Raw genomic sequence first — 226,791 nt, 5'->3', positions numbered from 1 at the left:
TTGTGCGCGGTGAACCAGGCGGCGGGCGACGGCCGGGCGAGGAACCGCCGCCACAGGGCGACGCAGTGCGACGACGGGCGTCCGGCCGGGCCGAGCAGGGCCGCTTCGGCCTTGTCCCGCAGCAGCCGGTCGTTGACGGCCCGCCACCAGGGGCTTCCGGTGCCGGCGTCGAGGACGCCGCGGCCGATCTCCCAGCGCAGGAACGCCAGCTCGGCGCGCCCGTAGCGGGCCGCCGGACCCGTGTAGAACGCCGCCGCGAGCGCGACCCGCGCCTCCACGTCGTCCGCGACGGACGCCACGTGCTCCGCCGCGAGGACGGCCGCCTGTTCCATTCGAGACAGCAAACCATGCGCGGACGTCCCGTTGGTCCGTGTGTCGGGCACCATGGAGGGATGACGGGGGAGGGGTTCGCGGCGCTGGCCGATCTGGTCGGGGACGGGGGCGTCGTGGTCCTGAGCGGGGCCGGGTTGTCCACCGAGTCCGGGATTCCCGACTACCGGGGGCCGCTGTCGCGGGGGCGTGATCCGCGTCCGATGACCTATCAGACGTTCGTGGGCAGCGCCGGGGCGCGGCGGCGGTACTGGGCGCGCAGCCACCTCGGGTGGCGGCACATCACCGGGGCCGCGCCGAACGACGGGCACCGCGCGGTCGCCGCGTTGCAGCGGTGCGGGCTGGTCAGCGACGTGATCACGCAGAACGTGGACGGGCTGCACCAGGCGGCGGGCGCCCGCGACGTCGTCGAACTGCACGGCGCGCTCGACCGGGTGATCTGCCTGGGCTGCGGAGAGCGGACGGCCCGGCTCGACCTCGACCGGCGGCTGCGCGCCGCCAACGCCGACTGGGACGTGCGGGCGCGCGGCCTCAACCCCGACGGGGACGTCCCCCTCACCGACGCCGAGACCGCCGCCTTCCGGACGGTCGACTGCGCGGGCTGCGGCGGCGTCCTCAAACCCGACGTCGTGTTCTTCGGTGAGAACGTCCGGCGCCCCCTGGTGGACCGGTGCTTCACGGTCACCGAGAACGCGGGGACGCTGCTCGTCCTCGGCTCGTCGCTGACGGTGCTGTCGGGGTACCGGTTCGTCCGCCGCGCGGCCCGGCACGCGGTCCCGGTCGCGATCGTCAACCTCGGCCCGACGCGCGGCGACGCCGACGCCCGCGTCCGCCTCGACGCCCCCCTCGGCCCGACGCTCACGTCCCTCGCGGCCCACCTCGTCCCGGCCGCCGCCCGGTGATCGTCGCCGCGACCCGGCCCGCCTGCGTCGCGACCCCCGGCGCGCTCGCTTGCGGCGAGGTGGCCGGATTCGCCGGGAAAGCGTGGTGCCGGGGTGTTGTGCGCCGTTAGGGTGGCGCGGTGTTCGGGAGGGCGCGGGGGCGCAGACCGTGGTCGGTGGCCGCCGTGTTTGGCGGCGGGCTGCTGGCGTTCGCGGTGCTCTTCGTCGCCGTCGGGCTCGACAAGGCGGACCAGTACGGCAGCGTGATCGGCGCCCTGACGGCGTTCGCGATGGCCGGGGTCGCGCTGTGGCAGTGGCGGACGCCGCCGCCCGCGCCCGGCGACGCGCTCGACACGGCGGCGGCCCTGCTCGCCGAGGCCGTCGGCGCCCAGTGGCGCGAGGAGGCCCGCGTCCGGGGCCTGTGGCGGCCCGAACCGCTGCGGGTGCGCTGGTCGACCACGCGGCGGCCCGTCCAGGCCGCCGTCCCGGCGCGCGACCTGCGGCGGCGCGGCGACGGCGCGCGGCTCGCGGCGAACTTCCGGGCGAACCCGGCACGGCAGCTCGTGATCCTGGGCGGCCCCGGCGCGGGCAAGACGACGCTGACCGTCCTGCTCGTCGTCGAGCTGCTGCGCGAGCCGCGCCCCGGCGAACCCGTGCCGGTGCTGCTGCCGCTGTCGTCCTGGAACACCCGGACGGACGTGCGCGCATGGATGGCCGAGCGGCTGGAGGAGGACCACGCCTTCCTCACCGACGCCCGCGCGCACGGCCCCGGCGTCGCCGCCCGGCTGATCGCCGCCGGCCGCGTCATGCCCGTCCTGGACGGCCTGGACGAGGTCGCCCCGGCCCGCCGCGCCGCCGCGATCGAGGCCGTCGAGCGGGCGTTCTCCACCGACCCGCTGGTGCTGACCTGCCGCGCCGACGAGTACGAGGAGACCGTCACCGCGTCGAACACCCCGATCAGCCGCGCGCCCGTCATCGAGCTGGAGGACGTGGACGTCGAGGACACGATCGCGTTCCTGGAGCGCGTCGACGGCCCGTCCGGCGACCGGTGGACGCCCGTGTTCGCCCGCCTGCGCGCCGATCGGGACGGCCCGCTCGCCGCCGCGCTGTCCACGCCGCTCATGGTCGACCTGGCCCGCACCGCCTACACCGCCCCCGGCAGTGACCCCGCCGAGCTCCTGGACGCCGACCGGTTCGGCGAGCGGGGCGCGATCGAGGACCACCTGCTCGACAACCTCGTCCCGGCCGTCTTCCCCGAGCACGGCCGCTACCGGCGCGACCGGGCCCGGCGGTGGCTGGCCGCGCTCGCCCGCCAGATGTGGTGGCGCGGCACCCGCGACATCGCGCCGTGGCAGCTCCGGTCGGGCGTCGTGGCGCTGGTGGGCGGCGCGGCGGCGGGCGCCGGCGGCTGGCTGCTGTGCGGGCTCATGTTCGGTACGACCGCCTGGCAGACGCACCTCGGCGGCGTCCTGGTCGGGCTGGCGGGGGCGCTGACCGCGATGGTCGGCGAACGGGCCGACGCGCCGCGCGACGCCGCCGCCGACCCGCGCTCGGTCCTGCGCCGCCACCTCGCCCTGTCCGGCCTGTGGACGGCGCTGGTCGGCACGCTGGTGGGCCTGCTGCTGTTCGTCGCGGCGGGCGGCGTCGGCGGGGACTCGGTCCGCGCCCGCCTGCTCGGGGTCGCGTTCGCGGCGCTGTTCGGGCTGAGCACGGCGGTGAGCAGCTCATGGGGCGCGTACCTGGTCTCGCACGGCTGGCTGGCGCTGACCGGACGGCTCCCGCTCCGGCTCCACCCGTTCCTGAAGGAGGCCCACCGGCGCGGGGTGCTGCGCCGGGCGGGGGCCGTCCACCAGTTCCGGCACGCCCGCCTCCAGGACCGGCTGGCCGGATCGCCCGACGGACCGGGGGACGGCGAGGCGCCCCCGCGCCTCGGCTGGTGGTCGGCGTCGCTGCTGCGGATCGCGGCGCCGGTCGTGGCGCTGCTGGTCGCCGTGCTGGTCTACCTCACGACCTGGCCCGAGGTGTCGCTGGAGGCGGTGGACGGATACCGGCCCGCGCGCTCGACCGTCCTCGTCGAGCAGAACTGCCCCAACGCGCAGGGGCAGCCGGAGGACTGCTCCTTCAGCCAGGTCGTCCACACCTGGCGGCTGCCGCCCGGCGCGCGCACCGAGACCCGCTTCGCGCTGCGCGACGCGTCCGGCTCGGTGGCCTTCTCCGGGCTGCGCGGCCATGCGCGGCTCGACGGGTGCCCCGCCGCCGTCGCCGAGATCGCACTGCGCGTCGGGACGAACGCCCCGCAGACCCTGCGGATCAACGCGGGCCGCACGCCGCGGGTGCTCGCCGCGCTCAGCGGGCGGTGGCCGCCGGAGACGCCCGGGTTCGTGGTCACCGTCCGCCGCCTCGACGCGCAGCCGTGCGCGGCCGAGATGGTCTGGACCGACGTGCGGGTGACGCAGGCCGTCCTCGGATACCTCCACCGGAACCTGCGGGGCGAACGGTCCTGACGGCCGGGACCAAGGTCCCTGGCGTTCATGGAGCGGCCTCGGGAGGCTGGACGCTTCTCAGTGATGAGGGGCGGCGCGGCGATGAAGATCCTGGTGACCGAGGTGGAGCCCGACGACGGGCGGACGGTCGGGGCGCTGCTCGCGGTCCGGGGCCACGACGTGGACTTCTGCCATCCGCCCGGCTCCACCGGCTGGCCGTGCGCGGGGCTCGCGCCGGGCGGATGCTGCCCGCTGACCGACGGCGGCGCCGACGTCGTCGTGGACGTGCGGATCGCGGGCGGCCCGCCGTCGGCGCGGGAGATGGGGGCCGCGTGCGCCGTCGCCGCCGGGACGCCGCTGATCATCGCGGGGCGCGCGCCGGAGGGCACCGCGCTCGCGGAGCGGGCCACGCTGGTGTGCGCGCCGGACGCGGTGGAGTCGGCGTGCGCCGGAATGAGCGACGTTCGCCTTGCGACACGGGACGAAGGTCCTCGACAGGAGTCCCCCCGCGCTCCCTAACGTGCAGGGTATGAGCGAGATCAACGAGATCCTGGTCGGTATCGACGAGTCGGAGCAGAGCACGGCGGCGGTCCTGTGGGCCGCCGAGGAGGCGGGACGGCGCGGCGCGACGCTGCGGATCGTCAACGTCGCCGGGCCGTGGCTGGAGTGGGAGAGCAGCGACGCGCGCGTGCTGGAGGCCCGCGAGTGGCTGGCGCGCGGGGGGCAGAACGCGCTGGAGCGGGTGGCGGCGGCGGCGCGCGAACGCGTCCCCGGGCTGGAGGTCGTCACCGAGCAGGCCCCGGGGCAGCCCGCCGGGGTGCTGGTGGAGCGCGGCGCGAACGCGCTGATGACGGTCGTGGGCTCGCACGGCGTGGGGCGTCTCGCGGGCGCGCTGGTCGGGTCGGTCGCGTTCCAGGTCGTGACGCACGCGCGGGGCCCGGCGGTCGTCGTGCAGCACCACGGCGGCGCGGCCTACGGCGAGGTCGCGGTCGCGGTGGACGGCTCGGAGGTCGCGGCGGCGGCGATCGACTTCGCGTTCGAGGCGGCGTCGCTGCGCGGGGCGCGGCTGCGGGCCGTCCTGGCGTGGGAGGAGCCGATGCCGCTCGGCGGGGCCGCGCTCGGCCCGATCATCTACGAGGCGTACGAGGACGGCAGCGTCCAGGAGCGCGAGCTGGCCGAGGCGCTGGCGGGCCGCCGCGAGCGCTACCCGGACGTCGAGGTCGTCGCCGAGGTCGTCCCGGGCCGCCCGGTCCGGGTGCTGACGGGCGTCTCGGCCCGCGCCGACCTGCTCGTGCTGGGCTCGCGCGGCCGGGGCGGCTTCAAGGGCCTCCTGCTGGGCTCGGTGGGCCAGGCGATGGTCAACCGCTCCCACTGCCCCCTGGCGATCGTCCACCCACCGCAGAACTGATCACGAGGTGCACCGCGCGGTGAAACAGACACGCTGGCCGGTGATGTAGCGGCTGCCGATGCGGAAGGCCAGGTCGGTGGGGGTGCCGGGCCAGGGGCGGTGGGGGAGGGCGGCGAGGTCGCCCGGGTCGGTGACGGGGCGGCCCTCGCCGACGACCGTCACCGACCATCCGGCGCCGGTGCGCGCGTCCACCCGGTCGGCGTGGAAGGCGACGACGCGGCCCCGGACGGCGGCGGCGAGGCGGGAGCCGGGCGGCGTGCGCAGCACGACGCCGCCGGTGGCGTCGAGGACGAAGTCGACGGGCAGGACGGCGGGCAGGGCGCGGTCGGTGAACACGAGCCGCCCGAGGCGCGCCGTGCGCAGCAGCTCCAGGCATTCTCCGCGCGGTAGCGCGCCGTGGCCGTCCATCCCGTCAGCATCCGGCAAGGCCGGGCGGGGCGGACAGGGCCGAACGTCCCGCCACCGGGGACGTTCGGCCCTGCGGAGAAGCGTCCGCGCTCTGCTGGAGTGGACGGCATGGACGACCTGTACGAGGCGGTCGGCGCGGCCACGCACGCGCCGTCGGTGCACAACACGCAGCCGTGGCGGTTCGCCGTCCAGGACGAGGGCGTCACGCTCCGGGCGGACGCCGCGCGCAGGCTGGACACCGTCGATCCGCGCGGCCGGGAGATGCTCATCGGCTGCGGCGCGGCGCTCGGCACGCTGCGCCTCGCGGTGCGCGCCGCCGGGCGGGAGGAGCGCACGCGGCTGCTGCCCGATCCGGACCGTCCGCACCTGCTCGCGGAGGTGGAGCGCGGCGCGGCCCGCCCGCCCGAGCCGTCCGACCTGCGGCTGTTCGCGCAGGTCCGCACCCGCCGCACGCACCGGGGCGGGTTCCTGGCCGAGGACGTGCCCGCCGCGCTGATCGCCGAACTGGTGCGCGACGCCGACCTGGAGGGCGCCCGGCTCGTCCCGGTCTCCGACGCGGCCGACCGCGCGGCGCTGGCGGCGCTGACGCAGGTCGCGGAGCACGTCCTGGGCCGCGTCCCGGCGCTCGCCCGCGAGCTGGCCCGGTGGGCGCCCGCCCCCGGCAGCTCCCGCGCCGACGGCGTCCACCCCGGCGCCTACCCGGCCGCCCCGGCGCGCACCGAACCGCACTTCCCGGCCCGCGACTTCGCGCGCGGACGCGCCTGGGGCGCCGCCGACGACCCCGGCGACGGCACCGGCGCCGTCCTGCTGCTCACCACCACCGGCGACGACCCCGCCGACTGGCTGCGCGCCGGGCAGGCCCTCCAGCGCGTCCTGCTGCGCGCCGCCGACGCGGGACTGGCGGCCGCCTTCCACACCCAGGCCCTCGAACTGGACGACCTGCGCGCCTTCCTGGAGCGGCACTTCACCGGCGGCGCCCACGCCCAGATGCTGCTGCGCGTCGGCCGCACCGGGACCGCGCCGCCGCCCCCGGTCCGGCGTCCGCTCGCGGACGTCCTGGACTAGACGTCGCGCGGGCGGGACCGGCCCGCGCGGAGCTGCGCCATGTACGCGGCGGCCTGCGTGCGGCGGCTCATGTTGAGCTTGGCGAACAGGTTCGACACGTAGTTCTTCACGGTCTTCTCCGCGAGGAACATCCGCTCGCCGATCTGCCGGTTGGTGAGCCCGTCCCCGATGAGTTCGAGGATCTGCCGCTCCTGCGACGTCAGCACGGCGAGCGGGTCGGCGTGCTGCTGGCGCTCGCGCAGCCGCTCCATCATGCGGGCCGTGCTGCGCGTGTCCAGCAGGGACTGGCCGGACGCGACCGTGCGGACGGCCCCCACCAGGTCCGAGCCGTGGATCTGCTTGAGCACGTAGCCCGCCGCGCCCGCGATGACCGCCTCGAAGAGGGCGTCGTCGTCGTCGAACGAGGTGAGCATGAGGCACGCCACCTCCGGGTGCGTCGAGCGGATCTCCCGGCAGACCGCGACGCCGTCGCCGCCGGGCATCCGCACGTCCAGCACGGCGACGTTCGGGCGGGCCGCCGGGACGCGGGCCAGCGCCTCCTCGGCCGACCCCGCCTCGCCCACCACGACGATGTCGTCCTCGGCGGACAGCAGCGCGGCGACCCCGCGCCGGACGACCTCGTGGTCGTCCATGAGGAACACCCGGATGGGCTCGTCGGACATGGGGCACCTCCGCACGCTGCAAGGGATCTCCACGGTACCGGCGCGATACCGCCCCAAGCCTGGGCGGGAGCCGCGATACTGGGGTCATGGTGCAGGAGAGGCGTGCCGCCGAGAGCGACGACCGCGCGCGGCTGACCCTGCCGCAACTCCGCCTGGACGACCTGCTCGCCGAGCTGCACGCCCGGCTCGACGCCGCGCGCGGCACCCGCGACCGGGTGCACGCGCTGCTGGAGGCCGTCGTCTCGATCGGCGGCGAACTCGACCTGGAGACCGTGCTGCGGCGCATCACCGAGGCCGCGACGGCGCTGGCCGAGGCCCGCTACGGCGCGCTCGGCGTCATCGACGAGGACGGCGAACGGCTCGTCCAGTTCGTCACGGTCGGCATGGACGAGGCCGACATCGCCCGGATCGACCACTGGCCGCACGGGCACGGCATCCTCGGCCTGCTCATCAAGGAGCCGCACCCGCTGCGGCTCACCGACCTCGCCACGCACCCCGAGTCGCACGGCTTCCCGGCCGACCATCCGCCGATGAGCACGTTCCTCGGCGTCCCGATCCGCGTCCGCGACGAGGTGTTCGGCAACCTGTACCTCACCGAGAAGGCGGGCGGCGGCGCCTTCGAGGAGGAGGACGAGGTCATCGTCACGGCGCTGGCGACGGCCGCCGGCATCGCGATCGAGAACGCCCGGCTGTACGACGAGGCGCGCCGCCGGGAACGCTGGCTGGAGGCGTCGGCGGAGATCTCCACGGCGCTGCTGTCGGGCACCGACCCGCAGGACGTCACGTCGCTCGTCGCCGAGCGCGCCCGGCAGGTGGCGGGCGCGACGATGGCGGCGGTGGCGCTCGCGGACGAGTCGGGCGAGGCGTTCGAGATCGTCGCCGTCGACGGCCCGGACGCGCAGCCGGTGCTGGGCCTGCGCATCCCCGGCGGCCGGACGGTCGTGGACGCCGTGTACGCGACGGGCCGTCCGCAGCGGCTCGCCGACGGCGCGGCGGTGGCCGCCGAGGCGGGCGCGCCCCCGGGCCTGGCCGTCGGCCCGCTGCTCATCGTGCCGCTCGGCCTGGACGGCTCGGCGCGCGGCGTCATCGCGGTGGCCAACGGACGCGGCGAGCCGGAGTTCACCGACGCGGTGCAGCGGCTCCTGGAGGCGTTCGCGGGTCAGGCGGCGATCGCGCTGGAGCTGGCCGCGCGGCGCCGCGACACCGAGCGGCTGGCCCTCCTGGAGGACCGCGACCGCATCGCCAAGGACCTGCACGACACGGTGATCCAGCGGCTGTTCGCGACCGCGATGACGCTGATGAGCACGGTCCGCATCACCGAGAACCCCGAGGTCGGCACCCGCGTGCGGCGCGCCGTGGACGACCTGGACGGCACCATCCAGCAGATCCGCTCCACGATCTTCGCGTTGCAGCGCGCCCCCGGCGACGACGGCCTGCGGGCCCGGCTGTACGACGTCGTCGAGGCGGCCGCGCACCCGCTCGGCTTCGCTCCGGCGGTCCGGGTCGACGGCCCGCTCGACAACGACGTCCCCGAGGAGGTCGGCGGGCACCTCCTGGCCGTGGCGAGCGAGGCGCTGTCGAACATCGCCCGGCACGCGGACGCCGCGAGCGCGACGGTGTCCGTGGAGGTCGGCGCCGACCTCGTCCTGCGCGTCGAGGACGACGGCCGCGGCATCTCGCCCGTCGGCCGCCGCAGCGGCCTGCGCAACATGGAGGAACGCGCCCACCGCCTCGGCGGCCGCTTCTCCACCGCCGACCGCCCCGGCGGCGGCACCCTGCTGGAATGGCGCGTCCCCCTCCACGACGCCGCCTGACCGGGACCTTTCCGGGACCTACGTCCCGGCGAAAGCAGGGCGAACGCACCTGCACGTGAAGATCCGGACGGGGTTGTCTGGGGAGTGACAAGAACGGCTCCCGCCAGGAAGGCAGACCCCCCATGGCCGTCTCCGCGCCCGACGCACGTACCGACGTCCGGACCAGTGCCGAACCCGCCGCGAAGGTGTGGGCGCTGGTGCGGCTCGCGCTCGCCTGGATCTTCCTGTGGGCGTTCCTCGACAAGACGTTCGGCCTCGGCCACGAGACCCCCGCCGACAAGGCGTGGCTGGACGGCGGCAGCCCGACCGCCGGGTTCCTCGCCAACGCCCCGAAGGGGCCGTTCGCCGGTCTCTACAAGGACCTGGCCGGGGCCGCCTGGGCGGACTGGCTGTTCATGGCCGGGCTGCTCGCCATCGGCGTCGCGCTGGCGCTCGGGATCGCGATGTGGATCGCGGCCGTGAGCGGCGGGCTCATGCTGGTGCTGATGTGGACCGCGGTGCTGCCGCCCGCGAACAACCCGTTCCTGGACGACCACCTGATCTACACGCTCGTCCTGGTCGGCCTCGCGCTCGTCGCGGCGGGGAACACCTGGGGGCTGGGCTGGTGGTGGCGCGGGCTGGCGGTCGTCCGAAAGTACCCGTTCCTCCGCTGACCTCGCATTTGTGACCACCCGCCCAGCTTGTGACATCGGTGACAACGCGGGCGGGTGGTCACGTGTGTCCGTTGAGTGTCCCGCGACGCACGGCCGAATTACCTTCGGGAGTCCGGAACGTGACGGAGGTGCGGTCGATGAGCATGACGGACACGCGCACGAACGGCGACTGGGCCGTACGGGTCGAGGTGGCGCCGTGGCGGGAGCTGCCGGACGAGACCGCCGGCTGGATGGCGGCCCACCTGCCCACCGTGCAGCGGCTCATGGCGGACGCCGTCGTCCGCGAGGTGCCCGAGTACGCCCGGCCCGGCGACCCGCTGTACGAACGCGTCGTGGAGGCCGCCGTCGCGTTCGCGATGGAGCACTTCGTCCGGCTCATCGACGACGCCGACACCTCCTGGAAGGACGTCCGGCAGGTCTACTTCGACGTCGGCTACGGCGAGGCCGTCGAGGGACGCAGCCTGGAGCACCTCCAGAACGCGATGCGGATCGCGTCCCGCATCGCCTGGCGCTACCTGTCCACCGAGCACGAGCGCGAGGGCCGCGAGATGGCCATCCTCGGCCTGATGGCCGAGGCGAACTTCGCCTACCTGGACGAACTGTCCCGCGCCGCCGCCGACGGTTACGCGCGCGCCCGGGAGAAGGCCGCCGGGGAGCGCGAGCAGCGCCGCGCGCGGCTGCTCGGGCTGCTGCTGTCCGAGACGCCGGTGCCCGCCAACGTCGTCGCCGAGCAGGCGGCGGTGGCGGGCTGGAAGCTGCCGCGCCGGCTCGCCGTCGTCGTGCTCCAGCCCTGGCAGGGGCACGGCGGCGAGGGCCCGGCCGGGCTGCCGCCCGAGATCCTCACCGGCCTCGACCACGGGCGTCCCTGCCTCGTCATGCCCGACCCGGACGGACCCGGCCAGGCCGACCGGCTCGCCGGGATGCTCGCGGGCTGGACGGCCGCGGCCGGACCCGCCGTGCCGCCCGAGCAGGCGCGCGAGTCGCTGCACTGGGCGCGCCGGTCGCTGGAGCTGGCGACGGGCGGCTCGGCGGAGGCGACGGCCCGCCGCACGAGCGTGCTCGTCCACGCCGAGCAGCACGTCCCCGAACTGCTGGTCGCCGAGGGCGGACGGCTCGTCGAGATCGTCGCGGCGCGGCGGCTCGCGCCGCTGATGACGCAGAACCGGTCCAAGAAGGGACTCAGCCTCGCGTACACGCTGCTGGAGTGCCTGAAGACCGGCTTCAACGCGACCGACGCGGCGGTGACGCTGAACGTGCACCCGCAGACGGTCCGGTACCGCATGGCGCAACTGCACGAGATGTTCGACTTCGACATCGAGGACCCGGAGATCCGGCTGGAGCTGATGCTGCTGCTCAGCGCGTGGATTCGGCAGGCGGAGACGGCCTGACGCACCGGCCCCGAACGCGGCGGAGCCCCGGGACTGCTGTCCCGGGGCTCCGCCTGTTCGTGAAGGCCCCTTCCCCGGTCCGAACGGCGCGCTGCGAGCCGGGGAAGGGGCCGGTCTCTAGGGCTCGTCCTTCGGCTTGGGCAGCAGCGAGAGGGAGAGCCGGGCCGGGCGGCGCTTGGCCTTGGGCGCCCGGCGGGTGCCGTGCCGGGGCGTCCCGGCGGGCTTGTCGGTCTTGGCCGTCTTGTCGTCCTTGGCGGGCGGTGCGGCCTCGGCGGGCGCCTCGTCCGCGACCGGCGGGGCGGCCTTCGTCGCCTCGGCCGGAGTCTCGGCGGGGCGCTGGATCGGCAGGGACGACGTCATCCGCGTGGCGCGGCGCACCGGCGGCGTCGTGCCCGCCTTGTCGTCCGGACGGGGCAGTTCCCGCGTCTTGTCGTCGGGAGCCGCGACGGCGGCCATCGGCGCGGTCGCGGCGGCGGGGCCGTCCGCGACCAGCGCGACGCGGCGCCGGCGCAGCGCCCAGAAGCGGGCGCCGAGCAGCAACTGACCGGTGATCAGCGCGGCGAGCCAGCCCGCCTGCGCGGCGGCCAGGTCCGTCTCGGCGACGTTGCCCGCCGAGCGCAGCACGGTCGCGCCCATCGGGGCGCTGCTCACCGGCGCCACCTGCGGCGCCGCGATCGGCGGCAGCGCGAGCTGCGGCGCGGACGGCGGCAGCACCGACGAGGTGCCCGTGGGCGGGGCGACCGGCGCGTTCATGCCGGGCAGACCGGGCACCGTCGGGGAGTTCGGCGACGACGGGTTCCCCCCACTGGGGGGAGTGACCGTGCCGGGCGCCGACGGCGGCCGGGTCGGCTTGTTCGTCGGCGGTTTCGTGGGGGGCTTCGTCGGCGGCTTGGTGGGGGGCTTCGTGGGCGGCTTGGTCGGCGGCGGAGGCGAGCTGATCTGGACACTGATCGAGTTCGCCTGCGTCGGAGCGCCGTAGGCGACGGCCCGGGTGTTGATCGCGACGGATCCCGCGTCGGCGCCCTCCGGGACGGTGGCCGTCGTGGTGAACGTCTTGCCGCCGCTGTCCACGGTGCCGAGCGAGGCGTTGTGCGGGGAGAACCTGAACACCGGCGAGGTGAGCCGCACGTAGGTCTTGTCCACCGGGTCCGCGCCCGATCGCACCTGCACCGTGACGTTGAACTGGGAGCCGGGCCGCACACTGCCGGCCGACGCCGACGTGCTGATGTACAGCTCGGGCGCCGCGGCGGCACGCGCGGCCGGCTGGCCCGCGACCAGGGGCGTCGCCGCGCCTGCGGCGATCACCGCCGCCGCGCCGAGCCCCGCGACGAGCGGGCGCCGTGCGAACCGCACCGATCACCACCTGCTTTCCTGCGCGCCTCGGAGCCGGACGGCCCCGGCGGGCCGCGAACACGGACGAGAGGAACACGCGGCGGCGGGCGCCGACAAGGGGCGCGCGGACTTCTTGGCGCGGGGTGCGGACTCCGATTTCCGGCCTTGTGCGGCGGCGAGTGTTTTCGGACGTCACAGCACGTGCGGGCCGTCCTTTACGGCATCCTCGGCAATGGTGGCAGCGCACATTCGAGCGGTCCCGCGAGGCGGAAAACTATCGCGATGCGCCAACTCCCGCCGGATGTGTGACGTGCGTCTTGTTCCCATTTCGGCCGCGTCGTTACGCTGCCGCGACCCCCACCCCGTCGGAAGGCAGACGCGTGATGACCCTGTTCACCACGCGGCGGTTGAGTACCGTCGCTGCGCTCGCCGCCGTCACCGCAGCGGCGGCGGCCTCGGGCCTCGTCGGCCAGCCCCCCGCCCAGGCGGCGCCGGTGACGAAGACGCTGAACTTCACCTGCAACTACCCGCTGGTGGACGAGCAGCCGCTCAAGGTCGTCATCAAGACCGACATCCCGGAGAGCATCGAGGCGGGCAAGCCCGTCCCGACGATCCGCGTGGACACGGTCTCGACGATCAACGACGGCACCACCGCCGGACTCTCTCTCATCGGCGCGGCGTCGATCGAGGGCACGGCGACCTCCACGAACATCGTCAAGGCGCCCGGCGGCGACAAGACCGTCAACGTGCCGATCAAGCTGAAGAAGCGGGACGCTCCGCCCTCCGGTGACTTCACCGTCGAGGGCGACGGTGTCGCGCCGACCATCACGCTCCCGGAGGCCGGTCCGGGATCGATCGTCGTCGGAGACCTGGCGCTGCACATCACCGCGCGCGACACGGACGGCACCGAGATCACCGATCCCGACCTGAGCGACATTCCGTGCAAGCTCAACCCGGGCCAGGACGCGACCCTCGCCAAGTTCACGGTGACGGGTGGCGACGGTGGCCCCGCGCCGGAGGACAAGGAGCCGCCCACGGCTCCCGGTAAGCCGACCGCGGGCGAGATCACCGGCGAGAGCGTCGCCCTGAGCTGGCAGGCGTCCACGGACAACGTCGGTGTCGCCGGGTACGACGTCTTCAACGGCAGTACGAAGCTCGGTTCGTTCGACCAGGCCGAGGGTGTGGTGAAGAGCCTCAAGCCGGAGACCGAGTACACGCTGACGGTCAAGGCCCGCGACGAGGCGGGCAACGTCTCCCCGGCGAGCCAACCGCTCACCGTGAAGACCGGGAAGGCAGGCGCTGAGCCGCCGAAGGACCCGCCCACCCCCGCCGACTGCGGCAAGCCCAAGGGCAAGGACGGCGCCGACTGGGGTCGCTGCACGTACATCTCCGGCTTCTCCAACATCAAGAAGCTGGACGCGGCCATGGCGATCAACGACCCGGCCAGGATCACCACCCCTGTGCACGCGCACATCCGCGTCATCCCGCCCTCGGGCGGGAAGTTCGGCGCCGAGATCCAGTTCGCGAAGCCGCTGCGGTCCGAGATGCAGTCGCTGAACTTCGAATTCATGCCGGTTCGGGCGACGGTCGAGATGACGCAGGTCGGAGACTCGCTGATGGACGGCACGCTGTCGTCGAACGGTGATTACCGGGTCCAGGCCACGACGAACATGCGGGTCAGGGTGATCAAGGCGACGGTGAACGGCGCGACGCTGCCGGTGGGGCCGAACTGCACCACAACGACCCCGGCCAAGCTCGTGCTGAGCGGCGGCAAGCCGGAGTACTCCAACATCTTGCTGGGCGGTCCGCTGCGCGGCTACTACACCATCCCGCCGTTCAAGGGGTGCGGCGTCGGGGAGAAGATCGACGCCCTCCTCACCGCCAGCATCTCCGGTCCCGGCAACTACGTGAAGATGAGGCAGGGCAAGATCTGCAACCGCGGGTCGGCCGAGAAGCCGACCACCTGCCCGTACGCGGTCCCGGAGCGGTGATCGTTCGATAAAGGCACGTTCTCCGCAGCTCAGGCCGGGTGTGCGTGCCTTTATCGAGCCCTTTGGAAAAGCCCGGTTATCACCCGGTGCCAAGAATCCGAAAACCTCACTTCTGTCCCTTGTTTCCCGTTTCTCGCCGTCGATAGCGTGATCGCCCCGGCACCCCCGAGATCGACCGCCGGCCACCACCCCGAGGAGTACGTCTTGGAGATCGGCTCATGAGCGCGCTGACGGCGATCCCCGTCGCCGGTGCGCTGCGCGAGACGGGACGGCTGTTCGCCCTCGGCGCGACCGTGCTCCGCCAGATGTTCCGGCGCCCGTTCCAGTTCCGCGAGTTCGTGGAGCAGTTCTGGTTCATCGCGGGCGTCACCATCCTGCCGACGGCGCTGGTCTCCATCCCGTTCGGCGCGGTCATCTCGCTCCAGGTGGGGTCGCTGACGCAGCAGCTCGGCGCGCAGTCGTTCACCGGCGGCGCCAGCGTCCTGGCGGTCATCCAGCAGGCGAGCCCGATGATCGTGGCGCTGCTGATCTCCGGGGTGGCGGGGTCCGCGATCTGCGCCGACATCGGCTCGCGGACGATCCGCGAGGAGCTGGACGCCATGGAGGTGCTGGGCGTCTCACCGATCCAGCGGCTCGTCGTCCCCCGGGTGCTGGCCTGCGTGCTGGTGGCGACGCTGCTGAACGGCCTGGTGTCGGTCGTCGGCGTCGCGGGCGGCTACGTCTTCAACGTCATGATGCAGGGCGGCACGCCGGGCGCGTACCTGGCGAGCTTCTCCGCTCTCGCCCAGCTCCCCGACCTGTACGTCAGCGAGTTCAAGGCGATCCTGTTCGGGTTCATCGCCGGGATCGTCGCGTCCTACCGGGGCCTGAACCCCAAGGGCGGGCCGAAGGGCGTCGGTGACGTGGTGAACCAGTCGGTGGTCATCACGTTCCTGCTGCTGTTCATCGTCAACCTCGTGATCACCGGGATCTACCTCCAGGTCGTCCCGCCGAAGGGAGGCTGACGTGGCACTGCTCGACACGATGCGGCCGGGCCGCCTGCTCGGCCGGCTCGACGCCCCCGGCGACCAGCTCATCTTCTACGTGCGCGCGATGCTGTGGATTCCGCGCGCGCTGCGCCGCTACACCAAGGAGATCCAGCGGCTGCTGGCCGAGGTCTCCTTCGGGTCCGGCGGGCTCGGCGTCATCGGCGGCACGATCGGCGTCATGATCGCCATGACCCTCGCGACCGGCATGATCGTCGGTCTCCAGGGCTACTCGGCGCTCCAGCAGATCGGCACGGCGGCCTTCACCGGGTTCGCCTCCGCCTACTTCAACACCCGCGAGATCGCGCCCCTGGTGTCGGGCCTCGCGCTGTCGGCGACCGTCGGGGCGGGCTTCACGGCCCAGCTCGGCGCGATGCGGATCAGCGACGAGGTCGACGCCCTGGAGGTCATGGGCATCCCGAGCCTGCCCTACCTCGTCACGACGCGCATCATCGCGGGCGCCGTCGCGATCATTCCGCTGTACGCGATCGGGCTGCTGTGCAGCTACGTCGCGTCGCGGCAGGTCACGGTGGTCTTCAACGGGCAGTCGGCCGGCACGTACGACCACTATTTCGGGCTGTTCCTGTCGCCCACGGACGTACTGCTGTCGTTCCTCAAGGTGCTGATCTTCAGCGTCATGGTGATCTTGTCGCACTGCTACTACGGCTACCGCGCGGTCGGCGGCCCCGCCGGGGTGGGCCGGGCCGTCGGCCGCGCGGTACGCACGTCCATCGTCCTCATCAGCGTGACGGACTTCTTCCTCAGCCTGGCCCTGTGGGGCACGACCACGACGGTGAAGGTGGCCGGATGAGACACCGCAGCAGGAACGACGGCGGCGTGCTGCTCCGACGGAGCGCGGGCGTGGTGTTCATCCTCGTCCCGGCACTGCTCATCTGGCTGTCGGTCGCGATCTACGACAAGAAGTTCACCAGCGTCGCGTGGGTGACGGTCAAGACCGCGAGCGTCGGCAACGAGATGCACCGGCACGCGGACGTGAAGATGCGCGGCGTCGTCATCGGCGAGGTCCGCGATATCCAGGCGGACGGGAACGGCGCGACGCTGAAGCTGGCCCTTCAGCCGGACAAGCTGGCGATGGTCCCGGCGAACGTGTCCGCGCAGATGCTCCCGACGACGCTGTTCGGCGCGCGGTACGTCGCGTTCGTCCCCCCGGCGCAGCCGGAACCGGCGCGGCTGACGGCCGACAGCGTGATCGGCCAGGACCGCTCGGCCAACGCGATCGAGCTCCAGCGCGTGCTGGACAACCTGCTGCCGCTGCTCACGGCCGTCCGGCCGCAGCAGCTCTCGGCCACGCTGACGGCCGTGTCGCAGGCGCTCGACGGACGCGGCACCGACCTCGGCAAGACGATGGTCGAGCTGGACTCCTACCTGAAGGAACTGAACCCGAACCTGCCCGCGCTGAACAACGGCATCCGCGAGCTGGTGAAGTTCACCGAGACCTACAGCCAGGCCACGCCCGACATCCTGGACGCGCTGAACGACCTGACGCGCACCAGCCAGACGATCGTGAGCCAGCGGCAGAACCTCGCCACCATGTACTCCTCGCTGACGCGCGGCTCGCAGGACCTCACGGACTTCCTGCGCGACAACCGCGCCAACCTCATCCGGGTGTCGGCGCAGAGCCGCGCGAGCCTGGAGACGATGGCCCGGTACGCGCCGATGCTGCCGTGCACGATCGGGATGATCAACGACTTCATCCCGAAGATGGACCAGGTGCTCGGCAAGGGGACGGGCCAGCCCGGCCTGCACGTCAACGTGAAGACGCTGCCGTCCAAGGGCCGCTACAAGCCAGGCAAGGACGCGCCGAAGTACGGGCGGGGCAACGGGCCGCACTGCCCGTCGGTCCCCTACGGCGCCAAGGCCGCGCCCGCGCGGGCCGCCACGGCGTCCGCGGACGCGCCGGTCGCGGTCGTGCCGGGCGGGCTCGGGCTGCCGAACTCGCCGCAGGAGAACCGCCTGGTCAACGAGCTGATCGCGCCCGGCCTCCAGGAGGTCCCCGAGGCGCTGCCGGACTGGAGCAGCGTGCTCGCCGGCCCGGTCTACCGGGGAACGGAGGTGAAGGTCGGATGAGGCGCAGCCTCGCGGGGCCGATCGCCAAGTCGCTCGTGTTCATCGTCGTCACGATCGTGGCGACGCTGGTGCTGGCGATGAGCATCGCCCAGACCGGGAGCGGGTCGACGACCACGTACAAGGCGCGGTTCACCGACGCGTCCGGGCTGCGCGCGGGCGACAGCGTCCGCGTCGCGGGCGTGCAGGTCGGCCGCGTCGACAAGATCGGCGTGGTGGAGAAGCGCGTCGCGCTCGTCACGTTCTCGGTGGAGAAGGACCGGCGGCTGCCGGCCTCGTCCACCGCGACGATCAAGTACCTGAACCTCGTCGGCCAGCGCTACGTCGAGCTGGACCGGGGTGCGGGCGAGGCCGGTTCGCTGGCCGCGGGCGCGACGATCCCGACCGAGCGGACGACGCCCGCGCTCAACCTCACCCAGCTCTTCAACGGCTTCCAGCCGCTGTTCGCCGCGCTGTCGCCCAAGGACGTCAACCAGCTCGCGGGCTCGATCGTCCAGGTGCTCCAGGGCGAGAGCGGCACGGTGGAGAACCTGCTCGGCACGATCGGGTCGCTGACCGGCACGATCGCGTCCAAGGACAAGGTCATCGGGCAGGTCGTGGACAACCTCACGGCCGTCCTGGACACCGTCAACGGACGCGGCGACGAGCTGGGCGACCTGGTCGTGACGATGCGGCAGCTCGTCTCCGGGCTGGCCGCCGACCGCAAGCCGATCGGCGAGGCCGTCAGCGCGCTGGACGACCTGGCCAACAGCACGGCGGGCCTGCTGCGCGACGGCCGCGCCCCGCTGAAGAACGACATCCGGGAACTCGGCCGGTTGTCGAACAACCTCAACCGCGACGCTCCGACCATCGAGCGGTTCCTGGCCACGACGCCGACGAAGATGGAGGCGATCGGGCGGATCGCCTCGTACGGATCGTGGATGAACTTCTACCTCTGCGAGGCGATCGTGACCGGCGTCAAGTACGAGAAGGTCGGTGAGGGCGAGAAGCAGCCCGCCGACCCGAAGGGTCGCGTGGACGAAGCGGCGAGGTGCGGCAAGTGACGGCCCCGATGCCCGTCGCGGGGCAGGGCGCCCCGCGACGCAAGCCCGCCAAGCTGCGGCTGCGCAGGCCCAAGCCGGTCCGCGACCGCAATCCGATCACCGTCGCGATCGTCGGCATCGTCGCGATCGTCGTGGCGTCGCTGGTGGCGCTGTCGGCCGACGACCTGCCGGTCATCGGCGGCGGTACCACCTACACGGCCGACTTCCGCGAGTCGGCCGGGCTCCGCGAGGGCAACGAGGTCCGCGTCGCGGGCGTCAAGGTCGGCAAGATCACCAAGGTGCGGCTGAACGGCGCCAAGGTGCGCGTGTCGTTCCGGGTGAAGGACGCCTGGGTCGGCAACACCAGCACCGCCGCCATCGCGATCAAGACGCTCCTCGGCGACAAGTTCCTCGCCGTCGACCCGCTCGGCCCCGAGTCGCAGGACCCCGGCACCGTCATCCCGGTCAACCGGACGACGTCCCCCTACGACGTCACCCGCGCGTTCGAGGACCTGGCCAGCAACGCCGGGCAGATCGACTCCGCGCAGCTCGCGTCCAGCCTGGACGCGATCTCCTCGACGTTCTCCCGCACGTCCCCGAGCGTCCGCAAGGCGCTGGACGGCATGTCCGCGCTGTCCAAGACGATCTCCAGCAAGGACGCCGAGCTGAACCGGCTGCTCGCCGGGAGCCGCAAGGTCACCGGCACGCTCGCGGACCAGAACGAGTCGTTCGAGGCGCTGCTGCGCGACGGCAACGTGCTGCTCGCCGAGCTGCGCCGCCGCCGCGAGGCGATCCACGGCCTGCTCGTCGGCACCGAGGACCTCGGCCGGCAGCTCTCCGGGTTCGTCCAGGACAACGACCGGCAGTTGCGGCCGTCGCTGCTGGCCCTGGAGAAGGTCACCGACCTGCTGCTGAAGAACCAGAAGAACCTCGACCGGGTGCTCAAGCTCGCCGGGCCCTACACCCGCGTCGTCGGCAACACGATGGGCAACGGGCGCTGGATGGACGGCTACCTGTGCGGGCTCGTCCTGAAGAAGTACCTGCCCCCGGGCACGCCGCCGGAGAAGGGCTGCCAGGCGACCGTGCCCGGTACCGGGAAGAGGGGCCAGTGATGGTGAGCAAACTGCGGACCGGACTGATCGCGGCGGGAGTCGCCCTGATCGTCGCGGTCGGCCTGTTCGTCGGGTTCCGCCCGCCGGAACCGACCCGGATCACCGCGTACTTCTCGCAGGCCGTCGGCGTGTACGCCGGGTCGGACGTGCGCATCCTCGGCGTCAAGACCGGGAAGATCGCGAGCGTCCGGGCGTCCGGTTCGCGGGTGAAGGTCGTCCTGGAGGTCGACCCGAGCGTGGGCGTGCCGGACGGGGCGCGGGCGGTGGCGGTCGCGCCGAGCCTGGTGTCCGACCGGTACATCCAGCTCACCCCGGCCTACGAGACCGGCCCGAAGATGGCGTCGGGCGCCACGATCCCGCTGGAGCGCACCGCGACGCCGCTGGAACTCGACAAGGTGTACGCGAGCATCACCAAGCTCGCCGACGACCTCGGTCCCAACGGGCTCAACTCCGAGGGCGCGGTGTCGCGGGCGATCGGCACCGGCGCCGAGAACATGCGCGGCAACGGCCGCGCGCTCGGCGCCACGATCGAGGAGTTCGGCAAGGCCGCCAAGACCCTCACCGGGTCGCAGGAGGACCTGTTCGCCACGATCACGAACCTGTCCAAGTTCACCGGGATGCTCAAGGCGAACGACGGGCAGGTCCGGCAGGCGCAGACGCAGCTCGCCGAGGTCACCCGGTTCCTCGCCGACGACCGCGAGACGCTCGGCGCCGCGCTGCGCGCCCTCGCGGACGCGCTCGGCCGCGTCGAGAAGTTCATCCGGGAGAACCGGACGCTGCTCAAGACGAACGTCGAGAAGCTCGGCAAGCTCACGCAGACCCTCGTGAACCAGCGCAAGTCGCTGGCCGAGGCGCTGGACGTCCAGCCGCTCGCGGCGGGCAACATGCTGCGCGCCTACGACCCGAAGACCGGGACGCTCATGGGCCGCGGCAACCTCAACGAGCTGGTCGCGCCGCTTCCGGCCGCCGGCGCGACCGCCCAGGGAGGTGGCCGATGAGACGGCTCGCCGCAGCCGCGCTCGCCGCCGCGCTGACCACGTCCGGCTGCGGGCTCGGCGTGCAGAACATGCCGCTGCCCGGAGGCGCCGACGTCGGCTCGGACCCGATCACCGTCAAGGCGCAGTTCGCCAACGTGCTGAACCTCGTGCCGCAGTCGGCCGTGAAGGTCAACGACGTCGCGGTCGGCCGCGTCACGAAGGTGTCGCTGCCGTCGGGCGGATGGACGGCCGAGGTGACGATGCTCGTCAACCGGAAGGTGAAGCTGCCCGCGAACTCCTACGCGCAGCTCCGCCAGTCCAGCCTGCTGGGTGAGAAGTACATCCAGCTCGCGGGCCCGGCGACGGCGCCGACCGGCGCCCTCGCCGACGGCGCGACGATCCCGCCCGACCGCACCAACCGCAACCCCGAGGTCGAGGAGGTGCTCGGCGCGCTGTCGCTGCTGCTCAACGGCGGCGGGCTCGCCCAGCTCCGCACGATCACGGTCGAGATGAACAACGCGCTGAACGGCAACGAGAAGCAGATCAAGTCGCTGCTCGGCCGCCTCACCACGCTCACCGAGGATCTCGACTCCAACAAGCGGAACATCACCGCCGCCCTGGACGGGATGGCGAAGCTGTCCTCGACGATGAACGCGCGGCGCGCCGAGATCGGCACCGTCCTGGACGACCTGGCCCCCGGCCTGAAGGTGCTGGAGGAGCAGCGCGGCGAACTGGTGCGGATGCTCGGGTCGCTGGAGCGGCTGTCGGGTGTGGCGGTCTCGACGCTGAAGGCGTCCAAGGACGACATCGTCGCGGACCTCAAGGCGCTCGACCCGGTTCTGCGCAAGCTCGCGGACTCCGGCCGGGACCTGCCGCGCGCCCTCCAGGTGCTGCTGACGTTCCCGTTCACCGACGCGGTGCTGCCCGCCGTCAAGGGCGACTACCTCAACACCTATCTGGTGGTCACGGCGCAGCCCAAGACGACGATCATCCCGCCGCTGACGCCGCCCGACGACATGCCGCCGCCGCAGGAAGGCGCGCGTGCGCCACTGCCCGCCTCCGGTGAGGGGAACTGATGGTCACGCTCAGCACGAAGCTGAAGAACATCGCGTTCCTGATCATCGGGACGTTCGCGATCGGTTTCATCGCGCTCAACTACGCCAAGCTCGGCGGGCTCGTCGGGCTCAAGGGCTACTACGTCGTCTCGGTCGAGCTGCCGCAGACCGGCGGCCTGACCACGCACGCGGACGTGACGCTGCGCGGCACGTCCGTGGGCCGTGTGGGGCCGCTGAAGCTCACCGACGACGGTGTCATCGCCGAGTTGCAGATCGACCACGACGCCCCGAACATCCCGCGTCAGACGCAGGCCGTCGTGGCGAACCGGTCGGCGGTCGGTGAGCAGTACATCGACCTGCGTCCCTCGTCGGACGCCGGGCCGTACCTGGCCGCCGGGTCGCGCATCCCGCGCTCGGCGACCGCGACGCCCGCGCCCGTCACCGACCTGCTGACCAGCGTCAACGCGCTGGCCGCGTCCGTCCCGCTGGAGTCGCTGCGGGTCGTCGTGGACGAGTTCGGCACCGCGTTCAACGGCCAGGGGCAGAACCTCCAGGCGCTGATGGACAGCGGCCGGCAGTTCACCAAGCACGCCAACGAGAACATCGAGCCGACGTCGCGCCTCATCCAGGACACGCAGACCGTCCTGCGCACGCAGAACGACAACGCGGGCGCGATCGTGCAGTTCGGCCGCGACGCGCGGCTGCTCGCCCAGCAGCTCCGCACGTCCGACCCAGACCTGCGGCGCCTCATCGCCGCCGGGCCGGGCGCGTCCCGCGAGATGGAGCGGCTGCTGGACGACCTCGACCCGTCGTTCAGCGTCCTGCTGGCGAACATGACGACGACGTCGGACGTGCTGAAGACGCGGGCGCCCGCGCTGGAGGAACTGCTGTCCAAGCTGCCCGGCGTCGTCGGCGCGGCGTCCTCGGTCATCCAGGACGGCAAGCTCCAGTTCGGCATGACGACGACGTTCTTCAACCCGCGGCCGTGCACCGCCGGCTACGGCGGGACGCAGAACCGCAACGGGCTCGACACCTCGCCCGGCAAGCCGTTCAACACCGACGCGCGCTGCGCCTCGCCGCCGTCGTCGGGGATCAACGTGCGCGGCTCGGGCAACGCGCCCGGCGGCGGCGCGCTGCCGCCGCCGCGCCGGGCCGGTTCGCTCGGCGTCTCCGGCGCCGGTGCGCTGCCGGGCGCGCTCGGCACCCCGCCGCTGCCGCCGTCCACCGGGACGCTGCTCCAGCCCGGGACCGGGCGATGACCGTGGACACCGAGCGTCCGGCCGCCGAGCCCCGCCCCCGCGAGCAGCGCCGTTCCGCGCCGCTGTTCGCGGGGTGGGGGCTGATCGGCTGGTCGGTGATCCTCGCCGCCACGCTGTTCCTTGCGTGGTCGGCGTGGGCGCTGCTGTCCGCGACGCAGTCGGGGGAGCGGGACACCGCGCGGGACCGGGACGTCGTGCTGCGGTCGGGGCGGGCGCATCTGACGGCGCTCAACTCGATGGACGTCCGCGACGTTCCGGCGGGGCTCAAGGCGTGGGAGGATGCGGCGACCGGCGACCTGGCCGAGCAGTTGCGCCGGGACGCGCCGCAGAACCGGCAGAAGATCGCCCAGGCGGGGACGAGCGCGAAGGGCACCGTCACCGACGCGGCCGTCACCAAGCTCGACGCGGAGACGGGAGACGCCACCATGATCGCGTCCGTGCGCATCCTGCTGACGACCTCGGGCGGTGACGCCACCGAGCAGCGCCAGCGCTTCGAGGCGGGCCTGACCCGCACCCCGGCCGGATGGCGGCTCAAGTCGCTCACCGCGATCCCGGCGGGGCAGCGGTGATCGCCCGCGTCCTCGCCCTGTACCGGCCGCTGCTGGTGGCCGCGCTGATCGCGGCGGTCGCGGTCGGGCTGAACTACGCGGCGCGGTCGGCGGAGTCCAGTTCGCCCGCGACGAACCGGAGCCTGCTGGACCCGGCCGAGACGACCGGCGTCATCGGGGACGTGTCGGGCGCGCTGGCGCGCGTCCTGTCGTACACGCCGACGACGCTGGCCGACACCGAGAAGGCGGCGGCCGAGGCGCTGACGGGCAACGCCGCCAAGCAGTACCAGCAGATCCTGGCCCCGGTGCGGGCGCAGGCGCCCGCGCAGCGGCTGTCGCTGACGACCCGCGTGGTCCGCGCGGGCGTCACCACCCTGGAGGACGACCGCGCCCGCCTGCTCGTCTTCCTCGACCAGCAGACGGCCCGCGCCGGGGCTCCCGTGGGCGACCCCGCCGCGGCCCAGCTCACCGTCACGGCCCGCCGTACCGACGGCCGCTGGCGCATCACCGACATCCGTTCGAGCTGATTCCCGGGAGTGCCGGTGACCATGACCAAAATCCGGACGAAACCCCCCGAGCTGCCGGAGGGCCGGTGGACCGATCCACTGGTCCGGACGGCCCTGTGCCTCCTGCTCGTCGCGGCCCTGTTCGCGGCGTGGGGCGGCTGGCGCTGGTACGCCGCCGCGCACGACGACGCGCTGGCGTTCTCCAAGCTCCGCGACGACGTGGTGCAGAGCGGCGAGCAGCACGTGCAGAACCTCAGCACCCTCGACCACCGCGACGTCGCGAAGGGCCTGGCGACCTGGCGCGACTCGTCCACGGGCGAACTGCACGAACAGCTCACCGCCGGTGCGGCGCAGTTCGAGAAGGACGTCAAGGCGGCCCAGACGATCACGTCCGCGAAGGTGCTGTCGAGCGCCGTGACGCAGCTCGACGACCGGGCGGGCAAGGCGTCGATGATCCTGGCCGTCCGCATCACCGTGACGACGCCGGACGGCGACCCGAGCGTCAAGACGAACCGGCTCGTCGCCCAGCTCGAACGCACCCCCGGCGGCTGGAAGATCAGCGCCCTGGGGCAGTCCCCGACGGGAGCCTCCTGATGACCCGAGCCGGCCGTCTTCCCCTGATCCTCGGCGCGACCGCCGTCGTCCTGGCCGCCCTCGGCATCTGGTCGACGCAGCAGGCGTCCGCGCTGCGCAACGTCGCCGCCGCCGACAACACCGCGCTGACCGACAACGCGGCCACCAGCGAGGCCAAGGGCGCCATCGGCGACATCGTCACCAAGATCTTCTCCTACACCTACACGGACCCGGCGAAGACCGAGCAGGCCGCCCGCGCGTCCCTCACCGGCGCCGCGTCGACCAAGTACGCGACGCTCTTCAACGGCGTGAAGACCCAGGGCCCCGCCCAGAAGCTCATCCTCACCACCACCGTCACCGAGTCGGCGGTCATCTCCTTGACCTCCGCCAAGGCCCGCCTCCTCGTCTTCGCCGACCAGCGCACCACCAACACCGCCGACGGCAAGACCGCCCTCACCCCCACCATGCTGACGGTCGACGCCACCAAGACCTCCGGCAAGTGGAAGCTCACCGACCTGAACACCCTGGACCAGTAGCGGCCGGGCGTGACCACATGGTGAATTGAAGAATTCTTCAATTCGGGATACCGTCCCGCCATGCCCGTTCCGCTGCATCAGGCCAAGGCCGAGTTCTTCCGGACGCTCGGGCATCCCGTGCGCATCCGGGCGCTGGAACTGCTCCAGGACGGCCCGCGTCCCGTGCGGGAGCTGCTGGCCGCGATCGACGTCGAGGCGTCGAACCTGTCGCAGCAGCTCGCCGTGCTGCGGCGCGCCGGGCTGGTGACGGCCACCCGCGACGGCGCCACCGTCGTGTACGCGCTGAGCACGCCCGACGTGGCCGAGCTGCTGCGCGCCGCCCGGCGCATCCTCGGGGACGTCCTGGCCGAGCAGGGCGTGCTGCTGGCCGAGCTGCGCGCCGAGGACCGGAGCACGTGACGGTCCGGGAGCTGCCGCGCCTGCTGCCCCGCGCCTCCGACTGGCGCGGCGCCCGCCGCGACCCCGGGCGTGATCTCGTCGCCGGGCTCGTGGTGGCCGTCGTCGCGCTGCCGCTGGCGCTCGCGTTCGGCGTCAGCTCGGGGCTCGGCGCGCAGGCCGGGCTCGTCACCGCGATCATCGCCGGGGCGCTGGCCGCCGTGTTCGGCGGCAGCAACCTCCAGGTGTCCGGGCCGACCGGGGCGATGACCGTCGTGCTGGTGCCCATCGTCGCGCAGCACGGCCCGCAGGGCGTGCTGGCGGTCGGCCTGATGGCGGGCGCGGTCCTGGTCGTCCTCGCGGCGGTCCGGGCGGGACGGCTGGCCGCGCTGCTGCCCGTCCCCGTCATCGAGGGGTTCACGGCCGGGATCGCCGTCGTCATCGCGCTCCAGCAGGTTCCGGCGGCGCTCGGTGTCGCCGCGCCGGACGGCGAGCAGGTGTGGCGCGTCGCCGCCGGGGCGGTGGCCCGCTACGCGTCCGCGCCGTCCCTGGCCGCGCCGCTCACCGCGCTCGGCGTCGCCGCGCTGATGCTCGCCGGGGCGCGGCTGCGGCCGGGCCTCCCGTTCTCGCTGGCCGGGGTCGTGGGCGCCACGCTCGTCGCGGACGTCGCCGGGCTGGACGTGGCGCGGATCGGCGCGCTGCCCGCCGGGTTCCCCGCGCCGTCGCTGGGGTTCCTCGACGCCGGGACGCTCGTCGCGCTGGTTCCGTCCGCGCTGGCGGTGGCCGCGCTCGCCGCGCTGGAGAGCCTGCTGTGCGCGAGCGTCGCGGACGGGATGAGCGTGGGGGAGCGGCACGATCCCGACCGGGAGCTGTTCGGCCAGGGCGTCGCGAACCTGGTGGTGCCGCTGTTCGGCGGCGTCCCCGCCACGGCGGCCATCGCGCGCACCGCCGTCAACGTGCGGGCGGGGGCGCGGTCGCGGCTGGCGGCGCTCACGCACGCCGTCGTCCTAGCGGTGATCGTGTTCGCCGCCGCCGGGCTCGTCGGGCGCATCCCGCTCGCCGCGCTCGCGGGGGTGCTGCTCGCCACCACGGTCCGGATGATCGAGGTGGGGTCGCTGCGGGCGCTGGCCCGCTCGACCCGCGCCGACGCGCTCGTCCTGGCGTCGACGTTCGCGGTCACGGTCGCGTTCGACCTGATCACGGCCGTCGCCGTCGGCGTCGCCGTGGCGGTGCTGCTCGCGGTGCGCGCCATCGCCCGCACCGCCCGGCTGGACGCCGTCCCGCTGGAGCCCGGCGACCACACCGCCGAGGAACGCGCGCTGCTCGACGAGCACATCGTCGCCTACCGGCTGGACGGGCCGCTGTTCTTCGCCGCCGCCCACCGCTTCCTGCTCGAACTCTCCGAGATCGCCGACGTCCGCGTCGTCATCCTGCGCATGTCCCGCGTCACCGCGCTGGACGCGACCGGCGCGCAGGTCCTCGGTGACGTGGTCGCCCGGCTGGAGGGGCGCGGCATCACCGTGCTGCTGTCGGGCGTCGCGCCCGAGCACGACCGCGTCCTGCGCGCCCTCGGCGTCACCGACCGCGACATCGTCTTCGCCGGCACGCCCGCCGCCATCGCGCACGCCCGCGCGCTGGTGCGCGTCGCCTAGCCGGACGGCTCGGCCAGCCAGGTCGCCGTCAGGACCAGGCCCGTCGGGCGGTGGACGGCGAGGGTGGCGAAGGGGTGGGACAGGACCGCTTCGACGTGGTGGACGCGATGGGCCGGGCGGACGGCCATCGCGCGGCTCGCGGCCACGGCGGTGACGGCGGCGGCCTCGAAGCCCTTCGTCTGGAACCGGGCCAGGGCGCTCTGCTGCGCCTGCGCGATGTACAGGGGGACGTCGGCGGAGATCGCGGAAAAGTGGCCGTGCGACGGGTCGGACGCCGCACCCAGGCCCATCGTGCCGGGGATGCCCAGGAGATCGTGCGTCGCGCGGACCTCGAAGGGCGGGAGCGTCAGCGAGACGCGGTCGTGGCGCTGGCTCGAACGGGCCTTGGTGATCGAGACGCCCGGCGACTCGGTGAAGCCGGGCGCCGGAGTCTGCGGGCCGGACAGCGCCGCGATGCCGTCCGCCAGCACCGAGCCGGGCGAACGGTCCTCGGCGCCGATGACGAGGTGGACGTCGAGGTCGCCGTCGCCCGCGACGCGGATCAGCGTGAGCGGCCCGCCGGGCGTGTCGGCGCGGCGGACGTCGGCCGGTTCGCGCGTCATCCTGGTGATCAGCTTCGGTCGGGCGGGCGCCCACGGGCCGGACGTCAGCGAGCCGCCGCGCTCGTCGAACGGGACGTCCCACGTCGTGCGGACGGCCAGCGCCGTCGCCAGGACGAGCAGGACGTCGTCGTCGAGGTCGATCGGCATGCGGGGGATGAGGCCGCCGGTGTGCTCGTCGGCCCAGGCGTCCAGCGCGGCCTGCCCGGTGAGCGTCCCGTGCGCGCCGGACGGCAGCGTCGCGAGCCAGGCGTCCCGGACGGGCAGTCCGGGCCGGGTCCACAGCCCGAGCGCCGCCCGCACGGCCGGGATGGACGCCATCAGCTCCAGCGCCGCCCGTCCCGCCTCGGCCCCGCGCGCGGCGGGCACGCCGATCGCGTCCTCCAGTTCGGCGCGCGCGGCGCCGTCGGCGGCCTCGGCGAGGAACGCCAGCAGCGGCCACGCCCCGGCCCCGGAGAACACCGTGGAGCCCGCCGTGTGCTCCGCCGCCCACCGCGCCGTCAGCCGGTTGATCGCGCCTGCCAGGTCCATGCGGCGATCCTCGCAGCCGCCTCCGGCACCGGCAACCGAGCCGTCAGAAGCGCTCGGTGAGAACGTCCGTGACGAGCCCGTGCGGCAGCCCGAGCCGGGACGAGAGCCGCGCCGCCTGCCGGGCGGCCTGCTCCGGCGGCGCGGCGGCGACCGCGCGGGTGGCGGCGCGCAGGGCCGTCAGCCGCTCCTCGTTCCACCGGAACGGCCCGGGGGCCGCGGCGTCCACGACGTGATCGAGCAGCGGGACCGGCGCGTGCAGGCGCGCGCGGAGCGCGGCGCGGCCGTCGCGGGCCAGCAGGTCCGCCGGGTCGTCGCCGGACGGGAACGGCACGGCGTCCACGTGCGGGAGGTCCCGCAGCAGCGGCCAGGCGCGCAGCGCGGCGGCGTGTCCGGCGGCGTCGCCGTCCAGCGCGGCGAGGACGCCGGTCCCGGGCAGGTCCGCGACACCGGCGAGCGCCGCGAGCTGCGCGCCGGTCAGCGCGGACCCGCCCGTGGCGACGCCCGCGTGCACGGCCGGGTCCGCGAGGTCCACGGCCAGCGCGTCCAGCGGCCCTTCCACGAGGACGGGACGGGCGCCGTGCGCGAGCCGGTCGCGGGCCTCGAACAGTCCGTAGAGGTGGTCGCCGCGCCGGAATCCGGGGCTCGTGAGGTATTTGGCCCCGACCGTGTCGTCGGCCCGGCGTCCCAGGAACCCGGCGATGGCGCCGCCGGTGTCGCGGACGGCGAACATGGCCCGGTCGCGGAACACGTCCCGCCCGTCGTGCGCGAGGCCCGCCGCGACGATGTCCGCCTCCGCGTGCCCGAGGCGCGCCAGATGGTCGAGCAGCGCGCGCGGCCCGGCCGGCGCGTACCCGATCCCGCGCCGCCGCTGCACGCCGCGCGGAACACCGCGTCCGGCGAGATACGCGGGCACCCAGCCGTCCCTCAGCCGTGCCCGGAAGAACCGGTGCGCCGCGCCCCGCACCGGGTCCGACCGGTCAGCGACCTCCGCCGACACCGCCGCCGCCCGCGCCAGCACCCGCTGCGCGACCGCGACCCCGCACCCGCGCGGCGCCGCGGGGGACGCCGCCTCCACCCCGAGCCGCGCCAGCACGACGTACACGACGGCCGCGTCCTCCGCCGTCCCGCCCCCGCCGACGAGCGCCCGCGCCGTCCCGGCGACGTCCGCCCGGCGCGCGACCGCGAGCCCGCGCCGCCGCGCGGCGGCCCCGAGCAGGCCGGGCGCCTCGCACGGGTCCGGCCGCCCGACCGGCAGGCCGTCGGTCTGCGCGACGTCGAAGACCGCCCGCGACGCGCCGGACCGCGTCAGCACCCGGATTCCCGTCTCACCTCGGCGGACGTGCCGTCCCGCCGCCCGCCACGCCGCGTACGACCGCACATCGGACGCCCCGCGCCACTGCGCCGGAATCAGCAGTGTGTTGAGCAGCCCGTGGCGCCCATGCCGGGCGGCCCGGTCGAGGAACAGGCCCCACGGCAGCGTCCCGTCGCGCAGCCGGTCGGCCTCGCGCCGCGCCAGATCCCGCAGCACCGCGTCGAAGGGCATGACCGACCTCCTCACCGCACGTGGGGAAGTCGATGAACCGGTCATACCCACCCGGGAAGGTCCTTAGAGGTACGCCCCGAGAAGTTCCTCCGGCTTGTCCAGCACCGGCGGCAGGTCGCCCGGACGCAGCGTCACCAGGTCGTCCCGCGACGGCGCCGACGCCGCGATCCGCTCCGACTGCCGCGCCACCGCGACGTCGAGCAGGTTCCGCATCAGCCGCCCGTTCCCGAACGACGGCCCGCGCGGCATCGCCCGCAGCATCCGGGCCAGCGCGTCGCGCGTGGCGTCCGGCACGACGAACCCGTCCTCACCGGCCAGATGGGCGAAGACCGCCAGCAACTCCTCGTCGGTGTAGTCGGAGAAGTGGAGCTGGCGCGGGAACCGCGAGTCCAGACCGGGGTTGGCGGCCAGGAAGTCCGCCATCTCCCGCTCGTACCCGGCGACGACGACCACGAGATCGTCGCGGTGGTCCTCCATGAGCTTGACCAGCTCGGCGATCGCCTCGTACCCGTAGTCGCCCTTAAGCGACGACTGGCTCAGCGTGTACGCCTCGTCGATGAACAGCACCCCGCCGACGGCGCGCTCGACGAGCCGCCGCGTGCGCGGCGCCGTCTGCCCGATGTACTCACCGACGAGATGCGCCCGCGAAGCCTCCACCAGATGCCCGGACGACAGCACCCCGAGCCGCTTGTAGATCCGGCCGAGCAGCCGCGCGACCATCGTCTTGCCGGTGCCCGGGTTGCCGGTGAACACCAGGTGCCGCGTCGGGTTCGTCACGTTGAGCCCGGCTTCGCGCCGCAGCCGCGCCGCCTGCGTCCCCGCGACCAGCAGCGCGATCTCCTGCTTGACGGTGTTCAGCCCGGTGAGCGCGGACAGGTCACCGAGCGGGTTCCCGGCGGTGTGCCCGGTGTCCAGGACGTCGGGAAGGTCCTGCTTGCGGACGACGGCCTCGCCGTCCCGCGCGAACACGTCGGGCAGCACCTGGTCGGCCAGGTGCCGCGCCAGCCGCGCGTTGCGCAGCGTCTGCACCGGCGGTGTCGCGGCCAGCAGCTCCCCGGCCGCCAGCGCGGCCGGCCGGGTGACCCGCGCGCCGCGCGCCGTGACGGCCCGCCGGAACAGCTCCGCGTGCCCCTCCGCCGTGAACGGCCGCGTGCGCGCGACGCGGAACCGCTGCGTCAGCGCCGGGTCGATCTCGCGGATGCGCTCGTCGCCGCCCGCGCCGCACAGCGCGACGAAGTGCAGCTCGGGGTGCACCGACAGCGCGCGGCGCAGCTCGGCGGCCAGCACCTCGCCGTTGCCGGGGTCGGTGATGATCGCGTCCAGGCCGTCGATGACGAGCAGCCGGTCCGGCGCGCAGTCCCGCGCGTCGGCGTGCAGCCGGGCCACCGCGTCCGCGAGCCGCTGCCCCACGTACAGGTTCCCCGTCACCCACAGCGGGTCGCGGCCGAGCGCCAGCGTGCGGCCGAGCGCCTGCACGGCGTCGCGCTTGCCGGTCGCCTCCGGCCCGGCGATGAGCAGCCGGACCGGCTCGCTGCCGCCGCCCGCGTCCGCCAGCGCCGCCACGACCTCGGCCTGCTCGACGAGCCCGGTCCGCGCGCGGGCCTGCTCGACGGCGCGCGTCTTGGCCGGGGCCTCGTCGGCGGCGGTGGTGCGCAGCGTGTCGCCGAGCGGGTTGGCGACGCTGCGGCGGGTGCCGAACAACCGCCGCAGATCGGTCTGGAACTGGCGGACCGGAATCCACTCGTTGCGCGGGAACCACGGGTCGCCCGGGAGCCCCTGGCAGGTCGCGACGAACCGCATCGCCATGTCGAGCCAGCCCCGGCAGCCGTCGGCGGCGCCCGCGACCAGGCCCCGCGACAGCCACGCCTGCGTCTGCTCCTGCCAGCGCGCGGCCTTGAACCCGCGCCGCTGCTCGGCCGAGAACCGCTCGCGGACCTCGCCGTACACGTCCTCGCCGACCGCGACGATCAGCTCGGCGGGCACGTCCGCCATGCTGCCCTGGAGCAGCAGCCGGGCCAGGTGCGCCGCGAACGACTCCTCGACGGGCGCGGCCCGCTTGAGGTGCAGGAACGCGGCGTGCAGCCCGGCGGCGACCCACTCCAGGTAGCCGACCGGGCCGAGCAGTTCGGGCAGCGCGGACAGCGTCGCCTCGTCGGCTCCGGCGGCCCAGCGCTCGCGCAGCTCGAGCTTGGACAGGTTGACGTCGCAGTCCGGCGGGTTCGCGTACATGTCGAGCAGCGCGGCGCGGCGCTTCTCGAACGGCGCGATGCCCTCCAGCGCGGTGAGCGCGTCCCGCGCCAGTTCGATCCCCAGCTCGCGGTCGGGCACCTCGACGAGCCAGTCGACGGGCGGCCGCCACCGGCCGCCCGGCGCGTCCCAGCGGGTCATGCGGGTGCTGAGCTGACTGGGGTTGACCAGGTGTTTGCCCAGCAGCCGCTCGGGGAGCTGCGAGGACGACCCGGCCTTGATCGCGCCGCCGCCCGGCAGGTAGGCCAGGATGCCGAAGACCTCGGCGAGGACGAGCGGCGCGGGCAGGGTGAGCAGCTTGTGCTCGTCGGTCGTCAGCGCGGCGGCGCGCGGTTCGGCGGCGAGCGCGTCCAGCCGTCCGGCGATCTCCTCGAACAGCCCGTCCGGCACCCGCCACGGCCCGTACGCGTACACGTCGAGGACCGGCTCGTCGGTGAGCAGTAGCTCCAGATGCTCCGGCAGCCGCAACGCATTCTCCCCAAGGGTCGGTAAAGGCGTTACATCTGATGCTACGTGGCTTTACGAAACAGTCGGAGAACCTTCACGGTCGGCGGCGCAGTTCCTCCACGGCCAGCCGGGCGGCCGTGCCGATCACCGCGTCCGCCTCGGGTAGGACGGCCACCGGGAGCAGGGAGCGGGTGAAGACCGCCACGGCGTACCGGCCGCCGTCGGGGTACTCCACGACGCCGATCTCGTTGCGGATCGTCGGGAGCGTGCCGGTCTTGCCCGCGACGTGGACGTCGTCGAACGGGAAGCCCGACGACAGCCGGTGCGGCCACACCTGGAGGCCCAGCATCCGGCGCATGTGCATGCAGGCGTCGGGCGGGGCGGCCTCGTCGCGCCAGATCAGCGCCAGCAGCGCGGTCATCTCGGCGGGCGTCGAGGCCGACGTCCGGGTGGGGTCCAGTGCGCCGAGACGTCCCGAGAGGCCCGGTTCGTCCAGGCGCTCCCACAGGTCGCCCAGGTCGGCGGCGGCCGCGTCGTCCAGCAGCCCGGCGAACAGGTCGCGGCCGTTGCCGGTGACGCGGGTGCGGGTCAGGCCGAAGGCGGCCATCGCCGCGTTGACGGTGTCGCGGCCGACGTAGTCGTAGATCGTGTCGGCGGCGCCGTTGTCGCTCACGGTGATCATCAGCAGGGCGAGGTCGCGCAGCGACAGCGTGACGTCGTCCAGCATCACCGACGTCCCGGTCGGGCCCGGCGACCGGCCCCCGGCGGGCAGCGTGATCCGCTCGGCCGGGTCGAGCCGACCGGCGGCGGCCTCCCGGTAGAACGCCACGAGCAGCGGCACCTTGTACACCGACGCCAGCACGACCGGCTCGTCGCCGCCGACGTCCACGACGCCGCCGGTGTCGATGTCGCGGGCGTGCAGGCGGCCGGTGACCCCGGCCGCGCGGAACGCCTCCGCCACCGCCCTCACGCGAGGAATCCGGACGCGGGGCGCGGGACGACGCGGCGGCGCGGCCCGGGTTCGGTCATGGCGGCCTCCCGGCGGAACACGGCGCTGGCGACGGAGGTGAAATCGGCGACGGCGGGACCGACGGTGTCGTTCCGCCACGCGCAGGACGTCCGCCAGGCCAGCGGCTCGCCGCGCAGCGGACGCCACACGGCCTCGGCGGTGTCGGGCACGCGCGGGCTGAACGCCACGGCCGTCCCGGCCAGCACGAGCCCGAGCGCGAACGGCGGATGGGCCTCGTGCACGGTGGGCGGGGCGAAGCCGTGGCGGCGGCAGGCGGCGAGCCAGTCGTCGTGGCTGCCGGGCGCCTCGTCGCGGGGGAACAGGACGAGGTCGCGGCCCGCCAGGTCGGCCAGCGCCAGTTCCGGCGGCGCCGGGGCGCGCAGCAGCACGCCGATCCGCTGGTCGAGCAGCGGGCCGAGGGACAGGCCCCGCGTCTCGCACGGGTGCCGGAGCACGCCCACGTCGAGCGAGCCGTCCAGCAGCGCGCGGACCTGCGTCGTGGTGGGCAGTTCGCGCAGGTCCAGGCGGACGCCGGGGCGGCGCTCGCGGTACGCGGCGATCAGCGCGGCGACGACGCCGCCGCCGAGCCCGGCGGGGACCCCGGCGCGCAGCGCCTCGCCGTCCCGCACGCGTTCGGCGAGCGCGGTGATGCGGTCGGCGCGGGCGAGCAGGTCGCGGGCCTCGCCGAGCAGCAGTTCACCGGCGGCGGTGAGCGCGACGTGGCGGCTGGACCGGTCGAACAGCTTGACGCCCAGTTCGCGTTCCAGCCGCTGGATGCGCTGGCTCAGCGGGGGCTGGGCCATGCCGAGCCGGTCGGCGGCCCGGCCGAAATGAAGTTCTTCGGCGACCGCGACGAAGCAGCTCAGGTGCCCCACGAGGTTCACGAGCAGCGACGATATCAGTTCGAGTATCGGACTGTGAGCGATATGAATGTTGGACGCATCGCCACGGAGGTGATGTCCTGTCCGCAGGCATCAACGGGGGAGGATTTCCGATGCGACGAGGCTGGATCGTTGTCGCCGTCGTGGCGATCGTGCTGGTCGGCGCCGGGGGCGCCTTCTGGTTCCTGCGCGACCGGGGCCCGCAGGAGAACGCCGAACGGTTCCTCGCGGCGTGGACGGCGGGCGACTACGCGACCGTCCGGTCGCTGACCGTCGACGCTCCCGGTGATCTCGACGCCCGGTTGAAGAAGGCGCGCGAGGACATGAACGCGTCCGGGCAGCGGTACGAGCTGGCGTCCGTCAAGGACGACCGCGCCTCGTTCACCGCGCGCTTCACCCTGGCCGGGAACCGGGAGTTCGGCTACACCGCCGCGCTGCCGGTCGAGAAGCGCGACGGCGAGTGGCGCGTCGTGTGGACGCCCGCACTCCTTTATCCGGGGCTCAAGGAGGGCCAGCGGCTCCGCACCGCGCGGGCCTGGCCGGACCGCGCGGACGTCCTCGCGGCGGACGGCACGCCGCTGTCCGGGCCCGGGTCGGCCGGGCAGATCGCGGGGCGCGTCGGGGCGATCGACGCCGAGACGGCCGAGAAGCTCGGCGCTCCGTACAAGGAGGGCGATCCGGCCGGCACTGACGGCCTCCAGCAGCAGTTCGAACGACGGCTCGCGGGTACTCCGGCGCTCGCCGTCCAGATCGTCGAGGGCGAAGGCAAGGTCGTGAAGACCGTCCAGCGGTTCGGCGGCAAGGAGGGCGAGCCGCTCAAGACGACCATCGACGCCCGCGCCCAGCGCGCCGCGTCCGCCGCGCTCGCCGACGTCGACAAGAACGCGTCGCTGGTCGCCGTCCGGCCGTCCACCGGTGAGATCGTCGCGATCGCGAACAAGCCCGGCGGCTACAACCGGGCGCTGATGGGCCAGTATCCGCCCGGCTCGACGTTCAAGGTCGTCACCGCCGCCGCGCTCGTCGCGGACGGCCTCGCCGCGTCGACGCCGGTGGACTGCCCGGCGACGGTCACCATCGGCGGCCGGTCGTTCCGCAACAGCGAGCACGAGGCGTTCGGCCGCGTCCCGTTCCGCGAGGCGTTCGCGCACTCCTGCAACACGACGTTCGCCAAGCTCAGCACCGACCGCCTCGACCAGGCGCGCCTGGCGCAGGTGGCGCAGCAGTTCGGCTTCGGCCAGCCGATCATCGCGGGCCTGCCCGCCGTCCGCGGCGCCTTCCCCGCCACCAAGGACGCCACCGCCCTCGCCGCCGCGTCCTTCGGGCAGGGCGAGGTCCTGACGAGCCCCCTGAACATGGCGGGCGTCGCGGCGGCGGCAGCTTCCGGCACCTGGCGCTCGCCCCGCGTGGTCGACGCCAAGCTGGTCTCCGAGGCCGCCGACACCAAGGGCCGCAAGCCCCAGCCACCCCGCGAGCTGGAACCGAAGGTCCGCAGGGCCCTGCAAACCCTGATGCCCGCCGTGGTCTCCGAGGGCACCGCCTCGGGCGTCGACTTCCCCAAGGGCACCGCAGGCAAAACGGGCACCGCCGAATACGGCTCCGGCGAGAACCCCCCGACCCACGGCTGGTTCATCGGCTACAAGTCCGACCTGGCCTTCGCCGTCATCGTCGAATCAGGCGGAGCCGGCGCAACCTCAGCCGCCCCAGCCGCAGCCACCTTCCTCCGCGCCGCCACCTGACCCCCCACCCGACCTCTCCGGATTCTGCGGCAGCTACTACGCGGAGCGCGCCGCTACCACGCGGAGCGCGCCGCTACCACACGGAGCGCCGCTACTACGCGGAGCGCGCCCGCCGTCGGAACGGACGGTTCGTTCTCACCGTGTGTATTCCTGCGTGCGCGCCTCGACGTCGGTACTGTTCGCGAGACGTCCTCGGGCGGCTTCCTGACCGGCAGGCGGATGCGGTCGCAGCCGTTCGGGACGCTCCGTGATCCGGCGTCTGCGAGCCCGAAGAGGAGCACAGGCCGGGCTTTCCACTCCCCGAATGCAGGCTGCGAAAGGGAGATCATCGTGAGTTTCGGCCGGGCCTGCTGGACCTGGTCTCGTGGCAGGGAACGCCGAAGCCGATCGACCTGCCCGCCGTCGAAGCGCTCCTGCGCGCCTACATCGACGCCGGTGGCCCCGGCGACGCCGCCGCACCGCGAGCCGGACTGCCCGCCCACGTCTGGGCGGCGGGCTGGTTCAAGCTGTGGATCACCGAGTGGTTCACGCAGAGCGTCTTCCGCTGGGCGGCCCCGGATACCGACAAGGACGCCGACGCCCAAGCGGCCATCGCGGTCCACCTCCGGGAGGCGGTGCAATGCCTCACGCGCTGACCGATATCCCTCCGTCGCAGCCCCGCACACCACCGGGCGCCACGGAAGCGGCCGAGATTGTCCCTCTCGTCCCACTTATCCCTGCTTGGTTGCGGGGATTCTCGCCACTGTCGAGTGAATGGGGCGTGGCGCGGCGTGCTGAGGCGTGGAGAACCCCCGGTGCCCTCCCCTCCTGGGGCACCGGGGGTTCTCGGGTGGGACACGGGGTGTGGTTCCCCGGTCCTGGTCTAGAGGCGTGTTGTGCCGAGGCGTTCGGAGAGGGTGTCGGCCACCTTGGCCGGGTCGCCGCAGGAGCACAGTTCTTCCATGTCGCGGCTGAGGACGGTGGCGTGGTCGTTGATGACGACGGCGGTGACGCCGTAGCCGATGGACCTTTCGCCGCGAGTGGCGGGGGTGATCCACAGGATCGGTACCGCGGACGCCGCCAGCGAGCACGACCAGCCGCGTGCCGTCATCTCCCCGCTCAGAACGCGCAGGTAGGACGCGGCCGCCGCACGGCGGCGCACCCAGATGAACCAGGTGACCAGGGCCTTGATGCTGGTCATTCGTCTTCTCCGTTCGAGCCCCGGTACAGGTCCATGACCTGGGCGCGGTCGAAGCGCAGGTGGCCCGACGGGGTGGTTCCGGCCGTCAGGAGGCCCTTATGGGTCCATCGCACGACCGTGTAGGGGGTGACGCCGAACAGGCGCGCGACCTCGCGCGTCTTCATGGAAGTGTTCATGTACGGGTTGTTGTGCATGGAATCCTCGCCCACGTCGCTTTTCCCTTGTTGTCCGCGAGGCGCTGCCAGCCCCACATTCCACCGGTCAGACTGTTCACGATGAACAGCCCCCGGCCGGACTCGTGCACGACATCCGGTTCCCCGATCTCGGGGACCTTGTTCGCGTCGGCGTCCCACACCTCCACGACCGCGCCGCCCTCACACCGGTACAGCCGCAACAGAACGCCCGCCGACCCGGCCGCGTGCGCGATCGCGTTGGTGACCAGTTCCGATGCGACCAGCCGCACGTCCTCGATCACTTCGGTGGGGAAGCCCTCGGCGTCCGCCCACTGCCCGGCGAGATCACGCGCTTCACCCACCCACGCGGTCCCCGGAGCCGTTCCACCGTCCGGGGGTTTGTGCTCGGTGATACCGGAAGTGATCATCGTGCGGCCCTTCTCGTGTTCGATCGCGCTCCGCGTTCGTGTCGGATATGCAGCTCTCGACACACACGTTTCCACGGCTTTCCGTAGCGCGGGACACACTGCGGGTGCCATCATCAAATGACACACGCCGTCCCCGGCGGTCACGAACACGAGAGGCGAAAAATGCCAAAACGCAAACCTTCGCCCGAGAACGTACGATTCGGGTCATTTGTGCACGACTTCGTTGTGCGTTCACCCCTGACGTCCGGGGCCATCTCGCGCATGGCCAACAAGGGTGAGGGCTGGACCAGTCAACTCGTGAACGGCAGGTTCACGCCGCACATCGAAGACGCAAAAGCGATGGACGAGATCCTCAACGCAGACGGCCAGATCCTGAACGCGTGGGAGGAGATCTACGGGGGACGAAACCCGTTCGCGGACTACCACGCCTCAGAACCGGACGCCAAGCTGATCATCTCCACGCAGATGATCTACGTGCCCACGCTGGTGCAGACGCCCGCCTACGCTCGCTCGCTGACCACTGGCGACGAGGTGCTGGCTGACCGCCTAGATCGCCGCAAACTGCTCGACCGTGCCGCCGCTCCGCACCTCGCCGTTCTGCTGGACGAGAGCGTGCTCCGCCGCACGGTTGGCGATGAGGAGATCATGCGGGAGCAGCACGACCACCTCATCGAGATGTCCCACCGTCCGAACGTCACCGTGCAAATCGTGCCGTACGCCCTTCGCCGTGGCCGCGTTGCCGTCTCCCCGTCAGGATCATTCAGTATCGCGACCATGGCAGACGGTTCTTCGATTGCGTTCCTGGAGGCCGCGCGCTCTCGCTTCGGTACGTCAACGCGAGATCCGGAGACAGTCGCGGACCTTCTGAAAGAGGTCGCTACACTCCAGGCGTACGCGCTGAACGTGGAAGACTCCCGCACGTTCGTCCGGGAGGTGAGGGGAGAACTATGGACCTGAACCGCGCCACCTGGCGCAAGTCGTCGTACAGCACCCCGGACGGTGGCGACTGTGTCGAGCTGGCCAACGCCCCCGCCACGGTCGCGATCCGTGACACCAAGAACCGCGACGGCGGGACGCTGTTCGTCGGTCGTGAGAGCTTCCGCCGGTTCGCCGGAGCCGTCAAGTCCCTCTGAATGTTGAGGGCTCCCGTGCGTTCCCTCGGGAGGTGATGGGAGAGCTATGAACACGAACACGTTGACATGGCGTAAGTCATCGCGCAGCGGTCCGCACGGCACAGACTGCGTCGAGCTGGCCAACGTCCCCGCCACGGTTGCGATCCGCGACACCAAGGATCGCGACGGCGGAACGCTGTTCGTCGGCCGCGAGAACTTCCGCCGGTTCGCCGGAGCCGTCAAGTCCCTCTGAACGCAGCGAACGCCCCTCGCCCCGGCTTTCCGGTCGGGTCGAGGGGCGTTCTGCCGTTCGCTTCCGGTACCGGCCCGTTGTTCACTGCGTCGTGCGTGCCGGGGCGGGTCGCGGTGGGGTGGTGAGAGGCGGAGAGTCGACGCGTGGGGCCGGGGCGGTGCGGTGGGTCGCGGCGCTCGTCAGGGCGAGGGCGGCCAGGGCCAGGAGGGCGGCGGGGGCGGCGTCGGCCTCGAAGGCGTGGCCCAGCAGGAGGTTGCCGGTGAAGGCGAGGGCGCCGGAGGCGAAGGCGGCCAGGCCCAGGTGGACGCCGACGGCCCGAGCGGGAGCGTGGCGGACGATGGAGTGGAAGACGGCCGGTTGCATGGCTCCCGTGGCGATGCCCGCCAGGCAGGCGGCGGCGAGGAAAGCGAGCGGGTTCGCGACCAGGAGCAGGGCGAAGGCCGACGCGGTGGCGAGCATGGACGCGCGAAGGATCGCGGGGCGGTCGGCTCGCCGGGCGATGAAGGGCTGGATCATCGCGGCCACCGTCGCGAGGACGCACAGGTAGACGGTCACGGCGGCCCTGCCGGAGCCGAGCATGGGTACCGCCGTCGCCATCTGCTCGATGAGCAGCGTCGTGGGGGAGAGGACCAGGGCCAGGCGCAGGAAGGCACGGTCGCGGAGCGCGGGGCGGAGGTGCCCCCGGCCCGCCGTGCCGGACGCCGTGGTGGTGGGGCCACGCAGGGCCAGGAAGAGCAGGGCGGCGGTCGTCCAGAGGACGGCGGCGCCGAGGGCCAGGTGGGAGAACGTCACGAGCAGGCCCAGGGGCGGGCCCGCCACCGCCGCGGCCTGCCCGGTGGCGACGTAGCCGGCGAAGGCGCGGCGGCGGGCGGTGACTCCGGCGAGAAGCGACTGCGCCGCCGGGTGGAACAGCGCGCCGCCCGTCGCCAGCAGCACCGCCGCGCCGAGCAGCGTCGGCAGGCCCGACGCTGAGCCGAGCAGCGCGAAACCGGCGGCACGGAGCACGCAGGCCAGGGCCCCCGTCCGCGCCGCCCCCACCCGGTCGGTGAGCACCCCGGCGGGCAAGTACAGCGCGTACTGGAGACCGATGCGCAGCCCCAGCACGAGCCCCACCGTCCCGGCCAGCAACCCGAGGTCATGCCGCAGATGCACGACAACATGCGACATCACGGCAAAGAACCCGAGCGAAGCCGCCAACTGCACCCCGAGAACGACCCCGACGATCACCCGATCAGAAGACCGCCCACCCCCAAACCGCCCCTTCCCATCACCGGCCACCCGGCCCAACCTCACCCCGTCACCGGCCACCGACCGAACCCCCACCCCATTCACTGGCCACCCAGCCCAACCCCAACCCCGTCGCCGGTCACCCGGCCCAGCCCTCACCCCGTCACGGGCCATTCGGCCCAACCGCCGCCCCGTCGCCGGTCACTCGACCCAACCCCCGCCCCGTCACTGGCCACCCGGCCTAGCCCCCGCCCTGTCACTGGCCACCCGCCCCAACCCCGCCCTATCTGGTCATCCGGCCCGGCCCGGCCCGGCCCGGCCCCGCCCGGCCCCGCCCCGTCACCGGTCATCCGGCCCAACCCCCACCCCCACCCCATCACCGGGCACTCGACCCAACCCCGGCCCTGTCACTGGCCACTCGGCCCAATCCTCGCCCCGTCACCGGTCACCCGGCCCCGACCCCACCTCGTCACCGGCCACCGGTCGAACCCCTCACCCCGTCACTGGCCACCCACCCCAACCCCCGCCCTGCCACCGGTCATCCGGCCCGGCCCGGCCCGGCCCCACCTCGTTAATCTCCTCGCCGCCCGCCGCCCGCCGCCCGCCGCCCGCCGCCCGCCGCCCGCCGCCCGCCGCCCGCCGCCCGCCGCGCCGCCGTGTTCATCCCGTCGCTTCCGCCGCACCCAGGCGCCGCTGCGTCCGGTCGGGCTTCGCCGCGTTCGGTCGGGCTTTGTCGAGTCCCGTCGGTCGGCGCCAGCCCATGCGCGCCCGCGAATCGTGCCGAGGGATGCGGGCTTGGTGCGCGTTGGGCTCCGTCGAGTCACGTCGCGTGCCGTCGCGTGCCGTTGCATGCCGTTGTGTTCCGTCGTGTTCCGTTGGGCTCCGTTGTGTTCCGGCGGGCTTGGCGGGCTCCGGCGGACCCCGTCGGGCTTCGCCCTTCCGTCCGTCTGGTGTGCCGGAGCGGTGGTCGGTTGGGCGGTTGGTGGGGCGTCAGGTCGGTAGTGCTTTCAGGGCGGTGAGGAGTTCGCGGCCCGTGGGGACGCGTTGCGCGGCGAGGTCGTCGCGGGGGAGGTCCATGTTGAGGGAGAACGTATAGGTACGGTTGCCGCGTTCGATCCAGCCGGACCACCAGCCGAGGTCGGGGGCGTCGGGGACGAACTGCCAGCCGGTTTTCGCGTAGAGGGTGTAGCCGTTCTTCTGCTCGATCTTGATGATGTCGCGGACGGCGCGCTGGCTGGTCTTGGACGCGGGTAGTTCCTGGCGGGCCAGGCGGGTGAGGAAGCTCGCCTGTTCGCGCGGGGAGATGCGGAGAGGGCCGTCCAGCCAGAATTGGGTGACGTCCGCGCCGGTGGCCTGGTTGCCGTAGCCGAGGCGGTGGAGCCACGCCTTCTCGCGGGCGAGGCCGATCCGCTGGGCGAGGACCTGGTAGATGCCCGCGTTGGAGGCGGTGATCGCCTGGCGCATGCTCATGTCCTGCTCCCACTCGGGGAAGGGCTGCGGCTTGCCGTTCCAGGGGATCACCTCGTCCACGTCGCGGACGGCGCCGGTCTCCAGGGCGACGAGACTGTGCGGGATCTTGAAGGTGGAAGCGGGGACGCGGCGTTCGGCGGCCCGGCGGGCGTTGACCACGACGGTCTCGCGGCGGGCGACGTCGGTCATGGCGAAGGCGCCGTCGACGCCGAGGCGCGTGAAGACCCTCCGCAGATCGTCGCGGACGACGACCCGTTCCGGGGCGACGGCGGACCGGACGGCCGGAGCGACGGACGAGGACGCCGCGACGGGCACGGCGGGGGCCTCGGTCGAGCACCCGACCCCGGTGAAAGCGGCGAGGACCACGGCGACGGCGCCGAGGCCGCGACGGACGAACATGGCGGCTCCCTTCGAAGGTGCCGCCAGGAGATCAGACCGTCGTTCGGGACGTCCAATATTGATATGGGCGCCATCGCGATATGTGAAACGGTATGACACCAGCTCTACGACCTGGATTCGGCCTAGGCCGAAGCAAGAAACACGTCGTGGACCTCGCGCGGGAACCTGGCTCAGAGCCAGTCGCGTTGTTTGAAGACCCGGTACAGGACGACGACGCACAGAACCATCAGCGACGTGCTCGTCACGAAGCCCCACACCGTGTGCTCGCCGGGGAAATGGACGTTCTGCCCGTAGAAGCCGGTGACGGCCGTCGGCACGGCGATGATCGCGGCCCAGCTCGTCACCTGCTTCATGACCTCGTTCATGCGGTTGCCCTGCAACGCGATGCGGGTGTCGAGGAGGTCGGCCACGAGGTCGCGCAGGCTCTCGGTCTCCTCGGCGACGCGCAGCGCGTGGTCGTAGACGTCCTGGTAGTACGGGAGCAGCGGTTCGGCGACGAGCCGGACGTCGCGGCGCAGCAGCGTGTTCAGCACCTCCCGCATCGGCAGCGCGACCCGGCGCAGCCGCGCCAGGTTCTTGCGCAGCCGGAAGCTGCGCTCCTGCACGTCGCGGCCCGCCGCCGACGACGGCGTCTCGAAGATCAGCTCCTCCAGCTCGTCGGTCTGCTCGTCGAGGGTGCCGACGATGTCGAGCTGCTGGTCCACGATGAGGTCGAGCAGCCCGTACAGGAGCAGGGCGAGCGTGCCGCCCTCGTGCTCGGCGATGGCGCCGCGGTCGTGCTCGACGTCGGGGTCGTCGTCCCAGCGGCGGAGCAGGGCGCGCAGGTCGAACCGGTCGTCCTGCCGGACGGTGACGAGGGCCTGCGGGGTGACGAACACCGACACCTCGTGGAACGCGAGCCGTCCGTCGTCGCGCAGCGCCGGCGCGTAGACGTTGAGGAACACGTAGTCGTGGTAGCGGTCGAGCTTGGTCCGCTCATGCCGGGACGCGGCGTCTTCGACGGCGAGGCGGTCGAGCCCGAGGGCACGCGCGACGGCGGCGAGACCGTCGGCGTCGGACGCCCCGACGTCGAGCCACAACACGGCATCCGGGTCGGAGAGCCGTTCGGCCAGCCCGTCGAGCCCGAACCCTTCGCCGACAAGCTCCCCGTCCCGCCACTCCCGACTGTGCGGCGGCCCGTCAGACGTCATGCGCCCGTCATACCCCCCAAGAACCCCCGAACGCACACTCCAGCCCCACGTACCTCACCCCGCGCTCGGCGGTTCACGGTCGCTCTCGTGAGGGAGGGGTCGGGCGCGGACGATCATCGGGGGGCCGGGGCGGTGGAGTCTCGGACTATCAGGGTGCCGGGGAGGGAGTGGGGGCCCGGCGGGGGGCGGTCGTTCAGGAGGTCGAGGAGCATCGTCATCCCTTGGGCGCCGAGGTCTTCGGCGGGGAGGCGGATGGTCGTGAGCTCGGGTTCCAGGGCCACGGCGAGCTGGACGTCGTCGAAGCCGGTGACGGACAGGTCGCGGGGGATGTCGAGGCCGCGCGCGCGGGCGGCCTTGTAGGCCCCGGCGGCCATCACGTCGTCGTCGCAGACGAGGGCGGTCGGGCGGTCCGGGGCGTCGAGGAGGGTGCCCGCCGCGTCGCGGGAGGCCGTGACGTCCAGGGGCGCCGCCGCCCGCGTGTACGCGCCGCCGGGCAGGGCCGTGACGGCGGCGGCGAGCGCGTCGCCGCGGGCGTGGAACGTCCACTGGTCGATGGCGGCGGCGAGGTGCCCGATGCGCCGGTGGCCGAGGCCCGCCAGGTGGCCGACGATGGCGCGCATCCCGTCGGCGACGGCGAAGTCGACGGTCGGGACGGGCCCGCTGGGGTCGCTGTCGAGCATGACGAGCGGCGCGCCGCCGATCCCGGCGGCGACGTCGGGCGCGAGCGACGACGCGAGGATGCCGTCGATCGCCTCGTGCGGCGCGGCGAACGGGCTGGCGGCGGGTCCGGCGTCGTCGGGCCAGGGGTAGACGACGACGGCGAACCCGTGCCGGGCCGCGACGCGGGCGGCGCCGACGTGGACGTCGCCGAAGAACGGCACGATCGTCGGGATCATCAGCAGGACGGTGCGGGTGGTGCCGAGCCGCAGGCTGCGCGCGGCCTGGTTGGGCCGGTAGCCGAGCCGTTCGGCGGCGTCCTGGACGGACGCGGCGGTGGCGGGGGAGACGCGCCCGTTCCACTTGCCGCCGAGCACGAGCGACACCGTCGACTGCGACACGCCCGCCGCGCGGGCCACGTCGCGGCTGGTCGGACGGCTCGTCGCGTGCACCCCGTCCCCCCGCCCTGCCGACGATCTTCCAGAAGCCCCCAGGCTACGGCCTGCACCCCTCGAAATCCCGGCCTGTCCGTGGGTAGGTGAGGTGGTCGGGGGTTGTGTGGCGTTCGCCCTTGAGTCCGTTCGGGTTCGGGTGGTACGTATGACGTTCTAGTAATACGTATGACTTCACACCCCCTGGGAGCGCGGCTGTGCGTGGGTACGTCGAGTTTTTGCGGGTGCCCTACGCGGCGCGGCTGCTGGGTGGGACGTTGCTCGGGCGGCTGCCGAACGGGATGGCGCTGCTCGCGATCGTGCTGCACGTCCGCGCCGAGGGCGGGACGTATCCGCTGGCGGGCGGCCTCTCGGCGGTGTTCGGGCTGGCCATGGCGGCGGGACAGCCCGTGCTCGGACGGGCGATGGACCGCTACGGCCAGGGCGCCGTGCTGCTCCCGGCCGCCGTCGCGTCCGCCGCCGGGTTCGCGGTGGTGGCCGTCGTCGGCGTCGATCCGCTGCCGGTGACGGTCGCGGCCGTCGTCGTCGCTGGAATCGCCACGCCGCCGCTGGAGGCGGGCCTGCGCGCGCTGTGGCCGGACGTGCTCGGCGGCCCCGCCCAGGTCCAGGCCGCCTACGCCCTGGACGCCGCCGCCCAGGAACTGCTGTACAGCGTCGGGCCGCTGCTCGTCGTCGGCGCCGCGCTCGTCAGCACCGAGGCCGCGCTGGTGCTCACCGGGCTGCTGGGCATCGCCGGGACGCTCGTCGTCGCGTGCTCGGGGCCGTCACGGAGATGGCGCCCGATCCCGCGCGCGGCCGACTGGCTCGGCCCGCTGCGGTCCACCGGACTCCGGCTCCTGCTGTGCGTGCTGGTCTTCGCGGGCGTGGCGCTCGGCGTGTTCGCGATCGGCGCCGCCGCCTACGCCGAGCGGTCCGGGAACGACGCGGCGTCCGGTGTCCTGCTGGCCGCGATGGCGGCGGGCGCGCTCGTCGGCGGCCTCGCCTACGGCGCCCGCACCTGGTACGGCGACCCGTCGCGGCGGCTGCGCTGGCTGCTGGCCGGGCTGGCCGCCGGATACCTGCCGCTGGTCTGGGCGCCCGGCCTGGCGCTGATGGTCCCGCTGGCGTTCGTCAGCGGGATCTTCCTCGCCCCCGTGCTGGCCTGCTGCTTCTCGCTGGTGGACGGGCTCGCCCCGGCGGGCACGGTCACCGAGGCGTTCGCGTGGATCGTCGCGGCCGTCACGGCGGGCGGGTCGCTCGGTTCGTTCGCCGCCGGGTACGGGCAGGAGTTCGGCGGCGTCCCGGGCGCGTTCGCGGGCGCCGCCGTGGGCGGTCTGCTGGCGCTGCTGCTCTGCCTGGCGGGCGCCCGCCTGCTCCACCCCCGCGCGGACGCCGCCGCCGTCGCCGAACCGGCCGCCGTCCGCTAGATCCAGCTATCGAGCCACATCCGGGCGTGCCACACGTCATAGGGCAGCACCTCGGCGGACAGCACCGGATAGAAGTACGCGAAGTTCACCAGGACGACGAGCACGAACGCCCCCGCCGCGGCCGCCCCGACCAGGCGGCGCGGCGTCGGCGCCGGGACGGCGCCGGGCCGCAGCGGATCACGGACGGCGCCGGGCCCCATGAGGTACCCGAACGTCAGCACCACCGCCAGGCACATGAACGGCAGCAGCGGCGTGGCGTAGAAGAGGAACATCGTCCGCTCCGACAGCGCCGAGGGGAACCAGCTCAGCCAGCCGGCCGCGAACCCGACGAGGATCGCCCCGCCGCGCCAGTCGCGCAGCACGATCCAGACGATCGCGGTGACGACGAGCGCCAGCAGCGCCCCCCACCACAGCGCCGGGGTGCCGACGCCGAGGATCTCCCGCGAGCACCGCGCCGCGCCGCAGGAGTCCGGCTCGTTGTAGTAGAACGCGACGGGACGCCGCAGGATCGGCCAGTCCCACGGCCACGACTGGTAGGGGTGCTTGGCGTCGAGCCCGGTGTGGAAGTTGAGGATCTCGACGTGGTAGTCCCACAGCTTGGGCAACGCCTCGAACGGACGCGCCAGGACGTTCCCGGCGGCCTCGCCGCGCCCCCACCCGCCGGGCCGGAAGATCCACCCCCACCAGGACGCCACGTACGTCACGCCCGCGATGACGACGAGCTGCCCGAACGCCGGGATCGCCTCCAGCCGAAGCATCCCGGCGAACGGCGCCTGGACGCCCGCAGCGCGCCGCGCGCCGTAGTCCCACGCGACGACGAGCAGCCCGAACGCCGCGATGTAGAACACGGCCGTCCACTTGGTGGCGAGGCCCATGCCGAGGCAGAGCCCGGCGACGATCCGCCAGCCGTGCAGCAGGAACGGCCCGTACGGGGAGGCGTTCCCGGCCTCGATCCGGTCGGCCAGGAGCTGCCGGGACCGGTCCCGGTCGACGACCAGGCAGGCGAATCCGGCCAGCACCCAGAACATGACGAACACGTCGAGCAGGGCGGTGCGGCTGGTGACGAACGCGAGCCCGTCGGCGGCGAGCAGCAGCCCGGCGGCGCAGCCGAGCAGCGTCGAGCCGGTCATGCGGCGGGCGACGCGGCACAGGATGAGGACGGCGAGCGTCCCGGCGAGGGCGGGCATGAACCGCCAGCCGAACGGCGTCGCGCCGAAGATCGCCTCGCCGATGGCGATCATCCACTTGCCGCCGGGCGGGTGCGCGATGAACGAGGCGCCCTCGGCCCAGATGTCGGCGTGGCGGTCGGCGAGGAGCATCTTGTCGGCGCCCTCGACCGTGTTGCGCTCCCAGCCGAACTTCAGCAGGGACAGGGAGTCCTTGGCGTAGTAGGTCTCGTCGAAGACGACGGCGTGCGGGTTGCCGAGCCGGTGGAAGCGCAGGACTCCGGCGAACACCGTCACCAGGAGCGGCCCGAGCCAGCCGAACAGCACGCGTCCCCGGACGGGCGGGGCCAGCCGGTCGCGCAGGGCCGGGGCCTTGGTGGCCGCCGGGGCCGTCTCCGGTGCCGGGGCGTAGTCGGTCGTCGCCATCCGGACATCGTAGGGCCCGTTCAGGTGCCCTTTCGGTCGTGTGCGCGGGGACAATGAGCGGGTGACGGAAAGTGCGCAGAATGGAACAGGGACACTGCTGCTCGCCGCCGCGCCGATCGGGCGGCCGGAGGACGCGTCGGCGCGGCTGCGCGCGGCGCTGGCGGACGCGCCGGTGATCGCCGCCGAGGACACGCGGCGGCTGCGGCGGCTCACCGCCGATCTCGGGGTGCGCACGACGGGCCGCGTCGTGTCGTACTTCGACCAGAACGAGGTCGCCCGCACTCCGCGCCTGCTGGACGATCTGCTCGCCGGGCTGGACGTGCTGGTCATCACCGACGCGGGCCTGCCGGGCGTGTCCGACCCGGGCTACCGCCTCGTCCGCGCGGCCGTCGCGGAGGGCGTGCCGGTGACGGTGCTGCCGGGGCCGTCGGCGGTGACGACGGCGCTCGTCGTCTCGGGCCTGCCGACGGACCGGTTCTGCTTCGAGGGGTTCCCGCCGCGCAAGCCGGGGGAGCGGTCGCGGCGGCTGGCGGAGCTGGCGGCCGAGCCCCGCACGATGGTGTTCTTCGAGGCGCCGCACCGGCTGGCCGCCACGCTGGACGCGATGGCCGCCGCGTTCGGCGCGGATCGTCCGGCGGCGGTGTGCCGGGAGCTGACCAAGACCTACGAGGAGGTCCGGCGCGGCGCGGTGGCGGAGCTGGCCGACTGGGCGCGGGACGGCGTGCGCGGCGAGATCACGCTGGTGGTCGGCGGCGCGCCGGAACCGGCGGGGCTGACCGACCCGGCCGACCTGGCGGCGGCCGTCGCCGCCCGGGAGGAGACGGGCGTCCCTCGCAAGCAGGCCATCGCCGACATCGCCAAGGAGAACGGCGTCCCGAAGCGGGACGTGTACGACGCGGTGCTGGCCGCCCGGAAATCCCCTCCGGCCTAGCACGTTCCAACCGACGATTCCGGGCATAACGGATGTGTCGGGGAAAAGTGGCTTCTCCTAGAGGGGGTGGGGACCGTGCGCGAGGCATGGTCGAGCCACGAGATCTGGCTCTATGAGTGCCAGTACTGCGCCAACGTCTGGGAAGAGGCGTTCGACGTGCTGCACGCCGACGGCGGCCACGGGCACGAGGCCATCGTCTACCGGCACGACGGTCACCTGTGCCCGACGCCGTGGAGCACGCACGAGTGCCCGGAGTGCCGGAGCGAGAACGTGTTCGCGACGCCGTACCGGCGCAGGCCGAGCGTTCCGCGCTCGCGCCGCGACAGCGATCTGGAACTGCTGTCGCGGCTGCGGAGGCTGAACGCCTGGTGACCCGCCGGTCCGGCGGCTCACCCGCCCGGTTCGGCGGGAGCGTCCGCCGGACCGGCGGTCCGCCGGAACCGGGCCGGACGCAGCGCGGCGAACCGGTCGCGGACGTGCGGGGCGAACGCGATGCCCGCCGCGAGGCACGCCAGCGGCACGGCGGGCAGCACGTACCGGTAGTCGAACTCGGCGGTGGCGGCGGGCGCCAGCAGCAGGCCGGTGCCGAGCGTCCAGGGCAGGAACGCCCGCCCGCCCGCCCGCCGCCCCATCGCGACGAGCCCGGCCAGGCCGACGAGCAGGATGACGCCGACCATCGTGCCGCGCAGGTAGAAGACGTCCTGGTAGCCCCGGATGAAGCCGGCGAACGGCTCGACCACCTTCGTGCGCGCGTTGCCGCGCTCGTAGGCGATGGCCTCCTCGGCGGCCGTCATGTCGTTGTCCATCCGCCAGTTGGGCAGCGTGCCCGGCTCGGCGCGGAACTCGTACTGCGCGTAGGTGGCGGGGTCGGGGAAGACCGTCCGCTCCCACTGGAACACCCGGAAGAAGTCGTGCGCGACGACGCGGGCGTAGTCGGCCGGCTGGGCGCGGATCGCCCGCTGCGAGAAGTCGTTGGCGGTGGCGTTCTGCTCGGCGCTGAAGCGGGTGCCGATGTAGCGGTTGAGCGGCGAGGCGGGGTTCCAGATGCCGTCCTGCGAGTTCGGCAGCCGGTTCTCCGGCTCGGTGCACAGCGGGATCTCCTCGACCGGGAGATCGTCGATCTTGTGGCAGTCCGCGAACTTGTAGACCCGCGCGTACAGGAAGATCCCGTTCGACTCGGTGATCGCGAACTTGCCCTGCTCGACCTTGTACCAGGTCATGTACGTGACGACCGGGATCGCGCACGCCACGACGACCACGCCGATCGTCCGCCAGCCCATCCGCCGGATCGTCATGTAGACGAGGACGCCGAGCAGCACCGGCAGCCCGACCGACCGCGTCAGCCACGCCATGCCGATGATCAGCCCCAGGCACGCCGCGACCTGGTACGACGGCCGCTCCCGCCAGAGCAGCAGGGTCACCGCCAGCATGGCCAGGAACATGAACAGCGTGTCCGACAGGACCAGGTGTTCGAGCTGGATCTGGTAGGCGTCCAGCAGGGACGGCACGGTCGCCAGCGACGCGCCCCACTTGGGCAGCCCGAACCGGCGCCGCAGCAGCAGGTAGATCATGACGCCGATCGACAGACCCATCAGGTGCTGGACGCCGACGACCAGCGCGAAGCTGTGCAGCGGCTTGAGCACCCACAGCAGCAGCGAGTAGCCGTCGGGCCGCAGCGGGTGCGGATAGGGCTTCATCGCGACGTGCAGGTAGTCGAAGCTGTCGTTGAAGTACATCGCCGGCGTGTAGCCGATCATCGTCACCGCGCGCAGCAGCGCCGCGACGCCGAGGATCACCGAGAACAGGGGGTGCCGCCGCACCAGCGCCCACAGCCACGCGGCGCCGCGCCGGGCGCGGGCGGGCTGGGCGCGCAGGTATCCGAGCACGTCCGGCCGGTCGCCGGGAGCCGTCCGCAGGACGCGCCGCCGCGTGGGCGCCGGGCTCTCCGCCGCGTTGCCGCGGGGGGCGCCGCCCTCTTCGGTGAGCGTCACAGCCGACCTGACCTTCCCGGGCGGTGCAGCCCCGTATGCTTGTCCCCTTGACCTGCCGCGCGGGGTCGGTCCATCACGATACGGACCTCATCAGCCCGATACGGTGAACACCGTCAGATCGTGGCAGGCATCATGGTGGACTGAACGGGCCGCTCGGAAGACAGAGAGGTTAGTTCATCATCACACCCCGCGCCCGCGGGGATGGTCCCGAAGGAGATCGAGTGGAACTCTCCGTAGTGATGCCCTGTCTCAACGAGGCCGAGACGGTCGCCACGTGCGTGCGCAAGACCGTCCGGTTCTTCGAAGAGGCCGGTATCGACGGCGAGGTCGTCATCGCCGACAACGGCAGCACCGACGGCAGCCAGAAGCTGGCCCGCGAGGCCGGGGCGCGCGTCGTCCCCGTCGCCGACAAGGGGTACGGCAACGCCCTCATGGGCGGCATCCGGGCCGCGCGCGGCAAGTACGTGGCCATGGGCGACGCCGACGACTCCTACGACTTCTCCACGCTGGGCCCGTTCCTGGAGGACCTGCGCGACGGCGCCGACCTCGTCATGGGCAACCGGTTCGAGGGCGGCATCGCGCCCGGCGCCATGCCGCCGCTGCACCGCTACCTCGGCAACCCGGTGCTCAGCTTCGTCGGCAGGCTGTTCTTCGGCAGCAAGATCGGTGACTTCCACTGCGGCCTGCGCGCGTTCAACAAGGCGTCGATCCTGCGCCTCGGCCTCCAGACCGGCGGCATGGAGTTCGCCAGCGAGATGGTGGTGAAGGCCACACTCGCCAAGTACGACATCCGCGAGCGCCCCACCACGCTCTCCCCGGACGGCCGCACCCGCGCCCCGCACCTCAACACCTGGCGCGACGGCTGGCGGCACCTGCGCTTCCTCATGCTCTACAGCCCGCGCTGGCTGTTCCTCATCCCCGGCCTGCTGTTCATGACGATCGGCCTGGTCGCCGGGGTCGCGCTGTCGTTCGGCCCGGTCCGCGTCGGGAACGTCGCGTTCGACGTCGACACGCTCGTCGGCGCGGGCGCCGCGATGGTGATCGGCTTCCAGGCGGTGCTGTTCGCGCTGCTCACGAAGATCTACGCGATGCAGGAGGGCTTCCTGCCCGACGACGCCCGCGTCCAGCGGCTGCTGCGGTTCTGGAGCCTGGAACGCGGGCTCGTCATCGGCGGCCTGCTGGCCGTCGCGGGCCTCGGCGGGCTGGCCGCGTCGCTGCTGCACTGGCGCGTCAACAACTTCGGTGAACTCGACCCGCGCCAGTCGCTGCGCATCGTCGTCCCGGCGGCGATCGCGCTGGTGATGAGCCTCCAGGTGCTGTTCGCGTCGCTGTTCGCCAGCATCCTCGGCATCCGCCGCCGCCAGCTTCCGCCGCTCATCGACGCCGCCGACGAGGCCGCGGGCGTCGTGGACGAGGCCGCCGAGCGCGTCGCCGCCGAGAAGGCCGACGTCGCCGCCGCCGACGACACTCCGGCGCGGCCCGTCAACTGAACGTCACCGCGTATGGCAGGCTGATGCCATGCGTGACGGCGACGGCACAGCGGGCGGTTGATGCGCCCGGCCCGGACCCGTCCCCTCGTCCCGTCGCCCCCGTGGCGGCGGGACGCGGCGTTCCGGCCCGGCACCGCGTTGCTGCTCGGCTGGCTGGCGCACGCGCTGCTGCGCATGGCGCTCGCGGCGACGCGGGCGATGCCCGCCGCCGCGCCCGACGAGTACGGCTACCTGTTCTCGGCCCGCGTCCTCACCGGCGGCGTCGGCACCGACCTGTCGCACGGCACGATCTACCGCGCCGGATACGCGCTGCTGGTCGCCCCCGTGCTGTACCTGACCGACGACCCCGACGTCGCCTACCACGCGATGCTCGGCGTCAACGCGCTCGTCAGCGCGCTGATGCTGCCGCTCGGCTACGTCCTGCTGCGGCGGTTCGGCCTGGCGCCCGGCCCGGCGTTCCTGTGCGGGAACGCGGTGGCGCTGCTGCCCGCCGTGCTGTTCTTCTCGCTGTTCGCGCTGACGGACGCGATCCTGCCCGTCGTCACGCTGGGCTGGCTGCTGCTGGCGCACTCCTGGCTGAGCGCCGCCGCCCCGCCGCGCCGCATCGCCCTGTACGCGGGCGGCGCGTCGCTGCTGGCGGCGTACGCGCACGTCTGCCACTCCCGGGGGCTGCTGCTCGTCCTGGCGCAGATGGGCCTGCTCGGGGCGGCGGTGCTGCTGCGGCGCCCGTGGACGGCGCAGGCCGTGGGCGCGGCGGTGCTCGGCGGCGTCCTGCTCGCGGGCGGGCTCCTCAACGCGCGGCTCACCGCCGTCCTGTACCCCTTCGGTGACAACCGGCTCCAGGACAACGTCCGCGACCGGCTGCTCAGCCTGGACGGGTGGGGGTGGACGCTCGGGCTCGCCACCGGGCAGCTCTGGAGCCAGCTCGTCATCACCGGCGGCGTCGCCGGGATCGGGCTGCTGGCCTTCGGCCGGACGGCGCTGCGGCGCGGGACGCCCGGCGCGCAGCGGGCGCTGGCGCTGGCCGTCCTCGGGATCGTCGCCGGGATCGCGCTGGCGACGTCGGCGGCGCTGCCCGACGAGCGCCGCGTCGGCAACTTCGCCTACGCCCGCTACCTCGCGCCGGTGCTGCCGGTGCTGTTCGCGGCCGGGCTCGCGGTGCTGCTGCGGGCGCGGCGGCGCGTCACGGTGACGGCGGGCGCGGCGGCGGCGCTGCTGGTGGCGTCGGCGGGCGTCGTGCAGGCGTTCGCGGGCGACCGGCTGTCCCGCTACGAGCACCTGGCGTTCGACTTTCCCGAGATCTCGCTGCTGACGTGGAACTGGACGCAGTTGCGGCTCTGGCACGCGACGGTGGCCGGGCTCGTCCTGTTCGCGGTGGCCGTGCTGCTGGCGCGCCGGGGGGCGGGGCCGCTGACCGGCGTGTTCGCGCTGGTCAGCCTCGTCATCGTCGGGACGGCGCTGACCCGGGCCGCGCAGCCGATCAGCGGCGAGTTCGCCCGCGTCAGCGACATGCGCACCCTGCTGCCGCCGGGGGAGCGCCCGCCCGTCGCGATGGACCGCAACCTGGCGTGGACGATCCGGCTGCCGCTCCAGTACCGGATGCCGTGGGCGAGACCGGCCGGATACGACGGCCGCGTCGGCGGCCCGCCGCCCGGCGCCGGGCTGGTGATCGTCGCGTGGGACGGCCGCTCGGCGCCGACGTCCACCTGGCGGGGCGGGGCGCCGCCGGGCTGGCGGGTCGCGGCGGCGCTGCCCGCCTTCGACGGCGGCTGGGTGGCGTGGGTGCCGGTGCGCTAGCGCGCGGGCGGGTTCCAGATCTCCAGCAGGCCGTCGGACGAGCGCCAGGCGAGCGTCCAGCCGTGCTCGCCGGGCTTCCAGCCGCCGAGGACCGGCGCGCTGGCCTCCATGCCGCGCCAGCGGTGGTACAGCATGGGGTACTCGGTGGTGGGCGGGTCGCCGACGGCGTACTGCGGGAAGGTCACGACGCGCCCGTTCCACTGCACATTGCCCCACATGTCGCGGGCGTAGAACGTGAACGTCTGCGCGAGACGGCCGTCGGTGGTGATCGCGGGCAGGTCGTCGCGGCCGTCCAGCCACACCCGCAGCTCGTTCCAGGCGCGGTCGCGCGGCAGGTCGGGGACGGCGGCGAACGCCGCGCCGAGGTAGGCGACGACGCCGAGCACGGCCGCGCCGAACGCCACCGGCCGCAGCCGCGCCGTCCACGCCGCCGGGACGCGCCGCGCCAGCAGCGTGACGGCGCCGATGCCACCGGCGAGCAGCGCGGGCAGCACCGCGAACCAGTAGCGGATGAGCCAGGCGCGCAGCGAGATGTCGTCCGGGTCGAGCACGCCGGAGAGCAGCGTCAGCGGCACGGCCAGCGTGAAGAACCACACCAGGCACAGGGCGAGGCGCCGGTCGCGGGTGACGGCCCAGCCGACGATCGTCAGCGCGAGCAGCGCGACGAACACCAGGCCGAGCGGGTTCCCCTCGGTCATGGCGCGCCAGAACGAGTTCGCCGCCAGCGGGCGCGTCACGACGTCCCACGACTTGCCGCCGTGCCCGGCCGCCGAGCGCAGGCCCGCCAGCGGCGTCCCCCACACGATGACGTTGTGGACGAAGTTGGCCGCCAGCACGGCGAGCATCGTCAGGCCGACGGTGACGTTGCGGCGCCACGGGATGCGCAGCAGCCACAGGTAGGCGGGGATCGCCAGGAACAGGAACGCCAGGAACTCGCGGACCAGGAACGACGAGCCCAGCAGCAGCCCCGCGACCACCAGCATCCGCGTCTGCGCGCGGCCCGTCCGCCGGGACGCGGCGACGAGCCCCGCCATGCCCGCCGCGAACAGCCCCGCGCCCGGCATGTCGGGCAGCAGCACGCCCGCCGACCAGGTGATCTCGTGGGTGTACGGGTTCGTCAGCGTGAAGAACGGGTGGACGATCAGCAGCAGCGCCGACGCGACGCCCGCGACGTCGCCGAACAGCGACCGCACGGCCAGGTACGTGCCGACGAAGAACACGCAGCCCGCCAGCGCGGCGATGACGAAGTACGCCGCCTGGCCCGTTCCCAGCAGCTCCTGCACGGCGCGGGCCGGGAGCACCAGCCCGATGCGGGTGACCTGGTGCGGCAGCTCGACGAACGGCCACCGGTCCAGCGGGACGTCCGGCCAGTCGCGGGCGCCGAGCCACACGTAGTACGGGTCGTAGTAGAGCGGCGGCGTCATGATCACCCACTGGACGACCACCCCGACCACCGTGACCAGGCCCGAAAGCGCCGCGATCCGCCGCCAGGGCGGGCGCCGCCGCGCGGCCCCGTCCTCCTCGGCCTGCGTCTCGGCTGCCGTGGCCTGGACCATCCCGCGCACTCCCCTCAGCGGACGGCCCCGCGCCGCCCCAGCCGGGCCAGACTACCGACGGCGCGCTGTGGACAACCGTGCGGACGAAGAGCCCGCGACCTTTAGGCTTGTCCCATGTCGTCGTCGAGCCGCCACATCCTCACCGCGCCCGCCTGGCCCTACGCCAACGGGCCGCGCCACATCGGGCACGTCTCGGGCTTCGCCCTGCCGAGCGACATGTTCGCCCGGTACCAGCGCATGGCGGGCAACCAGGTGCTCATGGTGAGCGGCACCGACGAGCACGGCACCCCGATCCAGGTCCAGGCCGACAAGGAGGGCGTGTCGGCGCGCGAGCTGGCCGACCGCTACCACGACGTCATCACCCGCGACCTGCTCGGCCTCGGCATGTCCTACGACCTGTTCACCCGCACGACGACGCAGAACCACTACGCGATCGTGCAGGAGGTCTTCAAGGGCCTGTACGCCAACGGGTACGTCTTCGAGAAGACCACGATGGGCGCCATCTCGCCGTCCACCGGGCGCACCCTGCCCGACCGGTACATCGAGGGCACCTGCCCCATCTGCGGCTACGACGGCGCCCGCGGCGACCAGTGCGACAACTGCGGCAACCAGCTCGACCCGATCGACCTGATCAACCCGGTCAGCCGGATCAACGGCGAGACGCCCAAGTTCGTGGAGACCGAGCACTTCATGCTCGACCTGCCCGCGTTCACCGAGGTGCTGTCGCGCTACCTGAAGTCCAAGCAGGGCCAGTGGCGGCCCAACGTGCTGAAGTTCTCGCTCAACCTGCTCAACGACCTCCAGCCCCGCGCGATCAGCCGCGACCTCGACTGGGGCGTGCCGATCCCGCTGGAGGGCTGGCGCGACAACCCCGCCAAGAAGCTGTACGTCTGGTTCGACGCGGTCATCGGCTACTTCTCGGCGTCGGTCGAGTGGGCCCGCCGCACCGGCGACCCGGAGGCGTGGCGCGCCTGGTGGCAGGACCCCGAGGCCCTGTCGTACTACTTCATGGGCAAGGACAACATCGTCTTCCACTCCGAGATCTGGCCGGCGATCCTGCTCGGCTACGGCGGCGCGGGCGACAAGGGCGGCACGCCCGGTCCGCTCGGCGCGCTCAACGTGCCGACCGAGGTCGTCTCGTCGGAGTTCCTGACGATGGAGGGCCGCAAGTTCTCCTCGTCCCGGCAGGTCGTCATCTACGTCCAGGACTTCCTCGCCCGCTACGACGTGGACGCCCTGCGCTACTACATCGCGGTCGCCGGTCCGGAGAACCAGGACACCGACTTCACCTGGGCCGAGTTCGTCCGCCGCAACAACGACGAGCTGGTCGCCGCGTGGGGCAACCTGGTGAACCGCTCGGTGAACCTGGCCGCCAAGAACTTCGGCGCGATCCCCGACGCGGGCGACCTCACCGACGCCGACCGCGCCCTGCTGGAGCGCAGCCGGAACGCGTTCGGCGCCGTCGGCGCCGAGCTGGGCCGGTCCCGGTTCAAGAACGGCATCGGGGAGGCCCTGGAGGTCGTTCGCGACGCCAACCGCTACCTGTCCGACCAGGCGCCGTGGAAGCTCAAGGACGACCCCGAGCGGGTCAAGTCCATCCTGCACACGACGCTCCAGGTCGTCGACGACGCCAAGTCGCTGCTCACCCCGTTCCTGCCGAACACGGCGCAGAAGGTCTACGAGATGCTCGGCGGGCAGGGCGAGTGGAGCGGCATGCCGCGCATGGAGACCGTCTCCGAGGACGGCGGCCCCGACTACACGATCCTCACCGGCGACTACGCCACCGAGGCCCGCTGGGAGTCGGTGCCGATCAAGCCGGGCACGCCGCTGGCCAAGCCGTCGCCGCTGTTCACCAAGCTCGACTCCTCGGTCGTCGACGAGGAGCTGGCCCGGCTGGCCGAGGGCGGGTCGTGAGCCGTCCCGCCGCCGAGGACGGCTCCGCCGCGCCGCGCGCGTTCCCGGCGCCGCCCGCCGAACGGCTCCCGGTGGACGTGTTCGACAGCCACTGCCATCTCGACCTGGTCGAGCTGCCGGTCGCCGAGCAGCTCGCGGCGGCGCGGTCGGTCGGCGTCGCGCGCATCGTCACGATCGGCGTCGACCTGCCGTCGTCGCGGCTCTGCGCGGAGACGGCCGCCGAGCACGACGACGTCTACGCGGGCGTGGCGATCCACCCGAACGACACCACCGGCGTGACGGACGCCGTCCTGGCCGAGATCGAGGCCCTGGCCGCGCAGCCGAAGGTGCGAGCGGTGGGGGAGACCGGGCTGGACTACTACCGCGACTGGGCCCCCAAGGACGACCAGCACCGCTCGTTCCGCGCCCACATCGACATCGCCAAGCGCACCGGCACGGCCCTGGTCATCCACGACCGCGACGCCCACGACGACGTGCTGCGCGTCCTGGCCGAGGAGGGCGCGCCCGAGCGGACCGTCTTCCACTGCTTCTCCGGCGACGCCGCCATGGCCCGCGTCTGCGCCGACAACGGCTACTTCATGAGCTTCGCCGGGAACGTCACGTTCAAGAACGCCGAACCTGTGCGCGAGGCGCTGCGCGTGGCCCCGGCCGACCTCCTGCTGGTCGAGACCGACGCCCCGTTCCTCACCCCGATCCCGCACCGGGGCAAGCCGAACGCGTCCTACCTGATCCCGCACACGGTCCGCTTCATGGCCGACGTGAAGGGCCTGGACGTCGCCGCCCTCTGCGCGGCCATCGCCGCGAACGGAGAACGCGCCTTCGGTACCTGGTGACCCGCGCCGGGCCGTCGAGCGAGGCAGGCGCCGGATGTGATGTCTACCATCTTGGTTGACTTGGTGGGAATTGGGGCTGAGGATCACTTCCGTCCCCGTCGATGCCTTGGAGCTCCCCCATGTCGCTTCCCGCCCCCTCCCGCCGCGCCGTGCTCGCCGCCGGTGCGGGCGGCGCGGTCGCCACCGCGCTGCCCGCGTCCGCCGCGCGGGCCGCGCCCGCGCCGACCCGCCCTCCGGCCGCGCGGCCCAACATCCTCTGGCTGATCAGCGAGGACAACAACCCCTACCTGGGCGCCTACGGAGACCCGGTCGCGCGCACGCCGCACCTGGACCGGCTGGCCCGCGAGGGCGTCCGCTACGAGAACGCGTTCTCGCCCGCGCCCGTCTGCGCGCCGTCCCGCTTCGCGCTGCTCACCGGCGTCCACGCCGAGAGCTGCGGACCGGCCCACCACATGCGCGCCGACGGCAACGTGCCCGGCTTCCTGCGCCCGCTCCCCGAGCAGTTGCGCGAACAGGGCTACTACTGCACGAACAACTCCAAGACCGACTACAACTCCGGCTACGTGCCCCGCGACATCTGGGACGCGTCGAGCGCGACCGCCCACTGGCGGAACCGGCCCGAGGGGACGCCGTTCTACTCCGTCTTCACGTTCATGACGACGCACGAGTCGCAGCTCTTCCCGACCGGCCCGACCCGGACGCGCCCCGAGGACGTCCGCATCCCCGCCTACCTGCCCGACACCCCCGAGACGCGCGCCGACCGCGCCCGCTTCCACGACCTCGTCGAGACCATGGACGGCCAGATCGGCGCCCACCTGGCCGAGCTGGAGGCCGCCGGGCTGGCCGACGACACGATCGTGTTCTACTTCGGCGACAACGGCGGCGTGCTGCCGCGCAGCAAGCGGTTCTGCTACGACAGCGGCCTGCGCGTCCCGCTGATCGTCCGGTATCCCCGCAAGTGGGCGCACCTGGGCAGGCCGGGGTCGGTCGTGAACGGCCCGGTGAACACCGTGGACCTGCCGCCGACGGCGCTCGCCCTCGCCGGTGCGCCCGTCCCGCGCCACCTGCACGGCACGTCGCTGACGGCGCGGCGCCGCCCCGAGTACGCGTTCGGGATGCGCGGCCGGATGGACGACCGGTACGACCTGGTCCGCACCGTCCGCGACGAGCGCTACCGGTACGTCCGCAACTACGCGCCGCACCGCCCCTACGGCCAGTACCAGGCGTACGCCTGGCAGCAGCGCGGCTACCAGGTGTGGGAGCAGGCCCACCTGGACGGGAAGCTGAACCCGGTGCAGGAGCGGTTCTGGCACGACAAGCCCGCCGAGGAGCTGTACGACCTGCGCGCCGACCCCGACGAGGTCCGCAACCTGGCCGCCGACCCCCGCCACACGCTGCGCCTGCTGCGGCTGCGGTCCGCGCTGGACGCCCACCTGATCCGCGTCAACGACAACGGGTTCATCCCCGAGGGTTCGCCGCTGGAGGGCTACGACGCCAGCCGCGTCCCCGGCGCGTATCCGCTGCCGCGCGTGCTGCGGCTCGCCGCGACGGCGATCCGCCGTGACCCGCGCGACGTTCCGGAGCTGGTGCGGGCGCTGGACGACCGCAACGAGGTGATCCGGTTCTGGGCCGCGTCCGGGCTGGTGATGCAGCGCGCGGGCCGGGCCGGGACCGCGGCGGACGCGCTGCTGCGCCGCGTCGGGCACGACGCGTCACCGCAGGTCCGGGTGGCGGCGGCCGAGGCGCTGGCCCGGCACGACCGGCGGCACACGGCGCGGGCGGTGGCGTTCCTGGCCGGGACGCTGGACGCGCACGAGGCGGCCCCCGTCCGCCTCCAGGCGCTCAACGCGCTGGTGTTCCTCGGGGAGGACGCGCGTCCGGCGCTGCCCGTGATCGAGCGGGCGGCGGCCTCGTCCGACGGCACGGTGAACAAACTGGCGACCTACCTCAAGCTCGTGCTGAACGGCGAATACACGCCGGAAACGCCGATCTTCCGGTGAGGGCGGGCCACCCGCCGTAGTCGCTTCATGGTGGTTTCGGTAGCGATGGGTGCTGCGGGGGACGTAAGGTTCGGCGCGTGACACGGAAGACCACCTTGCGCCGTCCCACCACGACCCTCGTTCCGCGTGTGCTGCTGGCCGCCGCGCTCGTCGCCGGTACCGCCGGCGCGTGCGGCGGCGGCGACGAGCCCGCCAAGACGCGCCGCGCCGCCGACGCGCCCGCCGCCGACCCCGCCGCCGCGCCGAGCAGCCCCGCGCCCGAGCCGCGCCAGGTCGCGATCATCATCGACAGGAAGCGCACCGAGAAGACCGTCACCGGCACCACGGTCGCGCAGGTCCTCGACCAGGCGGGGGTGAAGCTCGGCAAGTACGACCTCGTCGAGCCCGCCAGGGACGAGCCCGCCGAAGCGAAGATCACGATCACCCGGCTGCTGTCCAAGCCCGTGGTCAAGGGCGTCCGCACGACGCTGCCGGTCGTGAAGAAGAAGGACAGGAAGCTGCCGCCCTTCTCGCAGAAGGAGGTGCGCGCGGGCAAGCCGGGGCTGACGATCGTCAAGACCGCCTGGGCCAAGCGCAAGGGCAAGAAGGTCAAGATCGTGCTGGCCGAGAAGGTGAAGCGCAAGCCCGTCGCGCAGATCCTCGCCATCGGGCCGTCGGCGGGCGGCGGCCCGGCGTCCGGGCTGAACTGGGCGGGCCTGGCCAAGTGCGAGTCCGGCGGGCGGCCCAATGCCGTCAACCCGGCCGGGTACTACGGGCTCTACCAGTTCTCGCTGCCCACGTGGCGGTCGGTCGGCGGCTCGGGCCTGCCCAGCCAGGCGCCCGCCGCCGAGCAGACCTACCGCGCCCAGCTCCTGTACAAGAAGGTCGGCGGGCGCTGGCAGGGCCAGTGGCCGCACTGCGGGAAGTTCCTGTTCTCCTGAGCTGGGACACTGGACGGCGTGGGGGAAACAGAGGCGCTGCTCGGTCCGTCCGACGTCCGTGAACTCGCCGCGGCGCTCGGCGTCCGGCCGACCAAGCAGCTCGGACAGAACTTCGTCATCGACGGCAACACGGTGCGGCGCATCGTGCGGGCCGCCGACGTCACCGGCGACGACGTCGTCCTGGAGGTCGGGCCGGGGCTCGGCTCGCTGACGCTGGCGCTGCTGCCGCACGTGCGGCGCGTCGTCGCCGTCGAGCTGGACGGCAGGCTAGCGGCGGCGCTGCCGGTCACCGTCGCCGCGCACGCGCCCGCGCTGGCCGATCGGCTGGAGGTCGTGCACGCCGACGCGCTGCGCGTCACCGAGCTGCCGGGCCCGCCGCCGACGGCGCTGGTCGCGAACCTGCCCTACAACGTGGCGGTGCCGGTGGTGCTGTCGCTGCTGGAGCGGTTCCCGTCGCTGCGCCGGGCGCTGGTGATGGTGCAGGCTGAGGTCGCCGACCGCATGACGGCCTCGCCGGGCGGGCGCATCTACGGCGTGCCGTCGGTGAAGCTCGCCTGGTACGGCGCCGCGCGGCGGGCGGGTGCGGTCGGGCGCGCGGTGTTCTGGCCCGCGCCCAACGTCGACTCGGGGCTCGTCGCGTTCACCCGGCACGATCCGCCGTCCACCACCGCGTCCCGGGCGGAGGTCTTCGCCGTGATCGACGCCGCGTTCGCGCAGCGGCGCAAGACGCTGCGGGCCGCGCTGGCGGGCTGGGCGGGGTCTCCGGCGGCGGCCGAGGAGGCGCTGCGCGCGGCCGGAGTGGACCCGCGCGCGCGGGGAGAATCCCTGGACGTGGCGTCATTCGCCAGAATTGCCCAGTATGGTCGCTCCGGCGTGGTCGATCGAGACGAGTCGGAGGACGATGGTGAAGCGGCTGACCCGGGGGACGGTCCCGGCGGGGATGCTGGCCCTGACGCTGCTGGGCGCGGGCTGCGCTAGCGGCGCGGACGCCGACCCGGAGATCACCACGACGACGCGTCCGGGCGTCGCGCCGACGCCGCCCGCCAAGGGCGCCTACTTCGGCGCCTGGGCCCCGCCCGAGTCGGACGCGCCCACCCCGAGCCCGTCGCAGACCCCCTCCACCGGCGGTCAGCCGCCCGTCGCCCCCGGCTACGGCGCCGGGCAGCCCGGCATGGCGCCCGTCGCCGAGCTGGAACGCAAGCTGGGCCGCCAGGTGGACATCGTCCACCGGTACCGGTCGTGGACGTCGCAGTTCCCCACCGCCGCCGACCGCGCGGTGCTCGACGGGCCCCGCCAGCTCCTGGTGTCGTGGGCGGGCGCCGACACCCGCGAGGTCGTCTCCGGGCGGCACGACCGGCTGATCCGCGACCGGGCGCGCGCCGTGAAGGCGGCGGGCCGTCCGATGTACATCCGGTGGATGCGCGACATGAACGGCCCCGGCAACGCGCACCGCATCCACGACGCGGCGACGTTCGTCGCGGCGTGGAAGCACGTCCGCGCGATCTTCGCGGCGGAGGGCGTCGCGAACGTGGCGTGGGTCTGGTGCCCGACGGCCGTCGGGTTCGGCGGTTCCGTGCCGTCGTTCTATCCCGGCGACGACCAGGTCGACTGGATCTGCGCGGGCGCGCTGCCGAGCGCCGCGAACGCCTACGTCGACCTGTCCGAGGGGCTGCGCCAGTTCTTCGAGTGGACCAAGGACCGCCCCAAGCCGCTCATGGTCGCCGAGGTCGGCGTGCCCCGGTCCTACGGCGACCGCCGTCCCGAGTGGTTCCGGCGCGCCGCCGAGACCCTCCAGCACCCCAAGGTCAAGGCCGTCGTCTACTTCAACTCCGACGAACGCGCCGAGGAGAGCCGCGACACCCGCCGCCGCTTCGCCGTGGACGACAACCCCAAGGCCGTCTCCGCACTCCGCGAACTGGCCACCCTCCCGTACTTCAACCCCCGCAACCTCCCCGTCACCCCGAGCCGCTGACCGGCACTAGGCTGGCGCGGTGACTGGTACGACGGTGCGGGTGCCCGCGAAGGTGAACCTTCAGCTCGCGGTGGGGCCCGTGCGCGACGACGGCTACCACGACCTGCTCAGCGTCTTTCACGCGGTCTCGCTGTTCGACGAGGTGACGGCCCTGCCCGCCGACGGGCTGCGCGTCACCTGCGCGGCGGCGCCGTCCGCGCAGGTCGCGATCGACCAGGTCCCGCTGGACGACGGCAACCTCGCCGCGCGCGCGGCGCGGCTGCTGGCCGCGCGGCTCGGCGTCGCGCCCCACGTCGCGCTGCACATCTCCAAGGCCATCCCGGTCGCGGGCGGCATGGCGGGCGGCAGCGCCGACGCCGCCGCCGCGCTGGTGGCGTGCGCGGAGCTGTGGGACGCCCGGCTGGAGCGCGCCGACCTCCTCGACCTCGGCGCCGACCTCGGCAGCGACGTCCCGTTCTCGCTGTTCGGCGGCACCGCCGTCGGCGTCGGACGCGGCGAACGGCTCACCGCCGTCCCCGCCGCGGGCACGTTCCACTGGGTGTTCGCGACGGCGGACGGCGGCCTGTCCACCCCCGCCGTCTACGCCGAGTGCGACCGGCTGCGCGCGGCGCTGGGCGAGCGCCCGGCGGTGCCCGCCGCGTCGGACGCGCTGCTCGCCGCGCTCGCGGCGGGCGACGCCCGCGCGCTCGGCACCGCGCTGAGCAACGACCTGCAACCGGCGGCGCTCATGCTGCGCCCCGCGCTGCGCCGCACGCTCGACGCGGGCACGGCGGCGGGCGCCCTCGGCGCGCTCGTGTCCGGTTCGGGGCCGACGTGCGCGTTCCTCGCGGAATCGGACGGGCACGCCGCCGAACTGGCCGCCGTGCTGGTGCAGGCGGGCGTCGCGCGCGCGGCCGTCCGGGCGACCGGCGATGTTCCCGGCGCGGAGGTGGTGCGCACCGCGCCGCAGACGGTAGGAAGAACCACGCTCCCCTAGCAGGAGGCCGCCCATGAGCCTGATCGTCCTGATCGTGGCGATCGTCGCGCTGGCGCTGTTCGGCGGCGTCATCGCGCTGATCATCAGTCTGGCCGTCTACCACGCCCGCAACCCCAAGGGACGCGCCGCGCCGCGCCCGCCGGGCGGGCCGGGGCGCGAGCCGTCCCACGACTACTCGCCGCCCGGACACGACTGGAACCCCTGAGCGCCGGTAGCCTGGGGGCGTCGTGAACCTGATCAATGTTGAGAGCATCTCCAAGGCGTACGGGCCCCAGCCGCTGCTCGACGGCGTCTCCCTCGGGCTCGACGAGGGCGACCGCGTCGGCGTCGTCGGCCGCAACGGCGGCGGGAAGAGCACGCTCGTGCAGATCCTCGCCCGCTCCGTCGAGCCCGATTCCGGCCGCGTCACGCACACGCGCGGGCTGCGGATGGGGTTCCTCACCCAGCGCGACGCGTTCCCCGAGGGCGCCACGGTGCGGTCCGTCGTCCTGGGCGACCGCGCCGAGCACGAGTGGGCGGGCGACGGACGCGTCCGCGACGTGCTCGCCGGGCTGCTCGGTGACCTCGCGCTCGACGCGCCGCTGGCCGGAATGTCCGGCGGGGAGCGGCGCCGCGTCGCGCTCGCGCGGCTGCTCGTCCCCGAGTCCGACCTGCTCGCGCTCGACGAGCCCACCAACCACCTCGACATCGAGGCCATCGACTGGCTCGCCCGGCACCTCAAGGGCCGCCGGGTGGCGCTGCTGATCGTCACGCACGACCGGTGGTTCCTCGACGAGGTCACCGACCGCACCTGGGAGGTCGTGGACGGCGGCGTCGAACGCTACGAGGGCGGCTACTCGGCGTTCGTCCTGGCCAAGGCCGAGCGGTCGCGCATCGCCGCCGCCACCGAGGCCAAGCGGCAGAACCTGCTGCGCAAGGAGCTGGCGTGGCTGCGGCGCGGCCCGCAGGCGCGCACGTCCAAGCCGAAGTTCCGGGTGGACGCCGCGCAGGCCCTCATCGCGGACGAGCCGCCGCCCCGCGACCAGGTCGAGCTGACCCGCTTCGCTACGGCCCGGCTCGGCAAGACCGTCTTCGACCTTGAGGACGTCACGGTCGAGGCGGGCGAGCACACGCTGTTCGAGCACCTGACGTGGCAGCTCGGCCCCGGCGACCGCATCGGGCTCGTCGGCGTCAACGGCAGCGGCAAGAGCACGCTGCTGCGCCTGCTCGACGGCGACGTCCTCCCGGTGCGCGGCAAGGTGGTGCGCGGCCGGACGGTGCAGCTCGCCCACCTCTCCCAGAACCTGGAGGATCTGGACCCCGAGCGGCGCGTGCTGGAGTCGGTGGAGGAGATCCGCCGCCGCATCACCGTCGGCAAGCGCGAGTGGACGGCGAGCCAGCTCCTGGAACGGCTCGGCTTCCCCGGCGACCGCCAGTGGACGCCCGTCGGCGACCTGTCCGGCGGTGAACGCCGCCGCCTCCAGGTGCTCCGGCTGCTCATGGGCGAACCGAACGTCCTGCTGCTGGACGAGCCCACCAACGACCTCGACATCGAGACGCTGACCGAGCTGGAGGACCTGCTCGACGGCTGGCCGGGCACGCTCGTCGTCGTCAGCCACGACCGCTACTTCCTGGAGCGCATCACCGACCGCGTCGCCGCCCTGCTCGGTGACGGCCGCGTCGCGATGCTGCCCGGCGGCGTCGACGAGTACCTGTCCCGGCGCGCCGCCGGACGCGCCCCGACCCGCACGTCCGCCGCCGCGACGGCCCCCGCCCCGGCGCCCGCCGCCGCCAAGGCGAAGGGCAACCAGGACTGGAAGGCCCGCAAGGAACTGGACCGTCTCGAACGGCGCCTGGAGAAGCTGGCCCAGCAGCAGGCCAGGCTGCACGAGCGGCTCGCCGCCCACGCCACCGACTACGCCCGCCTCCAGGAACTCGACACCGAGCTGAAGGCCCTCCAGTCCGAGGCCGCCGAGGTCGAGGAGCAGTGGCTCATGCTCGCCGAGGACGTCGGCTGACACCCCTCATCCCCGGACCAGCGGCGGCACCAGGTAGGCCAGCTCGACGGCCTCGTAGATCGCGCCGATGACGAACAGGACCAGGGCGGGCAGGCTGAGCCGGCCGATCTGGCGCAGGCCCCAGAGATAGCCCCGGCGCCGGTTCTCCGCGCCGACCGACCTCGGGCGCACCCACGCCTTGCCGAGCAGGTACGCGCCGAGCAGGACGAGGACGTACGCCTGGAACTCGATCAGGATCGTCAGCGAATGCGGGATCATCGTCTTCGCCTTGTCCTCGTCCACCGGGGCCAGCGTCAGCCCGAAGGTGAAGGCCCGGTAGGCGAACACGGCGATCCCCGCGAACGGGACGATCATCGACGGCAGGACGATCGAGCCCGCGGCGGCGGTGAACACGTTGATCGCGAAGATCATCAGGGCGAACAGCGCCGGGTTGCCGAGCAGTTCGCCGACGCGGTCGGTGGTGCCGTCGTCGTCCATCCCGGCGGTCCGCGCCTCATGCAGGTCGGGGAAGGCCAGCGCGGCCACCATCCCGACGACGAACAACCCGTACATCAGCGCGTTCAGGCCGATATAGGCGCGCAGGTTCGCGCGGACGATCCGCAGGGGCTGCCGGAAAAAGCGCATGACGAGGAAAACTCCAGAGTCGGGAACGAGGAAAAGGTGGGGGAGCGCGCTCAGTTGGCGCCGTCGAGGAACGCGTTGAAACGCAGCCGCGTCGCGCGTTCGACGCCCCCCATCGAGGCGAGCAGCGCGAGAACGGCGTTGAGCCAGCCGGGCACGTCGAACGGCGAGGTGAAGGTGCCGACGCGCTCGGCCACCGGCGGGATGCGGGACAGCGGCTCGACGATCTGCGGAATGATCAGCGCGAGCGGCACCAGGAGCAGCAGCACCGACAGCACGCCGATGAACCGGCTCAGCGCCGGGCGCTCGCGGCTGAGCCGGGCGCGGCGTCCCTCGGCGGAGCGCGGGTCCGGCACGAGCTGGCGTTCGGTGCCGTCCTCGGTCAGGTAATGGCAGCGCTTGAGCCCGAAAGGCGTGGGTAGGACGTCGATCACTCCGCCCGGCACGGGAAAGGTCGCGGGAAGCGTGGACTCGGCGTGATGGCGTCCGTTGAGGTAGAGATGGGCCTTGCCGTGGCCGTCGGACGTGACGAAGCGCTGCCAGTAGGGCACGTCGACGGAGTAGCGCGCTGGGGAACCGTCGGCGGCGCGCAGGTCGAGATGGAACAGCGCGCGGGAGAGCTGCTGCCGCCCCCGGAAGGGCTTGAGCGGGCGCCCGTCGCCGTCCTTGACCTTCTGCTCGCGTTTGCGGCGCTTGCGTTCCGTGAACATCGTCGTGGCTCCGGGTGGGTCGGCGGGGGATTCCGGCGGGCTCCCACCCATTGCACGGTCTGCCCCCGGGGCAGGGTCAAGGAGGTCCCGCATGGCCTGGAGTACCCAGCAGCTCGCCGACCTGGCCGGTACGACGGTGAAGGCGATCCGCTACTACCACGAGATCGAGCTGCTGGACGTCCCGGAACGCAGGCTGAACGGGTACAAGCAGTACGAGGTCAGGCATCTGGTCCGGCTGCTCCAGATCCGGCGGCTGAGCGACCTCGGCATCCCGCCGTCGGAGATGGCGGCGATGGCCCGCGCCGACGCCGAGCCCGACGAGGCGATCCGCGTCCTGGACGCCGAGCTGGAGGCGACGATCGCCCGGCTCACCCGCGTCCGCGCGGAACTCGGCATCCTGCTGCAACACCGCGCCCCGGCCTACACCCCGCCCGCGTTCGCGCCCGTCTCGCGGGACCTCACCCCCCGGCAGCGCGCCCTGCTCATGGTCTACTCGACCGTCCTCAGCGAAAGCTCGCTGGAGAAGTTCCGCGAACAGCTCGCCGACCCGCACGAGACGGACGAGGAGTTCGAGGCGCTGCCCGCCGACGCCGACGACGCCGCGATCGACGCCCTGGTGGAGCGGATGCTGCCGGTGCTCGTCGAGGCGCGCACCAAGGACCCGTGGTCGCAGAATCCGGCCGCCGACTCCCCGGTCGGGGCCGAACAGGCCGAGCGGACCATGGCCGAGGCGATGGCGCAGCTCTACAACCCCGCGCAGCGCGAGGTGCTCAAGCGCCTGAACGCGCGGCTGGCCGGGTGACGGTCAGCTCTCGTCGTCGAACGGGATGAGCAGCGTGCGCAGCAGGGACGCGAGGGTGGCGCGGTCGGGCGGGGCGAGCGCGTCGAGGATGGCGTGCTCGCGGGCGAGCAGGTCGGCGAAGGCGGCGTCGACGCGGGTGAGCCCCTTGCCGGTGAGCCGGACGAGGACGCCGCGCTTGTCGGCCGGGTCGGGGTGGCGTTCGACGAGCCCGGCGGCGGCCAGCCGGTCGATGCGGTTGGTCATCGTGCCGGACGTGACGAGGGTGGCGCGCAGCAGCCGTCCGGGGCTGAGCTGGTAGGGGTCGCCGGCGCGGCGCAGCGCGGTGAGGACGTCGAACTCCCACGGCTCCAGCTCGTGGGCGACGAAGACCGCGCGGCGGGCACGGTCCAGGTGCCGGGCGAGGCGGGACACGCGGCTGAGGACGTGCAGCGGCAGCACGTCGAGGTCGGGGCGCTCCTTCTCCCAGGCCACGACCAGCCGGTCCACCTCGTCTCGCATGGCGACCAGCCTACCTCTCTCGATGTCGAGACGACTTTCTTGACATCAAGATAAGGGACCGGCATCATGTGTCTTGATGTCGAGACAAGCCGTGTGGGACCCCGCCCGGTACGGGACCTACTCCGCCGAGCGCGCCCGGCCGTTCGCCGAGCTGCTCGCCCGCGTGCCCGCGTCCGACGTCCGCCGCGCCACCGACCTCGGCTGCGGCACCGGAGCCCTCACCGCCACCCTCGCCGAGCGCTGGCCGCTCGCGACGATCGACGGCCTCGACTCCTCGCCGGAGATGATCGCCGAGGCCCGTCCCGCCGGGCGGGTGCGGTTCCGCGTCGCCGACCTGACGTCCTGGGAGCCGGACGCCCCGCAGGACCTCATCGTCTCCAACGCCGCCCTGCACTGGATTCCCGGGCACACCGCGCTGCTGCCGCGCTGGGCCGCCGCGCTCGCCCCCGGCGGCGTGCTCGCCTTCCAGGTGCCCGGCAACTTCGCCGCCCCCAGCCACACGCTGCTGCGCGAGCTGTGCGCCGAACCCCGCTGGCGCGACCGCCTCGACGGCCTCCTGCCCGCCGCCCCCGTCCTGGACGCGGCCGGGTACCTGCGCCTGCTCACCGGCCACGGCCTCACCGTGGACGCGTGGGAGACCACGTACGCCCACCTGCTCCCCGGCCCCGACCCGGTGCTGGAGTGGACGACGGGCAGCACGCTGCGTCCCGTCCTCGCGGCGCTCGACGCCGCCGACCGGGACGCGTTCCGCGCGTCCTACGCCGCCGCGCTCCGCGCCGCGTACCCGCCGGGCCCGCACGGCACGGTGTTCCCCTTCCGGCGCGTGTTCGTGGTCGCCCGCGCCGGCCCCTAGACCGGATGCCGCCCCCGCGCGCGGAACGCGACTCGTTCCCCTGCGGTGTGCCGACCGCGACGCGGTGGGCGGCGTCCAGAGATACCCCGGACTCGCAACCCGAGCCCGGCGACCCCACCGGTGGCCGCCCGGAAGAACTCCGAGCGGCCACCGGCTCACGTCGTGCGGGTGAGTTTGACGATGGTGTCGGGGCGGTCGGAGCCCTCGCGGGCCACGGTCTCGGCGCGTTCTACGCGCCAGGTCGCCGGGTCGGGGTTCAGGTGGGTGATGATCTGTTCCGGGGTCGGCAGGTCGGCGTGGGTGTGGGCGGCGCCGTGGTCGCCGGGGGCGTGGCCGATGATCAGCAGGGTGCCGGACGGGGCGACGGCGTCGGCCGCCGCGCGCAGCACGCGGCGCGACTCCAGGCCGAGCGGGGAGTGCAGGAACGACGCGGTGACCAGATCGAAGCTGCCGCCCGGGAAGTCCTCCTCCAGGTCGCAGTGCCGCCACTCGACGCGGTCGGCGACGCCCGCGCTGTCGGCGTGGTCGGCGGCGCGCGCGAGCGCCAGCGGCGAGACGTCCACGCCGGTCACCCGCCAGCCCTGGCCCGCGAGCCAGATCGCGTCGCCGCCCTCGCCGCTGCCCAGGTCGAGCGCCGTGCCGGGCTTCAGGTCGCAGACCTCCGCGACGAGCGAGGCGTTCGGGTCGCCGCTCCAGATCCGGTCGCGCTCGCGGTACAGGCCGTCCCAGTAGCCCTCGGCGGTGCGGCTCTCGACCGCGCGGCGCGTCTCCTCCTCGATCAGGTCGGCGTTGATCGCGGCGCCCGCGAGCATCCCCGCCGCCGCCGACGGCGCCACCTGCGCGGTCAGGTCGGTGACGTTGCCCGCCGCCCACACGCCGCGCACGCTCGTCGCGCCCGCCGCGTCCACCTTGACGTGGTTGCCGAGCACGATCCCGTTCCGTTCGCTCTCGGTGACCTCCAGCCCGAGCGACGCGGCGAGGGCCAGGTCGGCCTGCGGACGCGGGCCGACGACGAGCGCGTCGCACGCGACGGACCGCCCGTCCGCCATCCGCACCCCGGTGAGACGGTCCGCGTCGACCTCCAGCGCGGCGGCGGTGCCGTCCACGACCGTGATCCCGCGCGCCAGCACCTTCTCCATCTCGTCCGCGCCCGGCTGCTCGCACGTGTGCAGGAACAGCGTCACGTCCGGCGTCCACTGCCGCCACAGCAACGCCTGGTGCAGGCCCATCGGGCCGGTGGCCAGCACCCCGATCCGCCGGTCGCGGACCTCCCAGCCGTGGCAGTACGGGCAGTGCAGCACGTCGCGGCCCCAGCGTCCGGCGACGCCGGCGACGTCGGGCAGCTCGTCGGTGACGCCGGTGGCGAGCAGCAGACGGCGCGAGCGATGGAACGTTCCGTCGTCCAGCCCGACCCGGAACGCGGCGCCGACCGGCTCCGCCGACGTCACCGACGCCTCCGCGATCTCGCCGCCGTACCGGCGGACCTCCTCCCGGCCGGTCGCCAGCAGCTCGGCGGGCGAGGCGCCGTCGCGGCCGAGGAAACCGTGCAGGTGGGCGGACGGCGCGTTGCGCGGCCGTCCGGCGTCCACCACGAGGACGGAGCGGCGGGCGCGGCCGAGCGCGGTCGCGCCGCTCAGCCCGGCGGCGCCGCCGCCGATCACGATCACGTCATAGAAGGTCATGGGTGCAGCCTCCGCGATGCCGGGCCGGATGGCAAACATCCTTGCCGAGATGGCAAACTCACGGCATGAGCGATGACGTCCTCGCCGCCGTCGGCCCCCGCCTGCGCGCCCTGCGCCAGTCCCGCGACGTGACGCTCACCGCCCTGTCGGAGACGACGGGGATCTCGGTGAGCACGCTGTCGCGGCTGGAATCGGGGCAGCGCAAGCCGACGCTGGAACTGCTGCTGCCGCTGGCCCGCGCCCACCGCGTCCAGCTCGACGAACTCGTGGGCGCGCCCGCCACCGGCGACCCGCGCGTGCACGCGCGGCCGTTCGAGCGCAACGGGCAGACGTTCATCCCGCTGACCCGCGACATGGGCGGTCTGCGGGCCTACAAGCAGATCATCCCGCCGTACTCGCGCGAGTTCGAGCCCCGCGTCCACGAGGGCTACGAGTGGATGTACGTGCTGTCGGGGCGCATCCGGCTCGTCCTCGGTGAGCACGACATCGAACTCGCGCCCGGCGAGGCCGCCGAGTTCGACACCCGCGTCCCGCACGCGTTCGGCGCCGCCGGGGACGAGCCCGCCGAGATCCTGTCGATCTTCGGGTTGCAGGGGGAGCGGATGCACGTCCGGGCCCGCCCCCGCCGCGCCGATTGACCGGTTACCGTACCGGAATGGACGTCTTCGACGATCTCGCCGCCGAGCACGCCCTTCTCGACGCCGTCCTCGGCGCGCTGACCGACCGCGAGTGGGCGGCGCCCTCGGCGGCCGACGGCTGGAGCGTCACCGACGTCGTCCTGCACCTCGCGCAGACCGAGGAACTGGTGCTCGCGTCCGTCACCGGCGACGACGACCGCTTCACACGCGACGCCACCCCGCTCGACGCCGTGATGGACGCCGCCGTCGCCGCCGAGCGCGGCGCGGCGCCCGCCGACGTCCTGGACCGCTGGCGCACCGCGAGCCGCCAGTCCCTCGGCGCGCTGCGCTCGTGCGCGCCGAGCGCCCGGCTCGCCTGGGCCGCCGCCCCGCTGTCCCCGCGCACCCTCGCGACGACCCGGCTGGCCGAGCACTGGACGCACGCCCTCGACATCGCCGGGCCCCTCGGCATCGCCTACCCCGACACGTCCCGGCTCCGGCACGTCGCCTGGCTCGCCCACCGCACCCTGCCCTACGCGTTCGCCCTGGCCGGACGCGACGCCGGACCCGTCCGCTGCGAACTGACCGCCCCGGACGGCGCCCCGCACGTCTTCGGCGCCGACGCCCCCTCGGTCGTACGCGGGCCACTGGGCGACTTCTGCCGCGTCGCCGCCCGCCGCCTCACCGTCGAGGACTCCGCCCTCACCGCCGAAGGCCCCGACGGCGAAGCCGCCCTCCACACCGTCCGCACCTACGCCGCCTGAACCCCCGGTCAGGGGGCGCGGTTCTCGGTGGTCCGGCAGGTCGCTCCGGTGCAGTGGCGCAGGGCGGCGAGCCAGTGGGCGAGGGCGGGTTCGGACGGGTCGCCGGTTCCGGCGAGGTTGTCGAGCTGGTGGGGGTCGGTGGTGGTGTCGTACAGCTCGCGTTCGCCCGTCGCGTACGACAGGTAGACGTGGCGTTCGGTGCGGATGCCGGTGAAGTCCGGCAGGTAGAAGTTCGGGCGGGTGTCCGGGGTGTACGGGCGGTGGGGCGTGCTCGGGGTGGCCGGGTGGGTGTTGCGGGCCGGGCCGTGTTCGAGGAGGAACGCCCGGCGCCAGGCGAGGGGCGCGGGGCCGGTCAGCAGGGGGCGGAGGGAGCGGCCGTCCGTCCCGGGCGGAACGGGGGCGCCCGCCAGGTCGAGGAACGTCGGCGCCAGGTCGGTGTTGCCCGCCAGGGCGGAGACCCTGCGGCCCGCCGGGACGCCGGGGCCGCGCACCAGGAACGGGACGCGGACGTCCGTCTCGTAGCCGGTGTTCTTGCCCGGCGGCATCCGGCGCTCGCCCAGGTGGAAGCCGTTGTCGGAGGTGACGACGACGTAGGTGTCGTCCAGGCGGCCGGTGTCGCGCAGGGCCGCGACGACGCGCTCGACCAGGTCGTCCAGGGCGGCGACGGACCGGGCGCGGGCGCGGAACAGCGCGTCCCACCGGGCCGACTCCGCCGCCGTGACGCGCGGCAGCCGCCGGACCTCGGCCGGGGCGTGCGGGATCGCCGCGCCGTACGCGGGGGAGCGGGGCGCCCGCAGGCCCGGGTACAGGTGCGCGTGGCGCGGGGCCGGGACGGCCGGGGGGTGCGGGACGACCGGGGTGACGAGTGCGAAGAACGGGCGTTCGTCCCGGTCGGTGACGAACGCCCGGGTCCGGGCGGCGAGGACGTCCGTGAGGTACGTCGTCCGGGACGGCGGATCGTGGACGAGCGCGCCGTCCACGTTGAGCGTGTAGTCGAAGCCCCGGAACGGATGCCCCGCGACCGGGCTGACCCACGTGTCCCAGCCGGGCGGCACGTAGGTGCGCGGCACGCCCGCGACCTGCTCGGGGTAGCCGTTGAGGTACTTGCCGAACAGGCCCGTCCGGTATCCGGCGGCGCGCAGCCGGGGCGCGAGCGAGGAACGTTCGCCCCGTTCGTCGTAGAACTCCCGGAAGCCGCCGTTCGGCGGGTTGTTACTCCAGACGCCGGTGTTGTGCGCGTACCGCCCGGTCAGCGTCGTCGCCCGGGACGGGCAGCACCAGGCGAGGTTGACGTAGTAGCGGTCGAACGCCGTGCCGCGCGCGGTGACGTGCTCGGCCGTCTTCGGCAGGTACGGCAGCAGGGCCGTGTCGAGGTCGTCGGCCATGATCATGACGATGTTCGGACGGCGCGGCTCCGGCGGCTGCGAGGCGGCCGGGACGCCGGTGACGCAGCCGGTGAGCAGGAGCAGGCAGGCCAGCAGGGGAGGGACGCGCACTACCGGCGGACCCAGCGGCGCTGGCGCGGCATGGCCTGCCGGGGCGCGTAGCGGTCGCGGTCGGTGACGGCGAGGACGGCCGCGGCGGCGGCCTCGGCGAGGTCGTGCTCGCCCGCCGGGACGAGCGTGTCGCGCCCGGGGTCGTAGCGCAGTTCGCCGGGATCACCGAGGACGCGGGCGCCGGAATCCCGCAGCCCCGCGATGTCCTCGTCGGACCAGCGGGCGACCAGGGCGGCCGACGCCTCGGGAACGCCGGGCCGGGGCCCGATCGCGCCGCCGCGCAGGATGATCTCGGTGCGCAGGGCGCGGGCGGACTCCTCGTCCCAGCCGTCCTCCGCGAGCCGCGCGTTGAGCCGCACCATGATCTGCGCCTGGGCGAGGCGGAGGCTCTCGTGGGTGCGGCGGCGCAGCACGCCGTCCGGGACGGTGACGCCGGAGGCGCCGACGGCGGCGGCGAACCGCGTCCACAGCAGGTCGTGCGGGCCGCCGCCGTGCACGACGACGGTCACCCGCTCGGGCCCGACGACGGCCGCCCACCGCCGGACGAGCCCGCCGAGCGCGAACGCGCGCCACAGGTGCAGTTCGTGCTCCTCCTCGATCGCCTCGGCGCCGAGGGCGCGCTGCCGGGCGAGGACGGTGAGGTACCGGGGCAGGCTGGTGGTGCGGCCGTTGCGGACGTGCTGCTGCCACAGCGACGGCAGCGTGCGGCCGAGCGGCCGCGCGGTGATGACGATCTCCGGCGGCGGTCCGCCGAGTTCGTCGACGATCCGCCGCACGGCGTCGGCCCGCACGACCGACAGCGCCTCGGCGGACAGCAGGACGGTCCCGTCGCAGTCCCGCACCCGCTCCGCGAGCCGGTCCCATTTGCGCCGTTCGTGCGCCGCCCGCGTCGCGGAGACCCAGGGGAACTCGGTGCCGAGCAGCCCGTAGAAGGCCCGCTCGTGGTTCTCGATCGCGTCGGGCAGGTACTCGCGCAGCGACGGCGGATAGCTGATCCCCGCCGCCTCCAGCGCACCGGCGCACCGGCCGAGTACGTCCTGAAGGTGCGTGGTCCCCGACTTCTGCTGACCGATGTGCAGGATCACCTTCGCGGCCACGACTACGTCCCACCCCAGCTCGAAACGACGAGATCGCTCCGAACCTAGCGACCCCGAAACCGCCGGTCAGCCGCGTTCGGTGAAGGTTGTCCGCCTGTTCACGCCCGTGTCAGCCGACCGGCTGCGCGGTGGCGGCGGCGATGAGGTGGCGGGCCGTGGTGTGCGCCCGGTCGACGGCGTCCTCGACGGTGCCGAGGGAGTGGGTGCTGATGGCGCCTTCGTAGACGAGCAGGAGCTGGTCGGTGAGCAGGTCGGGGTCGGCGGCGGTGGTGGCGCCGGCCAGGGCGCGGACGGTGTCGCGCAGGTCGCGCTTGTAGGAGGTGACCAGGGTGCGGGCCGGGTGGTCGGGGTCGGCCAGTTCGGCCATCGCGTTGACGAAGGAGCAGCCCCGGAAGCGGGAGAAGGACGTCGCCCAGCCGCGCAGCGCGTCGAAGACGGCGAGCAGGCGGGCGCCCGGGTCGTCGCCCGCGTCCTTGACGCACTGGTCGAGGCGGGCCTGCCAGCGGACCTCGCGCCCCTCCAGGTAGGCGAGGATCAGGTTCTCCTTGCTGCCGAAGTGCTTGTAGAAGGTCATCCGCGCCACTCCGGCGGTGTCGATGACGCGGTCGACGCCGGTGGCGTTGATGCCCTGCGTGTAGAAGAGGTCGTCGGCGGCGTTCAGGATGCGGCGGCGCGGGGAGGTGTCCATGCCGTTGACTGTACAGACCGTTCTATCTTCTGTCTAGAACGTTCTGTCTACCTGCCGTGGAAGACCGCCGGACGCTTCTCCTTGAAGGCGCGCGAGCCCTCCTTGGCGTCCTCCGAGCCGATGACGGGCCAGCCCAGCTCGTCGGAGACCTTCAGGGCGTCGGCCTCGGCCAGGTGCTCGGTCTCCCGGTAGGTGCGCAGGATCGCCTGGACGGCCAGCGGCCCGCACGCGGCCACCTGGTCGGCCAGCTCGCGCGCGGCGGCGAGGGCCGTCCCCGGCGGGACGACCCGGTTGACCAGCCCCATCTCCAGGGCCTCGCCGGGCGTCACCGACCGCGCCGTCAGCAGGACGTCCATCGCTGCGGCGTAACCGATCTGCCGGGGGAGCCGGATCGCCGCGCCGCCCATCGGGAACAGCCCGCGCCTCGCCTCGTAGAGGCCGAGCGTCGCGTCCTCGGCGACGACGCGCAGGTCGGTGCCGATGAGGAGTTCGGTGCCGCCCGCGACCGCGTACCCCTCGATCGCGGCGATCAGCGGCTTGGTCGGACGGCCGTCGCGGAGCAGGCCCTTCCAGTGGAAGTCGGGAATGCGCCGCATGCGCTCTTGGACCTCGGGGTCGGTCGGCGGCGTGCCCATCGCCTTGAGGTCGGCGCCCGCGCAGAACTGGCCGCCGGCGCCGGTGAGGATGCCGACCCGCACCTCCGGCGTGTCCGACATGTACTGCCAGGCGCTCGCCAGGCCCACGAGCATCGCGGAGCTGAGCGCGTTGCGCGCCTCGGGCCGGTCCAGCGTGACGACGACGACCGCGCCGTCCCGCTCGACCGCGCAGTGCTCCGTGCTGATCGGCAGCCGCTCCGCCATGGTCCCTCCCGCGATCGGAAACGAGAACGGATTCTAGTTAGTTCGGCCGCTCACGAACAGGGGTTGATTGCCAAAACGAGAACGTGATCTACTTTGGCCTCCGGGAAGCGTGATGTGACGGTGATCACCGAGGAGCGCGCATGGGGTCGTTGGGGTTCTGGCGCCTGGCACAGGCCGATCCGGACTGGACCGCCGCCGTCGATCCGGACGGCACCGAGCACCGCGCGAGCGATCTGCTGGCCCGCGCCAACCGCCTCGTCCACGGGCTGCGCGCCCTGGGCCTGGAGAAGGGCGACAGCGTCTGCGGGCTCGTCCCGAACGGGACGGACGGCCTCGTCCTCTACCTGGCCGCCCTCCAGGCGGGCTGGTACTACACGCCGATCAACTGGCACCTGGCCCCGCCCGAGATCGGGTACATCGTCGCGGACAGCGAGGCCAGGGCGTTCTTCGTGCACGCCCGGCACGCCGTCGACGGCCGCGCCGCCGCCGAACTGTCCGGCATCGAGCCGCACCGCGTCTTCGGCCTCGGGGGCGCCGAGGGGCTCCGCGACGTCGCCGGACTCACCGACGGCCACTCCGACGCGCTGCCGGACGACCGCAGCAACGGCGCCACGATGCACTACACGTCCGGCACGACCGGTCGTCCCAAGGGCGTCAAGCGCCGCCTCGCGGGCATCGACCCCGACGACGGCGCCGAACTGCTGACGTTCCTGCTCACCCTCTTCGAGATCGAGCCGGGTAGCCCGGCGGGCCGGGCCCCGCAGGCGCACCTGGTGACGTCTCCGAACTACCACACGGCCGTCACCCAGTTCGGCGGGACGGCCCTGCACATGGGCCACACCCTCGTCTACGCCGACCAGTGGGACGCCGAGGACTGCCTGCGCCTGATCGAGCGGTACGCGATCACCAACACGCACATGGTCCCGACGCACTTCAAGCGCCTGCTCGGCCTCCCCGACGAGGTCAGGCGCCGCTACGACGTCTCGTCCATGACCCAGGCGATCCACGCGGCGGCGCCCTGCCCGGTCCCGATCAAGCACGCGATGCTCGACTGGTGGGGCGACTGCATCTGGGAGTACTACGCCGCCACCGAGGGCGGCGGCACGATCGCGAGCCCGCGCGAGTGGCGCGAGCATCCGGGCACGGTCGGCCGGGCGTGGCCGATCAGCGAACTGCTCCTGGTCGACGACGACGGTGAGCCGGTCGCCACCGGCGAGACCGGCACGATCTACATGAAGATGGCCGGCGTCGAGTTCGAGTACAAGGGCGACCCCGCCAAGACGCGGGACTCGCGCCTCAAGGACTTCTTCACCGTCGGAGACGTCGGCCACCTCACCGAGGACGGCTTCCTGTTCCTGTCCGACCGCAAGTCCGACATGATCATCTCGGGCGGCGCGAACATCTACCCCGCCGAGATCGAGAACGAGATCACCCTGCACCCCGGCGTCGCGGACGTCGCCGTCTTCGGCATCCCCGACGACGACTGGGGCGAGCAGATCAAGGCCGTCGTCGAACCGGCCCCCGGCGTCGCGCCCGGCGCGGAGCTGGAGGCGAGCATCCTCGCCTTCCTCGACGGGCGGCTGGCCCGGATGAAGTGGCCGCGCTCGTTCGACTACACCGACGCCATGCCCCGCGAACCCAACGGCAAGCTGCTCAAACGCAAGCTGCGCGACCCGTACTGGAAGGACCGCGACCGTGGCATCTGAGCCGAACCACGTCCTGGAGTTCCCCGGCGGCTACACGCGCTCGGTCGGCCCGGTCATCGGCCGGTTCCTGAGCGAGCTGCGCGACGGCCGCATCGTCGGGGTCAGGACGGCCGGCGGACGGGTGCTGGTGCCGCCCGCCGAGTACGACCCCGACACCGGCGAGGACACCACCCGCGAGTTCGTCGAGGTCGGCCCGGCCGGGACGGTCACGACGTGGGCGTGGGTGCCCGAACCGCGTCCGGGGCATCCGCTGGACCGTCCGTTCGCGTGGGCGCTGATCCGCCCGGACGGCGCCGACACCGCGCTGCTGCACGCCCTGGACGTCGGTGACCACGCCGAGCCGCCGCGCCTGCTGAAGACGGGCCTGCGCGTCCGCCCGAAGTGGCGGGCCGAGCGCACCGGCGGCATCGGCGACATCGAGTGCTTCCGGCCCGAGGTCACGATGATCACGGCGCCGACGCGGCTGGAGTACCGGCTGCGGGGCGGCCGGGCGCTGGACCGGTTCCTGGAGGGCATCGAGCAGGGGAAGATCATCGGCCACCGCTGCGACGTCTGCGGCCAGGTGATCGTCCCGATGAAGGGCCTGTGCCCCAAGGACGGCGTGCCGACGACCCAGGAGGTCGAACTCCCCGACACCGGGACGGTCACGACGTTCGCCGTGAACAACCTGCCCGACCCCCGCGCGCCCGAGGTCCCGTTCGTCTCGGCGTACATCCTGCTGGACGGCGCGGGCCTGACGATGCTCACGCTCGTCGCCGGGCTGCCCGCCGACCAGGTCCGCATGGGCATGCGGGTCAGGGCGGCGTGGCGGCCCCGCGCGGAGTGGACGCGCGCGATGTCCAACATCAAGTGGTTCGAGCCGCTCGACGAGCCCGACGTCCCGTTCGACGACATCAAGGACTACCTGTGACGCCACCGATCGCCGTCGTCGCGTTCGTCCAGACGACGCACACCGGCCACGACACGGGCCTCTCCGAGACCGAGCTGCTGGCCCCCGTCATCACCGAGATCAAGGAGCGCACCGGCCGGAAGCGGTTCGGCTTCACCTGCTCGGGCTCCAACGACTACCTGGCGGGCGCGCCGTTCTCGTTCGTGGCCGCGCTGGACGCGGTCGGCGCGTGGCCGCCGATCGCCGAGAGCCACGTCGAGATGGACGCCGCGTGGGCGCTGTACGAGGCGTGGGTGAAGCTGCTGTCGGGCGAGACCGACACCGCGCTCGTCTACGGGTTCGGCAAGACCTCGCAGGTCGACACGGCCGAGATGCTGACCGTGCAGCTCGACCCGTACCACCTGGTGCCGCTCGGCGTGGACGGGGTGTCGCTCGCGGCGCTCCAGGCCCGCGCGTACCTGGAGCGGTCGGGTGCCGAGGAGGACGACCTGACGGCCGTCGCCGCCCGGTCCCGCGCCGCCGGGCGCGCCAACCCGTACGCGCTCGACCTGCCCGAACCGTCCGACGACGCCTACGCCGTGGCGCCGCTGCGCGCGAGCGACCTGCCGCCCGTCACCGACGGCGCGGCGGCGATCGTCCTGGCGTCCGGCGACGCGGCCCGCGACCTGTGCGAACGGCCCGCCTGGATCACCGGGTTCGACCACCGCGCCGACCCGCACTCGCCCGGCGCCCGCGACCTGTCCCGGTCGGCGTCGGCGCGGCTGGCGGGGGAGAGGGCGGGCGCGGCGGGCGTGCAGGTGGCCGAGCTGCACGCGCGGTTCACCCATGAGGAGCTGATCCTGCGCGAGGCGCTCGGGCTCGGTGACGACGTGACCGTCAACCCGTCCGGCGGGCCGCTGGCCGCCGACCCCATGATGGCGACCGGCCTGATCCGCATCGGTGAGGCCGCCGCCCGCGTCCACGACGGCACCGCGACCCGCGTGCTCGGGCACGCCGCGTCCGGGCCGTGCCTGCAACAGAACCTCGTCTGCGTCCTCTCGGGAGACCACGATGGCTGAACGGTGCGCGGTGATCGGCGTCGGCCAGACCGCCTACAGGACGCGCCGCCCCGACGTGTCCGTGCCCGGCCTGCTCCGCGAGGCGGCGGCGCGGGCGCTGGAGGACGCCGGGCTGACCTGGACGGACATCGACGCCGTCGTCATCGGCAAGGCGCCCGACCTGTTCGAGGGCATGACGCACCCCGAGGCGTACCTGGCCGACGCGCTCGGCGCCGCCGGGAAACCGATCATGCGGGTGCACACGGCCGGGTCGGTCGGCGGCTCGACGGCGCTCGTCGCGGCGAGCCTGGTGCGCGGCGGCGTCCATGACCGGGTGCTGACGATCGCCTACGAGAAGCAGAGCGAGTCGAACGCGACGTGGGCGCTGACGGTGAACACGCCGTTCACGACGTCGCTGGTCGTCGGCGCGGGCGGCTACTTCGCGCCGCACATCCGCGCGTACATGCGGCGGTCGGGCGCGCCGGACCACGTCGGGACGCTCGTCGCGGTGAAGGACCGCGAGAACGCGCTGAAGAACCCGTACGCGCACCTGAAGATCCCCGGCATCTCGCGGGAGATGGTCGAGGCGACGCCGATGCTGTGGGAGCCGATCCGGTACCTGGAGACGTGCCCGTCGTCGGACGGCGCGTGCGCGATGGTGCTGGCGTCCGAGAGCGCCGCGCGCAGGGCCCCGCGTCCGGCGGCGTGGGTGCACGGCACCGCGATGCGGTCCGAGCCGATCTTCTTCGCGGGCCGCGACACCGTCAGCCCGCAGGGCGGCAAGGACTGCGCGGCCGACGTGTACCGGCAGGCGGGCATCACCGACCCGCGCGCCGAACTCGACTGCGCCGAGGTGTACGTCCCCTTCTCCTGGTACGAGCCGATGTGGCTGGAGAACCTGGGGTTCTGCGGCGAGGGCGAGGGCTGGAAGCTCACCGAGTCGGGCGCGACCGCGCTCACCGGCGACATTCCGTGGAACCCGTCCGGCGGCGTGCTGTCGTCGAACCCGATCGGGGCGTCGGGGATGATCCGCTTCGCCGAGGCGGCGCTCCAGGTGCGCGGGATGGCGGGGGAGCACCAGGTGGACGGCGCGCGCCGCGCCCTCGGGCACGCCTACGGCGGCGGGGCCCAGTTCTTCGCGATGTGGATCGTCGGAAGCGACCGCCCCTGACCGAAAGGCCCCCGATGGAGTTCAACCACGCCGACCTGTTCGAGGCGATCGCGGACGCGATCGGGGACCGGACCGCGCTGGTCTGCGGCGACGCGCGGCTCACCTACGCCGAGCTGGACGCGCACGCCAACCGGCTCGCGCACCACCTGGCGTCGGCCGGGGTGGAAGCGGGGCGGCACGTGGCGATCCAGCTCTACAACGGCGTCGAGTACGCGGCGGCGCTGCTGGCCGCGCTCAAGATCCGGGCCGTGCCGGTCAACGTGAACTACCGGTACGTCGAGGGCGAACTGCGGTACCTGCTGCGCGACTCGGGGGCCGTCGCGCTGCTGTACGACGTGGAGTTCGACGCGCGCGTCGCGGCCGTCGCGCCGCAGGCGCCGGAGCTGCGGCACCTGCTCGCCGTCGGCGGCGCCTCGACGGTGCCCGGAGCGGTGCCGTACGCGGACGCGCTCGCCGCGCGGCCCGCCACGCGCGGCTTCGCGCCGCGCTCGGGCACCGACACCTACATCGTCTACACCGGCGGCACGACCGGGATGCCCAAGGGCGTGCTGTGGGACGTCGAGCAACTGCTGAAGGCGTTCTGGAACCCGACGTTCCCGCGTCCGGACCGGCCCGAGGACGTCGTCGCGCAGGCCGTCGCGGGCGGCCCGATGGTGATGATGCCGGTGGCGCCGCTGATGCACGGCGCCGCGCAGATGGCCACGTGGATCGCCTGGTGGATGGGCGCGACGCTCGTCTACACGCGGCGGTTCGACGCGGCCGAGGTGTGGCGGACGATCGCCCGCGAGGGCGTCAACTCGCTCACCGTCACCGGCGACGCGATGGCGATCCCGATGGCCGACGAGCTGGCGGCGGGCGACTACGACACCTCGTCGCTGCTGGCGTTCGTGTCGACCGGCGCGATCTTCACCGGCACCGTCCGCGACCGCGTCCAGGAACTGCTGCCGAACGCGATGGTCCTGGACCGGTTCGGCTCGACCGAGTCGGGCTCGACCGCCGCGGCCGTGCCGGGGTCGTCGCCGGAGAAGGGGCTGCGGTTCGCGCCCGACGTCGAGAACGTCACCGTGCTGGACGACGCGCTGCGTCCCGTCGAGCCCGGCTCGGGCGTCCTCGGGCAGGTCGCCCGCAGCGGACACATCGCGCGCGGCTACCACAACGACCCCGAGAAGACGGCCCGGACGTTCCCCGAGGTGGACGGCCGCCGCTGGCTGCTCACCGGCGACATCGCGACCGTCGAGGCCGACGGGTCGATCGCGGTGTTCGGACGCGGCTCGCAGACGATCAACACCGGCGGGGAGAAGGTGTTCCCCGAGGAGATCGAGGCCGTCCTGAAAGGCCACCCGGACGTGTACGACGCCGTCGTCACCGGCCTGCCCGACCCGCGCTGGGGGTCGCGCGTCGCGGCCGTCGTGCAGCCGGTCGCGGCGGCGCCCGATCCGGCCGAGCTGGACGCGCACTGCCGCCGCGAACTCTCGGGCTACAAGGTGCCGCGCACGTACGCGTTCGTGCCGGAGATGCGGCGCTCTCCGGCGGGCAAGGCCGACTACCGCTGGGCCAGGGAGATCGCGGGCAAGTCCGAAAAGGAGCGAACCTGACCGGTCGTCCCAGCGTCGACTACCGTCGAACTCCCTTCGACGAAAGAGGTGGCGATGCGGCGGATCAGCCTCGCTGCGGCGGCGGGCGCGACGGTGCTGGCGCTCACCGGCTGCGGCGTCCTCGGTGACGACGGTTCCCCGTCCGGCGGCGGGCCGGGCCCGGACCGGCAGCAGCCCGCCGTGGCGGGCTACGTCCCGCTCGACCCGGCCAAGCCGATCGTGAAGGCGACGGTGCAGACGCAGGCCGGGGGCGGCGGCACGCTGGAGCTCGGCGTCGCAGAGCTGCGCGTCAAGGGCAAGCTGCTGCACCTGACGATGGTGCTGACGCCCCGCGTGGGCGACGCGAACGGCGTCAGCGTCTACGAGCTGAACGGCCGCCACGGCCCCGACCCCACGCTGCTCGACACCGTGAACCTCAAGCGGCACTCGGTGGTGAAGGTCGGCATGAAGAGCCTGGAGCCGGAGTACGTCAGCGTCCGGCTGCCCGCCGGACGCCCGTCGCTCCAGAGCTACGTCTTCGCGGCGCCGCCGGACAACGTCCGCAGCATGGACGTCGTGTACGGGCAGTGGGCGCCGTTCCGCGACGTGCCGGTGGCGCGGTGAACGGGCCGCGCCGGGCGGTCGCGCTGGCCGTCGCGGTCGCGCTGACCGTCGCGTCCGCGCCGGGGGCGTCGGCGAGCCCGTCGCCGGACAGGTACCCGACGCCGAGCGACCGGGACCTCGCCGCGTCGATCGAGGCGATGGACGTCCCCGGCTCGGTCGAGGCGATGGACCTGCCTGGCTCGATCACCGCGTTGGAGGAGGAGAAGCGCAACGGCGCCACGGTCACGGTGCGCATCAGCGCGGACGTGCTGTTCGCCTTCGGCTCGGCGGAACTGTCGGGCTCCGCGAAGACCCAGCTCAAGCGCATCGCCGCACGGATCGGCCGGCCACGCGGCGCCGTCCGCGTCGTCGGCCACACCGACGCGATCGGCGCGGAGTCCGCCAACCGCAAACTCTCCAAGGACCGCGCCGACTCCGTGAAGACCGAACTCTCGACCCTCCTGAACACCGCGACGATCACCACCGACGGCAAGGGCGCAACCCAGCCCGTGGCCCCCAACACCTCGGCCGGCAAGGACAACCCCGAGGGCCGCGCGAAGAACCGCCGCGTAGAGATCAGCTACGGGAGTTAGAGGCTGGTCAGGCGGCCTCGGAGGAGGTCCAGGAGGGTGGATTCGACCTCCTTGCGGGGGCGGTCGGGTTGGAGGGCGCGCCAGTCCATCGCCACGGCGAGGACCATGCCGAAGACGGCCGAGGCGGCCGTGCCGACGTCCAGGTCGGGGCGGAGGCGGCCCGTTTCCACGGCCGTGCGGAGGACGTCGGCGATCGTGCCGATGACGCGTTCGCGGATCATGGTGGCGGCGTGCTGCCAGTCGCCGCCGCGCCGCCAGGTCTCGGCGATGAGGAGGCGGGCGAACGCGTCGTGGGCGCCGAGGAACTCCAGCTCGGCGCCGACGATCGCCTCCAGCGCGGCCAGCGGCTCCCGGCCCTCGGCGGCGTCGCGGAGGGCGGTGGCCAGGCGTCCGATGCCGAACTCCAGCAGGCTGTCGAACAGCGCCGCCTTGCTGCCGAAGTTGTAGTAGACGGTGCCCTTGGCGACCCCGGCCCGCTCGGCGATCTGGTCGACGGTGGTGGCCGTGAAGCCGCGTTCGGCGATCAGCTCGATCGCCGCCGCGAACAGCCGGTCCCGCGTGGCGCTCGACGTCACCGCGTCCTCTCCCGTCCGGTCAGATCCGCAGCACCGGGTGCAGACGGTCGAGCGTCTGGACCCGGTTGCGCCGCGCGGCGAGCGCGCCGAGCGCGAGACCGGCGGCCAGGAACGCCGCCAGCACCGCACCACCCTGCCACACCGGGGTGAGATCCCCGCCACTGATCAGCCGCCGCACCGCGTCGACCACCCACGGCATCGGCAGGAACGGCCGGATTGCCTGGAAGAACGCCGGGCTCGTCTCGATCGGGTACGTCCCGGCGGACGCGGTGAGCTGGAGCATCAGCAGCGCCAGCGCGATCACGCGCCCGCTCGGCCCGAACCGCGCGTTGACGAACTGGACGAGCGCCGCGAACGTCACCGCCGACAGCGCGAGGAACCCGACGAGCGCGGGCCAGTGCCGGGCCTGGAGCCCCAGCCCGAACCGCAGCACGCCCAGCAGCACGAGCACCTGCGCGACGGCCAGTGCCGCGCCCGGCAGCCAGCCCGCCAGCGCGACCCGCCACGGGGGCGCGTTGCTCGCCACGGCGCGCGGCGTCAGCGGGCGCAGGATCATGTAGATGAACATCGCGCCGACCCACAGCGCCAGCGGCACGAAGAACGGCGCGAAGCCGGTGCCGTAGTTGGGCGCCGGGTTGTGCTTGGTGGCGGCGAGCTTGACGGGGCTGCTCATCATGTCGGCGCGGGCGCCGCGTTCCTCGTCGCCGTAGTCGGGGATCTGCTCGACGCCGTCGCGCAGCCCGCCCGCCAGCTCGCGGCTGCCGTCGGCGATCTGCGCGAGCGCCGAGTCGAGCGTCACCGCGCCCCGGGACAGCTTTCCGAGGCCGCCGGACAGCTCGGCCGAGCCCGCCAGCAGACGGCCCGCGCCGGAGTTGATCTGTTTCGCGCCGTCGTTGAGCCGGTTGACGTCGCGGCGCGCCTTCTCGATGCGGGACGCGAGCCCCGGCGCCTCCTTCGCGACCCGGCGGGCGGCGCGTTCGACCGTCCGGGCGTCGGCGGCGATCTTCTTCAGCTCGGCGGTGTGCGAGCGGACGTAGGCGTCGACCTGCGCGGCGACGTCCACGACGCGGGCGGACGCGGCGAGCAGGTCGTCCCGGACGTTCTGCGGCAGATCGGGCCGGAGCGCGAGGGCGGCGCGGAGCTGCGCGTCGGCCTGCTTCGCGCGCTGGTGCGCGGCGCGCGTCTGCTGCGGCAGCGTGTCCGCGCCGTCGGCGAGCGCGTCGGCGCCCCGGGCGACGAGCAGCGCCGCGTCGCGGATCTCGGGGGCGTGCTCGCGCAGCAGCGGGACGACGCCGTCCGCCGCCTCGTTCACCGCGCCCGCGAGCCGTGCCGTGCCCGCCGCGACCTGCTTCGTGCCGCCGCGCAGCGTGCCGAGGCCGTCGGTCAGCTCGGCGCCGCCCTTGCGCGCGGTGTCCAGGCCCTGTGCGAGCCTGCCCGCGCCGTCGTGCGCCCGGCCGGAGCCGTCGGCGAGGCGTCCGGCGCCCCGGGCGGCCTCGTCCAGCTCGCCGTGCAGGGTGCCGAACGACAGGAAGATCTGGTCGAAGTAGCCGCGCGTCGCCTTGGCCCCGGCCGCCGCGCTGATCTCCTTGAACGCCGACTGGGCGAGGGTGCCGACGATGTAGTTGTTGGAGTCGTCCAGGTCGAGGCGGAGCCCGGCGGCGGCGGGCACGCCGTCGCCGGACGGGCCGGCGATCCGGGCGCTGAAGTCGCGGGGGACGGTCAGGGACATGTAGTAGTCGCCGTCGCGCAGGCCCTTGCGCGCCTGGGCGGCGGTGACCGTCTTCCAGTCGAAGACGTCGCGGCGCTTCAGCTCATCGGCCAGGTCGGCGCCCGCGCGGACGGTGTCGTCCCCGGCCCTGGCGGGCCGGTCCTCCACGACGAGCGCGACGGGCACGTGCTTGAGCCGGGCCGCCGGGTCCCAGAACGACCACAGGTACAGGCCCGCGTAGAGCAGGGGGAGCGCGACGACGGACGCCAGCGCCGCCCGGGTCAGCCGGTTGCGGGCGAACCGGCGCAGTTCCAGGCCACCGCTGGCCAGCGCGGGGAGTCTCATGCCGTCTCCGAGAGGTGGACGATCCGGGCGATCCCCTCGGCGGGGACGGGATCGTGACAGGTCACGATGATCGTGACGTCGCCCGCCAGCGCGCCCAGCCGCTCCCAGAGCGCGCGCTGCCGGTCGCGGGGCAGGCCCTCGTCCACGTCGTCGAGCAGCAGCAGGCCGGGGGCGCCGACCAGGCCGAGCGCGGCGCCGAGAAGCTGCACCTCGTCGGGCGCGAGGTCCTGGGCGCGGGTCTTCGGCGGGACGTCCAGGCCGACGCGGTCGAGCGCGGCGCGGACGCGGTCGCGGCGGTGCCGCCACCGGCCGAACAGCCCCTCGTGCAGGTCGAGCGCCTCGCTGACGTGCTCGCGGACGGTCAGCGACGGCTCCAGGTCGGTCACGCCGGACACGACGCCGAGCGCCGACACCCGCTGGACACCGCGCAGGTCGCCGGGCAGCCGCCGCCCCCCGACGACGGCCGAACCCCCCGACGACCGCATCCGGCCGCCGAGCGTGAGCAGCAGGGCGGTGCGGCCCGTCCCGGCGATTCCCGCGAGCGCGGTGAACCCCCCGGCGGGCACGTCGAGGCTCACGCCCCGGTAGGCGAACCCGCGTGCGCCGCGCAGTTCGAGTTCCGCGGTCTCCACGGCCACCGCGCGGGAGTCCGACTCCGATCCCACCCCGGCTCCTCCGCTTGTACTGACCGGTCAGTACAAAAGCTAGCGCGGAAGTTGTGACCTTTGGTCAGTTTGTCCGGTGACGTGCGTTACGCGGTCACCGGTAGGTCACCGCGTCCACGATCGGCACGCCGAACGGCTCGATCATGGGCGCGCCCCAGGCGCGCCAGCGCGGGCAGCGCGGCGCCCCGGCGCCGTCCAGGAAGCGGCCGACCTGGCGCGCGAAGCCCGGCGCCGTGGGCAGCGCGGAGTGGTTCGCGCGGACCGGGCAGGCGTTGCGGTCCACGTTCAGCCGCCACGCGGACGGGGTCAGCGGGAGGTCCGTCGTGGACGTCACGGCCATCGTGCGGACGCCGTCCGGCACCGGACGGGCCAGGATCGCGCCGCCCGCCCCGGCGGTGCCGAGCAGTTCCCGGGCACCGGGGGAGTCGGGCGCGAACGCGAAACCGGCCCGCCCGGCGAGCGCGGCGAGCGCGCGCAGCAGGTCCCCGGCGACGCGCCCCGGACCGTCGTCGCCCGGCGCCCGGTAGCCGAGCGACCGGCCCCCGAACGGCCCGGCGAGCACCAACGTCCGCACCCCCGGCGCCCGGCCCGACGCCACCGCCTCCCACGCGACCCACGCCCCCTGCGACAGCGCCACGACCGTCACCGGCTCCGGCAGCCCCCGGACCTGCGCCGCGAACGCGTCCACCTGCTCCCGCACCGGCCGCCGCGTGCTGGACGGCCCGTACGGCGCCCCGCCCCGGATCGGGCAGGCCGCCTCGCCCCGCGCGGCCCCGCCGCCCGGCCCCGCGTACGAGACGTAGTACGTCTGCGCGCAGGTGAACCCGAGCCGCCGGACGTCCGTCCGGAAGACGGCCCCCTTGCCCGACGCCGAGTTGATCCCCGACATCAGCACCAGCGACCCCGCGCGAACCGGCGGATACGGGGCGTCCGGCCCGCCCCGCGTCACCACGAAGGCGACCCCCGCGGCGCCCGTCAGGACGGCCAGCGGCACCACCGTCCACCGTCGAGCGGGCCGCGCGGGCCGCGCCAGCGCGGCACCGGCGACGAGGGTCGCCACGGCCGAGACCGGCACGAGCGCCACCGCGACCCACCCGCCCCGCCCCGCCGCCACCCCGAGCACCGTGACGACGACCGCGTAAGGCACCAGCACCGCGAAGCGCCCCGGCACCGACGACGCCCGCCGCTCCACGCGGGCCTGTACCTCCGGCCGTTCCGAGACGCGGCCACCGCCTCCAGTGCGCCACGGCGAAGGCGCGAGGGTCAGCACCACGGCGATCGCGAGGGCCGCCGCGGGCCAGAACAGGCGTGAGTAGCGCAGCGCGTACGCCATGTAGTCGAGCTGCGCGGCCAGGAGGAGGGGCGGCAGTGCGAGGCCGTAGCACAGGGCGGCCCGCCGCCACCGGTGCAGCCCGCCGAGCAGCATCGCCAGCACCATGACCCGCACGGCGACGACCCCGGCGAGGCCCACCGCGAACCACGGCCACGACGGCGCCAGGACCAGCAGCACCCGCGCGTCCGCGAACAGGTCGAGCGGCGGAAGCCCGACGAGATGCACGACGCCCGGCCACGGCGGCACCGCCCCGCCCGCCGCGAGCCCGGCCACGACCACCGTCACACCCGCGAACGGCCCCACTCGACGCACCTGCACCCGCCCAGCCTGACACCCGGACGCCCGCTCGTCGGCGCACGAAACGCACGGCCGGGCGTCAGAGCGCGGCGCCGACGACGGCGCGCCAGGCGGCGTCGATCGCGGGACGGCCGAACGCCGGGCCGGTCGCGCGCCGGTGCGCGCGGGCGGCGGCGTCCGCGTAGGCGGACGGGTCGGTGTACAGGGTCTCCAGCGCGGCGGCCACCGCGCCGGGGGTGACGAGGCGGTGGCCCACGTGGTCGCCCGGGACGGGTGCGGGTGCATCGGCGGGAAGCAGGACGGCGGCGTCCTCCCACAGCTCCCGGCAGGGCGCGTGCCCGGGGACGATCTGGGGCGCGCCGGTCGCGGCGTGCTCGAAGGGCACCAGGCCGAACCCCTCGGCCGACGCCGTGTTGAGGCCCACGGCGCAGGCGTTGTAGAGCCGGTTCAGGGCGGCGTCGGGAAGGTCGGGGAAGTCCGCGCCGGGCGCGGTGTGCCGGATGCGGTCGGCGCGCAGCAGCTCCCGGTAGCGCGCCGGGTCGGGCAGGGTGCGCGGAGACACCCCCGAGTGCAGGTGCAGCCGGACGCCGGGCGGCTTGCCGTCCGCGAAACGGGCGAAGCCCTCGATCGTCACGTCGAGACGCTTGCGGACGCTGTGCCGGTGCGCGTTGAGCACCACGAACGCGTCCGGCCCCGACCGCGCCCGCCGGAACACGGTGGCGTCCACCGCACGCGAAGCATCCGGCCCCACCTCTGTGCGCTCGGGGTCCGCCCCGTGCCCGAGGGGGTGGAACGCCGCCGAGTCCACGCTGTGCGGGATCACCGCCGCGGGCGGCGCGTCCGGCAGCGCCCGCGCCAGCTCGTCCCGCCCGAACCGCGTGCACGTGACGACGCGCGCCGCGCGGGCCAGCGGCGCCAGTTCGGCCGGGCGGGTCAGCGGCCCGTCCACCGGGCAGTACACGACGGCGCGCACGCCCGCCAGCACCCCGGCGAGCCGGGGATACAGCCACGGGTCGTGCACGAGGAGCACCAGATCGGGGCGCAGTGCGCCGAGCAGCCCGGGAAGCTGCGTCCGCCCCAGCGGATCACCGGGCACGGTGTTCCCGATCCGGGGCCACGGCCGGTCCGCCGCCGGGGCGCGGACGTCGAGCACGAAGTGGACGGGGTCGCACCCCGGGTGCAGGGCGGCCAGGACGGTGCCGGCGACGCGGGCGAAACCCGTCCGCCCGCCCTGCGCGACCATCAGCACCCGGGGCGCGGCCATCAGTTCTCGCTCAGCGTGTAGCCGGAGCCGGTGCTGTTGCGGAACAGCAGCACGTTGAGCTGCGCCGGGATCGGCTTGTCGCTCCACGTCTCCGACGTCATGGCCTCGACGGCGCTGCCGATGCCCTGGCCGAGGATGCCGACCATGACGATGTTGGCGGGCGTGCCGACGCGGCTGCCCGGATCGGCGGTGTCGATCCAGTGGGTGAGCTGGTCCCCGGCGCCCGCCGCGCGCATGACCTGGAGGAACGCGGGCGTCGGGACGGCGTCCCAGTTGAGGTTGAATCCGGCGAGGACGAGGATGTTGCCGGACGTCTGGAGCGGCGCCGCCTTGAGGTCGCGCGCCATCTCGCCGTACATCGCCTCGTACGTCGCGGGCCAGTTGCCGTTGTCGATGGAGTAGTACCGGTCGAACAGCACCGCCGCGGGCTGGGTGATGTCGCGGTTGCCGTCCAGCACGATGGCCTGGTAGCCGACGTTGTACTCGGGCGGCGCGGCGGGCTCGACCAGGCGGCCGAGCGAGACGGCCGGCGGGGTCGGGCGCGGCGGCGGGCGCAGCGTGGTGGACGTCGTCACGGCCAGGCTCGGCCGCATCGACCGGCCGTAGGCCGTCCACGCCTCCTGGACCGCCTTGCGGCGCGGGCCGCACAGCTCCCAGACGCCGCGCAGCCGGAAGTCGACGACGGCGGGGTCGGTGGCGATGGACCCGATCCAGGCCCGGTAGGCGGCGACGCTGTCGGCGCTGGGCCGCCAGGGGTCGAGAGCCGCGACGGCCGCGCCCTTGGCCGGGTCGGCGCCGACGGCCTGGATGCCGACCTGCGACCGCGCCGAGTACGACTTCCACGCGGTGCTCGCCTTGACCGACGAGGAGATGGACCCGGAGCTGAACAGCCCGTCGTACTGGGCCTTCAGCACCATGGAGACCTCGGCCCTGGTGAGGGACGCGGTCTTGGCGGTGGCGATCCAGAACCCGAGGTGGGCTCCGAGCGTGACCTCGGCGGTGTAGAAGACGCCGAAGCTGTTGAAGAAGTCCTCGAACGTCGGCAGGTCGGCGACGCTGAACGACGGCGGCAGTTCGTGCAGCCGGTCGGTGAACTCGGCGCGCAGGTACTGCGGGTCGGGGACGAGCTGGAGCCGGGCGACCTGCGCGTACAGGCTCTGGTAACTGAACGTGTACTCGCTCGACCGCAGGTACTCGCCGGAGAAGTCGCTCTGGAACTCGCCGCTGAACGCGCCGTAGGACGCGTTGACGTTGAGATGCGCGGCGAGCGACGCCTGCACGCCGTTCCTGGTCTCGGCGGTCGTGCCGGTGAAATAGGTGCGGGTGTCCTCGGTGCCGAGCACGTCGGCGGGAATGCGCCATTCCTTGCCGAGGAAGGTGAAGGGCCGGTATCCCGACGCGGCCAGGTCGAACAGCGGCGTGATGAGGCTGTCCTGGCCGACCGTTCCGTAGATGTCGAAGCCTTGCCCGACGGCGTTGGACTGGGACAGGATCGGCTCGGTCGTCTCGTCGACGGCGGTCATCGTCCGGCCTCCTGGGCGGGGGTGTCCAGACCGTCCCGGACGATCCGGTAGAGGGTGAGGTCGTTGACGAGGTCGGAGGCGGTGTCGTCGTCGAGTCCGGGCCGGTCGAGGTCGCGGGTGAGCGCGTCGATGCGCGCCTGCACGGCGGCGAGCAGGAAGCGGCGCGTCTTCGGCGCGATCCGCGCGAGGGCGTCGTCCACGGGGACTCCCGGTCGGGGTTCGGCGCCGGCGGCCCGGTCGTCGAGGGTGGGCCCGCCCCACGGCGCGACGGCGCGCAGCCGCGCCTGGTAGCTGGTGAGCGGCTGGTTCCAGGTCGGTTCCCACAGGTAGTGGTTCCCGCTGTCGTTGCGGACCGTGAGCCCGTTGGGTATGACGGACCCGGCGGGCAGCGACCACCAGTTGCGCCGGTTGTCGGGCGGCGCGTTGCCGGCGAAGGTGGAGATGCCGCCGGTGTCGGGCTGGACGTAGTCGATCCCGTCGACGGAGTAGATGGTGAGGTCGCCCTGACGGACGTTGTCCATGCGGGGCCCGGTGCGATTGCCGTTGCGCCACAATTTCGCAGATGTGGTCATGCCGCGATTTCCTTCCCACTGGGGGGTGAGGCGGCGAAGGAGAATCCGCGCGATGCGGTTGCCGGGGGTCGTGATTTCGGCGGGGGATTCCGTTCGCCGAGCGTGTTCGAAAGCTAACACCGCGTGCCTGTTCTGTGACAGACGGGGCCGCCATTCTTTGCGGTGGATATTCCCTTTCAGTGATCAGGACGCGCTGAAGTTTGCGCGCTTTTGGCCGGTCACGGGGCGTGACGATGCCGCAGCGGTGGAACCCCGGGCTCCCGGACCGCACCGCGCATGGTGCAGACTCGGACGATGACCGATTCCTCGCGCGCGGCCCGCGGCCTCGCCACCGCCATGGCCGCCATGGGCACCCTGCACTTCGCCTACCCGCGTCCGTTCGATCGGCTCATCCCGCGCAGCCTGCCCGGCTCGCCCCGCACCTGGACGCACCTGAGCGGCGTCGCCGAACTGGCCTGCGCGGCGGCCGTCGCGCACCCAAGGACGCGCCGCGTCGGCGGCCTGGCGACCGCCGCCCTCATGGTCGGCGTCTTCCCCGGCAACGTGAAGATGGCCTACGACTGGCGCCACAAGCCCCTGCCGCTGCGCGCCGGGGCCTACGGCCGCCTGCCGCTCCAGATCCCGATGATCGCCTTCGCGCTCAAGGTCGCCCGCGACGCCCGCTGAACGCGGGACGCCGCGGCGGGCCCGGCCCGCCGCGGCGTCGAGGACGTGCCGGATCGCTACGGCAGGTCGGTGTAGTAGGTCCAGCGGAGGTACGTCGGGAAGACCGCCGTGTTCGTCCCGGCCTTCGCGGGCAGCCCGGCGCGGAAGTCCGCGATCGGGTTGAGCAGCCCCCAGGGGCCGCAGTCACTCGACTTGGGCGCGGCGAACGCGTTGTCCACCGGGGTCGAGAGCAGGACGGACGGGTCCTCCTCGGTCGGCGCCGGGCCCTGGCCGGTGATCGGCTTGTTGGGCGGCGGCGGGTTCGTCGTCAGGTACGTGAGGTTGATCGTGAGCGGCTGCTGGTCCGAGCCGATCGAGCACTTGTCGCCCAGCAGCGGGTTCTGCACCTTGAGCTTCAGCTTGAGCCGCAGCGCCGTGGAGTCGTCCGGGAACACCGCCGGGTCCGCCGCCAGCTCGGGCTTGGCGTGGATCTGGAGCAGCGGGAGGAAGTCGCTGCCGGGGATGCCGAGCACCCCGCCGTCGACCTGGATCGCCTCGGCGCGCATCGGGCCCCAGATGAACTGGTCCTCCAGCGTCTCCAGGTCGAAGCCGTTCGCCCAGGTGAGCTTGATCGGCTTGGTGATCTTCTGCTCGATCGAACCGATCTTGAGGGTGCCGCCCTGGATGACGCTGACGTTGCACTGCCAGACGCCGAGGTCCGCGTCGGCGGGCAGCTCGCTGCGCTTGGGGCAGTCGCTGTCGTCGTAGAGCGCGGACGGGATCTCCGCGGCGACGGCCGGCGCGGCGGCGACGGCGCTCAGGGCCGTGCCGGTCATGGCGGTGCCGAGGGCGAGGGCGGCGAGCCGCCGCAGGGATGTCTTCATCGGTTCTCCTGGTCGTCGGTGGGGGGAGCCCGGGACCGCGAACGCTGCGGCGGGCCGTCGGGGACGGTCCGCCGCAGCGGGTGCGTGCGGGCGCTGGGACGTCAGAGCTGGTCGTAGGTGCGGAACGCGACGTACTGCCGGAAGATCGCCGTGTTGCGTCCGGCCGCCGACGGGATGCCCGCGTAGCTGTTCACGAGCGCGTTGATCGGGCCGAGGCCCAGGCCGCAGCCGTTGGAGCCCGGCACCGAGAACGCGTTGTCCACGACGGTCGTCTTCAGCGTGGGCGGCTCGTCCTGGACGGGCGTGGGCGGCTCGCCCTGGATCGGGGTGTTCGGGGGCGGCGGGTTGGTCGGCGCGATGCCGAGCTGGAGCCGGATCGGGTTGGAGTTGGACCCGATGTCGCAGTTGCCGGTCAGGATCGGGTTCTGCACGTTCACCCGGAGGTTCAGCTTGAGCCGGTAGTCCTCGGTGAAGCCCAGCCCGCCCGCGTACTTGGGCTGCGCGTAGACGGCGGTGAGGAACGGGTCGCCGAACAAGCCCTTCTGGACCTGGAACTTCTCCGCCTTGAAGCTGCCGAAGACGACGCCCTCTTCCAGCGTCACCGGGTCGAAGCCGTTGGCGTAGGTGAGGATGATCGGCTTGGTGATCGTGGTCTCGATCTTGCCGAGCTTGAACGTCCCGCCGTAGGTGTAGGCGACGTTGCACTGCCAGAACGCCGGGTCGGCGCCCGCGGGGAGCTTGGGGCAGTCGGCGAAGCTGAAGGTGGGCAGCGTCGGCGCGGCCGAGGCGGGGGCGGCGACGGCGCTGAGCAGCGCGCCGCCGGCGGCGAGCGCGACCGTGCCGCCGGCGATACGGCGCAGGGTGGTCTTCATCGTGCTCCAGTCCGGTGTGGTCCGGGCCGGGCCGCGGGGCGGCCCGGCCCGTCAGGGGTGGGAGGGGGTGGTGCCGCGCGGCGCGATCAGGGGTTGAGCTGGAGGTCCGCGCCGCCCGGCTGGGTGAGGATCTGGAACTTGCCGTTCGCCGAGACGGAGTTCGGGCAGGTGGTCGTCCCGCTCTTCTTCTGCAGCGACTGGCCCGCGAGCGTGCCCTGGGAGTGGGTGTTGGCGGGCACGGGCCGGTTCGCGTTGGTCTTGTTGAAGAGGTTGATCGTCAGCGGGGTGCTGCTCGACAGCGTGTAGTGGCATTCCAGGGACGGGATGCCGAGGCTGGGCAGGGTCAGGACGGCCTTGATGTCGACGGCCAGGTTCGGCGCGTTGACGTAGATGTAGCCGTCGCGTCCGCCCGCGACGGGGGCGTAGGTGACGCCGCCGCCGCTGTAGGGCAGGCCCAGGGCGGTGATCGTGGTGGTCCCGCCGCGGTTGTTCGTGCAGCCGGAGAGGGTGACGCCGGTGAGCTGGCCGCCGGTGCCGTTGGAGAGCGTGTACGCGTCGAGCGTGCCGCTCGTGCAGCTCGTGTTGATGGCGCCGAGGGCGCCGTTGCCCGAGAGGGTGACGTTGCCGCCGATGTTGGTCGCGCGGACGGTGCCGGTGTAGGGGGTGCCGCCGGGGAGGGAGACGATGGTGGTGGCGAGGGCCGTGCCGGTCATGCCGGCGATGATGGCCGCCGCACCGGCGACGGGGACGAAGATCCGACCGAGCTTTCTCATGGTGTGCCTTTCACGGGGGGTGGGACACATGAGGCGCGCGGTCGCCATCCGGGCACTGTGCTCTGGGCCGAATGGCGTTCGCAGCACTCGGACCGAACCATGAATGTCGGCGTTCATCAAGGAGTGACAACGTCCTTGACAATGCCGACCAATTTTTCGGCGGGTGGTCGACGGGGTGGCCGGATGTCCGTATATGCCTCCCCTGCGAGTGTGAGGACCGTCACGCACCGTCGAGTGCCGGGACAAGTTCGCAGGGTGTCGTGATGCGGGTCACGGTCAACGCGTCTGACTGCCCGGTCATTTGGGACAGGCGGCGGGCTGGCCGGATGCGGCCAAGGTTTCCGGGAACATCGCGATAGCGGGCTTCAACTGGCCGAACGTTATTCGGTAACGGTCCGTGGGAGCGTGCACACGGGGTGCCGGACGGCTCGGACGGCCGGGCGCCCGGCCGTCGCGGGCACCGGGAAATGGCGTGAGAACAAGCGCTGGTTCAAGTCCCGGACGCGGCGTCCGGCCCCCACCGGTTCAGGTCCGGAAGCGCGAACGAGTTGAGCAGACCCGACCGCAGCCCCGGCAGATCGGCCTCTTCTCCCCGCCGCACACGGCGATACACGACCTGGTAGATACCGCCGATGATCGTCTCGGCCAGCAGGTCCGGATCGGGGTAGTGCGGATACAGCTCGCGCATGTTCACCGCGATGACCTGCGCGAACGCCGCGAGCGCGTCGTCCATCCGGGCCGCCGCCGCGGGACCGGCCGTCGGCGCCTCGACGATGCAGGCCCGCGCCGTCGCGGCGTCGGTGGCGAGGAAGTCGAGCAGCGCGCCCAGTCCGGCGCTGAACCGGGAAATGGCGTCCGGTTCGCCGGTATAAGCGCGTACGACGCGTTCCATCATGCGCTCGAAAGCCGCGTCGGTGGCCCGGAGGAAAACGTCCTCCTTGTTGCGGAAATGCTGGTAGAACGTCGCCCGGGAAACGCCCGCCGCCGCGATGATGGCGTCGACGGTGAGCGCCTGGTAGCCGTCGGCGGCCGCGACCTGGACGACGGCGCCCAGGATGCGGCTGCGCTGGTGGTGGGCGACGTAGTCGCGCGAGAGCCGGTGCCGGCCCGAGGGAAGCCGGGTCAGGTCCTCGTCGCCCCGCGCCATCGCCGCTCCGTCGTCCGGTGGTCAGCCCCTGGGACGGATCGTCTCACGTCAGCGCGTCGCGATCACGGCCGAACCGTGACCGAAAAGCCCCTGGTTGACCGCGATGCCGGTGCGGGCGCCGGTGACCTGGCGGTCACCGGCGGTGCCGCGCAACTGCCACGTCAGCTCGCAGACCTGCGCGATGGCCTGCGCCGGGACCGCCTCGCCGAACGACGCCAGCCCGCCGCTCGGGTTCACCGGGACGCGCCCGCCGAGTTCCGTGGCGCCCGACCGCAGCAGGGTTTCGGCCGCACCGGCGGGACACAGTCCGATGTCCTCGTACCAGTCGAGTTCGAGCGCGGTGGACAGGTCGTAGACCTCGGCCAGCGACAGGTCGTCCGGCCCGATCCCGGCCTCCTCGTAGGCCGCGTGCGCGAGGGCGGCGCGGAACGGCCGCTCGGGCGGCGGGGCGGCCACGGCCGCGTCGGTGGCGAAGTCGGGCAGGTCCAGGACGGTCTTGGGGAACGTCGGCGTCACCGTCGACACGGCGGCGATCCGCACCGGCGCGCCGGTGCCGCGCCGCCGCGCGTACTCCTGCGACGCCAGCACCAGCGCGGCGCCGCCGTCGCTGGTCGCGCACACGTCCAGCAGCCGCAGCGGATCGGACACGACGGGGGAGGCGGCGACCTCGGCGGCCGTCACCTCCTTGCGGTACCGGGCGTTGGGGTTGCCCAGCCCGTGCCGCGCGTTCTTGACCTTGACGCGGGCGAAGTCGTCCGGCGTCGCGCCGTACAGCGCCATCCGGCGCCGCGCGTACAGCGCGAAGTACAGCGGGTTGGTCGCGCCGAGGAGACGGAACCGCAGCCAGTCCGGATCGCCCGGCCGGTCGCCGCCGACGGGCCGGAAGAACCCCTTGGGCGCCGCGTCGGCCCCGACGACGAGCGCGACGTCGCACAGCCCGGCGAGGATCTGCGCCCGCGCCGCCGCGAGCGCCTGCGCGCCCGACGCGCACGCCGCGTACGAGCTGGACACCCGCGCGCCCGTCCAGCCGAGCGCCTGCGCGAACGTCGCCCCGGCGACGAACCCCGGGTATCCGTTGCGGATCGTGTCCGCCCCCGCGACGTATCCCACGTCGCGCCACTCCAGCCCGGCCTCCGCGAGCGCCGCCCGGGCCGCGTGCAGGCCGTACGCGACGAAGCTCCGCCCCCACTTGCCCCAGGGATGCATCCCCGCGCCCATCACCACGACGTCGCTCATGGGAGGGGCCTCCACATCCAGACCGTGTAGGCGGTGGTGTCGTCCTCGTACAGGACGCCTTCGGTCAGTTCGACGGTCTGGCCCACGGCCAGGTCGTCCAGTGAGACGTCCGGGGCGACCCGGCCGAGGACGACCATCCGCTCGGCGTCGAGTTCGACGGCCGCGACGATGTACGGCCGGAACGGCTCGGGCGACACGGACGGGGGCGGCGGCCGGTAGCGGGCGTCGGCGAAGGACCAGACGCGGCCCGTGGCCGACAGCGTGTGCTCGGTCAGCTCGCTGCCGTCGCGAGGGCCTTCGCAGGCCGGGTTGCGGCAGGCGAGGTCGTTGCGGGGGAAGTAGGGGGTGCCGCAGGCGGTGCAGCGGGTGCCGAGCAGCCGCACGTCCGGGGCGGGGGTGAACCAGCCGTCGACGGCGGGGCGGCGTTCCTTGGTGGCGTCCACCCGCGCAGCATACCAACCAAGCGCACGGTCAAGAAAGGTGACTAACTGACGCGTCAGTCACTTCGCTACAGTGGCGCCGGACGACGCACCACCGAGGAGGGGTCATGCGCACAGGACTCGAAGGGAAGACCGCCCTGGTCACGGGAGCGTCCCGGGGCATCGGCAAGGCCACCGCGCTCGCGCTGGCGGCCGAGGGCGCGAACGTCGTGGTGTCCTCGCGCAAACAGGACGCGCTCGACGCCGTCGCGGCCGAGATCCGCGCCGCCTGCCCGGACGTCGGCGTGCTCGCCCGCGCCGCCCACGTCGGGGACGCCGACCAGGCCGCCGCCTGCGTCGACGCCGCCGTCGCGGAGTTCGGCCGGCTCGACGTCCTGGTGAACAACGCGGGCACCAGCCCCTACTTCGGGCCGCTGGCCGACATCGACGCCGCCGCCGCGGCCAAGACCGTCCAGGTCAACCAGTACGCGGTCGTGGAGTGGACGCAGCTCGCCTGGCACCGCTCGATGCGCGAGCACGGCGGCGCGGTGATCAACATCGCGTCCGTCGGCGGCATGGTCACCGAACACGGCATCGGCTACTACAACGCCACCAAGGCCGCCGTCATCCACCTCACCCGCCAGTTCGCGGTGGAGCTGGCCCCGCGCGTCCGCGTCAACGCCATCGCGCCCGGCCTCGTCAAGACCGCCCTGGCCCGCGCGCTGTGGGAGGAGAACGAGGAGGCCATCGCCGAGGCGCTGCCGCTCGGCCGCCTCGGCGAACCCGAGGACATCGCGCACGCCGCCGTGTTCCTGGCCGGTTCGGCCGCGTCCTGGCTCACCGGCCAGACTCTCGTGGTGGACGGCGGTTCCATCGTCCGGCCCGCGATCGCCTAGGAGAAGAACATGTCACGCTGGGGACTCACCATTCCGCTGACCGGCCTGCCGCTGGCCGGGCACCGCGACCTCGTCGCCGAACTGCCCGCGCTCGGCTACACCGACGCCTGGTCGGCCGAGACCAACGGCACCGACGGGTTCGTCCCGCTCGCGCTCGCCTCGCAGTGGGCGCCCGAACTGCGGCTCGGGCCCGCGATCGTGCCCGTCTACACGCGCGGCCCGGCGCTGCTCGCGCAGCAGGCCGCCACCCTGGCCGACCTGGCCCCGGGACGGTTCGTCCTCGGCATCGGCGCGTCCTCACCGACGATCGTGCAGCGCTGGAACGACCTGCCGTTCGACGAGCCGTACAAGCGCACCCGCGACACGCTGCGGTTCCTGCGGCGCGCGCTGGCGGGCGAGAAGGTCACCGAGGAGTACGACACGTTCGCGGTGAAGGGCTTCAAGCTGGAGACCGCGCCCGCCGTGCCGCCGTCGATCGCCGTCGCCGCGCTGCGGCCGGGGATGCTGCGGCTCGCCGCCCGCGAGGCCGACGCGGCGATCACGAACTGGCTCGCGCCGCACGACGTCCGGACCGTCCGGGAGTCCTACGGCGACGACGGCGAGCTGATCGCCCGGCTGTTCGTCTGCCCGACCGACGACGCCGACGAGGCCCGCGCGATCGGCCGCTGGATGATCGCCGCGTACATGACCGTCCCGGTGTACCGGGCGTTCCACGAGTGGCTGGGCCGGGGCGACGCGCTCGCGCCGATGAACGAGGCGTGGGCCGCCGGTGACCGCAAGAGAGCGCTGGAGGTCATCCCGGACGAGGTCGTGGACGATCTCATCGTGCACGGTTCGCCGGAGAAGTGCCGCGCGCGCGTCCGCGAGTACGTCGACGGCGGCCTGACCACGCCGGTCCTGGCGATCGTCCCGGGCGGCGGACTGGACCCGGCCGACGCCGTCCGGGCGCTCGCGCCGAACGCCGGATGACCACGCTGGGTGTTTAGGGGGCCCCTGCCCGGGGAGGTGCGCAAGGGTCCAGTACAACCCCGACGACGTGAGGAGCTGATCATGCTCACGCTGACCAGCGGTGCCGTCCAGGTGATCCGTACCGTGACCGCCGACCCGCAACTGCCGCCCGACACCGGTATCCGCATCGAACCGGGCATCAACGGCTCGGAGGCGCTGCGCCTCTCCGTGGCCCCCGCGCCCGAGGCGGGTGACCAGATCGTCGAGGAGGAGGGCGCGAAGGTCTACCTGGAGGCCGAGGTCGCCCAGCTCCTCGACGACAAGACCCTGGACGCCCAGGTCGACCCGCAGGGCGACGTGGCGTTCACGATCGCCGAGGGCACCGAGCCCGTGTAACCCGCCCGCACAGACGGGTGCGCCGGCACCGGTCACCTGATCAGCACCCCGCTCGACCAGGTGACCGGGCTGCACGCACCGTAGGCCGGGACGGCACCACGCCGTCCCGGCCTTCTCGTGTCACGGGCGCGTTCGGTGGAGCGGCCGGAACAGGACGCGAGACCGGCGCGGCGCGCGGCCCGCCCGGTCCGGGGGACCGGGAGCGCCGGGGGGCGCTGCCAGCGTCGCGACGGGGAGGCGGTCGCGGAGGCGCAGGTAAAGGAAACGTCTTATATTTCCACCTTCAGTCCGCTCGCGTGAGGTAAAGCGGCATTTCATGTGCGGCGCATGAAAGTGTCATTTACTGCCAGATCGGGGAATCAGTTGCCGCCGCGCGGCGGGCGGTGATCGGGTTGCTCTGCCCGTGACCCCCGCGTGAAAGCGATGGACATGCCTGACAATCCCGCCGTGCTGAGTCCTTCCGCCGGAGTGGCCGCAAGTGCAGGTCGCTGTCCCTTTCCCCGGGATATCACCGACGTTCCCGAAGACCCCCGGCGGGCCGTCCCGCTGCCCGTCGCGGGGCCGGTGGTGCCGCTGACACTGCCGGGCGGCGACGAGGCGTGGGGCGTGACGGACCTCAAGCTCTGCCAGGCGGTGCTCGCCAACGAACTGCTGTTCACCCGCGGTGACGCCGACGCCGTCCCGCCGTTCCCGGCGCTGGCCGGGCTCATCCTCGCCAAGGACGGGCCCGCGCACCGGCGCGAGCGCGCGGTGATCGCCCAGGCGCTCACCCCGCGCCGCGTCCGCGAGTTCGAACCCGCCCTGCGCGCCCTCGCGCGCGGCCTGCTGGACGCGCACACCGGCACCGAGCCGTTCGACATCGTGCGCGGGTACGCCTTCCCGCTGTCGATGAACGCGATCGGGGACCTGCTCGGCGCCCCCGAGGGCGACCGGCACCTGTTCCAGGAGTGGGGCGAGGGCCTGCTGTACACCGGCCCGGACCGCGCGGAGGTGAACGGGCGCGCCGTCCAGTCCATGACGGCGTACGCGATGGCGCTGCTCGACGACCGCGCCGCGCACCCGCGCGACGACTTCCTCACCGAGATCGTGGGACGCATGCACGACCACGGCCTCGCCCCCGTCGAGACGGCGCTGCTGGTGGCGTCGCTGTTCATCGCGGGCTGGGAGACGACCGCCGGGGCGATCTCGATGTCCGTCTACAGCCTCCTGCTGGCCGAGGACGGCACGCGCGGCTGGGACGCGCTGCCGTCCGGCGACGGCACCGAGGCCGCCGTGGAGACGCTGCTGCGCACCCTCCCCAACTCCTGGTACGAGGCGCTCCAGCCGCGCCGCGCCACCGCCGACACCGAGATCGGCGGAACGCCCGTCGCGAAGGGCGACCTGGTGCTCGCGCTGATCGACACCGCCGCCTGGGAGCCGAACCCCGTCGTGGACCTCGCCGCCGGTTCCCGCCACGACCACCTGGCGTTCGGCGCGGGCCCGCACATGTGCGTCGGCGCGCACCTGGCCCGGCTGGAGATCCGCGTCGCGCTCCAGGAGCTGGCCGCGCGCGCCCCGGGCCTGGAACTGGCCGTGCCCGCCACGGAGATCGCGTGGGACACCAGCACGACGATCCGGCGGCCCCGGCATCTGCCGGTCGTGCTGCGCTGACGCGCCCGGCCGGATGGGATCATGGGGTGCGGCCCGTCCGGAACCCAAGATCGTGAGCACTCCATGTCCCGTACCTCGTTGCGCCTCGTCCTCGCCGCCGTGTGGATTCTGGTCGTGAGCTTCGTCGCGGCGGCGACGATCGGCAGCGTGGGGGCCCGCTCCCTCGTCATGATCGTCGCCGTCGTCGTCGGGCTGGTGCTGATCTTCCGGTTCCTGCCCGACGACGACACACGCGGCTGACCTCGGCGCACGCCCGCGTGAAAGGATCCGGGCATGCGTCTCACCAAGTTCGGGCACGCCTGCGTGCGCCTCCAGCGCGACGACCGCGCCCTCGTCATCGACCCCGGCGCGTTCACGCCCGAGCGGGACGCGCTCGACGGCGCCGCCGCGATCCTCATCACGCACGAGCACCCCGACCACTTCCTGCCCGACCGCGTCCGGCAGGCCATGGCCGCCGACCCGGAGCTGGAGGTGTGGACGTCGCGGACGGTCGCGCAGGCCCTGGCCGACCTCGGCGGGCGCGTCCACGAGGTCGGCCACGGCGACGCGGTGACGGTCGCGGGCTTCGACGTCCACGTCTACGGCGAGGACCACGAGATCCTGCACCCCGACGTCCCGCCGATCCCGAACACCGGGTTCCTGGTGGACGGCGAGGTGTTCCACCCCGGCGACGCGCTGACGGTGCCGTCCGAGCCCGTCCGCACCCTGTGCCTGCCGGGCAACGCGCCGTGGATGAAGGTGCCGGAGCTGTACGCGTACACGCGCGAGGTCGCGCCCGAGCGCGCGTTCGTCGTGCACGACGGGCTGCTCAACGACAACGGCCTCGGCGTGATGGTGAACGCCATCACGCGGGCCGGCGAGGAGCTGGGCCGCGACTTCCGGCGGCTCGCGCCGGGGGAGTCGGTCGAGCTGTGAGCGACGCTCCGGGCCCGATCCAGGCCGTCTTCTTCGACATCGGCGAGACCCTGATCAACGAGGGTGAGATCTACGGCCGCTGGGCCGACTGGCTCGGCGTGCCCCGCCACACGTTCCTCACCAAGCTCGGCGCGGTGCTGCGCGACGGCGGGTCCTACATGGACCTGTTCCGCTACTTCCGTCCCGGTTTCGAGCTGGCCGAGGAGGAGGCGCGGCGCGGGGCCGCGGGCGTCCCCAACGGCTTCGGCGCCGCCGACCTCTACCCCGACGCCCGCGCCTGCCTGGCCGACCTGCGCGCGCAGGGCCTCTACGTCGGCATCGCGGGCAACCAGCCGGAGGCGGCGGCCGAGCAGGTCGCGGCGCTGCGCCTGGACGCCGACACCATCGGCATCTCCGACATCTGGGGCATCGAGAAGCCCGATCCGGAGTTCTTCGCCCGCTGCGCGCAGCTCGCCGGCGTCCTGCCCGACCGCGTCCTGTACGTGGGCGACCGCCTCGACAACGACGTCCGCCCCGCCGCCGACTACGGCATGCGCGCGGCCTTCCTGCGGCGCGGCCCCTGGGGCCACATCCAGGACGCCCCGGACACCGTGGCCCGCGCGACCTTCGTCCTCGACGACCTGGCGGGCCTCCCGTCCCTCGTCGCCGCGTTCAACAAGGCGTCCGCCGAACCGTGAGGCGTCCCGCCGGTCATTCCGGCGAGGGTCATCCGCCGAAGTTGCGGACGGCTCGTTTGTCGGGAACCGAATGGGTCATGGTCAGGCCCGTTACGTCGCGGGGGCCGTTCTTGCCCAGGTTGGCGAGGCGTTCGCGGTCCTCTTCGGTGAGGGTCTGGTGGTGGAGCGGGGAAAGGCTCCGCACGTCCTCCGGAGTGACGCCCAGGCCCGCGCCCACGCGGAGGCCGAGGTCGTCGTCCACCAGGAGGAAGTGCCAGACCATGCGCTCCTGGATCGGACGGACGCACTGGCCCAGCAGATCCGTGAAGTTCTTCACCAGGTCGTCCTGCTCCCACTGCTCCATGAGCTGGAAGCGCTGCCCCGCCTGCTGATAGTCGTTCGTGCGCGGAATGCGCTTGCGGGTGAGGCGGCCGGAGATCTCCGGGCCCTGGTCGTCGTGGGTCGGGTACTCCGCCTCGCGCAGCCCGCCGGTGAGGGACGGTTCGTAATTGATGTGCGGGCTCTCACCGGCGTAGTCGACGTCGTACGTCATCTGGCCGTCGCGCTGGTTCGTGCGCACCTGGCCGACGCCCTTGGGCCGGTTGACCGGCACCTGGAGGTAGTTCGGGCCGACGCGGTAGCGCTGCGTGTCCGAATACGAGAACGTGCGGCCGACGAGCATCTTGTCGTCGGAGAAGTCCAGGCCGTCGACCAGGACGCCGGTGCCGAACGAGATCTGCTCGTTCTCGGCGAAGTTGTTCGACACGTTCGCGTTCAGCACCATCTTCCCGACGGCGCGGGGCGGGAAGTCCTGCTCGGGCCAGACCTTGGTGTCGTCGAGCGGGTCGAAGTCGAGTTCGGGATGGTCGTGGTCGTCCATCACCTGGACGAGCAGTTCCCATTCGGGGAAGTCGCCGCGCTCGATGGCCTCGTAGAGGTCCCTGGAGGCGTGGCCGAGATCGCCCGCCTGGACGGCGGCGGCGTCCTCCTCGGTCATGCTGGAGACGCCGCAGCCCGGCATCCAGTGGTACTTCACGAGCTTGGTGTCGCCGTCGCCGTTCACCCACTTGTAGGTGTTCACGCCGAACCCCTGCATGTGCCGGTAGTCGGCGGGGATGCCGCGCGGGCTGAACAGGTTGACGAGCATGTGCATCGCCTCGGGCGTCTGCGACATGAAGTCGAAGATGCGGTTCGGCTCCTGCCGGAACGTCACCGGGTCGGGCTTGAGGGAATGGATGACGTCGGGGAACTTGATGGCGTCGCGGATGAAGAACACCGCGAGGTTGTTGCCGACCAGGTCCCAGTTGCCGTCCTCGGTGTAGAACTTCACCGCGAAGCCGCGCGGGTCGCGGGCGGCCTCGGACGAGTCGCGGCCCCCGATGACCGTGGAGAACCGGATGGCCAGCGGCGTCCGCTTGCCGGGCTCGGCGAACAGTTTGGCGCGGGTGAGCGGCGCGATCGGCTCGTCGCCCCATTTCCCGTACGCCTCGAAGTGGCCGAACGCGGTGAATCCGCGCGCGTGCACGACGCGTTCGGGAATGCGCTCCCGGTCGAAGTGGCTGATCTTCTCCAGGAACTGGTAGTTCTCCAGCGTCGCCGGGCCGCGCGCGCCGACCGTCCGCTGGTTCTGGTTGTCGTAGACGGGGTGGCCCTGACGGTTGGTCAGCACCGGCCGGTCGTCGTCCGGCGCGGAACCCATGCTCGACACGTCCGTCATGGACGGACTCCTTTCACTCGCCCTCTGGTGCGGTCTCCGAAGGGACGACCTACCCGGGGCCAGGGCCGCGAACGGCAAGGTCCGAGCGTGTTTTCCGGCAAGACGCGGCGGGCGTCACCCTAGGGGATGACCCTTAATCCCGAGGTAGGAGGCGGGAACCGGCCGTTCGAGCGATGCGGGCGCGGCGTTTGGGTTCGTAGCGTGGGGTACGTGGTCGCAGAACGCGATCGACGCACTCTCGAACGGAGTCGACATCCCATGAACGGCCTCTCCCGACCGCGACAGGGCCGCTGGATCGCCGGTGTGTGCGCCGGGCTGGCCCGCCGGTTCGGCCTGACGCCCACGGTCGTCCGGCTGATCGCCGTGCTGTCGTGCCTGCTGCCCGGCCCGCAGTTCGTCGTCTACATCGTGCTGTGGATCATGTTGCCGAACGATGACGTCGACGCGCGCGAGCCCTGGACGGCGTCCACTCGCTGACCTGCGCTAACGCCGGATCGGCCGATCTCCTATAGCAGGGAGGTCCGCTTCGGCGCCAGTGTCTGGAAGCACAGCGTCGCGCGGTTTCCTGGCCCCCGAGCCGAAGATCATTCGGGATGCTTGGAAGCCGCCGACGCAGGGTGTTAGATCGGCTCAGCGTCGTCCGGAAGGAGCGGCTGTGCCGGAAAAGGGCGGCCCGGGGAGCGGGGACATCGGCGCGGGCCACGCCCCCGGCCCGCTGCCGGCGTTTCTGCGCGACCTCGCGCGGGCCCGCCGCGCGCCCACCCGCGATCTGGCCTCCTACGCGCGCGTCCACTGGCTGGCCGATCTGCCGCCGGACGTCTACGTCGAGACCGAGGCCGGGCCCGGCGACGTCCTGTTCAGCGTGCCGATCATCCCGATGGCGCCGCCCGCCGAACGCGCCGAGTTCGACGCGTGGCTGGCGCTGCGGCACTGGTACCGCGCGCTGCGCGACCTCGCGGCCGTGCGCGGCGACGAGGTCGTGCTCGCCACCGGGCTCCTCACGCGCGGGCCCGTGCGCGACCACCTGCTCACCACGCCCGTCCGCATCGTCGTGGACGAGCGGTCCGAGCGCGTCGACGTGCTCCTCGCCGGGCCGTCCGGCCTGCGCGACGGCGAACTGCTCGACGGCGCCGAGGGGTACTCGGCCGAGCGGACGGCGGCGCTCCGCGAGGACGTCGCGGGCGGCCGCGGCCTCGGCCTGGACGCGTCGGTCGCCGAGGTGCTGCGCGCCTGGAGCGCGCTCGCGTTCACCGGCGAGACCATCGACTTCTCCGAGGGCTGGACGCCCGAGCACGCCTCCGCCGCCTCCGGCGCCGCCGCCCGCCTCTGGCTCGCCCCCGCGCTCGTCGTCCGCCCGCCCGGCCGCGCCGCCGTGGCCGCCTACTTCGAGGAGATCGGCGCCCAGCCGCACGTCCCGCCCGCCTTCGCCGCCCTGCTCGACCCCGACGCCCCGTCCCCGGTCCAGTTCACCACCACGCCGTCCACCGCCGCGCTGGCCCCCCGCCCCCCGGCGCCCCGCGCCCAGGACCCGTCCTCGGGCCGGTTCACCCCCGACGCGCACGACCCCGACGCCGCCGACGCGGGCGCCGCCCGGCGGGCCGGGTGGGCGTCCGGGGACGGCCCCGCCGGGACGGCCGCGCTGGTCGCCCGGTTGCTCGGGGAGGGGGAGCGGGTGCTGGCGGTGACGGCCGACGCGGCCGCCGCCGGGCGGCTGCACGGGGCGCTGCCGCCGGAGATCGCGGAGCTGTGCGCGCTGCCGGGCACGTCGGCGCTGGTCGCGGAGGCCGTGCGGGCGCGCACGGCGCGGACGGACGCCGCCGCCGACCGGCACCGGGCCGACGACCTCGCGCGGCGGACCGCCCTCGCCGCGCAGCGCGCCGCCGAGCTGCGCGACCGCCTCGACCGGGCGCGCGCCGACGACGGCCCCGCCGGGCCGTCGTGGCTGCCCGCCCGGCCCGGCCTGCCGCCCGCGCCGCCGATCTCGGCGCCCGAGGCCGCCGAACTCGTCCGGCTGCTCACCGACCAGGGGCCCGACCGCACCGGCCACCGCGACGTCGACCCGGCGACGCTGCCCAGCGCCCCGTACGTCCGGACGCTCATCGAGGCCGAGGCGGCGGCGGCCGACCGCGTGGACGGCGCCGACACCGAGGTCTCGGCGGCGCTGCGCTCCTGCGACCCGGCCGTCCTCACCCGCCTGGACGAGAGCGCCGCGCCGGTGAACGCCGCGCTGCGCGACCTCGGCATGACCGGCCACCCCGCCGGGTGGAAGCACACCGACCCGACCGTCCGCGCCTTCACCGACCTGCTCGCGCGGCGCCGCCCCGCCGTGTGGGAGCAGGTCGCCGAGCTGACCGGCCGCGTCGAGGAGGCGGCGGCGCTGCTGGAGAACATCGCGGGCCGCCACATCGAGCTGCCCCCCGGCGACCCGCCGCTGCGGCTGCTCGCGTCCGACGCCCGCGAACTGCGCACCCAGCTCGTCGAGAACCTCGGCCGCCGCGGCCCGCGCAAGCCGCTGCGGCAGGCGGGCGCGCTGCTGCGCACCTGCCTGGTGGACGGCGAACCCGCGCTCACCCCCGCCCGGCTCGACGCGCTGCACGTCCACGTCACGGTGCTGCTCACCTGCCGCGAACTCCAGGCCGTCTGGGAGGAGGCGGGCGTGTCGTTCCCGGCGGACGTGCCGCTGCCCGAGCGCGTCGCCCGGTTCCGCCGCGCGCACCAGCGGCTCACCCGCGTCCGCTCGATCGCGGGCGACGTCGAGGAGACCACGCGGATGCTCGCCGCGCTGCGCCTCCCGATCCCGATCACGCACCCCGTGCAGTGGTACGGGTACACGGCCGGGCTCGAACACGTTCTGCTCGGCCAGGGCATCGACCGCGCCGCCGCCGACCTGGCCGCCCTGCGCGACTCCATCCCGGTGACGCGGCGCGACCCGCCCGAGCTGGCCGACGCCCGCGCCGCCATCGACGCCCGCGACGCCGCCGCCTACGGCCGCGCCCTGCACGCCCTCGCCGACGCCCGGCACCGGCGCGCCGCGCAGTTGCGCCGCGACGAGCTGATGCGGCGCGTCCAGTCCGTGCACCCGGAGCTGGCCGAGATGCTCTACGACGCCGGCGACGACTGGCCCGACCGCATCGCCACCTGGGACGAGGCGTGGAAGCGCGCCGCCGAGCCCGGCGCCCGCCGCGGCGGCCGCCCGCCGGTGGAGGGGCTGGAGCGGGACGCGGCGCAGGCCGCCGACCGGCACCGCGCCCTGGACGCCGAGCTGACCGCCGCCCGCGCCCGCGCCGCCTGGGGCGACGGCCCCGGCACGATCCCGGCCTGGATCGTCCCGCTCTGGCAGGTCCCGGACGTCCTGCCGCCCGGCCCGGACGCGTTCGACGTCGTCATCGTGGACGGCGAGCACGGCGCCGGGGCCGAGGCGCTGTTCCTGCTGTGGCTGGCGCCGCGCGTCATCCTCGTCGGGGAGCCGGGCCCGCCGCTGCCGCCGCCCGAGCGCGCCCCGGCGCCGCTCCCGCCGCCGCTCGGTGACGTCGTCACCCCGACGGCGACGCTGTTCACGCTGCTCGCCGCGCGCTTCGCGGCGTCCCCGGCCGAGCCCGAGCCCGACCCGGTGCCCGAGGGTCGTTCGATCGTCACCTACAAGCGGCCCGAACTCCTGGCGCTCGTCGCGCAGCTCGCCGCCGAGGACCGCGCCGCCGACGACGACACGCTCATCGCGCGCGCCCGCGCCGAACTCGCCTGCCCGCCCGGGGAGGACTCGCTCGTCGAGGCCCGGCTCCGCTTCGCCGTCGACGCCTACCGCGCCAGCGTCACCTAGGATGACAGTCACCGCTGGTAGCAACCGGGGAGTGACGGGTGAGCGACGGAGCCGAGTACCGGGTCGGGGAGCTGGCGGCGGCGGCCGGGGTGCCGGTGCGGACGCTGCGGTACTACCAGGAGAAGCGGCTGCTGCCGCCGCCGGTGCGGCGGGGCCGGACGGCGTGGTACTCGGCGGCCCACCTGGAGCGGCTGCGCACCATCGGTGACCTGCTGGAGCGCGGTTACCGGCTGGACGGCATCGAGGAGCTGCTGGCCGCCGCCGGGCAGGGCCGCGACGTCACCGAGCTGCTCGGCTTCGAGCGGGCCGCCGGGGCGCCGTGGGCGGAGCAGACGCCCGTCGAGATCTCCGCCGCCGAGCTGGCGGCGCTGTTCGGTGACCAGGTCACCGAACGGAACATCGCCGAGGCCGTCGAGCTGGGCTATCTCGTCGTGGACGGCGACCGCCTGCTGCACACGAGCAGCCGCCTGCTGGAGGCGACCGGCGAGCTGGTGCGGGCGGGGATTCCGCTGGCCGCGATGCTCGCGCTGAGCTGGGAGCTGGAGGCCGCCTTCGACCGGATGGCGTTCGGGTTCGCGCACCTCATCCGGCGGCACGTCGTCGACCCGGTCGGGGACGCGCCCGCGCCCGGCGAGCTGGAGCGCGTGGCGGGCATCGTCGCGCGGCTGCGGCCGGTGGCCCGCACGGTCGCGGACGAGCACTTCGGCCGCGCCATGGACCGCCGCGCCGGCACCGAGATCGCTGAACTACGCGATCGGCTCAACCCGGGTTAGAACCCCCATACGGGTCTGCGTTACGCTGCCGATCCCAGTTGGGACTGGCACGAACGATCTAAGGAGACCACGTGGGTGCACAGGTGGACGTCTCGGGCCGCGTCGCGGTCGTCACGGGCGCGGCGCGCGGCCTCGGCCTGCTGATGGCGCGCCGCCTCACCGAACGCGGCATGCGCGTCGCGCTGCTCGGCCTCGAACCCGACGAGCTGGCCCAGGCCGCCAAGGAGTGCGGCCCCGGCGCCCGCGCCTGGACCGTCGACGTCACCGACCAGGACGCCCTGCACGCCGTCGCCGCCGAGGTCGTCGCCCACTACGGGCGCGTGGACGCCGTCGTCGCCAACGCGGGCATCGCCACCGGCGGCCCCGTCGAGCACTCCGACCCGCGCACGTTCGCCCGCGTCATCGAGGTCAACCTGCTCGGCAGCGTCAACACCGCCCGCGCCTTCCTGCCCGCGCTGCGCGGCACGCGCGGCCACTTCTACCAGGTCGCCTCGCTCGCCGCCCTGTGCGCGGCGCCGATGATGGCCGCCTACTGCGCGAGCAAGTCCGGCGTGGAGGCGTTCGCGCACAGCCTGCGCGCCGAGGTCGCCCACCACGGCGTCACCGTCGGCATCGGCTACCTGAGCTGGACCGACACCGACATGGTGCGCGGCGCCGACCGGGACGCGGCGCTGCGCGACATGCGCGCCTCGCTGCCGTTCCCGTCCAACCGGACCTACGCCCTCGAACCGACCGTCGACCGGCTCGTGGACGGCCTGGTCCGCCGCCGCCCGCACGTCTACGGGCAGCGCTGGCTGCCCGCGATGCAGGCGTTCCGCGCCGCCGTCCCGGCCGTCGTCACCCGCCACTCCCGCAGCCGCCTCGGTGAGTACGAGCGCCGCTGGCTGGCGGCGGGCGCCGACACGAGCCTGGTCGGCGCGGGCGGCGCGGCGGCGGAGAAGTAGCCGCTATTCGCCGCGCACCAGCGGGAACGGGATCGTCTCGCGGATCGACCGGCCGGTCAGCATGATGAGCAGCCGGTCGATCCCCATCCCCATGCCCCCGGCCGGGGGCATCGCGTACTCCAGGGCGCGCAGGAAGTCCTCGTCCAGCTCCATCGCCTCGGGGTCGCCCCCGGCGGCCTGAAGCGACTGCTCGGTGAGCCGCGCGCGTTGCAGGACGGGGTCGATCAGCTCGGAGTAGGCGGTGCCCAGCTCCATGCCGAAGACGATGAGGTCCCACTTCTCGGCGAGGCGCGGGTCGTCGCGGTGCGGACGCGTCAGCGGCGACGTCTCGGCCGGATAGTCGCGGACGAACGTCGGCGCCATGAGATGTTCCTCGACCAGCGCCTCGTACAGCTCCTGCACGATCCGCCCCTGCCCCCACGCCGGATCGACGTTCAGCCCGGCCGCCTCCGCGTGCGCGGCGACGTCCGCGCGCGGCGTGTCCGGCGTGACCGCCGCGTCCAGCGCCTCCGACACCGACCCGTACACGGTGATCTCCCGCCACGGCTCGGCCAGGTCGTACGCGACGCCGTCGCGCACGAGCACCGTCGTGCCCAGCGCCGCCCGCGCCGCCGCGATGACCAGGTCGCGGGTGAGGACGGCCATCGTGTCGTAGTCGCCGTACGGCTGGTACGCCTCCAGCATCGTGAACTCGGGGTTGTGCTTGGGCGACACGCCCTCGTTGCGGAAGTTGCGGTTCAGCTCGAACACCTTGCCCGCGCCGCCGACCAGCAGCCGCTTCAGGTACAGCTCCGGCGCGATCCGCAGGTAGAGCCGCATGTTGTAGGCGTTGATCCGCGTCGTGAACGGACGCGCCGTCGCCCCGCCGTGCACGGGCTGGAGCATCGGCGTCTCGACCTCCAGGTAGCCGCGCTCGCGCAGCACGTCCCGCACGGCCGCGACCGCCTCGCCGCGCCGGTGCAGCATGGCGCGCGCGTCGTCGTTGACGATGAAGTCGACGTACCGCTGCCGCACCCGCGCCTCCGGGTCGGACAGGCCGGTGCGCTTGTTCGGCAGCGGGCGCAGGCACTTGGACGTCAGCGTCCACGACGCCGCCAGCACCGACAGCTCCCCGGTGCGGGAGGTGACGACCTCGCCGCGCACGCCGACCTGGTCACCGAGGTCGATCAGTTCCTTCCACCGCGCCAGCGCCTCGGCGCCCGCGCACTCCTCCGACAGCATGATCTGGAGGTCGCCGCTCTCGTCCCGCAGCGTCACGAAGATCAGCCGCCCGTGCTCGCGGGCCAGGACGACGCGGCCCGCGACCGACACCGTCGCGCCCGTGTGCGCGTCCGCGCCGAGCCCGGCGAAGCGGGCGTGCACGTCCGCGGCCTCGTCGGTGCGGTCGTAGCCGAGCGGGTACGGGTCGAGCCCGGCGGCGCGGATGCGGTCGAGCTTGGCGTGCCGGACGCGCTCCTGCTCCGACAGCCGCCGCGTCGGCGCCCGCCGCGCCTCGGCCTCCGCCTCGATCAGCGCGATCTTCTCCACCAGGTCGGGGGAGGGTACGATCCGCGCGGCACGGTCCAGCCGGTTGCGGCTCAGGCTCGGCACGAACCCCTCGGCCCGCGCGTAGGCCAGGCCCAGCCGCACCAGGTGCCGGCTCTGCCGGTAGCAGATGTACCGGGGACGCCACAGCGGCAGATACTTCGCGTTCGCCAGGTAGAGCGACTCAAGCTGGTAGAACCGCGACGCGAACGACAGCACCCGGTAGTACAGCCGCGCCACCGGCCCCGCCCCGATCCGCGCGCCGCGCTCGAACGCCGACCGCAGCATCGCGAAGTTCAGCGAGAGCTGCTGCGCGCCGACCGCCGCCGCCTGCTCGGCCAGCTTGGCGACCATGAACTCGTTCAGCCCGTTCTCGGCGGCCCGGTCGCGGCGCATCAGGTCGAGGGACAGCCCCGTCCGGCCCCACGGGACGAAACTGAGCAGCCCGCGCAGATCGCCGCGCGCGTCGAACGCCTCGACCATGACGCAGCGCCCGTCGGTGGGGTCGCCGAGACGGCCCAGCGCCATCGAGAACCCGCGCTCGGTCTCCTCGCCGCGCCACGCGTCGGCGCTGCGGATGAGCCGCGACATCTCGTCGGGGGAGATCTGCGCGTGCCGCCGGATGCGCACCGTGTACCCGGCGCGCTCGACGCGCCGCACCGCCTGGCGCACCTGCCGCATCTCGCGGCCGTCCAGGTTGAACTCGGTGAGGTCGAGGATGGCCTCGTCGCCCAGTTCCAGCGCGTCGAAGCCGTGCCGCTCGTAGATGCGCGCCGCCCGCTCACCGACGCTGACCGCCCCGGGAATCCACGCGTGCGCGCGGCACTCCCCGAGCCACGCGTCGATGGCCTGGTCCCACGCCTCGGGGTCGCCCAGCGGGTCGCCGCTGGCCAGCGACACCGCGCCCTCCACCCGGTAGGCGATGGCGGCGCGGCCGTTCGGGGCGACGATGACGTCCTTGTCGCGGCGCAGCGCGAAGTAGCCGAGGGAGTCCTGGTCGCCGTGCTCGGCGAGCAGCGCGCGCGCCGCGACCTCCTCGTCGGGGCTGAGCACCGCGTCCCGGTGGCCCGGCCGGAACAGCGCCCAGAACGTCGCGACGAGCAGTCCCGTGCCGAGGCCCCACAGGATGACGTCCACCCAGAACGGCGCGATCACGTCGATCGGCTTGCCGGTGACGCGCGGGCCGAGGACGGTCTGCGCGACCGCGTACAGCGGGTGCGTCCAGAACCCGCCGTCGGGGTCGCGGTCGGTCAGCGTGACCAGCAGCGTCCCTATCCCGCCGGTGACGATGAGCAGACCTGTGAAGACGATGAGGGCGAGTCGCCGGTTGCGGCGGTCGGGCAGCGTGGTGAACTGGCTCCGCGACGCCAGGACGAGCACCAGCGCCCCGCCGTAGACGACCACGGTGACGGCCAGCCCGACCGGGGTCGGCTCGGCCGGATCGAGCAGACCCGTGAGCAGCGCGAGGAGGCTGAGCGCCGCGTACGTGGCGAACACGACGACGAGCAGCCGCCACGCCGCCTTCTTACGGCGCCGCACCCCCATCGACAGCAGAATCCACAGCAGGCCCACCGGCACGCTGGGGAACCCGCCGAGATAGCCCAGCCAGCGCAGCGCCCAGATGTCCGTCAGCTCGATGATCAGCCCGTAGGACACCCACGAGAGCAGCGAGAGGATTCCCGACAGCCGCGTGAACCAGAAGAAGATCGTGGGGGACGCCTCGATGAGACCTCGCCACTCTCCGCGCGGCCCGCTGCCCATGCGCCTCCCGTCGTGGGTCCGCCGTGTCGTCGTCTTCTTTGTACCGGGTGTCGCGTCCATCGCCGTGTCTCTGCCGTCGCTTCGTGGTCGTGCCGTGTTCGCGCAGGTCGCGAACCTCGCAGGTGTCGCCCGCGTCCAGCGGGTAGGGGGTTATGGCGTGCGGGGCGAGTCCAACAGTGTCAGCGAAAGTCGATATGGTCGCGGATATGCCGAATGAGACCACCGGCGGGCGTCTGCTCGCCCGTCGCTACCGACTTCAGACGCACGTCGGTCGCGGCGGCATGGGGACGGTCTGGCAGGCTCACGATGAAGTCCTCGGGCGAGACGTAGCGGTCAAGGAGGTCATCCTCCCGCACGGGCTCACCGACGAGGAACGCGCGGTGCACCACAAGCGCACGTTCCGTGAGGCGCGCACCGCCGCCCGGCTCGGCCACCCCGGCGTCGTCACCGTCTACGACGTCGTCGAGGAGGACGGCCGGCCGTGGATCATCATGGAGCTGATCCACGCCCGCTCCCTCGACCAGGTCATCAAGCAGGACGGCCCGATGGAGGTCCGCCGCGCCGCCGACCTCGGCCGCCAGATGCTCGCCGCGCTGCACGCCGCGCACGACGCCGGGGTGCTGCACCGCGACGTCAAGCCCAGCAACGTGCTGGTCACCGGCGCCGTCCCGCACGGGGAACGCGCCGTCATCACCGACTTCGGCATCGCGACCGCCGCCGGTGACGCCACGCTCACCCAGACCGGCCTGGTCATGGGATCACCCGCCTACATCGCGCCCGAACGCGCCCGGGGCCGCACCGCCGGTCCCGCGTCCGACCTGTGGTCGCTCGGCGTCACCCTCTACGCGATGCTGCACGGCCGCTCGCCGTTCGAGCGCAACGAGCCGATGGCCGCGCTCGTCGCCGTCATCTCCGAGGAGCCCGACCCGCCCGACCGCGCCGGGCGGCTGCGCCCCGTCATCGAGGGCCTGCTCCGCAAGAACCCCGACGAGCGCATGGACGCCCGCGAGGCCGGGGCCCTGCTGGACGACATCGTCCGCCGCGAGACCATCGACGACCAGCGCACGCTGGCCGTCGAGGTGCCGTCCGACGAGATCCCGGCCGTGACCCCCGCGCCGTCCCCCGACCCCGCCCCGGCGGAGCGCACCACGGCCGCGCCGTCCGGCGGCGCCTGGCCCGTCGGCGAGGAGACCCAGGCCCCGGCCCGCCCGCGCCGCGGCCTCGCGGCGCCGAGCCGCAACGTGCTGCTGGTCGGGGTGATCGCGGTCGTCCTCATCATCGCCGTGGCCTCCGTCGTCTACGCCAGCACCCGCCCCGACGACGACCCGCCCCGGGCGAACACCCCGACCTCCGCGCCCCCGTCGTCCCCGAAGGCGGCCCCTTCCACCACCCCGCCGACGTCCCCGTCCGCGACGCCGAGTTCGTCGCCCACGGGCGTCCCGGCGGGCTTCCGCCTCCACAAGGACCGCACGGGCTACCAGGTCGCCGTCCCGGACGGCTGGAGCGGCCCCGAGCGGCGCGACGCGCAGAACCACTTCTTCCGCTCGCCCGACCGCCGCACCTACATCCAGATCGGCCAGACCGACAACCCCAACCCGAGCGCGCTGAAGGACTGGCAGCAGTACGAGCCGACCGGCAAGCGGCGCTTCAGCGGGTACCGGCTCATCAAGATCGAGCCGGTGGAGAAGGGCGAGCCGGTCAGCGACCCCAGCGGCGCCAAGTCCGCCGACTGGGAGTGGACGTACTCCGGCAACGGCGGCCGGATGCGCGCCCTGAACCGGGGGTTCGTCCAGAACGGCCACGGCTACGCCATCCTGCTGTCGGCGCCCGCCGACGACTGGGACAAGACGCTCGCCGACCTCGACCCGGTCTACCGGCTCTTCAAGCCCGCCGACGACTGACCCGCGTCGGTCTTGGCGCGCAACGAGTGGAACGAAACACGCCGTACCGTGAACAATGACCTGGACGGGGTGGGCTCGGTGGCGTGAAATGAAACCGGCGGGCGTGTGAGCGCGTCCGAATCACGGCACGGGTACTGGCGGACGGCGGCGAGGCGGACCAGGCGGACATGGCACAGGACAGGTTCCTCGGCGGTCGCTACCGGCTCGACGCGGTGGTGGGCCGGGGCGGGATGGGCACCGTGTGGCGGGCCCACGACCGGATGCTCGACCGCGAGGTCGCGGTCAAGGAGATCGTGCTGCCGCCGGGGCTCACCCACGCCGAGCGCGACGTGCTGTACGAGCGGACGTTCCGCGAGGCGCGGGCGTCGGCGCGGCTGAACCACCCCGGCGTCGTCACCGTGCACGACGTCGTCGAGGAGTCCGACCGGCCGTGGATCGTCATGGAGCTGGTCCGCGCCAGCTCTTTGCAAGACCACCTGGAGCAGGGCGCGCTGCCGCACCGCCGCGTCGCCGAGATCGGCCTCCAGATGCTCGCCGCGCTGCGCGCCGCGCACGAGAAGGGCATCCTGCACCGCGACGTCAAGCCCAGCAACGTGCTGATCACCGCGTCCGGGCGGGTCGTCCTCACCGACTTCGGCATCGCCCAGATGGAGGGCGACGCCACCCTCACCCAGACGGGCCTGGTCATGGGCTCGCCCGCCTACATCCCGCCGGAGCGGGCGCGCGGTGAGCGCGCCGTGCCCGCCTCCGACCTGTGGGCGCTCGGCGCCACGATGTACGCGGCGCTGGAGGGCCGGTCGCCCTACGAGCGCTCCGACGCGATGTCGTCGCTCCAGGCCGCGCTGCTGGAGCCGGTGCCGCCCGCCCGCAACGCGGGCCCGCTCGCCGACGTCCTGGACGGCCTGCTCGCCCGCGAGCCGCGCTTCCGGATGACGGGCGCGCAGGCCGAACCGCTGCTGTCCCGGGTCGCGTCGATGCCGGACGCGCCCGCGACGTTCGTCGACGGCACCATCGTGGACGAGCCGTCCGCGCGGTTCGGCGTCCCCGAGCGCGCCGCCGACACCGTGCTCGACTCGGCCGAACTCGAACCGCGCACCCGCCGCGACCGGTCCCGGAGCACGTGGACGGCCGAGCACGGACGTCCGCCCGTCCCGGCCGAGCCCGAGGCGCGGACGCTGCTGGAGCCGGGCCGGTGGGAGCCGCGTCCCCAGGGCTTCGACCCGCCCGGCACGCCGCCCGGCGGCTGGACCGCCCAGGACTCCGGCACCGCGCCGAGCGGCCCGGTGTTCCCGCCGCAGACGCCGCCGGGCGGGCAGCACTATCCGTCGTGGCAGGAGCAGCGGCCGGCGCGCGGCGGGGCCGACCGGGAACGCCGCAAGACGATGATCATCGTGACGATCGCGGTGGTGCTCGCGGTCGCGGCGGTGCTGGCGGGGGCGTTCATCATCCGGCAGCGGCTGGCCGAGACGTCCGCGCTGCCCGCGCCGGTGCCGCCCGCCGTCGCGGTCGTTCCCGCCGCGCCCTGAGTCAGCCGCGCGCGGCCAGCGCCTCCAGCGCCTTGCGCAGGTCGCCCAGTTCGGCGTCGAGCCCGGCCAGCGCGCCGGACGGCACGCCGGAGACCTCGCGCAGCCGGGCCGCCTCGGCCTCCAGCCGGGCGATCGGGCCGTCCACGATCGCGCGGACGGCGCCGTCGTCGGCGGTGGTGCGGCGCAGTACGGACGCCTGGTGCGCCAGTTCGAGGTTGCGGCGGTGCAGTTCGACGAACACCGACACCTTGGCCCGCAGCAGCCACGGGTCGAACGGCTTGGTGAGGTAGTCGGCGGCGCCGGCCGCATAGCCCCGGTACGCCTCCTCGCCGTCGTCTCCGGCGGCGGTCAGGAAGATGATCGGGACGTCGCGGGTCTTGGGGCGGCTCTTGATGTGCCCGGCCGTCTCGAATCCGTCCATGCCGGGCATCACGACGTCGAGCAGGATGAGCGCGAAGTCGTCGCCGAGCAGTTCCTTGAGCGCCGCCTGCCCGGACGTGACCGCGACGACCTCGACCGGCAGCGCGTCGAGCACCGCGGACAGGGCGACGAGGTTCTCGTCGCGGTCGTCGACGGCGAGAATCCTGACGGGGCTGGGGTGCACCGCACTCCTCTGTTGCCGGGGGCGGATCTCCTCGTCCTACCTTGTCACGTTCGCGCAACGTGCGATAGCGAATCGGACCTGTGCGTCCCCGTCCACCCGCGCTTCGCGGGCGCGTCCGGCGGCGCGGGCGTCGCGACGTCGGGACGTGGTGACGCGCGGTCGCCGTCCCGTATGAGCGCGGTGACGCCGATGGCCGTTCTCCGCTCGGGTGCGCGTCCGCGCGGGACGGGTGAGAGGGGAGTCACGCCGTTCACGTCATGTTTCCTATGGGTTGCTGATAATTTCGGACACTCGCATTGGGGTCGGAAGGTGCATAAGTGAACAGCCACGTGGGTCGTGTCCGGGTTGCGTTGATCGGTGTGGCGCTGGTGCTCGCCGTCGCGGCACTGGAGGTGCTGGCCCTCAAGCTCGGCTCGTTCAGCGTGCCGCTCCCGTCCGACGCGGCGACCGTCGCGGAACCGGCGGCGACGCCCGCCTCCTGAGCCGGGCCCGTCCAGCGGGGCTCAGCTCGGGCGGCACCCGCAACCGCCCCTGGCCGGGGCGGGCTCGGCCTGGCCGGTGGCGCAGCAGGCGTCGTCGGCGCTCGTGCCGAGGGTGTCGGCGTCGGCCTTCACGGTGTAGACCTCCCAGGGCTCGGCGCCGGGGGCGGTGACCCAGACCTTGTCCTGGAGGGCGTAGCAGCAGGACGTGTCGTTCTGCGCGAACGTCGCCAGCCCCGACTCCGCGAGCCGGGACGTCGCGGCCGCCACCTCGTCGGTGGTGGCGACCTCGACGCCGAGGTGGTCCAGGCGGGTCGCCTCGCCGGTCTCGCCCTCCAGCAGGACGAGCTTGAGCGGCGGCTCGGTGACGGCGAAGTTGGCGTAGCCGGGGCGGATCTTGGCGGGCTCGGCGCCGAAGAGCCGGGAGTAGAAGGCGATCGACGCCTCCAGGTCGGCGACGCGCAGGGCGAGCTGGACACGGGACATGACGGTCTCCCCAGGTGCTTGTATCGAAGTTCCTCTATTCAAAGTTGCCCTCTGATTCGATGGCTGTCAATATAGAAGCATGTCGAAACAAGGGCTTCGGGTGGTCGGCCGCGACGGCGTGGCGGGCTGCTGCCCCGGCCTGCTGACCGCGCCCCTGGTGGCCGACGAGGCGGGTGAACTGGCCCGCGTGTTCAAGGCGCTGGGCGACCCGGTGCGTCTCCAGTTGCTGTCGATGATCGCGTCACGCGCGGGCGGCGAGGTGTGCGTCTGCGACCTGACCCCGGCGTTCGACCTCTCCCAGCCGACGATCTCCCACCACCTCAAACTCCTGCGCGAAGCGGGCCTGATCGACGGAGAGCGCCGCGGAACCTGGGTGTACTACCGCCTCGTAACCGAAACGACCGACCGGCTCGCGTCGCTCCTCACCCGCCCCGGCGGCACCCCCGCACCGGACCGGGCCCCCGAGGGCCGCCCGTGACCCCCGAAGCTCCCGGCCGTCCGACCCGCGAGCAGATCCGGGCCCGCGTCGAAGACCTCATCGCGCAGCTCGGCCTCCCGAAGCGGGCATGACGGACTCCGGTCCGGTTACACTCTCGGTACCAAACAAACGTTAGGTCTGGAGTGTCGATGGACGTCCTGGGCGGACGCGTCGCGGTGGTCACCGGCGCGGGCAGCGGCATCGGGCGCGCGCTCGCCCTCCGCCTCGCCGCCGAGGGCATGTCCCTCGGCCTCGCCGACGTCGAGGACGCCGCGCTCACCGCGACCGCCGAGGCCGTCGCTGCGGCCGGGGCGCCGGTCACCGCCCGCGTCACCGACGTCGGTGACACCGCCTCCGTCGCGGCCTTCGCCGACGAGGTCTTCGCCGCGTTCGGCGCCGTCCACCTGCTCTGCAACAACGCGGGCGTCTTCGCGGGCGGGCGGATCTGGACGCTGCCGCCCGACGACTTCGACTGGGTCCTGCGCGTCAACCTGGGCGGCGTGCTGAACGGCGTCCGCGCGTTCGTCCCGCGCATGATCGAGCAGGACACCGACGGGCACGTCGTCAACACCGCGTCGATCGCCGGGCTGTTCCCCACGCCGTTCACCGGCCCCTACACCGTCTCCAAGCACGCCGTCCTCGCCGCCACCGAGACGCTCGCGCACGACCTCGCGCTGTCGGGCTCCCGGCTGGGCGTGTCCGTCCTGTGCCCCGGCGGCGTGCGGACGCGGCTCACCGACTCCGAGCGCAACCGGCCGGGGGAGCCCGCGCCGCGCACCGATGACCGCGCCTTCGTCCGGCAGGTCATGGACGACGCCGTCACGGCCGGCATCGACCCGGGCGAGGTCGCAGCGGCCGTCGTCGCCGGGGTCCGGAACCGCACGTTCCTGATCCTCACCCATCCCGGCCACGGCCCCGCCCTCGCGCCCCGCGCCGCCGACCTGGCGGCCGGGCGCCTGCCGGACCTGCCCGCCCTGTAGCCGTCCCGTCCCGAGCGCCCGTGCCGTACGCCACAATGGGAGGCCATTTCAGTGGTCGGGCGCGCGTCGCGCCCCGGGACGGAACGGCCGGACGCATGAGCGAGAGTGCGCGCTTCACCGTGACGCGCAGCCTGTCCAAGGAGCAGCAGGCGCGCCGGGAACGTCTCGTGGCGGCCGCCCGCGACCTCGCCGACGAGGGCGGCTACCACGCCGTCACGATGCACGACGTGGCCGACCGCGCGGGCGTCGCGCGCGCCACCGTCTACCGGTACTTCGCCACCAAGGACCACCTGCTCACCGAGGTCGCCGCCGCGTGGGCGCACCGCATGACGCACGACATCGAGGCCGTCGCCGTGGGCGGCACCCCGGTGGAGCGGCTGACGGCGCTGCTGGAGCGGATCGTCGTCGTCGCGGCCGGCGAGCTGACGCTGACGTCCACGATCATCCAGGCGGTCACGTCCGACGACCCCAGCGTGGACGACGCCCGCACCGTGCTGTTCCTGTTCGTCCGGGACCGCCTCGCGGCGGCCATCGGCGATCCGGTGCCCGAGCGCGAGGACGTCGAGATCGTCCTCGGGCACGTGCTGCTGGCGGCGCTGGTGAGCCTGACGTCGCTGCGCCGCCCCGTGGACGAGGTGCGGGCGATGGTGCGCACGGCGGGGCGGCTGGTGCTGGCGGGCGCGTTCGCGGGCGTCGCGGAGGCCGGTCCCATCGCGCCGTGAGGCGCGCCGCCGACCTGCGCCCGGGTGTCATGTGCCGGGCGCGCGTCCGCGCCGAACAGGCGCCCGCGTTGTCAGCCGGTTGACAAAACGGGGCGTCGATTGCGTCGATGAGCCCTTAGCCCGTGCCGATCCCCGGAGGTACGTTCCGACGAGGATCGGGAGGAGTCACGGTGACGACGACGCAGGAACGTTCGCCGCTCAAACCGTGGGTCGGCGTGCCCGGAGAGGTCTCCGAGCTGTTCCGGCCGCATCTGGACGCGCTGGCCGAGGAGATGATCGAGGAGATCCTGGCCGGGATACCCGAGTACTCCCGCCCGCAGGACGAGGAGTACGCCCGGCTCGTTCGGCTGGCCGTCGAGGGCGCGCTGCGCCAGTTCACCGACCTCATCATGGACCCCGACAGCTCGTGGGAGCCGGTCGTCGCGGTCTACCGGGAGATCGGCTGGGCCGAGGCCCGCGAGGGCCGCAACCTGGACGTCCTCCAGACGTCGCTGCGCCTGGGGGCGCGGGTCGCCTGGCGGCGGCTGGCGTCGGAGTCCGAGCGCTACAACATCTCGCGGCGGACGCTGGCCAGCATCGCCGAGGCCATCTTCGCGTTCCTGGACGAGATCGCCCGCGCGGCGACCGACGGCTACACCAAGGCCCGCGAGCAGGAGGCGGGCGAGCTGGAGCACCGCCGCCGCAGGCTGCTCGACCTGCTGCTCGCCGAACCGCCCGCCGCGCCGCAGGCCGTCGCGGACCTGGCGCGGCTGGCGCAGTGGCGGGTGCCGCGCACGGTCGCGGCGGTCGTGCTGTACGAGCGGGGCAAGGAGCCGTTCAGCGCGCCGTCGCTGCCGCCGGACGTGCTCGCCGACATCAACCGCCGCGAACCGTGCCTGATCATCCCCGATCCGGACGGGCCGGGCCGCGCCCGCGTCCTGGAGACCGCGCTGCGCGACTGGGTCGCGGCGGTCGGCCCGACCGTCCGCACCGAGGACGCGGCCAAGTCGATGCGCTGGGCGCGCGAGGCGCTGCCGCTGGCGCGGCGCGGCGTGCTGCCGGTGGACGGGCTGATCCGCTGCGCCGACCACATGCCCGCGCTGGTGGTGTTCAAGGACGAGGAACTGGTCCGGGCCGTCGCAGACCTGCGGCTCGCGCCGCTGCGGACCGTCCGTCCCCGGCATCGGGAACGGCTGGTGCGGACGCTGCTGTCCTGCCTCCAGAACGGGTTCAACGCCACCGAAGTAGCCACACGTCTGCACGTTCACCCGCAGACCGTCCGGTACCGCCTGCATCAGCTCGAAGAGCTCTTCGGTGACCAGCTCTACGACCCCGAGTCGCGGCTGGAGATGGAGATGGTGCTGACGGTGTGGCTGAGTTCGCCGCAGGACACGGAGCCGGCCGCCTCTCCATCAAGCGATTGACGGGGCGCGCGGGCGCCGCTTACAGTGCGGCATGCCCGACGCCCCGGACGACGCTCCGGCCGCGCGCATCCTCGCCGCGGCGACCCGGCTGTTCGCCGCGCTCGGCTACGACGGCACCTCCACTCGGCAGATCGCGGACGCCGCCGGGCTGAACATCGCGACCGTCGCGTACCACGCGGGCGGCAAGCGTGATCTGTACCTGTCCGTCATGGAACGTGCCCACCGCCTGGAACGTGCCGTTCTGGAGGACGCGGTCGCGTCGTTCACGCCCGACGCCGCCGGAGTGCGCGCGCTGCTGGACGCCTACATCGACTTCTGCGTCGAGCATCCCGAGGTCCCCGCGCTGTGGGTGCACCGCTGGCAGTCCGACGCCGCCGACATCGCCGACCTGGAGCGCCGGTACGCGCGCCCGCTCATCGACCGCGCCGCCGCGGCCGTCCGCGCGGTCGCGCCGGACGCCGACGCCGAGTACGCGGTGATGACGGTCGTCTGGTCGACGCACGGCTTCTGCGCGGGCGGCGTCCCGGGGGCCGGTGGGCGGCGCGGGCCCGGGTCGCCGGGCGAGGTGCGACGGTTCCGCGCGCATCTGCACCGCGTCATCGCCCGCCTCCTCGACCTCCCGGACGCGCCGTGACCTCCCCCGAGCGGTTGTCGCGGCGGCGCCTGCTCGGCTACGGCGCCGGATCTGTGGGCACCGGCGTCTTCTCGGCCGTTCCGGGGCTTCTGCTGCTGTACTACCTGACCGACGTGCTCGGGGTGTCCGCCCTGGTCGCCGGGTTCGTGCTGGTCGTGCCGAAAGCCTGGGACGTCCTGCTCAACCCGGTCATCGGGGCGGTCAGCGACCGCGAGGCCGTCCGGACGGGCCGCCGCACCCGGCTGCTCGCGGTGGGCGCGTTCTCCCTGCCCGTGCTGTTCGCCGCGATGTTCGCGGTTCCCGGCGACTCGGAGGTGGTCGCGGCGCTCTGGGCGGGGACGGCCTTTCTGCTGGCCGCGAGCGCGTTCGCCTGTTTCCAGGTGCCCTATGTCGCGTTGCCCGCCGAGATCTCCCCGCACGCCGACCAGCGGGGACGCGCGATGGCCTGGCGCATCGTCGCGCTGACGATCGGCATCCTCCTCGCGGGCGGGCTCGCGCCCGTCCTGGTGGACGCCGCGGGCGGCGGGCGCGGCGGCTACCTGCTCATGGGGGCCGTCATCGGGCTCGTCATGGGCGCCGCGATGGTCGCGACCACCCTCGCGACGCGCTGGGTGCCGTCCCGGCCGGGCCCGCAGCCGCTCGGGCTCGCCGCCGCCTTCCGCACCGCGCGCGGGAACCGGCCCTTCTTCGCGCTGCTCGCCGCGTTCGCCGCGCAGTCCCTCGCCGTCGCCGTCATGCTCGCGGGCGCGCCCTACGCCGCCGCCTACCGGCTCGGCGGCTACGGCCTGACGTCGGTGATGTTCGTCTGCCTGGTCGGGCCGAGCGCCGTCGCCGTCCCGCTGTGGCGGGTGCTGGCCCGCCGGTTCGGGCACGTCCCCTGCTACGTCGCGGCCGTGACGCTGTTCGCGCTCGCCGCCGCCGCGCTGTACCCGGCCGTCGCGGGCGGCGCGCGCGGCGCCGCGCTCGCGCTGACCGCGCTCGTCGGCGTCTGCTACGCCGCCGTGCAGCTCCTGCCGCTGTCGCTGCTGCCCGAGACCGTCCGCGCCGACGCGCACCGCACCGGGCACGCCCAGTCCGGCGCGTTCACCGGCCTGTGGACGGCCGCCGAGACCGGCGCGATGGCGCTCGGGCCCGGCGTCTTCGCCGCGCTGCTCGCGGTGACCGCGTTCCGTTCCGCCGACCTGGAGACGCCCGTCCGGCAGCCGGACTCGGCGCTGACCGGGCTCACCGCCGGGTTCACGCTCGTCCCGGCCCTGCTGCTCGCGCTCAGCGTCGTCCCGCTGCTCGCCTACCACCGCCTCGCCGCGCGCGACCGGAAGGAATCCGATGTCCCTGGCTGAAACCGGCCGCCCGGTGGACGATCTGCTCGAACAGCTCACCCGGCTGCGGAACGGCGACCTGCCGGTGCGCGGCGGCAAGGTCACCGCCTACGTCTACGACACCGGCCGCGCCGACGTGCACGACGCGGCGGCCCGCGCCTACCTGGAGATGCTGGAGGTCAACTGCCTGGACCCGACGGCGTTCCCGAGCATCGTCGCGCTGGAACGCGACCTGGTCGCGGCCGTCGCGGGCCGGCTCGGCGGCGACGCGGCCACGCCCGGCGTCTTCACCAGCGGCGGCACCGAGTCGATCATGCTGGCGGTGAAGGCGGCGCGGGACGCGCGGCCGGTCGAGGGGCGGCCCGAGATCGTCGTGCCCTCGACGGCGCATCCGGCGTTCGCCAAGGCCGCGCACTACCTCGGGATGGACGTCCGGCACGTCCCGGTCGATCCCGCCACGTTCCGGGCCGACCCGGCGGCGATGGCCGCCGCGTTCACGCCGCGCACCGTACTCGTCGTGGCGTCGGCGCCGTCCTACCCGCACGGCGTGCTCGACCCCGTCGCGGAGATCGCCGCGCTCGCCGCCGGCGCGGGCCTGCTCTGCCACGTGGACGCGTGCGTCGGCGGCTGGGTGCTGCCGTGGCTGCGCGAGGCCGGACGCGACGTTCCGCCGTTCGACCTCGCGGTGCCCGGTGTGAGCTCTCTGTCCTGCGACCTCCACAAATACGGGTACGCGCCCAAAGGCGCCTCGGTCGTGCTGTTCACCGACGAGGCGCTGCGCCGCCGCGCGTACTTCGCGTCCGCCGCGTGGCCCGGCTACACCGTCATCAACGCCACCGTGCAGAGCAGCCGCAGCGCGGGCCCGCTCGGCGCCGCCTGGACGACGCTGCACGCCGTCGGCGCCGCCGGATACCGCGACCTGGCCGTCGCCGCGATGGACGCCGCCGACCGGCTCCGCGCGGGCGTCGCGGACATCCCCGGCCTGTACGTGCTGGGCGAGCCGGACGCGCCGCTGGTCGCGGTCGCGTCCGGCGACCCGGCGCTGAACGTCTTCACGATCGCGGACGCCGCCCGCGAGCAGGGCTGGTTCTTCCAGCCGCAGCTCTCCTATCAGGGCATCCCGGCGAACCTGCACTTCACCCTCACGGGTGTCAGCAAATCCGGGGTGGCGGCGATGCTGGACGCGCTGGCCACCGCCGCCGCGCACGCCCGCCGGACCGGCCCGCCCCCCGCGCCGGACGACCTGGTCGCGACGCTGCTCGCCCTCGACCTCGACACCCTCACCGACCGGGACTTCGCCGCCCTGCTCGACTCCGTCGGCCCCGGCGACGGCGGCGGCATGGCCACCGTCAACGCCGTCCTCGACGCCCTCCCGCCCGCGACCCGCGAAGCCCTCCTGATCCGCTTCCTCGCCGCCCTGTACTCCGGCGCCGTCAGCGGAGACGCAGGAGACGGTGCTGGAGGGACGGGCCGTCGAGCGGACGGGCCGGAGTGAGATCGACGCGGGACGGCCCGGCGCGCAGCACGCCGACCGTCGTGCCGGTGGCGGCGCGGTGCGGCGGGTCGCCGTCCGCCCGCACCGGGACCGTCAGGCCCGGCCAGCCGACGACCGTGACCGGCGCGGCGGCGCGCAGCGGGGTGCGCCCGCCGAGGCCGTCGTCCACCTGCGCGACGACCTCGCCCGCCGGGGCGAGCCGGGTCGCCGTCAGGGCCCGCTCGGCGCCGGTGACGAGCTGCTGCGCGACGGCCATCGCCGCCATGGCGCTCGTCGACCGCTGCCCCATGACCGCGCCGTACACGAGCGTGCTGACGCCGCCGACGCGGTGCCGGGCGGCGAACACGAAGTTCCCGCCCGCCCGGTCGGTGTAGCCGGTCTTGCCGCCGATGACGCCGAGCCGCCCGAGCAGGACGTTGCCGTTGTTCCTGGCCCCGGTGCCGTCCTCGGGGTCGAAGACGCGCTGCCCGACGATCCGCGCGAACGCCGGGACGCGCATCGCGGCGCGCAGCAGCAGCACCTGGTCGGCGGGTGTGCTGACGGTCGCGGCGTCGTACCCGGCCGGGTCGGTGTACGTCGTCGAGGTCATGCCGAGCTGCCGCGCGGCCTCGTTCATCTTCGCGACGAACGCGGGCACGTCGCCGCCGGAGTCCCAGCGGGCCAGCTCGACGGCCACGTCGTTCGCGGAGATGAGCAGCACCGACTCCAGCGCCTTGCGCTCGCTGAGCCGCTGCCCGGACGTGATGCCGAGCCGCGACTCGTCCCGCGCGACGCGTCCGGGCAGTTCGGAGACGCCCTCCTCGGACACGGCCCGCACCGGGCCGTCCTCGCCGTCGGCGAGGGGATGGTCGCGCAGGTACACGTAGGCGGTCATGACCTTGGCGACGCTGGCCGTGGGAATCGGCGTGCCCGCGCCGGACGACCCCATCGTGCCGAGCCCCTCGACGTGCACCGCCGCCTGCCCGGTGGACGGCCACGCCAGCGTGGGCGCCCTCCCCGCGAACGTGTGCGTCGCGGGCAGCGCCAGCCGCAGCCGGGGTTCGGGCACGGGCCGCAGCAACTGCCCGGCCACGGCCCCCGCGACGAGCAGCACCGCCACCAGCACGACGACGAACGGCCACCGCCGCCGCCTGCGACTCGCATCGTCCTCGTCCGCTTGCGGCGTTCCGCCGACCGGCGGGGCGTCGTCCACCGGCAGGGCCTCGCCCGCCCAGGGCGTCGCCCACTGCCCGGACGCCGACGCGGGCAGCGCGTCCCGCCCCAGCGTCGCCGTCACCGGATAGGCGGCTCCCTCGCTCACCCGCGCGAACTCCGCACCCCCGGCCCGGTGCCGCCCGGTCTCCCGTCGCGCGTCACCGTCCTCGGCACCCGCCCGGTCCGTGCCGGACGGCGCGCTTCGGGCGTACCGTCCGGCGGCAAGCTCCTCCGAGCTGTTCGGACGCGTCCGCGAAGCATCCGACGAAGATCCGGCTTCGGGCTGCTCGGCCACCGTCGATGCGGATTCCGGCGGCGCCGCCCTGTTCATGCCCGACGCCGTGGTCGTCCCGGCTTCGCCGGAAGCAGGCTCGTCCGTGCTGGTCGGGGGCGTGGAGGACGGCCTTGTGCTCTCTGCGGTGTCCTGTTGGGGGCGGGCCTCCCAGGTCGGGCCGGGGCCGGGTGGGGTGGTCAGGCGGGCGGCACGGGGGAGGGGCGCGTCGTCCGGACCGCCCGGCGAGGGCTCGGGGGACGGGGTGCTGTTCTCCGGGGGAGACTCCGCGCCGGGGGTCTCGGGAGCGGCCGGGAGGGGTTCGGGGCGCGTGCCGTGGGACGGGGCGGGGACGCGGCCGTCGAAGACGACGTCGTCCTCGGCCGGGCGGGCGTGGCGGCCACGGCGGAACTCGGTCGTGGGCGGGCGCGCGGTGGCGTCGTCGTCCCTGGAATCGCTCACGGCGTGATCCTCCCCGCCCGTCCTGCCCCATGGACCAGCGGTCGCCGCCGGACCCCCCGTGTCCTCAGAAGATGCGTAGCTTAACCGGAAAGCGCGCTTCGTTACGTACTAGTGATCATGTTTGTCGTCCGATGCGTGAACCCGCCCGGGGCCGAACGGCAATACATGTCCGTCATGCCGTCTACGAGAGGGTCGGCCTCCCATGCCATGGTCACCACGATGAGCGCCGCAGCCCCCGCCCGGGACGCCGCCCCCCGCGTCCCGACCGACGCCGAGCTGGTCCGCAGGTCGCGCACCGACCCCGAGGCGTTCGCCGTCCTGTTCGACCGCTACGCCGCCATGCTCTACCGCTACGTCTCCCGCCGCCTCGGCCCCGGCCCCGCCGAGGACGTCGTCGGCGAGACGTTCCTGGTCGCGTTCGGCCGCCGCGCCCGCTACGACCTGGCCCGCGATGACGCGCGCCCCTGGCTGTTCGGCATCGCGACCAGGCTCGTCGCCCGCCACCACCGCGACGAGGCCGCCCGCTACCGCGCCCTGCACCGCCTGCCCGCCGCCGCCGAGGCCGTCCCCGAGGACGCCGTGGACGACGCCCTCACCGCGCACGCCGCCCGTCCCGCCCTCGCCGCCGCGCTGGAGGACCTGCCGCGCCGCGACCGCGACGTGCTGCTCCTCATCGCCTGGGCCGACCTGTCCTACGCCGAGGCCGCGCAGGCGCTCGGCATCGCCGTCGGCACCGTCCGCTCCCGCCTGAACCGCGCCCGCCGCAAGGTCCGCGCCGCGCTCGGCGGCACCGACCCCACGAAGGAGGTCTGACCGATGCGCGACGACCTGACCCTGCTCCGCGACCTCGGCGCCGACCTCGAGCACGAGCCGCCCGCCACCCTGGCCCGGCAGCGCCACCGCCTCATCGAGGGCGCCCGCCCGCGCCGCCGGCTGCCGCTGCTCGCCGTCGTCACCGCCGCGTTCGTCGTGGCCGCGCTGGCGCTCGTCCCGGCGGTCCTGCGCACCGGGAACGACGAGCCCGCCGCCGCCCCCGCGAGCGCGCCGCTGACGGTCCTGCTGCTCGGCCTGGACGGCGGGCGCCGCGCCGACTCGATCGCGCTGGCCCGCGTCCCCGCCGACGGCTCGCCCGCCCAGGTCGTCAGCCTCCCGCGCGACCTGCGGCTCGGCGCGCGCCCCACGGAGGCGAAGTGCGGGACCTCCGACCGCCTTGGCGCCGTGGCCGGGTCCGGCCTCGACTGCGCCGTGCGCGCCGTCCAGCTGCTGACGAAGGTGCCGGTCGACCACGCGTTCGCGCTGGACTTCCGCGGGTTCCGCGCGCTGGTCGACTCCGTCGGGGGCGTGGACGTCACGGTGCCGCACGCGGTGGACGACCCGAAGTCCGGCCTGCGCCTCGCGGCGGGAACGCACCGGCTCGACGGCGAGCGGGCCCTCGCCTACGCCCGGACGCGCAGGGGGCTGGGCGACGGCGGCGACCTGGAGCGGATCGAGCGCCGGCACCGGCTGCTGGCCGCGCTCGCCGTCCGCGCGCAGGAGCGCGCGAAGAACCCGGTCCGGCTCGCCCGGCTCGCCGCCGCGTTCGCCGGTTCCGCGCAGATGACGGGAGGGCCGGGGGACGTCGAGCGCATCGCGAACACCCTGATGCGCTCCGGTCCCGACCGCGTCCGCTACTCCACCGCGCCGGTGGTGCCGGACGGGACCGGCCTCCGGCCCGCCTCCGGGTTCGCCGCCTGCTTCACGGCGTTCCAGCGGTGACCGGCAGCGCGTCCAGCAGCGTGTCCAGCTCGTCCTCGGAGTTGTAGTAGTGCACCGAGGCGCGGACCGCCTCCCGCACGGCGCCGGGGTCGTACCCGTGGCCGTGCGGGAGGGTCACGCTGACGTTGACGTCCTTGGCGCGCAGCGCCTCCTTGACGGCTCCGGGCTCCACCCCGTCCACGGTGAACGTGACGATCCCGGACGGTCGCGGCCCCCGGTCGAGCACGGTCACGCCGGGACGTTCGGCGAGCGCGGCGCGCAGCCGCGCGGCGAGCCCGGTGACGCGCTCCTCGATCGCCTCGATCCCGACGTCCGCCGCGTACCGGGCGGCGACGCCGAGCCCGATCTGCCCCGCCATGTTCCGCTCCCACGTCTCGAAGCGGCGCGCGTCGGGCCGGATCTCGTAGCCGCCGGTGGGGTGCCACGTCGCGGACATCGTGTCCAGGAAGGGCGGGACCAGCGTTCGCGCCACGTCGGCCCGCGCGTACAGGAACCCCGTGCCGCGCGGGCCGCGCAGGAACTTGCGCCCGGTCGCGGACAGCAGGTCGCAGCCGATCGCGCCGACGTCAACGCTGAGCTGCCCGACCGACTGGCACGCGTCCAGCAGGAACAGCACGCCCGCCTCGCGGCACAGCCGCCCGACCTCCGCGACCGGGTTGACGAGCCCGTTCGACGTCGGCACGTGGTTCAGCGAGACGAGCCGCGCGCCCGGCCGCGCCAGCGCCGCCGCGAGCGCGTCGAGCGAGACGAGCCCGTCCGGCCCGTCCGGGACGACCTCCACCCCGGCGCCGGTCGCGTCCGCGACCTGCCGGTAGGCGATGGCGTTGCTGGAGTACTCGCTGACCGTCGTCAGGATGCGGTCGCCGGGGGAGAAGGGGATCGCGTAGAAGGCGAGGTCGAAGGCGCGGGTGGCGTTCTCGACGTAGGCGATCTCGTCGGGACGGGCGCCGATGAGAGCGGCGACGGCGGGATAGAAGTCGTCCAGCGCGGCGGCGGCCGCCTCGGCCGCCTCGTAGCCGCCGATCGTGGACTCCAGCGCGAAGTGCCGGTTCACCGCGTCGATGACCGGCGCGGGCGGCAGCGCCGCACCGGCGTTGTTGAGGTGCGTGACGCGGGCGCATCCGGGGGTCTGCGCGCGGACCCGCGCCAGGTCGATCATGCGTCCTTCTCTTCCATGTTCCCAGCGTCCCCCGCCGGGGTCCGGAAAATGTCAGACCCCCCTGCGACGATCGTCACGCGTCACCCGGCTTGACCTCAAGTTAAGTACAGGTATCAGGCTGAGTGGCGAGAACCCGAACTGGACGGCGGTACGAGCATGAGCATGGAAGTCACCGCGTGGATGTCGCTGCACCACGCCATGAACGCCCAGGAGGGGCGCCCCTTCTCGCGGCGCACCCTCAAGCGCATGGGGGGCTTCGCGCGCCCGCACGCCCGGCCGCTCACCCTGTTCCTCATCGGCAGCGTCACGCTCGCCGTGCTGGCCGTCGCGACGCCCGTCCTGGCCGGACGCGTCGTCAACGCGATCACCACCGGCGCCGCCAACGACGTCGTCATCCGGCTCGCCGTGATCATCGCGGTGCTGGCCCTGCTGGAAGGCGGCTTCGGGCTCTTCAACCGGTGGTTGTCGGCCCGCATCGGCGAAGGGCTGATCCTCGACCTGCGCACCGCCGTGTTCGACCACGTCCAGCGGATGCCCGTCGCGTTCTTCACCCGCACCCGCACCGGCGCGCTCGTCAGCCGCCTCAACAACGACGTCATCGGCGCGCAGCGCGCGTTCAGCGACACGCTGTCCGGCGTCGTCAGCAACCTGGTGACGCTGCTGCTGACGTTCGCCGTCATGGTGACGATCTCCTGGCAGATCACGCTGCTCGCGCTGGTCCTGCTGCCGGTGTTCGTGCTGCCCGCGCGCCGCATGGGCAAGCGGCTGGCCCGGCTCGAACGCGAGGCCGCCGCGCACGACGCCGCGATGAGCACCCAGATGACCGAGCGCTTCTCCGCGCCCGGCGCCACCCTCGTCAAGCTGTTCGGCCGCCCCGACCGCGAGTCCGCCGAGTTCGCCGCGCGGGCCGGGCGCGTCCGCGACATCGGCGTCCGCACCGCGATGGTCCAGCACGTGTTCATCACCGCGCTGACCATGGTGTCGGCGCTGGCGCTCGCCCTCGTCTACGGGCTCGGCGGGTTCTTCTCGCTGCGCGGCCAGCTCGACGCGGGCGCCGTCGTCGCCCTCGCCCTGCTGCTCACCCGGCTGTACGCGCCGCTCACCGCGCTGGCCAGCGCCCGCGTCGAGATCATGAGCGCGCTGGTCAGCTTCGAGCGGGTCTTCGAGGTGCTCGACCTCAAGCCGCTCGTCGCCGAGAAGCCGCAGACGCGCCGCGTGCCCGACGGACCGGTCGGCGTCGAGTTCACCGACGTCACGTTCGCCTACCCGTCCGCCGACAAGGTGTCGCTGGCCTCCCTCGAAGAGGTCGCCACGCTCGACACGCGCGGCGGCGAGGACGTCCTGCACGACGTCTCGTTCCACGCCCGGCCCGGCCAGACGGTCGCGCTGGTGGGGTCGTCCGGCGCGGGCAAGTCCACGATCGCGCAGCTCCTCCCGCGCCTGTACGACGTCGACTCCGGCAGCGTGCGGCTCGGCGGGGTCGACGTCCGCGACCTGTCGTTCAGCGAGATCCGCGCGACGCTCGGCATGGTCACCCAGGACGGCCACCTGTTCCACGAGACCATCCGCGAGAACCTGCTGCTGGCCCGGCCCGAGGCCACCGAGGACGACCTGTGGGACGTCCTCGACCGCGCCCGCCTCGCCGGGCTGATCCGCTCCCTGCCGGACGGGCTCGACACGCTCGTCGGTGAGCGCGGCTACCGGCTGTCCGGCGGCGAGCGCCAGCGGCTCACCATCGCGCGGCTGCTGCTGGCCCGTCCCCGCGTCGTCATCCTCGACGAGGCCACGGCCCACCTCGACTCGACGTCGGAGGCCGCCGTCCAGGAGGCGCTGACCGAGGCCCTGGAGGGCCGCACCGCGATCATCATCGCGCACCGCCTCTCCACGATCCGCCAGGCCGACCAGATCCTCGTCCTGGAGGCGGGCCGCGTCGTGGAGCACGGCACCCACGACGAACTCCTGGCCCGCAACGGCCGCTACACCGAACTCCACACCACGCAGTTCGCCACCCAGGAGCCGAAGGCCCTGGTCTAGCCCGCCCCGGACGCGGCCCGATCCTCACGGAGGCAGGAACGGGCCGCGTCCACGGGGCGCCTAGCGGTCGTCGCCGGACACGTTCGGCGCCGGGGCGCGTTCGTTCTCGGGGACATCCGGTTCCGGGGTGCGTTCCTCGCCGGACGCGTCCGGTTTCGGGGTGCGGTCGTCGTGGGGGACGCCGAGGGCCGAGAGCAGGACGATCGCGGCGGCGGCGCCGACGATGGCGATGTCGGCGACGTTGCCGACGAAGAAGCCGTTGTAGTCGATGAAGTCGACGACGTGGCCGCGTCCGGGCCCCGGCGCGCGGAAGAGGCGGTCACCGAAGTGCGACGCGGCGCCGCCCAGCAGGACGCCGAGCGCGAGAACCCAGCGGAGCGACGTGAGGCGGCGGCCGAAGTACAGCAGGCCCGCCGTGGTGAGGCCGGTCGTGATCGTGAAGATCCAGGTGGAGTTCTCACCGAGGGAGAACGCGGCGCCCGGGTTGTAGACGAGGTGGAACGAGAAGAACGGCATCCCGTCGATCACCCGGCCGTCCGCGAGCGCCGACTCGGCCCAGTACTTGGACGCCTGGTCCAGCGCGCCCACGGCCAGCGCCACGACGACGAACCCCACGTACAACCCGCGCCGCGTCCGGGACGCGGCGTCCGTCCCGGTCTCCGGCCCGGCTTCGGCTTCGGCGGACACGCCGACCTCCCTCGTCACTGGTTCACCTGCACGTGACCGCGTACTCCGCGCCCACCACCCGTAGAACGCCGTTCACCCGCCGTTCGTGCCGCTCCGCGACGCTGATCTCATGCCACCGGCGAACGAAGACGACGCGGCCCGCCACACCCGCCTCCTCGGCCTCACCGCCATTCTCCTCGTGGGCCTGCCCCTGTGCGCCATCGGCTGGCTCGTCGGCCAGGCCGAAGGCGGCGCCGTCCGCCTCATCATCCTCGCCCTGACGGCCCTGGGCGCGGCGGCGTACATCCGCCTGACCCGCCGCCCGCGCCCCGCCCCCGCCACCCGGCCCCGCGACCCGGCGGACCACGACGTCCTGCCCTCCTGACGCGCCAGGGCATCGCCGCATTCCTCCTCCGCCTCGCGCCGCACGCACCCGGACGCCGCCCGCCTCGACACGCCTAGGGGCCGGTCGCGTTCAGGCGGGCGGCCTGGTGGGTGAGGTGGGTGCGTTCGGGGAGGGTCGCGGCCTGGTGGGCGGCCTCGGTGTAGAGGCGGGCCGCCGTGGCGCGGTCGCCCGCGCGTTCGTGCAGGTAGGCGGAGGCGGCGGTGTGGCGGGGGAGGGCCGGGTCGAGGGCGGCCAGCGCCGCCAGACCGGCGTGCGGGCCGTCGGCCTCGCCCACGGCGATGGCGCGGTTGAGCCGCGCGATCGGGTTGCCGGTCAGCCGGACCAGCTCGTCGTACCACTCGACGATCTGCGGCCAGTCCGTCTCGTCCGCCGTGGGGGCGTCGGCGTGCAGGGCGGCGACGGCGGCCTGCGCCTGGTACTCGCCGAGACGGTCGCGGGACAGGGCCGTCTGGAGGATCTCGACGCCCTCGGCGATCGCCCCGGTGTCCCAGCGGGTGCGGTCCTGCTCGGCCAGCGGGACGAGCCGTCCGTCCGGCGTCGTCCGCGCCGGACGGCGCGCGTGGTGCAGCAGCATCAGCGCCAGCAGCCCCGACGCCTCGGGATGGTCGACCGCCGCGGCGAGCTGCCGCGTCAGCCGGATCGCCTCGGCGGACAGGTCCACGTCGCCCGAGTAGCCCTCGTTGAAGACCAGGTACAGAACGCGCAGGACGGTCGCCACGTCGCCGGGACGGTCGAGCCGGACGCCCGACACGGTGCGTTTCGCCCGGCTGATGCGCTGCGCCATCGTCGCCTCCGGCACCAGGTAGGCCCCGGCGATCTGGCGGGTGCTCAGCCCCGCCACGGCGCGCAGCGTCAGCGCGACCGCCGACGACGGCGTCAGCGACGGATGGGCGCACAGGAAGTACAGCCACAGCGTGTCGTCCGCGCCGGACGCGGGGCCGGGCGGCGGCTCCCCGGCCGCGCGTTCCTCCCGGCGGACGCGGGCGGCGTCCGCGCGGGACGCGTCCACGAACCGGCGCCACGCGACCGTGATCAGCCAGCCCTTCGGGTCGTCGGGCGCGCCGTCCGGCCAGGTGCGGACCGCCTGGGCCAGGGCGTCCTGGACGGCGTCCTCGGCCGCCGCGAAGGGTGCTCCGCGACGGACGAGGACGCCGAGGACGTCCGGCGTGAGGCGCCGGAGCAGGGCCTCGTTCACTCGGTGACGGTCGGCGGCTCGGTCAGGAACGGACGCAGCTCCAGCCACTCGTGGATCGGGCGCCCGCCCGCGCCGGGCGCGGCCGACAGCTCCCCGGCCAGCTCCAGGGCCCGCTCGTACGAGTCGACGTCGATGATCATCCACCCGGCGATGAGGTCCTTGGTCTCGGCGAACGGCCCGTCGGTGACGGGCGGCTTGCCCTCGCCGCCGTACTGCACCCACGTCCCCTCGGGGGCGAGCGCCCGGCTGTCCACGTACTCGCCGCTCTGCTCCAGCCGCGCGGCGAAGTCGTTCATGTACGCGACGTGCGCGGTGATCTCCTCGGGCGTCCACCGTTCCATCGGGACGTCGTTGACGGAGGCCGGCGCACCCCGGTAGTGCTTCAGCAGCAGGTACTTGGCCATCGTGTCTCCTCGATGCTGGGGCGACCCCTTCCGGCCGCGCTCATGCCTGGGACGAAGCCGCCCCCGCATTCTCGACATCCCCCACAGAACCTTTTCTCAGTACCGATCTCCCCGATAGAACACCCCGACCCCACCCGCCCCCGCCCACGCGTCCCGATCGGAAACGACCAGGACGAGCGCATGCGTGTCGAAAGACGTCTCGTACACCAGGTCACCCGTGAGATCCGCGAAGTCGGCCCGGACGTTCGCCGACGCCGCCCGCCAGGGCGAACGCACCAGTCTCGCGCTCGCCGCCTCCTTCCGCATGCCCGCGCGGAACGTGATGTCGAGGAAGGGGGCGTCCCCGGAGTCGCAGCCGTCCAGCCTGTCCACGGACCGCACGCCGTCCAGGTGGGGCAGCGCGGCGCGTTCCAGCCTGTCCAGCGCCCGCCCGGCCCGTCCCTCGCAGAACGGATCGAGGGGTTCGCCCGCGCCGCAGGCCGCGCCACCGCCTGCCGTGAGGACGGCGCACAGCACGGCTGCGAGCCGGGAGGACCTTCGCATGGGAGGACTCTAGAGGCGGTGGGCGAGTAGGGCGGCGCCGTGGACGGCGGCGCGGGGGCCCAGGGGGGTGGTGGTGAGGGGTGGGGCGGGGCGGACGGTCAGGCGGGACGCCAGGCGGGTCGTGATCGGGACGGTGAGGGCGTCGGCGGCCTGGGCGACGCCGCCCGCCAGGACGATGCGGGACGGGTCCAGCAGGACGACGGCGTGCGCCAGCGCGTCGGCCAGGGCGTCCAGGGCCTCGGACCAGACGCGCGCCGCCGCCCGGTCGCCGCGCGCCGCGCGGGCGATCACCTCGGCCGCCGGGGCGCCGCCCCGGCGCTCCAGCGCCGCGCCCGACGCGTACGCCTCCAGGCAGCCCGCCGCGCCGCACGCGCACGGCTCGCCGCCCGGCCGGACGACGAGGTGCCCGAGTTCGCCGCTCCACCCGGCCGCGCCCGCGTAGGGCGCGCCGTCCAGCACGAGCGCGGCGGCGATGCCCGTCCCGATCGGGACGAACAGGAAGTCGCCCCCGCCCCGCTCCGCCTCGGCCAGCCCGCCCAGCCGGACGTCGTGCCCGACCGCGACCGGCAGCCCGAGCCGCGCGGCGGCCAGCGCCCGCAGCGGGACGTCGCGCCAGCCGAGGTTCACCGAGCGGACGGCCGTGCCGGACGCGTCGTCCACCAGGCCGGGCACCGCGAGCCCCACCGCCCGCACCCCGGGCACCGCCGCCGCCAGCTCCGCCGCGAGCGCCAGCACCCCCGCGACCGGATCGGCGCGCGGCGTCGGCCGGTCCAGCCGGAACAGCTCCGCGCCGGACGCCGACAGCACCGACCCCTTCATCGTGGTGCCGCCGACGTCCAGCGCGGCGACGGTCACTTCACCGAGCCCGCCGTCAGGCCGCTGACCAGGTACCGCTCGATGAACACGAACAGCACGACGACCGGCACGATCGAGATCAGCGACGCCGCGAACAGGAACTGCCAGTGCTCCTGGTATTGCGTCACGAACGAGGGGATGGCGACGGTCAGCGGGCGCCGGTTGTCGGACACCGAGACGGTCAGCGCGACGATGTACTCGTTCCACGCCGCGATGAACGTGTAGACGACGGCCGTCACGAGCCCCGGCAGCGACACCGGCAGCGTCACGCGCGTGAGCGCGCCGAGCCGTCCCGCGCCGTCCAGGAACGCCGCCTCCTCCAGTTCGCGCGGGATGGCGGAGAAGTACCCGTGCAGAATCCAGACGCAGAACGGCAGGTTGAACGCCGCGTTGACCAGGATGAGCGCTTCGAGGGTGTCGGTCAGGTTCAGGGCGACCATCTCCCGGTACACGCCGATGACGAGCGCGGTCGGCGCGAACATCTGCGTCACCAGGACCAGCAGCAGGAACGCGCCGCGCAGCCGGAACCGGTTGCGCGCCGTGTAGTACGCGGCGGGCAGCGCGCACGCCAGCGTCAGCAGCGTCGACGCGCCCGCCACCGTGATCGACACCTGGAGGTGGGTGGCCAGCGGCGACGCCGACCACACCTCGGTGAAGTTCGACCACCGGAACGACGTCGGCAGGTACGTGCCGGGGGAGCGGGTCAGCTCCGGCTCGGGCGTCAGCGCGGTCAGCGTCATCTGCGCGTACGGCAGCAGGAACGCCAGCGCGACGAGCCACGCGAGCCCCGCGACGGCGACGGTCCGGGCTCTCATCGGGCCTCCCGGGTGACGCGCAGGTACAGCAGGACCATGACCAGGACGAGCCCGAAGTTCACCACGGCCATCGCCGCCGACTGGCCGACGTCCTGCTCCACGAACGCGATCTTGTACATGTACGTCGTCGTGGTGTCGGTGGCGTTGCCGGGCCCGCCCCGCGTCATCGCCCAGATGATCGGGAACGAGTTGAAGACGTTGATCACATTGATGATCGACGCGATGATCAGCGCGGGCCGCAGCATCGGCAGCGTGATCCGCACGTACGTCGTGAACCACCCGGCGCCGTCCACCCGCGCCGCCTCGTAGACGTCCCGCGGGATCGCCTGCAACCCGGCCAGGATCACGAACGACGCGAACGGCAGCGACACGAACACCGCGACCGTCATCATCCAGAACAGCGCCCACCCCGGCTCGGCCAGCCAGTTGACCGGCGCGTCCAGGACGCCGAGGTCGAGCAGGACGCGGTTCACCAGCCCGGAGTCGTTGTCGAGCATCCACCGGAAGATCAGCGCCGTCATCAGCACCGACGCCGCCCACGGCACGATGACCGCCCACCGGACGACCCGCCGCCCCGGGAACCGCGCGTTCAGGAGCTGCCCGAGCCCGAGCGCCAGCAGCATCGTGACGCCGACGACCCCGCCGACCCACAGCAGCGTCCGCAGCAGCACGGGCACCAGCGCCTCGGAGGTGAACAGCTCGCGGTAGTTGCCGGCCCCGGCGCCGCCGAGCGTCAGCCCCGACGAGCTGATCCGCAGGAACGACGTGCGGACCATCTCCACGGCGGGCCACAGCACGACGGCGGCGATGAGCACCAGCGACGGCCCGAGCCACAGCAGCGGGGCGAGCCGGGAGGCGGCGGGACGCGCCGCCCCCCGGCGCGGCGGAGAAGCGGCCAACTCAGCCGGCCTTCTCGGCCGTCTGCTGGATCTTCTCCAGCACCGTCTTCGGCTCCTGCGAGGCGACGGCCGACCCGAGGTCGGTCTTCACCGCGCCCGCGACGGCCGACCACGACGGGTTCGTCGTCGGCGCGAACTTCGACGTCGGCAGCGCGTCCACGAACTGCTTCATGTACGGGTCGGACGAGAGCGCGTCCCCGGCCGACTTGGTGACCGGGAGGAAGCCCTCCAGCTTGAGGAATTCCGAGGTCTTTTCGGCCTGGTAGAAGAAGTCCAGGAAGCGCTTCACGGCCTCCCGGTTCTTGTCGCCGTCTTTCTTGAACGCGGCGAGCACGTCCATGACGCCGAGCGTGTTGTGCTCGGCGCCGCTCTTGCTGGGCAGCGGCGCGACCTTGAACTTGAGGTTCTTGTTGACGGGGTCGATGAACCCGGCGCGGGTGAACGGCCCGCCGATGGCCATGCCGATGCGGCCCTGGGCGAACTGGTTGAAGACCTTCTTGCGGTCGGTGGCCTCGGGGTTGGGCTGGGTGAGGCCGGACTTGGTGAGGTCGCGCAGGAAGTTCAGCGTCGCGAGGTTCGCGGGCTGGTCGATGGCCCACTTGCCGGAGCCGTCGACCCAGCCGCCGCCGTTGTTCATGGCCCAGGAGTAGAACTCGGCCTGGGCCTCCTCGGGCCCGAGCGGCAGGCCGTAGCCGATGTCGCCCTTGGCCTTGATCTTCTGCGCGGCGTTCTTCACGTCGTCCCACGTCTTGGGCGCGCCGTTGATACCGGCCTTGGCGAACAGGTCCTCGTTGTAGAAGAGGAGGCGGGCGCTGGAGATGAACGGCAGCCCGTACTGCTCGCCCTTGTACTTGGCCTGCTCGACGAACGTCGGCGTGAAGTCCGTGAGCACCTGCGGCGAGACCACCTCGGACGCCTTGTAGATCAGGCCGTCGCGGGCGAAGTCGGAGAACGCGTTGTAGTTGAGGACGTCGGGGACCTGCTTCGTCTGGACGTAGGTCTTGACCTTGGAGTCCATGGTCTCCCAGTCGACCATCTCCAGCTTCACCTTGTAGCCGGAGTTCTTGGCCTCGAAGTCCTTGATGAGGCGTTCCCAGAAGGGCTTGGTGTTGTCGTCGTAGATCGCGGCGACGAACCGGATCGTCTTGCCGTCGTCGTCACCGGCGGACGAGCTGCCCTTGCCGCATCCGCTCGCGGTGAGGACGGCCGCGAGGCCGACCGCGAGGGCCGTCCGGAGGGGTCGTTTCATCTGATCTCCGCCTTTGCGATGTCCAGGTCGGGATGCGCGTTCGTGCGCGCTGGGGCGGGCGTTCGAGCACCAGTGCACGCGGCCACGAACATAAGAGGGCGCCCGAACCGGGTACAAGACCGGTTTCGGTCGCGAGTCTCAACCGTTATGTCACAGCCCGTCGCCGGGAGCGCGCTCCGGCGGCGTGTCGGGCGGAAGGTTAGAGCGTCGCTAACCTTGCGCTGATCGGGGACTTATCCGGTGTCGTTTACCGTGGCCGCACGGGCCGCCGCGTCTCTCCCGGCTGCTCTTCTGGGGTTGGGGAGCCGGGCGGGAAGCGGCGGCCCGCCGTGCGGAGCGGTGGGCCCGGCTCGGGGGCTCGGCGCCCACCGCTCACGTCGCGGGCAGCAGCAGCGTGAAGATCGGCGGCGCGGGCCGCCGCAGCACCAGCCGTCCGCCCTCGGCCTCGGCCAGCGTCCGGGCCAGCGCGAGCCCGATGCCGTGCCCGTTGCCGCCGCCCGCGCGGCGCGCGAAGATCTCGTCCTCGCGGCCGGTGATGCCCGGTCCCCGGTCGGCGACGTCGAACGCCAGCCCGCCGCCGATGTCGCTGGCCTCCACGGTGATCGGCCCGGCGCCGTGCTCGACCGCGTTGTCCACCAGCACGTCGAGGATCTGCCGGACGGCCGACGTCTTCACGTGCACGACGGGCAGCGTCCCGTGCACCGCCGTGGTCAGGTCCACGCCCTCCCAGCGGGCGTTCAGGTCGTCCAGCAGCGCCGGGACGTCCAGCGGGGCGCGGTCGGGCCCGGCGTCGCGGGCGAGCAGCAGCAGCTCGTCGATGATGTCGCGCATCCGCTCGCCCCGCCGGACGGCGTTGCGCGCGGCGTCGCGCAGGTCGGCGCCGGGCCGTTCCAGCGCGGCCTCCAGCCCGAGCAGCAGCCCGGTGAGCGGGGTGCGGAGCTGGTGCGAGACGTCGGCGCTGAACGCGCGCTCCCGCTCCAGCATCGAGCCGAGCCGCCGCGCCGTCACCTCCAGCGCGCGCCCGGCCTCGTCGGCCTCGCGCAGCCCGGACCGGTCGGCGCGGACGGTGAAGTCCCCGTCGCCGAGCGCCTGCGCGGCCAGCGTCAGCCGCTCCAGCGGGCGCGCCAGCCGCCGCGACTGGCGGCGCGCGACGAACGCGGCCATGCCGAGGATGACGAGCGCGCACGCGACCATGACCGTCCACGCCCGGGTGGTGCGGGCCGCGATGACGCGTTTGGGCAGCGCCACCCGGACGACGTCGCCGTTGCCCGGCCCGCCCGGGATCGGCGCGGTGACGGCCAGCGACCCGGCCTCGTCGGCCTGGTGCGAGCGCCCGTCGACGGTGGCGGCGGCGACGGCCGACCGCGCCGGGCCCGCCCCCGACGCGCGCACCCCGCCGGGCCGGTAGATGCCGACCGTCATGGCCCGCCCGACGTGCACGCGCCGCGCGGTGAGCCCGCCCGCCGCGACGCGGGCGGCGTCCCGCTCCAGCGTCGCGACGGCCTGCGCCCGGTACAGCTCCCGTGCGCCGACGGCGAGCGGAATGGTCAGCAGCACCACGGCGACGGCCGTGATGCCGGTGATCGTGAGCAGCAGGCGCCGCCGCAGCGGGGCCCCGGGGGAGCCTGTCACGCTGGTGATTCTAGGTGAGCGCGGTGTTAACCCGCTGGTCGCTAAGGTGTCCGGTATGAGCGGGGAGCGCCTGCTCGTCGTGGAGGACGACGAGGTCATCGGCACCGAACTGGCCGAGGCGCTGACGGCGCAGGGCTACGCGGCCGAGTGGGCGCCCGACGGCGCCGACGCGCTGGAGCGCGCCGCCGCGCGGCCGCCCGCGCTCGTCCTGCTCGACCTCGGGCTCCCCGACATCGACGGCGTCTCGCTGTGCCGCAAGCTGCGCACCCGGCTGCCCGACGCGGTCATCGTGGTGCTGACGGCCCGCACCCGCGAGTTCGAGGTCGTCGTCGCGCTCGACGCGGGCGCCGACGACTACCTCACCAAGCCGTTCCGGCTGACGGAGCTGATGGCGCGGCTGCGCGCGCACCTGCGGCGCAGCAACGCCGCCCGCGCCGACGAGCGGTTCCTGTCGCGCGGGCGGCTCAGCCTCGATCTCGCGGCCCGCCGCGCGGCGTTCGACGGGACGGAGATCGGGCTGCGGCCGAAGGAGTTCGACCTGCTGGCGTGCCTGGTCGCGGGCGCGGGCGAGGTCGTCACCCGCGAGACGCTGATCGACCGGGTCTGGGACGAGAACTGGTTCGGCCCCACCAAGACCCTGGACGTGCACATCTCGGCGCTGCGGCGCAAGCTCGCCGAGCACGGCGCCGGACCGGGCGTCATCACGACGCTGCGCGGTCTCGGCTACCGCTACGAGCCGGGCGGCTAGCTCACTCGCTGGGCTTCGGGGTGTTGCACTTCACCTTGGGGTTGACGCCCATGTAGTTGAGCGGTCCCGCGACGATGGTGAGGCCGAGCGTGGCGAGGCTGGCGCAGCTCTCCTGGCGCTCGTTGAAGTAGCCGCGCTGTCCTGCGGCGATGCCTCCGATGACGAGCCAGATGACGAGGACCACTGATCCGAGGCGCATGGCGACTCCTGGGGCGAGACGACGGTCGACGACAATATGTCCCATAAATTCGGAAGTATTCGATCTCGTTCCCATCACGGACTGCTCACGCCGGTAGAAGAAGGACGAACCGGGCGCCCGGTCGTCCGTCCACGCGGTCCTCCACGTCGAGCGAACCCCGGTGCGCGACCGCGATGTCCCGCGCGACCGTGAGCCGCAGCGCGGTGCCGCCCGCGTCGCGGTGCCCGGCCCCCGCCAGCCGCGTCGAGCGCTCGCGCACCTGCTCGCGCTCGATGGCCGTGGGGCCCGGCCCGTCGTCGATGACCTCCACCATCGCGTACCCGCCGGGCAGCCGCCGGATGTCCAGCCGGACCTCGGTGCGCGCGTGCCGGTCGGCGTTGTCGATGAGGTTGGTGAACAGCCGCGCGAGCTGCTCGCGGGAACCGTGCACGATCACCGGATCGCCGTCGGGCACGACGACCTGCGTGGTGTGCGGGCGGCGCAGCACCTCCTCGTCGGCCAGCCGGCGCAGGTCGACGGGCTCGGCGGGGCCCTTGTCGGCGGCCTCCAGCCGGGCCAGCGCGAGCAGGTCCTCCACGACGCCCTGCAACCGGTCGGCGCTGCGCAGCGACGCCGTCAGGCTCTCCTTCAGGTCGCCGTCGGCGTCCTGCAAGGCCAGCTCCAGCTCGGTGCGCAGCCCCGCGAGAGGGCTGCGCAGCTCGTGCGAGACGTCGGAGACGAAGCTGCGCTGCCGCGCCACCGCCCCCTCCAGCCGGTCCAGCGTGGCGTTGACCGTCTCGGCGAGGCGGCCGATCTCCTCGTACTCCGACGAGACGGACACGCGCCGCTGGAGGTCGGTCGCGGTGATCTCGTCCAGGTCGCTGCGGATCTGCTCCACCGGACGCAGCGTCCGGCCCGCCGACCGCCAGGTGCCCAGGCCGACGAGCCCGACGACGAACGGAATCCACAGCGAGCTGAGCAGCGCCTCGGCGGGACGGGGGAACAGGCCGGTGGACGGCATCAGCGCGTACGCGAGCCATGACCCCTCCGCGGTGTAGGTGCGGATCACCGCGATCTGCACGCATTCGTCGCCGGGCGTGTTGACGGTGCAGCTTGAGCCGTCGCGGCGGTCGTCCTCGGGATCGGGGGGCGCGAACGCGACCGGCGGGCGGCCCACCATGGCGTCGCTGGCGGCGGCCACCTGCCCGGCCGGGTCGATGATCTGGAGCCGCGCGCCGGGATCGGCGACCAGGTGCCCGTCGCGCGGGAGGTTCCGCGTCTGGATCACCGCGACGAGCCGCCGCGCCTCGCGGCCCAGCTCGCGTTCGCGGACCCCGACCTCCTGCCGCTGGATCAGCAGCAGGATGAGCGCGTAGACGGCCAGGGACAGCAGCAGCGTGATGAGGACCGTCGTCAGCGTGAGGCGCCGCCGGATGCTCGGCCGCCGCCGGCCGCCGGGTCGGCGCGTCACGGGCCACCTCGCGGGATCGGTTCCAGGTGCCCGGAGACCTTCCCCCGCAACGGCAAACGCCCGGCGTCGCGCGGGTCAAGGATTGACGCGCCGCGCGGCGCCGGGCGCCGTGCCGGGGGATCAGGCCCGGTCCAGGTCCATTCCCCAGCGTGCCCGCAGCGACCGGTCCGCGACGCCGAAGAGCTGGTCGATCACGATGCCGATCACCAGGATGACGATCATGTAGGAGATCATGTCGGCGGTGTTGTTCAGCTCCCGCGCCTGGGACAGCAGCACGCCCAGCGACGTCGTGTCACCGATGATCACCAGCAGCTCGCCCGCCATCAGCGACCGCCACGCGAACGCCCAGCCCTGCTTGAGCCCCGCCACGAACGACGGCAGCGACGCCGGCATGATCAGGTGCCGGTACAGGTTGAGGCCGCGCAGGCCCATCACCTTGCCCGCCCGCAGCAGGATCGGCGGCGTGTAGTCCACGCCCGCGATGAGCCCGTTGGCGATCGACGGCGCCGCGCCCAGCACGACCACGAACAGGATCGCGCTCTCACTGAGCTGGAACAGCAGGATCGCCAGCGGGAACCAGGCGATCGACGGCATCGTCTGCAAACCGGTGATCAGCGAGCCGAACGCGCGCCGCAGCACCCGGAACTGCGAGACGAGCGCGCCGACGAGCACGCCGATCGCGATGGCCGCCGCGAACCCGACGACGGCGCGCTGCATCGTGAGCGCCACCGCCTCCCAGAACCGCCCGTTGCCGAGCTGGTCGAAGAAGATCGGCAGCGTCTCCGCCGGTCCGGGCAGGACCCACGGCTCCTTCCAGCCGCTCCACACCACGAGCTGCCAGACGACCACGCCGATCGCGGCGGCCGACAGCATCGGCCACAGCGCCGACCACAGCCGCGACAGCCGTCCGGCCCGCCGCGTCGCGCCCGCCAGCTCCAGCGCGTCCAGGCCCGCGATCTCGCGTTGCAGGTTCGCGCCGGGCGGCGCGACGTCCGCGGCGGGAACGGTCCCCCGGGTGTCAGACGCCATGGCGGCCGACCTCCTCACGCAGCCGGTCGGTGATGTGGGCGGCCAGCGACGACACCTCGGGGGAGTCGATGCGGCGCGGCCGGTCCATCGGCACGTCGAACTGCTCGACGACGCGGCCGGGACGGCTGGACAGCAGCACGACCCGGTCACCGAGCCGCACCGCCTCGCGCACGTTGTGGGTGACGAACAGCACGGTCAGCCCGCGCTCCCGCCAGATCCGCTCGATCTCGTCGTGCAGCAGGTCGCGGGTCATGGCGTCCAGGGCGCCGAACGGCTCGTCCATGAGCAGGACGGTGCCGCGCCCGTCCTTGGCCGACACGGTCAGCGCCAGCGCGCGGGCGAGCGCGACGCGCTGCCGCATGCCGCCGGAGAGCTGGTGCGGGCGCTTGCGGGCGAAGTCGCGCAGGTGCACCGACTCCAGCAGCTCGGCGGCGCGCTCGCGGCGCTCGCCGCGCGGAACGCCGCGCATCTTCAGCGCCAGCTCGATGTTCGCCGTGACGTTCAGCCACGGGAACAGCGCGGGCTCCTGGAACATGAGCGCGACGCGGGCGTCACCGACGTCGATCGTCCCGGCGCTCGGCCGGTCCAGGTCGGCGACGAGGTTGAGCAGCGTGCTCTTGCCGCAGCCCGACGCGCCCAGCAGGCAGACGAACTCGCCGGTGGCGACGTCGAGGGACACGTTGTCGAGCGCCAGCAGCGCCGTGGAACCCGACCCGAATGCTTTGGACACACCGCCGAGCCGGACCGCCGCGGAAGCGGCGGACCGGCTCGGGGCGGCCGTGGCGGCCTCTGTCATTTGTCGCTGACCTCTGCCTTTCCGCTCGACTTGAGGATCTGGTTGAGGATGCTGAGGTCGTAGATGCCGTTCAGGTCGGTCTTCTCCAGCAGGCCGACGGCCTCGGCGTGCTCGGCGCCGCCGGTCAGCGAGCTGGCGACGGGGTCGGTGGTGAACTCGATCTCCTTGAAGGCCGAGTCCAGGACCTCCGGCTTGAGCGGCTTGCCGCTGAGCTTGGTGAGCGAGTCGTTGACGGCCTTCTTCGACTCGGCCTCGTTGGAGTTCAGGAAGTCGGTGGCCTCCACGACGCCCTGCACGAGCTTCTTCACCTGCTCGGGGTTCTTCTTGGCGTACTCCTGGCGGACGATCAGGTGGGTGATGACGAACTTGCCGTTCGGCCAGAGCGTCTTCTCGTCCAGGATCTTCTTGCCCTTGTTCTCCAGGATGAGCCGGGACGCGAACGGCTCGGGCACCCAGGCGCCGTCGATGCTGCCCTGGGCGAAGGTCTGGAGCGTCTGGGCGTTCTCCTGCGGGACGACCTTGACGTCGCCGCTGCCGTCCTTGTTGGCGGTCAGGCCCTTCTGCTTGAGCCAGTAGCGGATCGCGACGTCCTGGGTGTTGCCGAGCTGCGGCGTGGCGATCTTCTTGCCCTTGAGGTCGTCCAGGCCCTTGACCTTGTCGGGGTTGACGACGAGCGAGACGCCGCCGGACGCCGCGCCGGAGTAGATCTTGATGGCCTGGCCCTTGGAGCGCGACCAGGCGTTGATGGCCGGGTTCGGCCCGATGAACGTGGCGTCGATCGCGCCGGAGAACACGGCCTCGATCGCGGCGGGGCCCGCGTTGAACGTCGCGGTCTTGGGCGCGGTGCCGAGGTGCTTGGCGAAGATGCCCTTCTCGACGCCCACGAGCGCGGTGGCGTGCGTGATGTTCGGGAAGTAGCCGAGGCGGAGCGGCTGGGCGGCGCCGCCCTCGTTCCCGTCGTCACCGCCACACGCGGTCAGAGTTCCCGATCCGGCGAGGACGACCAGAGCTGCGGCGACGAGCCGGCTGCGGAACCTACGGTGCATGGGCGGCATTCCCTACTTATCAAGTCGGATTGACGTGCACAGTAGATAAGATAGGTAATGCGTTCGTCAAGTCGGCAGCTCATGACCGTTTCGCCGGGCTTGGCAGGGGAACCGCCGCGAGCCCGGTGGGCGCTCCCCGGGCGCCGCCGATAGGCTGGTCCCGCACTGCCGCCGGACCTTCCGGCGGAGCTGGAAGACAGGGAGCCGCCGTGTCGTCGATCGAGGCCGTCCTCGCCCGGGAGATCCTGGACTCGCGGGGCAACCCGACCGTCGAGGTCGAGGTGCTGCTCGCCGACGGCACCGAGGCGTCCGCCGCCGTTCCCAGCGGCGCGTCCACCGGGCGGTTCGAGGCCGTCGAGCTGCGCGACGGCGGCGACCGCTACGGCGGCAAGGGCGTCCGCAACGCCGTCAAGGCCGTCAACGACACCATCGACGAGCGGCTCGTCGGCTACCCCGCCGACGAACAGCGCCTCATCGACCAGCTCCTCATCGACCTCGACGGCACGCCCGCCAAGTCCGAGCTGGGCGCCAACGCCATCCTCGGCGTCAGCCTCGCCGTCGCCCGCGCCGCCGCCGCCTCGGCCGGCCTGCCGCTGTTCCGCTACGTCGGCGGCCCCAACGCGCACCTGCTGCCCGTGCCGATGATGAACATCCTCAACGGCGGCGCCCACGCCGACACCAGCGTCGACGTCCAGGAGTTCATGATCGCGCCGATCGGCGCGCCCACCTTCTCCGAGGCGCTGCGCTGGGGCACCGAGGTCTACCACGCGCTCAAGTCGGTGCTGAAGAGTAAGGGCCTGGCCACCGGCCTCGGGGACGAGGGCGGCTTCGCCCCCGAGCTGCCGAGCAACCGCGACGCGCTCGACCTCATCATGGAGGGCGTCCGCAAGGCGGGCTTCACCCCCGGCCGCGACATCGCGCTCGCGCTCGACGTCGCCGCCAGCGAGTTCCACGCCGACGGCTCCTACGCCTTCGAGGGCGGCAAGAAGTCCGCGCAGGAGATGGCCGCCTACTACGGCGAACTCCTCGGCGCCTACCCGCTCGTCTCCATCGAGGACCCCCTCGACGAGGAGGACTGGGACGGCTGGAAGGCCCTCACCGACGCCGTGGGCGACCGCGTCCAGCTCGTCGGGGACGACCTGTTCGTCACCAACCCCGAGCGGCTCGCGCGCGGCATCGCGTCGAGCACCGCCAACGCGCTCCTGGTGAAGGTCAACCAGATCGGCACCCTCACCGAGACGCTCGACGCGGTCACCCTCGCGCAGACCAGCGGCTACCGCTGCATGATGAGCCACCGCTCCGGCGAGACCGAGGACACCACCATCGCGGACCTGGCCGTCGCCACCAACTGCGGCCAGATCAAGACCGGCGCCCCGGCCCGCAGCGACCGCGTCGCCAAGTACAACCAGCTCCTGCGCATCGAGGACACCCTCGGCGACGCCGCCCGCTACGCCGGCGTCCGCGCCTTCCCCCGCTTCACCGCCGAGGGCTGAGCCCCGCGATGGCGCGGCAGGGCGACGCACCGGACGGCCGGGACGAGCAGACGCGTCCGGGCCGTCCGCGCCGCGCGCACGCGCTGACGAGCCGCGCCGCGATCCTCGCCGTCGTCGTCTGCGCCATCGCGCTCAGCCTGGCCTACCCGGTGCGCGAGTACGTCGCGCAGCGGCAGGAGATCGCCGCGCTCCAGGCCCGCGAGCACAAGGCCCGCAAGCAGGTCGAGGAACTGGCCCAGCGCAAGCAGCGCCTGGGCGACCGCGCCCACATCGAGCGCGAGGCGCGGCGGCGGCTGCACTACTGCATGCCCGACGAGAAGTGCTACATCGTCCTGGACGGCGGCACCGACGACGAGGGCCGCGCCCGCGACGCCGGTCCGCAGCGGCGGCCCCCGTGGTACGAGACGCTGTGGCGGTCCGTCGAGGCCGCCGACCGGCCGCACTGAACCACCCCGAACGGCGGACAATGATCGACGAACGTGACGAGGCCGCGGTCGCGGCGCAGCTCGGCCGCACCCCGCGCGGCATCCGGCGGGTGGCGTACCGCTGCCCGTGCGGCCTCCCGGCGGTGATCGAGACGGCGCCGCGGCTGCCCGACGGCACCCCGTTCCCGACGCTGTACTACCTGACGTGCCCGAAGGCGGCGTCCGCGATCGGGACGCTGGAGGGGTCGGGCGTCATGCGCGGCATGCAGGACCGGCTCGGCGCGGAACCGGCGCTGGCGGCCGAGTACGCCGGAGCGCACGCCGACTACCTGGCCCGCCGCGATAAGGCCGCCCGCGAGGACGGTATCGAGCCGCTGCCGGAGGGCACCCAGAGCGCGGGCGGCATGCCCGAGCGGGTCAAGTGCCTGCACGCGCTGATCGCGCACGAGCTGGCCGTGCCGGACGCGAACCCGTTCGGTCGCGAGGGGCTGGCGGAGCTGCCCGACTGGTGGCGGTCCGGGCCGTGCGTGGCGGTTCCGCCGTGCGACGGGGACGCCGCGACCACCGAGAACGGGGAGAAGCGATGACGCGGGTGGCCGCGATCGACTGCGGGACGAACTCCGTCCGGCTGCTCATCGCCGACATCGAGGGCGGCGGCGACGGCGGCACGCTCACCGACGTCGAGCGGCGGATGGAGATCGTCCGGCTCGGTGAGGGCGTCGACCGCACGGGACGGCTGTCGCCCGCCGCGCTGGAGCGCACGTTCACCGCGATGCGCGGCTACGCCGAGCTGATCACCCGGCACGGCGCGGTGAGCACCCGCGTCGTCGCCACCAGCGCGACGCGCGACGCCGCCAACCGGGACGACTTCGTCCGGGGCGTCGTGGAGATCTTCGGCGTGCAGCCGGAGGTCGTCACGGGCGACGCGGAGGCCGCGCTGTCGTTCACCGGCGCGACCCGGGAGCTGGCCGAGCTGGCGCCGCCCGGCCCGTACCTCGTCGTGGACATCGGCGGCGGCTCGACGGAGTTCGTGCTGGGCTCGGCGTCGGTGCGCTCGGCGCTGTCGGTGAACATCGGCTGCGTCCGGATGACCGAGCGGCACCTGCGGGGCGACCCGCCCACCCCGGACCAGATCACGGCCGCCGCCGCCGACATCGACGCCGCCCTGGACGAGGTCCGCGCCGCCGTCCCGGTGGACGAGGCCCGCACGCTCGTCGGTCTGGCGGGGTCGGTCACGACGGTCGCCGGGATCGCCCTCGACCTCCCCGCGTACGACTCCGGCCGCATCCACCTGTCCCGCATCACGGCGCCGCAGGTCCACGACGTCACCCGCGACCTGCTGCACGCCACCCGCGAGACCCGCGCCAAGATCCCCGTCATGCACCCGGGCCGCATCGACGTCATCGGCGCCGGGGCCCTCATCCTCGACCGCATCATGCGCGAGTACCACTTCGGCGCCGTCGTCGTCAGCGAGCACGACATCCTCGACGGCATCGCCTGGTCCCAGGTCTGACCCCGGGATCATGACGACGGGCAACGCGCCGTACGTGCCGCCGGGGACCGGCTGGCCGGGCGATCCGGCGACGGCGGCGACACCGGTTGCGCACGACGCGCGGGAGGTGGCCGAGCTGGCCGCGTCGGCGCCGGATCTGCGGGAGGTCGTCGCGCGGGAGTCGGTGTGCCGGGCGTGCGACCGGCTGGTGGCGTGGCGGGAGAAGGTGGCCGTCGAGCGGCGGCGGGCGTTCGCGGACGAGGAGTACTGGGGGCGGCCCGTGCCCGGCTGGGGCGCCGACGCCCCGTCCATCCTCATCTCCGGGCTGGCCCCCGCCGCGCACGGCGGGAACCGGACGGGCCGCATCTTCACCGGCGACCGGTCGGGCGACTGGCTGTTCGCGTCGCTGCACCGGGTCGGGCTCGCCGCCCGGGAGACCAGCGTCCGCGCGGACGACGGGCAGGAGCTGCGCGGCGTCCGCGTCGTCGCGGCCGTCCGCTGCGCCCCGCCCGACAACAAGCCCACGCCCGACGAGCGCCGCGCCTGCCTGCCGTGGCTCGCCCGCGAGGTCGCCGACGTCCGCCCGTCGGTGCGCTGCGTCGTCGCGCTCGGCGGCTTCGCCTGGCAGGGCGTGTGGCCCGCGCTGAAGCACGCCGGATACGCGCCGCCCCGCCCGCGTCCGGCCTTCGGCCACGGCGTGGAGGTGGAGATCGGCGCCCCGGACGGCCCGCCCGTGACGCTCCTCGGCTGCTACCACCCGAGCCAGCAGAACACGTTCACCGGCCGCGTCACCGCCCCCATGCTGGACGCGGTCTTCGAGCGCGCCAAGGAGCTGGCCGCGCGGTGAGCGGGCCGGGCAGGGCGCCCCCGCGGCCCTGTCCGGCACCGTCGTTCAAGGTGAGATGCCGGGAACGGCGCCGGGGTTCGGGGTGTAAGGCGGGTCACTTCTGCGTGCAGCGTCCCGTTGTGGGGGTAACGAGGCGATATGTCACCTGAGCGCTCACCGGAACACATCGTGATCATCGGTGGCGGCTACGTCGGTATGTACACGGCGCTGCGCCTCCAGCGGAAGCTGCGGAGCGAGCTGAAGCGCGGCGAGATCGTCGTCACCGTCATCGACCCCCAGTCCTACATGACCTACCAGCCGTTCCTCCCGGAGGCGGCGGCCGGGAACCTGGAGCCCCGGCACGTCGTCGCGCCGCTGCGCAAGGTGCTGCGGCGCTGCCGCGTCCGCAACGGCTACGTGACGGGCATCGATCACGGCGGGAAGTGCCTCACCTACCGCCCGGCCGGGGCCAAGGACGGCGGCCCCGAGCTGGAGATGCGCTACGACCGCCTCGTCGTCGCGCTCGGCTCGATCTCCCGGCTGCTGCCGATCCCCGGCCTCGCGGAGTGCGGCATCGGCTTCAAGACCGTCGAAGAGGCCATCTACCTGCGCAACCACGTCCTGCACCAGCTCGACATCGCCGCGTCCAACGAGGACCCGGACATCCGCCGCAAGGCGCTCACGTTCGTGTTCGTCGGCGGCGGCTTCGCGGGCGTCGAGGCCATCGCCGAACTGGAGGACATGGCCCGCGACGCCTGCAAGTGGTACCCCGGCATCACGGGCGACGACATGCGGTGGGTCATGGTCGAGGCCGCCGACCGCATCCTGCCCGAGGTCGGCCCCGAGATGGGGCAGTGGACGGCCGAGGCCCTGCGCAAGCGCGGCATCGAGGTCAGGATGGAGACGATGCTCAAGTCCGCCGAGCACCGCCGCATCGTCCTCAGCGACGGCGAGGAGTTCGAGGCGGGCACCCTCGTCTGGACCGCCGGGGTCAAGGCCCACCCCGTCGTCCGGCAGAGCGACCTGCCCATCGACGACAAGGGCCGCGTCAAGGCCACCGCCGAACTGGTCGTCGAGGGCCTGGACGGCGTCTACACCGCCGGTGACAACGCCCGCGTGCCGGACCTGTCCGACACCGGGGAGTTCACCGCGCCGAACGCGCAGCACGCCGTCCGGCAGGCCAAGCGGCTCGCGGACAACATCGTCGCCGACCTGCGCGGCAGGCCCCGCAAGCCCTACGTGCACTCCTACGTGGGCTCCGTCGCGGGCCTCGGCCTGCACAAGGGCGTCGCCAACGTGTACGGCCTGAAACTGCGCGGCGTGCCCGCGTGGTTCATGCACCGCACCTACCACCTGTCACGCATGCCGACCGCGAACCGTAAGATGCGCGTGACGGCCGACTGGACCCTGGCGCTGTTCTTCCGGCGCGAGATCGTCTCGCTCGCCGAACTGGAACGTCCGCGCGAGGAGTTCGAGCTCGCGGGCCGCGACCAGGCCGTCTAGGGGCTGGACCGTTGCGGGGGAAGGGGTCGGAGCATGCAGGACGGTGTCGCCGGACGCCTCGCCCCGCTGCTCACCCGCATCCTGCTCGGCGAGGAGACCGCGGGCACCGGTGAGCTGCCGGTCCGGGTCCGCGCCTGGGACGGCAGCTCCGTCGGGCCCGCCGGTGCCCCCGTCTTCGTGCTGCGGCACCGGCGCGCGCTGCGCCGCCTGCTGTGGAAACCGGGCGAGATGGGCATCGTGCGCGCCTACGTCGCGGGCGAACTGGACATCGAGGGCGACCTGTTCGGCGCGCTCGACGCCGTCCAGCGCGTCATGCGCAGCGGGGACGAGCCCATCCGGCTGACCGGCGACGACAAGCGCGAGATCGTCCGCACCGCCGTGATGCTCGGCGCCGTCGGACCCGAGCCGCGCCCGCCCGCGGAGGAGTTCACCGCGTCCGGCCGGGGCGGCGAGGGCGGGCCGCTGCACGCCCCCACCGACTTCTTCCTGCGCATGTTCGGACGCGGGTTGGAACACGGCTGCGGCCGGTGGGACCAGGCCGTCGACCTCGCCGCCGCACAGCGCGCCTCGCTCGACTCCGTCGTGGAACGACTCGGGCTGTTCCCCGGCGCCCGCGTCCTCGACCTGCGCGCCGGGTGGGGCGCGTTCGCGCGCCGCGCCGTCGAGGAGGGCGCCCGCGTCGTCGCGCTGGCCCGCACCGGCGAGCAGGCCGACGCGATCGGCAAGGCCCGGCTGGCCGGGGTCGACGTCCGCACCGGCGACCTGGACGTCGCGGGCGGCGGCCCCTACGACGCCATCGTCGGGCTCGGCGGCATCGAGAGCCTCGACGCGATCGTCCCGCGCCTGTACGGGCTGCTCGCCCCCGGCGGCCGCGTGCTGCTCCAGCAGCAGGCGCGCCGCCCCGGGCCGCACCAGGCCCGCCGCACGTTCACCACCAGCTACGTCTTCCCGCAGGACGCCGAGCTGCACACGCTCGGCGAACTCGTCGGCGCCCTGGAGGACACCGGGCTGGAGGTGCGCGGCGTCAGCGCGCTGCGCGAGCACCAGGGCCGCACGCTGCGCGCCTGGGCCGCGAACCTGCGCCGGCACTGGGCCGAGTGCGCCGAGCTGGCGGGGGAGGGCCGCGCCCGCGTCTGGCTGCTGTACCTGGCGGCGTCGGCGCTGGCGTGCGAGAGCGGCCGCGTCGGCGTGCACGAGATCGAGGCGATCCGCCGCGACCGCGACGGCCGCGCCGGGGCGACGCTCGTGGAGGGCCGCGCCGTCCTTTCGGGATGATGCGCGACGCCCCGCGGGGGTATGATTGCGCCGCCCCTGTGGCCCAATGGCAGAGGCGGGCTCCCTAAAAGAGCTTCATGTGTCGGTTCGAGTCCGACCAGGGGCACCTAGTACGACCGGTCCCGGTCACGCCGGTCCCTTCCCCGCGCGCGCCGCAGCGCGAACGCGAGCGCTCCGGCCGCCAGGCCCCACAGCGCGTTGACGACCAGCAGCGGCACGATCGACAGCGGCTGTGCGAGCGGGCCGCGCAGCTCGCCGTCCAGGATCGGGGAGAGCACGGCGCTGAGCACGATCGTCGCGACCGCGTAGACCAGCCCGGCGGCGACGCAGGTGAGCACCGGGTCGCGGACGCGGCCGAGCCCGGCGATCAGCACCCAGGCCACCGTGATCGCGGCGGTGAGCAGCAGCGGCGTCGCGGGCCTGCCGAGGTCGTCGCTCCAGCCGGTGATCGAGAAGACCGGGCGGACGAGCGCGAGCGCCGCCAGCCCCAGGACCAGCGGCTTGTTCAGGGCGCTGAGCTGCGAAGGGAGTGCCATGTCCGCCACGCTAGGCGGCGGCGCCCGCGCGGTCGATCGGCCTGCGGTCCCCGTCGCGGGCGGGCCGGGTACGCCGCCGGGCGACGTCCCGCCGTCGCCGTCCGGCGTACGGCGTTCCTGTTTCGTTATCCACAGGTGGCGGGCGGTGGGAACGATCAGGGGTGCTCCGACGTCTAGACTCATCGAAAGCTGTGGTGGCGTTTGGAGGCTGAAGGTGGAGAGCAGGAACCCGGCGTTCCGGGGCAGCAACGTCGGCCGGCAGTCGGCGGGCTGGGGTCCGTCCGAGCCTCTGAACCAGTACGGCCAGGACGCCTACGGGCAGCCCCACCCGCAGCAGGCGCCGCCGGTCTCGCGCCCGATGACCATGGACGACGTCGTCGTGCGCGGCTTCGCGACGCTCGGCACGCTCATCGTCACCGCCGCGCTGGCGTGGGTGCTCGTCCCCGCGTCGCTGACGCTGCCGGTGCTGGCCGTCGCGGTCATCGCGCAGCTCGGCATCTGGGCGTTCATCACGTTCGGGCAGAAGGCCAACGCGCCGCTGGTGCTGACGTTCGCCGCCGTGTACGGCGTGCTGGTGGGGCTGGTCAGCAGCGCCTACAACGACCTGTACAACGGCGTCGTGTTCCAGGCGGTGATCGGCACCGCGCTCGCCTTCGGCGCCACCCTCGCCGTCTACGCGCTGCGCATCGTCCGCGTCACGCCCAAGTTCACCAAGTTCGTCATCGCGGCGGGCTTCGGCCTCGTGGGCCTCATGCTGGTGAACCTGCTGTTCTCGGTGTTCGGCGCCGACAACGGCATCGGCATCCGTGACGCGTCCAACCCGCTCGCCTACGTGTTCAGCGTCGTCGCCATCCTCGTCGGCTGCTTCTTCCTGCTGCTCGACTTCGACGCGATCGAGCAGGGCGTCAACCAGCGCGCCCCGGAGAAGTTCGCCTGGTACTGCGCCTTCGGCCTCGTCCTGAGCCTGGTGTGGATCTACCTGGAGCTGCTCCGCCTCCTCTCGTACTTCACCGGCCGCGACTAGCCCCGCCGCCTTCCGCAGCCCGCGCCGGACGTCCGGCGCGGGCTGCGCCGTTTCCCGGCGGTACGCTCGGCCCCGGGGGAGCACATGGTCGAGGAACAGGCGCTGGCCGACGCCGCGCGGGCGGGCGACGAGGACGCGTTCGCCGCGCTCGCCGAACGGTACCGGTGGGAACTGAGCGTGCACTGCTACCGGATGCTCGGCTCCTACGACGACGCTGAGGACATCGTCCAGGAGACGCTGCTGCGCGCCTGGCGGCACCGCGACGGCTACGCCGGGCGGTCGACGTTCCGCGCCTGGCTCTACAAGATCGCCACGAACGCCTGCCTGGACCTGCTCGCCCGGGACCGCCGCCGTCCCGCGCCCTACGCCGGGCCGCCGCTGGCCGCGAGCGCCCGGCCGCACACCCCGCCCGCCGATGTCCCGTGGCTCCAGCCGTTCCCCGACCGCCTCCTGGAACGGTCCGGCGACGCCGATCCCGCCGCCGCGGCGGTCGCGCGGGAGACGATCGAGCTGGCGTTCCTCGTGGCCATCCAGCATCTGCCCGCCCGGCAGCGCGCCGTGCTGCTCACCCGCGACGTCCTCGGCTGGACGGCGCCCGAGACGGCCGAGCTGCTGGACACCAGCGTCGCGTCGGTGAAGAGCGCCCTGCAACGCGCGCGGGCGACGCTGCGGCTTCACCTGCCCGAACGCCGGGCCGACTGGACGCGTCCACCGGCCGCCCGCGCCGACGAGCGCGCGCTGCTGCGCCGGTACGTCGCGGCGCACGAGCGCGCCGAGCCGGGCGCGCTCGCGGCGCTGCTCGCCGCCGACGTGCGCCTGACGATGCCGCCGCACCCGGCCTGGCTGGCGGGCGGCGACGCGCTGCTGGCGTTCACCGGGCGCGTCTTCGATCCCGCGTCGTCGTGGTACCACGGCCGCTGGCGCTGCGTCGTCACCGGCGCGAACCGGCAGCCCGCCGTCGCGCACTACGTCGAGTTCCCCTCGGCCCCGCACGCGACCGGCGCGGACGGGCGGCTCCACGCGCAGGTCGTGGACGTGCTCGCGATCGAGGACGGCCGCGTCACCGCGATCACGTCGTTCGGGCCGGACCGGCTGCCCGGGTTCGGGCTCCCGCCCGTCGTGGACCGGTGAGACCGATTCCTTTCCGGCCCCGCGACCGTCACATGGGGAAACCAACGGCGTGCGAGGGAGAACGACCATGACGACGACCGCGAAGGACACCCGCGTGGAGGGCACCGTCACCTCGGCGGACGGGACCGCGATCGCCTACGAGCGGCAGGGTTCGGGCCCGCCGGTGCTGCTCGTCGCGTCGGCGCTGGCCGACCGGCGCGACGCCCGGAAGCTCGCCGGGCTCCTCGCGGAGCACCACACGGTGATCAACTACGACCGGCGCGGCCGGGGCGCGAGCGGCGACGGGCCCGCGTACGCGGTCGAACGCGAGATCGAGGACATAGCGGCGCTCAACGCGGCGGCGGGCGGCGGCGCGGCCCTGTTCGGCTCGTCGTCCGGGGCCGTGCTGGCGCTGCGCGCCGCCGCCTCGGGTCTGGACGTGTCGCGGGTCGCCGTCTACGAGCCGCCGTTCGTCGTCGGGGACGCGAACGGGTTCGGCCCGCCGGACGGGTTCGCGGCCCGGATCGACGCGTTGCTCGCGGCCGACCGGCGGGGCGACGCGGTCCGCGCGTTCATGCGCGAGGCGCAGGGCATGCCCGCCTTCCTGGTCGCGTCGATGCGGCTGATGCCGGGCACGTGGGCGGGCCTCAAGCGGCTCGCGCCGACGCTGCCCTACGACCTGGCGGTCATGGACGGCACCCAGCGCGGCGGCCCGTTCGCCCCGCAGCCGTGGTCACGGATCACCGCGCCGACGCTCGTGCTGACCGGCGGCAAGAGCCCGGCGGGCTTCCACGCCGCCGCCGAGGCACTGACCGCCGCCGTGCCATCCGCCGAACACCGCACCCTCCCGGGCCTCAACCACGGCGCGGTCATGATGGCCCCGAAGCGACTGGCACCCACACTGACCGATTTTCTGAACTGAGCCCGCTCGAGGCACGCACGAGCGGTGCGGCGCCGGACGGGCGCCGCGTGCCTCCGGGGCGGGGCGGTGGCAGCGCCGAAGCGGCCGGTGCCCGCGTTGTCCTGCTGAGTCCGCCCCGGTGCCGATGAGCGACGGCGACGGCCGGGCGCCGCGTGCTTCCGGGCGCGGTGGTGTCGGCGCCGAAGCGGGTGTCGCTCGCATTCCGGATTTCTGCGGATACGGAAGACCCGGCCCCTTCCGGGCTGGGCCGGAAGGGGCCGGGCACGGTGTGCCGGGGCGGCTCGGCGCCGAAGCCGGGACTCGCAGATCCCGGCGGCCGGAGACAGTCCGCCGGCGGGCCGGAACCCCGGCACACCACGCGAGGACGGCCCGAGCATGCAGGGCCGTAGGGGTCACGGGTCGGGGCCGCGTCGCCTCGGAGCATGATCGAACGTCGCGGAGCGGCGGTCGATCATGCTCCGAGGCGACGCTTAAAGGGCCCCGACCCCGCCGCGCCGGAGGCGCGGCCATGAACTCAGTAGTGCCGCTCGCGGCGGGCGCGTTCGTGCTCGCGGACCAGGGCGGCGGCGTAGCCGTGGGAGAGGCCGTGTTCGTCGGCGAGCCAGTGGCTGCGTTCCTCGCAGCGGGCGAACGACGGTCCGTCCTCGATCGCGGAGAACCACTCGGGGAGATCCCGTCCGGTGACGACGGGGATACGGGCTAGGAGCTTGGTATGGGTGTCCGGCGAGTGGCTCAGTGGCATTGGCACCTCCAGGTCCCGGGGGCTCTTGCTGCGACTCTGCAACAGCGTCGGCGCCCTGGCAACCCCCCGAGGGGGCCCATTCCGCTACGGACCGAGATCGTCCAAGCCGTCCAAAAACACAGGTGGCCCGGCCTACCCGCGGGTAACGGGTGGGGCCGGGCCGACCGGATGTCACGAAGCGTGACGGTGGACTAGCTGAGGCGCTCCAGCACCATCGCCATGCCCTGCCCGCCGCCGACGCACATGGTCTCCAGCCCGAACTGCTTGTCGTGGAACTTCAGGCTGTTGATGAGCGTGGAGGTGATGCGGGCGCCCGTCATGCCGAACGGGTGGCCGACGGCGATGGCGCCGCCGTTGACGTTCAGCTTGTCGATGTCGATGCCGAGTTCGTCGGCCGACGGCAGCACCTGCGCCGCGAACGCCTCGTTGATCTCGACCAGGTCGATGTCGTTGATCGTCAGACCGGCCTTGGCCAGCGCCTTCTTAGACGACTCGACCGGCCCGAGGCCCATGATCTCGGCCGACAGGCCGGAGACGCCGGTGGACACGACCCGCGCCAGCGGCGTGATGCCCAGTTCGGCGGCCTTGGTGTCGCTCATGATGATCACGGCGGCGGCGCCGTCGTTGAGCGCGCAGCAGTTGCCCGCCGTGACGGTGCCGTCGGGGCGGAACACCGGCTGGAGGCCGGCCAGCTTCTCGTAGGTGGTGCCGGCGCGGGGGCCGTCGTCCTTGGAGACGACCGTGCCGTCCTCCAGGGTGACGGGCGTGATGTCCTGCTCCCAGAAGCCGTTGGCGATGGCCTTCTCGGCGAGGTTCTGCGAGCGGACGCCGAACTCGTCCTGCGCCTGGCGGCTGACGCCGCGCAGCCCGGCGACGTTCTCGGCCGTCTGGCCCATCGCGATGTAGACGTCGGGGATCTGGTCGTCCTCGCGCGGGTCGTGCCACACGCCGCCGCCGCCCTCGGCGGTCTTGGCGGTGCGGGCCTGCGCGTCGGCGAACAGCGGGTTCTCGGTGTCGGGCAGGCCGTCGGAGGAGCCCTTGGCGAAGCGGCTGACGGTCTCGACGCCGGCGGAGACGATGACGTCGGCCTCGCCCGCCTTGATGGCGTGCAGCGCCATGCGCGTCGTCTGGAGCGACGACGAACAGTAGCGGGTGATCGTGGCGCCGGGCACGCCGTCCCAGCCGAGCAGCACCGACACGACGCGGCCCATGTTGTAGCCCTGCTCGCCGCCGGGCAGGCCGCAGCCGAGGAGGAGGTCGTCGATGTCGCTCGCGGCGAGCTGGGGGACCTTCTCCATGGCGCGGCTGACCATCTGGGCGGTCAGCACGTCACCGCGCATGTCCTTGAGCGACCCCTTGAACGCTCGGCCGATCGGCGAGCGCGCGGTCGCGACGATGACTGCCTCGGGCATATCGGACTCCCTGTCGTGCGGATGTTCGGTGGCGGTCGGTGTTACTCGCCGGTCAACTGCAATCTAGCCGTTGGCCCGGGGCGCGTACATGGCGGGTGCGTCACACCATTGACGGCTTGTCCAATAGTGCGCATCCCGGCCGACCGGGGACGCTCGTCCCGTGCGCCCGGGACGGTCCGGAGCGCAGGCTGGGCGCACGCCGCGCGGACGTTATACGGGGGTTCGGGCGGCGTTACGGGAGGTTCACCTATGTCCACCACACGTCCCGACACGCGCGAAATGGTGATCGTCCACCGCGTGTTCCGCCGCGAGATCCGGCTGCTGGCGCGGCTCGTCGCCGCCGTCCCGGCGCGCGACCGCGCCCGCGTCCGGGTGCTCACCGCGCACGCCACCGAGATCCTCGACGGCCTGCACCACCACCACACCTCCGAGGACGAGCTGCTGTGGCCGCTGCTCGCGGCGCGCACGACGTTCGCGCCCTCGCTCGTCACGCGGATGCAGGCGCAGCACGACGCGGCGGCGGCGCAGCTCGACGAGGTGCGGTCGCTGCTGCCGCGCTGGGCGGGCGGCGCCACCGACGTCGGCGCCGTGCTGGCGCAGCGCCTGGAGGCGCTCGCTGACGTCCTCGATCTGCACCTGGACGAGGAGGAACGCGACGTCCTGCCGCTGGTCGAGCAGCACCTGACCGTCGCGGAGTGGGAGCGGCTGGCCGAGCACGGGCGCTCGTCCGTCCCGCGCTCCCGCCGCCTGATCTTCCTCGGCGCGATGCTGGAGGACGCCACCGCGCAGGAGCGCGCCCTGCTGTTCGGCGCTCTCCCGCCCATCGCCCGCGCGCTCTGGCGCGCCTCCGGCCGCCGCGCCTACACGCGCCACGTCGCGTCCGTGCGCGGCACGAGCCTCGCCCTGACCCGGCGCTAGGAGGCGCCGTACATGCCGGGCCGGTCCACGTGGTCGTCGCGGACGGCATGCAGGGCGCCGTGCTCGTCGCGCCACAGGCGGCGGCCGTCGACGGACCCGGTGTACCAGACGGGCGGGACGCCCGGCTCGGCGATCTTGCGGCCGGTCGACAGGTCGTAGGCGCACAGGGCGGCGACCGGGTAGAAGCCGCGGGCCCCGCCCGCCGGCCGCAGTTCCGCCGGGCGTTCGGCGCAGAACGTCCAGGCGGGCAGGTCGCCGGTCGGGGCCTCGGCGCCCGAGAGCGTGTACGCGGCGCCCGGCGCGTCCGGCGCGAGGAACCCGACGCGGGACAGGTCGGCCGGGAACGCCGGGCGCCAGGCGCCGCGCGGCGTCCGGGCGGCGGTCAGCACGGTCGCCGTGCGGCCGTCGGCCGGGTCGACGCGCTCGAAGCCGCCGTAGGTCCGCTGCGAGGTCAGCGGGCGGGCCAGCACGGCCACCGCCGGGCTCGGGCCCGGGTACACGCGCGTCAGGCCGGGCCGGTGCCACAGCGGCGCGCCGTCGCGCACCCGCAGCGCGAAGAACCCGAAACCGGACGTGTGCGGCCGCGACGGCGGCGCGACGTACCCGACGAGCCGGTCACCGGCGCGGCCGAACGTCCAGCCGCCCGCCAGGCTGATCCCGGTTCCGACGCCCTTCTCCACCGGGTAGCGCCACAGCGTCCGGCCCGTGCCCGGATGCCGCGCCTCCACGACGGGACGCCGCGCGAGCCGGAACAGCACCACGCGACCGGCGTCCTGGTCGAGCACCTCGGCCGTTCCCGGCATCCGCCACCGCACCCGTCCCGACGCCGGGTCGAGCGCGACGAACCGCGCCTCCGGACGCGTGGTGAACTCCGACAGGCACACGTTCGGGCCGCACGCGGCCGGGCCGAACGACGTCCGCACCGGCCGCGTCCACCGCTCGGCGCCGCTGCGGGCGTCCCGCACCGACAGCACGGCCCGGTACCGCCCGGCGTCGCGCGGCTCCACGGCCGCGACGAGCGCGCCGCCGCCCGTCTCCACGACGGCGGGCGGCTGCACCCCCATCGTCGGCAGCCGCCCCGGCATGACGGCCGCCCGCCGCCACATCCGCTCGCCCCGCGCGAGGTCGAACACGACGGTCTCCAGCCCGCCGTCCCCCCGCCGCCCGGTCACGGCGACGACGCCGCCCCCGACGACCGTGCGGCTGACGACGTCGACGTCCCGCGCCGTCCAGCCCCGCGTGTCCTCCGCCCCCGCCCCGACCGCGCACCCGGCGGCCAAGACCACCGGAACTCCCCACAAAGCGAGCCGTGTCCGGACATGCGCGCTACGTGACGGCCACCGGGCAGGCGAAACCACAGCCACACCACTCCTCATGACAAAGTCCGGCGCCGCCCCCCGGCCCGGCCCACCAGGACCCGCCACGCTACCGATCCGGCCGCCGCGCCACACCCGAACGCGACGAACCGTCCGCCCCGCGCGGCGAGCGGTCAGGCGGCGCCGGGCTCGGCCGGGGCCGGGTCGGGGACCGACCGGCGGCGCAGCAGCGTGGCCCAGCGGCGGTGGCCGACGAGCTGCGCGGCCGACACCTCGGTGCCGGGCTCCTCGGCGGCCTCGGCGGCGGCCAGGTAGACCGGCAGGACGCCGGGACGACGCCCGCGCCGGGGCTCGGGCGCCACGTCGAAGTCGGGGTCGAGGCCGAGCGCCGCCGCCATGGACGGCAGGACCGCCGCCGCCGCGGCGGCGTAGCCGCGCGCGGAGGGGTGGTAGCGGTCGTCGCTGAACATGCCGAGCGGGTCGGCGGCGAACTCGTGGCCGAGCAGGTCGCCCAGCGAGACCGAGCGCCCGCCGCGCTCCACGACGACGATCGTCTGCGCGGCGGCCAGCCGCCGGCTCGCCCGCCGGGCGATCCAGCGCAGCGGCTGCATCAGCGGCTTGACCGAGCCGAGGTCGGGGCAGGTGCCGACGACGACCTCGCACCCGGCGTCCCGCAGCCGCTCCACGGCCCGCACCAGGTGCCCCACCGACTCGGCGGGGGAGACGCGCGCCGTCACGTCGTTCGCGCCGATCATGATGACGGCGACGTCGGGCCGCGCCGCCAGCGCCCGCTCGACCTGGCCGTCCAGCGCCGCCGACCGCGACCCCGACAGCGCCACGTTCGTCAGCTTCACGCCGCGCCCGGAGATGGCCGACAGCCCGGCGGCCAGCAGCGCGCCGGGCGTCTCGTCCGGGGAGCCGACGCCGAGGCCGGCCGCCGTCGAGTCCCCGAGCATCACGAAGGACAGCGGCGCGGGGCCGGACGGGCCGTAGTGACCGTCCGCGACGGGCGGCGGCGTGCTCGGCGTCGCCTGGATGATCTTGCGGGCGAGCCGGGCCTCCACGAAGACCAGCCCGACCGTGAACCCGCCCACGGCGGTGATCCCCCCGCCGCCGTACGCGGCGGCGGTGGCGATCCGGCGCGCCCGCAACGCTCGAAGCAACATGGCTCGACCCTCCCTGCCCGCCAGGCCGATGCGACCCCCTGGAGTGGTGATGCCCGCAAGGTGGGATCTCGGCTACCTTCGGAAACGGGAATCTATCCGAATCCTCCACGGACCACGAAGGACGCCTGCGGTGCACGTTTACGAATCACTGGTCGACCTGATGGGCAACACCCCGCTCGTCCGGCTGCGGAAGGTGGCCGCCACCCGGCCGCAGGTGTTCGCGAAGGTCGAGTACTTCAACCCCGGCGGCTCGGTCAAGGACCGCATCGCCGTCCGCATGATCGACGCCGCCGAGAAGTCCGGCGAGCTGCGCCCGGGCGGCACGATCATCGAGCCGACCTCGGGGAACACCGGCGTCGGGCTGGCCATCGTCGCGCAGGAGCGCGGCTACCGGTGCCTGTTCGTCTGCCCCGACAAGGTCGCCAAGGACAAGATCGACGTGCTGCGCGCGTACGGCGCCGAGGTCGTCGTCTGCCCGACGGCCGTCGCGCCCGAGCACCCCGACTCGTACTACTCGGTGTCGGACCGGCTCGCCGCCGAGACGCCCGGCGGCTGGAAGCCGAACCAGTACGCCAACGTCAACAACCCGCTCTCGCACTACGAGACGACCGGCCCCGAACTGTGGGAGCAGACCGAGGGGAAGATCACGCACTTCGTCGCGGGCATCGGCACCGGCGGGACGATCTCCGGCACCGGCCGCTACCTCAAGGAGGTCTCCGGCGGCAGGGTGCGGATCATCGGCGCCGACCCCGAGGGCTCGGTGTACTCCGGCGGGTCCGGGCGCCCGTACCTGACCGAGGGCGTCGGTGAGGACATCTGGCCGGGCACCTACGACCGCGACATCTGCGACGAGATCATCGCCGTGTCCGACAAGGACTCGTTCGGCATGACCCGCCGCCTCGCCCGCGAGGAGGCGCTGCTGGTCGGCGGCTCGTGCGGGATGGCCGTCGTCGCGGCGGCGCGCGTCGCGGAGAAGGCGCCCGCCGACGCGGTGATCGTCGTGCTGCTGCCAGACGGCGGCCGGGGCTACCTCTCCAAGATCTTCAACGACGACTGGATGCGCGACTACGGCTTCCTCGCCCCCACGACCGACGAGACGACGATCGGCGAGGTGCTGACCCGCAAGGACGGGCGGCTCCCCGAGTTCGTCCACGTCCACCCGCACGAGAGCGTCCAGACGGCCATCTCGATCATGCGCGAGTACGAGGTGTCCCAGCTCCCGGTCATGAAGGAGGAGCCGCCGGTGATGGCGGCCGAGGTCGTCGGCTCGATCGTCGAGTCCGACCTGCTCGACCTGCTGGTCCGCGACCGCGCCCGCCTGGCCGAGCCGCTGGAGTCGCACATGTCGCCGCCGCTGCCCACGCTGGGATCGGGCGAGCCCGTCACCAAGGCCGTCGCCGTGCTGGAGAAGTCCGGCGCCGCCGTCGTCCTCGTGGACGGCCGCCCCAAGGGCCTGATCACCCGCCAGGACCTCATCGCCTTCCTGGCCGCCTCCTCCTGACGGCTCGCACCGCCGGGACGGGCGCGGCCCGTCCCGGCGTCAGGACGGCTCGATGGTGATGTGCGTGTCGAGGCCGGTGCTGGAGAGCAGATCGCGCATCAGCGCGGGAGGGCGCGTGAGGACGAGTTCACCGCCGCCCGCGCGGGCGCGCTTCCACAGCGTGATGACGGTGTTGAGGCCGAGGGAGTCGCAGAAGGCGATGCCCTCCAGATCGAGGATCACGCGGGCGGACGGCGCGGCGGCCTCCTCGACGCGGCGGGCCAGTTCCGCCGCGGTGTGATGATCCAGTATCCCGTCCAGCTTCACCCGCACGCGCTCATCGTCGTCGTGCACGACCACGATGGAAAGATGCTCCTGCGTGTCGCGGGCCTGGCTCACGCGAGGCCACCTCCCAAGTCGAACTCGTTCCCCGGTACTCCATACTCCCCAAGCACCACGAAGATATCCGGCTCCGCACCCGGAAAATGCGCGCGGGGCGATGGCCGCCGCACACAGAGTCTTTGGACTCCCGTTAGCGTGCGGGCGGGCGGCACCGGGAATCGCCGGAGAACCGGCAGGCGGGAACGGGTGCGAGGGGCGCGGATGGCGACGTCGGCACGGCGGTGGGGCAGACGCTCGCGCCGTCTCGTCAAGACGTTCCCGAACCGTCCCCGGCTCGCCCGCGTCGTGCTGCTCGGCGGGCTGGCGTTCGTGGCGGCGCTGGTGTCGGAGGCGGGCGACGAGACGGTCGGCCCGACCGGCGAACCGCTGCTGCGCTGGGGCGGCGCGATCGCGTTCACCGCGCTGGCCGCCGCCGCGACGATCCGGCTCGGCGACGAGCTGCGCCGCGTGTCCCGCCCGGTCCTCGGCCCGGCGCACGCCTCGGTGATCCGGATGGCGGTCATCCTCGTCGGGCTGCTCACCACCGTGATCGTCATGATGGGCCTGCTGCGGCTGCCGATCGGGCAGCTCGTCGTCGGCGGCGCGCTGACCGGCGCGGTGCTGGGGCTGGCGGGCCAGCCGACGCTGTCGAACATGTTCGCCGGAATGGTGCTGCTGTACGCGCGCCCGTTCGGCGTGGGCGACCGCGTCGTGGCCCGGTCCGGCCCGATGGGCGGCGAGCTGGACGGCGTCGTCCAGGAGATCGGCCTGCTCTACGTCAAGATCAGGACCGACGACGGCGACTACTCGGTGCCGAACTCGCTGATGCAGAACGCCGCCGTCGCGCGGACGCCACCGGCGACCGGCCCCTGACGAGACGCGCGAAGGGCGCGGTACGTGCGCACCGCGCCCTTCGCGCGTCGGACCGGGACGCGGGACTCCGGCCGTGTGGGCGGCGTTACCGGCCGGGGCCCCGCGACCCGGCGTCTAGTGGTGCCCCGAGGGGGCCAGCACGTCCTCGTGCGGTCCTTCCTCGGCGGCCTTGGCGGACGGCCGGTCCCCGTGCCCCGGCCACCAGGCGAAGTGGCCGAGCAGCGCCGTCAGCGCCGGGACGAGGAAGACCGCCATGACGAACGCGGCGATGGAGATGCCGAGCGCGACCGAGAAGCCCATCTGCTGGAGGAACGACACCTTCGCCAGCATCATGACCGAGAAGGTGCCGGCCAGGATGAGGCCCGCCGCCGCGACGGTCGGCCCGCCGTGCTCGACGGCCAGCGCCGCCGCCTTCCGGGGTTCGTGGCCCTCCTTGGCCTCCTCGCGCAGCCGCGCGGTGATGAGGATGTTGTAGTCGGTCCCGATCGCCAGCACGAACAGGTACAGGATGATCGGGAGCTGGAACGTCACGCCCGGTTCGCCGAGCGCGCCCTGGAAGACGTACACGGCCGCGCCGAGCGTCGAGGCGAACCCGAGCAGCACCGCGACGACGAGGTAGACCGGCGCCACCAGCGACCGCAGCAGCAGCGCCAGCACGATCGCGATGAGCGCGGCGGCGACGGGCAGCGTGACCGACAGGTCCCGGTTGTTGATGGTGTTGATGTCGGCCCACAGCGCCGTCTCACCGCCGACGTACGCCTTCGTCCCGGACGGGACCTTGTCGTGCACGAACGGCCGCAGCTCGTCCTTGACCAGCGTCACCGACTCGTTGGCGACCGGGTTCTTCTTCAGCAGCAGATCGACCTGCGCGACGCTCTTGTCGCCGGGCGCGATGCCCATGGGCCGGACGGTCCCGACGCCGGGCGCGCCCTTGACGGCGCCCGCGAACTCGGTGACCTGCGCCTGCGTGATCGGCTCGCCGCCGGTCGTCTTCAGGTAGACCGAGACGGGCTTGGTGAGGCCGGGCGGGAAGCCCTTCTCCATGTCCTTGCCGGCCTGCGCCGACTCGGTGTCCTGCGGGAAGCCGGACGCGAAGTCGTAGTCGGCCTTGAACGTGAACACGCCCGCCGCGAGCGCGACCATGATGCCGCCCGACACCAGCGCGACGATCGCCGGGCGCTTGCCGACGACGCGGCCGAGCGCCGAGGAGACCCGCGCCTGCGGCTGCTTCTTCCACGCCTTGGACGGCCAGAACACCGCCGTGCCGAGCAGCGACACGATCGCGGGGAACAGCGTGATGGACGTGATGCCCATGAACACCACCGCGATGGCCAGCGACGGCCCCCACGCCTTGAACGCCCCGAACGTGGCGAGCAGCAGGACCAGGAACGTGACCGCGATGGCGGCGGCGGCCGAGGCGATGACCTCGCCGACCCGCTCGACGGCCTGGATCATCGCCGTCTTCTTGTCCTCACCGGCCCGCAGCCGTTCGCGGTAGCGGAACAGCAGGAACAGGTAGTAGTCGGCGCCGACGCCGAACAGCACGATGAGGATGATGATGCTGAGGCTGTCGTCGCCGGAGAAGCCGAACACCTTGGACGCGGCGCCGACGAGCCCCATGACGACCTGCATCGTGAACATGATCACGACGATCGGCAGGATCGCCGCGAGCGGCGCCCGGAAGATCAGCAGGATCAGCCCGATGATGAGGACGAACGTCGCGATGCCGACGATCTCGAAGGACTGGGTGAAGGAGTCCTCGTTGTCGACGAAGCCCGCGATGTCGCCGCCGACCTTGGCCTCCAGGCCGGAGCCCGACAGCAGGCCGGGCAGGTCCTTGCGGATGTCCTTGACGGCGTCGCCCTGCGCGGTCTGGTCGGCCATCGTGGTGCCCTTCATCGGCACCATGATCACCTGGACGGCCTTGTTCGGCGCGACCGTCTCCGGGCTCGCCATCGCGGCCTGGACGGACTCGTACTTCTTGGCCGTGAGCTGCTGCGCGACGCCGCCGACCTTGGCGACGTCCTGGGCGCTCAGCGGAGCGCCGTCCGAGCGCTTCACGACGACGAGCGTCGTGGCGTCCCCGGCCTGGGGGTACGCCTTCTCGGCGATCTTCATCGCCTGCGCCGACTCGTAGGACGAGGGCAGGAACTCCGCCTGGTCGGAGCTCGTTGACAGCTTGGGGGAGAACGCGATGACGATGGCGGCGACGGCCAGCCACGCCACGATCGTCCACCACGGGTGTCTCACCACCACGCGTGCGAGACCAGCGAACATGAAACGTGCCCTTCGATCGGCCCGGGGGGATATGCGTCTCAACAAACAGTAAAGAGACCGTCCGGCAAATGGGTCACCCCAGGTGCCGAGATCCTGCCCCCTACCTGCGGTGGATGTCCTCATCCTCGGGTAGTGGCGCCGGACGGATAGCCTCGTTCCCATGGACAACGAAGTTCGCCGGTCCTTCGAGACGCTGGCCATCCACGCGGGGCAGCAGGCCGACCCCGTCACCGGGGCCGTGGTGCCCCCGATCTACCAGGTCTCGACGTACAAACAGGACGGCATCGGGGGATTGCGCGGGGGCTACGAGTACTCGCGATCGGCCAATCCGACGCGCACCGCGCTGGAGACGTGCCTGGCCGAGCTGGAGGGCGGCCGGCGGGGGCTGGCGTTCGCGTCCGGCCTGGCCGCCGAGGACGCGCTGCTGCGCGCCGTCTGCCGTCCGGGCGACCACGTCATCATCCCGGACGACGCCTACGGCGGCACCTACCGGCTGTTCGCCAAGGTCGCCGAGCCGTGGGGCCTCACCTTCGACCCGGTGCCGCTGAACGACCTGGACGCGGTCCGCGCGGCCGTCCGGCCCGACACCAGGGTCATCTGGTGTGAGACGCCGACGAACCCGCTGCTGAACGTCGCGGACATCGCGGCCCTGGCGGGCATCGCCGCCGAGGCGGGCGCGCTGCTCGCCGTCGACAACACGTTCGCCTCGCCGTACCTCCAGCGGCCGCTGGAACTGGGCGCCGACGTCGTCGTCCACTCCACGACCAAGTACATCGGCGGCCACTCCGACGTCATCGGCGGGGCGCTCGTCGCGCGCGACGCCGCGCTCGGCGAGCGGCTGGCGTTCCACCAGAACGCGATGGGCGCGGTGGCGGGGCCGTTCGACGCGTGGCTGACGCTGCGCGGCGTGAAGACGCTCGCCGTCCGGATGGACCGGCACTGCGCCAACGCCGAGAAGGTCGTGGAGATGCTGTCGGGGCACGGCGCGGTCCGCGAGGTGCTGTACCCGGGGCTGCCCGGGCACCCGGGCCACGAGGTCGCGGTGAAGCAGATGTCGCGGTTCGGCGGCATGGTGTCGTTCCGGATGCGGACCCCGGAGGCGGCGGTGCGCGTCTGCGAGGCGACGAAGCTGTTCACGCTGGGCGAGTCGCTCGGCGGCGTGGAGTCGCTGATCGAGCACCCGCACCGGATGACGCACGCGTCGGCGGCGGGGTCGCCGCTGGAGGTCCCGGACGACCTGGTCCGGCTGTCGGTCGGCATCGAGGACGCCTCCGACCTCCTGGAGGACCTGGAACGTGCCCTGAGCTGAGCCGACGCGTTCCCCGGCGGGCGTTCGACGCCCGCCGGGGAAGGTAAACGTCGGCCCATGCCCCATGCAGGGGTGATCAAACTCTATGATTGTGCGCGCCGGGTTCTCTCCAGAAAGGGCCGGGAGTGCGCAAAGTTGTGGTCTGCGGGGCGACGCTCGCCGCCGCGTGCGTGTCCGCCGTCGGCGTCCTGCCCACCGGGGCGAACGCCGACCCGGCCGACGCCGAGCCCGTCCCCGGCGTGTCCGCGACGACCGCGCCGCCGCCGGACCTCGTCCCCGGGGAGTCGCCCGCCACCCCCGCGCCGCCCAGCGAAGCCCCCGCCCCGGCGACGCCGGAGCCGGAGCCGTCCGCGCGGCAGGCCCCCGACGACGACTCGGTCACCTCGGGCTCGGCCGTCATGGTCACCCCCGAGCCGCCCGCCGTCCGCACCTACGCCTACGGCTCCGCCGCCCGGCAGCGGCTGGACGTCTACTGGCGCAAGCCCGCCAAGCCCCCCGTCGACCCGCAGGGCCGCACCGCCGCCGCGCCCAAGCCCGCCCCCGGACCGGCCGTGCTCATGCTGCACGGCGGCTACTGGCTGGAAGGCGACAAGAGCGGCTGGAAGTACTTCGCGCGCCGCCTCACCGGCCAGGGCTTCACCGTCATCGCCGCCAACTACCGGCTCGCGCCGGACGCCGTCTGGCCCGCCCAGCGCGACGACGCGCTCACCGCGCTCGGCTACGTGAAGAAGAACGCCGCCCGCTGGAACATCGACCCCGCCAAGATCGTCGTGATGGGCTCGTCGGCCGGCGGGATGCTCGCCACCCAGATCGGCACGGCGGGCGAGGGCGCCGACCGCGTGCGCGGCGTCGTCGCGCTGTCGCCCGTCAACAACCCCTACCTCGCCTACCGGCAGGGCGAGCGGCCCGACGCCACCACCGGCCAGCGCAAACTGCGCGGCGCGGTGCTCGACCTCATCAAGTGCGTGCCCGGCTCGACCGACGCGTGCTGGGTGCGCGTCGAGGACGCCTCCTCGGCCACCCACGCCACCTCCGGCGACGCCCCGATGCTGCTCCTGCACAGTGTCGGCGACTTCGTCCCCGTCACGCACAGCACGGCGCTGGCGTCCGCGCTGCGCGCCGTGGGCGTCGCCGCGAACGTCCAGACCGTGCCGGGACGCGCCCACGGGCCGTCGCTGATGAACGACCCGCAGGTCTACCCGCGCATCCTGAAGTTCCTCAAGGACCGCACCGGCTGAGTCAGGCGCCCGGCTGCCAGATCATCAGGATCAGCACGATGATCCACAGCAGCGAGACGACGCCGCCGATCGCGGCGATGCGCCCGCGCTCGACCTGCGCGACGTCCCCGCCCCGGACGGCCTCGCCCTCGGCGGGCTTGGCGCCCGCGGCGGCCTCGACGTGCTGGATCGCCTTGCGCTGGTCGCGTTCGACGAGCACGAGCAGCACGAGGGTGACGATGAACAGCGTCATCGACGCGGTCAGCCACACCTCGTCGAACCGGCCGGGCGCCAGGAACAGGCCGAACAGCAGCACGCCCAGCGAACCGCCCAGGTAGATGCGCACCGTGCGGTTCAGGTAGCGCAGCACCGAGACGTTCTTCTGGCGGATGAAGCGCGGTGTCGCGTGGGTGGCGGCGGTGAGCGGCCCGAGCGTGAAGATCGCGGCGCCCACGTGCAGGATGAGCAGCAGGGTATCGATGAACGACATGGCTGAACCCTAGAACAAACGCGCTCAGCCGATGAGGTAACGGCCCGTGACGGCGTAACCGGCGACGTCCGCGAACAGCACGAGCGCGACGACGAGCAGCAGCCCGGTGACGGCGTGGCGCGCGGCCGGGCCGAACCGGTTGCGGACGCGTTCGGTCAGCCGGACGGCGGCGCCGTGCCGTCCGGCCGCCACCGCGACCCCCACGGCGACCAGCGGGACCTGACCGACGACGCTCCACAGGACGTGCGCCGCGATCATCGTCCCGGTCGCCTCGCGCGCGGCGAGCACGACCGTGCCGAGGAACGTCGGGTCGAGCAGGACGCCCGTGCTGAGCCCCGCGCCGATCCCCGCGAGCGCCCAGGCGCCCGTGGCGCGGGGGCGGTGCGCCGTGCCCGGGGCGCGGCGCAGGTGGGACCATCCATGATCGTCGCCGCTGTCCGGCCGGGCGCGGCGCGGGCGCCGTCCGCGCCGCAGCGCCCAGCCGAGCAGCAGGAGGCCGACGGCGACCTCGCAGACCGCCCACCAGGGGGAGTCCCAGTCGACGTCGGGCAGCTCGATCCGCGCGATGGCCGCGCCCACGGACGCCGACAGCGCGACGCCGAGCACGACCGGGACGAGCAGCGACACCGCCGTGAACAGCAGCACCGCGCGGCGGCCCGCCCCGGCCGACAGCGCGGCCACGGCGACGAACGCGCCGATCGGGTCGAATCCGCCCAGCGCGAGCCCGCCGACCGCCGCGTAGAAACCGAGCACCCGCCCACCCTGGCACCCGAACCGACCCGGCACACGCACGCCGTGCCAGGACCGTGTCGCCCGAAGAACGAGATCGTCCGACCCGGCCCGCGTACGCCCGGCCAGGCCGTGTCGCGGGCAGGGCGAGGTCGTCCGGCCGGGTGCGCGTATGCGGGGCCGGGTCGTGCCGGAGGCGGGTCGTCCGAGGCGGCGCGTGTACGCCGGGGCAGGGGCGCGGTGGTCGGTGTCTCAGCGGCCCCGGCGGCCCCGGCGGACGCGCAGGTAGTCGCTGACGACGTACTCGCCGAGCCGTTCGGCGTCCGGCGCGAACACCCGGCCGCCGTTGCGCTGCGCGACCTCCTCGACGAACGACACCAGCCGCCGGTCGTCGGCCAGCATGAAGAAGTTCATGCCGGCGCCGCGCCGCGTCATCTTGTCGACCTCGGCCATCGTCAGCACGAGCGTGTCGGGGGAGGGCGGGTAGTCGAACCGGGACCGGCCGTCGGGGCGCAGGTGCGCGGTCGGCTCGCCGTCCGTCACGACCAGGACGATCGGGTCGAAGTCGGGATGCTCGTCCAGATGCCGCCCGGCGATCATCAGCGCGTGGTGCAGGTTGGTGCCCTGCACCATGTCCCAGTCGAGCCCGGCCATCTCGGTCGGCTGGAGCGTGCGCGCGTAGTTGGAGAACCCGACGATCTGGATCGCGTCCTGCGGGAACTTGCTCGTCACGAGCGAGTGCAGCGCCAGCGTCGTCTGCTTGGCCGCCGCCCACGTGCCGCGCAGCACCATCGAGTACGACAGGTCGACCAGCAGGCACACCGCCGCCGCCGACCGCCGCTCGGTCTCCTGCACCTCGAAGTCGTCCACGCTGAGCCGCACCCCGTTCGGCCGCCCGCCGCGCCGCAGCGTCTCCGGCGGCGCGTCCATGGCCGTGCGGGTGATCGCGTTCGACACCGTCGCGACGACGTCGAGCGGCTGCTCGTCGCCGAACCGCCACGCCCGCGTCGCGCCCGTCCGCTCCCCGGCGGCGCCCGCGTCGCGCTGGTCGTGGTCGCCGCGCCGGGCGCTCTCCAGCCCCGAGAACACACGGCGCAGCGCGGTCTCGCCCAGCCGCCGCACCGCGCGCGGCGTCAGCTCCAGCCGCCCGCGCGTGCGGCGCAGGTAGCCCTGCCGCTCCAGCTCGGCCTCGACGCGGCGCAGCTCGCGCAGGTCGTCCACGGCCTGCCGGCCGAGGGCGCGGCGCACCGCCTCCTCGTCGATGTCGCTGAGGTCGGCGCCCGCGTAGTCCTGGCCGAGCGACTCCTCCAGCGCGGCGAGGTCGGCCAGTTCGGCCAGGGCCTCGGTGGTGTCGCCCAGGCCGAGCGGCTCGTCGCCGGTCATCCGGTCGGGGGTGCCCCAGCCGAGGTCGGGACGGCGGGCGCGCAGCGCGTCGGTCAGCCGCGACATCTCCAGCGCCAGCCCGGCGTCGCGCATCACCTCGTCCATGAGGCCGGAGAGTTCGGCGCGCTGCTCGTCCGACAGCGACGCCAGCAGGCGGTCCATCGCGGCGGCGCGGCGGGCCAGGACGTCGACCAGTTCCTCCAGCGTGCGGGGGTTCTCGGGGAAGAAGTCGCCGTACTCGCCCATGAAGCGGTCGAAGTCGTCCTGGGTGTGCTCGCCGCGCGCGTCCTTCTCCAGCATCGCGTTGAGCGCGGCCATCATGTCCTTGACCTGGTCCATCGCGGCCGGGTCCTGGCTCTGGAGCGCGCGCTTCATGCCGGTGAACTGCGCGTCCAGCACCTCGCTGCGCAGCACCCGCTTCAGCTTCTCGTAGGCGGCGCGGGCCTCCGGCGAGCGCCACTCGTAGCCGCTGAGCTGCCGGACGGCCTGCGCGGTGTCGGCGGGGAGCGTGTCCAGCTCGGCCTCGCGCAGCCGCGCGTCCGCGCCCGCGTCGTCGGCCAGCGCGGCGCGCTCGGCGGTGACGGCCTCGTCCAGCAGGCGCTTCACGCGCTCCAGCGTGCCGTCCAGGCGGCCCCGCTCGCGCACCTGGCGGCGCCGGTCGCGGACCTGGCGCAGCAGGTCGTCCAGGCCGCGCCGCTCGCGCATCCCCGGCAGGCCGCGCCGCAGCAGGTCGCGCAGCGCCTCGTCGGCGCGGGTGCCGTCCAGCACCGCGTCGCCGACGGCGTCCAGGGCGGCCCGCACGTCGTACGGCGGGGCCAGCGGGTCGGGGCCGTCCTGATAGGCGCCGTAGCTGTACCTGCTCATGCGTGAAGGCCCTCCCAGACGTCAGGTGCGGTAGACGGCCGTGCCGTCCGATCCCCCGGTGGACTTCTTCGAGAGCCGGCGGGACAGGTACAGCCCCTCCAGCGCGAACTCCAGCGCGGCCGCGGCCTGGCCGGGCGACTCGCCCGCCATGCCGAGCCGGTCCATCAGCTTGGCCAGGCCCGGGACGGGCCCGACGCGGCGCAGCAGCTCCGCCGCCGGGACCAGCTCGCCCGACTCCACGCTCTCGCCCGCGTCGAACTTGGCGCGCAGGCCGTCCAGGTCGGCGGCGCCGAGCGTCCGCCGGTAGGTGTCGGCGACGGCGCGCAACAGCAGGTGTTCCAGCACCTGCTGTTCGCGGCCCTCCTCGCTGACCTCGAACTCGACCTTGCCGAGCAGCGCCGGGACGACCGCCGGGAGGTCGCAGACGCGGGCGACCGCGACGTCCTCGCCGGTCAGCGCGGCGCGGCGCACCGCGCCCGCCGCGACCGTCTCGGCGCCCGCCAGCGCGAACCGCGCCGAGACGCCCGAGCGGGAGTCGACCGCGTCGGATTCGCGGACGAGCCGGGTGAACCGGGCGACGATCTCCAGCAGGTGGCCGGGGACCTCGGCGGGGACGCCGTCCAGGTCGGCGAAGTCGGCCTCCTGGCGGAGCAGGTCCAGCTCGTCCTCCAGCCGCAGCGGGTAGTGCGTGCGGATCTCGGCGCCGAACCGGTCCTTCAGCGGCGTGATGATGCGGCCCCGGTTGGTGTAGTCCTCCGGGTTGGCGCTCGCGACGAGCAGCACGTCCAGCGGGAGGCGCAGCGCGTACCCGCGGATCTGGACGTCGCGCTCCTCCAGCACGTTCAGCAGCGCCACCTGGATGCGCTCGGCCAGGTCGGGCAGCTCGTTGATCGCGAAGACGCCCCGGTTGGTGCGCGGCACCAGCCCGTAGTGGACGGTCTCGGGGTCACCGAGCGTGCGGCCCTCGGCGACCTTGATCGGGTCGACGTCACCGATGAGGTCACCGACGGAGGTGTCGGGCGTGGCCAGCTTCTCACCGAACCGGTCGTCGCGGTGCAGCCACGCGACCGGCAGGTCGTCGCCCCGCTCGGCCGCGAGCCGCAGGCAGCGCGTGCAGACCGGCTCGAACGGGTGGTCGTTGATCTCGCAGCCCGCGACCACGGGGGTCCACTCGTCGAGCAGGCCGCCGAGGGTGCGGATCAGCCGCGTCTTGCCCTGGCCGCGCTCGCCCAGCAGGACGAGGTCGTGCCCGGCCAGCAGAGCACGTTCGAGGTGGGGGAGGACGGTGTCGTCGAAGCCGACGATGCCGGGGAAGCGGGGTTCACCGGCGCGCAGCCGGGCGAGGAGGTTGTGGCGGATCTCGGCCTTGACCGGACGCCGGACGTGGCCGCTGGTGCGCAGCCCGCCCAGTGTGGTCTCTGGAGGTGTGGTTGGACGCACGCGATCGACACTACGTCGCGGCCTTCCGCGTCGCACCCCCGTCACCGGATTCGTCAGGTGTGCACCGTCCGTGTTTGGGCACCCGGTCCCCTGCGGGGAGACTAGAAGGACAGACGCGGTGGAATTCATGAGGGGGCGGCGCACATGGCGCGATTCGGTGACGGCCTGGCCCTCGGCCCCGACCTCGTCGGCGCGGCCGAGAAGGCGGTGGGGCAGGCACTGGCGTCCCTGGACGGGCCGCCCGACCTGGTGTTCGTGTTCATCACCGGCGACGACCCGCAGGCCGTGGCCGACGCGGCGCTGCGCGCCACCGACGTCGCCGGGGCGCGGGCCGTCCTCGGGTGCAGCTCGGGCGGCGTCATCGGTGACGGGCGCGGCGTCGAGGGGGTCGGCGCGGTCAGCGCGTGGGCGGGGGTGCTGCCCGGGGCGCGGCTGGAGCCGTTCCGGCTGGAGACGCTGAAGGCCGAGGACCGGCTGATCGTCGTCGGGATGCCCGAGGGGCAGGACGACGACGTCGTCGGCGTGCTGCTGGCCGACCCGTACAGCTTCCCGGTGGACGCGTTCGTGGAGCGGTCCGGGGAGGCGCTGCCGGGGCTGCCGCTCGTCGGCGGCATGGCCGACGGGGAGCGCGGCGACATCCGCGTGTTCGTCAACGGCGAGGTGTTCGACGAGGGCGCGGTCGGCGTCGTGCTCGGCGGCGCGGTGACGGCGGCGACGGTCGTCAGCCAGGGGGCCCGCCCGATCGGGCCGGACATGGTGGTCACCCGGTCGGACGAGAACGTCCTGTACGAGCTGGCGGGGGCTCCGGCGCTGGAGAAGCTGGAGGAGATCGTCCTGACGCTGTCGGACGAGGAGCAGGAGCTGGCCGGGCAGGGCCTGCTGATCGGCGTCGCGATGGACGAGTACGCCGACGAGCACGAGCGCGGCGACTTCCTGGTGCGCGGCGTCGTCGGCGCCGACACCCACGCGGGCGCGCTCGCGATCGGTGACGTGGTGGAGGTCGGCCGCACGGTCCGCTTCCAGGTCCGCGACGCGAGCGCCGCCGACGCCGACCTGACCGGCCTCCTCGACCGCTTCGACCTGTCCCCGGTGGAGGGCGCCCTGCTGTTCTCCTGCAACGGCCGCGGCCAGGCGACGTTCCCCGACTCCGGCCACGACGCCCGCCTGCTGAACCGCGCCTTCGCGGGCGCGGGCGTCGGCGGCTTCTTCGCGGCGGGCGAGATCGGCCCCGTAGCGGGCCGCAACCACGTCCACGGCTTCACGGCCTCCATCCTCGCCTTCGGCCCCCCGGACACGCTCCCCGAGCATGATTGAGCGCTCACCGCGTCGGCTTGCGCTCCACCGCGTACATCCCGCACTTCGGGAACTTCGGGCAGTGCTTCAACTGCACGTCGCTGTCATGGAAATTGCTGTAACGCCTCGCCATGCCCTTCGACGCCTTGTCTGCGTTGTGGAAGATCACGAACGTTTTGCCGCATCCGCACGGTTTCGACGACCCTTCGTCGAATCGGTCGGCGCTGCCGCCGCCCGCTCCCGTCTTGCGGTGATAGACGACCTCGCCGGGCGCGAGTTCCCGCGCCCGGCCGGCATCGTCGGCCGCGTCGTCCAGCACGAACTCGACGAGACTGCGACGCACCTCCGTGTGCAACGCCTCGAAGGACGAACCGACGGTGCCCACGACGAGCGCCGTTTCGCCCAGCGTCGTACCGTCGAGCATGGCGCGTCCGGCACTCCAGCCGTTGAGCCGCACGGCGAGTTCGGCCGAATCCATGAGCTGCCCGCGGCGTACGCGCCAATCCTCCTTGGCCACGACGGGCTGGAACTTCATGCCGACCACGGAGACGGTCGTCCGCAGCCGCGCCTGCCAGTCGCCGGGGACGTCCAGGTAACCGCACCTCTGTGGGTCACCGACCCAGAGGACGGTGCGCGCGGGCACGTTCTCGGGCAGCGTGATCTGGCGCACCCCGAACTCCCGCCACCAGTCCTCCAGGTACTCCGACAGCTCCCAGGGCGACTCGAAGGGCACCACCTTCGCGCCGACCTCGTCCACCCGGGCCGGCGAACCGGGCGACAGGCGGACGCGCACGATCGCGAGGCACGGGCCGTAAACGTCGGTGAACGCCACGGCGTGCAGGAAGTCGTGGCGTCCGCCCTGCTTGCGCGCGAGTGAGGCACCCGGGGCGTCGAGCAGATCACGCAGACAGCCCGCGATGGCCTGTTCGGAGACTCCCTCCTTGATCAGACATTCGCGCACTCGCGCGATGAACTCGGTGTTGTCGCGCTGCCGCAGGTGTCGCCACAGCAGCGAGTTGGCGCGCTTCCCAGGCGCGACATACGGTTCGATGTTCCCGGCTGTTCGCTCGGACGCGGTCGCCCGGTCGAGCAGCAGCCTGAGATTGCACGCGGCCTGGCCGCGCGGTGTGCCCATCTGCGGCCGCCGTGTCTCAGCGGAGCTCGTCGAGGACGTGCTCGGCGCGGATGGGGATCGCGGCCAGCTCGGCGTACGACATGCGGTCCACCGCGCGGTGCACGAGGCGGCGCAGCCGCTCGCAGTCATCGAGCGCGGGAGCGTCCTGGTGCGGCGAGGCGGCGTCGGGGACTCGGTGCGTGGAGCTGGCCGGGCGCGCGGGCGCGCGCGTCCGGGCGGCAGGCGGGTGCTGCCGCAGGATCAGCTCGTGGAACGGTACGCCGTGCTCAGCCGCCCAGGAGCTCGCGTGCTCGCGGACCCTGGCATGCAACTCCGCCCGCCACGCCAGCGCGAGCCCACGCGCGTCCAGCTCCTGACGGAAACTGCGCAGCGGAGCCTCGGGGGTCAGGGTGGCCAGCAGCGCGTCGCGGTCGGCGGGCGGCTGGGTGCCGGCCCATTCGCGCATCCAGCCACGCTGCGTTTCGAAGGTGACCGCCTCGATGGGCGTGAAACGCTCCGTCTGGGTCTCCCACGCCGGGCGGCCGTCCTCGTCCACCGGATAGACGAGCGCGCGCCCGCTGGCGGTGTCCCAGAGTCGGCGGTGATCCTCGTGCCACTCGATGAACGCCGCCCACACCTGCGGTTTGAACCGCACGTCCGCCGCCGCGGCGCCCCGGGAGCTGCTGGCCGTCCGTGCCATGCTCGCCCGGACGGACACGACGTCCTCGTCGGGCAGCAAGATGACGGTATGCCTGGACGGAAGCTGCTCGGTGCGGACGTACCCCTCGCCCACCGCCGCGTCAAGGAACTCGCGCCACGAGGTGAAGCCGAGCGAGCGCTCGTCCTGCCCATCCATCGCTTCGACGAACGGCGGCTTCACACCGGCGCTGGTCGTCCCGCGTCCCTGCTCGCGCCACGCGCGGACGATGTCGGCGAGGGTGACGAAAGCGGCCTTGCGCCGCTCAGCCAAGTCAAGATCGGCCATGACATGTGCCTCCATAGTGAAATAGCCCCTTGAAGGGGCTATTCATGAAAAACATGTCGTTGCCGCGTCATGACAGTGGCCCGTGCGGCCTCCGCGCCTTAACGCTCTGGCCGCACCCCGTGAGGGAGCCTCATGCACAGCACCGCGACGGTTGCGTCACTGTCACTCGGACTCCGGGGTTGCCGTCTGGTGTCTAGCACTCGTGCCTAGCTCACCCAACGTCGTTGAAGTCTACGGCAGAGTGCGACTCTGCCATGTAGGGAGTGTAACCAACGAACGCTGGCTTGTCACCCCGTCAGGATGGGGACGTCGGCGGTGTAACGGACCCGCGAGAGGAAGTGAGGGTGGACGTGTGCGTGCTGGCGGTGGACGTCGGTGGGACGAAGATGGCGGCCGGGCTGGTGGACGGGGCGGGGCGCGTCGCGGGGTTCGCGCGGGTGGCGACGCCGTCCGGGCCGGACGCCGAGGCGCTGTGGCGGGCGCTGGCCGGGCTGCTGGACGAGGTCGCCGGGGACGCGGAGATCACCGGGGTCGGCGTGGGGTGCGGCGGGCCGATGGTGTGGCCCGCCGGGGAGGTGTCGCCGCTGAACATCCCGTCGTGGCGGGGATTCCCGCTGCGGGCGCGGCTCGCCGGGCGGTATCCGGGGCTGCCGGTGCGGCTGCACAACGACGCGATCTGCGTCGCGGTCGGGGAGCACTGGCGCGGCGCCGGACGCGGGCACCGCAACGTGCTCGGCATGGTCGTGTCCACCGGCGTCGGCGGCGGCCTCATCCTGGACGACCGGCTCATCGACGGCGGCACCGGGAACGCCGGTCACATCGGGCACGTCGTTGTCGATCCGGACGGGCCGCCGTGCGTGTGCGGCGGACGCGGCTGCCTGGAGGCCGTCGCGCGCGGACCGGGGCTCGTCGCCTGGGCGCAGGACCAGGGCTGGCGGACGGGGGAGTCCGTCACCGGGGTCGACCTCGCGGCGGACGCCGTCGCCGACGACCCCGTCGCCCGCGCGGCGATGGACCGCGCGGGCCGCGCGCTCGGCGTCGCCATCGCGTCGGCCGCCCACCTGTGCGACCTGGACGTCGTCACGATCGGCGGCGGCCTCGCCCAGACCGGCGCGCTGCTCTTCGACCCCCTGGAACAGGCCCTCCGCGCCCACGCCCGCATGGCCTTCGCCGACCGAGTCCGCGTCGTCCCGGCGGCCCTGGGCCAACAGGCCGGTCTGGTAGGCGCCGCCGCGCTCGTCCTGCACCCGGCGCACTACTGGCGCGGCGACGGCTGACCGCGCGGGCGTGGGAAGATCGGGGGATGGCCATCGTCTCGCTGGAAGACGTCCGGACGGCGCAGGAGCTGCTCGACGACGTCGTCATCCGCACGCCCCTGCTGTACAACCGGGCGCTGTCGGAGATGATCGGCGGGCCGGTCTACCTCAAGTGCGAGAACCTCCAGCGCACCGGATCGTTCAAGATCCGGGGGGCGTACCTGCGGATCGCGCGGCTCAGTGACGCCGAGCGGGCGCGCGGCGTCGTCGCCGCGAGCGCCGGGAACCACGCGCAGGGCGTCGCGCTGGCCGCGTCGATGCTGGGCGCCGGGGCGACGGTGTTCATGCCCGAGGGCGCGCCGCTGCCGAAGGTCGCCGCGACGCGCGGATACGGCGCCGAGGTGCGGTTCCCCGGCGGCGACGTCGAGTCGTGCCTGACCGCCGCCGAGGAGTTCGCCGCCGAAACCGGCGCCGTGTTCATCCACCCGTTCGACCACTCCGACGTCGTCACCGGGCAGGCGACGATCGGGCTGGAGATCCTCGACCAGCTCCCCGGCGTCCGCACGATCACCGGCGCCGTCGGCGGCGGCGGCCTCATGGCCGGGGTCGCGGCGGCCGTCTCGGCCCACCGCGCCGAGACCGGCGGCGCCGACGTCAAGATCGTCGGCGTGCAGGCCAAGCGCGCCGCCGCCTTCCCGCCGTCGCTGGCCGCCGGGGCCCCGGTCCGCGTCGAGGTGCGGCCCACGATGGCCGACGGCATCGCGGTCGGCCGCCCCGGCGACCTCACCCTCGGCCTCTTCGACGACCTGGTCGACGCCGTCGTCACCGTCACCGAGGAGTCGATCTCCCAGGCGCTGCTGCTCTGCCTGGAACGCGCGAAACAGGTCGTCGAACCGGCGGGCGCGGCGGGCGTGGCGGCCCTGCTGGAGCACTCCTACGCGGTGGAGCCCCCGGTCGTCGTCGTGCTCTCCGGCGGCAACATCGACCCGCTGCTGCTGTCCAAGCTGCTGCGCCACGGCCTGTCCGGCGCGGGCCGCTACCTGGGCGTCCGCTGCCGCTTGAAAGACCGTCCCGGCGCCCTCGTCACCTTGCTCGGCGAACTCGCGGACCAGGGCGTCAACGTCCTGGACGTCATGCACGAACGCGTCGCCGCCCGCCTCCCCGTGGACGAGGCCGAGGTCCTGATGCACCTGGAGACGCGCGGCGTCGAGCACAGCAACGACGTCATCGCCCACCTCCGCGCCCACGGCTACACGGTGACCACCGCCTGACCGTCACTCCTGCTGGACGAGCCGGTGCAGCACGTCGGCGTAGCCCTCCAGGAACGGCGTCAGCTTCTCGGCGGGGAGCTGCTGCGGCAGGAGCAGCGTGCCACCGGCCGCCTTGGCCATCACGCCCGCGCGGATGACGGACAGATCCTTGTCGTCGTTGGTCGTCAGCATGGCGTGGGCGGCGGACAGGACGCCTGCGGTCGAGCCGCCGTAGCGCTGCTCGAAGAAGCGGGTGAAGCGGGTGCGGTGGCCGGACTCCAGGTGGCTGCGGATGGCCACGTTGACGGGCGTGCCGCGGCGCGTCTCCCAGGCGACCAGGTGGGCGTCCACGTCCTCCACCAGGTCGTTGAGCGGGAACGAGGATTCGACGTCCGGTCGTGCCAGCCGGGCCTGGCAGAACGCGTACCCCGAGGCGTACGCGTCGCTCTCCCGGCGCCACTCGCCGTAGAAGGACGACAGGTCGCCGCCCCAGCCCGCGAAGTCGCCCCGGCCCGCGGCGCGCACGCCCGGCCCGTCGCCCTTGAGCAGCACGCCGTTGGCGGTGGCGCCGAAGTGCCCTGCCTCGACCGTGATGCCGAGCGACGGGTCGCTGTAACGGGCAACGCGCGGCGGAGCGTGCTGCTCGGCGTACCGAATCCACGCCCGGTCGACGTCACCGATCAGCTCGGTCCAGCCCTCGCCGGGCTTGGTGTAGACCGGGTACCGCAGGTACTCCAGTACGCACCGGCTCGGAGCGTCGCCGTACCGCTGCGCGACCGCGTACAACTCGTCGATGAACCGCAGGTAGTCGGTGAGGGGGTCGGCGGTGCCGCCGACGGACGCGGCGCCGGGGTCGGAGTGCGGCTGGTGGACGTCGTTGTCGAGCGGGAACGCGTCGGCGCCCGAGCCGAAGGAGAACTCTTTGATCTGGTTGAACGCCCAGTTCTCCGGAAGGGGGAACCCGAGGTTGCCCGAGAACCGGTACGACATGCCCGACACGAAGGAGAACGCGGTGAACGTCGCGCCGCTGACGCGCGAGCACACGTTCCGCGACCCGTAGACCCCGGCGACGTACCGGCGGCCCCGCGAGGCGAGCGACGCCTGCACGCCGTGGAAGTACGGGACGATGTTGCTCGTGATCTCTTCGTCGGTGGCGTCGTAGTCCACCGCGAAGTAGATGACGGTGCCGCGTCCGAAGCCGTGCCCGGCGGCGCTGCGGTGGGCCAGGTCCCCATGTTCGCGGCCGGTCGCGTAGGTGAAGTCGCCGAGGTCGCGCGCGCCGTACTGCCAGATCGGGAAGACGCGGAGCCCCGCTGCGAAGATCGCGGCCGGCTCGCCCGGCTGGATCTTCTTGTTCCGCCCGCCCGGAGCATTGTCCAGATAACGCCCGACGAGCGCGTACCCGGCGTCCGCCAGCGCCCGTGCCCGCGCGGCCGTCAGCGGCGTGGACGTGTCGCAGGCGGCGGTGCGGCGCTCGCTGTCGCCGAAGGAGACCAGTAGCTGCGCCCAGGTGGCGTAGTCGGCGCGGCCGGTCTTCTCCAGCAGTGAGAACTCCTGGAACGCCCGGACGTAGTCGATGAGCACGGTGCCGTAGTGGTCGGTGAACGTGGCCTCGCGGTACTTCCAGTCGCCCTTGTCGGTCCGGAAGCGGGCCTTGCCGTTGAACACGCACGCGGCGCTGAACAGCCGGACCAGCAGCCCGCCCGACCCCGGCCCGAGCGGGCTGCGCCGCAGGCCCGCGCGGGTCGCCTCGCCGAACAGGCCGTTCGCGGACTCGTCGGGGACGCCGAACGCGTACTGGAGCGCCTTCATCAGCGCCTGCTGCACGTCGCGCGAGTAGTGGCCGTCACAGGGGACGATGAAGAACCCCGCGCGCGTGTAGTACGCCTGGTTGAACCACTGTTGGATGCTCCGGATCGCCGGTGATCCGCCGGACGTCAGAACGTAGGCGTCCATGGTCAGCAACGCCCGGAACACCTTGGGCTGGACGCCGTCGGCCAGTCCGGGCAGGCCCGCGTCCTGCCGCAGGGCGCGCAGCCCGCCGATCGTCGGCCCGTCGAAGACGCCGCCCGCCGCGCCGCCGGGGTAGCCCTTGCAGTACAGGGCGTGCTGCACGATCCGGACGAGCGCCCCGTTCGGCTCGCCGGGCCGGATCTCGCCGCGCTCGGTGAGCCGTGCGAACGTGGCGGGTCCGACCGAGCCGGTCAGGGGCGTGATGCCGAGTTCGTGCTGGAGTCCGCTCGTCAAGGCCCGCATCGTCGCCCAGCCGGTCTTCCCGTTCTCCGGACATGCCGCGTATCCGGCGAAGCTGCCGTAGGTCGCGTTCACCCAGCGTTGGGCGTCGAGCACTCTCTGGTCCACCCGGCCGAGCGTAGGCGGTTGCCGAGGGCGCGGACAGTGTCCACGCGGTGACGTCCGCGCAGGTCAGCAGGGAGCGTCGTTGATCGAGCACGCGGACGGTCCGTACGGCCGGCCGGACGCCTGGAAGACGATCCGGACGTGCTCGCCGGGCGCCAGCGCGCCGCCGGAACCGGTCAGCGTCTCGCCGCCGCCCGCCGACTGCCCGGAGCCCTGCGTCCACGTGGACGTGATCGTGGTGCGGGGGAACGAGGCGCGCAGGCTCCACGACGGCAGCGTCGTGCCGCCCGTGTTGGTGATCGTCACCGTGCCGATGTAGCCGTCGCGCCAGCGGTCGGCGGTCGCGTAGCTCGCGGCGGCCCGCGCCGGGACGGGCGCCACCCGGGGCTCGCGCGGTTGCCGCGACGGCGGTCCCGGCGACGACGTGGGCGCGGGCGCGGCGGTGCGGCGTGGCGCGGCGCCCGGCGTGGTGGCGCCGGGGGAGGCGGTCGGCGTCGAGGTGACGGTCGCCTCCGCCGACACCTTCGCGGGCGGGGCGACGGCCTCGCGGCTGGGCGGCGCGGTGGCCGAGGGGGTCGTCACGTCACAGTCGCGCACGCACGCGGCCTGCGTCCCGGCGCCGGGGACGCGCGGGTCCGAGCCGCCGGATCGGCCGAGGAACGCGTGCAGCCCGGCCAGCGTCAGCGCGAACGCCGCGACCGCCGCCGCCGCGACGATGAGCGTGCGGCGCCGCCGCTCGCCCGCCTCGGGCCGGGGACGGCCGCGCCGCCCCCGGCCCTTCTTCACCTCGTCCACCCCGGCACCCCCGGCTGTCACTTAAATGCCGAGAATGTACCAGTCGTCGATCTTCCGGGCGCGGTTCCGCCGCTAGAGCGACGGTTTGCCGGAGCTGTACACCCACGCGTCGAACAGGGACCGCAGACGCTGGCCCGACACCCGCTCGGCGAACGCGATGAACTCCGCCGTCGAGACGTTGCGGTTCCGGTAGGCGGCCGGGAACTCGCGGATCAGCCGCGCGAACGCCTTCTCCCCGATCGTCTTGCGCAGGACGTGCACGGTCATCGCGCCCCGGTCGTACACGGTCGGGTGGAAGATGTTGTCCCGTCCGGGATCGGCGGTTCTGGGCACCCACAGGTCGTCGTCGGCGGGCGTCGCGTAGACGGCGTCGAAGCTCTGCTGCACGGTGCGGCCGGTATCGCGTTCGGTGAGCATCCACTCGGCGTAGCTCGCGAAGCCCTCGTTCAGCCAGATGTCCGCCCAGCGCTTGGGCGTGACGCTGTCGCCGTACCACTGGTGGGCCAGCTCGTGCGCGACGAGCGTCGCCGACGGGATCGTTCCCGGCCGGCGGCCGAGGTCGTAGACGGGACGGCCCTGCGTCTCCAGCGCGTACCCGACCCCGGCCTTGACGACGACGCCGCCCGTGGACGAGAACGGGTACGGCCCGAAGTGGCGGGCCAGGAACCCCTGGACGTCGGCGGTGCGGGCGTTGAAGTCGCGGGCGAGCTGCGGGGAGATGCCGAGCGCCCGGTCGGTGGCGGTGAGGTTCAGCCGGCCCCGCGCGCGCGTCTTCAGCACGTCGTACCTGCCGATCGCCAGCATCGACAGTTCGCTGGCCATCGGCTGCCGCATCGCCCACACGCTCGTCGTCGTGCCGCCGCGCGTGACCGAGCCGACCGGATCGCCGTTGGCGAGCGTCGTCAGGCCCTTCGGCGCGGTGAGGCGGAACGTGTAGGTGGCCTTGTCCAGCGGGGTGTCGTTGACCGGGTAGACGGTCGCGGCGCCGATCGGCTGGTTCACCATGACCGCGCCGTCGGGGGTGGCGATCCAGCCGGAGACGCCGAGCGCGGGGTCGTCCACGTTCTTCGGGACGCCGGAGTACGCGACGCTCACGGTGAAGCGGGAACCCGCGCGCAGCCCGTGGCGCGGCGTGATCTCCAGCTCCTGCGCGCCGGTGCGGGCGTACCTGGCGGCGCGTCCGTCGACCTGGACCGACGCGACCTTCAGCGGCCCGAGGAAGTCCAGGTTGAACCGCGACAGGTGCTGGGTGGCGCGCGCGTCGATCCGCGTCCTGGCCGTGATGCCCTTGGTGGCCGGGTCGTAGGCCAGGGCGACGTCGTAGTGGCGGGCGTCGTAGCCGCCGTTGCCCATGTCGGGGAAGTACGGGTCGCCGGCGCCCGGTGCGCCGGGCGTGAAACGCGGAGCGGCGGCGCCCGCGGGCGCCGCCGTCAGCACGAGGCTCGCGGCGGCGCCGAGCGCCACCGCCGCGAGCCGGGACGATCTGGTCATCGGGCACCGCTTTCCTGGGAACGTCGCATCGCTCCAGAATTCCGTGCGGACCCGCCGTGATCAAGGCCGGAGCCGGTCAGGGCTTGGGCGGCTTGCTCCCGGTGTAGAGCCACGCGTCGAACAGCTTGCGCAGGTCGCGGCCGGACGACTGCTCGGCCAGCCGGACGAAGTCGGCCGTCTCGACGTTGCGGTGCGCGAACTTGCGCGGCCACTCCTGGAGCAGTGCGAAGAACGTGGCGTCCCCGACGGTCTTGCGGAGCGCGTGCAGTGTCATCGCGCCGCGCGTGTAGATCGGGAAGCCGCCGAACATGTTCTTCGCGCCCGGGTCGCCGGTCTTGATCTTCCACGCCTTGTCGGACGCGGCGCGCTTGTAGGCGGCGTCGAAGATGGCCCCGGCGCTCCGGCCGCCGTGCCGCTCGCTCCACAGCCACTCGGCGTAGGTCGCGAAGCCCTCGTTCAGCCAGATGTCCTTCCAGCGGCGGACGGTGAGGCTGTCGCCGAACCACTGGTGGGCCAGCTCGTGCACGATCAGCAACTGGTCGGCCGCGCCCGGGTAGACGGGCCGGTTCTGCGTCTCCAGCGCGTACCCGACGTTGACGTTGTCGAGGATGCCGCCGGACGAGCCGAACGGGTAGCGGCCGAAGACGGACGTGCCCCAGTCGGTGATCTGGGCGGTGTCGCGGTGGAAGGCGTCGTGGTTCTGGTTCAGCGTGGGATCGACGGCGGTGATGGTGCGCACGCCGCCCGGCGACTTGCCGTCGCGGACGTCGAACCTGCCGATGGCGATCATGGCGAGGTAGCCGGCCATCGGCTGCTCCGACCGCCACCGGTACGTCGTCTTGGCGCTGCGCCGCGTCGTCCCGGCGGGCTCGCCGTTGGCGACGACCTGGAGGCCCTTCGGCACCGTGATCGCGTAGGAGAACAGCGCCTTGTCGGACGGGTGGTCGCTCAGCGGGAACCACGTCGCGGACCCCACGGGCTGCGACAGCGTGATCGCGCCGTCCTTGGTGGGAATCCAGCCGTTGCGGCCCAGGCTGGGGTCGGTGCGGGTGCTGGGCGAGCCGTCGTAGGTGACGGCGGCCGTGAACTTGGCGCCCTTGCGCAGCGCCGCCGCCGGGGTGACGGTCAGCTCGCCGCCGGACCGGGCGAACGTCGCCTTCTTCCCGTCCACGGTGATCGAGCGGACCGTGTTGCCGGTGAAGTCCAGGTTGAAGCGGGACAGGTCGCGGGTGGCGGTCGCGGTGATCCGCGTGGTGCCCGCGACGCGCTTGCCCTTCGGCCGGTAGTCGAGCGCGATGTTGTAGGAGGCGACGTCGAAGCCGCCGTTGCCCGCCTTCGGGAAGTACGGGTCGCCCGCGCCGGGCGCGCCGGGCGCCGGGGCGAACAGGACGGACGACGCCAGCAACGCCGCGAGGGTAGGAATGGTCACACCCGCAACACTGGCGAAGACGCGCCCCCCGCCGGGTGTTACCCGGCGGTCTTTTACCGAGCCCTTGCCGGGCGCTGGATCAGCGCGCGGGACGGCCCTTGTCGTACAGCCAGCTCTTGAACAGCCCGTCGAGCTGCTTGCCCGACACCCGCTCGGCCAGCGCGATGAACTGCTCGGTCGTCGCGCTGCCGTGCCGGTGCTCCTTCACCCACGCCTGGAGCGTCGCGAAGAACTTCTCGTCCCCGACCTCCCGCCGCAGCGCGTGCAGCGTCATCGCGCCCCGGTCGTACACCGACCGGGCGAACATCTGGTTGCGGCCCGGGTCGCCCGGCGGGACGTCCCACAGCTCCTTGCTGCCCGCGTCGCGGTACAGCCGGTCGAACCGGCGCTGCACCGGCTCGCCGCCCCGCTCGCCCCACATCCACTCGGCGTACGACGCGAAGCCCTCGTTCAGCCAGATGTCCTTCCAGCGCGTCACGCCGACGCTGTTGCCGAACCACTGGTGCGCCAGCTCGTGCGCGACGATCGACTCGTCCAGCCCGAACGACCCGTACACCGGGCGGGTCTGCGTCTCCAGCGCGAACCCGACGGCCGCGTCGTCGACCAGGCCGCCGGTCGAGCCGAACGGGTAGGGGCCGAAGCGGCGGGTGAACTCGTCGGTGATCTCGGCGTTCTTGGCGTGGAACGCCTCGACGTTCGCACCCCGCACGGTCGGGTCGGCGGCGGTGATGTTGAGGATTCCGCCGGGCGTGCGGCTCTGCCGGATCTCGTAGCGGCCGACGTTCACCGTCGCGAGGTAGGTGGACATCGGCTCCTTGGACGTCCACGAGAACGTCGTCGGCGCGGCCCTGCGCAGCCCGGCGGGGACGACCGGAAGCTCGGGATCGCCGCCGCCGGGCGGCGGGGTGCCGCCTCCGGGCGGCGGGTTCCCGCCGCCTCCCGGCGGGGCGGTGCCGGGGTTGCTCGGCAGCGGCCCGGCGGGCTCGCCGTTGGCGATCGCGGTCAGGCCGTCGGGCACCGTGATGTGGAACTCGAACAGCGCCTTGTCCGACGGGTGGTCGTTGGACGGGAACCACGTCTGCGCGCCGCTCGGCTGGCACGCCACGAACACGCCGTCGCCGGTGCGGATCCAGCCGTACTGGCCGAGGCCCGGGTCGTTGACGGGCTTGGGCGTGCCCGAGTACCGGACGACCGTCGTGAACGACGCGTCCTTCGCCAGCGGCTTCGCCGGGCTGACGATGAGCTCCCCGCCGTCGCGCACATGGCTCGCCTTCGCGCCGTTCACGGTGACGTCGGCGACCTCCAGCCCGGTCAGGTCCAGGTTGAAGCGGTTCATCCCCTCGGTGGCCTTCGCCGTGATCTCGGCGGTGCCGTCGAGTTCCTTGGCGCCGCCGGGCGTGATCGTCAGCGTCAGCTTGTACTTCTGGACGTCGTAGCCGCCGTTGCCGTTGCCGGGCACGTACGGGTCGCCGGCCGAGGCGGCGCCGCCGGGGCCCGGCGCGACGTCGCCGGGCGGCGGGCCGGACGGCTCGTCGTCGGCGGCGGGCGGCGCCTGGCACGCCGCCAGCAGGGCGAGCGCGGTGGCCCCGGCCACGCTGCGCCGGGCGAGGCCGCGCCGCAAAGGCGCCGAACGCGAGGAATCACCGGCAATGTGCACGGGTTCAGCCTGCCGCTTCTGCGACAGGCGGGGCAACTCGGATCAACCGGACGGTGCCCCGCCTCCGGCCTACGTGCCCGACCGGGCCCCCGACACGAGCACGATGATCCACCAGATGACCCACCCGATCAGCGCCAGGTAACCGAGGATCAGGCCCGCGATGGCCATCCCCCGGCCGCCCTGCCCCGACTTGTTGATCTGGCCGAGCCCCAGGTGGCCGAGGACGACCGCGACGATCGAGATGATGCCGCAGGTGAACAGGCCGACGACCCCCGCGACGAGGCTGCCGATCGCGAGCGGGTTCGTGCCCCGCCCGCCCGCCGCGCCGTAACCCTGCTGGGGCTGCTGGTAGTACGGCTGCTGCTGGCCGCCCGCGTAGGGCGACTGCTCGCCGTACGGCGACTGCTGCCCGTAGGGCTGCTGGCCCTGCCCGTAGGGCTGCTGCCCGAACTGGCCCTGCTGCTCGCGGCCGTACTGCTCCTCGCGGCCGTACTGGCCCTGCTGCTCCTGGCCGTACGGCCGCTCGGGCGGCGGGCCGCCCTGCGGGGCGTCCTTGGCGAACGGGTCGGGCCGGTCGCCCTCGGGTCCGGGGTCGTGCGGCGGTTGCGTCATGCCGTAGGGATCGGCACGCCGCTCCCGCCGCAAACGCCGGTTGACGACAGTTTGATCAAAGGTTGCCGCGACGTTCCTGCTCGCGCTCGATGGCCTCGAACAGCGCCTTGAAGTTGCCCTTGCCGAAACCGAGCGAGCCGTGCCGCTCGATCATCTCGAAGAAGACCGTCGGACGGTCCTGCACGGGCTTGGTGAAGATCTGGAGCAGGTAGCCGTCCTCGTCGCGGTCCACCAGGATGCCGCGCCGCTGGAGCTCCTCGATCGGGGCGCGGACCTCGCCGATGCGGGCGCGCAGCTCGGGGTCCTCGTAGTAGGAGTCCGGTGTGGCCAGGAACTCCACGCCCGCCGCGCTCATCCGGTCCACCGACCGGATGATGTCGTTGGTCGCGAGCGCGATGTGCTGGACGCCCGGTCCGCCGTAGAACTCCAGGTACTCGTCGATCTGCGACTTGCGGCGGCTCTCGGCGGGCTCGTTGAGCGGGAACTTCACCTTGCGGGTGCCGTCCGCGACGACCTTGGACATCAGCGCCGAGTACTCGGTGGCGATGTCGTCGCCGATGAACTCGGCCATGTCGGTGAAACCCATGACGCGGTGGTAGAAGTCGGCCCACTCGTCCATGCGCTCGACGTTGCCGACGCAGTGGTCGATGGCCTGGAAGTACCGCTTGGCGGGCGGCTCCACGATCGGGTCGGCGGCGACGTAGCCCGGCAGGTAGGGGCCGGAGTAGTTCGACCGGTCGATGAGGGAGTGCCGCGTCTCGCCGTAGGTCGCGATGGCCGCGATCGTCACCTTGCCGAAGTCGTCCTCCAGGACGTGCGGCTCGGCGACGGACGTCGCGCCGTTGGCGAGCGCGTGCCGGTAGGCGGCCTCGGCGTCCGGCACCTCGATCGCGAGGTCGGTCACGCCGTCGCCGTGGGCGGCGACGTGCCGGCCGAGGTCGGTCCCCGCCCGGGCCGGTCCCCGGAACACGAACCGCGCGCCGCCGGACTCCAGCACGTGCGCGGCCTCGTCGGGGCTGCCGTTCTCGGGGCCGCGGTAGGCGACGCGGCGCATCCCGAAGGCGGTCGAGTAGTAGTGGGCGGCCTGCTTGGCGTTGCCGACCGCGAAGACGACGGCGTCCATGCCCTTCACCGGGAACTGATCCATGACCCCAGTTCGCCATGCCCCGACAAGGTGCGCAAGAGTGGACTGATTCACTGCACAATGTGACCAGTGATAGTCCGGCCCGACCGGACGTTCTGTACAGGATGCCCAGGGGAGGGACGATGTCCGGGATCGACGCGCTGGACGCCCGGCTGATCGAGCTGTACACCGCCGAGCCGCGCATCGGCGTGCTGGAGGCGTCGCGCCGCCTCGGCGTCGCGCGCGGCACCGTCCAGGCCCGCCTCGACCGCCTCGCCCGCGACGGCGTGACGCGCGGCTTCGGCCCCGAGATCGACCCGGCGGCCCTCGGCTACGACGTCACCGCGTTCATCACCCTGCAACTGCGGCAGGGCAGCGGCCACGACCCCGTCGCGAGCCGCCTCGCCCGCATCCCCGAGGTCATCGAGGCGCACACCATCACCGGCCCCGGCGACATGCTGTGCCGCGTCGTCGCCCGCAGCAACCGCGACCTGCAACGCGTCATCGACCAGATCGTCGCCGCCGACGGCGTCGAGCGCGCCTCCTCGGTCATCTCGCTGGCCGCCCAGATCCGGCACCGCACGCTGCCGCTGGTGTTCGCCGCTGTGTCTATGGCCGCGCCTTCGGCGCGGCGGGGTCAGGGCCCCCTTTAGTGCCGCCCCAGAGCAAGATCAACCGCCGCTGCGCGACGTTTGATCTTGCTCTGGGGCGGCACGGGCCCTGACCGGGTGGTTCGCGTGTATACGGACGGACCCGCCGCGCGGAGTTGACGCGGCGGGTCCGGGAGTCTGGTGGGGCGCTCGGGGTCGCGCGGGAGGACGCGCGGCGGGGAGAGGGGGCGGCTCAGCCGCCGACGTACGGGGTGGCGTCGAGGATCTCCACCGTCATGCTGCGGCCGTTGGGCAGGGAGTAGGTGGCGCTGTCGCCGACCTTCTTGCCGTTGATGGCCGCGCCGAGCGGGGACCTCGGGGAGTACACGTCGATCGGGGCGCCGCTCTCCTCGCGGGAGGCCAGCAGGAACGTGACCTCCTCGTCGTCGCCGGTGAACGCGACGGTGACGGTCATGCCGGGGCCGACCACGCCCTCGGTGCGGGGCGCCTCGCCGACGCGGGCGTTCTCCAGGATGCCCTGGAGCTGGAGGATGCGGCCCTCGATCTTGCCCTGTTCCTCCTTGGCCGCGTGGTAGCCGCCGTTCTCCTTGAGGTCACCCTCCTCCCGGGCCGCCTCGATCTTCTGCGCGATCTCGGTGCGGCCCGTCCCCGACAGGTGGTCCAGCTCAGCCTTGAGCCGGTCGTACGCCTCCTGGGTCAGCCAGGTGACGTTGTCAGCGCGGGTCTCGGTCACGGGTACTCCTCATCCACATGGTGCGATCATCGCCCGCCCCGGGAGGGGTCCGGCTACACATCGACATGAAGTGCGGCTAGATGAAACCTCTAGCCTATCCGGTACGTGCGGGTAAAGGTTCCCTGAACGACCGCTCCGCAATCCGCCAACGGCGTTTCGCTTCACCTGGGATTTCGGGGGTCGTGAGGGGGCCTGACCGGGGCGTCGCTAGAGGCGGTGGCAGTCGTGGACGCGGGCGCCCACCGCCCTGCGCGGCGTCGCCAGCGTCTTGGCGCCCGTCAGCCGCGCCGTGCCGCGCGGGACGGTGATCTCGACCTTGCTCAGGATGTTGAAGTCGTGGTCGTAGGCGTCGACCGTGCAGCGGACCTCGGCGTCCTTCGGCTTGGCGACGGCGTACGAGACGGTGACCGACGCGTCGTCCACCACGTTGTACGTCGTGGTCTGCGAGGCTATTCCCGGACGCTGCGCGGAGAAGACGTACACCACGGCGAAACCGCCGGCCGCCAGTGCCGAGACCGTGCCGATGACGATCCAGCCGAGCAGCCCCAGCTTCTGGCGCTCACCGGCGGACGGCGGGGCGGGGTCGGGCGGGGCGTCGAGGGCCATGGCGGGGAATCTCCCTGCGGGGTGCGGACGTTGTCAGGGACAATTCTCGTCGGCCGTGCCGGGTGCTCCGAACCGGGGTGCCCTTACCGGCGAGAGATGACCAGGTTGCTGTGAGGGAGAGGCCCACGTGACGGAGTCCATGTCCGAGCCCGCGGACCGCGCCGAGCACGCCCCGCCGGCGCGGGACGCCGCCGGCTCGCGGCTACGGCTGATGGCGGTGCACGCCCACCCCGACGACGAGTCGAGCAAGGGCGCCGCGACGATGGCGCGCTACGTCGCCGAGGGCGTGGACGTCCTCGTCGTGACGTGTACCGGCGGGGAGCGCGGCAGCATCCTCAACCCCGCGATGGACCGTCCGGAGATCACCGCCGACATCGGCCGCGTCCGGAACGAGGAGATGGCGCGCGCCCGCGAGATCCTCGGCGTCCGGCAGAGCTGGCTCGGCTTCGTCGACTCCGGCTTCCCCGAGGGCGACCCGCTGCCGCCGCTGCCCTCGGGCTGCTTCGCCCTGGAGGACCTGGAGCGCGCGTCCGAGCCGCTGGTGCGGGCCGTCCGCGAGTTCCGCCCGCACGTGATGCTCACCTACGACGAGCGCGGCGGCTACCCCCACCCCGACCACGTCAAGTGCCACGAGGTGTCGGTGGAGGCGTTCGAGGCCGCGGGCGACCCGGAGCGCTATCCCGGCACCGGCGACCCGTGGCAGCCGCTCAAGCTCTACTACCACATGACGTTCAACAAGGAGCGGACGGTCGCGCTGCACGAGGCGATGCTGGCGGCCGGGCTCGAATCGCCCTACGCCGACTGGATGAAGCGGTTCGACGAGACCGACGCGCCCTGGGCCGTGACGACCCGCGTCCCGTGCGGCGAGCACTTCGAGACCCGCGACCGGGCGCTGCTGGCGCACGCCACTCAGATCGACCCGAACGGGTTCTGGTTCCAGGTCCCGCTGGACCTCCAGCGCGAGACATGGCCGACCGAGGACTACCATCTGGCCAGGTCCCTCGTCGATACCGAGGTGCCGGAGGACGACCTGTTCGCCGGCGTCCGGGAGAAGGTGTGTCTCTAGTGCTCCTCGCGTACCCGCTCAACGATGACACGGTGACCCCGGGCTTCCTCGGCTTCGGCGTCTTCCTGCTGCTCGCCGTCGCGACGTTCCTGCTCATCCGGTCGATGAACGGCCGGATCAAGCACGTCCAGGCGCCGCACGAGGCCGACCTGAAGCAGGAGGAGTGGGAGCGCGCGCAGCGCGAGAAGGAGTAGCGGCGCGCGGTCTCAGACCTTGCGGTGGTCCCAGCTCACGACGTGCTCGGCCTCCATCACGATGATGACCCGCTTGGCCATGGCCTGCTCGATGCCCCGGGCGAACTCCGGGTCGAGGGGGGCGCCCGTCTCCGGGACGGGCAGGCCGGCCAGCCGGGAGCCGGTGACGGCGCCGACCTTGAGGCGTACGTCGGGGTCCTCGATGACGCGGCCCCGACCGTAGAGGGTGACGCCGCGCAGTTCGTTGTACTCGGTGCCGTCCTCGACCAGGCACGTCATCGTGGGGTCGCGGCGCAGGTTGAGCACCTTCTGCGACGCCTTGTACGTGGAGAACGCGATCTTCCCGTCGAGCAGCGCGTAGAACATCGTGACCAGGTGCGGCGCGCCGTCCTTGCCGACGGTCGCGACCTGCACCTTGAAGTTCGCCGCCAGGAAGTCGGCGACCTCGGCCGGGCTCATCCTGATCTGCTCGCGCTTGCTGGTGCCCATGGGCGGTCCCTCCGGTCGGCGTCCGCGCCAGGATAACCGCGTGCTTACTGCGCGCGGCGGGCGGGAGGATGGTGCCCATGTCCGTGCGTGAACTCGTCGTCCTCGGCTCGTCCTCGGCCGTCCCCACCCGCTACCGCAACCACAACGGGTACCTGCTCCGCTGGGACGGCCACGGCCTGCTGTTCGACCCCGGCGAGGGCACGCAGCGGCAACTGGTGTTCGCGGGCGCGTCCGCGACCGACCTGACGTGGCTGTGCGTCACGCACTTCCACGGCGACCACTGCCTCGGCGTCCCCGGCATCGTGCAGCGCGTCGCCCGCGACGGGGTGCCGCACCCGGTCCGGGCGGTGTTCCCGGCGAGCGGCGCGGTGTACTGGGAGCGGCTGCGGCACGCGTCGGCCTTCCGCGACACCGGCGTCATCCGCGAGACGCGCCTGTCCGGCGAGCACGTCGCGATCGACACCGGCGACGCGCCGTTCGGGCTGGCCGCCCGGCGCCTGTCCCATCCCGTCGAGTCCTACGGGTACCGGCTCACCGAGCCGGACGGGCTCAGCATGCTCCCCGGCGAACTGGCCAGGCGGGGCATCAGCGGCCCTCAGATCGGCGTCCTGCGCGCCCGGGGCGAGATCACCGCGCCGGACGGCTCCACCGTCACGCTCGCGGAGACCAGCCGCGTCCGGCCCGGCCAGACGTTCGCGTTCGTCATGGACACCCGCCTGTGCGACGGCGCGTTCGCGCTCGCGGAGAACGCCGACCTGCTCGTCATCGAGTCGACCTTCCTCGACGCCGAAGCCCACCTGGCCCGCGACCACGGCCACCTCACCGCCGCCCAGGCCGCCCGCGTCGCCGCCGAGTCCGGCGCCCGCCACCTCGTCCTCACCCACTTCTCCGAGCGCTACCGCCCCGAGGACGAGGAACGCTTCGTGCGCGAGGCCGCGTCGGTGTTCGACGGGGAGATCACGCTCGCGCACGACCTGGACCGCGTCCCGATGCCCCGCCGCAACACCGCGCGCGGCTGATCCTCACCCGGCGCGGAGCCCGCCGAAGAACACGCGCAGGTCGTCGACGAGGCCGTCCGGGTCGGCCATCGCGACCATGTGGCTGCGCGCCTCGCGCCCGCCCCAGTGCACGATGTCGTTGCCGCGCGCGGCCAGCCGCCGGAACGCGTCCGGCCCGCCGTGCGAGACGCCGGTCGGGACGGCGTCCTGGTCGACCGGCAGCCCGGCCGCGCCCTCGTAGTACGTCCACGACGACGACCCGCCGGTGTTCCCGAACCAGTACACGGCGGCGTTGGTGAGGATGCGGTCCCGCTCCAGGACGGTGCCCGGGTCCGCGCCGTCGGGCCAGCCGTCGAACTCGAAGAAGCGCTCCAGCAGGTAGGCGAGCTGGAACACCGGCGAGTCCGCGAAGCCGTGCGCGAGGGTCTGCGGCCGGTTCGTCAGATAGGGGCCGTAGCCGCTGGCGGCCTCCATCCAGTCGGCGGCGCCCGCGAACTCGGCCCGTTCGGCGTCGGTGAGCACCGCGGCCTCGTCCGGCTCGCCGAGCGGGATGCCGAGGCCGCCGGTGATGTGCGCGCCGATCACGTGCGCGGCGTCCAGCGCCCCGAGGCGCGGGGTGACGAGCGCGCCCGCGTCGTTGCCGTGCGCGCCGTAGCGGTCGTAGCCGAGCCGCGCCATCAGCGCCGCCCACGTGCGGGCGACCCGGTCGACGCTCCACGGCCGCGGGTCGGCCGGTTCGGGGAACGGCGAGAACCCGAAGCCGGGCAGCGACGGGACGACGACGTGGAACGCCGTCGCCGGGTCGAGGCCGTGGGCGCGCGGGTCGGTGAGGGGGCCGACGAGCCCGGTCAGCTCCGTGAACGAGTTCGGCCAGCTATGCGTGATGATCAGCGGGACGGCGTCCGGCTCGGGGGAGCGGACGTGCAGGAAGTGGACGTTCTGGCCGTCGATGACGGTGCTGAACTGCGGGAACGCGTTGAGCCGGGCTTCGTGGGCGCGCCAGTCGTAGCCGTCCGCCCAGTATCCGGCCAGGTCCCGGAGGTAGCCGGTGGGCACGCCCCGGCTCCACCGCGCGCCGGGCAGCTCGGGGGCCCAGCGGGTGCGGCGGAGCCGGTCGCGCAGGTCGTCCAGGTCGGCCTGGGGGACGTCGATGCGGAAGGGGCGGATCTCGGAGTTCATGACGCTACGCTCGCAGTGGTCGCGGACGACTTCTGTCCGGCATTGACGGGATTCGGGACGTCGCGTCGCGCGGGGATGACTGCGCGGTGCGCGGGGCAGGAGAGCAGGCATGGCAGAAGATGTGGACGTCGTCGTCATCGGTCTGGGCCCCGGCGGGGAGAACGCGGCGGGGCTGCTGGCCGACGCCGGGCTGCGCGTGGTGGGGGTCGAGTCCCGGCTGGTCGGGGGCGAGTGCCCGTACTGGGCGTGCGTGCCGACGAAGATGATGGTGCGGGCCGGCGACCTCGTGCGCGACGCGCACCGCGCGCGGGACCTCGCCGCCGAGACCACCGTCCGGCCCGACTGGTCGCGGGTCGCCGGGCGCATCCGCGACGACGCGACGAACGACTGGACGGACGGTCCCGCCGCAGACCGCCTCACCAAGCGCGGCGTCACGCTCGTGCGCGGCGCGGGCGTGATCACCGGGCCGGGGGAGGTCACGGTGGGCGACCGCGTGTTCCGGGCCGGGCGCGGCATCGTGCTCAACACCGGCACGTCCCCGAGCGTCCCGCCGATCGACGGCCTGGACGGCACCCCGTACTGGACCAACCGGGACGTCGTCGCCGTTCCCACCGTGCCCGCGTCGCTGCTCGTGCTCGGCGGCGGCGTCGTCGGCGTGGAGACCGCGCAGGTGTTCGCCCGGTTCGGCACACGCGTCACGATCGTCGAGGGCGGCCCGCGGCTGCTGTCGCGCGAGGAGCCCGAGGTCGGTGACCTGCTCGGCCAGGTCTTCGAGCGCGAGGGCATCGACGTCCGCACGAACACGCGCGCCACGGGCGTCAGTCACGACGGCGGCTTCACCCTGCACACCGGTGACGGCGACCTGACCGCCGAACGCCTCCTCGTCGCGACCGGGCGCCACTCCAACCTGCCGGGGCTCGGCCTGGGCCGGATCGGCCTGCGCGAGGACGCGCGGTTCGTCGACGTGGACGGCGCCATGCGCGCCGCCGACGGCGTCTGGGCGATCGGTGACATCACCGGCAAGGGCGCCTTCACGCACGTGTCGATGTACCAGTCGGAGATCGCCGTCCGCGCGATCCTCGACCGCCCCGGCCCGCCGGCCGCCTACCGCGCCGTCCCGCGCGTCACCTTCACCGACCCGGAGATCGGCGTCGTCGGCCTCACCGAGAAGGAGGCCGAAGACCAGAACCTCCCCGTCCGCACGGGCTTCACCAGAATCCAGGACTCGACCCGCGGCTGGATTCAGGGCCCCGGCGGCGAGGGCTTCATCAAACTCGTAGCCGACACCGAATGGGGCATCCTCGTAGGCGCCACCGTCATGTCCCCGATGGGCGGCGAGATCCTCGGCGCCCTGGCCGTCGCCGTCCACGCGGAGGTCCCCATCGACACCCTCCGCACCATGATCTACGCCTACCCCACCTTCCACCGAGCCATAGAATCCGCCCTCACCGACCTCGAAGCGACCTGATGCCTCAGATGGCCCCGAGGTCGACGGCGACGGAGAACGGCGCGGTGGCCTTCACCGTGCCGGTGAACATCTCACCGTCCCGGTAGACCTTGGTGGCCGGGTCGAGCACGTAGGTGTAGACGATCGGAACTCCGGTGGCGGCCGGTTCGACACGCCAGTAGAACGGGATGCCCGCCTTGGCGTACTGATCCACCTTCACGACCCGGTCCGTGGTCTCCGAACCGGGCGACACGACCTCGACGACCATGAGCACGTGCTCAGGGCGGGTGGTCGCGAGGTCGAGGGTGTCCGCCCGGTAGACGACGACGTCCGGGCGGCGGTTCGTGAGCGGGACGTCCTGAAGACGGACGTCGAAGTCGGTGTCGGCGTTCCAGTCCGGCCCCGCGGCGGCGTCGAGGGCGTTGGCCAGAAGCCGCGCCAGCCGGTTATGCCGCTTCGAGGCGCTCGGGCTCACGACGACCATCCCGTCCACGATCTCGATGCCCGCGCACTGTTCCTCAGTCCACGCGTCGTACTGCTCCGCGCTGATCTGGGTGTGCATCCACGCGGGCGCCACCATGTCGGCGGTCATGGTGCCTCCTCAAGGAGCCTCGACGGCTCGGCCGCTCCTGTCGCCAGCCTACTGTTCCGCCGCCCGCGGACGCTCTGTCCCCGGGCGGGTGAGCGCCGGGTCCGTTGGGGGAGGATGGGCGTATGGCCAATCGTCTTGCTCGTGCCACGTCGCCCTATCTGCTCCAGCATGCGGAGAATCCCGTGGAGTGGTGGGAGTGGTCGCCGGAGGCGCTGGCGGAGGCGGCGCGGCGGGACGTGCCGGTGCTGTTGTCGGTCGGGTACGCGGCGTGTCACTGGTGTCACGTGATGGCGCACGAGTCGTTCGAGGACGGCGCGACGGCCGCGCTGATGAACGAGTACTTCGTGAACGTCAAGGTCGACCGGGAGGAACGTCCCGACATCGACGCGGTGTACATGGAGGCGACGCAGGCCATGACCGGGCAGGGCGGGTGGCCGATGACCGTGCTCATGACGCCGGACGGGCACCCGTTCTACTGCGGCACCTACTTCCCCCGGCAGCGGTTCCAGGCCGTGCTGGAGGCCGTGCACACCGCGTGGCGCGACCAGCGCGAGCAGGTCGTCGCGCAGGGACGGCAGGTCGTGGACGCGCTCAGCGGGCGCGGCGGCGCCCTCACCGGCGGCGACGCCCCCGACGCGGACGCGCTCGCGGCGGCCGTCCGCGCGCTGGCCACCGGGTACGACGCCGCGCGCGGCGGGTTCGGCGGGGCGCCGAAGTTCCCGCCGTCGATGGCGCTGGAGTTCCTGCTGCGCCACCACGCCCGCACCGGCGACGCGGACGCGCTCGCCATGGCCGGGCACACGCTGGAGGCGATGGCGCGCGGCGGCATGTACGACCAGCTCGGCGGCGGCTTCGCCCGCTACTCCGTCGACGACGCGTGGGTGGTGCCGCACTTCGAGAAGATGCTGTACGACAACGCGCTGCTCGCCCGCGTCTACGCGCACTGGTGGCGCGTCTCCGGCGACCCGTTCGCCCGCCGCGTCGCGCTGGAGACGTGCGACTGGATGCTCCGCGACCTCGGCACCGCCGAAGGCGGCCTGGCCTCGGCGCTCGACGCCGACAGCGAGGGCGAGGAGGGCCGCTTCTACGTCTGGACGCCGGGTCAGCTCGCGGAGGTCCTCGGCCCGGACGACGCCGCCTACGCCGCCGGGCTGTTCGACGTCACCGGCACGTTCGAGCACGGCACGTCCGTCCTCCAGCTCCACCGCGACCCGGACGACCTCGAACGCTACGACCGCGTCCGCCGCGCGCTGCTGGCCGCCCGCGAGGAGCGCGTGCCGCCCGCCCGCGACGACAAGGTCGTCGCGGCGTGGAACGGCCTGGCCGTCGCGGCGCTGGCCGAGTGCGGCGCGCTGTTCGGACGCCTCGACCTGGTCGCGGCGGCCGAGCAGGTCGCGGGTCTGGTCCTGGCGCTGCACGTGTCCGGGGGCCGCCTGGTCCGGACGTCGCGCGACGGCGCGGCGGGCGCGAACGCGGGCGTCCTGGAGGACTACGCCGACGTCGCCGAAGGACTGCTCGCCCTGCACGGCGTCACCGGAAACCCGAAGTACGTGGACGCGGCGGGCGAACTGCTGGAGACCGTCCTGACCCGCTTCACCGACGGCGAGGGCGGCTTCTTCGACACCGCCGACGACGCCGAGCGGTTGTTCCGCCGCCCGCAGGACCCGACCGACAACGCCACCCCGTCCGGCCAGTTCGCGGCGGCCGGGGCGCTGCTGTCGTACGCGGCGCTGACGGGGGAGTCCCGGCACCGCGACGCCGCCGCCCGCGCGCTGGCCCCGGCGCGGCTGCTGGCCGCCGAGCACGCGCGGTTCGCGGGCTGGGGGCTGGCGGTGGCCGAGGCGCTGGCGGCGGGGCCGCTGGAGATCGCCGTCGTCGGGGCGCCCGGCGACGAGCGCACCCGGGCGCTGCACGACACGGCGCTGATGGCGGTGTCGCCGGGCGCGGTCGTCAGCGTGGGGGAGCCGGGGGCGGCGACGGTGCCGCTGCTGACCGGCCGCACGCTGGTGGACGGTGCTCCGGCCGCCTACGTGTGCCGCGATTTCGCCTGCCGGCTGCCGGTGACCGAGCCCGCCGCGCTGGTGGCCGAGCTGCGGAGCTGAGTGGATCGAACGTCCATTTTGTGACAGCGTGACCTTGATCTCGTTTCCGCTTGGTGTTACCACTGGGTAGCGGAAGTGGCGCGAGGGAAACGAGACCGCCGCTTCGCGGGGTGGAGCCCGGCCGCGCCGGGTATCTGAACCACTGTCTTGATCATCCCAGAACGAGGAGTGTCGCGTGCCCAAGCCGGACCGCCGGATACTGCCGACGCTGATCGGCGTGACCGTGCTGGCCACGCTCGGCACCAACGTGGCGGCGCTCGCGCTGCGCGACGACGGCTCGGCCCCCGGCTCCGGCCTCACCGCGACGCCCCCGCGCGACGCGCAGAAGCAGGCCGACTTCGTCGCCACGTCCGGCACCCGCGTCCCCACCACCGCGGCCGTCGCGCCGCTCGGCAAGCGCCTCACGCCGCACTACCTCGTCGCCGCCGAGGCCGCCCTGCCGCCCGAGACGGTGGAGAAGGTCCGGAAGACCAAGACCGTGCGCGGCGCCGAGGTCGTGGACGCCGTCCAGGTCCAGGTGGCGGGCAAGCGGATCGGGCTGCTCGGCGTCGAGCCGTCCACGTTCCGGAACTTCACGCCCGAGCCGACCGCCAAGTCCGACGCACTGTGGCGCAACATCGCCGCCGGGGACGCCGCCATCTCGTTCACGATGGGCAGCGACGGCGGCGTGCGGCTCGGCAGCCAGATCCCGGTCGGCGGCAAGACGGCGTCGGGCCGCGTCCGCGTCGGCGCCTACGCCACGATGGGCCTCGGGGACGTGGACGCGGTCGTCTCCCGCGCCACCGCCCGCTCGCTCGGCGTCCCCGCCGGGAACGCCGTCCTGGTCAGCGCGCCCAAGGCCAAGCCGCAGGCGTTCCTGAAGACGCTGAAGAAGATGCTGCCCAAGGGCGCCAAGGCCGTCGAGGTCAACCCCGCCATCGACTACCCGCGCTCGCAGACCGGCGCGCCGCAGTCGAGCGCGAACGGCCAGGTCATGACGGCCGGGCAGGTGCAGACCGTCATCAAGGCCGCCTACACCCGCATCGGCTGGCCGTACGTGTGGGGCGGCGAGTCCGAGGCCGAGGGCGGCTACGACTGCTCGGGCCTCATGCAGTACGCGTTCGCGCAGGCGGGCATCCGGCTGCCGCGCGTCGCCGCCGACCAGGCCCGCACCGGCTGGATCGTCCCGCTGGACAAGGCCCAGCCCGGCGACATGCTCCTCTGGGCCAACGACCCGACCGCGCCCGGCTACATCTCGCACATCGCCCTCTACATCGGTGACGGCAAGATGATCGCCGCCCCGCGCCGGGGCACCCGCGTCCAGGTTCAGGCGGTCTACACCAACAACTTCAAGGGCGCCGTCCGGGTGAACCCGCGCCGCGCCGCCGTCACCCCCGGCTAGAGCGGCATCCCCGCGCCGAGGAAGGCGAGCCGCTCGTCCACGAGGGCGGGCAGGTCGCCGGTGGCGCCGCCGTCCAGCCAGTCGTAGAGGGCGGCGACGAGCACGCCGAGCACGGCGAAGCAGAACGTGGCGACGAGAGGATCGTCGGCGCGGCGCCCGGTGCGCTCGGCGAGCAGCCGGGTGAGCACCAGGAACGTCCCGCCGCGCAGCGACTCCATGACGCGGGCCCGCAGTTGCGGCACCTCGACGAGCAGCCGGACGCGGGTCGCGATCGTCGCGGTGTCCTGCCGGGCCAGCTCGCCGAGCACCTGCCGCAGCGTCGCCCGGACGGCCGTCAGCGGCGGGACGTCGGGCGGCTGCTCGCCGAGCACGTGTTCCATGACGGGGTCGTACTCGTCGGTGACGACCACGTCCTCCTTCGTCGGGAAGTACCGGAAGAAGGTGGACGGCGAGATCTCCGCAGCCGCCGCGATCTGCTCGACGGTCGTGGCGTCGTACCCCTGCTCGGCGAACAGCCGCAGCGCGTGCTCCTGCACGGACCGGCGGGTGCGCAGCTTCTTGCGCTCGCGGAGCGGGAGCCGGGTCAGCGGGTCAGCGGGCGGCGTGCTCATCCCCCGATTCTGGGGCATCGGCGCGGCGCGCGGCGAGCAGCGCGGCCAGCGCGGCCGAGGCGAGCGCGCAGCCGCCGAGGACGACGGCCATTCCCGTCGTGTAGGCGTCGCGGGCGGCGGCGAGCAGTTCGGCGTCGCCGGTGCGGACGGCCCGCGCGACGTCGGCGCCGATCGCGTCGCCGTCGACCCGGTCGCGGTAGACGGCCGACAGGACGCTGCCGAGCCCGGCCACGCCGAGCGCGGCGCCGGTCTGCCGGAGCGCCTGGACGAGCCCGGACCCGCTGCCCGTCCGCCCGTCGGGGAGCCGGGCGAGGACGCCGTCCATCGCGGGAATGAGCGCCAGCCCGAACCCGATGCCCGCCACGGCGAGCCAGGCCGCCGTGAACGCGTCGCCGGAGCCGGGCGCGCTGAGCGTCCCGAGGCCGAACCCGGCCGCGACGACGGCGAGCCCGGCGGCCATCACCGCGTCGCGGCCGAGGCGGCGGGTGAGCCGTTCGGTGACCGCGCTGCCGACGAGCAGTCCGGCGAGCATCGGGATCATCCGCACGCCGGTGGCGAGCGTGCCGTGCCCCCGCACGGCCTGGAGGTACTGCGGCAGGACGAACAGCAGCCCCGCCATCATCAGCGTCGCCCACACCGCCGTGATCACCGGCCGCCGGAACAGCGCGTCGCCGAACAGCGCGAGGTCCACCAGCGGCCGGTCCCGCCGCCGCTCCCAGCGGACGAACCCGGCCAGCACGACGACGGCGCCGGCGAGCGTGCCGAGGACTAGCGGGTCGCCCCACCCGCGCACCGGCGCCTCGATGACCCCGAACACCAGTGCGGCGAGCCCGGCCGCCGACAGCAGCGCTCCGGGGACGTCCAGCGGCGGCGCCGCCGTGTCCCGTGACGCGGGCAGGAACGCGACGGCCGCGACGGCGGCGAGCAGCGCGACGGGCACGTTGACCAGGAACACCGATCCCCACCAGAAGTGCTCCAGCAGCCAGCCGCCCAGCAGTGGCCCGAACGGCAGCCCGATCGCCATGGACGCCGACCAGACCGCGACGGCGCGGGTGCGCTCGGCGGGCGGGAACAGCACGGTCAGCAGCGACATCGACATCGGCACGAGGATCGCGGCGCCGACGCCCATCGCGGCGCGTGCGGCGATGACGCCGCCCGTCCCGGTCGCGTACGCGCCGCCGAGCGAGGCGGCGCCGAACACGGCGAGCCCGGCGAGCAGCAGGCGGCGGCGCCCGTAGCGGTCGCCGAGCATCCCGGCGGGGAGCAGCAGGGCGGCGAAGACGAGCACGTAGGCGTCCACGATCCACTGGAGAGCGCTCGTGGAGGCGTCCAGGTCGGTGGAGAGCGTGGTGAGCGCGACGTTGAGGATCGTCAGGTCGAAGCCGAGCGCGAGGACGGCCAGGGAGAGCGCGGCGAGGCCCCACCAGCGCCGGTGCGTGGTCATTACAGTCACCTTCATTCGGAAGTCAGTAGAAAATGATAGTAACTCTCAAAATCTTCGAGAGGTCAAGAGCCCGTGCCTGGCCGACGCCCGCTCCGCCGAAGCCGATGCTTGATCGTTTTCCTTGCTCGATCGCGCCGTCCGCGAGGTGTGATCATGGTGTTGACCTGGCCTAATGTGCGTGTCAGTGGTTGCGCTCACCCGCTGACGCACATCAGGGAGGCATCGATGCGGGGCATCACCTGCCAGGACGGTTCATCGCTCGCCGTCGTGCCCGTCGCGGCCCGGGACCGCGGCGGCGCCGCCTACGAGATCACGCTCGAACTGCGCCGCGACGGCGCCGTGTTCGGCGCGGTCGGCGAGCGCTGCGGCCACCGCATCGCCGCGCTCGCCGAACGCGTCGCCGCCGCCCGCGCCGACGGCTCCCCGCAGTCCGGCCGCTGGCCCGACCCCGACGACCGCTTCCCCGAGCCCGGCGGCGGCCTGCCCGCCGACGCCCCGGGCGACGAACCCGAGCTGTTCGCGTTCCGGCACCGCGAACGCGCCGACGGCGCCGGCACCGGCGAACTGCGCTGCACGCTGCGCACCACCGCCCGCTGGGTCGGCCCCGGCGGACGCGACGGCCGGTGGCGGATCGCCCGCCGCGCCGTCGTCGAGGCGTGGGGCGCGGGCGGACGCGGGGTGCGCGCCGTCCTCACGTCCGGCGAACTCGCCGGATTCCTCGCCGAAGTCCTCGCCGAGGCCGAACGCGACCGCTCCTCCCGGCGTCTCACCGGACGACGATGAGGAACGGCCGAACCGGTGGGACGACCCGCGCGGACAGGCCATAATTGAGCGTCGTTCCCGCCCGGGACGTCGCTCGAAGGGAAGCCCGCACATGGGGACTCGGCGCACGCGAACCCGCCGCGACCAGGACGGCGAGCCGCGCCGCCGGAGCTCCGCCCGGCTCGTCGGCGCCGTCCGCGGCAGCCGCCCGTACGGCGTCGTCCGCGACGCCGCCTACCGCCTGTACGAGCGGCGCGTCGAGGCGTCCCTGCCGACCGACATCACGCCCCGGCACGTCGGCGTCATCCTCGACGGCAACCGCCGCTGGGCCCGCTCGATGGGCCTGGCCGACGTCAACACCGGGCACCGCCGCGGCGCCGACAAGATCTCGCACCTGCTGCACTGGTCGGCGGAGGCGGGCGTCGAGGTCGTCACGCTGTGGCTGCTGTCCACCGACAACCTCACCCGTCCCGCCGGGGAACTCGCCCCGCTGCTCGGCATCATCGAGAGCACCGTCGAGCAGCTCGCCGCCGACGGCTGGCACGTCAAGCCCGTCGGCGCCCTCGATCTGCTGCCCGACAAGACCGCTCGTGTCCTGAAAGACGCCGCCGAGGCCACATCCGATGCTCCCGGGCTGATTGTGAACGTCGCCGTTGGGTACGGAGGTAGGCGTGAGATCGCTGATGCGGTGCGCTCCCTGCTCCTCCAGCAGGCGGCCGAAGGCACCAGCATCGAGGAACTCGCCGAGGTCCTCGACGTGGAGCACATCGCCGAGCATCTCTACACGCGCGGCCAGCCTGACCCCGATCTCGTCATCCGCACCTCGGGTGAGCAACGACTCTCGGGTTTCATGCTGTGGCAGAGCGCGCACTCGGAGTTCTACTTCTGCGAAGTCCACTGGCCGGACTTCCGCAAGGTCGACTTCCTGCGCGCCCTGCGCTCGTACGCCGCGCGCCACCGGCGCTACGGTTCCTAGGGGCACCGCCCCACCCACCGCCGCTCGGGCGGACCTGCGCGCCACCGGTAGTTCCCCATCTGTCAGGGAGATCGAGTGGCCACAACCTCCCCGCGCCGTCCCGCTTCCGGGAGCAGTGCCGAAGCTTCCGCTACGGCCCGGCGCACCTACGTCCTCGACACGAGCGTCCTGCTCGCCGACCCGGGGGCGATGACCCGGTTCGCCGAGCACGAGGTCGTCATCCCGATCGTCGTGATCACTGAGCTGGAGGGCAAGCGGCACCATCCCGAACTGGGCTACTTCGCCCGCCAGGCGCTCCGCACCCTCGACGATCTGAGGGTCGACTACGGGCGGCTCGACGAGGCACTGCCACTCGGTGAGGACGGCGGCACGCTGCGCGTCGAGCTGAACCACTCCGATCCGTCCGTCCTGCCGGACGGGTTCCGCCTCGGCGACAACGACACCCGCATCCTCTCGGTGGCGGCCTGGCTCGCGCACGAGGGCCACGACGTCGTCCTGGTCTCCAAGGACCTGCCGATGCGGGTCAAGGCGTCGGCCGTGGGCCTCACCGCCGAGGAGTACCGGGCGGAGCTGGCCGTCGTCGAATCCGGCTGGACCGGGATGCGGGAGCTGGAGCTGTCCGGCGGGCAGGTCGAGGAGCTGTACGACGGCGGCGGCGCCGAACTGGAGGAGGCGCGCGAGCTGCCCTGCCACACCGGCCTGCGGATTCTGTCCGAGCGCGGCTCGGCGCTGGCGCGGGTGCTGCCCGACAAGTCGGTGCGGCTGGTCCGCGGCGACCGCGAGGTCTTCGGGCTGCGCGGCCGGTCCGCCGAGCAGCGCATCGCGCTGGACCTGCTCACCGACGAGGACGTCGGCATCGTCTCGCTCGGCGGGCGCGCCGGCACCGGCAAGTCGGCGCTGGCGCTGTGCGCGGGGCTCGACGCCGTCCTGGAACGTCGCAAGCACCGCAAGGTCGTGGTGTTCCGGCCGCTGTACGCGGTCGGCGGGCAGGAGCTCGGCTACCTGCCGGGGTCGGAGAACGAGAAGATGTCGCCGTGGGCGCAGGCCGTCTACGACACGCTCTCGGCCGTCACGACGCCCGAGGTCATCGACGAGGTCCTCGACCGCGGCATGCTGGAGGTCCTGCCGCTCACGCACATCCGCGGTCGCTCGCTGCACGACGCGTTCGTGATCGTCGACGAGGCGCAGTCGCTGGAGCGCGGCGTCCTGCTGACGGTCCTGTCGCGCATCGGCGCGGGGTCGCGCGTCGTGCTCACCCACGACGTCGCCCAGCGCGACAACCTGCGGGTAGGCCGGCACGACGGCGTCGCCGCCGTGGTGGAACGGTTGAAGGGCCATCCGCTCTTCGCCCACGTGACGCTCACCCGGTCGGAACGGTCCCCGATCGCGGCGCTGGTCACCGACATGCTCGGCGACGTCGGAAGCTGAGCCCGGACGGTCGCGCGTTCCGCGTCCCCGCGGCCGGACAGGCCGCCGGGACGCGGAACCTTTTCCGGCACTCAGCGTGATCTTCGATGAGCGCACCGTCGGTCTGTGATGAACGTCACTGGTTACGCGTCAAGGTTCGGTAAACCCTGCTCGGACGGCGGATACGGACGGTCGCGGGGCGAGTTGACAAGCGCCTGGACCGGTTCTTTCGTCTCGATTCGGTTGCGGACCATGCCGTCGGCTCGGGCATTGTGGTCCCCCGTAAGCACCCCTGGGAACGGGTGCCGTGCCCGCGCGACCCCCGAAGCACTCCGCGCGGACGAGGTCCGTTCCGGGTCCGGGCCGCCCGCATCGGGAACCCCGGGCGGGGGGTGGACGTGCCCTCGTACGAGCGCCCATGCCGTGCGACCGTCGGAAGGACCGCCTTGTCCGGAGACTCGTCCGGGTCCCCCAGGCAAGACGAACGACCGCTCGATGGCTTCCCCGGCCACGACGACGTCCGCGTGGCGGGCGCCCCGCCCACCGCGTTCGGCGCGTCCGGTGACACCGCCGCGCTGCCGGACCTCGGCCCGGAGGCACCCCGCGAGGAGATCTCCAGCGCGCGCAGGGGCGGCACCCGGCGCGCTCCGGCGTCCCGGCGGCTCGGGCTGAAGGTCGCGGCCGTCGCCGGCGGCGCCGTCGTCGCGGTCGGCGCCGGTGCCGTCGCGGCCCTGGCGCTGGGCGGCGAGCCCGACGCGGCGGCCGAGACCGGCACCGTCGCGTCCGCGCCGCTCGCCGACCCGGCCCCCGCGCCGGACCCCGCCGTGCAGGAGCGGGAGCGCAAGCGGCTCGCGCAGGAGCGCAAGGAGCTGGCGCACAAGCGCGCCTCCCGCGAGGCGCGCGGCGCCGCCGAAGCGCCCAGGCTGCGCGCCAAGGGCACGCCGATCCCCACCGAGACGCCCACGCCGAAGCCGCGCTCGGGCGGCGGTGGCGGCGGCGCTCCGACCGGTGGCGGCGACCCCGTCCCGGCGGGCGAGGCGCAGGCCATCGCCAAGTCGATGCTGCCGAGCTTCGGCTTCTCCGGCGGCGGCCAGTTCGGCTGCCTGGTGAAGCTGTGGAACAAGGAGAGCGGCTGGCGCCACACCGCCGCGAACCCGTCGTCGGGCGCGTACGGCATCCCGCAGGCGCTGCCCGGGTCGAAGATGGCCAGCGCCGGGTCGGACTGGCGCAGCAACCCCCGCACGCAGATCAAGTGGGGACTCGGCTACATCAAGAACCGCTACGGCACCCCGTGCGGCGCGTGGGGGCACTCCCAGCGCGTCGGCTGGTACTGAGCGTCCCTCGGGAGCGTCAGCCCCGGGTCAAGTCCACGTGCGCGGCGTCCGCCTGTCCGGCGGGCGCCGTTCGTGGTTTCTGGGGACATGCTGGACGGGGCCGCCATGCGGACCCGTCCTGGTTCGTCCTTCGTCGTGGCATTCGTGCGTCGTGAGGGCGGGTGGGCCGCCACCGGGACGTCCGCTTTGTCCGGCGCTCGGGTCGGCTCCGTCCCAGACGTTGGTCACGATCGTTCCGGGCCGGGTCGCGAGCCGTGTCGCGCTTGCGCCTGAGCGCTGCACGCTGGTGGACATGACACGACCCGCGAACCGCCGCGCCCTCGGCCCGCTCGGCGCGGCCGTCCTGCTCGCCGCGACCCTGCCCGCCCCGGCCGCGTCCGCGTCCGCCGAGCCGGGCGCACCGGCGGCGGGCGAGCGCACCGACCGCAACAAGCGGATCGCCCGCACCGCCATGCGCGCCTACGGCTGGGGCTCCGAACGCCAGTTCCGCTGCCTGGAGCGGCTCTGGGAGCGCGAGAGCGGCTGGAACGAGAACGCCCACAACTCCTCCAGCGGCGCGCACGGCATCCCGCAGGCGCTGCCCGGCTCGAAGATGGCCGCCGCCGGGTCGAACTGGCGCAGCAACGCCCGCACCCAGATCCTGTGGGGCCTGAAGTACATCAAGGGCCGCCACGGCACGCCCTGCGGCGCGTGGAGCCACTTCCAGAGCAAGGGCTGGTACTGAGCCGCTAACGCGGGTCGGGCCGCGTCATCGTCAGCACGTCCAGCGCCGCGTCCAGCTCCTCCAGCGTGAGGGCGCCGTTCTCGACGTGGCCGCGCTCCAGGACGACCTCGCGGATCGTCCGGCGCTCGGCGAGCGCCTGCTTGGCGATGGCGGCGGCCTCCTCGTACCCGACGTACCGGTTCAGCGGCGTCACGATCGACGGCGAGGACTCGGCGTACTCGCGCATCCGCTCCGCGTCCGGCTCGATGCCGTCCACGCAGCGGTCGGCCAGCAGGCGGCTCACGTTGGCGAGCAGCGCGATCGACTCCAGCACGTTGCGCGCCAGCATCGGCAGCATCACGTTCAGCTCGAAGTTGCCGGACGCGCCGCCGAACGTGATCGCCGCGTCGTTCCCGATGACCTGCGCGGCGACCTGGAGCGTCGCCTCGGGGATCACCGGGTTGACCTTGCCCGGCATGATCGACGAACCGGGCTGGAGGTCGGGCAGCCGGATCTCGGCCAGGCCCGCGCGCGGACCCGACCCCATCCAGCGCAGATCATTGGCGATCTTGGTGAGGCCGACCGCGACCGTCTTGAGCGCCCCGCTGGCCTCCACGAGCCCGTCCCGGGCGCCCTGCGCCTCGAAGTGGTCGCGCGCCTCGGTGAGCGGCAGGCCCGTCACGGCGGCGATCTCGGCGATGACGCGGGCCGCGAACCCGGGCGGAGTGTTGATGCCGGTGCCGACGGCCGTCCCGCCCAGCGGCAGCTCGGCCAGCCGGGGGACGACGCCGCGCATCCGCTCGGCGCCCGCGCGGATCTGCGCCGCGTAGCCGCCGAACTCCTGCCCGAGCGTCACCGGCGTCGCGTCCATCAGGTGCGTGCGGCCCGACTTGACCAGCGGCCCGAACTCGATCGCCTTGCGGCCGAGCGCCGCCTCCAGATGCTCAAGGGCCGGAATCAGGTCGTACAGGACGGCGCTCGTCGCCGCGATGTGGATCGAGGACGGGAACACGTCGTTGGACGACTGGGACGCGTTCACGTGGTCGTTGGGGTGCACGGGACGGCCCAGCCGCTCCTGCGCGAGCGTCGCCACGACCTCGTTGGCGTTCATGTTCGACGACGTGCCCGACCCGGTCTGGAACACGTCGATGGGGAACTGGTCGTCCCACTTCCCGGCGGCGACCTCCAGCGCGGCGTCCCGGACCGCCTCGGCGATCTCCGGGTCGAGCACGCCCAGCTCGGCGTTGGCCGTCGCGGCGGCCGCCTTGATGTGCCCGAGCGCCGCGATGTGCGGCCCCTCCAGCCCCCGCCCCGAGATCGGGAAGTTCTCCACCGCCCGCTGCGTCTGCGCCCGCCACTTGGCCGCGCCCGGCACCCGGACCTCTCCCATCGAGTCGTGCTCGATCCGGTATTCGCCCTCGGACCCGGCCATGCCCCCGCACCTCCACCTCACCGTTGATCACCTAGTGCAGCACCGCACACCCCGGGACCATTCCCGGTGACACCGGATCACACCCGCTGTCCAACACCCGTGCGTATACACGCGCACCACCGGGTCAGGGCCGTGCCGCCTCGGAGGGCATGATCCTCCGGACCGAAGGGAGGATGATCATGCCCTCCGAGGCGGCACTCAAGGGGCCCTGACCCCGCCGCGCCGAAGGCGCGGCCATTGTTAGCGCGCGCGGACGGTATAGCTGCGGCGCTGGCCGGGTTCGCCGAGGGGTTTGCGCTGGCCGTTGACCCAGACCTCGCACGCCGACGCGTCGTAGACGACGGCGTTGAGGACCGGCTGGTCGTACTGGCGGGCGCCGCCGGGCGGAATCGTCTCGTTGTTGGCCAGGACGGTCAGCGTCGTGCCGGGGACGGCCACGAAGATGCGGCACCCGGCCGCGCGGGCGCGGACGACGAGCGTGCCGCCGCCGGACGCGGGAACGGTCGAGGCGGTCGGCGGCGCCTGCCCCGTCGGCTGCCCGGTGGGCTGCGTCCCGGGGCTCTCGCGCATCATGCCGACCGCCAGCGCCGTCACGCCGATCCCGCAGGACGCGACGACGGCGCCGACCAGCGCGATCACCGCCATCAGCCGGTACCGGGGGGTGGCGTTGCGGCGGGCCGAGCGCGGCGCGGTCATCGCCCGCTCCAGCCGGTCGACGGCGCGGGCGTGGCTGAGCCGCCGCGTCGGGTGCTTCTCCAGCAGCCCGGACACGACGGGGCCGAGCGTCCCGGCGTTGCGGGGCGTCGGCGGCGTCTCGTTGGCGAGCGCGCTGAGCGTCGCCATCACGTTGTCGCGCTCGAACGGCGGACGGCCCTCCAGCGCCGCGTACAGCGTCGCGCCGAGGGACCACAGGTCCGAGCGGGGGGTCGCCTTCTCCCCGGCGGCCACCTCGGGCGCGACGTAGGCGGGCGAACCCATGAAATGGCCGGTCTTGGTCAGGCTGGTCGAACCGGACGAGAAGGCCAGTCCGAAATCGGTCAGCACGACCCGGTCGCCGTCCAGCAGGACGTTGCTGGGCTTGAGGTCGCGGTGGACGATCCCCGCCCGGTGCGCGACGGCGAGCGCGTCCAGCAGCTTGCGCCCGATGTAGCCGACCCGCTCGGGCGGCAGCGGACCGGACCGCTCGATGAGCTGTTCCAGACTCGGCGCCTCGATCAGCTCCATGACGATCCACGGCCGGCCCTGCTCGATGACGACGTCGTAGACCTCGACGATCGACGTGGAGCGGAGCTGCGCCGGGGCGCGCGCCTCCCGCAGGGTACGGCGGTAGAAGACGACGCGCTCGTTCTCGGAGAGGTCGTCGGGGAGCCGCAGCTCCTTGATCGCCACCGCGCGATCAAGGAGATCGTCATGGCCGCGCCAGACGATGCCGTTGGCACCCTGACCGATTTCCGAGACCAGCCGGTAGCGCGTCGCGAGCACGAGGCGCTCTGACTGAGACATGGGGGAAAGATACCGGAGTGGCCGTCCGGTCATTGGGGAGACCACGGCACGAACTTGTTTTTCGGGCCAATACTGTGACCTCGTGCCTCAGCGGTCCCGTCCGGAACCTGGGACTCCGCACAACCGGATGAGCAGATGGGTGAAATCTTTATCATCCAGGGACGGGTCCGCGCCCGGTGACCGCGCGGTGACGGCCCGCCGCCGCGCGCCCGGCCGGACCGGGCGCGCTTTAGCGAATGGCCGTCTTGATCACGACGTTTCCCCTACCGTCGGCCGATCGTCATCAGGGGGCCGGTCGTGTCGGCGAAGAAGTCGTTGCCCTTGTCGTCCACGACGACGAACGCGGGGAAGTCCTCCACCTCGATCTTCCAGACCGCCTCCATGCCCAGCTCGGCGTACTCCAGGACGTCGACCTTCTTGATGCAGTCCTGCGCGAGCCGGGCCGCCGGGCCGCCGATCGAGCCGAGGTAGAAACCGCCGTGCGCCTTGCACGCGTCGGTGACCTGCTGCGACCGGTTGCCCTTGGCGAGCATGACCTGCGAGCCGCCCGCCGCCTGGAACTGCTCGACGTAGGAGTCCATGCGGCCGGCCGTCGTCGGGCCGAACGACCCCGACGCGTAGCCCTCCGGCGTCTTGGCCGGGCCCGCGTAGTAGACGGCGTGGTCGCGCAGGTACTGCGGCATCGGCTCGCCCGCGTCCAGCCGCTCCTTGATCTTGGCGTGCGCGATGTCGCGCGCGACGACGAGCGGGCCCGTCAGCGACAGCCGCGTCTTCACCGGATACCGGGACAGCTCGGCGCGGATCTCGTCCATCGGGCGGTTGAGGTCGATGCGGACGACGTCGCCGTCGAGCTGCTCTTCGGTCGTCTCGGGCAGGTAGCGGGCCGGGTCGGTCTCCAGCCGCTCCAGGAACACGCCCTCGGCGGTGATCTTGGCGAGGGCCTGCCGGTCGGCGCTGCACGACACCGCGATCGCCACCGGGCAGGACGCGCCGTGCCGGGGGAGCCGGACCACGCGGACGTCGTGGCAGAAGTACTTGCCGCCGAACTGGGCGCCGATGCCGAGCCGCTGCGTCAGCTCGAACACCTGCTGCTCCAGCTCGACGTCGCGGAACCCGTGCCCGAGCGGCGAACCCTCGGCCGGGATCGTGTCGAGGTAGTGCGCGGAGGCGTACTTGGCCGTCTTCAGCGCGTACTCGGCGGACGTGCCGCCCACGACGATCGCCAGGTGGTACGGCGGGCACGCGGCCGTGCCCAGCGAGCGGATCTTCTCCTCCAGGAAGGTCAGCATCCGCCTGGGGTTCAGGACGGCCTTGGTCTCCTGGTAGAGGAAGGACTTGTTCGCGCTGCCGCCGCCCTTGGCCATGAACAGGAACTTGTAGGCGTCGCCGGGCGCCGCGTACAGCTCGATCTGGGCGGGCAGGTTGGTGCCGGTGTTCTTCTCGTCCCACATGGTGACCGGCGCCATCTGCGAGTACCGCAGGTTCAGCTTGGTGTAGGCGTCGTAGACGCCGCGCGACAGGTGCTCCTCGTCGCGGCCGTCGGTCAGGACGTGCTGGCCGCGCTTGCCCATGACGATCGCGGTGCCGGTGTCCTGGCACATGGGCAGCACGCCGCCGGACGCGATGCCCGCGTTCTTCAGCAGGTCGAGCGCGACGAAACGGTCGTTCGGGCTGGCCTCAGGGTCGTCGAGGATGCGGCGGAGCTGCGCCAGGTGGGCGGGCCGCAGCAGGTGCGAGATGTCGCGCATGGCCGTCTCGGTGAGCAGCCGCAGCGCCTCCGGCTCGACCTGGAGGAAGGTGCGCCCACCCGCCTCGAACGTGGACACGCCCTCGCTGGTCAGCAGCCGGTAGTCGGTGTCGTCCGTACCGAGCGGCAGCAGGTCGGTATACGAGAAGTCCGCCATCACACCCTCACGCCTTCTTCCTCTAGAGCCGCACCAAGGGTACGGCGCCCCGGTGACAGTCCGAGCAGGACTCCTGCGGTGACCAGCACCGCGCCCGCCGCCTCGGCGGCGGTGGGGGCGCCCTGCCCGAGCAGCGCGGCGGTCAGCACGGCGCTCACCGGGACGATCCCGGCGAACAGCCCGGCGCGGTCGGCGCCGATGCGGCCGAGGGCGTCGTACCAGAGGACGAACGCGACGGTCGTGACGATCAGCGCGAGGTAGCCGAGGCCCGCCGCCTCGGCGGCCGTGGGGACGCGCAGCACGTCCGCGCCGTCCACGGCGATCCCCGCGACGAGCAGCATCGGCGTCGCGAGCGTCGCCGTGTACGCCGAGACGCGCAGCGGCCCGAGCCGGGGGAGCAGCGGCACGGCCAGCAGCGAGAAGCACACCTCCCCGGCAAGCGCCCCCAGCGCGAACAGCAGCCCGCGCACCGACCCGCCGCCCAGTCCCGCCGACAGAGCCGCGCCGCCCGTCACGACGACGGCGCCGGTCAGCACCGTCCGCGCGGGCCGCCCGCCGCGCAGCATCGGCGCCGCCACGGCCAGGACGACCGGCACCGTGGCGATCACCGTCCCGACCGCCGCCGCGCTCGTCTCCCGCGTGGCCCCGACGACGCAGACGTTGAACAACGCGAGCCCGGTCGCGGCCAGCACCGCGAGCTGCGCCCACTCCCGGGCCCGCACCCGCACCGGAGCGAGCCGGGACCGCCGCACCACGACCCACAGCGCCGCAGCAGCCACCGCGTAACGCACCGCCTGGCCGCCGAGCAGCGGATAGGCCGAGATGGCGCCGGAGACGGCCGTCAGCGTCCCCACGAGGAACATCGCCAGGGCGGCACCCATGACCCCGCGACGCGAAGAAGTATCCATGCCGAGCACGCTAGGAACCCGATGGTCCTTTCAACAGGGCCAATACACTGCGTCTGAACAGGACCAAACCCTCGCGCCCGCCCGCCGGTTCGGCCGAGCGCGGTGCAGGGCGGAGGCATCGGTGGCGGAACTGCATCTGGAGATCGACCGGGGGCGGGGCGGACTGTCCGCGCAGATCGTCGCCGCGCTGCGCGACGCGGTGCGCTCCGGACGCCTGCCCGCCGGGGCGCGCCTGCCGTCCACCCGCGACCTGGCCGCCGACCTCGCCGTCTCACGCGGCGTCGTCGTCACGGCCTACGAACAGCTCCGCGCCGAGGGCACGCTCCTGTCCCGCCGAGGCGACGGCACCCGCGTCGCCCCCTCCCCCTCCCTCCCGGGCGCACCCGCCCCGACGGCCGACCTCGCCGCCTGGCCGACCGCTCCACCGGCACGGCCGGACCCCCCGTCCTCGACCGTGGCGGACCTGCGGCCCGGGCAGCCTGATCTGTCCGCGTTCCCCCGGGGCGCGTGGCTCGGGGCGTTGCGGGGCGTGCTGCGGGAGGCGCCGCACGGCGAACTGCTCGCCTACCCCGATCCGGCGGGGGCGCGGGCGCTGCGCGTCGCGCTCGCCGGATACCTCGGGCGGGTCCGGGCGGCCGTCGCCGGGCCGGACGACGTCACCGTCGTCAACGGTGTCGCGCACGGGCTCTCCGCCGTCGTGACGCAGCTCGTCCGGCACGGGAACGTCCCGCTCGCCGTCGAGGACCCGACGAGCGAACGGCAGCTCCCGCTGCTGCGCGCCACCGGGGCCGAGCTGATCCCCGTCCCGGTGGACGGCGAGGGTCTGGACGTCGCCGCGCTCGCCGCCACCCCGGCGCGGGCCGTGCTCGTCACCCCCGCGCACCAGTACCCGACCGGCGTCGTGCTCTCCCCGGCCCGGCGCGCCGCGCTGCTCGCCTGGGCGCGCGACACCGGCGGGATCGTCCTGGAGGACGACTACGACGCCGAGTTCCGCTACGACCGCGAACCCGTCGGCTGCTTGCAGGGCATGGCGCCCGGCCACGTCGTGCTGCTCGGCTCGGTCAGTAAGGCGCTCGCGCCGGGGCTGCGGCTCGGCTGGACCGTCGCGCCCCCGCCCGTCGCGGCCGCGCTGCGCGAGCACCGCGCCCGCACCGACCTCGGCGGCGCGACCCCGGACCAGCTCGCCTTCGCCAGGCTGCTGGAGGGCGACGCCCACGACCGGCACCTGCGCGTGCTGCGCCGCCGCTACCGGGCGCGCCGCGACGCGCTGGTGGCCGTGCTGGCGGAGCACCTGCCGGGAGCGCGCGTGCACGGCGTCTCGGCGGGTCTGCACCTGTACGTCGAGCTGCCGCCCGGCCGCGCCGAGGCCGACGTCGTCGCGGGCGCGGCGGCCCGGGGGGTCGTCGTGTCCGGTGCCGCGGAGCTGTGGTCGCCGGGGCGGGCGGCGTCCGCTCCGGCCGCGCTCGTCCTCGGCTACGGCGGCGTTCCCACGTCCGCACTGATGAACGCGGTGGAAATCCTCGGCCGGGTGGTTACTCCCCGTGCGCCCGGGTAATACAGCGGTTCAATGGCGAAGGAGGGGCGAATGAGTCTGGACGAGGCCGCCCGGCAGCTCAAGATGGCGGCGCACGACGCCCAGGTGTCGTTCGACTGTGTGGGTCTCGGTGATCTCGACCGCGCACAGGAACATGCCGTGACGCTCAGGGCGGCGGCCGACGCGGCCCTGACCGCACTCGGCCAGGCCGCCGCCGACATGTCCCCCCAGGAGGCCCAGGTGGCGGGGGAGAACGCGGTGGTAGCCCTGGCCGAAGACAGCTAGCCGACCGATCCACCCGTCGGGCCGCCCCGAACCACCCGGGACGGCCCGACGTCCGTCATCCCCACACCAGGCGAGCACCCAAGCCAACCCCGCACCCGCCCCAACACGGGCACCGATGACTGCCCCATCGCCCCCACGCCCCGCTCCGAACCGCAACCCCGAGGCAAGCCCTCAAACGCGCGCCCAAGGCGCACGCCTGTGGGCGCGGGGTCAGGCGACCGGGCGTTCGGCTACCGGTGGCGCCGGTTGTGGGCGGGGTGCGTCGGCCGGTTCGAAGCCTCGGGCCAGGGCGATGATCACCAGGGTGAGAACCGCCGGGACCGCGTAGGCGAGCTGGTAGCTCGCCATCGGCTGGATGATCAGCACGACGATCGCGCCGAACACGAACCCGACATAGTTGAAGATGTTCACCCTGGCCACCGCGATGCCGAGGCCGGACGGGTCGGCCTTGCCCGCCGCCGAGAACGAGATCGGCGCCACCACGCACAGGCCGAGGCCCGTCACGAAGAACCCGGCGATCGCGACCGGAGCGTTCGGCGCCACGACGACCAGCAGCAGCCCGAGGCCGCCCGCCGCCGTCCCGGCCCGCACGACGAGCGTCGCGCCCCACCGCCGGACGGCGAAGTCGGCCACGGCGCGGCTCGCGACCATCGCGACCTGGTAGGCGGCCAGGCCGAGCGGCGCGACGCTCGCGGCGCCGAGGTCGGTGTCGAAGAACAGCGTGCCGAAGTTCGACAGCATCGAGTCGGCCAGGTAGAAGCACGCCATGGCGACGCCGATGACGAGCACGGGCCGCCACGGGACGCTCCGCGCCGCCGCCTTCAGTTCCCCGCTCTCGGGGAGGGTGACCTCCTCGTCCTTGCGGTAGAGGCGGAAGCCCGTGGCCAGCGACACCGCGATGCCGAGCGCGGCGGGGATCGCGAACCCGGCCGCGAGCGACCGGTGCACGTCCTCGGGGAACAGGTGGGTGTTCGCGACCCACGCCCATACGGCGCCGAGCCCGGCTGCGGCGCTCCACAGGGCGTGGAACCCGGTGAGGATGCTGACGCCGTAGGCGCGTTCGGACGTCACGGCCTGCGCGTTCATCGACGCGTCCACCGCGCCGACGAAGAAGCCGAACGCCCCCACCGCCACGTACAGCGCGAGGTTGGACGAACCGGACAGTCCGACGGCCAGGATCGTCAGGCAGACGGCGGGCTGCGACGCGCGCAGCACCGGCCCGCTGCCGAACCGGCCCATCAGCGGCGCGGCGACGGCGCTGCCCAGTCCCGCGATGATCGGCACGCAGAGGACGACGATGTTGATCTGGTCGTCGGTCATCCCGTGCGCGTCGCGGATCTGGTTGACGCGGCTGACCAGGGCGGCGAAGCAGAGGCCCTGGACGGCGAAGGCGGCGTAGGCGGCGCCGCGCGCGCTGCGGGCCCTGGTTCCCGCGGTTGAGCGACCCGTCATCTGGCGAGGTCCTTCCGGTTCGGCACTGCCATAACGTGAAGAAGATTCAGGTGAGCGTAGGCTTCGCCCCCATCCCGGTCAATGCTCAATCTTCCGGACTGCCGTCGCGGGCGCTCCGGCCGTTACTGTGGAGGGCGTGGACACGTCCAGCAGGCCGCCCGGGAACCGGGTCCGGCGCGTCAGCGAGCTGCGCGCCTCCGACGCCGACCGCGAACGCGTCGTCACCGTCCTCGGCGAGGCGCTCGCCGACGGCCGCATCACCATGGACGAGCACGCCGAGCGCACCACCCGCGCCTACGCCGCCCGCACCCTCGGCGAACTCACCGGCATCACCGGTGACCTCAGCCCGCGCGAGGCGCAGCCGATCCTCGTCGACGACAAGCCCGTGTCGGTCATGTTCGGCCGCACCCGCCGCGAGGGCCGCTGGGTCGTCCCGGTGAAGCTGCCGCTGTTCGCGCTGTTCGGCACCGTCGAACTCGACCTCCGCGACGCCGTCCTGCAACGCCGTCACATCGTCGTCGACTCCCTCGTCCTCGCGGGCCGCGTCCGGCTGCTCATCCCCGAGGGCACCCGCGTCAACGTCACCGGCCGCTCCGTCCTCAGCACCCGCGAACTCCGCCACCGCCCCGTGCCCGACGGCCCCACCATCGAGATCAACGGCACCCTCCTGTTCGGCTCCATCCAGGCCCGCGCCCCCAAACGCACCCTCCGCTCCCGCATGCGCAACCGCCTCGGCCGAGGCGGCTGACACCGCCGTCCACACGGACGCCGACGGCCCCGGCACTTCCCACCTTCTCGCGAACAGGCCCCCCGTCCGAGGCCGAACGTCATTCTGTGGATAACCGTCGGTGACGCCCGGGGACGTCCCGACGTCGGTGTGACGGCGTAGGGTGGCCGGGTGTCCGATGAGAAGCTGAGCTACGAGCAGGCGCGCGACCAGCTCACCGACGTCGTGAAGCGGCTGGAGTCCGGTGGGCTGACGCTGGAGGAGTCCCTCACGCTGTGGGAGCGCGGCGAACGGCTCGCCGAAGTGTGCGAGGAGTGGCTGGAGGGCGCGCGGGCACGGCTCGCCGCCGCCATGGCCGGTCCCGAGAACACCGACGGGCCCGCCCCCTTCTGAGCCGGGCCGCGCCGCGTCAGGAACCCGTGTTCGCCGTCGGCTGCTTGGGCTGCTCCCGCAGCGATTTCACCAGCACGGCCAGTTCCTCGTACCCGGTGTTGCCGGTGACGACGAGGCTGACGCCGTTCGGCAGCGTCCGCGCGTAGGAGTTCGCGCCCTTGTCCTTGCGGTGGTACTTCTGCCAGGTCGCGCCCGCGACCTCCTCGGCGCCCGTCGGCGCCCGGCTGTTGGTCATGCGCGGGATGTAGTCGCCGGGCTTCTCGTTGCTCTGCTCCAGCGCCGCGTACCGGCCGGACGGCGTCAGGAAGCCGAGATGCCACGCCACCTTGTCGCCGCCGTCGGCGGCCAGCCCGGTGACGCGCGAGCTCGTCGGCCGCCAGCCCGGCGCCAGCCCCTCCGGCGCGTGCACGGGGAACGGCGCCGCCGCCCGCATCGTGAAGAGCTGGTCGGAGTAGTCGACCGTGGGCAGCACGTCGTTGTCGCTGCGCGGGGTGATCAGGTAGATCACGCCGACGATCAGCAGGCACGCCAGCATCGCCATCGCGAAACCGAACGGCCCGCCGGTCAGCCGCTTGTACACGCCCGGCGCGACCTGCACGGTCGGACGGCCGCCGGACGCGGGCTGCGGTGCGTCGGCGCTCGGCGGGGCCTGGTCGGCCGACCGCGTCGCGGAGGCCGGGGTCGTTTCGCTCACCCCTCCAGGATCGCGCACGGTCAGCGCTGCTCCGCACCGGGGTTGCGGATCGTCGCGACGATCGCCATGACGTCGGCGGCCAGCCGCCGGGACGCCGCGTCGTCGTCGCTCATCGCGACCTCCGAGACGGCCCCCGCCATGGCGCCCGTCAGCACGATGACGAGCGCTTCGTCGACGCCCCCGTCGGCCGTGTTGAACAGCGCCGCGTTGCGGCGCGCCCACCGGCTCAGGCGCTTGCGCATGACGCGGTCGAAACCGGGCGGACCGTCGCCGGAGATGAACAGCCGCGCGACGTCGCGCTCGGCGAGGCTGCCGTCCAGGTAGGCGCCCGCGCCCGCGATGAACTGGCGCATCGGGTCGGTCTCGCCGGCCTCCCGGACGCGGGTGATCGCGTCGCGGGTGCGCTCCTGCTGGCGGACCTGGAACTCGTCGAACAGCGTGAGGTACAGGTCGGCCTTGCCGTTGAAGTGATGGTAAAGACTGCCGACGCTGGCTCCAGCCTTCGCCACAATGTCGGTGACGGCGGCCTGCGCGAAGCCCGCCTCGCAGAACACCTCCCGCGCCGCGCTCAGCAGGGCGTTGCGGGTGGCGGCGCCGCGGTCGGACGTGCGCGGTGCGCTGCCCGCCGCGTCCACGTCGCCGGACGGGACGGTGATGTCGCTGCTCATGAGTGCTGAGATTACGCCCTACGGAGGTGGGAGACGATCCCCGTACCGCACCCGCAGGGAAATCCGCGCCCGTCTGGGCGTGCGCGCTCTGGTCTCGACCAATTTGGCGAGCCCAGCGGCGCGAACAGAGAATTCGTGTCACACCGACGAAGGGGCGCCACGCCATGTCCGACGAACTGACCGTCTCCTCGCCGCTCACGACCGAGCCCGCGGCGCCGGACCGCAACCTGGCGCTCGAACTCGTCCGGGTCACCGAGGCCGCCGCGATGGCCGCCGCCCGCTGGGTCGGCCGGGGTGACAAGAACGGCGCGGACGGCGCGGCCGTCAACGCCATGCGGCAGCTCATCAACACCGTGTCGATGCAGGGCGTCGTCGTGATCGGCGAGGGCGAGAAGGACAACGCGCCCATGCTCTACAACGGCGAGCACGTCGGTGACGGCAGCGGCGCCGAGTGCGACGTCGCCGTCGATCCGGTCGACGGCACCAGGCTGACGGCCCTCGGCATGAACAACGCGATCGCCGTCCTGGCGGTGGCGCCGCGCGGGTCGATGTACGACCCGTCGGCCGTGTTCTACATGGAGAAGCTCGTCACCGGGCCGGAGGCGGCCGACGTCGTCGACATCGAACGGCCCATCGCCGACAACGTGCGCGCCGTGGCGAAGGCGAAGGGCTCGTCCGTGGAGGACGTGACCGTCGTCATCCTCGACCGGCCGCGCCATGAGGGCATCGTCAAGGAGGTCCGCGAGGCGGGCGCCCGCATCAAATTCATCCTGGACGGCGACGTCGCCGGCGCCATCATGGCGGCCCGCGCGGGGACGGGCGTCGACCTGCTGCTCGGCATCGGCGGCACCCCCGAGGGCATCATCGCGGCCTGCGCGATCAAGGCGCTCGGCGGCGTCATCCAGGGCCGGCTGTGGCCGCAGGACGACGCCGAGCGCGCGAAGGCCATCGACGCCGGGCACGACCTGTCCCGCGTCCTGACCACGAGCGACCTCGTCACGTCCGAGGACGCGTTCTTCGCGGCGACCGGCATCACCGACGGCGAGCTGATGGACGGCGTGCGCTTCGGCAAGGGCATCGCGACCACGCACTCGCTCGTCATGCGCTCGCGCAGCGGCACGGTGCGCGCGGTCTCCAGCGAGCACCAGCTCAACAAACTTCGCGCGTACAGCGCGATCAACTTCGACGCGGCGGTCTGACCCGCGGCCCCGACGCCACAGGCCCGGCCGGAGCATGACCCGCTTCCGGCCGGGCCTCGCCGTTATCCACAGAATCACCTTCGGTCACTTGTCGTGACGCGATGTGCTCCACGATGGGGCGCAGAGGTCAGCGAGATGCCCGGGAGGGGTCGTGTTCGTCTGTGGTTTCGGGGTGCAGGTCGTCGACGGTGGCCGTGAGGCGGCCTTCGGCGAGGCGGATGCGCAGCGGGTCGCCGGGGGTGAGGTCGGCCGCCGAGCGGACGACGCCGTCGTCGTCACGCTGGACGATCGCGTAGCCGCGTCGCAGGGTGGCGGCGGGGGAGAGGGCCAGCAGGCGCGCGCGGGTGTGCGACAGTTCGTCGGCCGCGCGGTCCAGCGCACCCGCCAGGCAGCGTCGGGTGCGGTCGCGCAGGGCGTCCACGTGCTCGGCCTGGCGCTCCACCTCGCGGACCGGGTCGGCCAGCGCCGGGCGCGAGCGGACGTGCCCCAGCCAGGCGGTCTCCCGGTCGAGACCGCCCGCGATGACGCGCCGTCCCCGGTCCCGCAGTTGCCGGACGAGCTGGAGCTGCTCGCGCACGTCCGGCACGGTCCGCTTGGCGGCGTCGGTCGGGGTGGAGGCGCGCACGTCGGCGACGAGGTCGAGCAGCGGGCTGTCCTGCTCGTGCCCGATCGCGCTGACGACGGGCGTGCGGGCGGCGGCGACGGCGCGTACCAGCGCCTCGTCCGAGAACGGCAGCAGGTCCTCCATGGAGCCGCCGCCCCGGGTGACGATGATGACCTCGATCTCGGGGTCGGCGTCGAGCGTACGCAGGGCCTCCATCACCTCGCGCACGGCGTGCCGTCCCTGCACGGCGGTGTTCTCCACCTGGAACGCCACCGCAGGCCATCGCCGCCGGGCGTTCTGCAGCACGTCGTGTTCGGCGTCGGAGTTCCGTCCGCAGATCAGCCCGACGCGTCCCGGGAGGAACGGCAGCGCCCGCTTGCGCTCGGGTCGGAACAGCCCCTCGGCGGCGAGCGTCTGCTTGAGCCGCTCCAGCCGCGCGAGCAGTTCCCCCACCCCTACCGGCCGGATCTCGATGGCGCTGAGCGAGAACGACCCGCGGTTCACCCAGAAGTCGGGCTTCGCGTGCACGACGACGCGCGCTCCGTCCGCCACGGCCGGGCCGCCCGCCTCGACGAGCCCCCGCGCTCCCACGACCCGCACGGACATGTTCGCGACGGGGTCGCGCAGCGTCATGTAGGCGGTCCCGCCCCGCACGTTCAGCTCGGTGATCTGCCCCTCGACCCAGATCCGTCCCAGCTTCCCGATCCAGCCTCCGACCGCCTGCAACACGGTCCGCACCGGCACGGGCGCCTCAGCCGTCGTCTCCATCCCCATACCGGCCACCCTAGGCCGTGTCCCCGAGGCTCCGGCCTACAGTCCACGCCTGACGGCTCGGCCCTGTCCGGCACTTCGCGGGTGCGGCGTCACTTCGCGCTCCAGGCGGTGAGTCTCGCCTCCGGCTTGGCATCGCCACCGGTCAGCGCACTCGGCTCGGGCCCGATCGGCACTTCGCCGGTGCGGCGTCGCTTCGCGTCCGGGCCGGGGAGCCTCGCGCCCGCCTCGGCTTCACCGCTCGTCAACTTACTCACGCGCGGTTCGGGCACCCGGAAACGTGCCCGAAGCCCCCCGCCCACTACCTCAGCCCCACCGAATCACCCCTCCCTACGGTCGTTCTCGGACTACTTCACCCCGGTCGCCGCCCTTCTCTTGAGCCCGACGCATTCGTGTGTCGTGGTTGGTGCGGGGTGCGGGGTGCGGGGTGCGGGGTGCGGGGTGCGGGGTGCGGGGTGCGGGGTGCGGGGTGCGGATCAGAGCGTCTTCAGGGCGTTCTCGGCGGCTGTCGTCCAGTGGGGGGAGTGCCAGAGGCGGGAGATTTCGAGGGCGCGGGTGTAGTGGGGGGTGGGGTCCTCGCCCAGGTAGAGGGAGAGGTCGCCGAGGGTGTGGGCGACGGGGCGGGTGGCGATGGAGAGGCTTTCGAGGCCGGCGGGTGGGCCCTCGCGGAAGGGGAGGAGGGCGGTGTAGAGGGCGGCGGCCGTGGGGCGGTCGCCGTGACGGATGGCGGACATCGCGCGGAAGGCGGCGAAGACGGTGAAGAGATAATCGGGCTTGAGGCGCGGCAGCGGGCCGGGGGGTTCGCCTGCGGCGGCGCGCACGTCGGCGGCGATGGGCGTGCCGGTCAGTGTGCGGAGAGCGGCGGCCAGTTCCGGCGGATCGGCCGGGGAGGTGAGGTCGAGCGGTAGCGCCAGACGTCCCTGCGAGTCGGCCAGGGTGGCTCGGGCGAGCAGGAGGAAGCCCGCGCCGTGCGGGGAGCCCTGCGCGATCATCGCGGTGGCGGCCTCCCGGTACAGCCGGTCGGACTCGGCGAAGTCGCCCGCGACGTGCGCCAGCGCCGCCGACGCGATGTCGGTGACCAGCGCCGCGTCCGCCAGGCCGTAGCGGCGTGCCAGTGCGCCCGCCTCCGGGACCAGGCGCCGCACGGTGTCCGGATCGCCAGTGACGACGGCGGCCGTGGCGAGGTTGACGGTGCCCGACCACGCGAACACCGGCAGCTCGTGCTCCATGCCGATATCGCGCAGCTCGCGGCTCAGACGCTCCAGCTCCGCACCATCGTGGCGGGGCAGCTCGTGCGCCCGTCGCATGGCCGCCTGCGCGCGCAGGCGCGGATCGCCGAGCCGTGCGGCGAGCGCGGTCGCCTCCTCGTTCGCGGCGAGCGCGGACGGGTCGCCCTCGCCCGCCAGCTCGACCGTGTAGGCGTCCAGCAGCCAGAAGCGGTCGCCAGGCGTCAGGTCGTCCCGGGCGAGGAGGCGGGTGAGCGCGGCGACGGCGGCCGCGTCCACCTCGTCGTACTGGCGTGCCTGCCACGACGTCGGCTCGGTCCACGCTGTGAACGCCGCGATGAGCAGGTCGTCGCGGTCACCGGCGACGGTGACGGCGCGCGCCCGGGTGGCGCGGGCCGCGATGATGTCCCCGGCGCGTGCCTGGGCGCGCAGCAGCAGGCCGAGGAGTTCGACGCGGCGCGCGTCGGTGGCGTCCGGCGTCCGCTCGAACGCCTCCAAAGCCTGCGTGAGCAGGGCCGCCGCGGTCTCGTGGGCGTACCTGTCCTCGGCGAGCGCCGCCGCGCGTGTCCCGTACGCGACGGCCCGCCCGGCGGTCGCGGGCGACGCGGCGCGCGCGTAGTGGTGGGCGAGCGCCGTCACGTCGGCCGGCGTGTGCCGTTCCAGCGCGGCGGCCAGCCGGGCGTGCATGCGGCGGCGGCGAAGCCCGCTCAGGTCCGCGATCAGCGTGTCCCGGACCAGCGCGTGCTCGAACCTGACCCGGCCCGGGGACGGCTCGCCCAGCAGCCCGGCGGCGATGCCGTCCTCCAGCGCGTCCAGGACGCCGTCGGCGTCGCTGTCGGCGGCCTCGACCAGCGGTTCGACGGCGCTCTCGGCCCCGGCCAGCGCGGCGAGACGCAGCACCGCGACGGACGGCTCGGGCAGCCGGGCGAGCCGTCGCCGGAGCACGTCGCGCACGCCTTCGGGGACTTCGGCGAGCGCGACGAGCCGCCCTTCGCCCGCCAGCAGCCGGGCACTCTCCCGTACATAGAAGGGGTTGCCGCCGGTGCGTTCGGTGAGCGCGGTGAGCGTCGCGGCGTCCACCGGCACGGCGGCCTCGGCCGCCACCAGCCGTGCCACGTCGGGCGCGGGCAGCCCTGACAGCGCGAGCCGCAGCGGCGCCCGACGGGCCAGCACGGCGAGGGCGCCGGTGAGACGGTCCTCGATCTCGCCGGGCCGGTAGGCCGCGACGAGCAGCAACGGCGCGTCGTTCACGGCGGACAGCAGCGCGAGCGTCTCCGCGTCGGCCCAGTGCAGGTCGTCCAGCATGACCACGAGCGGGCGCGTTCGCGCGGCCTCGTCCAGCCACGCCCACACCGAGCGGTGCAGCCGGAACCGTCCTCCCTCGGACGCGGCGGGCGGGACGTCCGACAACAGCGCAGCCGCTTCGTCCGGTGGCGGCACCACCTCGGCGACGGCCCGCAACGCCTCCGCCCACCCCCACGCGGGCGGCGC

At 73.4% G+C, this 226,791-nt stretch carries 210 protein-coding genes and 1 tRNA gene (1 of these 211 only partly in view); 115 read left to right on the top strand and 96 right to left on the bottom strand.

Annotation, left to right across the window (positions count from 1 at the left end; genetic code table 11):
• Positions 1-332: the 5' end (the start) of a hypothetical protein gene (locus C229_RS28980; RefSeq protein ID WP_018653226.1), read on the bottom strand. Its footprint begins 508 nt before the window's first position; only the first 332 of its 840 coding nucleotides appear in the window; the start codon lies at positions 330-332; its stop codon lies beyond the left edge, outside the window.
• Between the two features lie 60 nt (positions 333-392).
• Between C229_RS28980 and C229_RS0101055 the strand changes: the two genes are divergently transcribed.
• The 4 genes from C229_RS0101055 to C229_RS0101040 all read left to right on the top strand — a co-directional run bounded on the left by C229_RS0101055 (position 393) and on the right by C229_RS0101040 (position 5,102).
• Entirely contained in the window at positions 393-1,232 is an 840-nt protein-coding gene (locus C229_RS0101055; RefSeq protein ID WP_018653225.1) for an NAD-dependent protein deacetylase, read from the top strand.
• Positions 1,233-1,387: 155 nt separating this feature from the next.
• Complete coding sequence (locus tag C229_RS32465; protein WP_018653224.1) at positions 1,388-3,715, top strand: NACHT domain-containing protein; 2,328 nt, start codon at positions 1,388-1,390, stop codon at positions 3,713-3,715.
• A gap of 63 nt (positions 3,716-3,778) precedes the next feature.
• Entirely contained in the window at positions 3,779-4,213 is a 435-nt protein-coding gene (locus C229_RS32460) for a hypothetical protein (RefSeq protein WP_155884521.1), read from the top strand.
• 10 nt (positions 4,214-4,223) lie between these two features.
• Positions 4,224-5,102 carry a universal stress protein gene (locus tag C229_RS0101040; RefSeq protein ID WP_018653222.1) on the top strand — a complete coding sequence of 293 codons (879 nt, stop codon included), beginning with the start codon at positions 4,224-4,226 and terminating at the stop codon, positions 5,100-5,102.
• On the opposite strand, the gene C229_RS0101035 is transcribed toward C229_RS0101040, so the two are convergent.
• Positions 5,103-5,510 (bottom strand): pyridoxamine 5'-phosphate oxidase family protein, encoded by a 408-nt coding sequence (locus C229_RS0101035; RefSeq protein WP_018653221.1) that lies wholly within the window; start codon positions 5,508-5,510, stop codon positions 5,103-5,105.
• 108 nt (positions 5,511-5,618) lie between these two features.
• On the opposite strand from C229_RS0101035, the gene C229_RS0101030 reads away from it, so the two are divergent.
• A complete protein-coding gene (locus C229_RS0101030) occupies positions 5,619-6,575 on the top strand; it encodes an Acg family FMN-binding oxidoreductase (RefSeq protein ID WP_033423985.1) in 957 nt (318 codons plus the stop codon).
• On the opposite strand, the gene C229_RS0101025 is transcribed toward C229_RS0101030, so the two are convergent.
• Positions 6,572-7,237, bottom strand: a complete 666-nt coding sequence (locus tag C229_RS0101025) for a response regulator (protein WP_018653219.1) — start codon at positions 7,235-7,237, stop codon at positions 6,572-6,574. The genes C229_RS0101030 and C229_RS0101025 overlap by 4 nt on opposite strands.
• A gap of 86 nt (positions 7,238-7,323) precedes the next feature.
• On the opposite strand from C229_RS0101025, the gene C229_RS0101020 reads away from it, so the two are divergent.
• From C229_RS0101020 to C229_RS0101010, 3 genes are all read left to right on the top strand, one after another.
• Positions 7,324-9,051 carry a sensor histidine kinase gene (locus C229_RS0101020; protein ID WP_018653218.1) on the top strand — a complete coding sequence of 576 codons (1,728 nt, stop codon included), beginning with the start codon at positions 7,324-7,326 and terminating at the stop codon, positions 9,049-9,051.
• Between the two features lie 122 nt (positions 9,052-9,173).
• The gene (locus C229_RS0101015) at positions 9,174-9,704 is read left to right on the top strand and encodes a DoxX family membrane protein (RefSeq protein WP_018653217.1); all 531 of its coding nucleotides are present in this window, start codon (positions 9,174-9,176) and stop codon (positions 9,702-9,704) included.
• Positions 9,705-9,841: 137 nt separating this feature from the next.
• Positions 9,842-11,092, top strand: coding sequence for a PucR family transcriptional regulator (locus C229_RS0101010; protein WP_240487037.1), 1,251 nt, complete (start codon positions 9,842-9,844; stop codon positions 11,090-11,092).
• A 117-nt stretch (positions 11,093-11,209) separates the two neighbouring features.
• On the opposite strand, the gene C229_RS0101005 is transcribed toward C229_RS0101010, so the two are convergent.
• Complete coding sequence (locus C229_RS0101005; protein ID WP_026313344.1) at positions 11,210-12,445, bottom strand: COG1470 family protein; 1,236 nt, start codon at positions 12,443-12,445, stop codon at positions 11,210-11,212.
• A gap of 362 nt (positions 12,446-12,807) precedes the next feature.
• On the opposite strand from C229_RS0101005, the gene C229_RS32455 reads away from it, so the two are divergent.
• The 15 genes from C229_RS32455 (at position 12,808) to C229_RS0100930 (ending at position 27,140) form a co-directional block, all read left to right on the top strand.
• Positions 12,808-14,415 carry a fibronectin type III domain-containing protein gene (locus C229_RS32455; RefSeq protein WP_018653215.1) on the top strand — a complete coding sequence of 536 codons (1,608 nt, stop codon included), beginning with the start codon at positions 12,808-12,810 and terminating at the stop codon, positions 14,413-14,415.
• 218 nt (positions 14,416-14,633) lie between these two features.
• Positions 14,634-15,419 (top strand): MlaE family ABC transporter permease, encoded by a 786-nt coding sequence (locus C229_RS0100995; RefSeq protein WP_018653214.1) that lies wholly within the window; start codon positions 14,634-14,636, stop codon positions 15,417-15,419.
• A gap of 1 nt (position 15,420) precedes the next feature.
• Complete coding sequence (locus C229_RS0100990) at positions 15,421-16,251, top strand: MlaE family ABC transporter permease (protein ID WP_018653213.1); 831 nt, start codon at positions 15,421-15,423, stop codon at positions 16,249-16,251.
• A complete protein-coding gene (locus C229_RS0100985) occupies positions 16,248-17,528 on the top strand; it encodes an MCE family protein (RefSeq protein ID WP_033423884.1) in 1,281 nt (426 codons plus the stop codon). Before C229_RS0100990 ends, C229_RS0100985 begins: the two co-directional genes overlap by 4 nt.
• Complete coding sequence (locus C229_RS0100980) at positions 17,525-18,568, top strand: MCE family protein (RefSeq protein ID WP_018653211.1); 1,044 nt, start codon at positions 17,525-17,527, stop codon at positions 18,566-18,568. Before C229_RS0100985 ends, C229_RS0100980 begins: the two co-directional genes overlap by 4 nt.
• Positions 18,565-19,659: an MCE family protein gene (locus tag C229_RS0100975; protein ID WP_018653210.1), complete on the top strand. Its 1,095-nt coding sequence runs from the start codon at positions 18,565-18,567 to the stop codon at positions 19,657-19,659. Before C229_RS0100980 ends, C229_RS0100975 begins: the two co-directional genes overlap by 4 nt.
• A complete protein-coding gene (locus C229_RS0100970) occupies positions 19,659-20,657 on the top strand; it encodes an MCE family protein (protein ID WP_018653209.1) in 999 nt (332 codons plus the stop codon). Before C229_RS0100975 ends, C229_RS0100970 begins: the two co-directional genes overlap by 1 nt.
• On the top strand, positions 20,654-21,712 hold the full coding sequence (locus C229_RS0100965) for an MCE family protein (RefSeq protein WP_018653208.1): 1,059 nt from the start codon (positions 20,654-20,656) through the stop codon (positions 21,710-21,712). Before C229_RS0100970 ends, C229_RS0100965 begins: the two co-directional genes overlap by 4 nt.
• Positions 21,712-22,950 carry an MCE family protein gene (locus tag C229_RS0100960; protein ID WP_018653207.1) on the top strand — a complete coding sequence of 413 codons (1,239 nt, stop codon included), beginning with the start codon at positions 21,712-21,714 and terminating at the stop codon, positions 22,948-22,950. Before C229_RS0100965 ends, C229_RS0100960 begins: the two co-directional genes overlap by 1 nt.
• Positions 22,947-23,519 (top strand): hypothetical protein, encoded by a 573-nt coding sequence (locus C229_RS0100955; RefSeq protein ID WP_018653206.1) that lies wholly within the window; start codon positions 22,947-22,949, stop codon positions 23,517-23,519. The genes C229_RS0100960 and C229_RS0100955 overlap by 4 nt, the downstream gene beginning before the upstream one ends.
• Positions 23,516-24,025: a hypothetical protein gene (locus C229_RS0100950; protein ID WP_018653205.1), complete on the top strand. Its 510-nt coding sequence runs from the start codon at positions 23,516-23,518 to the stop codon at positions 24,023-24,025. The genes C229_RS0100955 and C229_RS0100950 overlap by 4 nt, the downstream gene beginning before the upstream one ends.
• 21 nt (positions 24,026-24,046) lie before the next feature.
• A complete protein-coding gene (locus tag C229_RS0100945; protein ID WP_051108838.1) occupies positions 24,047-24,598 on the top strand; it encodes a hypothetical protein in 552 nt (183 codons plus the stop codon).
• Positions 24,598-25,113 (top strand): hypothetical protein, encoded by a 516-nt coding sequence (locus C229_RS32230; protein WP_018653203.1) that lies wholly within the window; start codon positions 24,598-24,600, stop codon positions 25,111-25,113. Before C229_RS0100945 ends, C229_RS32230 begins: the two co-directional genes overlap by 1 nt.
• A 60-nt stretch (positions 25,114-25,173) precedes the next feature.
• Complete coding sequence (locus tag C229_RS0100935) at positions 25,174-25,512, top strand: ArsR/SmtB family transcription factor (RefSeq protein ID WP_018653202.1); 339 nt, start codon at positions 25,174-25,176, stop codon at positions 25,510-25,512.
• Positions 25,509-27,140 carry a SulP family inorganic anion transporter gene (locus C229_RS0100930; RefSeq protein ID WP_018653201.1) on the top strand — a complete coding sequence of 544 codons (1,632 nt, stop codon included), beginning with the start codon at positions 25,509-25,511 and terminating at the stop codon, positions 27,138-27,140. The genes C229_RS0100935 and C229_RS0100930 overlap by 4 nt, the downstream gene beginning before the upstream one ends.
• On the opposite strand, the gene C229_RS0100925 is transcribed toward C229_RS0100930, so the two are convergent.
• The 5 genes from C229_RS0100925 to C229_RS0100900 form a co-directional block, all read right to left on the bottom strand.
• On the bottom strand, positions 27,137-28,270 hold the full coding sequence (locus C229_RS0100925; RefSeq protein ID WP_018653200.1) for a serpin family protein: 1,134 nt from the start codon (positions 28,268-28,270) through the stop codon (positions 27,137-27,139). The two genes, C229_RS0100930 and C229_RS0100925, sit on opposite strands and share 4 nt — an antisense overlap.
• A 43-nt stretch (positions 28,271-28,313) precedes the next feature.
• Positions 28,314-29,813: a toprim domain-containing protein gene (locus C229_RS32450; protein WP_051108837.1), complete on the bottom strand. Its 1,500-nt coding sequence runs from the start codon at positions 29,811-29,813 to the stop codon at positions 28,314-28,316.
• Between the two features lie 63 nt (positions 29,814-29,876).
• A complete protein-coding gene (locus C229_RS32445; RefSeq protein WP_051108836.1) occupies positions 29,877-32,528 on the bottom strand; it encodes an AAA family ATPase in 2,652 nt (883 codons plus the stop codon).
• Positions 32,529-32,601: 73 nt separating this feature from the next.
• Positions 32,602-33,477 carry a serine hydrolase gene (locus C229_RS0100905; protein WP_026313339.1) on the bottom strand — a complete coding sequence of 292 codons (876 nt, stop codon included), beginning with the start codon at positions 33,475-33,477 and terminating at the stop codon, positions 32,602-32,604.
• The gene (locus C229_RS0100900; protein WP_018653198.1) at positions 33,474-34,400 is read right to left on the bottom strand and encodes a LysR family transcriptional regulator; all 927 of its coding nucleotides are present in this window, start codon (positions 34,398-34,400) and stop codon (positions 33,474-33,476) included. The genes C229_RS0100905 and C229_RS0100900 overlap by 4 nt, the downstream gene beginning before the upstream one ends.
• A 110-nt stretch (positions 34,401-34,510) precedes the next feature.
• Here C229_RS0100900 and C229_RS0100895 point away from each other — a divergent pair, with 110 nt between their 5' ends.
• Positions 34,511-36,133 carry a penicillin-binding transpeptidase domain-containing protein gene (locus C229_RS0100895; protein WP_018653197.1) on the top strand — a complete coding sequence of 541 codons (1,623 nt, stop codon included), beginning with the start codon at positions 34,511-34,513 and terminating at the stop codon, positions 36,131-36,133.
• Between the two features lie 862 nt (positions 36,134-36,995).
• On the opposite strand, the gene C229_RS0100890 is transcribed toward C229_RS0100895, so the two are convergent.
• The 3 genes from C229_RS0100890 to C229_RS28945 are packed head-to-tail and all read right to left on the bottom strand — an operon-like array spanning position 36,996 to position 37,848.
• A complete protein-coding gene (locus tag C229_RS0100890; protein WP_018653196.1) occupies positions 36,996-37,313 on the bottom strand; it encodes a hypothetical protein in 318 nt (105 codons plus the stop codon).
• On the bottom strand, positions 37,310-37,489 hold the full coding sequence (locus C229_RS33290) for a MerR family transcriptional regulator (RefSeq protein WP_026313338.1): 180 nt from the start codon (positions 37,487-37,489) through the stop codon (positions 37,310-37,312). Before C229_RS33290 ends, C229_RS0100890 begins: the two co-directional genes overlap by 4 nt.
• Positions 37,486-37,848: an ATP-binding protein gene (locus C229_RS28945; RefSeq protein WP_155884520.1), complete on the bottom strand. Its 363-nt coding sequence runs from the start codon at positions 37,846-37,848 to the stop codon at positions 37,486-37,488. Before C229_RS28945 ends, C229_RS33290 begins: the two co-directional genes overlap by 4 nt.
• A 327-nt stretch (positions 37,849-38,175) precedes the next feature.
• On the opposite strand from C229_RS28945, the gene C229_RS0100875 reads away from it, so the two are divergent.
• From C229_RS0100875 to C229_RS0100865, 3 genes are read left to right on the top strand one after another with little or no spacing between them, the layout of a single operon-like run.
• A complete protein-coding gene (locus tag C229_RS0100875; protein WP_240487035.1) occupies positions 38,176-38,871 on the top strand; it encodes a DUF5753 domain-containing protein in 696 nt (231 codons plus the stop codon).
• Positions 38,862-39,047 (top strand): DUF397 domain-containing protein, encoded by a 186-nt coding sequence (locus C229_RS0100870; RefSeq protein ID WP_018653192.1) that lies wholly within the window; start codon positions 38,862-38,864, stop codon positions 39,045-39,047. Before C229_RS0100875 ends, C229_RS0100870 begins: the two co-directional genes overlap by 10 nt.
• Before the next feature lie 46 nt (positions 39,048-39,093).
• The gene (locus C229_RS0100865) at positions 39,094-39,279 is read left to right on the top strand and encodes a DUF397 domain-containing protein (RefSeq protein WP_018653191.1); all 186 of its coding nucleotides are present in this window, start codon (positions 39,094-39,096) and stop codon (positions 39,277-39,279) included.
• Positions 39,280-39,360: 81 nt separating this feature from the next.
• Here the strand turns inward: C229_RS0100865 and C229_RS32440 are convergent, their stop codons facing one another.
• The 4 genes from C229_RS32440 to C229_RS0100845 all read right to left on the bottom strand — a co-directional run bounded on the left by C229_RS32440 (position 39,361) and on the right by C229_RS0100845 (position 44,674).
• On the bottom strand, positions 39,361-40,680 hold the full coding sequence (locus C229_RS32440; RefSeq protein WP_081639683.1) for an MFS transporter: 1,320 nt from the start codon (positions 40,678-40,680) through the stop codon (positions 39,361-39,363).
• 816 nt (positions 40,681-41,496) lie between these two features.
• Complete coding sequence (gene blaOXA / locus C229_RS0100855; protein WP_018653189.1) at positions 41,497-42,375, bottom strand: class D beta-lactamase; 879 nt, start codon at positions 42,373-42,375, stop codon at positions 41,497-41,499.
• A gap of 170 nt (positions 42,376-42,545) precedes the next feature.
• On the bottom strand, positions 42,546-43,565 hold the full coding sequence (locus tag C229_RS0100850; protein ID WP_018653188.1) for a magnesium transporter CorA family protein: 1,020 nt from the start codon (positions 43,563-43,565) through the stop codon (positions 42,546-42,548).
• Between the two features lie 113 nt (positions 43,566-43,678).
• Complete coding sequence (locus tag C229_RS0100845) at positions 43,679-44,674, bottom strand: LacI family DNA-binding transcriptional regulator (RefSeq protein ID WP_018653187.1); 996 nt, start codon at positions 44,672-44,674, stop codon at positions 43,679-43,681.
• 197 nt (positions 44,675-44,871) lie between these two features.
• On the opposite strand from C229_RS0100845, the gene C229_RS0100840 reads away from it, so the two are divergent.
• Positions 44,872-46,080 (top strand): MFS transporter, encoded by a 1,209-nt coding sequence (locus tag C229_RS0100840; protein ID WP_033423881.1) that lies wholly within the window; start codon positions 44,872-44,874, stop codon positions 46,078-46,080.
• Here C229_RS0100840 and C229_RS0100835 read toward each other — a convergent pair.
• Positions 46,077-47,672 (bottom strand): dolichyl-phosphate-mannose--protein mannosyltransferase, encoded by a 1,596-nt coding sequence (locus C229_RS0100835; protein WP_018653185.1) that lies wholly within the window; start codon positions 47,670-47,672, stop codon positions 46,077-46,079. The genes C229_RS0100840 and C229_RS0100835 overlap by 4 nt on opposite strands.
• A 61-nt stretch (positions 47,673-47,733) precedes the next feature.
• Between C229_RS0100835 and rsmI the strand changes: the two genes are divergently transcribed.
• On the top strand, positions 47,734-48,603 hold the full coding sequence (gene rsmI / locus C229_RS0100830) for a 16S rRNA (cytidine(1402)-2'-O)-methyltransferase (RefSeq protein WP_018653184.1): 870 nt from the start codon (positions 47,734-47,736) through the stop codon (positions 48,601-48,603).
• A gap of 75 nt (positions 48,604-48,678) precedes the next feature.
• Complete coding sequence (locus C229_RS0100825; RefSeq protein WP_155884519.1) at positions 48,679-48,975, top strand: hypothetical protein; 297 nt, start codon at positions 48,679-48,681, stop codon at positions 48,973-48,975.
• 17 nt (positions 48,976-48,992) lie between these two features.
• On the opposite strand, the gene C229_RS0100820 is transcribed toward C229_RS0100825, so the two are convergent.
• A complete protein-coding gene (locus C229_RS0100820) occupies positions 48,993-50,594 on the bottom strand; it encodes a hypothetical protein (protein WP_018653182.1) in 1,602 nt (533 codons plus the stop codon).
• Positions 50,595-50,815: 221 nt separating this feature from the next.
• Between C229_RS0100820 and C229_RS0100815 the strand changes: the two genes are divergently transcribed.
• Positions 50,816-52,084 (top strand): glycosyltransferase family 2 protein, encoded by a 1,269-nt coding sequence (locus C229_RS0100815; RefSeq protein WP_205624408.1) that lies wholly within the window; start codon positions 50,816-50,818, stop codon positions 52,082-52,084.
• 60 nt (positions 52,085-52,144) lie between these two features.
• Complete coding sequence (locus C229_RS0100810; RefSeq protein WP_018653180.1) at positions 52,145-53,881, top strand: glycosyltransferase family protein; 1,737 nt, start codon at positions 52,145-52,147, stop codon at positions 53,879-53,881.
• On the opposite strand, the gene C229_RS0100805 is transcribed toward C229_RS0100810, so the two are convergent.
• The gene (locus tag C229_RS0100805; protein ID WP_026313337.1) at positions 53,878-55,437 is read right to left on the bottom strand and encodes a glycosyltransferase family 39 protein; all 1,560 of its coding nucleotides are present in this window, start codon (positions 55,435-55,437) and stop codon (positions 53,878-53,880) included. The genes C229_RS0100810 and C229_RS0100805 overlap by 4 nt on opposite strands.
• Before the next feature lie 114 nt (positions 55,438-55,551).
• On the opposite strand from C229_RS0100805, the gene metG reads away from it, so the two are divergent.
• The 9 genes from metG (at position 55,552) to C229_RS0100760 (ending at position 66,049) form a co-directional block, all read left to right on the top strand.
• Positions 55,552-57,351: a methionine--tRNA ligase gene (gene metG / locus C229_RS0100800; RefSeq protein ID WP_018653179.1), complete on the top strand. Its 1,800-nt coding sequence runs from the start codon at positions 55,552-55,554 to the stop codon at positions 57,349-57,351.
• Positions 57,348-58,184, top strand: coding sequence for a TatD family hydrolase (locus tag C229_RS0100795; protein WP_018653178.1), 837 nt, complete (start codon positions 57,348-57,350; stop codon positions 58,182-58,184). The genes metG and C229_RS0100795 overlap by 4 nt, the downstream gene beginning before the upstream one ends.
• 119 nt (positions 58,185-58,303) lie before the next feature.
• Complete coding sequence (locus C229_RS0100790) at positions 58,304-60,184, top strand: sulfatase-like hydrolase/transferase (RefSeq protein ID WP_018653177.1); 1,881 nt, start codon at positions 58,304-58,306, stop codon at positions 60,182-60,184.
• 77 nt (positions 60,185-60,261) lie between these two features.
• Positions 60,262-61,104, top strand: a complete 843-nt coding sequence (locus C229_RS0100785; RefSeq protein WP_240487033.1) for a resuscitation-promoting factor — start codon at positions 60,262-60,264, stop codon at positions 61,102-61,104.
• Between the two features lie 18 nt (positions 61,105-61,122).
• On the top strand, positions 61,123-62,082 hold the full coding sequence (rsmA, locus tag C229_RS0100780) for a 16S rRNA (adenine(1518)-N(6)/adenine(1519)-N(6))-dimethyltransferase RsmA (protein ID WP_018653175.1): 960 nt from the start codon (positions 61,123-61,125) through the stop codon (positions 62,080-62,082).
• Positions 62,006-63,076, top strand: a complete 1,071-nt coding sequence (locus tag C229_RS0100775) for a glycoside hydrolase family 26 protein (RefSeq protein ID WP_155884518.1) — start codon at positions 62,006-62,008, stop codon at positions 63,074-63,076. Before rsmA ends, C229_RS0100775 begins: the two co-directional genes overlap by 77 nt.
• A gap of 19 nt (positions 63,077-63,095) precedes the next feature.
• Positions 63,096-64,052, top strand: a complete 957-nt coding sequence (locus C229_RS0100770; protein ID WP_033423880.1) for a 4-(cytidine 5'-diphospho)-2-C-methyl-D-erythritol kinase — start codon at positions 63,096-63,098, stop codon at positions 64,050-64,052.
• A gap of 13 nt (positions 64,053-64,065) precedes the next feature.
• Positions 64,066-64,257 carry a hypothetical protein gene (locus C229_RS0100765; RefSeq protein WP_018653172.1) on the top strand — a complete coding sequence of 64 codons (192 nt, stop codon included), beginning with the start codon at positions 64,066-64,068 and terminating at the stop codon, positions 64,255-64,257.
• Between the two features lie 22 nt (positions 64,258-64,279).
• Positions 64,280-66,049 carry an ABC-F family ATP-binding cassette domain-containing protein gene (locus C229_RS0100760; protein WP_018653171.1) on the top strand — a complete coding sequence of 590 codons (1,770 nt, stop codon included), beginning with the start codon at positions 64,280-64,282 and terminating at the stop codon, positions 66,047-66,049.
• A gap of 6 nt (positions 66,050-66,055) precedes the next feature.
• On the opposite strand, the gene C229_RS0100755 is transcribed toward C229_RS0100760, so the two are convergent.
• Together C229_RS0100755 and C229_RS0100750 are read right to left on the bottom strand one after the other, a co-directional pair.
• Positions 66,056-66,673, bottom strand: coding sequence for a stage II sporulation protein M (locus C229_RS0100755; protein WP_018653170.1), 618 nt, complete (start codon positions 66,671-66,673; stop codon positions 66,056-66,058).
• A 50-nt stretch (positions 66,674-66,723) separates the two neighbouring features.
• A complete protein-coding gene (locus tag C229_RS0100750; RefSeq protein ID WP_018653169.1) occupies positions 66,724-67,380 on the bottom strand; it encodes a hypothetical protein in 657 nt (218 codons plus the stop codon).
• 91 nt (positions 67,381-67,471) lie between these two features.
• On the opposite strand from C229_RS0100750, the gene C229_RS0100745 reads away from it, so the two are divergent.
• Positions 67,472-68,182 (top strand): MerR family transcriptional regulator, encoded by a 711-nt coding sequence (locus C229_RS0100745; protein ID WP_018653168.1) that lies wholly within the window; start codon positions 67,472-67,474, stop codon positions 68,180-68,182.
• 3 nt (positions 68,183-68,185) lie between these two features.
• Here the strand turns inward: C229_RS0100745 and C229_RS0100740 are convergent, their stop codons facing one another.
• Entirely contained in the window at positions 68,186-68,680 is a 495-nt protein-coding gene (locus tag C229_RS0100740) for a MarR family winged helix-turn-helix transcriptional regulator (protein ID WP_018653167.1), read from the bottom strand.
• Positions 68,681-68,756: 76 nt separating this feature from the next.
• Between C229_RS0100740 and C229_RS0100735 the strand changes: the two genes are divergently transcribed.
• Positions 68,757-69,533: a trans-aconitate 2-methyltransferase gene (locus tag C229_RS0100735; protein WP_033423879.1), complete on the top strand. Its 777-nt coding sequence runs from the start codon at positions 68,757-68,759 to the stop codon at positions 69,531-69,533.
• A 155-nt stretch (positions 69,534-69,688) separates the two neighbouring features.
• Here the strand turns inward: C229_RS0100735 and C229_RS28935 are convergent, their stop codons facing one another.
• Entirely contained in the window at positions 69,689-71,215 is a 1,527-nt protein-coding gene (locus C229_RS28935) for a bifunctional NAD(P)/FAD-dependent oxidoreductase/class I SAM-dependent methyltransferase (protein WP_018653165.1), read from the bottom strand.
• 65 nt (positions 71,216-71,280) lie between these two features.
• On the opposite strand from C229_RS28935, the gene C229_RS0100725 reads away from it, so the two are divergent.
• Both C229_RS0100725 and C229_RS0100720 read left to right on the top strand, forming a co-directional pair.
• Entirely contained in the window at positions 71,281-71,853 is a 573-nt protein-coding gene (locus C229_RS0100725; RefSeq protein WP_018653164.1) for a helix-turn-helix domain-containing protein, read from the top strand.
• A 17-nt stretch (positions 71,854-71,870) separates the two neighbouring features.
• Positions 71,871-72,596 (top strand): maleylpyruvate isomerase family mycothiol-dependent enzyme, encoded by a 726-nt coding sequence (locus C229_RS0100720; RefSeq protein WP_018653163.1) that lies wholly within the window; start codon positions 71,871-71,873, stop codon positions 72,594-72,596.
• Between the two features lie 8 nt (positions 72,597-72,604).
• Here the strand turns inward: C229_RS0100720 and C229_RS0100715 are convergent, their stop codons facing one another.
• The 4 genes from C229_RS0100715 to C229_RS0100700 form a co-directional block, all read right to left on the bottom strand.
• Positions 72,605-74,092 (bottom strand): sulfatase family protein, encoded by a 1,488-nt coding sequence (locus C229_RS0100715; RefSeq protein WP_018653162.1) that lies wholly within the window; start codon positions 74,090-74,092, stop codon positions 72,605-72,607.
• Entirely contained in the window at positions 74,092-75,189 is a 1,098-nt protein-coding gene (locus C229_RS0100710; protein ID WP_018653161.1) for a hypothetical protein, read from the bottom strand. The genes C229_RS0100715 and C229_RS0100710 overlap by 1 nt, the downstream gene beginning before the upstream one ends.
• A 109-nt stretch (positions 75,190-75,298) precedes the next feature.
• Positions 75,299-75,877, bottom strand: coding sequence for a TetR/AcrR family transcriptional regulator (locus tag C229_RS0100705; RefSeq protein ID WP_018653160.1), 579 nt, complete (start codon positions 75,875-75,877; stop codon positions 75,299-75,301).
• Positions 75,878-75,924: 47 nt separating this feature from the next.
• Positions 75,925-76,737: a crotonase/enoyl-CoA hydratase family protein gene (locus C229_RS0100700; protein ID WP_018653159.1), complete on the bottom strand. Its 813-nt coding sequence runs from the start codon at positions 76,735-76,737 to the stop codon at positions 75,925-75,927.
• Positions 76,738-76,877: 140 nt separating this feature from the next.
• On the opposite strand from C229_RS0100700, the gene C229_RS0100695 reads away from it, so the two are divergent.
• From C229_RS0100695 to C229_RS0100665, 7 genes are read left to right on the top strand one after another with little or no spacing between them, the layout of a single operon-like run.
• Positions 76,878-78,443, top strand: a complete 1,566-nt coding sequence (locus C229_RS0100695; RefSeq protein WP_018653158.1) for an acyl-CoA synthetase — start codon at positions 76,878-76,880, stop codon at positions 78,441-78,443.
• The gene (locus C229_RS0100690; protein ID WP_018653157.1) at positions 78,433-79,353 is read left to right on the top strand and encodes a Zn-ribbon domain-containing OB-fold protein; all 921 of its coding nucleotides are present in this window, start codon (positions 78,433-78,435) and stop codon (positions 79,351-79,353) included. The genes C229_RS0100695 and C229_RS0100690 overlap by 11 nt, the downstream gene beginning before the upstream one ends.
• Positions 79,350-80,390: a thiolase domain-containing protein gene (locus C229_RS0100685; RefSeq protein ID WP_018653156.1), complete on the top strand. Its 1,041-nt coding sequence runs from the start codon at positions 79,350-79,352 to the stop codon at positions 80,388-80,390. The genes C229_RS0100690 and C229_RS0100685 overlap by 4 nt, the downstream gene beginning before the upstream one ends.
• On the top strand, positions 80,383-81,540 hold the full coding sequence (locus tag C229_RS0100680; protein WP_018653155.1) for a thiolase domain-containing protein: 1,158 nt from the start codon (positions 80,383-80,385) through the stop codon (positions 81,538-81,540). Before C229_RS0100685 ends, C229_RS0100680 begins: the two co-directional genes overlap by 8 nt.
• A 14-nt stretch (positions 81,541-81,554) precedes the next feature.
• A complete protein-coding gene (locus C229_RS0100675) occupies positions 81,555-83,135 on the top strand; it encodes an acyl-CoA synthetase (RefSeq protein WP_018653154.1) in 1,581 nt (526 codons plus the stop codon).
• Between the two features lie 54 nt (positions 83,136-83,189).
• A complete protein-coding gene (locus C229_RS32435) occupies positions 83,190-83,738 on the top strand; it encodes a hypothetical protein (RefSeq protein WP_155884517.1) in 549 nt (182 codons plus the stop codon).
• Entirely contained in the window at positions 83,735-84,310 is a 576-nt protein-coding gene (locus tag C229_RS0100665; protein ID WP_018653152.1) for an OmpA family protein, read from the top strand. The genes C229_RS32435 and C229_RS0100665 overlap by 4 nt, the downstream gene beginning before the upstream one ends.
• On the opposite strand, the gene C229_RS0100660 is transcribed toward C229_RS0100665, so the two are convergent.
• From C229_RS0100660 to C229_RS32430, 7 genes are all read right to left on the bottom strand, one after another.
• Positions 84,307-84,885, bottom strand: coding sequence for a TetR/AcrR family transcriptional regulator (locus tag C229_RS0100660; RefSeq protein ID WP_018653151.1), 579 nt, complete (start codon positions 84,883-84,885; stop codon positions 84,307-84,309). The two genes, C229_RS0100665 and C229_RS0100660, sit on opposite strands and share 4 nt — an antisense overlap.
• 19 nt (positions 84,886-84,904) lie before the next feature.
• Positions 84,905-86,938 (bottom strand): YhgE/Pip domain-containing protein, encoded by a 2,034-nt coding sequence (locus C229_RS0100655; protein ID WP_018653150.1) that lies wholly within the window; start codon positions 86,936-86,938, stop codon positions 84,905-84,907.
• Positions 86,935-87,603 carry an ATP-binding cassette domain-containing protein gene (locus C229_RS0100650; protein ID WP_018653149.1) on the bottom strand — a complete coding sequence of 223 codons (669 nt, stop codon included), beginning with the start codon at positions 87,601-87,603 and terminating at the stop codon, positions 86,935-86,937. The genes C229_RS0100655 and C229_RS0100650 overlap by 4 nt, the downstream gene beginning before the upstream one ends.
• A gap of 94 nt (positions 87,604-87,697) precedes the next feature.
• Positions 87,698-89,254, bottom strand: a complete 1,557-nt coding sequence (locus C229_RS0100645) for a hypothetical protein (RefSeq protein WP_051108833.1) — start codon at positions 89,252-89,254, stop codon at positions 87,698-87,700.
• A 58-nt stretch (positions 89,255-89,312) separates the two neighbouring features.
• Positions 89,313-90,497: a glycosyltransferase family protein gene (locus C229_RS0100640; protein ID WP_018653147.1), complete on the bottom strand. Its 1,185-nt coding sequence runs from the start codon at positions 90,495-90,497 to the stop codon at positions 89,313-89,315.
• Entirely contained in the window at positions 90,497-92,020 is a 1,524-nt protein-coding gene (locus tag C229_RS0100635; protein ID WP_018653146.1) for an MAC/perforin domain-containing protein, read from the bottom strand. Before C229_RS0100635 ends, C229_RS0100640 begins: the two co-directional genes overlap by 1 nt.
• On the bottom strand, positions 92,017-92,541 hold the full coding sequence (locus C229_RS32430) for a hypothetical protein (protein WP_051108832.1): 525 nt from the start codon (positions 92,539-92,541) through the stop codon (positions 92,017-92,019). The genes C229_RS0100635 and C229_RS32430 overlap by 4 nt, the downstream gene beginning before the upstream one ends.
• Positions 92,542-92,886: 345 nt before the next feature.
• Here C229_RS32430 and C229_RS0100625 point away from each other — a divergent pair, with 345 nt between their 5' ends.
• The gene (locus tag C229_RS0100625) at positions 92,887-93,258 is read left to right on the top strand and encodes a DoxX family protein (RefSeq protein ID WP_018653144.1); all 372 of its coding nucleotides are present in this window, start codon (positions 92,887-92,889) and stop codon (positions 93,256-93,258) included.
• Positions 93,259-93,314: 56 nt separating this feature from the next.
• Here C229_RS0100625 and C229_RS0100620 read toward each other — a convergent pair whose 3' ends face one another.
• The 6 genes from C229_RS0100620 to C229_RS0100595 form a co-directional block, all read right to left on the bottom strand.
• The gene (locus C229_RS0100620) at positions 93,315-94,121 is read right to left on the bottom strand and encodes a hypothetical protein (RefSeq protein WP_018653143.1); all 807 of its coding nucleotides are present in this window, start codon (positions 94,119-94,121) and stop codon (positions 93,315-93,317) included.
• 101 nt (positions 94,122-94,222) lie between these two features.
• Positions 94,223-94,993 (bottom strand): hypothetical protein, encoded by a 771-nt coding sequence (locus tag C229_RS0100615; protein WP_018653142.1) that lies wholly within the window; start codon positions 94,991-94,993, stop codon positions 94,223-94,225.
• 86 nt (positions 94,994-95,079) lie between these two features.
• Entirely contained in the window at positions 95,080-95,766 is a 687-nt protein-coding gene (locus C229_RS0100610; protein WP_018653141.1) for a hypothetical protein, read from the bottom strand.
• 490 nt (positions 95,767-96,256) lie between these two features.
• Positions 96,257-96,913 carry a TetR/AcrR family transcriptional regulator gene (locus tag C229_RS0100605; protein ID WP_018653140.1) on the bottom strand — a complete coding sequence of 219 codons (657 nt, stop codon included), beginning with the start codon at positions 96,911-96,913 and terminating at the stop codon, positions 96,257-96,259.
• Between the two features lie 48 nt (positions 96,914-96,961).
• Complete coding sequence (locus C229_RS0100600) at positions 96,962-98,149, bottom strand: lipid-transfer protein (protein WP_018653139.1); 1,188 nt, start codon at positions 98,147-98,149, stop codon at positions 96,962-96,964.
• On the bottom strand, positions 98,146-98,592 hold the full coding sequence (locus tag C229_RS0100595) for a Zn-ribbon domain-containing OB-fold protein (RefSeq protein WP_018653138.1): 447 nt from the start codon (positions 98,590-98,592) through the stop codon (positions 98,146-98,148). The genes C229_RS0100600 and C229_RS0100595 overlap by 4 nt, the downstream gene beginning before the upstream one ends.
• Positions 98,593-98,696: 104 nt before the next feature.
• On the opposite strand from C229_RS0100595, the gene C229_RS0100590 reads away from it, so the two are divergent.
• From C229_RS0100590 to C229_RS0100560, 7 genes are all read left to right on the top strand, one after another.
• Entirely contained in the window at positions 98,697-99,464 is a 768-nt protein-coding gene (locus tag C229_RS0100590; RefSeq protein WP_018653137.1) for an SDR family oxidoreductase, read from the top strand.
• A 9-nt stretch (positions 99,465-99,473) separates the two neighbouring features.
• The gene (locus C229_RS0100585) at positions 99,474-100,433 is read left to right on the top strand and encodes an LLM class F420-dependent oxidoreductase (protein WP_018653136.1); all 960 of its coding nucleotides are present in this window, start codon (positions 99,474-99,476) and stop codon (positions 100,431-100,433) included.
• Between the two features lie 81 nt (positions 100,434-100,514).
• The gene (locus C229_RS0100580; RefSeq protein ID WP_018653135.1) at positions 100,515-100,808 is read left to right on the top strand and encodes a hypothetical protein; all 294 of its coding nucleotides are present in this window, start codon (positions 100,515-100,517) and stop codon (positions 100,806-100,808) included.
• Between the two features lie 567 nt (positions 100,809-101,375).
• Positions 101,376-102,458 carry a cytochrome P450 gene (locus C229_RS0100575; protein ID WP_026313336.1) on the top strand — a complete coding sequence of 361 codons (1,083 nt, stop codon included), beginning with the start codon at positions 101,376-101,378 and terminating at the stop codon, positions 102,456-102,458.
• 63 nt (positions 102,459-102,521) lie between these two features.
• Positions 102,522-102,698, top strand: a complete 177-nt coding sequence (locus tag C229_RS33940) for a hypothetical protein (RefSeq protein ID WP_155884515.1) — start codon at positions 102,522-102,524, stop codon at positions 102,696-102,698.
• Positions 102,699-102,731: 33 nt separating this feature from the next.
• Positions 102,732-103,373, top strand: coding sequence for an MBL fold metallo-hydrolase (locus C229_RS0100565; protein WP_018653132.1), 642 nt, complete (start codon positions 102,732-102,734; stop codon positions 103,371-103,373).
• Entirely contained in the window at positions 103,370-104,050 is a 681-nt protein-coding gene (locus tag C229_RS0100560) for an HAD family hydrolase (protein WP_018653131.1), read from the top strand. Before C229_RS0100565 ends, C229_RS0100560 begins: the two co-directional genes overlap by 4 nt.
• A gap of 28 nt (positions 104,051-104,078) precedes the next feature.
• On the opposite strand, the gene C229_RS0100555 is transcribed toward C229_RS0100560, so the two are convergent.
• Complete coding sequence (locus C229_RS0100555) at positions 104,079-105,746, bottom strand: catalase (RefSeq protein ID WP_018653130.1); 1,668 nt, start codon at positions 105,744-105,746, stop codon at positions 104,079-104,081.
• Positions 105,747-106,004: 258 nt separating this feature from the next.
• On the opposite strand from C229_RS0100555, the gene C229_RS28920 reads away from it, so the two are divergent.
• The 4 genes from C229_RS28920 (at position 106,005) to C229_RS0100535 (ending at position 111,280) form a co-directional block, all read left to right on the top strand.
• Positions 106,005-106,223: a PspC domain-containing protein gene (locus C229_RS28920; protein ID WP_033423878.1), complete on the top strand. Its 219-nt coding sequence runs from the start codon at positions 106,005-106,007 to the stop codon at positions 106,221-106,223.
• Positions 106,224-106,401: 178 nt separating this feature from the next.
• Positions 106,402-109,563, top strand: a complete 3,162-nt coding sequence (locus C229_RS0100545; protein ID WP_018653128.1) for a DEAD/DEAH box helicase family protein — start codon at positions 106,402-106,404, stop codon at positions 109,561-109,563.
• A gap of 38 nt (positions 109,564-109,601) precedes the next feature.
• On the top strand, positions 109,602-110,336 hold the full coding sequence (locus C229_RS0100540) for a MerR family transcriptional regulator (protein WP_018653127.1): 735 nt from the start codon (positions 109,602-109,604) through the stop codon (positions 110,334-110,336).
• Between the two features lie 71 nt (positions 110,337-110,407).
• The gene (locus tag C229_RS0100535) at positions 110,408-111,280 is read left to right on the top strand and encodes an SDR family oxidoreductase (RefSeq protein WP_033423877.1); all 873 of its coding nucleotides are present in this window, start codon (positions 110,408-110,410) and stop codon (positions 111,278-111,280) included.
• A 3-nt stretch (positions 111,281-111,283) separates the two neighbouring features.
• Here C229_RS0100535 and lysX read toward each other — a convergent pair whose 3' ends face one another.
• The gene (gene lysX / locus C229_RS0100530; RefSeq protein WP_018653125.1) at positions 111,284-114,565 is read right to left on the bottom strand and encodes a bifunctional lysylphosphatidylglycerol synthetase/lysine--tRNA ligase LysX; all 3,282 of its coding nucleotides are present in this window, start codon (positions 114,563-114,565) and stop codon (positions 111,284-111,286) included.
• A 206-nt stretch (positions 114,566-114,771) separates the two neighbouring features.
• Here lysX and C229_RS0100525 point away from each other — a divergent pair, with 206 nt between their 5' ends.
• Complete coding sequence (locus C229_RS0100525) at positions 114,772-116,466, top strand: serine/threonine-protein kinase (RefSeq protein WP_026313335.1); 1,695 nt, start codon at positions 114,772-114,774, stop codon at positions 116,464-116,466.
• Between the two features lie 167 nt (positions 116,467-116,633).
• The gene (locus tag C229_RS0100520) at positions 116,634-117,992 is read left to right on the top strand and encodes a serine/threonine-protein kinase (RefSeq protein ID WP_051108830.1); all 1,359 of its coding nucleotides are present in this window, start codon (positions 116,634-116,636) and stop codon (positions 117,990-117,992) included.
• A gap of 1 nt (position 117,993) precedes the next feature.
• Here the strand turns inward: C229_RS0100520 and C229_RS0100515 are convergent, their stop codons facing one another.
• On the bottom strand, positions 117,994-118,596 hold the full coding sequence (locus C229_RS0100515) for a response regulator (RefSeq protein WP_018653122.1): 603 nt from the start codon (positions 118,594-118,596) through the stop codon (positions 117,994-117,996).
• A gap of 317 nt (positions 118,597-118,913) precedes the next feature.
• Between C229_RS0100515 and C229_RS33935 the strand changes: the two genes are divergently transcribed.
• Entirely contained in the window at positions 118,914-119,078 is a 165-nt protein-coding gene (locus C229_RS33935) for a hypothetical protein (protein WP_155884514.1), read from the top strand.
• A gap of 21 nt (positions 119,079-119,099) precedes the next feature.
• Here the strand turns inward: C229_RS33935 and C229_RS0100505 are convergent, their stop codons facing one another.
• Positions 119,100-119,561 (bottom strand): ArsI/CadI family heavy metal resistance metalloenzyme, encoded by a 462-nt coding sequence (locus tag C229_RS0100505; protein WP_018653120.1) that lies wholly within the window; start codon positions 119,559-119,561, stop codon positions 119,100-119,102.
• Between the two features lie 79 nt (positions 119,562-119,640).
• Here C229_RS0100505 and C229_RS0100500 point away from each other — a divergent pair, with 79 nt between their 5' ends.
• From C229_RS0100500 to C229_RS0100470, 7 genes are all read left to right on the top strand, one after another.
• On the top strand, positions 119,641-120,039 hold the full coding sequence (locus C229_RS0100500; RefSeq protein ID WP_026313333.1) for an ArsR/SmtB family transcription factor: 399 nt from the start codon (positions 119,641-119,643) through the stop codon (positions 120,037-120,039).
• A gap of 149 nt (positions 120,040-120,188) precedes the next feature.
• Entirely contained in the window at positions 120,189-121,019 is an 831-nt protein-coding gene (locus C229_RS0100495; RefSeq protein ID WP_018653118.1) for an SDR family NAD(P)-dependent oxidoreductase, read from the top strand.
• Between the two features lie 95 nt (positions 121,020-121,114).
• Positions 121,115-121,741, top strand: a complete 627-nt coding sequence (locus tag C229_RS0100490) for a TetR/AcrR family transcriptional regulator (protein ID WP_018653117.1) — start codon at positions 121,115-121,117, stop codon at positions 121,739-121,741.
• Between the two features lie 170 nt (positions 121,742-121,911).
• Positions 121,912-123,144 (top strand): PucR family transcriptional regulator, encoded by a 1,233-nt coding sequence (locus C229_RS0100485; RefSeq protein WP_018653116.1) that lies wholly within the window; start codon positions 121,912-121,914, stop codon positions 123,142-123,144.
• 31 nt (positions 123,145-123,175) lie between these two features.
• Complete coding sequence (locus tag C229_RS0100480) at positions 123,176-123,778, top strand: TetR/AcrR family transcriptional regulator (protein ID WP_018653115.1); 603 nt, start codon at positions 123,176-123,178, stop codon at positions 123,776-123,778.
• Positions 123,775-125,118 (top strand): MFS transporter, encoded by a 1,344-nt coding sequence (locus C229_RS0100475; protein ID WP_018653114.1) that lies wholly within the window; start codon positions 123,775-123,777, stop codon positions 125,116-125,118. Before C229_RS0100480 ends, C229_RS0100475 begins: the two co-directional genes overlap by 4 nt.
• Positions 125,105-126,592 carry a pyridoxal phosphate-dependent decarboxylase family protein gene (locus C229_RS0100470; RefSeq protein WP_033423876.1) on the top strand — a complete coding sequence of 496 codons (1,488 nt, stop codon included), beginning with the start codon at positions 125,105-125,107 and terminating at the stop codon, positions 126,590-126,592. The genes C229_RS0100475 and C229_RS0100470 overlap by 14 nt, the downstream gene beginning before the upstream one ends.
• Here C229_RS0100470 and C229_RS0100465 read toward each other — a convergent pair.
• Positions 126,531-128,519 (bottom strand): hypothetical protein, encoded by a 1,989-nt coding sequence (locus tag C229_RS0100465; RefSeq protein ID WP_240487030.1) that lies wholly within the window; start codon positions 128,517-128,519, stop codon positions 126,531-126,533. The genes C229_RS0100470 and C229_RS0100465 overlap by 62 nt on opposite strands.
• Positions 128,520-128,738: 219 nt before the next feature.
• Between C229_RS0100465 and C229_RS0100460 the strand changes: the two genes are divergently transcribed.
• Both C229_RS0100460 and C229_RS32425 read left to right on the top strand, forming a co-directional pair.
• The gene (locus C229_RS0100460; protein WP_051108901.1) at positions 128,739-129,332 is read left to right on the top strand and encodes an RNA polymerase sigma factor; all 594 of its coding nucleotides are present in this window, start codon (positions 128,739-128,741) and stop codon (positions 129,330-129,332) included.
• 3 nt (positions 129,333-129,335) lie between these two features.
• Positions 129,336-130,274, top strand: coding sequence for an LCP family protein (locus C229_RS32425; protein ID WP_018653110.1), 939 nt, complete (start codon positions 129,336-129,338; stop codon positions 130,272-130,274).
• Here C229_RS32425 and C229_RS0100450 read toward each other — a convergent pair.
• Positions 130,255-131,433, bottom strand: a complete 1,179-nt coding sequence (locus C229_RS0100450) for an aminotransferase class V-fold PLP-dependent enzyme (RefSeq protein ID WP_018653109.1) — start codon at positions 131,431-131,433, stop codon at positions 130,255-130,257. The two genes, C229_RS32425 and C229_RS0100450, sit on opposite strands and share 20 nt — an antisense overlap.
• Positions 131,434-131,589: 156 nt before the next feature.
• Between C229_RS0100450 and C229_RS0100445 the strand changes: the two genes are divergently transcribed.
• Complete coding sequence (locus C229_RS0100445) at positions 131,590-133,467, top strand: ABC transporter ATP-binding protein (RefSeq protein ID WP_026313332.1); 1,878 nt, start codon at positions 131,590-131,592, stop codon at positions 133,465-133,467.
• Positions 133,468-133,527: 60 nt separating this feature from the next.
• Here the strand turns inward: C229_RS0100445 and C229_RS28910 are convergent, their stop codons facing one another.
• On the bottom strand, positions 133,528-134,154 hold the full coding sequence (locus tag C229_RS28910) for a signal peptidase II (RefSeq protein ID WP_018653107.1): 627 nt from the start codon (positions 134,152-134,154) through the stop codon (positions 133,528-133,530).
• A 109-nt stretch (positions 134,155-134,263) separates the two neighbouring features.
• Between C229_RS28910 and C229_RS0100435 the strand changes: the two genes are divergently transcribed.
• Positions 134,264-134,518 carry a hypothetical protein gene (locus C229_RS0100435; protein ID WP_018653106.1) on the top strand — a complete coding sequence of 85 codons (255 nt, stop codon included), beginning with the start codon at positions 134,264-134,266 and terminating at the stop codon, positions 134,516-134,518.
• A gap of 73 nt (positions 134,519-134,591) precedes the next feature.
• Here the strand turns inward: C229_RS0100435 and C229_RS0100430 are convergent, their stop codons facing one another.
• The 8 genes from C229_RS0100430 to C229_RS0100395 form a co-directional block, all read right to left on the bottom strand.
• Positions 134,592-135,734, bottom strand: a complete 1,143-nt coding sequence (locus tag C229_RS0100430; protein WP_018653105.1) for an RNA polymerase sigma factor — start codon at positions 135,732-135,734, stop codon at positions 134,592-134,594.
• Entirely contained in the window at positions 135,731-136,138 is a 408-nt protein-coding gene (locus C229_RS0100425; protein WP_018653104.1) for a YciI family protein, read from the bottom strand. Before C229_RS0100425 ends, C229_RS0100430 begins: the two co-directional genes overlap by 4 nt.
• 96 nt (positions 136,139-136,234) lie before the next feature.
• Positions 136,235-136,681, bottom strand: coding sequence for a hypothetical protein (locus C229_RS0100420; RefSeq protein WP_155884513.1), 447 nt, complete (start codon positions 136,679-136,681; stop codon positions 136,235-136,237).
• Positions 136,682-136,690: 9 nt separating this feature from the next.
• The gene (locus C229_RS0100415) at positions 136,691-137,536 is read right to left on the bottom strand and encodes an ROK family protein (RefSeq protein ID WP_018653102.1); all 846 of its coding nucleotides are present in this window, start codon (positions 137,534-137,536) and stop codon (positions 136,691-136,693) included.
• Positions 137,533-138,351, bottom strand: a complete 819-nt coding sequence (locus C229_RS0100410; RefSeq protein WP_018653101.1) for a carbohydrate ABC transporter permease — start codon at positions 138,349-138,351, stop codon at positions 137,533-137,535. The genes C229_RS0100415 and C229_RS0100410 overlap by 4 nt, the downstream gene beginning before the upstream one ends.
• Entirely contained in the window at positions 138,348-139,250 is a 903-nt protein-coding gene (locus C229_RS28905; RefSeq protein ID WP_018653100.1) for a carbohydrate ABC transporter permease, read from the bottom strand. The genes C229_RS0100410 and C229_RS28905 overlap by 4 nt, the downstream gene beginning before the upstream one ends.
• 1 nt (position 139,251) lies before the next feature.
• Positions 139,252-140,499 (bottom strand): extracellular solute-binding protein, encoded by a 1,248-nt coding sequence (locus C229_RS0100400; RefSeq protein ID WP_018653099.1) that lies wholly within the window; start codon positions 140,497-140,499, stop codon positions 139,252-139,254.
• Positions 140,500-140,871: 372 nt separating this feature from the next.
• A complete protein-coding gene (locus C229_RS0100395; RefSeq protein ID WP_018653098.1) occupies positions 140,872-142,131 on the bottom strand; it encodes a sensor histidine kinase in 1,260 nt (419 codons plus the stop codon).
• A gap of 55 nt (positions 142,132-142,186) precedes the next feature.
• Here C229_RS0100395 and C229_RS0100390 point away from each other — a divergent pair, with 55 nt between their 5' ends.
• Positions 142,187-142,879 carry a response regulator transcription factor gene (locus C229_RS0100390; protein ID WP_018653097.1) on the top strand — a complete coding sequence of 231 codons (693 nt, stop codon included), beginning with the start codon at positions 142,187-142,189 and terminating at the stop codon, positions 142,877-142,879.
• Between the two features lies 1 nt (position 142,880).
• Here C229_RS0100390 and C229_RS0100385 read toward each other — a convergent pair whose 3' ends face one another.
• The 5 genes from C229_RS0100385 to C229_RS0100365 form a co-directional block, all read right to left on the bottom strand.
• The gene (locus C229_RS0100385; protein ID WP_026313331.1) at positions 142,881-143,078 is read right to left on the bottom strand and encodes a hypothetical protein; all 198 of its coding nucleotides are present in this window, start codon (positions 143,076-143,078) and stop codon (positions 142,881-142,883) included.
• A gap of 85 nt (positions 143,079-143,163) precedes the next feature.
• Positions 143,164-144,528: a sensor histidine kinase gene (locus tag C229_RS0100380; RefSeq protein ID WP_018653095.1), complete on the bottom strand. Its 1,365-nt coding sequence runs from the start codon at positions 144,526-144,528 to the stop codon at positions 143,164-143,166.
• Between the two features lie 120 nt (positions 144,529-144,648).
• Positions 144,649-145,557, bottom strand: coding sequence for an ABC transporter permease (locus tag C229_RS0100375; protein ID WP_018653094.1), 909 nt, complete (start codon positions 145,555-145,557; stop codon positions 144,649-144,651).
• Positions 145,547-146,353 carry an ABC transporter ATP-binding protein gene (locus C229_RS0100370; RefSeq protein WP_018653093.1) on the bottom strand — a complete coding sequence of 269 codons (807 nt, stop codon included), beginning with the start codon at positions 146,351-146,353 and terminating at the stop codon, positions 145,547-145,549. The genes C229_RS0100375 and C229_RS0100370 overlap by 11 nt, the downstream gene beginning before the upstream one ends.
• The gene (locus tag C229_RS0100365; protein ID WP_018653092.1) at positions 146,350-147,399 is read right to left on the bottom strand and encodes an ABC transporter substrate-binding protein; all 1,050 of its coding nucleotides are present in this window, start codon (positions 147,397-147,399) and stop codon (positions 146,350-146,352) included. Before C229_RS0100365 ends, C229_RS0100370 begins: the two co-directional genes overlap by 4 nt.
• Positions 147,400-147,608: 209 nt before the next feature.
• On the opposite strand from C229_RS0100365, the gene eno reads away from it, so the two are divergent.
• The 8 genes from eno to C229_RS0100325 all read left to right on the top strand — a co-directional run bounded on the left by eno (position 147,609) and on the right by C229_RS0100325 (position 154,519).
• The gene (gene eno, locus C229_RS0100360) at positions 147,609-148,892 is read left to right on the top strand and encodes a phosphopyruvate hydratase (protein WP_018653091.1); all 1,284 of its coding nucleotides are present in this window, start codon (positions 147,609-147,611) and stop codon (positions 148,890-148,892) included.
• 8 nt (positions 148,893-148,900) lie between these two features.
• Positions 148,901-149,338 (top strand): FtsB family cell division protein, encoded by a 438-nt coding sequence (locus C229_RS0100355; protein WP_018653090.1) that lies wholly within the window; start codon positions 148,901-148,903, stop codon positions 149,336-149,338.
• A 20-nt stretch (positions 149,339-149,358) separates the two neighbouring features.
• Entirely contained in the window at positions 149,359-149,904 is a 546-nt protein-coding gene (locus C229_RS0100350) for a DUF501 domain-containing protein (protein ID WP_018653089.1), read from the top strand.
• A complete protein-coding gene (locus C229_RS0100345; RefSeq protein ID WP_018653088.1) occupies positions 149,901-150,830 on the top strand; it encodes a Ppx/GppA phosphatase family protein in 930 nt (309 codons plus the stop codon). The genes C229_RS0100350 and C229_RS0100345 overlap by 4 nt, the downstream gene beginning before the upstream one ends.
• Positions 150,831-150,840: 10 nt before the next feature.
• A complete protein-coding gene (locus tag C229_RS0100340; RefSeq protein ID WP_018653087.1) occupies positions 150,841-151,656 on the top strand; it encodes a uracil-DNA glycosylase in 816 nt (271 codons plus the stop codon).
• 195 nt (positions 151,657-151,851) lie between these two features.
• Positions 151,852-153,138, top strand: a complete 1,287-nt coding sequence (locus C229_RS0100335; RefSeq protein WP_420804637.1) for an NAD(P)/FAD-dependent oxidoreductase — start codon at positions 151,852-151,854, stop codon at positions 153,136-153,138.
• A gap of 33 nt (positions 153,139-153,171) precedes the next feature.
• Complete coding sequence (locus C229_RS0100330) at positions 153,172-154,413, top strand: class I SAM-dependent methyltransferase (protein ID WP_018653085.1); 1,242 nt, start codon at positions 153,172-153,174, stop codon at positions 154,411-154,413.
• A 32-nt stretch (positions 154,414-154,445) separates the two neighbouring features.
• A tRNA-Leu gene (locus tag C229_RS0100325) sits at positions 154,446-154,519 on the top strand.
• A 1-nt stretch (position 154,520) separates the two neighbouring features.
• On the opposite strand, the gene C229_RS0100320 is transcribed toward C229_RS0100325, so the two are convergent.
• On the bottom strand, positions 154,521-154,949 hold the full coding sequence (locus C229_RS0100320) for a hypothetical protein (protein ID WP_026313328.1): 429 nt from the start codon (positions 154,947-154,949) through the stop codon (positions 154,521-154,523).
• Between the two features lie 214 nt (positions 154,950-155,163).
• Between C229_RS0100320 and C229_RS0100315 the strand changes: the two genes are divergently transcribed.
• The 3 genes from C229_RS0100315 to C229_RS0100305 all read left to right on the top strand — a co-directional run bounded on the left by C229_RS0100315 (position 155,164) and on the right by C229_RS0100305 (position 158,005).
• The gene (locus tag C229_RS0100315; RefSeq protein WP_018653084.1) at positions 155,164-155,973 is read left to right on the top strand and encodes a Bax inhibitor-1/YccA family protein; all 810 of its coding nucleotides are present in this window, start codon (positions 155,164-155,166) and stop codon (positions 155,971-155,973) included.
• 84 nt (positions 155,974-156,057) lie between these two features.
• A complete protein-coding gene (locus tag C229_RS0100310) occupies positions 156,058-157,104 on the top strand; it encodes an RNA polymerase subunit sigma-70 (protein ID WP_018653083.1) in 1,047 nt (348 codons plus the stop codon).
• A gap of 67 nt (positions 157,105-157,171) precedes the next feature.
• Positions 157,172-158,005, top strand: a complete 834-nt coding sequence (locus C229_RS0100305) for an alpha/beta fold hydrolase (RefSeq protein WP_018653082.1) — start codon at positions 157,172-157,174, stop codon at positions 158,003-158,005.
• Positions 158,006-158,519: 514 nt separating this feature from the next.
• Here C229_RS0100305 and C229_RS0100300 read toward each other — a convergent pair.
• Positions 158,520-158,747, bottom strand: coding sequence for a DUF4287 domain-containing protein (locus C229_RS0100300; protein WP_018653081.1), 228 nt, complete (start codon positions 158,745-158,747; stop codon positions 158,520-158,522).
• Between the two features lie 191 nt (positions 158,748-158,938).
• Positions 158,939-160,159, bottom strand: a complete 1,221-nt coding sequence (locus tag C229_RS0100295) for an acetyl-CoA C-acetyltransferase (protein ID WP_018653080.1) — start codon at positions 160,157-160,159, stop codon at positions 158,939-158,941.
• A gap of 249 nt (positions 160,160-160,408) precedes the next feature.
• Here C229_RS0100295 and C229_RS0100290 point away from each other — a divergent pair, with 249 nt between their 5' ends.
• The gene (locus C229_RS0100290; protein WP_018653079.1) at positions 160,409-161,077 is read left to right on the top strand and encodes a hemerythrin domain-containing protein; all 669 of its coding nucleotides are present in this window, start codon (positions 160,409-160,411) and stop codon (positions 161,075-161,077) included.
• On the opposite strand, the gene C229_RS0100285 is transcribed toward C229_RS0100290, so the two are convergent.
• Both C229_RS0100285 and C229_RS0100280 read right to left on the bottom strand, forming a co-directional pair.
• The gene (locus C229_RS0100285) at positions 161,074-162,363 is read right to left on the bottom strand and encodes an outer membrane protein assembly factor BamB family protein (protein WP_018653078.1); all 1,290 of its coding nucleotides are present in this window, start codon (positions 162,361-162,363) and stop codon (positions 161,074-161,076) included. The two genes, C229_RS0100290 and C229_RS0100285, sit on opposite strands and share 4 nt — an antisense overlap.
• A 203-nt stretch (positions 162,364-162,566) precedes the next feature.
• Complete coding sequence (locus C229_RS0100280; RefSeq protein ID WP_033423873.1) at positions 162,567-163,559, bottom strand: SGNH/GDSL hydrolase family protein; 993 nt, start codon at positions 163,557-163,559, stop codon at positions 162,567-162,569.
• Between the two features lie 130 nt (positions 163,560-163,689).
• On the opposite strand from C229_RS0100280, the gene C229_RS0100275 reads away from it, so the two are divergent.
• Positions 163,690-165,060 (top strand): cystathionine beta-synthase, encoded by a 1,371-nt coding sequence (locus C229_RS0100275; protein ID WP_018653076.1) that lies wholly within the window; start codon positions 163,690-163,692, stop codon positions 165,058-165,060.
• Between the two features lie 39 nt (positions 165,061-165,099).
• Here C229_RS0100275 and C229_RS33930 read toward each other — a convergent pair whose 3' ends face one another.
• A complete protein-coding gene (locus C229_RS33930; RefSeq protein ID WP_018653075.1) occupies positions 165,100-165,438 on the bottom strand; it encodes an STAS domain-containing protein in 339 nt (112 codons plus the stop codon).
• Between the two features lie 204 nt (positions 165,439-165,642).
• On the opposite strand from C229_RS33930, the gene C229_RS0100265 reads away from it, so the two are divergent.
• Positions 165,643-166,293, top strand: coding sequence for a mechanosensitive ion channel family protein (locus C229_RS0100265; protein ID WP_018653074.1), 651 nt, complete (start codon positions 165,643-165,645; stop codon positions 166,291-166,293).
• 114 nt (positions 166,294-166,407) lie between these two features.
• Here the strand turns inward: C229_RS0100265 and C229_RS0100260 are convergent, their stop codons facing one another.
• Positions 166,408-168,549 (bottom strand): MMPL family transporter, encoded by a 2,142-nt coding sequence (locus C229_RS0100260; protein WP_240487028.1) that lies wholly within the window; start codon positions 168,547-168,549, stop codon positions 166,408-166,410.
• A gap of 181 nt (positions 168,550-168,730) precedes the next feature.
• On the opposite strand from C229_RS0100260, the gene C229_RS0100255 reads away from it, so the two are divergent.
• Both C229_RS0100255 and C229_RS0100250 read left to right on the top strand, forming a co-directional pair.
• Positions 168,731-169,879, top strand: a complete 1,149-nt coding sequence (locus C229_RS0100255) for a cystathionine gamma-synthase (RefSeq protein WP_018653072.1) — start codon at positions 168,731-168,733, stop codon at positions 169,877-169,879.
• 125 nt (positions 169,880-170,004) lie between these two features.
• Positions 170,005-171,117, top strand: coding sequence for an alpha/beta hydrolase (locus C229_RS0100250; protein WP_240487026.1), 1,113 nt, complete (start codon positions 170,005-170,007; stop codon positions 171,115-171,117).
• Between the two features lies 1 nt (position 171,118).
• Here C229_RS0100250 and C229_RS0100245 read toward each other — a convergent pair whose 3' ends face one another.
• From C229_RS0100245 to C229_RS0100230, 4 genes are all read right to left on the bottom strand, one after another.
• A complete protein-coding gene (locus C229_RS0100245; protein WP_018653070.1) occupies positions 171,119-171,586 on the bottom strand; it encodes a hypothetical protein in 468 nt (155 codons plus the stop codon).
• A 24-nt stretch (positions 171,587-171,610) separates the two neighbouring features.
• Positions 171,611-172,339, bottom strand: a complete 729-nt coding sequence (locus C229_RS28900) for a hypothetical protein (RefSeq protein WP_018653069.1) — start codon at positions 172,337-172,339, stop codon at positions 171,611-171,613.
• A gap of 228 nt (positions 172,340-172,567) precedes the next feature.
• Positions 172,568-174,562 carry a vWA domain-containing protein gene (locus C229_RS0100235; protein ID WP_018653068.1) on the bottom strand — a complete coding sequence of 665 codons (1,995 nt, stop codon included), beginning with the start codon at positions 174,560-174,562 and terminating at the stop codon, positions 172,568-172,570.
• Positions 174,563-174,583: 21 nt separating this feature from the next.
• Positions 174,584-176,002: a sigma 54-interacting transcriptional regulator gene (locus C229_RS0100230; protein ID WP_018653067.1), complete on the bottom strand. Its 1,419-nt coding sequence runs from the start codon at positions 176,000-176,002 to the stop codon at positions 174,584-174,586.
• Between the two features lie 144 nt (positions 176,003-176,146).
• Between C229_RS0100230 and C229_RS0100225 the strand changes: the two genes are divergently transcribed.
• On the top strand, positions 176,147-177,316 hold the full coding sequence (locus C229_RS0100225) for an FIST signal transduction protein (protein ID WP_018653066.1): 1,170 nt from the start codon (positions 176,147-176,149) through the stop codon (positions 177,314-177,316).
• 4 nt (positions 177,317-177,320) lie between these two features.
• Here the strand turns inward: C229_RS0100225 and C229_RS0100220 are convergent, their stop codons facing one another.
• On the bottom strand, positions 177,321-178,430 hold the full coding sequence (locus C229_RS0100220; RefSeq protein WP_018653065.1) for a hypothetical protein: 1,110 nt from the start codon (positions 178,428-178,430) through the stop codon (positions 177,321-177,323).
• Positions 178,431-178,446: 16 nt separating this feature from the next.
• A complete protein-coding gene (locus C229_RS0100215) occupies positions 178,447-179,394 on the bottom strand; it encodes a hypothetical protein (RefSeq protein ID WP_018653064.1) in 948 nt (315 codons plus the stop codon).
• A gap of 344 nt (positions 179,395-179,738) precedes the next feature.
• Here C229_RS0100215 and C229_RS0100210 point away from each other — a divergent pair, with 344 nt between their 5' ends.
• The gene (locus tag C229_RS0100210; RefSeq protein ID WP_018653063.1) at positions 179,739-180,671 is read left to right on the top strand and encodes an ROK family protein; all 933 of its coding nucleotides are present in this window, start codon (positions 179,739-179,741) and stop codon (positions 180,669-180,671) included.
• Positions 180,672-180,697: 26 nt separating this feature from the next.
• Positions 180,698-181,921, top strand: coding sequence for a threonine ammonia-lyase (gene ilvA / locus C229_RS0100205; RefSeq protein WP_018653062.1), 1,224 nt, complete (start codon positions 180,698-180,700; stop codon positions 181,919-181,921).
• A gap of 3 nt (positions 181,922-181,924) precedes the next feature.
• Here the strand turns inward: ilvA and C229_RS0100200 are convergent, their stop codons facing one another.
• The 7 genes from C229_RS0100200 to hppD all read right to left on the bottom strand — a co-directional run bounded on the left by C229_RS0100200 (position 181,925) and on the right by hppD (position 191,389).
• Positions 181,925-184,261, bottom strand: coding sequence for a glycoside hydrolase domain-containing protein (locus tag C229_RS0100200; protein WP_026313324.1), 2,337 nt, complete (start codon positions 184,259-184,261; stop codon positions 181,925-181,927).
• Positions 184,262-184,324: 63 nt separating this feature from the next.
• Positions 184,325-185,053 carry a cellulose binding domain-containing protein gene (locus C229_RS32420; protein ID WP_018653060.1) on the bottom strand — a complete coding sequence of 243 codons (729 nt, stop codon included), beginning with the start codon at positions 185,051-185,053 and terminating at the stop codon, positions 184,325-184,327.
• A gap of 72 nt (positions 185,054-185,125) precedes the next feature.
• Positions 185,126-186,544 (bottom strand): M1 family metallopeptidase, encoded by a 1,419-nt coding sequence (locus C229_RS0100190; protein ID WP_018653059.1) that lies wholly within the window; start codon positions 186,542-186,544, stop codon positions 185,126-185,128.
• Between the two features lie 76 nt (positions 186,545-186,620).
• On the bottom strand, positions 186,621-187,973 hold the full coding sequence (locus tag C229_RS0100185; protein ID WP_155884511.1) for a M1 family metallopeptidase: 1,353 nt from the start codon (positions 187,971-187,973) through the stop codon (positions 186,621-186,623).
• Between the two features lie 79 nt (positions 187,974-188,052).
• Positions 188,053-189,630: a M1 family metallopeptidase gene (locus tag C229_RS0100180; RefSeq protein ID WP_155884510.1), complete on the bottom strand. Its 1,578-nt coding sequence runs from the start codon at positions 189,628-189,630 to the stop codon at positions 188,053-188,055.
• Positions 189,631-189,699: 69 nt separating this feature from the next.
• Positions 189,700-190,242 carry a DUF4190 domain-containing protein gene (locus C229_RS35665; RefSeq protein ID WP_018653056.1) on the bottom strand — a complete coding sequence of 181 codons (543 nt, stop codon included), beginning with the start codon at positions 190,240-190,242 and terminating at the stop codon, positions 189,700-189,702.
• A 55-nt stretch (positions 190,243-190,297) separates the two neighbouring features.
• On the bottom strand, positions 190,298-191,389 hold the full coding sequence (hppD, locus tag C229_RS0100170) for a 4-hydroxyphenylpyruvate dioxygenase (RefSeq protein WP_018653055.1): 1,092 nt from the start codon (positions 191,387-191,389) through the stop codon (positions 190,298-190,300).
• 119 nt (positions 191,390-191,508) lie between these two features.
• Between hppD and C229_RS0100165 the strand changes: the two genes are divergently transcribed.
• Positions 191,509-192,018, top strand: a complete 510-nt coding sequence (locus C229_RS0100165; protein WP_018653054.1) for an Lrp/AsnC family transcriptional regulator — start codon at positions 191,509-191,511, stop codon at positions 192,016-192,018.
• 190 nt (positions 192,019-192,208) lie between these two features.
• Here C229_RS0100165 and greA read toward each other — a convergent pair whose 3' ends face one another.
• Both greA and C229_RS0100155 read right to left on the bottom strand, forming a co-directional pair.
• Complete coding sequence (gene greA / locus C229_RS0100160) at positions 192,209-192,709, bottom strand: transcription elongation factor GreA (RefSeq protein WP_018653053.1); 501 nt, start codon at positions 192,707-192,709, stop codon at positions 192,209-192,211.
• Positions 192,710-192,916: 207 nt separating this feature from the next.
• Positions 192,917-193,315 carry a DUF4307 domain-containing protein gene (locus C229_RS0100155; protein ID WP_018653052.1) on the bottom strand — a complete coding sequence of 133 codons (399 nt, stop codon included), beginning with the start codon at positions 193,313-193,315 and terminating at the stop codon, positions 192,917-192,919.
• A 139-nt stretch (positions 193,316-193,454) separates the two neighbouring features.
• Between C229_RS0100155 and mca the strand changes: the two genes are divergently transcribed.
• Together mca and C229_RS28885 are read left to right on the top strand one after the other, a co-directional pair.
• Complete coding sequence (gene mca, locus C229_RS0100150; protein WP_051108897.1) at positions 193,455-194,381, top strand: mycothiol conjugate amidase Mca; 927 nt, start codon at positions 193,455-193,457, stop codon at positions 194,379-194,381.
• Positions 194,382-194,413: 32 nt separating this feature from the next.
• A complete protein-coding gene (locus C229_RS28885; RefSeq protein WP_240487024.1) occupies positions 194,414-194,575 on the top strand; it encodes a hypothetical protein in 162 nt (53 codons plus the stop codon).
• A 12-nt stretch (positions 194,576-194,587) separates the two neighbouring features.
• On the opposite strand, the gene C229_RS0100140 is transcribed toward C229_RS28885, so the two are convergent.
• Positions 194,588-195,064: a pyridoxamine 5'-phosphate oxidase family protein gene (locus C229_RS0100140; RefSeq protein WP_018653049.1), complete on the bottom strand. Its 477-nt coding sequence runs from the start codon at positions 195,062-195,064 to the stop codon at positions 194,588-194,590.
• A 77-nt stretch (positions 195,065-195,141) separates the two neighbouring features.
• Between C229_RS0100140 and C229_RS0100135 the strand changes: the two genes are divergently transcribed.
• The gene (locus C229_RS0100135; RefSeq protein WP_018653048.1) at positions 195,142-196,083 is read left to right on the top strand and encodes a ribonuclease Z; all 942 of its coding nucleotides are present in this window, start codon (positions 195,142-195,144) and stop codon (positions 196,081-196,083) included.
• A gap of 3 nt (positions 196,084-196,086) precedes the next feature.
• Here the strand turns inward: C229_RS0100135 and C229_RS0100130 are convergent, their stop codons facing one another.
• The gene (locus tag C229_RS0100130; RefSeq protein ID WP_018653047.1) at positions 196,087-197,241 is read right to left on the bottom strand and encodes an epoxide hydrolase family protein; all 1,155 of its coding nucleotides are present in this window, start codon (positions 197,239-197,241) and stop codon (positions 196,087-196,089) included.
• A 109-nt stretch (positions 197,242-197,350) separates the two neighbouring features.
• On the opposite strand from C229_RS0100130, the gene C229_RS0100125 reads away from it, so the two are divergent.
• Positions 197,351-198,709 carry a dihydrolipoyl dehydrogenase family protein gene (locus tag C229_RS0100125; RefSeq protein ID WP_033423871.1) on the top strand — a complete coding sequence of 453 codons (1,359 nt, stop codon included), beginning with the start codon at positions 197,351-197,353 and terminating at the stop codon, positions 198,707-198,709.
• A gap of 4 nt (positions 198,710-198,713) precedes the next feature.
• On the opposite strand, the gene C229_RS0100120 is transcribed toward C229_RS0100125, so the two are convergent.
• On the bottom strand, positions 198,714-199,280 hold the full coding sequence (locus C229_RS0100120) for a Uma2 family endonuclease (protein ID WP_018653045.1): 567 nt from the start codon (positions 199,278-199,280) through the stop codon (positions 198,714-198,716).
• A 122-nt stretch (positions 199,281-199,402) separates the two neighbouring features.
• Here C229_RS0100120 and C229_RS0100115 point away from each other — a divergent pair, with 122 nt between their 5' ends.
• Both C229_RS0100115 and C229_RS0100110 read left to right on the top strand, forming a co-directional pair.
• On the top strand, positions 199,403-201,382 hold the full coding sequence (locus C229_RS0100115) for a thioredoxin domain-containing protein (protein WP_026313322.1): 1,980 nt from the start codon (positions 199,403-199,405) through the stop codon (positions 201,380-201,382).
• A 175-nt stretch (positions 201,383-201,557) separates the two neighbouring features.
• Complete coding sequence (locus C229_RS0100110; RefSeq protein ID WP_018653043.1) at positions 201,558-202,763, top strand: C40 family peptidase; 1,206 nt, start codon at positions 201,558-201,560, stop codon at positions 202,761-202,763.
• Here the strand turns inward: C229_RS0100110 and C229_RS0100105 are convergent.
• A complete protein-coding gene (locus tag C229_RS0100105; protein WP_018653042.1) occupies positions 202,760-203,374 on the bottom strand; it encodes an acyl-CoA-like ligand-binding transcription factor in 615 nt (204 codons plus the stop codon). The genes C229_RS0100110 and C229_RS0100105 overlap by 4 nt on opposite strands.
• Entirely contained in the window at positions 203,355-204,818 is a 1,464-nt protein-coding gene (locus tag C229_RS0100100; protein ID WP_018653041.1) for an MFS transporter, read from the bottom strand. The genes C229_RS0100105 and C229_RS0100100 overlap by 20 nt, the downstream gene beginning before the upstream one ends.
• 225 nt (positions 204,819-205,043) lie before the next feature.
• On the opposite strand from C229_RS0100100, the gene C229_RS0100095 reads away from it, so the two are divergent.
• The 5 genes from C229_RS0100095 to C229_RS0100075 all read left to right on the top strand — a co-directional run bounded on the left by C229_RS0100095 (position 205,044) and on the right by C229_RS0100075 (position 210,021).
• Positions 205,044-205,601 carry a hypothetical protein gene (locus C229_RS0100095; RefSeq protein ID WP_018653040.1) on the top strand — a complete coding sequence of 186 codons (558 nt, stop codon included), beginning with the start codon at positions 205,044-205,046 and terminating at the stop codon, positions 205,599-205,601.
• A gap of 91 nt (positions 205,602-205,692) precedes the next feature.
• On the top strand, positions 205,693-206,556 hold the full coding sequence (locus tag C229_RS0100090; RefSeq protein ID WP_018653039.1) for an isoprenyl transferase: 864 nt from the start codon (positions 205,693-205,695) through the stop codon (positions 206,554-206,556).
• Positions 206,557-206,631: 75 nt separating this feature from the next.
• Positions 206,632-207,984 (top strand): PhoH family protein, encoded by a 1,353-nt coding sequence (locus C229_RS0100085; RefSeq protein WP_081639680.1) that lies wholly within the window; start codon positions 206,632-206,634, stop codon positions 207,982-207,984.
• Positions 207,985-208,487: 503 nt separating this feature from the next.
• Entirely contained in the window at positions 208,488-209,297 is an 810-nt protein-coding gene (locus C229_RS0100080) for an aggregation-promoting factor C-terminal-like domain-containing protein (protein ID WP_018653037.1), read from the top strand.
• 292 nt (positions 209,298-209,589) lie between these two features.
• The gene (locus tag C229_RS0100075; RefSeq protein ID WP_155884509.1) at positions 209,590-210,021 is read left to right on the top strand and encodes an aggregation-promoting factor C-terminal-like domain-containing protein; all 432 of its coding nucleotides are present in this window, start codon (positions 209,590-209,592) and stop codon (positions 210,019-210,021) included.
• Positions 210,022-210,025: 4 nt separating this feature from the next.
• Here C229_RS0100075 and C229_RS0100070 read toward each other — a convergent pair whose 3' ends face one another.
• From C229_RS0100070 to C229_RS28870, 4 genes are all read right to left on the bottom strand, one after another.
• The gene (locus tag C229_RS0100070; RefSeq protein ID WP_018653035.1) at positions 210,026-211,432 is read right to left on the bottom strand and encodes a class II fumarate hydratase; all 1,407 of its coding nucleotides are present in this window, start codon (positions 211,430-211,432) and stop codon (positions 210,026-210,028) included.
• A 240-nt stretch (positions 211,433-211,672) separates the two neighbouring features.
• Positions 211,673-212,935 (bottom strand): serine/threonine-protein kinase, encoded by a 1,263-nt coding sequence (locus tag C229_RS32410; protein ID WP_169513800.1) that lies wholly within the window; start codon positions 212,933-212,935, stop codon positions 211,673-211,675.
• Positions 212,936-213,198: 263 nt separating this feature from the next.
• Positions 213,199-214,839 (bottom strand): fumarate hydratase, encoded by a 1,641-nt coding sequence (locus tag C229_RS28875; RefSeq protein ID WP_018653034.1) that lies wholly within the window; start codon positions 214,837-214,839, stop codon positions 213,199-213,201.
• On the bottom strand, positions 214,839-215,747 hold the full coding sequence (locus tag C229_RS28870; protein WP_155884508.1) for a DMT family transporter: 909 nt from the start codon (positions 215,745-215,747) through the stop codon (positions 214,839-214,841). Before C229_RS28870 ends, C229_RS28875 begins: the two co-directional genes overlap by 1 nt.
• Positions 215,748-215,868: 121 nt before the next feature.
• Between C229_RS28870 and pdxR the strand changes: the two genes are divergently transcribed.
• Both pdxR and C229_RS0100045 read left to right on the top strand, forming a co-directional pair.
• The gene (gene pdxR / locus C229_RS0100050; RefSeq protein WP_018653032.1) at positions 215,869-217,302 is read left to right on the top strand and encodes a MocR-like pyridoxine biosynthesis transcription factor PdxR; all 1,434 of its coding nucleotides are present in this window, start codon (positions 215,869-215,871) and stop codon (positions 217,300-217,302) included.
• Positions 217,303-217,332: 30 nt separating this feature from the next.
• Positions 217,333-217,566, top strand: a complete 234-nt coding sequence (locus tag C229_RS0100045) for a hypothetical protein (RefSeq protein WP_018653031.1) — start codon at positions 217,333-217,335, stop codon at positions 217,564-217,566.
• A gap of 210 nt (positions 217,567-217,776) precedes the next feature.
• Here C229_RS0100045 and C229_RS0100040 read toward each other — a convergent pair whose 3' ends face one another.
• Positions 217,777-219,018: an MFS transporter gene (locus tag C229_RS0100040; protein WP_018653030.1), complete on the bottom strand. Its 1,242-nt coding sequence runs from the start codon at positions 219,016-219,018 to the stop codon at positions 217,777-217,779.
• Between the two features lie 136 nt (positions 219,019-219,154).
• Between C229_RS0100040 and C229_RS0100035 the strand changes: the two genes are divergently transcribed.
• On the top strand, positions 219,155-219,766 hold the full coding sequence (locus tag C229_RS0100035) for a DUF1707 SHOCT-like domain-containing protein (RefSeq protein ID WP_155884507.1): 612 nt from the start codon (positions 219,155-219,157) through the stop codon (positions 219,764-219,766).
• Positions 219,767-219,916: 150 nt separating this feature from the next.
• Positions 219,917-220,138 carry an exodeoxyribonuclease VII small subunit gene (locus tag C229_RS0100030; RefSeq protein ID WP_018653028.1) on the top strand — a complete coding sequence of 74 codons (222 nt, stop codon included), beginning with the start codon at positions 219,917-219,919 and terminating at the stop codon, positions 220,136-220,138.
• Between the two features lie 16 nt (positions 220,139-220,154).
• Here C229_RS0100030 and C229_RS0100025 read toward each other — a convergent pair whose 3' ends face one another.
• Positions 220,155-220,832 carry a DUF4245 domain-containing protein gene (locus tag C229_RS0100025; RefSeq protein WP_018653027.1) on the bottom strand — a complete coding sequence of 226 codons (678 nt, stop codon included), beginning with the start codon at positions 220,830-220,832 and terminating at the stop codon, positions 220,155-220,157.
• A 20-nt stretch (positions 220,833-220,852) separates the two neighbouring features.
• Positions 220,853-221,500, bottom strand: coding sequence for a TetR/AcrR family transcriptional regulator (locus C229_RS0100020; protein ID WP_018653026.1), 648 nt, complete (start codon positions 221,498-221,500; stop codon positions 220,853-220,855).
• Positions 221,501-221,664: 164 nt separating this feature from the next.
• Between C229_RS0100020 and glpX the strand changes: the two genes are divergently transcribed.
• Entirely contained in the window at positions 221,665-222,699 is a 1,035-nt protein-coding gene (gene glpX, locus C229_RS0100015) for a class II fructose-bisphosphatase (protein WP_018653025.1), read from the top strand.
• Positions 222,700-222,826: 127 nt separating this feature from the next.
• Here the strand turns inward: glpX and xseA are convergent, their stop codons facing one another.
• Entirely contained in the window at positions 222,827-224,077 is a 1,251-nt protein-coding gene (gene xseA, locus C229_RS0100010; protein ID WP_018653024.1) for an exodeoxyribonuclease VII large subunit, read from the bottom strand.
• Between the two features lie 473 nt (positions 224,078-224,550).
• A partial coding sequence (locus C229_RS34615; protein WP_018653023.1) for an ATP-binding protein occupies positions 224,551-226,791 on the bottom strand: 2,241 nt, incomplete at its 5' end.

The organism is Actinomadura flavalba DSM 45200 (assembly GCF_000374305.1).
Lineage (GTDB): Bacteria > Actinomycetota > Actinomycetes > Streptosporangiales > Streptosporangiaceae > Spirillospora > Spirillospora flavalba.
Note: the sequence above shows the minus strand (reverse complement) of the source record. Positions and strands in the feature narration are given on the sequence as shown.

Coding starts and splice junctions, on each gene's coding strand:
- C229_RS0100370 (WP_018653093.1), bottom strand. CDS start 146,353: ATGACAGAGGCCGCCACGGCCGCCCCGAGCCGGTCCGCCGCTTCCGCG.
- C229_RS0100970 (WP_018653209.1), top strand. CDS start 19,659: ATGGTGAGCAAACTGCGGACCGGACTGATCGCGGCGGGAGTCGCCCTG.
- C229_RS0100470 (WP_033423876.1), top strand. CDS start 125,105: ATGTCCCTGGCTGAAACCGGCCGCCCGGTGGACGATCTGCTCGAACAG.
- xseA (WP_018653024.1), bottom strand. CDS start 224,077: ATGGGGATGGAGACGACGGCTGAGGCGCCCGTGCCGGTGCGGACCGTG.
- C229_RS0100435 (WP_018653106.1), top strand. CDS start 134,264: ATGCCACCGGCGAACGAAGACGACGCGGCCCGCCACACCCGCCTCCTC.
- C229_RS0100120 (WP_018653045.1), bottom strand. CDS start 199,280: ATGACCGCCGACATGGTGGCGCCCGCGTGGATGCACACCCAGATCAGC.
- C229_RS0101025 (WP_018653219.1), bottom strand. CDS start 7,237: ATGTCCGACGAGCCCATCCGGGTGTTCCTCATGGACGACCACGAGGTC.
- C229_RS0100725 (WP_018653164.1), top strand. CDS start 71,281: ATGAGCGATGACGTCCTCGCCGCCGTCGGCCCCCGCCTGCGCGCCCTG.
- C229_RS0100565 (WP_018653132.1), top strand. CDS start 102,732: ATGCGTCTCACCAAGTTCGGGCACGCCTGCGTGCGCCTCCAGCGCGAC.
- C229_RS0100045 (WP_018653031.1), top strand. CDS start 217,333: ATGAGTCTGGACGAGGCCGCCCGGCAGCTCAAGATGGCGGCGCACGAC.
- C229_RS0101040 (WP_018653222.1), top strand. CDS start 4,224: ATGAGCGAGATCAACGAGATCCTGGTCGGTATCGACGAGTCGGAGCAG.
- C229_RS0100590 (WP_018653137.1), top strand. CDS start 98,697: ATGCGCACAGGACTCGAAGGGAAGACCGCCCTGGTCACGGGAGCGTCC.
- C229_RS0100460 (WP_051108901.1), top strand. CDS start 128,739: ATGAGCGCCGCAGCCCCCGCCCGGGACGCCGCCCCCCGCGTCCCGACC.
- C229_RS32435 (WP_155884517.1), top strand. CDS start 83,190: ATGCGGCGGATCAGCCTCGCTGCGGCGGCGGGCGCGACGGTGCTGGCG.
- C229_RS0100300 (WP_018653081.1), bottom strand. CDS start 158,747: ATGCCACTGAGCCACTCGCCGGACACCCATACCAAGCTCCTAGCCCGT.
- C229_RS0100365 (WP_018653092.1), bottom strand. CDS start 147,399: ATGCACCGTAGGTTCCGCAGCCGGCTCGTCGCCGCAGCTCTGGTCGTC.
- C229_RS0100755 (WP_018653170.1), bottom strand. CDS start 66,673: ATGCGCTTTTTCCGGCAGCCCCTGCGGATCGTCCGCGCGAACCTGCGC.
- mca (WP_051108897.1), top strand. CDS start 193,455: ATGTCCGAGCCCGCGGACCGCGCCGAGCACGCCCCGCCGGCGCGGGAC.
- C229_RS0100265 (WP_018653074.1), top strand. CDS start 165,643: ATGGCGACGTCGGCACGGCGGTGGGGCAGACGCTCGCGCCGTCTCGTC.
- C229_RS0100700 (WP_018653159.1), bottom strand. CDS start 76,737: ATGGCGGAGCGGCTGCCGATCAGCACGGAGCACTGCGCGGTCGAGCGG.
- C229_RS0100745 (WP_018653168.1), top strand. CDS start 67,472: ATGGCCTGGAGTACCCAGCAGCTCGCCGACCTGGCCGGTACGACGGTG.
- C229_RS0100520 (WP_051108830.1), top strand. CDS start 116,634: ATGGCACAGGACAGGTTCCTCGGCGGTCGCTACCGGCTCGACGCGGTG.
- C229_RS0100340 (WP_018653087.1), top strand. CDS start 150,841: ATGACGACGGGCAACGCGCCGTACGTGCCGCCGGGGACCGGCTGGCCG.
- C229_RS0100605 (WP_018653140.1), bottom strand. CDS start 96,913: ATGGCGCGGGGCGACGAGGACCTGACCCGGCTTCCCTCGGGCCGGCAC.
- C229_RS0100680 (WP_018653155.1), top strand. CDS start 80,383: ATGGCTGAACGGTGCGCGGTGATCGGCGTCGGCCAGACCGCCTACAGG.
- C229_RS28935 (WP_018653165.1), bottom strand. CDS start 71,215: ATGACCTTCTATGACGTGATCGTGATCGGCGGCGGCGCCGCCGGGCTG.
- C229_RS0100105 (WP_018653042.1), bottom strand. CDS start 203,374: ATGAGCACGCCGCCCGCTGACCCGCTGACCCGGCTCCCGCTCCGCGAG.
- C229_RS0100390 (WP_018653097.1), top strand. CDS start 142,187: ATGAGCGGGGAGCGCCTGCTCGTCGTGGAGGACGACGAGGTCATCGGC.
- C229_RS0100225 (WP_018653066.1), top strand. CDS start 176,147: ATGGCGCGATTCGGTGACGGCCTGGCCCTCGGCCCCGACCTCGTCGGC.
- C229_RS0100165 (WP_018653054.1), top strand. CDS start 191,509: ATGTCCGGGATCGACGCGCTGGACGCCCGGCTGATCGAGCTGTACACC.
- C229_RS0100350 (WP_018653089.1), top strand. CDS start 149,359: ATGATCGACGAACGTGACGAGGCCGCGGTCGCGGCGCAGCTCGGCCGC.
- C229_RS0100790 (WP_018653177.1), top strand. CDS start 58,304: ATGTCGCTTCCCGCCCCCTCCCGCCGCGCCGTGCTCGCCGCCGGTGCG.
- blaOXA (WP_018653189.1), bottom strand. CDS start 42,375: ATGTTCGTCCGTCGCGGCCTCGGCGCCGTCGCCGTGGTCCTCGCCGCT.
- C229_RS32450 (WP_051108837.1), bottom strand. CDS start 29,813: ATGCCCTTCGACGCGGTGCTGCGGGATCTGGCGCGGCGCGAGGCCGAC.
- C229_RS0100505 (WP_018653120.1), bottom strand. CDS start 119,561: ATGTCCCGTGTCCAGCTCGCCCTGCGCGTCGCCGACCTGGAGGCGTCG.
- C229_RS0100675 (WP_018653154.1), top strand. CDS start 81,555: ATGGAGTTCAACCACGCCGACCTGTTCGAGGCGATCGCGGACGCGATC.
- C229_RS0100620 (WP_018653143.1), bottom strand. CDS start 94,121: ATGAAGACATCCCTGCGGCGGCTCGCCGCCCTCGCCCTCGGCACCGCC.
- C229_RS0101015 (WP_018653217.1), top strand. CDS start 9,174: ATGGCCGTCTCCGCGCCCGACGCACGTACCGACGTCCGGACCAGTGCC.
- C229_RS0100155 (WP_018653052.1), bottom strand. CDS start 193,315: ATGGCCCTCGACGCCCCGCCCGACCCCGCCCCGCCGTCCGCCGGTGAG.
- C229_RS0100400 (WP_018653099.1), bottom strand. CDS start 140,499: ATGAAACGACCCCTCCGGACGGCCCTCGCGGTCGGCCTCGCGGCCGTC.
- C229_RS0100890 (WP_018653196.1), bottom strand. CDS start 37,313: ATGACCAGCATCAAGGCCCTGGTCACCTGGTTCATCTGGGTGCGCCGC.
- lysX (WP_018653125.1), bottom strand. CDS start 114,565: ATGGGCAGCGGGCCGCGCGGAGAGTGGCGAGGTCTCATCGAGGCGTCC.
- C229_RS0100625 (WP_018653144.1), top strand. CDS start 92,887: ATGACCGATTCCTCGCGCGCGGCCCGCGGCCTCGCCACCGCCATGGCC.
- C229_RS0100875 (WP_240487035.1), top strand. CDS start 38,176: ATGGCCAACAAGGGTGAGGGCTGGACCAGTCAACTCGTGAACGGCAGG.
- C229_RS33290 (WP_026313338.1), bottom strand. CDS start 37,489: ATGAACACTTCCATGAAGACGCGCGAGGTCGCGCGCCTGTTCGGCGTC.
- C229_RS0100075 (WP_155884509.1), top strand. CDS start 209,590: ATGACACGACCCGCGAACCGCCGCGCCCTCGGCCCGCTCGGCGCGGCC.
- C229_RS0100220 (WP_018653065.1), bottom strand. CDS start 178,430: ATGGGCACACCGCGCGGCCAGGCCGCGTGCAATCTCAGGCTGCTGCTC.
- C229_RS0101020 (WP_018653218.1), top strand. CDS start 7,324: ATGGTGCAGGAGAGGCGTGCCGCCGAGAGCGACGACCGCGCGCGGCTG.
- C229_RS0100555 (WP_018653130.1), bottom strand. CDS start 105,746: ATGACGGACGTGTCGAGCATGGGTTCCGCGCCGGACGACGACCGGCCG.
- C229_RS0100655 (WP_018653150.1), bottom strand. CDS start 86,938: ATGAGACTCCCCGCGCTGGCCAGCGGTGGCCTGGAACTGCGCCGGTTC.
- C229_RS0100375 (WP_018653094.1), bottom strand. CDS start 145,557: ATGGCGTCTGACACCCGGGGGACCGTTCCCGCCGCGGACGTCGCGCCG.
- C229_RS0100135 (WP_018653048.1), top strand. CDS start 195,142: ATGTCCGTGCGTGAACTCGTCGTCCTCGGCTCGTCCTCGGCCGTCCCC.
- C229_RS0100615 (WP_018653142.1), bottom strand. CDS start 94,993: ATGAAGACCACCCTGCGCCGTATCGCCGGCGGCACGGTCGCGCTCGCC.
- C229_RS0101030 (WP_033423985.1), top strand. CDS start 5,619: ATGGACGACCTGTACGAGGCGGTCGGCGCGGCCACGCACGCGCCGTCG.
- C229_RS0100720 (WP_018653163.1), top strand. CDS start 71,871: ATGGACGTCTTCGACGATCTCGCCGCCGAGCACGCCCTTCTCGACGCC.
- C229_RS0100190 (WP_018653059.1), bottom strand. CDS start 186,544: ATGACCAGATCGTCCCGGCTCGCGGCGGTGGCGCTCGGCGCCGCCGCG.
- C229_RS0100295 (WP_018653080.1), bottom strand. CDS start 160,159: ATGCCCGAGGCAGTCATCGTCGCGACCGCGCGCTCGCCGATCGGCCGA.
- C229_RS0100345 (WP_018653088.1), top strand. CDS start 149,901: ATGACGCGGGTGGCCGCGATCGACTGCGGGACGAACTCCGTCCGGCTG.
- C229_RS0101055 (WP_018653225.1), top strand. CDS start 393: ATGACGGGGGAGGGGTTCGCGGCGCTGGCCGATCTGGTCGGGGACGGG.
- C229_RS0100305 (WP_018653082.1), top strand. CDS start 157,172: ATGACGACGACCGCGAAGGACACCCGCGTGGAGGGCACCGTCACCTCG.
- C229_RS0100980 (WP_018653211.1), top strand. CDS start 17,525: ATGAGGCGCAGCCTCGCGGGGCCGATCGCCAAGTCGCTCGTGTTCATC.
- C229_RS0100705 (WP_018653160.1), bottom strand. CDS start 75,877: ATGGACACCTCCCCGCGCCGCCGCATCCTGAACGCCGCCGACGACCTC.
- hppD (WP_018653055.1), bottom strand. CDS start 191,389: ATGGATCAGTTCCCGGTGAAGGGCATGGACGCCGTCGTCTTCGCGGTC.
- C229_RS0100020 (WP_018653026.1), bottom strand. CDS start 221,500: ATGAGCAGCGACATCACCGTCCCGTCCGGCGACGTGGACGCGGCGGGC.
- C229_RS0100355 (WP_018653090.1), top strand. CDS start 148,901: ATGGCGCGGCAGGGCGACGCACCGGACGGCCGGGACGAGCAGACGCGT.
- glpX (WP_018653025.1), top strand. CDS start 221,665: ATGTCCGACGAACTGACCGTCTCCTCGCCGCTCACGACCGAGCCCGCG.
- C229_RS0100805 (WP_026313337.1), bottom strand. CDS start 55,437: ATGGTCCAGGCCACGGCAGCCGAGACGCAGGCCGAGGAGGACGGGGCC.
- C229_RS0100525 (WP_026313335.1), top strand. CDS start 114,772: ATGCCGAATGAGACCACCGGCGGGCGTCTGCTCGCCCGTCGCTACCGA.
- C229_RS0100925 (WP_018653200.1), bottom strand. CDS start 28,270: ATGGACCTGGCAGGCGCGATCAACCGGCTGACGGCGCGGTGGGCGGCG.
- C229_RS0100870 (WP_018653192.1), top strand. CDS start 38,862: ATGGACCTGAACCGCGCCACCTGGCGCAAGTCGTCGTACAGCACCCCG.
- C229_RS32410 (WP_169513800.1), bottom strand. CDS start 212,935: ATGTCTCAGTCAGAGCGCCTCGTGCTCGCGACGCGCTACCGGCTGGTC.
- C229_RS32425 (WP_018653110.1), top strand. CDS start 129,336: ATGCGCGACGACCTGACCCTGCTCCGCGACCTCGGCGCCGACCTCGAG.
- C229_RS0100965 (WP_018653208.1), top strand. CDS start 20,654: ATGAGACGGCTCGCCGCAGCCGCGCTCGCCGCCGCGCTGACCACGTCC.
- C229_RS32430 (WP_051108832.1), bottom strand. CDS start 92,541: ATGGACAACGTCCGTCAGGGCGACCTCACCATCTACTCCGTCGACGGG.
- C229_RS0100255 (WP_018653072.1), top strand. CDS start 168,731: ATGGACAACGAAGTTCGCCGGTCCTTCGAGACGCTGGCCATCCACGCG.
- C229_RS0100070 (WP_018653035.1), bottom strand. CDS start 211,432: ATGGCCGGGTCCGAGGGCGAATACCGGATCGAGCACGACTCGATGGGA.
- C229_RS0100280 (WP_033423873.1), bottom strand. CDS start 163,559: ATGTTGCTTCGAGCGTTGCGGGCGCGCCGGATCGCCACCGCCGCCGCG.
- C229_RS0100775 (WP_155884518.1), top strand. CDS start 62,006: ATGGTGAAGCGGCTGACCCGGGGGACGGTCCCGGCGGGGATGCTGGCC.
- C229_RS0100425 (WP_018653104.1), bottom strand. CDS start 136,138: ATGGCCAAGTACCTGCTGCTGAAGCACTACCGGGGTGCGCCGGCCTCC.
- C229_RS0100955 (WP_018653206.1), top strand. CDS start 22,947: ATGACCGTGGACACCGAGCGTCCGGCCGCCGAGCCCCGCCCCCGCGAG.
- C229_RS32440 (WP_081639683.1), bottom strand. CDS start 40,680: ATGGCCCGTGACGGGGTGAGGGCTGGGCCGGGTGACCGGCGACGGGGT.
- C229_RS32460 (WP_155884521.1), top strand. CDS start 3,779: ATGAGGGGCGGCGCGGCGATGAAGATCCTGGTGACCGAGGTGGAGCCC.
- C229_RS0100600 (WP_018653139.1), bottom strand. CDS start 98,149: ATGAGCGACGTCGTGGTGATGGGCGCGGGGATGCATCCCTGGGGCAAG.
- C229_RS0100040 (WP_018653030.1), bottom strand. CDS start 219,018: ATGACGGGTCGCTCAACCGCGGGAACCAGGGCCCGCAGCGCGCGCGGC.
- ilvA (WP_018653062.1), top strand. CDS start 180,698: ATGGCCATCGTCTCGCTGGAAGACGTCCGGACGGCGCAGGAGCTGCTC.
- C229_RS0100450 (WP_018653109.1), bottom strand. CDS start 131,433: ATGATCGACCTGGCGCGGGTCCGCGCGCAGACCCCCGGATGCGCCCGC.
- C229_RS0100290 (WP_018653079.1), top strand. CDS start 160,409: ATGTCCACCACACGTCCCGACACGCGCGAAATGGTGATCGTCCACCGC.
- C229_RS0100320 (WP_026313328.1), bottom strand. CDS start 154,949: ATGGCACTCCCTTCGCAGCTCAGCGCCCTGAACAAGCCGCTGGTCCTG.
- C229_RS32455 (WP_018653215.1), top strand. CDS start 12,808: ATGACCCTGTTCACCACGCGGCGGTTGAGTACCGTCGCTGCGCTCGCC.
- C229_RS0100115 (WP_026313322.1), top strand. CDS start 199,403: ATGGCCAATCGTCTTGCTCGTGCCACGTCGCCCTATCTGCTCCAGCAT.
- C229_RS0100695 (WP_018653158.1), top strand. CDS start 76,878: ATGGGGTCGTTGGGGTTCTGGCGCCTGGCACAGGCCGATCCGGACTGG.
- C229_RS0100235 (WP_018653068.1), bottom strand. CDS start 174,562: ATGAGCAGGTACAGCTACGGCGCCTATCAGGACGGCCCCGACCCGCTG.
- C229_RS28920 (WP_033423878.1), top strand. CDS start 106,005: ATGAACGGCCTCTCCCGACCGCGACAGGGCCGCTGGATCGCCGGTGTG.
- C229_RS0100140 (WP_018653049.1), bottom strand. CDS start 195,064: ATGGGCACCAGCAAGCGCGAGCAGATCAGGATGAGCCCGGCCGAGGTC.
- C229_RS0100895 (WP_018653197.1), top strand. CDS start 34,511: ATGCGACGAGGCTGGATCGTTGTCGCCGTCGTGGCGATCGTGCTGGTC.
- C229_RS0100865 (WP_018653191.1), top strand. CDS start 39,094: ATGAACACGAACACGTTGACATGGCGTAAGTCATCGCGCAGCGGTCCG.
- C229_RS0100960 (WP_018653207.1), top strand. CDS start 21,712: ATGGTCACGCTCAGCACGAAGCTGAAGAACATCGCGTTCCTGATCATC.
- C229_RS0100490 (WP_018653117.1), top strand. CDS start 121,115: ATGAGCGAGAGTGCGCGCTTCACCGTGACGCGCAGCCTGTCCAAGGAG.
- C229_RS0100495 (WP_018653118.1), top strand. CDS start 120,189: ATGGACGTCCTGGGCGGACGCGTCGCGGTGGTCACCGGCGCGGGCAGC.
- C229_RS32230 (WP_018653203.1), top strand. CDS start 24,598: ATGACCCGAGCCGGCCGTCTTCCCCTGATCCTCGGCGCGACCGCCGTC.
- C229_RS0100610 (WP_018653141.1), bottom strand. CDS start 95,766: ATGAGAAAGCTCGGTCGGATCTTCGTCCCCGTCGCCGGTGCGGCGGCC.
- C229_RS0100310 (WP_018653083.1), top strand. CDS start 156,058: ATGGTCGAGGAACAGGCGCTGGCCGACGCCGCGCGGGCGGGCGACGAG.
- C229_RS0100985 (WP_033423884.1), top strand. CDS start 16,248: ATGAGACACCGCAGCAGGAACGACGGCGGCGTGCTGCTCCGACGGAGC.
- C229_RS0100130 (WP_018653047.1), bottom strand. CDS start 197,241: ATGAACTCCGAGATCCGCCCCTTCCGCATCGACGTCCCCCAGGCCGAC.
- C229_RS0100480 (WP_018653115.1), top strand. CDS start 123,176: ATGCCCGACGCCCCGGACGACGCTCCGGCCGCGCGCATCCTCGCCGCG.
- C229_RS0100935 (WP_018653202.1), top strand. CDS start 25,174: ATGCCCGTTCCGCTGCATCAGGCCAAGGCCGAGTTCTTCCGGACGCTC.
- C229_RS28870 (WP_155884508.1), bottom strand. CDS start 215,747: ATGGATACTTCTTCGCGTCGCGGGGTCATGGGTGCCGCCCTGGCGATG.
- C229_RS0100335 (WP_420804637.1), top strand. CDS start 151,852: ATGTACACGGCGCTGCGCCTCCAGCGGAAGCTGCGGAGCGAGCTGAAG.
- C229_RS0100750 (WP_018653169.1), bottom strand. CDS start 67,380: ATGTTCACGGAACGCAAGCGCCGCAAACGCGAGCAGAAGGTCAAGGAC.
- C229_RS0100635 (WP_018653146.1), bottom strand. CDS start 92,020: ATGACCGCCGTCGACGAGACGACCGAGCCGATCCTGTCCCAGTCCAAC.
- C229_RS0100995 (WP_018653214.1), top strand. CDS start 14,634: ATGAGCGCGCTGACGGCGATCCCCGTCGCCGGTGCGCTGCGCGAGACG.
- C229_RS0100215 (WP_018653064.1), bottom strand. CDS start 179,394: ATGGCCGATCTTGACTTGGCTGAGCGGCGCAAGGCCGCTTTCGTCACC.
- C229_RS0100410 (WP_018653101.1), bottom strand. CDS start 138,351: ATGAGAGCCCGGACCGTCGCCGTCGCGGGGCTCGCGTGGCTCGTCGCG.
- C229_RS28875 (WP_018653034.1), bottom strand. CDS start 214,839: ATGGCGGACTTCTCGTATACCGACCTGCTGCCGCTCGGTACGGACGAC.
- C229_RS0100500 (WP_026313333.1), top strand. CDS start 119,641: ATGTCGAAACAAGGGCTTCGGGTGGTCGGCCGCGACGGCGTGGCGGGC.
- C229_RS0100945 (WP_051108838.1), top strand. CDS start 24,047: ATGACCAAAATCCGGACGAAACCCCCCGAGCTGCCGGAGGGCCGGTGG.
- C229_RS0100385 (WP_026313331.1), bottom strand. CDS start 143,078: ATGCGCCTCGGATCAGTGGTCCTCGTCATCTGGCTCGTCATCGGAGGC.
- C229_RS0100765 (WP_018653172.1), top strand. CDS start 64,066: ATGAGCCTGATCGTCCTGATCGTGGCGATCGTCGCGCTGGCGCTGTTC.
- C229_RS0100445 (WP_026313332.1), top strand. CDS start 131,590: ATGAGCATGGAAGTCACCGCGTGGATGTCGCTGCACCACGCCATGAAC.
- C229_RS0100245 (WP_018653070.1), bottom strand. CDS start 171,586: ATGTCGTTCATCGATACCCTGCTGCTCATCCTGCACGTGGGCGCCGCG.
- C229_RS0100740 (WP_018653167.1), bottom strand. CDS start 68,680: ATGCGAGACGAGGTGGACCGGCTGGTCGTGGCCTGGGAGAAGGAGCGC.
- C229_RS0100580 (WP_018653135.1), top strand. CDS start 100,515: ATGCTCACGCTGACCAGCGGTGCCGTCCAGGTGATCCGTACCGTGACC.
- C229_RS0100850 (WP_018653188.1), bottom strand. CDS start 43,565: ATGACGTCTGACGGGCCGCCGCACAGTCGGGAGTGGCGGGACGGGGAG.
- C229_RS0100330 (WP_018653085.1), top strand. CDS start 153,172: ATGCAGGACGGTGTCGCCGGACGCCTCGCCCCGCTGCTCACCCGCATC.
- C229_RS0100735 (WP_033423879.1), top strand. CDS start 68,757: ATGTCGAGACAAGCCGTGTGGGACCCCGCCCGGTACGGGACCTACTCC.
- C229_RS0100585 (WP_018653136.1), top strand. CDS start 99,474: ATGTCACGCTGGGGACTCACCATTCCGCTGACCGGCCTGCCGCTGGCC.
- C229_RS33940 (WP_155884515.1), top strand. CDS start 102,522: ATGTCCCGTACCTCGTTGCGCCTCGTCCTCGCCGCCGTGTGGATTCTG.
- C229_RS0100640 (WP_018653147.1), bottom strand. CDS start 90,497: ATGGCCGCGCCCCGGGTGCTGATGGTCGCGCAGGGCGGGCGGACGGGT.
- C229_RS35665 (WP_018653056.1), bottom strand. CDS start 190,242: ATGACGCAACCGCCGCACGACCCCGGACCCGAGGGCGACCGGCCCGAC.
- C229_RS0100095 (WP_018653040.1), top strand. CDS start 205,044: ATGCGGGGCATCACCTGCCAGGACGGTTCATCGCTCGCCGTCGTGCCC.
- C229_RS0100835 (WP_018653185.1), bottom strand. CDS start 47,672: ATGGCGACGACCGACTACGCCCCGGCACCGGAGACGGCCCCGGCGGCC.
- C229_RS0100810 (WP_018653180.1), top strand. CDS start 52,145: ATGCGCCCGGCCCGGACCCGTCCCCTCGTCCCGTCGCCCCCGTGGCGG.
- C229_RS0100100 (WP_018653041.1), bottom strand. CDS start 204,818: ATGACCACGCACCGGCGCTGGTGGGGCCTCGCCGCGCTCTCCCTGGCC.
- C229_RS0100090 (WP_018653039.1), top strand. CDS start 205,693: ATGGGGACTCGGCGCACGCGAACCCGCCGCGACCAGGACGGCGAGCCG.
- C229_RS0101010 (WP_240487037.1), top strand. CDS start 9,842: ATGAGCATGACGGACACGCGCACGAACGGCGACTGGGCCGTACGGGTC.
- C229_RS0101035 (WP_018653221.1), bottom strand. CDS start 5,510: ATGGACGGCCACGGCGCGCTACCGCGCGGAGAATGCCTGGAGCTGCTG.
- metG (WP_018653179.1), top strand. CDS start 55,552: ATGTCGTCGTCGAGCCGCCACATCCTCACCGCGCCCGCCTGGCCCTAC.
- C229_RS0100420 (WP_155884513.1), bottom strand. CDS start 136,681: ATGCGAAGGTCCTCCCGGCTCGCAGCCGTGCTGTGCGCCGTCCTCACG.
- C229_RS0100125 (WP_033423871.1), top strand. CDS start 197,351: ATGGCAGAAGATGTGGACGTCGTCGTCATCGGTCTGGGCCCCGGCGGG.